The sequence below is a fragment of the Sulfitobacter maritimus genome, assembly GCF_013346665.1.
Lineage (GTDB): Bacteria > Pseudomonadota > Alphaproteobacteria > Rhodobacterales > Rhodobacteraceae > Sulfitobacter > Sulfitobacter maritimus.
On record NZ_JABVBB010000028.1, the window covers coordinates 1 to 179,073 of the forward strand.

Genomic DNA, 179,073 nt, shown 5'->3' on the forward strand with positions numbered 1-179,073 from the left:
TAATAATGAGGTAAAACAGGTATTTTTAGGCTGAATATATAGGCTTAAAAAGGCAAACCCGGGGAACTGAAACATCTAAGTACCCGGAGGAAAGGAAATCAATATGATACTCCCCTAGTAGCGGCGAGCGAACGGGGACCAGCCGAGCCATGAGTGTGATTAGAATGCGTTGGAATGCGCAACCAAAGTGGGTGATAGTCCCGTATAAGAAGCATGATTGGACGTATTAAGTAGGGCGGGACACGTGAAATCCTGTCTGAAGATCGGAGGACCACCTTCGAAGGCTAAGTACTCCTTACTGACCGATAGTGAACCAGTACCGTGAGGGAAAGGTGAAAAGCACCCCGACGAGGGGAGTGAAACAGTACCTGAAACCGAACGCCTACAATCAGTTGGAGCATCCTTGCGATGTGACAGCGTACCTTTTGTATAATGGGTCATCGACTTGGTCTCACGAGCAAGCTTAAGCCGTTAGGTGTAGGCGCAGCGAAAGCGAGTCTTAATAGGGCGTCGAGTTCGTGGGATCAGACCCGAAACCGAGTGATCTAGGCATGGCCAGGTTGAAGATAAGGTAACACTTATTGGAGGACCGAACCCACATCTGTTGAAAAAGATCGGGATGAGCTGTGCCTAGGGGTGAAAGGCCAATCAAACTCGGAGATAGCTGGTTCTCTGCGAAATCTATTTAGGTAGAGCGTCGACCGAATACCCTCGGGGGTAGAGCACTGGATGGGTAATGGGGCCCCACAGGCTTACTGATCCTAACCAAACTCCGAATACCGAGGAGTACTAGTCGGCAGACACACGGCGAATGCTAACGTCCGTCGTGGAGAGGGAAACAACCCTAACCTACAGCTAAGGCCCCTAATTCATGGCTAAGTGGGAAAGCAGGTGAGACGACCAAAACAACCAGGAGGTTGGCTTAGAAGCAGCCATCCTTTAAAGATAGCGTAACAGCTCACTGGTCTAAATAAGTTGTCTTGCGGCGAAGATGTAACGGGGCTCAAGCCATGAGCCGAAGCTTAGGATGCATTTATTGCATGGTAGCAGAGCGTAGTGTGACATAGTTCCATGTGTCCTTATCGTCCTTCGGGACGTATTGGACACGCGGAGCTTTCTGTGAAGCCGGCGCGTGAGCGATCCGGTGGAGAGATCACTAGTGAGAATGATGACATGAGTAGCGACAAAGAGTGTGAGAGACACTCTCGCCGAAAGTCCAAGGGTTCCTGCTTAAAGCTAATCTGAGCAGGGTAAGCCGACCCCTAAGGCGAGGCCGAAAGGCGTAGTCGATGGGAACCAGGTTAATATTCCTGGGCCAGATGGAAGTGACGGATCTCAAAGGTAGTTCATCCTTATCGGATTGAATGGGCTGCTTAGAGGTCCCTGGAAATAGCTCCATCGCTAGATCGTACCCTAAACCGACACAGGTGGACAGGTAGAGAATACCAAGGCGCTTGAGAGAACTATGTTGAAGGAACTCGGCAAAATACCTCCGTAAGTTCGCGAGAAGGAGGCCCGGTTCCTAGGCAACTAGGGGCTGGGGGCACAAACCAGGGGGTGGCGACTGTTTATTAAAAACACAGGGCTCTGCGAAGTCGTAAGACGACGTATAGGGTCTGACGCCTGCCCGGTGCCTGAAGGTTAAAAGGAGGGGTGAGAGCTCTGAATTGAAGCCCAGGTAAACGGCGGCCGTAACTATAACGGTCCTAAGGTAGCGAAATTCCTTGTCGGGTAAGTTCCGACCTGCACGAATGGCGTAACGACTTCCCCGCTGTCTCCAACATAGACTCAGCGAAATTGAATTACCGGTCAAGATGCCGGTTACCCGCGGTTAGACGGAAAGACCCCGTGCACCTTTACTACAGCTTCACACTGGCATTAGGCCGAACATGTGCAGGATAGGTGGTGGGCTTTGAAACCGAGACGCCAGTCTCGGTGGAGCCTCCCTTGAGATACCACCCTTGTTCTGCTTGATGTCTAACCGCGGACCGTTATCCGGTTCCGGGACCCTGTGTGGCGGGTAGTTTGACTGGGGCGGTCGCCTCCTAAATCGTAACGGAGGCGCGCGAAGGTTGGCTCAGAGCGGTCGGAAATCGCTCGTTGAGTGCAATGGCAGAAGCCAGCCTGACTGCGAGACTGACAAGTCGAGCAGAGTCGAAAGACGGCCATAGTGATCCGGTGGTCCCAAGTGGGAGGGCCATCGCTCAACGGATAAAAGGTACGCCGGGGATAACAGGCTGATACTGCCCAAGAGTCCATATCGACGGCAGTGTTTGGCACCTCGATGTCGGCTCATCTCATCCTGGGGCTGGAGCAGGTCCCAAGGGTACGGCTGTTCGCCGTTTAAAGAGGTACGTGAGCTGGGTTTAGAACGTCGTGAGACAGTTCGGTCCCTATCTTCCGTGGGTGTAGGATACTTGAGAGGAGTTGCCCCTAGTACGAGAGGACCGGGGTGAACGATCCACTGGTGGACCAGTTGTTATGCCAATAGCAGTGCTGGGTAGCTATGATCGGACAGGATAACCGCTGAAGGCATCTAAGCGGGAAGCCCCCCTCAAAACAAGGTATCCCTGAGAGCCGAGGTAGACCACCTCGTCGATAGGCCAGAGATGTAAGCGTAGTAATACGTTCAGTTGACTGGTACTAATTGCTCGATAGGCTTGATTTGATCCAGTAGAAGCAAGACTGCTTAAGCTGGTCAAAAGCATACACATACAATCAGTCGTACATGACTTGGACAAACAACGCTTTGCGCTCCATGAAGACGGAGCGGGAACGGGCATCCTTCGGATACCCCGCTTCCCGCCGCCGCTGCTGCAGAGCAAAGCGCTGCAGGAATTTATTTGGTTTGGTGATCATAGCGCGAGCAAAACACCTGGTCCCATCCCGAACCCAGCCGTTAAGTGCCGTAGCGCCGATGGTACTGCGTCTTAAGACGTGGGAGAGTAGGTCATCGCCAAACCTAATAAGTTCCTGATAACAGTATCTCTCAATACGAGACAAAACACACAAAACCGCCGCAGCACAAAGCTGTGGCGGTTTTGCGTTTGGGGGGGGCGTAATCAAAGCCTTCTCTATACCCCGAGACTTACCCTCGAATTTAGGCTGAGCGCAAGGTAAGGGCGCTCCGAAGAATCTCAAGAAAAATCGAAACTCTATGTACGAATGCCCTTGCAGCTCCCGCACTATAAGTCTAAGTGAAGGGTATTGGCGCGGGATGGAGCAGCCCGGTAGCTCGTCAGGCTCATAACCTGAAGGTCGTAGGTTCAAATCCTACTCCCGCAACCAGCTTTAGCGAATGGGCCGCATCCGAAAGGGTAGCGGCCTTTTTGCTGTCCGAAAGGTCAACAGTTCCAGCAGCTTACCTTAGATGTCGCGCTCGTGATGTGCCTTCTGCTCGTCCCAGCTCACCACCACCGTGTCGATCGAAGTGTGGAGTTCGTCAGCAGCGGAGCCTGCCACTACCTCATCCGATAGCGTGCTTGCGAGATCAGCCACATAGGATCTGTAGAGGGCGGGCAGGTCTTCCGGCAGATCGATGGGAATGGGGACAAGTGCTTCCCGCTCGACCCTCAGTGCCTTCAGATCTGTATCCACCGCATTCAGCCGTTCGATCAGGGCCTCTGAAAAGGTGCCGCCCTCGACCGCGCGCACCAAGTTGGCGTGGGTCTTCTTCGTCTCCCGAATCCGGTCATCGTGCCGGCGCAGGGCTTCACCGGTCTCATGCTCTTGGGCGCGGATTTTTTCGACAAACTTCTTCCGAAAATCCTCATAGGCGGCGTCTTGCATCAGACCTGTGCGCAGACCGCTCAGGATGCTTTCGGCTGCGTCGGTCTCGGACAGGCCAGGCATACCTGTGCAGACAGACTTCCCCTTCTCCTTGTGGTTGGCGCAGTAGTAGCGGCACCGACTCCGGTGCGGCCCTTGGCTTCGGCCCGTGTGCGTTGGCCGTCAATTCCCTCTTGGCGTTCCTTGACCCTTCTCCAGAGTGCCTCATCGATGATCCGCAGTTCTGGCTTCTCTGTGATCAGCCAGTCTTCGGGCGGGTTGGGCTTGGAAACGCGTTTGCCGGTCTCAGGGTGTTTGGAATAGCGTTGCCGGTTCCAGATGTGCTGCCCAATATAGAGTTCGTTGTTGAGAATACCTGTGCCGCGGGTCCGGTGTCCGTAGATCGTATTGGCCCTCCAGTGACCACTGCCTGCGCCGCGCCCGCGCGGGGCAGGGACCGACGCCGCATTGAGATCGGCAGCGATCTGGCTCGGGGACTTGCCTGCAGCGTATTCTGTGAGGATGCGGCGCACGATAGTGGCTTCTTCGGGCTCAATCTCCATGACACTGCCATCTGACTTACCGTCGCGCTGAGGCAGCGCTTTCGAACGATACCCGTAGGCTCGCCCTCCAGTGTTCTTGCCGGCTTCTGCACGGCCGGTGAGGCCGCGGCGGGTCTTGTGTGACAGTTCTTCCAGAAATAGCTGGGCGAAAGTGCCGAGAATCCCGATATCGAAGATACCCAGCTTGCCACGATGAAGCTGGTGCATCTCCACATCGGCGTGCTGTGCTCGTTTGTAGAAAAGCATCAACACTTCAAGGTCGCGCGCCAACCTGTCCAGGTGTTCGAATAGGACGACGTCGCAACCGCCTCCGGCGACGAAGTCCTCCAACGCCTCTAAACCCGCACGACCGCGCGTCGCGCCGCTTATCGCCACATCTTGGAACACTTCCACCACGGTCCAACCGTCCTGTCGGTCCGCATGCTGTCGGCACTGTCGCACTTGGTCATCGATCGATGTCGGATTCTGCAGATCGGTCGAGTAGCGTGCATAGATAGCAACGCGGATGGGTTGTGTGGAGTGATGGACCTGTCGCAGTTTGATGCCGCTCCTTTGTTGCAGTAAATGCTATCAAAGGAGCGGCATCAAACTGCGACAGGTCCAGAGGGTTTGGAAAAGCAGAATGAAAAACTAAAACCGATACCCCTTTGAAACGCTGCAAACCTGTCCGAAAAAATGGGACCACTTCATCTATATCGCTGAAGATGATATTTGTCGTTGTGTGGACGTCTACGCCTGCGGTTAAGAGCGGTGTGCGGGGGAAGGCTTTGCGCATTTGGGGGCGCTGCCCCCGCAGCCTATGGCTGCTCCCCCGCGGGTATTTTTAAAAGGATGAAGGAAGAGTTAAAGGGCTTTGTAGCGAAGTAGGGTGACATGGGTGTCGCCGTATTTGCGGCTGTCGAGTTTCGTAAAGCTTTCGGGGGCGGTCATGGGGGCGCTTTCCTCCCATACAATCATTGCGTCGGGGGCGAGCCAGCCGCCATGCGCGGCGGCGGTGAGGGCTTTCTGACCCGTGGATTTGCCGTAGGGCGGGTCTAGGAAAACCAGATCAAAGGGGGACGCTGGGCAGGGGCCGAGTTTCGTGGCGTCCGTGCGGTTTAACGTGCAGGCCGCGCCGCAGTGCAGGGTTTCCATGTTTTGCGCGATCAGCCGTTGCCCGACCCGTCCGTTTTCAACAAAGCAGACTGTATCAGCGCCGCGCGAGAGGGCTTCGAAACCCAGAGCGCCCGTCCCGGCGAAAAGGTCGAGCACCCGAGCGTTTTCGATCACGTCATGGTGGGTGAGCATCGAAAAGAGGCTTTCGCGGACGCGGTCAGAGGTGGGGCGCAGATGCGCGGCGGTGTCGCCTTTGCCCAGTGAAGCGAGTGGTCGACCTCGGTATTTTCCGGCGATGATCCTCATTGTTTCAGAAGGGTTTTAAGGTCGGTTTTGGGGTCGGCCACCATGGCAGGGTCGGGCGATTTGCCCGCCTCAATGAGACGTTTGCCGACCATATAGCCGCGTGGGTCGTTCATCGCGTCCACTGCGAGAAGGGTGTTGCCCTTGTAGTACCAGAACGAGGTGCTGCTGTCATCGCGCCGGCTGACCACGCGGTCGTAGCCTGTGTTGAGGCCAGCGATCTGGAGTTTGACGTTGTATTGATCCGACCAGAACCACGGTTTTGCGACATAGTCCTTGCCTGCACCGACGATGTTCTCCGCGACACATTCGGCCTGATCGATCGCGTTCGGCACGCTTTCCAAACGAATGCGGCTGCCGCGATAGGGGAAGGAGGTGCAGTCCCCCGCGGCCCAGATATGGGGTGCGCTGCTGCGGCCTTGGGCATCGACTGCGATGCCGTTGTCGATGTCGAGCCCGGCGGCGCTGGCCAATGCCGTGTTGGGGTCGATGCCGACGCCGGTGATGACGAAATCGGTGGCGATCTCCGTGCCATCGCTGAGCCGGGCGCCGGTGACGTGGTCTTGGCCCAACAGCCCTTCCAAGCCCACCCCCTCGCGTAGTGTGACGCCGTGGTTTTCATGAAGCGCGCGGAAGAAGTCGCTGGTTTCGGGGGCGGCGACACGTTGGAGAATGCGGTCAGCCATTTCAATGAGCGTGACCTCCAGCCCCAGTTTGGCAGCGACTGCGGCGGCCTCAAGTCCGATATAGCCGCCGCCGACGATCAGCACCTTGGCCCCGGCGATGAAGCGCGGTGCCATGGCATCCACATCCGCAAGGTCGCGCACGGTGAAAACGCCGTCCAACGTGCCGCCGATGGCCGCGGGCAGGCGGCGTGGGGTGGAGCCCGTGGTGAGCACCAATTCGTCATATGAAAGGGGGCCGTTTGTCGTCGTGATGCTGCGCGCTGTCGGGTCAATTGCGGTGACAAGACAGTCAGTCATCAACGCGATGTCCTGATCGGCGTAGAAGGATTCAGGCCGTAGGAACAACCGCTCCAGCGCCATCTCGCCTAAGAGGTAGCCTTTGGACAGTGGGGGGCGTTGGTAGGGCAGGCAGGGCTCGGCACCGATGAGCGTGATCTTTCCGTCAAACCCGCTGTTGCGCAGTTTGGCCACGCAGGACGCGCCTGCCTGTCCGGCTCCGATCGCCACCACATGCTGCATCTGTTACCCCCGATTGATCTGGTCTCAAACCCGGTCAAAGCCTATATCTGGGGCCAAGACAACCACAATGACAGGAGAGGCAATCCATGACGATTTCACAAGGTGACACGCTGCCGGACGCAACGTTGGTGCAAATGGGCGCTGAGGGGCCAGAGCAGGTGCAACTGACCGATAAGGTCAAAGGGCGCAAAGTTGTGATCTTCGCGGTGCCAGGCGCTTTTACCCCGACCTGCCATTCGGCCCATGTGCCGAGCTTTGTGCGTACCAAGGATCAGTTTGACGCCAAAGGGGTGGACGAGGTGATCTGCGTATCGTGCAACGATCCCTTCGTGATGAAGGCATGGGGTGAGGCGACAGGCGCAACGGAGGCGGGGATCACCATGCTGGCCGATGCGAGCAGCGAGTTCACCCGCGCCATTGGTATGGATTTTGACGCTGCGCCTGCTGGGCTGGTCGGACGCTCCAAGCGCTATGCGATGCTGGTGGAGGATGGCAAAGTGGTGCTGTGGCAGCCCGAGGACAACCCCGGCGTTTGCGAGGTATCAGGCGGCGAGGCTCTGCTAGAGAATATGTAAAAAACGAGCGCCCGGCGCATGAGGCCGGGCGCTTGATTGCATGAGGCGGTGACTGCTGCCTTATTCGGCCGCCTGCACAATGGTGCGTGTGGGGAAGGGGATGTTAACGCCTCCTTCGTCCAGCGCCTCTTTGACCTTGCGGGTCATATCGGCCTTGAATCCAAAGTGGTCATCAGCGCTGCACCAGACCCGAACGAGGAAATCGACGGAACTGTCATTGAGGTTGGTCACCTGAATGAAGGGCTCGGGATCGGTATGGGCGCGGGGGTCGGCCATGATGGTGTTGCGGATGATCTCTTCGGCGGTTTTAAGGTTCGCGTCATAGCCCACGCCAAAGGTCCATTCCGCGCGGCGGGTGGGATTGACGGAGTAATTTGTGATGACGTTGCCCCAAACTTCGGAATTCGGCACAATGATCTGCACGTTGCTTAGATCAGCAAGGATCGTATAGTTCAGGTTGATCTGTTTGACCGTGCCCATTTCGTCCGCGATCTCGACGAAATCGCCGATCTTTATGGGGCGGAACAGGATTAACATGACGCCTGCCGCCACATTGGACAGTGTGCCCTGCAACGCCAGACCAATCGCCAGACCCGCCGCACCGATGACCGCCACGACCGAGGTTGTCTTGACCCCAAAGGTGTTGAGCACAAACAGGACCGTAAAGCCCAACACCACATAGCGCACGATGGAGGCGAGAAATTCAAACAGCATCTCGTCGAGATGTTTGTTGCGTCTGCCGAGGTTCTCGACCCTATTTTGCAACCAGCTTGAAATGATCCAGCCCAAAAGCAGGATCACGATCGCGCCAATCACCGACCCGACAGCGCTGACTAAAAACTCCAGCGTGAGCAGATCGGCGAGGGTTTTGCCTTGCCAAAGTTCGGTTGCAAACAAGTCTTCCATTCGGTCTCTCCGTCAGTCTTTCTCGGCCCCAAAGAGACCATCCATCTTGCGCGCCAGTTTCGCATCGAGCGAACTTAGCCCGTCCACGTCATGTGTGATGAGCGTCACCGTTACACGATTGTAAACGTTGCGCCATTCGGGATGGTGATTCCATTTTTCGGCCCAGATTGCCACCCGCGTCATCCAGCCAAAGGCATCGGTGAAATCATGGAACTTAAACGTCTTGTGAATGGCATCGCGGCCCTCGACCATTTCCCAGCCGGTATCAAACAGCGGTTGCAGGAGGGTCTTGCGGGTTTCTGGGCTCAATCTCTCGGTCATTCCTGTTCCTCGATCTTGGTTTTCTTGAAAGGGCCATAGTCCGTCAGAACGCTGATCTCTTCGTCCACAGCCTGCGCTTCGGCTTGCAGGTATTCCCCGACCGCAGCGGCAAAGCCCGGGTCGCGCATCCAGTGCAACGACCATGTGGGGGTTGGCAGATAGCCCCGCGCGAGCTTGTGTTCGCCCTGTGCGCCAGCTTCGACCCGGCCCAAGCCATGCGCGATGGCGAAGTCCATTGCCTGATAGTAGCACAGTTCGAAGTGCAAAAACGGGTGGTGTTCGGTGCAGCCCCAGTAGCGGCCATAGAGGGTATCGGCCCCGACGAAATTCAGCGCGCCCGCAACCCAGCGACCCTCCCGCTCGGCCAATACCAAAGCGATGTCATCGCGCAGGTCCTCTTGCGCGTGATCAAAGAATGCGCGTGTCAGATAGGGCGAGCCCCATTTTCGTGCGCCAGTATCTTGGTAGAACTGCCAAAAGGCGTCCCAATGTTCCGGTTCGATTTTGTCGCCGGTAAAGGTCTGGATGCTGCCGCCGAAGTCTTGCGCCTGTGCGCGTTCTTTGCGGATGTTCTTGCGTTTGCGCGAGGACAGGCTGGCAAGGAAGCCGTCGAAATCCGCATAGCCTTCGTTGCGCCAGTGAAACTGTTGGCTTTTGCGCGTCATCAGGCCGAAATCTTGCGCCCGCTCGGCTTCTTGGCCGGTACAAAAGGTTACGTGAAGCGAGGACAACGCATTGTTGTCAGTCAGTTGCACGGCACCTTGTATCAGTGCCGCCATGCCCGATTCCTCAAAACCGGGCCGTACCAAAAACCGCCGCCCGGTGGCAGGCGTATGGGGCACGGCGATCTGTAGCTTGGGGTAGTAGCGCCCGCCCGCGCGCTCATAGGCATGGGCCCAATTGTGGTCAAAGATATATTCGCCCTGACTGTGGGATTTGGCATACATCGGCGCGACGGCGATCACCTGACCGGCGATGCGGGCGACCAGATACTGCGGCTGCCATCCGGTGCCAGGGCCGACCGAGCCGCTGCGTTCCAAAGCAGAAAGGAAGCGATAGGTGGTGAAAGGATCACGCGGGCGGCCACCCTCTGCGGCCTCAGGGCAGGCGCAGGCGTCCCAGTCCGGCTGGCCGATCTGGGCCAGTTCCGGCACCACGGTAATCTCGATTTCTTGTGCGCTCATGGTACCTTGCCTGCTCTACGTCCTATGTGTGGCCGATGGATTGCGGATCAAGGGTGCTGTGGCAGATAGCCCTCAAAGGTGATGTTCTGCGCGACCTGCCGCGCGGTCTTTTCCTCAACGGGGCTGCGGATCGTCCAGCACAGCACGGCAGCGCCATTTGCTTTCAACTCGGCCACGCGGGGGCGGTTCAGATCATCGGCCTCATGGCTGATGAAACAAGCCCCACTGGCGGTGTAATCCGGGATATCCCGCAGACGGTCGCAGGTTTTCTTGGGCAGCGGCCAGTCGCCATAGCGATAGGCGCTGGTGGTGATCCCGCGTGGGATATCAGGTAAAAGACGCGCCAGTTCGGCAACGGAATGGGGGTTGAATGACATGACCGCCAACGGTCCGTCATAGCGCGAGATCAGGCCAGCGGCTGCGGTTTCAAGGACGCCAATATTTGGCCCCATGCCGCCGTCTTGATCCTTGAACTCGACCAGCAGGGGGACTTGCCCGGCCACAAGGTCCAGCACCTCGCACAAAGACGGTATCGTCTCATCACCACCCCGGAGCGGGATCGCGGCCAGTTCGGCTGCACTGCGCAGCCTGATCGCGCCTTTCTCGGAGGTCAGACGGTCCAATGCGTAATCGTGAAAGACCATCGCCTGCCCATCGGCGCTCAGTTGCAGGTCGATCTCAATGCCAAATCCCGCGTCAATCGCCGCGCGGATGGCCGCGCGGCTGTTTTCTGGCCGCCCTTTCGACAGGTCGTGCAACGCGCGGTGCGCCAGTGGTTGGCGCAGAAAGGCGGCGGGGAGGGTCATTCGATCTCGAAAACGCCTTCGATTTCAACCGCCACGCCCAGTGGCAGAGATGCCGCCGAAACAGCCGAGCGGGCATGACGGCCCACATCGCCGAGCGCTTCGACCATGAAATCAGACGCGCCGTTGATGACTTTGGGTTGGTCGGTGAAATCGGCGGTGGAGTTCACGAAGCCAGTCAGCTTGACCACCCGCTTAAGGCGGTCCAGATCACCATCGCAAGCGGCGCGGACCTGCGCCAGCAGGCTCAGCGCACAGGTTCGCGCGGCGGCAGCGCCTGCGTTCACATCCATATTATCGCCCAGACGTCCGGTGATCAGCCCGTCCGGCCCGTTGGAGATTTGGCCCGACACGTAAACCGTGTTGCCGGTAACCACAAAGGGCACATAGTTCGCCGCAGGGGCGGGGGCGTCGGGCAGGGTGATGCCAAGATCTGCAAGGCGGGCGGTCAGTGACATGAGGCTATTCCTTTACCTTCAAACGATGCCGCGACGCTAGCCGCCCCATCCGTAAAGGAAAAGCCCCCGGCGGACTGCGTTTAACTTTCCCGGAAGGCGCGAGCGAAGTAATCGGCCAGCGGTTTGACAAGATAGGCCATGGGGGAGCGTTCGCCCGTGCGGATAAAGGCCTCTACCGGCATGCCGGGCAAGAGGATCGTGCCTTCGGCGAGTTTGTCGGTCTCGCCGGGGTTCAGGGCGATTTCGGCGCGGTAATAGGGCTGCCCCGTGGCGTCATCCTCAATGGCGTCGGCAGAGACTTGCAGCACCCGGCCCACCAATTCGGGCGTGGTGCGTTGGTTGAGCGCCGAGAGACGCAGTTTGACGTCTTGCCCAACCGCCACCTGATCCACGTGGATCGTTTGCACCCGTGCGGCGATCACCAGCGGACGGTCTTGGGGGACAAGATACATCAGCGGCTCTGCCGCCCGCACGACCGAACGGGGGGTTTGCACCTGCATGGCATAGATCACTCCCGACACCGGCGCGCGGATGTCGAGCCGGTCAATCTCAGCCAGCAGGGCGCGGCGTTGTTCGGCCAGTTCCAATTCGCGGTAACGCAGGTCGCGCAGGCGGGTGATGGCTTCTTCGCGCCCCGCCGAGCCAAGCTTGAGCCGCTCAATGTCGATCTCGGTCACGCGTTCTTGCAGTTGCGCTTTTTGGGCCGACAATTCCCCGATCTGCCCGCTTAGCCGGGCCTGTTCACGCTGCAATGTCAACACGGCAGAGGATTGCGTTAACCCTCGGTCCAGCAAGGATTGTTGGTTGCGCAGTTCTTCTTCGATCAGTTCCAACTGCCGCGCCAGTGCGACTTCTTGTGAGGCGACGCCTTCGATCTGCGCCCCGATTTGCAGGCTGCGTTTGGCCAGTTGATCAAGCTCCTGCGCGACCGACACGCGGCGCGCGTCAAAGAGGTTGCGCTGGCCTTTCATCAGCTCCTGCACATCCGGATCGGCGGCACCGGCAGCGATGAGGTCTTTGTCATATTCGATGCTATCCGCCTCATCGCGTTGCGCTTCGAGCCGTCCGCGGCGGGCCATCAACTCAAAAAGCTGGCCTTCGACGATTGCCAATTCCGAGGTCAGTTGCTGCGCATCCAATTGCAGCAGCGTGTCGCCGGCCTGCACGCTGTCGCCCTCATCCACGAGGATCTCCGCCACAACGCCGCCGGTCTCATGCTGCACAATCTGACGGTTGCGGTCCACCTCGATCCGGCCCGAAGCGACGACCGCGCCTGCGATCTGGCTGGTCACCGCCCAAGTGCCAAAACCGCCGAAGAGCACCAGCAACCCGATGAAACCCAAAACGACCGGGCGGGTTGCCGACCAAGGATCACGATCCGCGCTCATACCACGCCCCCCGAATGGGCTGGAGCCTGTTGGATTTCCCGGTGGTTTTTCACCATGCCCGCAAGCACCTCGTCTTTGGGGCCAAAGGCCATACGCACCCCGCTGTCGAGCACCAAGAGCGTATCACATTCTTGAATGGCCGCTGGACGATGCGCCATGATCAGCACCGAGCGCCCATCGGACTTCATCTGCCGGATGGCGTGGTTCAGCGCTTGACTGCCGATGTTGTCGAGGTTCGAGTTCGGCTCATCCAGCACCACGATCACCGGATCATCATAAAGCGCGCGGGCCAATCCGATCCGCTGCATTTGCCCGCCCGACAGCCGCACCTGACCGGCGCGAATTTGCGTGTCATAACCGTCAGGCAGTTCCAAGATCATCTCATGCGCCGCGGCCATCTTGGCGGCTTTGACCACTTTAGCATCATCCGGCTCCGGCGACAGCCGCGCGATGTTTTCCGCAATCGTGCCGTCAAACAGTTGCACCCGTTGCGGCAGGTAGCCGATGTGGCGGCCGAGGGTTTCGGTGCCGTAATGCTCAAGCGCGGCGCCATCCAGCCGCACCGAGCCACCCGCGGGGGCCCAGACCCCGGTCAAAGTCCGCGCCAGCGTTGATTTGCCTGCGCCGGAGGGGCCGATCACGCCAACAGCTTGACCCGGCTCAACCTTAAAGGAGATGGATTTCAGTGCCGCCTGCTTTTCGCCCGGTGCCACGACGGTCAGCCCCTTAGCGGTGAGCCGCGCCTTTGGCTGGGGCAGGGCGGTGCGGGCCGGCTCGACCCCCACGGCGCCCAAAAGCTCTGCCAGATTGGCCCAGCCCAAACGCCCGCGCTGCACGACTGGCCATTGGTTCAATGCCAGTTCCACCGGGGCCAGCGCCCGGCCTAGCAGGATTGACCCTGCGATCATCGCGCCGGGGGTCATTTCATTTTTTAACACCAGCCACGCGCCCAGCCCCAACATGGCCGATTGCAAAAACAGCCGTAGCGTCTTGGTCATAGAGGCAAAGGTGCCGCCCACATCGGTGGCCCGCACCTGCTGCTCCAAGGCCCGGCCCCGCGCCTTTTGCCAACGGGCAAAGGCTGCGTCGCGCATCCCCATAGCCTGTACCATTTCCGCTTCAACGCGGATCTGATCAGACATCGCTCCAGCCACTTGCCCGGCGACCCCCGCTTCGGCTTGGCTTTCACGAGACAGCAGTTGATTGGCCACGGTGATGGCAACAAGCACCAAGGCGCCGATCACGGCGAGCCAGCCCAACAGGGGGTGAAACAGAAAGATCGCAGCAAAGAAAATCGGCGTCCAAGGCGCGTCAAAAGCGGCCATGAGAACCGGGGAGGTCATCAGCCGCTGCACCGCTTCAAGATCGGCCAACCCCGCACTGGTTTTCACATCCGGAGCCACGGCGGATTTGCGCACAACGGCATCAAACACCCGCCGATCAAGAGCCGCTTGGAACCGCGCACCGACGCGGGCCATAATCCGACCGCGGGTATAGTCCAACAGGCCCATCACGGTATAGAGAAAGACCACCAGCACGGAGAGCGCGATCAGCGTTTCCTCAGACCCGGACCCCAGCACGCGGTCATAGACCTGCAGCATATAGAGCGGTCCGGTCAGCATCAGCAGGTTAGCAAAGAGACTGAACAGCGCCACAGCCCAGTACAGCCCGCGACTGCGTTTGCGGACCTGACGGAGCTCTGCTGCGCCTCTTTTTACCACATCACTTTGCATCGGACCCTTTCGACTTTCGCCACAGCTTAAGTCCGCTGCGCGCACCCTGCGTCGTTAAAGGCATAATTGCTTTAACATCTCATTGCCAAGTTTCGTTTGCTTCCGCCACCCATGCTAGCGATCAAGAGGGTTCGGCGCGGGGGCTCTTGCGCCGCTGCCGCTGCTGCCGCCGCCAAAGATATCGCGCAGCACGCGGTCGATCACATTGTCAGCACCGCCGCCTCGGTTGCCGCCCGGTTGAGGCTGGGGTTGTGGCGTAGGCGGGGCAGGTTGAGCCTCGCCAAAATCGCTCCGCGGTGCGGGGGCCATCATCGGCAGATCCTTGATCGGCAAGCCTTCATGCACGCGGCTCATGGTCTCGCGCCAGACTTCGGCAGGCAATCCGCCCCCGGTGACCCCTGTCAGCGGGGTGTTGTCGTCATAGCCCATCCAGACCCCGGCCACATAGTCGGCAGAAAAGCCTACGAACCAAGCATCTTTGTTGGCCGAGGTGGTGCCGGTTTTGCCCGCGAGTTGACGCCCGCCGAATTTGGCCCGCTGGCCGGTGCCTTCGGAGATCACCTTTTCCATCATATAGACCAACTGCCGCGCGGCGTCTTCTTGAATGACCCGCTCGTTGATGCCGCCGCCAGTGCCCATCAGAGGCTCTGTTTCCCCCAAAAGGCGCAGATCGATCAGACCATAGGGCGTAACAGAAGAGCCACCGTTAAGGATACCGGCATAGGCGCCCGTCATCTCAAGCAGCGTGCTCTCCGACGCGCCAAGTGCGAGAGCCGGACCCGCAGCGAGATCGCTCTTGATGCCGAACTGTGTGGCCACTGTGCTCACAGTTTCCCGCCCCACGCTTTCAGAGACTTTGACCGCTGGAATGTTCAACGAATTCTTTAGCGCATCTGTCAGCGTCACCGGGCCTTTGAAGTTTTTGGTGTAGTTCTTGGGGCACCATTCACCAGAGCCGGGGATATTAATGCAGTAGGGCTCATCCACGATGATATCATTGGGCGAATAGCCCAGATCGAGCGCTGCCGCATAGATGAAGGGTTTGAAGGCGGAGCCGGTCTGACGCATTGCCTGCGTGGCACGGTTGAATGCCCCCGCGACCTTGGTCTTGCGCCCGCCGACCAAGGCCCGCACCGCCCCGTCTGCGGACATGACGACGATCGCCGCCTGCGCCTTGGAACCCGGTTTGACCTTGTTCTCAAAAACGTACTTCAGCCCCTCTTCGGCAGCGCGTTGAATGCGCTGGTCGAGGGTGGTTTTGATGATGACGTCTTCGGTGGTGTTGCGGGTAAAGAACTCCGGCCCCGACGACATCACCCAATCTGCGAAATAGCCGCCTGCTTCGGCTTCCGCTGCCTCAGAGAGTTGTGCCGGGTTGGCGATGGCATCTTCTGCTTGGGCGGCTGTCAGATAGCCCTGTTCCTCCATCAGGCGGATCACGGTGGCAGCGCGGTTTTGGGAACGGTCGAGGTTGTTGGTGGGTGACAAAGTGGTAGGCGCGGTCAGCAGACCGGCCAGCATCGCCCCTTCGGCGGGGGAGAGCGCCGAAGACGGTTTGCCAAAGAACCGCTGCGCTGCGGCTTCGGCCCCATAGGCACCGCCGCCCATATAGGCGCGGTTCAGATAGACCGACAGGATGTCGTTCTTGGTGTATTTCAGCTCCATCGCGATGGCGAACAGCGCTTCCTTGGCCTTGCGCCCTAGCGATGAACGGCGGCAATCGGCTTCGTATTCCTTTTCCGTCAGGCCAGAGCTTGGGTCATAAGGCTCGCCCAGGCAGAGCAGCTTGGCCGTCTGTTGGGTGATGGTCGACCCCCCATGCCCCTGCAACGGGCCACGCCCTTCGCTCAGGTTGATGCGCACCGCCGAGGCGATGCCGCGTGGGCTGACGCCAAGGTGATTGTAAAAGCGTTTGTCCTCGGTCGCGATAACCGCGTTCCGCAGGTGTTTGGAAACAGAATCCGCCGTGACCACACCGCCGAACTGATCGCCGCGCCACGCAAACACATCGCCTTCGCGGTCCAGCAAGGTGACAGAACCACGGGCGCGCCCGTCGAGCAGATTTTCCAGCGGAGGAATGGTTGTATAGGTATAGCCAACCGCCAAAGCGAGCGCGAGAGCGGCCACTAGGCCAAGCCGCCAGGTGATCGTCCAGATCAGCCGCCAGAACCAACGCGCCACAGCCGAGAAGAACCCCAAGATACCGCCACGCCGGGGCCGTCTGCTCCGGGTTGCCTTGCGCCGCGCGGGTGCGGCTTTACGCTTTTGGGTGTTGGCCTGCTTGCGCGGTTTGGGTTTGGCCTTACCCGCATAGCGTTTGTCAGCCACCAAGGGACGTTTGCGCTTGGATTTGTCACTCATAAATTCGCTGCCCGGCCTATTTTTGTCGTCATCTTAAACTGCCTGCGCCCGATTGTTTAGCGCCGCAAGGCGCAATCGGCATCAAATGTCTGATTAATTTTCGGGCGGTTCTACTGCCCCGCCGAAATTTTGGGCACCCTTCGGCGCTGGGCGGCCCTTTCATCGTCAAAACTGTGCAATTGGCCCTTGGTTTCGTCTCTCTTAGTCCTGCGTTGCCTGATCGCGGCTGCGCTTTGCCTTTTCGATCCGCAGATAGGACATGATCCGATGAAACCCAGTCTAACCGTTCCCATTGTTGCAGGGCTAAGCGTGCTGCCCACCCTTGCTTTGGCCCAAGAGGCCGAATTTGCGCCCTTGGCCGACACGACCTTTATTTTTAACACACTGCTGTTTCTGATCGGCGGCGTGCTTGTGTTTTGGATGGCCGCCGGTTTTGCCATGCTGGAGGCAGGTCTTGTCCGCGCCAAGAATGTTACCACGCAGCTGACAAAGAACATGGGGCTCTTTGCAATCGCGGCGGTGATGTATTGGCTGCTTGGCTACAACATTATGTATCCGGGCGAGGGCAACTGGATCATTGACGGTGTCCTTGGCGCGTTCGGCCCCAAAGACATCAATTCTCAGATCGATGCGGGCGGCTACTCCAACGCCTCCGACTTCTTTTTCCAGATGATGTTCTGTGCCACCACAGCCTCCATCGTGTCCGGCGCATTGGCCGAGCGGATCAAGCTCTGGCCCTTCTTTATTTTCGTCATGGTGCTGACCGGGCTGATCTACCCGATTGAAGCATCTTGGCAGTGGGGCGGGGGCTTTTTGTCCGCTATGGGGTTCAGCGATTTCGCGGGATCGACGCTTGTTCACGCGGCGGGCGGCTTTGCGGCGCTTGCGGGGGCCATCGTGTTAGGGCCGCGGTTGGGCAAATACAGCCGGGATGGCCGCGTGATCCCGATGCCGGGCTCGAACCTCGCGCTGGCCTCGCTGGGGACATTCATCCTCTGGCTCGGGTGGTTCGGCTTCAATGGGGCTTCGCAATTGGCGATGGGCACGATCGAAGACGCGGATGCGGTGGCGCAAATCTTTGCCAATACCAATATGGCCGCCGCCGCGGGTGCTTTGGCCGCGCTGCTGCTGACACAGGCGTTGTTCCGAAAAATTGACCTGACGATGGTGCTGAACGGCGCATTGGCGGGGCTGGTGTCGATCACCGCCGGGCCGCTTGATCCGACATTGTTCGGTGCGCTTTGGATCGGGGCAATTGGCGGAGCAATCGTGGTCTTGGCCGTGCCGATGCTCGACAGGTTCAAGATCGACGATGTGGTCGGTGCAATCCCGGTGCATCTGATTGCCGGTTTTTGGGGGACGCTGGTGGTGCCTGTCTATACCGAAGGCACATCCTTTGTGACCCAGATCGCCGGTTTTGGGATGGTGGGTCTCTTTGTCTTTGTCGCCAGCTTGGCGGTTTGGCAGGTGCTGAAGGCCACCCTTGGCGTCCGCGTCAGCGAAGAGGCCGAGATCGCCGGGTTGGACATGTCCGAGTTAGGGATGGAAGCCTATCCTGAATTTGCCAGAGGGTAGGATCGGCGCGGCCTGGCCCGGTTTGGGCTGGGCCGTCAAGCGGCCAAGGGCAGCGCTATGGTAAAGGTGGTCCCGACACCGGGGGCGCTCACATAGCGGATGCTGCCGCCATGGCGGTCCATAATCTGGCGCGAGATATGCAGGCCCAAGCCGCTGCCATAGGCGGTTTTCGTGTCTGACGCATCAAGCTGAGAGAAAGGGGCAAAGACCTTGGTCTCTGAATTGGGCGGAATGCCACAGCCCGGATCGGTCACAGTGATCACGGCGTTTCCGTCCGCACGGCCCGCCGTCACCGCCACCGCGTCCCCGGGTTTGGAGAATTTCACCGCATTTGACAGCACGTTGCCCAAAACTTGGCCGAGCCTATCACTGTCTGCCCGTACCATCAGGGGTTTCTCGTCAACGGTGCAGGTGAATGTGATGTTCTTCTCGGGTTGCAGGCTTTCGGCATTCTCTGTCGCGGTCGAAACGATCGCTATCAGATCACATTCGACGAACTGCATGCTGAAAGCGGCGTTGCGAAGGCTTTGCGTATCAATAAGGTCGTTCACTAGTTTGGTCAGTGAGGCCGTATTGCAGATCGCACGGTCCATCAGGTGATCACGTTGGGTATCAGTTAAGTTGGGGTTGCCGCTGGCCAAAAGCCCCAGTGATCCGTTGATTACCGTCAGCGGCGTGCGCAACTCATGGCTGACCGTGGCGAGGAACTGTGACTGCATCTGTTCCGCCGCAATGGCTTTCTGTGCCGCGATCTTTTGAGTGGTGACATCCAGCAGCGCCACGGCCCAGCCCAGCTTCTTTTGCCCCTCACCCAAGGAAATCACATGTGCCCGCACGGCGAAATGGCGCATGCCCCATTGGATATCGGTCACATCCGGCAGGGTGTTGTGGTGCACAAGATGAGTGATCAACTGTCCAAGCGCACCATCCTCCAGTTGCGTGCGGGCAGAGGCATCGTCCTGCGTCAAAAGATCCGCCGCTGCCGGATTGGTCTCGATCACTTTGCCGAGGCGGTTGAGCACAAAGACCGGGTCTGTTGAGTTATAAAACAGCAGCTCGCGGGCGATGGCGTTGACGTCGATCCAGCGATTATCGGCGATCAGCCAAGCGACAAGGATAAGCGAGAACGCAAAGGAGAATGACGTGGGGTCTGACCCGAGAAAGTAGAAATCCCCGATCAAATAGGACAGGTTCACTGCGACGGGAATGCTCGTTCCCGCAAAGAGCTTGAGGAAGAAGCTGCGCACCGCAGGAGTCGAGGTCAGAACCGCACGCCCGGTGATGACAATCGCGGCCATGAGGACAAGATATAGATAGCCCACCGCGACAAAGAACAGCGGGCCGTGGTCATAATACACATAGGGCGCTCCACCGTCGGTCACAAACTGCGTGTTCGGCCCGTAGAAAGCGTGATGCCAACCCGAGGTAAGCGCGGCGAACAGGATGAGCGCAGGCGCGCAGAAAACCCCGCAGCGAACGATCAAGCGCGGCACTTTGACGCCAAGTGCGTATTCATAAAGGAAAAAGGCCCAGAATGTCGGCAGCAGGACGATCCCGATCCATGCCCCCTGCGCGATCCTTATGGCACAGCCGACCGACTGCGCTGACAGTTCCAGCCCAACCGCGACGAGCCACCAGACCATGGCGACATTGGACAGCAGATACCAATGTTTGCCGGGCAAGCTGCTGTGGCTTTGCACCCAAAACCCCAAGGCCACAACGAGCAGAACGGTCAGAATGACCAACTGCACGGCGGGCAGGGACACATCTAAATAGATGCAAAGGGAGCTGGCGCTGAAAATGATCTCTGCCTCGAATGTCTTATTTTAACGTGATGTTAACCAACCACGTATTAAGGACCAAGTTCTGTTTTGACTGGGTCGCAAACAAGGCGATATCAAGGCGCAAGCAGGGACATGCCCCGCCAAAGGGTCGCTCGGCCGCGTGGTCGCGCCCGAGCGTTTGAATCAGATGCCGACGTCGATAATCGCGCGGGCGAGGATCGGCACGCTGTCGCTGTTTAGGCCCGCGATGTTCATGCGGCTGTCGCCGACCATGTAGATGCCATGTTTCTCGCGCAGGGCGTCGACCTTGTCAGGCGTGGTGCCAAGGCGGGAAAACATGCCACGGTGTTGGGCCAAAAAGCCAAAGCGATCCGAGCCGGAGAGTTTCTGCAACTCGCCCGCCAATTGCTCGCGCAGGCCCAGCATGGCGTTGCGGACGTCTTCCAACTCGGCCATCCAGTCAGCTTTCAACTCAGCATCGTGCAGGATCGTCGAAACGATCCGCGCCCCGTGGTCCGGCGGGAAGCTGTAGTTTTGACGGTTCAGGAAGGCCAGTGTCGCTTGGTTCAGCCCGTGGGCTGCTTCTGACGCGACGATCATCAGGATGCCGGTCCGTTCGCGGTAGATGCCAAAGTTCTTGGAGCAGCTCGCCGCGATCAGACATTCTGGCACCGAAGACGCCACTTTGCGCGTCGCGGCAGCGTCCGCTTCCAGCCCGTCGCCAAAGCCCTGATAGGCAATGTCGATCATTGGCACGGCACCGGTGTTTTGCAGCACCTCAATCACCGCGTCCCATTCGGCGCTGTTCAGGTTCGCGCCCGTCGGGTTGTGACAGCAGCCATGCAGCAGCACCACGTCACCTTTCTTGGCGGTCTTGAGATCTTCGATCATGCCGTCGAAGTTCACGCCGCCGGTGTCACTGTCGAAATAGCGGTAGTTCACCACGTCCATGCCCAGATAGGACAGGATTGACAGGTGGTTCGGCCATGTTGGGTCCGACACAAAGACCCGCGCCTCGGGGTTCGCCATACGCACCAGTTCAAAGGCCTGACGCACCGCGCCGGTGCCGCCGGGGGTGGCCGCTGCAGCAACGGAACTGCGCGGCACAGCATCGCCGAGCACAAGGGCAGCCATAGCATCGGCATAGGCCGGATCGCCCGCGAGCCCGGTGTAAACCTTGGTGTCCTGGCTTTCCCAGATGCGCTGCTCGGCGGCTTTCACTGCGCGCATGATCGGGGTGTTGCCGCTGGCGTCTTTGTAGACGCCGACGCCAAGGTCGATCTTCGTGTCCCGCGGGTCTTCGCGGTAGGCCTGCACAAGGGCGAGGATCTTGTCAGCCGGTTGGGCCTTGAGCGTCTCGAACATGGGGTTCTCCGGTTGGAAGTGAACTGAAATAGGTTAAGCCGCGCCGGTGGCGACGGGCACGGTGGGGAACATCCCCCACTCCGCCCAAGAGCCATCATAGAGCGACCATTTGCGATGCCCCATCCGCTCCAGCGCCAGCGCCAGCACGGCGGCGGTGATGCCAGAGCCGCAGGAGGTAATGACGGGTTTCGACAGGTCCACGCCCGCCGCCTCGAAAATAGCGCGGGTCTGGTCCGGCGTCTTCATCGTCTTGTCGTCGTTAAGCAGTTCAGTGAAAGGCACATTACGCGCGCCGGGGATATGCCCCGCACGCAGCCCCTCGCGCGGCTCTGGCGCATCGCCGCGGAACCGTGCCGCGGCGCGGGCGTCAACGATCTGCGGATCGCCGAGCTTGGAGGCATGGGCCACCTGCGTCACATCGCGCACCAGTTGGTTCTGAAAACGCACGGTCATGTGGCGGTCGCGGGGGACGGGCGGCATGTCTTCGGTCGGGCGGCCTTCGGCCTGCCATTTCGGGAAGCCACCATCCAGCACGGCGATGTTCTCTTGCCCCATCAAGCGGAAAAGCCACCAGACGCGGGCCGCCGACATCAGGCCCGCACCGTCATAGACCACCACCTGATGTCCGTCGCCGACGCCCATGGCACGGAGACGCGACATGAATTTCTCAATCGGCGGGGCCATATGTGGCAGGTTTGAGCGCCCGTCCGAGATGTCATCAATGTCAAAGAACCGCGCGCCGGGGATATGCGCGGCGTCATACTCGGCCTTCGGATCGCGCCCGGCGTCGGGCAAGTACCACGAGGCATCAAGGATGCGCAGGTCGGGGTCTTTCAGGTGCTGAGCCAACCAGTCGGTTGAAACCAATGTCTTGGGATCGTCGGCCATTGGGGCCTCCTTCGTCGCGGGCGTTGCCTCTGACTATAACCGGCAGGGGATGCTGGCAAGTGGAAGGGGGCGCGAGCGGGGTGACGAGGGCCAGCGCCTGCCCGCGGGTCGGCGAACCGACGTGTGGTCGTGCCACTTTATGGGGCAACCTTGATGTGCGCCCGCGAGGTCAGGCCTAACCTCACCAAATCGCCTACCCGTCCGCGCGGGCAGGCGATGGCCCGGCGCCTGCGGCTTGTCCCGGGCCGGGCCGCAAACACGGCGGAAAGGCCAACACCTCTCGTGCAATATGAGTGTGTCTGACGGTTTGTGGGATGAAGCGGTTCTCAGGCTCGATATCATTAGCTGAGGACCATCTTTTGCGTGCTGGGCGGCGAACCTTTGAGCGGTTCATGCGATCTTGGCTCAGCCGAGACGTGCGTTCGCCAATTTGCGCCAAGCCTCACTAAGTCGCCTAGCCGATGAGGCGGGCAGGCTATGGCCCGGCGTCTGCAGCATGATTCCGGGCCTGCTGCAAGTATCAGCTGTGATCCTTCAACAACCGCTGCTTCTGCCGCGACCAATCGCGTTTGGCGGCTGTCTCGCGCTTGTCATGCAGCTTCTTACCCTTGGCCACGCCGATCTTGATCTTCGCCATGCCGCGATGGTTAAAATACATCACCAGCGGCACCAGCGTCATGCCCTTGCGCTGTGTTGCGTTCCACAGATCCCCAAGCTCTTTGCGGCTCACCAAGAGCTTGCGGCGGCGGCGCTCCTCATGCTGAAAGGTCGTGGCCTGCTTGTAGGGCGCCACATAGGAGTTCACCAACCACAGCTCCCCATCCTCAACCGCCGCATAGCTCTCAGCGATATTCGCCCCGCCTTCGCGGAGGGATTTAACCTCGGACCCTTCAAGGATGATGCCGCATTCGATGTCGTCTTCGATAGCGTAATCAAACCGCGCACGGCGGTTTTCGGCGATCACCTTGTAATTCGGATCGGATTTGGAACTGGATTTGACCTGTGACATGCCAAAACATGTAGAGCGCTGCCCGCCCCGGTGCAAGATGCCGCTGTTCAGTCTCCAAGCTTGGCGTGAACCTCATCAAGATCGATTTCCCCAATGGGCATCTTATTCCCCGGATTGTCGAAATCGTATTTGAACAGATCGAAGTCACGTTTGTAGATTTCACGGACCAGATGCATCGACAGATCGTCAAAGTAATCCTTAACCGGATGCGCCCGCTTGGGTCCGTGACCTTCGCTTTCGTTAAAACGGGGAATCTGCGCCAGATCGACCCTATGCGGGGTCTCCACCGCGTCCAAAACCTTTTGCATCCCGTCGTTGAACTGCTCCGTCCAGAAAATCTGGTCGTATCTGCCACCGTTGATGATGAAAGTGCTGACATGGCCGGAGACGGCTGACCAATGGATGTCCGGGTCCATGGGCCGCCGCCAACGAATGGTGTCCCGCGCAAAGAGCAGGAAGCGCCGAAAACTGGCGATCTGGTCAAACTCTTGCTTGCCGTCATCGCCCCCAACGTCGATCCCGTATTTCTGCACCAGCAGCGGGACAAGATTACCGCGATAGCGTCTGCCATTGCGCTGGATGCCGCAGATCTTGTCAAAGAAGGAGGAAAGGATACGCGTATAAGGGTTACGCACACAGGTGAAGGCAAGGGACTTATGCCCGGTCACATTCTCGGTGATCGGCCCCTGCGACCCCTCAAGCGCCCATTTGTGAATGCCCGCTTTGGCGTCGTGGATGTCCCCGTCGAAAAATGTGTCGTGGTCGGAATAATACATGATTTGTCCGATCGTAGAGCAGGCGCATTTGGGCACCACGCGGTACACCATGCTTTCACTTTCCGTCATCCATGTGCCGGGAAAACCCATATGCTTTTGCCTCCTGCTGGCGTTGACTGTTTTGAGCAACAGTTTGGCGTCGCTGTAAAAAAGCAAAGATATGCGGTTTATTCAATCAGTCTTCACGATTAACTAGTTAGACGGTCCGGTATCATGGGCCATCTGTGAAAGGGCTGTTGGTATCCTGCATGGCTAAAATCGCCTATCTTCTGCTGTGCCACAAGGACCCGGATGCCATTATTCGGCAGGCCGAGCGGCTGACGGCGGTGGGCGATTGTATGGCGATCCACTTTGACCGTTCCGCTGATCCCGCAGCGTATCGCAAAATCACCAATGCCCTTGCCGACAACCCCAATGTGACTTTCGCCCGCAAACGTATCCGTTGCGGGTGGGGCGAATGGTCTTTGGTCGAAGCCACGCTCCACGCGCTGCGCGCCGCAGCAGAAGACTTCCCCCGCGCGACGCATTTCTACATGCTGTCAGGCGATTGCATGGCGATCAAGTCGGCGGAATACGCGCATCAGTTCTTGGATGAACACGACCAAGATTTCATCGAAAGCGTTGATTATTTCAACAGCGATTGGATCAAGACGGGTTGGAAAGAAGAGCGGCTGATCTACCGCCATTGGTTCAATGAGCGGACCCAGCGAAAGCTGTTTTATGCGATGTTCAACGTACAAAAGCGTCTTGGCCTGACGCGCCGTATTCCCGCTGACCTGCAAATCTACATCGGCAGCCAATGGTGGTGCCTGCGCCGCCGCACCGTCGAATTTCTGTTGGAGTTTGTGAAGCAGCGCCGGGATGTCGTTCGCTTCTTTCGCAGCACTTGGATACCGGATGAGACGTTCTTTCAGACCTTAGTGCGCCATCTGGTGCCTGAGGCGGAGATCGAGAGCCGCAGTCTCACGTTTCTCATGTTCACCGACTACGGTATGCCGGTGACCTTCTACAACGACCACTACGATCTGCTGCTTAGCCAGAACTACCTCTTTGCCCGCAAGATCAGCCCCGAAGCGCTGGACCTCAAGCGTCGGCTCGGCTTGCTCTATGCGGCGAAATCCGTGCCATTTCAAATCAGCAACGAAGGCCGCAGCCTGTTTGACTTCCTGACCGGGCGCGGCCGGATCGGGCGGCGTTTTGCAACGCGATTTTGGGAAACCGAAGCGACTTTGGGCCGCGAGCGCGAATTGCTGATCGTAATCTGCAAAAAATGGGATGTGGCGAAACGGGTTTTAGAGCGCGTTGGCCAAGTCACCAACCTGCCTACCATTGAGTATCTGTTCAGCGAAGAGGACACCCCTTTGCCGGACCTTGGCGGTATCCAGACAACATTGGAAAAGCGCACAAGGCACCGCCGCGCGCTGATGCGAATGTTGTTTGACTATTATGAAACCGACCGCCTGATCGTCTGCATGGACCCGGCGAACCTTGACCTGTTGCATGACTTTGCCTCAGACCGCTCAATCACCCGGATGCTGGAGATCGAGTGTCATCTGTCGGACGACTATCTAATCGGCCACGCGATGCGCTCCGGCCTTGCCGGGGACCAGACGTCGCAAGAAACGCTCAACCGCCTGTTGCCCACGATCCGGGGCGCGATGTTGCATGAGATTGACCTAATCCGAGATGCGCAGTTTGAGCATTACAACTGCCTGCGCGAGACGGGGGATCTGGACAGCAATACCGCCGCGCTGGGCCAGTTCTTGATGATCCCCGAAGAAAAGGCGCGTGAGATTGCGCAGACAGAGCGGCTTTTCGCGGACTGAACACGGCGCAGCCTTCCTATGGAACGCGCCTTCTTTCTGCGGGTTGTGATTGCAGAGGCCAGCATCTTCTCAGGTGCGCCGGCCAATCTTTTACGATCAGATAGGAGTTCTCCCATGCGACAGCAATTCACAGCCCTCGCTACCACGCTTTTGTTGGCGCCAGTTTCGGTTATGGCGCAAGACGCCGCGACCCAAGACCCCGCCATCCAGACCGAGCGGGTGGCAATGACCCGCGCTATCGAAGCCGCCCGCGCGCAGGTTGATGGCGGTGTGCTTGAGGCCGAGATCGAAACCGAAGGCGGCACGCTGATTTACGAAATCGATATGGTCAAAGGCGATGACGTCTATGAAGTGACAGTGGATGCGCAAAGCGGCGAAGTCCTGTCGCAATCCGAAGAGCGCTTGACCAGCTTCCTCAGCGGGTTGTTCCAAGAGGATGAGCTGCGGGCCGCAGGCGAAGCGGGCGAGACGCTAATGAAGGCTTTGGCGGACCTTGAAGCCACCGAAGGCACCGAGATCGACGAGTTGTCGCTCGACGAGGAAGACGGGCGTATGGTCTATGAAATCGAACTGACCGATGCCTCTGGCGAGCGCGAGATTCTGATCGACGCCGCGACAGGCGAGACTTTGGTCGACGCTGACTAACCTGCAATTCCAGCCCCGCGGTCTGCGCGACCGTGGGGCTGTCCCTTACGCTTCGAGCCGCGCGAGTTCCAAATCGATCACCGCCCGTAGTCCGGTAGGCTCAAACTCTCGCGTGATGGTCCCCCCTAAAGAGGACCGCGCCACGTCTTGGCACAAGCTGGTGCCAAAGCCTGTGTTCTCTGCATCGACCGGCGCGATCTGGCAGGTCTCATTCCACTCAATCACGAGCCGATCCCCGACGCGTTTGGCGCATACTTCAAGCTTGCCGTCATGCTGCGAAAACGCGCCGTATTTCGCGGCATTCGTGCCAAACTCATAAAGGATCATGGCAAGCGATGTCAGCGCCTCCGGTGCAACGCAGATTTTGTCGATGTTCAGGGTAACAGATTGCCCAGCGGCGAGCGGTTTGACGACCGAATTTACCAACTGCTCCAACGAGGTGGGAGAGGTGGTTGTGCCAGACGGGTCTGCGACGGCCAAGCGATGCGCCGAAGACAACGCCATCAAACGATCACGCATCACCCGCGCAAGTTCCTTGGAGGTTTCAACCTCTCGTGCAGTCACGGAAATCAGACTGCCTGCCACGGCAAAGCAATTGCTCACCCGATGGCGCATCTCGGCCACCAGAAGCTGTTGCCGTTCGGCCGCTTTAATCTGAGCCGTAATGTCTCGCGCGATTGATGATGCGCCGATCACCTCACCTTGGCTATTGCGCACGGGCGAAATCGTGAGAGAGAGCGGCACCAAGCTCCCATCCTTGCGACGGCGGGTTGTCTCGAAATGTTGGATACGCTCGCCCCGCCGCAACCGGGCCATGATATCATCTTCTTCGCGCAGCCGGTCGTTGGGGATTAGCATTACGATTGGTTGGCCCTTGGCCTCCTCGGCGGTGTAGCCAAACAGCTGCTCTGCGCCCCGGTTCCAAGTTTGAATGATACCATCAAGGTTCTTGGTGATAATCGCGTCATCCGACCCTTCAATGATGGAAGCCAAATATTCATTCAGGCTTGCCGTTCTTTCCATTTGCAAATTATTCGCGCCCCCCGATTTACGAAGTGCCACAATCTTAGTCTGCGGCCACAGCACTGAAAAAAACTATGTTTGAATGCTACCCATGATTCTGCGTCCGGGCAACGTTGGGTGATCTTAACAAATGATGTCTAAATCGGGAAAAATAGCAATAAAAACAACCTTAAGAAGAGCTGCATCGCGGGCAATCAGCGCTACCGGGTTTGCCGCTCTGGCAAAAGGTCAACAGGGTCGATGCCGCGCTTCTCGGCACTGGCCAACACGGCACGTCGCAGCGCCCCACTGCGGCCCAAGAGACGCCTAAATCGGTCCTCATCCAGAACCAGCAGCGTGGTCGGTGCAATGGCGCGTACATCGGCGCGCCGGGCCTTATGGGTCAGGATTGCCATTTGACCGAACATCTCCCCCCGGCCCAAACGCCATGTCTGCCCCGCCGCCTCCAATTCGACCGCGCCAGAAGCGATGAAGAACACCTGCCGGACTGGGATGTCCTTGCGCAGAACGATGGTTCCCGCATCGACATAGCGGGTCACCAAGGAGCGGCTGAGCCGCCGCAATGTGCTTTCTTTGAGGTCTGTGAACAACGGGAATTGACGGATAAAGGCCCCGCGTTGCACGGCAAGGTCAAGGCGCGGACGGTCTTCGGCGGCCAAACGCCGGGTGGTCAGGTCTTGCATCAAAGCGGTATAGACCTCGGCCCCGATTAACCCATCTTCTCGCATTGCCGTATATTCGCGCTCTTCCAGCCGCAGAGCGGTGCGGCGGATAAAGCGGCGTTCCAACTCTTCGGCATAGCCGGGGTATTGCAGCCGCAGCCCTTCCAGAGCGGTTTCGACAGCCTCTATCCGGCGCGACAGGAGTTCTTGCAGCAATTCTGCCACGCGCCGCCCGTGAATGCGGCGGATGCGCCCGTCGATAAAGCCGCCAAGGTCTTTCAGGATCAGCCGTTGCGACAGCAAATGTTCAAAACGGTCGGCGGTCATACGGGCCAGCGGGCCAGAGATGCCATAGCGCCCATGCAGCACCGCCGTGGCGCGAAAGCTGCGCCCATAGGCCACGCTGCGCCGGGCGGCACGTTGGTAGCCGCTGCGGCCTTGGGTGCGGGCTGCTTCGATTAAACGGTCGGCGTCCGACAGCACCAAATCCGCCATCCGGGCCGAGATCGTCCGCTCCCGCACCCGCGCCAGAATGGCTTCGCGTTCCTGCCCGGCAAGGGCAATGAGCCCCAGAGCAATGCGGTCCCGATCCAGAATGTCAGAAGCGTCTTCAGCCGCTTTGACCGCCACTTCTAGCCGTTCGCCAAAGCGTTTGGCTTCCGAGCGAATGATGTCATGGTCCAGATTATAGTTTTCGGTCGTCCGGGCCACATCCTCGCGCACGGTTTGCAACGAGACGGCGATCACCTGCCGTGACAGGGCGTGGTCAATGGGCGACAGTTGATCCAACCCCAATTTGCCGATGATCCAGCGCAGGGTGGAGCCCTGCACCAGCAGCGTGAACAGGGTGAACCCCGTCGCCAGAATACCCACCAACCGCTGAATATCAGGCGGCACACGGGTGCTTTCTGTTACTGCCAACGCCAGTGACAGAGTCACGGCCCCGCGCAGCCCGCCCCAAAGGATGGCCATCCGGTAAGGCCGCTCAACGGTGGGGGACAGGCGCAATGCACTTAGCAGTGGCATCAGGCCAAAGAGGATGACCACCCGCGCAATGATCGCGGCGAGGACGGTAACCGCGATTAGCAGGAAATCCGACAGTTGGACTTCTTCGAGCAGACGCGGGATCAAGAGAGCGGCGAGGATAAAGATCAACGCCCCGGCCCAATGGGCCAGTACATCCCAAAGTTCGCGCAGGTTGGTCAGAGATTGCGGCGGCAGCCGCCCCGGCGCGGTCAGGTTTAATGTCAGACCCGCCACGACGACAGCAATCACACCAGAAGCGCCGATGCTTTGTTCCGCGACGATATAGGTCAGATAGGGCAGGGCGACCGAGATTGACTGCTGCGCCAACTCATGTCGGCTAAACAGCGCCATGACCCAGACCGCGATCCGCGCACCGAGCCAGCCCACCAGCGCACCGCCGGCAATCAGGACCGGAAATTGCGCCAGAGCATTGCCAAGCTTCGGGTCCGGGGTGCCTTGCATCACATAGGCCATAAAGAGGCCGAACAGAGCAATCGCAGCGGCATCGTTCAGCAGGCTTTCGCCCTCAATGATCCGCGCCAACCGTCGCGGGGCCGAAATGGAGCGAAAGATCGACACCACCGCCGACGGGTCGGTGGTCGAAACGATCGCCCCAATCAGCAGACAGGCGGCCAGCGGTATCGCGCTGACCCAAAACAACGCATAACCGATGCTCACCGTTGCCACGACAACGGCCACCACCGCGAGCGTCAGGATCGGCACCCAATCGTCCAACATCCGCCGCAGGTTCATCCCCAGCGTTGCCTGAAACAGCAGCGTCGGCAGAAAGACATACAAAAAGACGTTGGAGCGGATCGGAAGTTCGAGAATGGCCGCCGCCGCCGGGTTGAGCGCGTCGGTCAGATTGGTGCGCAGCAGAAAGATCGCGCCGGTGCCGATCAACATGCCCAGCACCGCGAGAATAACACTGTAGGGCAGCTGCATCCGCGCCGCAAAAGGTTCGGCCACGCCGATGACCAGAAACAGCGAGGCAATGACCGTGGTGACGAGGATGATGTCCATAAGCGGCCTTGATTACGGTCAAGGGCATCGTCTGCCGGGCAAACGCCCGTGGCACAGCGCGCCTCCTATCCTAGTTACTTTCGAGCGCGACGCTCAGCCCGCCAGCGGGCGAAACGGCCCCGACGTGCGGCAATGTCATCTTCAAGCGCTTCAATTCGCGGGTCCAGCCGGGCGCGGCGAAACCGGCGCCAGCGCACCCAGATCGCATAGACCACCGCGGCAAAGAGCGTCAGGATAATGATGTTCAGAATGGGCAGACCTTTGCCCGCCTCTGGTCCCTCAACCGGGCGCAAAGATATCGCGTTGGGGTAGATCGACAAAAGCTCGCTGCGCCAGCCATAGTGTTTCAGCGCATAGTACTCCGGCGCGCCGGTGGTGCTGCGGGCGTCCGCCGCTTCGGCCTGAAGGTTCGCCGTGTCGAATTTGAAATAAGGTGGCCAGCCCCAACCGGTGTCTTCGTTGCGGTAGACCATGACATCGCCCTTGGCGCGGCGGGTCTGGATGAAAAAGACGTCACGGTTGACCGATTGCCCCGCGCCATCAGAGGCGGAGCCCGACCAGAAGATCGAATTCCTGCCAAAGTCGATGCGTTTTTCATAAGTGTCCGTCACCCGCACGATATCGGTTTGCGGCAGGGTATAGTGGAAAAAGGCGGCGATCAGCACCCAGACAGTGATCCAGAATACCCATTTGACGATTCTCATACCCGGCCCTTTCCAATGGCTTGCGCGGCCAGCGACGGGCCTTGCTCTTTCGACATAGCGCCTTCGCGGCACTGCGGCAAATGCCGAGCGCCCGAAGTTGCAACTTTTACGTAGCCTTTGCCCGGTCTTAGCTGCCCAGCAGGGCCTTGGTTAGATCGCTGTCCGGTTCGGCCAGCGGGTCGATCACATCGAAATGATGCTTGCCCTCGGCCACCACCTGTCGCGCGCCCCAGTTGCGGGCGAACTTCTCGGCCTGTTCGAGGAAGGCTGGCCGCTCATCCGCGCCGACCCAAACGGTCACATCAACCCCATGCGGCGGAGTCATATTGATCGGGCTTTCCGCTTCGGCCTCAGCCTCATCAAGACGCAATATGTCGTTCATCTCGGTTTGCAGCAGCGGCATCAGGTCGGCAACGGGCGAGATTGGCACGATCCGCGTGATCCGGTCGCGGACCTCGCCGCCCAAGAGCAGCGGGTCGGTCATGCGTGCCACCAGATGCCCGCCCGCCGAATGGCCGGACAGAACGATGGTGCCTTGCGTGCGGTTGGCGATCTCGGTCAGCGCAGCGGCGATCTGTGTCGAAATCTCGGAAATGCGCACCTCGGGGCAGAGGTCATAAGACGGCATCGCCACGGCATAACCCCGCGCCAGCGGTCCGGCGGCGAGATGCGACCAGTAGTTCTTGTCAAAAGCCTTCCAATAGCCGCCATGCACAAAGACCGCTGTCCCGCGTGAGACACCTTCGGGCTGGAACAGGTCAAACTTCTGCCGGTCCGATGGGCCATAGCGCACATTGCATTGTGCCCGTGCGCCCAGACGGGTGCGAAACGCCTCTGCCTCTTTCTCCCAACGGGGCGGGAAAGTGTCGGCCCCCTCGATGTAGGCGGAATTTTCATAAGCGTCATCAAGCATCATCTGGGTCTCCCACCCCGGGTTTGATCAAACATTTTCTGGACAATCATACCCGTTGTTGCTTTGGAGACCATAGAGAATAGCGGAGAGATGACATGACTGATGCAAAGACGGATCTGAAATCACTGCTCAAAGACCCCAGCCTGCTGGAAACGCGTGCCTATATCGGCGGCGAATGGGTCGACGGCGAAGACGGCACCTTTGATGTGACCAACCCCGCGCGGGGCGATGTCATCGCGCAGGTCGCAGACCTCAGCCGCGCACAGGTTGCAGGCGCCATCGCGCAGGCAGAAAAGGCGCAGAAAGACTGGGCCGCGTGGACAGGTAAAGAACGCGCTGCGGTGATGCGCAAATGGTTCGACCTGATGATGGAGAACCAAGACGATCTGGGCACCATTCTGACCGCCGAACAGGGCAAACCGCTGCCCGAGGCCAAGGGCGAAATCGCCTATGGCGCGTCTTTCATCGAGTTCTTCGGCGAAGAGGCCAAGCGCGTCTACGGCGAGATGATCCCCGGCCACCAGCGCGACAAGCGCATTATGGTCATGAAGCAGCCCATCGGTGTGGCCGCGTCGATCACGCCGTGGAACTTCCCCAACGCGATGATCACCCGCAAGGCAGCCCCCGCGCTGGCGGCAGGCTGTTCCTTCGTCGCGCGCCCTGCAGCGGAAACACCGCTGTCGGCCATCGTCATGGGCGTTCTGGCCGAACGTGCAGGCATCCCGGCTGGCGTGTTCAACGTGTTGCCGTCGTCGTCGTCCTCTGCCGTGGGCAAGGAATTCTGCGAGAACCCCGCCGTGCGCAAGCTGACCTTCACCGGCTCCACCGAAGTCGGGCGCATCCTGCTGAAGCAGGCCGCCGATCAGGTGATGAAATGCTCGATGGAACTAGGTGGCAACGCGCCCTTCATCGTCTTTGACGACGCCGATCTCGATGCGGCAGTCGAGGGTGCGATCATGTGCAAGTTCCGCAACAACGGGCAGACCTGCGTCTGCGCCAACCGGATCTATGTACAGGCGGGCGTCTATGACGACTTCGCAGCCAAACTGAAGGACCGGGTCAGCAAAATGAAGGTCGGTGACGGCCTTGAAGAAGGCACCGACCTTGGCCCGCTCATCAATCCCGAGGCGTCGGACAAGGTGCAAGAGCACATTAAAGACGCGGTCGACAACGGCGCCGAGATCATTTTGGGCAATGCCAAGGACGACATGGGCGGCAACTTCTTTGCCCCGACCATCGTCACTGGCGTCACGCAGGATATGAAGGTCGCGCAAGAGGAAACCTTTGGCCCCCTCGCGCCGCTGTTCAAGTTCGACGATGTGGACGATGTGATCGCCATGGCCAATGACACGATCTTTGGCCTCGCGTCCTACTTCTACGCCAAAGACCTGAGCCGCGTGTATAAGGTTGCCGAGGCGTTGGAGTATGGCATCGTTGGCGTGAACACCGGCATCATCTCGACCGAGCTTGCGCCCTTTGGCGGGGTCAAACAGTCCGGTCTTGGCCGCGAAGGCTCGCACCACGGCATCGAAGATTATCTCGAAATGAAATACGTCTGTCTCAGCGTTTAAGCGCTTTAGGACGTGAAACACAGGCCGCGCCCCAGACTGGGCGCGGCCTTTTTGTTAGCTGGGAAAAACCTGCGCCAAGACTGCATCGAAACGCGCCCAACTGATCGACGCCTTGTTGCCTGCATAGCCTGCGTAATGCGACTTGCCGCTGCTGTTGGGCAACCCGGCCCATATTTTTGCGAGATTGTTCATAAAGGCGTGGCGGCTGATCTGCCCCGCCCGCAGACGCGACAATCCGGCCTCATTCAGCAGCACATCGGCCAGACGGTCCTGCAACTGCGGCGAGAACCGGGAGGAGGGCGGCACGTCCAGCACCCGCATCACGCGTTTCAAAGTGGCGGGGATGAATTGATAGCGTCCAATCGCGTGGGGCTGGCCGGGGGTGCGGTCAATCCAGTCATAGATCTCGGCCACGGTCATCTGTGTGGGGCGTTTGCCCGGCTTGACCCGCGCACCGTGCTGCAAGGCGTCATAGCCATCGCGGCGCGACTCTGCTTCCTCAATCAAAGCGCGGATCACCATCACATCTGCCGCACCCGAGCGCAGCAATGGCGCGGCGGTAAAAACTGGTTCATGCGCGGGCCGGTCAGCGAAAAATCCCGTCGCCTCGCGCCCGATAAACAGACTGGGCGCTGCGCGGTCTTGGGCGGGAAGGCTCGCCTGTATCACACCCCCGCGGGGCGCGGCGTCTGCGGGCGATAGGAGCGAGACAGCCTCAGCCCGTAAGAGACCGGGCAAAAGCATAAGGACGGTAAAGGTGGCAAGAAAAGCATTCTGCAAGAGGATCATCCATTCTGGTTTCGCCGGCAGAATGGCGGGCAGAGGTTTAAATTTCGTTTGGGTTTAGAAAGCGCGGCGGCATAAAAAAGGCCCGCCGTGGGTGGCGGGCCTTCGCATCGGTTATTGAGCGGCCTTTAGTTGACGGATTTCGCGTCAACAACGTCCTTCTCAATGGCTTTGACATCAGACGAAATCTCGATCTGACGCGGCTTCAGCGCCTCTGGCACCTGACGCTCCAGCTCAATATGCAGCATACCATTCGCATGGGCCGCACCGATCACGTGCACATGATCGGCCAGATGGAAGCGGCGCTCGAATGCGCGGGTCGCGATGCCACGGTGGAGGTAGGTTTTGTCCTCGTCCTCATCGGCTTTGCGCGCCGAGACGATCAGGGCCTTCTCGCGCACTTCGACGCTCAGGTCGCTGTCTGAAAAGCCCGCCACAGCGATGGAGATGCGGTACGCATCGTCTTCAAGCTTTTCGATATTATAAGGGGGGTAGCTGGGGGTGGCCCCATCATTTGTCAGCACGCGGTCCATCATATTGGCGATTTGGTCGAAACCAACGCTGGACCGGTAAAGGGGTGCAAAATCAAACGTACGCATGTGTTCATCCTCATCATTGAGCGATTGACATATCGGGCCTTCCACCATCGGACAGACCCGGTTTTCAACTGCCGAAGCCCTCAAGAGGCACCCCGGCAAGGCTCATATGTGAAGGCTGTTATGCGCTTTCAAGACCCTGTGCTGCGATTTCAGGGTCGAACGAATTTCGCCCCGGTGACGCGTTGCTGCTGGTCCACTCGGATGCGTTTTCCGGCGGGGCTGGAGTCGAGAAAAACCCCTTTGCCTGCCACCAATTCGGCCTGCAACAATGCCAAAGGCGCGCCGAGGGCGGTTCCGAGCGAGACTTGCTCACCTTCGACCTCCGCCTTGGCAGAAACAACCGATACGATATGGGCTTCACCCGCGACGAAGCTAAAGATCGGCGCGCCGCTTGAGCCGAAATCGACGGAACAGGAAGTCACCAAGACCCCCTCTTGCTGCGCCAAGACCTTGCAGACTTCTTGCAGCGATGGCGCCTCGGCCCGGTCGCGGGCGTAGCTGACCACGCCGACACTTTCACCCGGACGGGGGCGGGCGGCGGTGCCAAAGGGGCGGATGGTGGTGTTGCGGATTGGGCGAGACAGTTCCAAAAGCGCCAGATCGTTGCGCACGCGGCCCGATGAGACCTCTCCGTCGAAAACATAGTCCGGATGCACCACGGCGCGGCGGATGTCGCGGTAGGCTCCGGCGCGGCCGTTGCGCCAACCTGCGAGAAATTGCACCTCGCTATGATCGATCCGGGCCTTGGTGTTGCGGTCAAACAGGCAATGCGCAGCGGTAAGCACCAGCCGGGGCGCGATCAGCGTGCCGGTGCAAAAGCCGGTGCCGCCGATGTCCAAACGGCCCACGGCTTCCCAAGCGGCGGCGTCGATGCCGTTGTCTAACGCCTTGAGCGCCGTGTCTTGCGCCATGACCCCGCTGGCCATGGTCAGCGCTGCAAAAATACCCGCTAGAAACTGTCGCAAGATGCACCTCGTAATCATGTCGCCCTGCGCGAGTATAGGGTCCGTGCGGCAGAAATAGGGCACCCGTTCAACGCAATCGCGGCACTTCGGCGGCGCTGTCTGCCCTGCGGTCCAATGCAGGCGGTTTTGGCCCGCCACAGGCCCAATCGAGCAGTTCGACACTATGCACCACCGGCACCCCGGTGCCTGAGCCGATTTGCATCATACAGCCGATGTTCCCTGCCGCGATGACATCGGGGTTTTTCGCTTCCAAGGTGTTGATCTTGCGTTCTTTCAGCTGTTTGGAAATCTCAGGCTGCATCAGGTTATACGTCCCCGCAGAGCCGCAACACAGATGGCTGTCGGCAGGCTCGACCACGGTGAAGCCGGCCTCTTTCAGCAGTTGCTTCGGCGCGGTTTTGATCTGCTGGCCATGCTGTAGCGAGCAGGCTGCGTGATAGGCCACAACCATGTCCGGGCTCCCCGTAAAGGGCAGGTTCAGTTCCGCCAGCAGTTCCGTCACATCGCAGGCCAGCGCAGAGACCTTCGCGGCATCCTCAGCCAAGGGATCGTTGCGGAACATATGGCCATAATCCTTAACCGTTGTGCCGCAGCCTGAGGTGTTAATGACGATGGCATCGAGCCCGTCTCCGTCGATCTCGGCCATCCAAGCGCGGATGTTGCCTGCGGCATGGGCGTGGCTTTCGTCGGTCTTGCCCATGTGATGGGTCAGCGCCCCGCAGCAGCCCGCGCCCTTGGCCACCACCACTTCGCAGCCCGCACGGCTGAGCAGGCGGATGGTGGCATTGTTGATATCGGTGTTCAGCGCACGCTGCGCACAGCCGGTCATCAGCGCCACGCGGCGGATCGCCTTGCCCTTGGCGGGGAAGCTCTGCGGATCGTCGTTTCGGCTCACGGGGGGGATCGCTTTGGGGGCCATTTCGAGCATTGCACGGAGCCGCGCATCGGGCATCAGCCGCGCAAAGGGCCGCCCGATCCTGGCCCCCAGCAAAGCCAAACGAAACCGGTTGGGGTAGGGCAGAATACGCGCCAGCATCCAGCGCAAGACCCGCTCGCCCATGGGGCGTTTGTAGCGTTCTTCGATATAGGCGCGGGCGTGATCGACCAGATGCATGTAATGCACGCCCGAGGGGCAGGTGGTCATACAGGCAAGGCAAGACAGGCAGCGATCAATGTGTTGCACCGTCTTTTCGTCCGGATCGCGGTCTTTCTCCAGCATGTCTTTGATCAGGTAGATGCGCCCGCGTGGGCTGTCCAATTCATCCCCCAAGACCTGATAGGTTGGGCAGGTTGCCGTGCAAAATCCGCAATGCACACAGGCGCGCAGAATTTCGTTGCTGCGCTTCGTGTCGGGGTCTTGCAACTGGTCGGGGGTGAAGGTCGTTTGCATGAAAGCTCCGAGATTTAAGGGCCGCGCAAGAGGTCGGCCAGCGCGAGACCGAACCAAGGCACGGTCGTGCCTGCTGCGCCGAGCGCGCCGGTCCAGCGTTGCATGGAAAGCCGCGGGTCCGCCCGGCGGAGGGCCTGCACCACAAGCGCGATCACGGCGATCCAAGCCGCCCAAAGCGCCATTGTGACGGCAGCGCTGAGCCAAAGACTGTCGCCCCAATGGCTTGCAAAGCCTATGCGCAACGCCAGTGCCATCAGGAAGGCGGAGAGGGCCAAGAGCGGCACGGCCCGCATAACCCGCGGCGACGGCACAGCCTGGGTCAAGCGGCGAAAAGCCCAAGGCCCCACAAGAAAGACAATAAGAAAGGTCACCGCCAAAGTCACGGTCGCCCTGCCTGTTCTCCAGTAAGGTTGCCGCGCGGATCGAATTGCGCCCGCAGCCCGGCCCTGAGCCGCTCTACGCCGGGCGAGGCCGGTTGCTCTTGCGGGAATGCGGCGCGTGTTGCTGCATCGGCCCGCACCAGTGTCGCATGGCCGTCGTATTTGCCCAGCCGGGTGCGGAGGTCCGTGCCGGGCGCCATGCGCAGCCAGACGAGCCCGCCTGCCCAATCGAACAGATGGGCCTCAGCCGCAGCGCGCTTGGCGATTTCGGGCGCTTCGGTGGGGCGGCAGTGGACCCGCCAGACATCTCCTGTCCTGTCGGCAAAGGCGGTGACATCGCGCTGCCTGCGCCACGCGGCTTCGGTGTCATCGTGTTCCAAAATATGCATGTCCGCGCCCGTCGAGGCGAGCAAATCGCGCAGACGGTCTAAACGGTAGCGCACCGACGGCGCGAAACCTTCGAGCCGCAGGAGGGTCTGTCGCTTGGCGGGATCATGGGCCGCACCGGTGACTTCGAAAGGGCTGCTCATGGCCTGCGCCATCGCTTTGACCGCCGCGTGATCGTCCAACCCTGCAAGGCAAAGCGTGGCGCTTGTTTCCGGCACAGGCAGGACTTTGAGAGAGACCTCGGTCAAGACGCCAAGACTGCCGCAGGCGCCGGCCATCAGCTTCACCAGATCATAGCCGGTGACATTCTTCATCACGCGCCCGCCATTTTTGACGATACGCCCCGCGCCATCAACAAAACGCACGCCCAACAGGAAATCCCGCGCCGCGCCGACGCTGAGCCGCCGTGGGCCACTGACATTGGCTGCAAAAACACCGCCAATGGTTGGCGTGCCGCTGCTGCCCAATAGCGCACGGTGGTCCATCGGCTCAAAGGCCAAACGCTGGCCCTCGGCCGCGAGCGCCTCTTCGATCTCCGACAGCGGGGTGCCAGCCTGCGCGACCAATGTCAGCGCGCCGGGCTCGTAAAGGCGGATGCCGCTGAGACCCGCAACAGACAGCGCCGCCCCGCGCCCCGCCATGCCGCGTGTATTGCCGCCTTGGACCGACAGGGGGCCATCCGCGTCCCGGATCGCCTCGGCCAGTTTAGCCTCGCTCGTCACGCCTATCGCACTCATGCCGCAACTCGGCCGCTGCGCCCGCGCCGTTCTTCGGTCACATCAAGCGGGAACACCTTGGCCGGGTTGAGCAACCATGCCGGATCAAAGACATCCTTCACCGCCAGTTGCGCCTCCAAATCGGTTTGGGTGTATTGCTCATGCATCAGGTCGCGTTTCTCAATTCCGACTCCATGTTCGCCGGTCAGGCAGCCCCCGGCCTCGACGCAGAGCCGCAGAATATCGGCCCCGAAGGCTTCGCATTTCTCAAGGTCGCCGGGTTTGTTGGCGTCGAACAGGATGAGCGGATGCATATTGCCATCGCCCGCGTGAAAGACGTTACCAACCCGCAGCCCGTAGTCTTCGGACATCTCGCCAATGCGTCGCAGTACCATGGGCAATTCGGTCACTGGGATCGTACCATCAAGACACATGTAATCGTTGATCTGCCCCATCGCGCCAAAGGCCGACTTGCGCCCCAGCCAGATCGCGGCGCTTTCCTCGGCGCTGGTGCTTTCGCGCAGTTCCACCGGGTTGTGTCGCTGGGCGATCTCTTTGATTAGCGCGAGTTGGTGGTCGATCTCGGCGTCCGAACCTTCGACCTCGACAATCAGCAACGCCTCGCACATGGGGTAGCCTGCGTGGGCGAACGCCTCGGTCGCCTCAATGCAGGGGCGGTCCATGAATTCGATCGCTACCGGCAGAACGCCTGCCTTGATGATGTCGCTGACACAAGCGCCCGCCACGGCGTTGTCGTCAAAGCCCATCAGCACGGGCCGCGCGCCTTCGGGTTTGGGCAAGATGCGCAGCGTGGCTTCGGTCACCACGCCAAGCTGCCCTTCGGAGCCGCAGATCACGCCCAAAAGGTCCAGCCCGCCGGCATCCATATAGCCGCCGCCGATCTCCACCACTTCGCCGTCCATCATCACCATAGTCACGCCCAGAAGGTTGTTGGTCGTCACCCCGTATTTCAGGCAATGCGCCCCGCCGGAATTCATCGCGATATTGCCTGCGATGGCGCAGGCGAGCTGGCTCGACGGGTCGGGGGCGTAGAAAAACCCGTCTTCCTCCACCGCGCCGGTGACGCTGAGGTTCGTGCGCCCTGTCTGTACCCGGATCAAGCGGTTGTCGTAATCGACCTCCAGCACCTCGGCCATGCGCATTACTCCCAGCACCACACTGTCCGCCGTGGGCAGCGCGCCACCGGCGAGCGATGTGCCAGAGCCGCGCGGCACCACCGGCACGCCTTCCTCGTGGCAGATGCGCAGAATGGTTGAGACTTCTTCAGTGCTGGCAGGCAGGGTCACGGCCATGGGTGCGCATTTATAGGCGGTCAGCGCGTCACATTCATAAGCGCAGGTTTCGTGCGGGTCGTCGATCACCGCCGCCGTAGGCAGCGCCGTCCGCAGCTTGGCCACCAAACGCGCCTTACGCGCGATGATCGCGGCATCTGGTGTCGGCATTTCCATAGGGGGGCCTCCGGCGTTTCAGACATGCAGCAGCGCATGGTTGGTGGTATGATGGCGTGCAGTTGGTGTAATTGCACCACTGATTTTTGCAACTCTGACAAGAAGTGCCAGGACAAACACTGCTTGACCTTGGAACGGTGACGAACCGGGCTATATAACAGCCTGTTATTGTGAGTGGATTTAAATGTTTAAACGCAGTCTTTTCGCCAGCATTCTGGCCTTATCTGCACCGGCTTTGGCCGACCCCCCGGTTATTCAAAACGCGGTGGTTTCCCGTCACGGAGAGTTGTGGAGGTTCGACGTCACCCTCCGTCATAACGATACAGGATGGGATCATTACGCCGATGCCTGGCGTGTTGTTGACCCCGACGGCCGACCCCTTGGCACACGCAATCTGGCGCATCCGCATATCAAAGAGCAGCCCTTTACCCGCTCGCTATCCGGCGTGCGCATCCCAGAAGGTGTGACCGAGGTCGGCATTCAGGCACGGGACAATGTCGAAGGTTGGGCGGAGCATATTAAGATGGTGCCGCTGCGCTAAGTTTGCGGCTGCAACATCGCGGCATTGTTACCTTCACAATCCTGAAAAGCGACGTAATAGCCCACATCGGGTATCGTAACAGGGCTGCCATGAACGCGCCCGCCAGCCTCAGTGACGCGTTCCATCGCGGCTTCGATGTCTTCAACCGCGATGACAACAAGGGGCATCTGAGCGGGGTGATCCGCTTTAAGAGGAAACATACCGCCATTGATTGCCCCCGCGGTGGTGGGCCTGCTGTTTTCAGTCTCTGTGGTTTCCATCAGGACGTAGTCGCCCATCTCGGGACCCATTTTCTTGCTGCGCCAACCAAAGGCAGCTTCGTAAAACGCCGCAGCTCGAGAGGCATCGTGATAGGGCATTTCAAAATGAACGACGGGGCAAGGTTTCTGCATGACACGTATCCTATCCTGAAGCGATATCAGTGAAGAATACCATATTCTGCGGCCCGATAGGGGCATTTTTGCTAAAGTGGGCTAGACCCGATGATACGGCCCGCCTGACAGGATCGCGGCGGCGCGGTAGAGTTGTTCGGCCAGCATGACCCGGACCAACATATGCGGCCATACCATCTTGCCAAAGGACAGCGCGTGATCCGCCTGTGCGCGCAGGCTTGGGTCGATCCCATCTGCACCACCGATCACGAATGCCAGATCGCCGCGCCCGGCATCGCGCCAGTTGCCAAGCCGATCCGCGAAAGCGGGGGAGGTTTCAACCTTGCCGCGTTCATCCAGCACGCAGATCACCGCGCCTTGCGGGATCGCGCGTTGCAACAAGACGGCTTCGGCTGCCATGCCACCGCCCTTCTTGTCCTCCATCTCGACCACACGCGCAGGCCCAAGGCCCAGACCGCGTCCGGTCCGGTCAAACCGGGTAAGATAGTCATCGACAAGAGATTTTTCGGGACCGGCGCGAAGCCGGCCCATGGCGCAGATATGTACCCGCATGGCTTAATCCCGCAGGGGCGGGATCAGTGCGGCATGACCGAAGCCGCGTCTTCGCCGCCCAGCCACATCTTTTCGAGCTGGTAGAACTCACGCACTTCGGGGCGGAACACATGCACGACGACATCACCGGTGTCGATCAAGACCCAGTCGCCCGTGTCACGGCCTTCCATCTTGGACGTACGTCCGGTGGCGTCTTTGACGGCCTGCGCCAGCTTTTCCGAGATCGAAGACACTTGCCGCGAAGAGCGGCCCGAGCAGATCACCATATAGTCGCCGATGGCCGTCTTGCCGCGCAGATCGATCTGCACGATGTCTTCGGCCTTGTCGTCATTCAGCGAGGAAAGGATAAGCGCCAGCAGGTCGTCGCTGGTTGCGATTTGCGAGGCGGCTGTCATTGCGGCCCCATGGTCAGCAGCCTGCGCTGCGTCAACGTTAAGAGACAGGACATTGTCCTCCTTCGTAATGCACCATCAATGCTGAACGCTTGCCCCGGTGCCGAGCAGCCCTAATTTAGCGACCCAAGGGGCATTTTTCAATGGATCGCGTGTCAGGAGCGTTAACCGTGGCGCAAATCCCCGCTTAGTCCGGCAGATCGCGCGGGGCTGGGCGGCGCGAGAGCGCCAGCTGGCTGTCTTCAAGCACTTTTACCTCGCGCTGCGGGAAGGGGATGGAGATGCCGTTTTCCTTAAACGCATCCCAAAGAGCCAGATAGACATTGCCGCGAATGTTGGTGAGCCCGCCGGTCGGGTCCTTGATCCAGAAGCGCAGGATATAATCCACCGACGAATCGCCAAAGCCGACGATATGGCAGACCGGCGCCTTGTAGCTCAGCACCCGATCGACGCTTTTGGCCGCCTGCACCGCTAATTTGCGCACCAGATGCGGGTCATCAGCATAGGCGGTGCCAAAGAAGATATCGAGCCGCACAAAGTCATTCGAATGCGACCAGTTCACCACCTGTCCGGTTATGAGGTCTTCGTTCGGGATCAGGTATTCCTTGCCGTCCCGCGTAACGACAGACGCATAGCGCGCGCCGAGCGTTTGAATCCAGCCAAAGGTCTCGCCCAGAGAAATCACATCCCCCGGCTTGATCGACTTATCCAGCAGGATGATCACGCCGGAGACAAGGTTCGACACGACCTTTTGCAGGCCAAAGCCAAGGCCCACACCAATCGCGCCCGACAGCACCGCGAGGCCGGTAAGGTCGATTCCAACCGCCCGCACTCCGATAAAGAAGGCCAGCCCATAGAGCAGGATCTGCACGCCTTTCACGGCCAGCACCTGCATAGAGGGGCTAATGTCTTCGTTCTTGCGGATCGTCGCAGCGGTGGTGGTGGAGATCAGCCGCGCCATGGTTAGCAGCGCCCCAACCACCACTAGCGCAGTCAGGATCGCGAGCGCCGAGACGCGGAATTCGCCAATCTGTAGGGCCAGCCCGTCCAGAAACACGGCCACTTCATCGGTGACGTTAAGCATATAGAGCGTGGCGTAGATCCACAGACCCCATGTCACCATGCGCCGCAGCAGGCGGTTGCGCACCAATCGTGCGGCAAAGGCAATGCCGACATAGATGGTCGCTAGCGTCGCCGCCAAGCCGATGAGGTAGGAGCGCGACGGCCAAGTAACGTTCTGCATCACTTGATAGAGCAGTCCTGCCAGCACCGCGAACCACATCAGCCCCAGCCGCCGCCGGACCTGCACCACCACGCGCAGTTGCCACTTCGACCAGCCCTCGCGCGAGCGGACCCAGTTTTGCAGCATATTGCCCGTGACCCGGTGCAGCACCCACGCCAGTGCCACCAGCACCAGCAAGATCAGGATTTGGTTTTGCCGCCAACCGGGGCTGAGGATGCTCTCGCCAAAACCCAGCACCCCATCGAACAGCGCTTTGAGCGAAACGAGGAAGTTCGCAAAGGGGTGGTTCTCTGGGATCATGCGCGGCCTTTGTTCTGCGGATGATCAGCGTGGCACAGCCCCCGCCGTGGGGCAAGAACACCCTGCATCGCTGGCAGCGGCCTTTGCCCCCCGATCACAGCTTGCGAGATGGGCCAAGGCTCTGTATCCCTTGGCCCATGATACTGGTGTTTGATCTTTGCGACCGTGCGCGTCTGCGCGAACGCTTCTTCGGGGCGGCGCATAGCGTTCTCGCACGGCTGTAAGCCCGCGACCCGCCACACCCTTTGCCATTCCAAACCACGGGAGAGGACCATCATGTCCCCCAAGACGCTCTATGACAAAATCTGGGACGCCCATGTCGTCCATGAAGCCGATGACGGCACCTGCCTGCTTTATATCGACCGCCATCTGGTCCACGAAGTAACCAGCCCGCAGGCCTTTGAAGGGCTGCGCATGTCGGGCCGCACGGTGCGCGCGCCGGACAAGACCATCGCCGTGCCGGATCACAACGTGCCCACCACCGAGGGCCGCGAAGACCCTGAAGCGATGACCGAGGACAGCCGCATTCAGGTCTCGGCGCTCGACAAAAACGCGCGCGAGTTTGGCGTGCATTACTACCCGGTGTCGGACATTCGTCAGGGCATCGTCCATATCGTCGGCCCCGAGCAGGGCTGGACCCTGCCCGGCATGACCGTGGTCTGCGGCGACAGCCACACTGCGACCCACGGCGCTTTCGGAGCGCTGGCCCATGGGATCGGCACCTCTGAGGTTGAACACGTCCTTGCCACCCAGACGCTGATCCAGCGCAAGGGCAAGAACATGAAGGTCGAGATCACCGGCAAGCTGCGCCCCGGTGTCACGGCCAAGGACATCACCCTTTCCGTCATCGGTGCCACCGGCACTGCGGGCGGCACCGGCTATGTCATCGAATATTGCGGCGAAGCGATCCGCGACCTGTCGATGGAAGGCCGCATGACCGTCTGCAACATGGCGATTGAAGGCGGCGCACGCGCGGGCCTGATCGCGCCTGACGAAAAGACCTTCGAGTATTGCAAAGGCCGCCCGCACGCTCCGAAAGGTGCACAATGGGAAGCGGCGATGGACTGGTGGAAAACCCTCTTCTCTGATGAGGACGCGCATTGGGACAAGGTCGTGACGCTGAAAGGCGAAGACATCGCCCCGGTCGTCACATGGGGCACCTCGCCCGAAGACGTGCTGCCGATCACTTCGGTCGTCCCCGCGCCGGAAGATTTCAAAGGCGGCAAGGTCGACGCGGTGAAACGTGCGCTCGAGTATATGGACCTGAAACCGGGCCAGAAACTCACCGATATCGAGATCGACACCGTCTTCATCGGCTCTTGCACCAACGGCCGCATCGAAGACCTGCGGGCCGCTGCCGAAGTGCTCAAGGGCAAGAAGATTAAAGACGGTCTGCGCGCCATGGTCGTGCCGGGCTCGGGTCTCGTCCGTGCTCAAGCCGAAGAAGAAGGGCTGGCGGATATCTTCAAAGAGGCCGGTTTCGAATGGCGTCTTGCGGGCTGCTCCATGTGTCTGGCGATGAACCCCGACCAGCTTGCCCCCGGCGAACGCTGCGCGGCCACATCAAACCGCAACTTCGAGGGGCGTCAGGGCTACAAAGGCCGCACACATCTTGTGTCGCCCAGCATGGCCGCCGCAGCTGCGCTGACCGGCCATCTGACCGACGTGCGCGAATTGGCGTGAGCATGCGGGGCATGGATACCAGCCGTGTTGCGCAGCGCTCAGTCAGCCTTGCGCAGCTCGCTGCCGGACTTCAGCACTTCGCTGCCGTCGTCCTGCTCGATCTTATAGGCCGGTTCGTCATCGCTTGCGTTGCGGGTCACCTCGCTGCCCTGCAGCTTCAGCGTGATCTTCTGCGTGTATTTCTTGACGATCTTGCCGGTCCCCGTGCCATTGCCCCAGTCCCATTCCACCTTCGTGCCGGTTTGGTACGACATGCCATGCCCTCCTGATATCCAATAGCCAGAAACGCGCCGCAGGACGGCAAAGTTCCGGCGAGACCAAAGGACAACCCGATGGAAAAGTTTACAGAAATCACCGGCACCGCGGCCCCCATGCCGCTGGTGAACATCGACACCGACATGATCATCCCCAAGGTGTTCCTCAAGACGATCAAACGCTCTGGCCTTGGGGTCAACCTCTTTGACGAGATGCGTTATGACCGTGAAGGCAATGAGATCCCCGATTTCGTGCTGAACAAACCGCAATACCGCGACGCGCAGATTCTCGTGGCGGGCGACAACTTCGGCTGTGGCTCTTCGCGCGAACACGCGCCTTGGGCGATCAAAGACTTCGGCATCCGCTGCGTCATCGCGCCGAGCTTTGCCGATATTTTCTACAACAACTGCTTCAAAAACGGCATCTTGCCCATCGCGCTGCCACAAGAGCAGGTCGATGTGCTGATGAAAGACGCCGAAAAAGGCTCCAACGCGCGGATGACCATTGATCTCGAAGGGCAGACTGTCACCACATCGGATGGCGAGCAGTTCTCCTTCGAAGTCGACGCCTTTAAAAAGCACTGCCTGCTCAATGGTCTGGACGACATTGGTCTGACGCTTGAGAAAGGCGCGGCGATCGACAGCTATGAGGATTCGCTTAATCAAAGCCGTCCGTGGGTTTAACACTCGGCATTTAAACTCAACTTGTGGGCGTATATCCTGCGCCCACAAGATGTTGCGGCCTGCCATCAATCCGCCACGGAATTGATGCAAGAACGCACCACCCATTCCCTCAAAATACCCCAGAACTGCGCTGTTCTTTCCACGAAGCCTTGAGGCATGAGTGGAAAGAAGGCAAAAATTGGACAAGAATGAGGCGTGCTCCGCAGCCGGGGCAGAACAAGTTGGGATAAGCACGCGGCAACGAATCGCGGCTGGCCAGTTTGGAAGGGCAGAATAGTGATTGGACGTATGACAGGCGCGGCAACGCGTGGCCTATTGGTGGCGCTATTGATCGCCATACCCGCGCTTTTGCTGCCCGGCTCTGATGCCGAAGCCAGTCAGATCACGCTTCTGGTCGCCTTTGTCGCCGCTATGCTGACGTTCCTTGAGTATAACTCCCGTCTGCCCAGCATCGTTGAGTTCCGCGATGCGCCGCCGTTCAACCGGCTGCGTTTCATGAGCCTGATCTTCACCGTTCTCGTGCTATCGCTGATCGCGCGTGGGCAGACCTATCCGACCATGCTGACCACCGGCCTGACCTCGCTTGGCACCATTCTAGGCAATGCGGTCGATTTTCCCTATTCGCCGGTGCGGCTGGTGGTGCTGATGCTGCCCGCAGATGCCAGCGGCGATACGGTCAATCTGGTGCGCACTTCGGCGGGCTTGGCCTATCTGGTCTCGCTCGTGGCTCTGGCCGCGTTCCTAGTGTTGGTGCGGGTGATGGGCTGGCCTGCCCGTCAGGGCGCCTTCAACGTCTGGGTCAACCTCCCGCTCTTTGATCCCACCGCCGGGGGCGATGTGCTACACCGCCTGCAACGTGACGCGCGGATCAATATCGCGCTTGGCTTTCTCCTGCCGTTTTTGATCCCCGCAGTGGTCAAGGCCGCCGCTGATCTGGTAGTGCCGATCTCAGTGAGCAATTCGCAAACCATGATCTGGACAATAAGCGCATGGGCCTTTCTTCCTGCCAGTATGATCATGCGGGGCATCGCCATGGGGCGGGTGGCCGAGATGATCCAAGACAAACGCCGTCGCGCCTATGCCGACGCGCATTTGCAGGCCGCCTGATCCGCGCATTTCTGCCTGTCCTGCTGTTGCTCGCAGGTTGGGCGCAGGCCGAACCGCTGCGCATCGCTACCTTCAACACCGAACTCTCGCGCAAAGGGCCGGGGCTGCTCCTGCGCGACATCCTGCGCGGCAACGACCCAGCCGTAGGTTCTGTCGTGAAAGCCATCCGCTCGGTTGCGCCAGACATCATCGTTCTGCAAGGGGTCGACTACGATCTTGAAAACCGCGCCCTGAACGCATTGGCCGACCAGTTGGCAGTTGCAGGTCTTTCCTATCCCCACCGTTTTGCAGCACCCCCGAATGCAGGCTTGCAAAGCGGCGCCGACCTTGATGGTGACGGAAAACAGGGCAGGGCAGGGGACGCTCAGGGCTATGGGCGATTCTTTGGCCAAGGCGCCATGGCGGTCCTGTCGCGCCATCCTTTCGCCCATGACAAGCTACAAGATTTCAGCACCCTGCTTTGGAAAGACCTGCCCGGCACGCTATACCCGATGAACGACGGCAAACCCTTCGCTGGGGCCAAAGCCTTTGCCACCCAGCGTTTGTCGTCCAACAGCCATTGGTCAATGCTCGTTCAAACGCCCAGATTTGGCCCTGTCACCCTCCTCACTTATCACGCGACACCCCCGGTCTTTGACGGACCCGAAGACCGAAATGGCCGCCGCAACCACGATGAAACAGCATTCTGGCTGCATCACCTAGAGGGCCGCATCGGCACCCCGCCTGATGGCCCCTTCGTGCTGCTGGGCGATGCCAATCTCGACATAGACCGCAGCGAGGGCAGGGCAGACGCGCTTCAATCCCTGCTGACCGACCCCAAACTGCAAGATCCGCTGCCCGACACACCCACCGTCAAATGGGAGAGCACCGGCCCCATGCGCGTCGACTACATCCTCCCGTCACAAGACTGGCAGATCATCGATGCTGGCCTCCACTGGCCTGCTGGCGAGAATACCAGCCGCCACGCGCTGATCTGGGTTGATCTCACCCGCCGATAGCCGCCTATCTTGACCCTCCGGAACCCGCAGGCTACCCCCTTTGCAACCGTATTTTCAGGAGTTTCCCATGGCCAACCCATCCTTGCTCATCCTCCCCGGCGACGGCATCGGCCCCGAGGTCATGGCGCAGGTCACGCGCATCATCGACTGGTTCGGCGAAAAGCGCGATCTTGCCTTCGACGTTGAGCATGATCTGGTCGGCGGTGCGGCCTATGACAAACACGGCACCCCCCTGCATGACGACACAATGGCCCGCGCGCTCGAAGTCGACGCGGTGCTCCTTGGTGCCGTCGGTGGCCCGAAATACGACGACCTCGACTTCTCCGTAAAACCCGAACGCGGCCTCCTGCGTCTGCGCAAGGAAATGGACCTCTTCTCCAACCTGCGCCCTGCACAATGCTTTGACGCGCTGGCGGATTTCTCCTCGCTCAAAAAAGACGTGGTCGCGGGCCTCGACATCATGATCGTGCGCGAACTGACCTCCGGCGTCTATTTCGGCGAACCGCGCGGCATCTTCGAAGAAGGCAATGAACGCGTCGGCATCAACACGCAGCGCTATACTGAAAGCGAGATCGAACGCGTCGCCCGCTCCGCTTTTGAACTCGCCCGTCGCCGCGGCAACAAAGTCTGCTCGATGGAAAAAGCCAATGTGATGGAAAGCGGCATCCTCTGGCGCGAAGTCACCCAACGGGTCCGCGACGCCGACTACCCCGATGTCGAACTCAGCCACATGTACGCCGACAATGGCGCCATGCAATTGGTCCGTGCCCCTAAACAGTTCGACGTCATCGTCACCGACAACCTCTTCGGCGACATCCTCAGCGACTGCGCCGCCATGCTCACCGGCAGCCTCGGCATGCTGCCCTCGGCCAGCCTCGGCGCGCCCAATGCCGATGGCCGCCCCAAAGCGCTCTATGAACCCGTCCACGGCTCCGCCCCCGACATCGCGGGCCAAGGCAAAGCCAACCCGATCGCCTGTATCCTCAGCTTCGCCATGGCACTGCGCTACTCCTTCGACCAAGGCGAAGAAGCCGCGCGTCTGGAAAAAGCAGTCGAACAAGCACTGGCCGACGGCGCTCGCACGCCCGACCTCATGGGCCCCGAGGGCGGCACCCCGATCACGACCGAGGGAATGGGCAACGCCATCATCAAAGCCCTCGACGCCAGCCTATAAAACACCACGGCGGGGCTCACACCCCGCCCCCTACCTTCATCCTTTGAAAAATACCCGCGGGGGAATCGCGCTCTGCGCGATGGGGGCGGCGCCCCCACCCACGATTGCGGAGCTGCTCGACAGTGGCCGACAGCCGTGACTTCATCCTAAGAAAATGATGATGAGGTCGGTCGGCGAAAACGCCGACCCGTTATATTTCCGTAACCGCTTCAGAAGGTTGCAATTAACGGCCGGACAGCGCCACTTCTTCATCCCGTCAACAAGCCCACGGCGCTTACAGCCACCTTGCTACGCCCCGCAATATCGGGCTGCGCTGATCTCCACCGCTCGTCGCGCAGCGTTAATCCCAAACTGCTTGGGTCAGTCCTGACGATAGGTCGGATGAAACAACCCGCCGGGCGACAGGGTGAAAATCTCAACCCCATCTTCCGTCACGCCCACCGAGTGCTCAAATTGAGCCGAGAGCGACTTGTCCCGCGTCACCGCGGTCCAATCATCGGCCAGCGTCTTGGTCTCGGCGCGGCCAAGGTTCACCATCGGCTCAATGGTAAAGAACATGCCCGGCTCCAGCACAGCCCCGGTGCCGGGGCGGCCATAGTGCAGCACGTTGGGCGGCGCGTGAAAGACCTGTCCCAAGCCATGACCACAGAAATCGGTCACAACGGACATGCGGTGGCTTTCGACAAAGGTCTGGATCGCATGGCCGATATCGCCAAAGGTGTTGCCCGGCTTCACCGCCTCAATTCCACGCATCAAGCTGTCGTGCGTGACATTGATCAACCGCTCCGCCTTGCGCGACAGTTTGCCCGCGACATACATGCGGCTGGTGTCGCCAAACCATCCGTCGACGATGACGGTCACGTCGATGTTCAGGATGTCACCGTCTTTCAGCTTCTTGTCGCTCGGAATGCCGTGGCAAACCACGTGGTTCACCGAAATGCAGCTGGCGTGTTGATAGCCTTTGTACCCAATGGTCGCGGATTTCGCACCGGCGGCGTTGACCTTTTCTTCGATCAGCTTATCGAGCGTGCCAGTGGTCTGCCCCGGAAAGACATGCTCCGCGATCTCATCAAGGATCGTGGCAGCCAAGCGGCCTGCCGCATGCATCCCAGCGTGATCAGAAGGCTCGTAAATGCGAATGCCGTCGCGCGTCTGGCGGCCTCGGTGTGCGTTGTTCACCGCTCTCTCCATCTTGTGTTCGCTCCTGTTTAGCGTGGCTTTCGAGGGAGGGCCAGTGCAGCTCAGCCCAGAAGGGTAAGTGGTTCGGCCAATGTCACGGCCTGCGGAGTGATATGGGTGCCGATGGCATAGGTTTCCAGCCCTGCCGCACGGGCGGCCTCAAAGGCAGCGGCATAGGTCGGGTCTATATCTGCGGCCAGTTGCATCCGCCCGCAGTCGGTGCGCTGCACCAAGTAGAGCAGTACGGCCCGCTGTCCCGCCTGCGCGATCTTCGCCAATTCGCCCAGATGTTTCGCCCCGCGTGCGGTCACGCTATCGGGAAATTCAGCCAATCCGGCGCGGCGCGATAGGGTGACCGATTTCACCTCCACATAGGCATCAGGCAAGCCGTCCCCGCGCAGCAGGAAATCAATGCGGGAGTTCGCGCCGTATTTCACCTCTGGCCGCACCTCTGTATAGGCCGCCAGTGGTGCCACTTCCCGCGCGACCAGCGCGGCCTTCATCGCGCGGTTGGGCAGGGCGGTATCGACGCCGGTGAAATGACCGTTCTCATGATCGACCAGCCGCCAGCCGTAGTTCAGCTTTTTCTTCGGATCGTCGTTCGGCTCCAGCCAGATCCGGCTGCCCGGTTCCACCAGCCCCATCATCGAGCCGGGATTGGCGCAATGGGCAATCACCTCTTCGCCGGTATCTTCCAGAACGCAATCGGCCAGAAAGCGTTTGTAACGGCGGATCAGCCGGGCGGGGACAAGTTGGGTTTGAAAGCGCATGGGGCGCGGCCTATACCGAAGTTGAGCCATCCTCAAGGAGCTGCCCCATGCCCAACCCCACCGCTGCGATGATTGTCATTGGCGACGAAATCTTGTCCGGCCGCACACGCGACAGCAATATGCATCACCTCGCCGGGGCGCTGACAGATGTGGGTATTGATCTGAAAGAGGTCCGCGTCGTCTCAGACGATCACGGGGCGATCATCGCGGCTGTGCAGGCGCTCTCAGTCGCCTATACCCATGTCTTTACCTCAGGCGGCATTGGTCCGACCCACGACGACATCACCGCCGATTGCGTCGCTGCCGCCTTTAACCGCGAGATCGACGTACGCGATGATGCCCGCCAGATTTTGGCCGAACATTACGCGCGTGCGGGGACCGAGCTGAACGACGCCCGCCTGCGCATGGCGCGTATCCCTGAGGGGGCGACGCTGATTGAAAACCCGATCTCTGCCGCGCCGGGATTTGTCGTCGAAAACGTGCATGTCATGGCCGGGGTGCCTGTGGTATTCGAAGCGATGGTTGCCAGCGTCTTGCCGGGCCTCACCGGGGGGCGTCCCTTGACCAGCCAGACTCTGCGTATTGACCGGGGCGAGGGTGATATCGCCGGGCCGCTGGGGGCTTTGGCGCAGGAATATCCGCGTTTGTCGATGGGCAGCTATCCATTCCAGAAAGACGGCATCTATGGCGCCCATGTGGTGATCCGGGGCAGCGATCCGGGGATGGTTGAGGCCGCGATGGACAAGCTCAAGGCTGCCTTCGCATGAGCAACGCGCAGCCGTTCTATGATGCGGGGGAGGCGACATGGCCTGCGGCACGGCGGTTTGATCTGGGGCCATGGACCCTGCGCGACGGGCAGGGCGGGGGCAAGCGCGTTTCAGCCGCGACAGCGCGGGCGTCGGTGACGGAGGATGACATTCCCCAAGCCGAAACCGCCATGCGCGAGATGGGTCAGCGCCCGCTTTTCATGCTCCGCGAAGGGGACGACGCGGTTGACGCTTTGCTGGCCGCGCGCGGTTATGAAACGTTGGACCCGACCACCATTCTCAACATGCCGCTGCGCAACCTGACCGATGTGCCGATCCCTCCGGTCACCGCCTTTTGCATTTGGGAGCCACTGGCGATCATGACCGAAGTCTGGGCGGCTGGCGGTATCGGGCCTGCGCGGCTTGCCGTCATGGACCGCGCCGCGACCAAGACCGGCCTCCTTGCGCGGTGGAACGAGAAACCCGCTGGCGTTGCCTTTGCCGGGGTGCATGGCGACATCTGCATGGTCCATGCGGTTGAGGTCTTGCCCCACCAGCAGCGCCAAGGCGTTGCTACATGGATCATGCGTGCCGCGGCGCACTGGGGACAGGCACAGGGGGCGAGCCAACTGTCGGTGCTCTGTGTCGAGGCCAATGCCCGCGCACAGGCGCTCTATGCCAAGCTGGGCTTTGCCCCGGTGGGGCGCTATCATTATCGTCAAAGCACAGAGTGAAGGATACGACCATGGCCAATGACATGCCCACCGCCCTCGATCTGCCGATGGTCGATCCGCTGCCTGAGGCGACGCAAAAGTACTTTGACGTCTGTCAGGAAAAGCTCGGCATGGTGCCAAATGTGCTGCGCGCCTATGCCTTTGACATCGACAAGCTGAACGCCTTTACCGGCATGTATAACGACCTGATGCTCGGCGACAGCGCATTGACAAAACTTGAGCGTGAGATGATCGCGGTGGCGGTGTCCTCGGTCAACAAATGCTACTACTGCCTTGTGGCCCATGGGGCGGCGGTACGTGAAATGTCAGGCGATCCGCAACTGGGCGAGGCGCTGGTGATGAACTACCGCGTGGCCAAGATCAGTGCCAAACAGCGCGCCATGCTGGATTTCGCGGTCAAGCTGACCGAGGCGAGTGCCAAAGTCGAGGAAGCCGACCGTCAGGCGCTGCGCGATGTGGGTTTCACCGACCGCGACATCTTCGACATCGCCAGCGTGGCGGGTTTCTTTAACATGACCAACCGTGTGGCAAGCGGCACCGATATGCGTCCGAACGACGGTTACCACGCGCAGGCACGATGATCCGCGCGGGCCTTGGCGCGGCTCTCTTCGCGCTGGTTCTTGCGGTGCCGGCAGCGGCGCTAGACCTTGCGCTGCCCAGTACCGCGCGGATGACGGCAGAGCGCAATATTTCGCCAGATCGCTATGCCGCCCCCGTGGGCGTCTTTGCTGATGGGCAGGTGGCGCGGGTGACTGTTGACGGCGATGTGCGCCGCGCGGCATGGCGGCTCGACACGCCCGGTCTGACCGCTTTGCAAGTGATGCGCCCCCTGCGACGACAGCTGACCGAGGCAGGCTATGAAATCGCGCTCGACTGTGCAGCCAAGGAATGTGGCGGCTTTGACTTTCGCTTTGCCATTGAGGTGCTGCCGGGGCCGAATATGTACGTCAATCTGCGGTCCTACCACGTCGTCACCGCCCTGCGTCGGGATGCGGGCGGGGTGCCCAGCCAAGTGGTGAATCTCCTGGCCAGCACCGCTGCAACTTCGGCCTATGTGCAGATCATCCAAGCCAGCAGCGCAGAGGCGTCCGAGGCGGACCTGACCGAGATCACGCCAGAGCCAACCGCTGCGGCGCCGATCTCTCCCGACACGGGCGACCTTGCCGCGCTTTTAAAACGCGACGGACGACTGGTGCTGGAGCGATTGGAGTTTGAAACCGGAACATCAGACCTTGGCGCTGGCCCTTTCGATAAGCTGGAGCAATTGGCCGAGCTGCTAAGGGCCGAACCCGGTTTGCGGGTTGCGTTGGTGGGGCATACCGATGCGGTGGGCGGGCTGGAGCCTAATATCGCCCTCTCGCGAAGGCGAGCCGAAGCGGTCCGGCAGCGGTTGATCGGCGCCCATGGCGTCGCGGCCGGACGGATCGAGGCGCAAGGCGCGGGCTATCTTGCGCCCCGCGCCAGCAACCTGACCAAAGCGGGCCGCGAAGAGAACCGTCGTGTCGAAGTGGTGCTGCTTTCGGCTGAGTGACCGCTATTTCGCGACCGTCATTTGCGTGGCGAGCAGCAAGTTCGTCTCGCTTGATGTCACCCCCTGAATACGGCGGATATTGCCCAGCACACGGTCAAGTTCCTCGACTGTTTCGGTGCCTGTCTCAACGATCAGATCCCATTTGCCATTGGTCGCGTGTATTGCCTGCACAGCGGGCATCCCGGCCAGCAGGCGTTTGATCCGGTCGGTGCCTGCCCCTTCGATTGCAAGCAAGGTATGGCCCCGGATCGGGCTGTGCTGCATGTCCTCTTTAAGGATCAGCGTGAAGCCCAAGATCGCGCCCGATGACACCAGCCGCTCAACCCGCGCCCGCACTGTGACCCGCGACAGGCCGGTGGTCGCGGCAAGGGCGGAATAGGACATCCGCGCGTCGCGGCGCAGTTCTGCGATGATCTTGTGGTCGATCTCATCCATTTGGTGACCCTTCGCTTACGCCCGCGCCCGCCAACGCTCAAGGATGTGCCGCGCGGTCATCAGGTCCAGATGCGCGCCGCCACCATTCTTGAACAGGGTGATTTCGTCGTCGCTCTGGCGGGTGAAGCGCGGCAGGTCGTAATAATCCGCAATCAGGTGCTCGCGCGCGATCGTGCCTGCGTCAAGCGGGATGTTGATTTCACCGATGTGACCGATGGTGGTGTCGAAACTGTCCACAAAGACCCGAGACCGCTGCATCGCCGCGTCGTCAACTTCGCGCATGTCGGGGCGGTAGGCGCCGATAAGGTCGATATGCTGGCCGGGTTGCAGCCACGCACCCTCGATCAGCGGGTCGGTCGACATGGTGGCGGAGGTAACGATATCGGCGGCACGCACGGCCTGTTCAAGATCGGTCGCCACATTGATCTTGAGTTCAGCCGCCATCGCCTCGGCGTTCTTTGCAGTGCGGTTCCAGACGGTGAAACGCGCCTTTGGGAATGCGGCAGAATAGGCGGCATGCAATGCCCGCCCTTGGGTACCTGCGCCGACGATCAGGATGTTCTCGCTCTCGGGCCGCGCCAGCCGGCGGGCAGCGAGCAGGCTGTCTCCGGCGGTTTTCCATTTGGTGACGAGGTGGAAGTCGACAATGGCCGCCAGCGTGCCGGTCTCATCGTCAAAGAGCGACACGCCGCCGTTGACCATCGGCACCTCGCGGTCCGGATTGCCGGGAAAGATCGTGGCGGATTTCACCGCGATGCCCAGCCCGTCGATCCACGCGGCGCGGCTCAGGAGCGTGTCCTTGCCGCGATAGAGGAAGGTGTCGCCGATCTCGGCCTTGGGGAGGTCGTGACCTGCCGCCAGCGCCTCGGTAAGCGCGATCCAGTCCAGCAGCGCTTCGCCCTCGTCGAAAGAGATATTGGGGATAACGGTCATGCGGCTTCCTCCCGGCTTAGCAACCCGGCGGCGACGAGACGGTCTGCCCAGCCCTGCGGCCCGGTGAAGTGATGTGTCTGCCAGCCGCGTGCAGCAGCGGCGGCGATGTTGTCGGCGCGGTCATCGGTAAAGAGCAACGCTTGCGCAGGCAGGCCGCTGCCTTGCTCTACCGCCTCGTAGATGGCGGGGGCAGGTTTGATCATGCCGAGGTGACCTGAGATAAAATCGCGGTCGAACTGCCGCAGGAAGGGGTAGTGCGTCGCCGCGTGGTCATAGCTCTGAATGCCGAAATTGGTGAGCGAGAAGACCGGCACGCCGCGCGCCTGCAGCGCCTTCATCAGCCGCAAGGAATGGTCGATCACCGGGGCGGCCATTTCGATCCAGCGGTCGTGCCAAAGGCGAATTTCATCGCGCCAGTCGGCGTATTCGTCGGCGGTGGCATAGATCGTGTCGCGGAAGTTTTCGCCGCTGTCGACGCGGTCATTCATGCCATGCAAATCGACGGCATCGAACATGGCGCGGCGGCGGTCCGCGCCGATGACGCTGTCGTAAAAGCGTTCCGGTTGCCATTCGATCAGCACATTGCCGATGTCGAACACCACGGCTTGCGGTTTCATCCTGCTCGTCCTTCTAATTCTGCGGCGCTAAGCCCGCGCTGCGGCACGTAATTCCCGCTCTAATGCTTCGAGAAAGCGCGAGCGGTCGGCCTTTGTAAACCCTTTGCCGCCGCCTTGGCGAAAGGGGTCGGCGGCGCGCAGGTCGGTCATCAGGTCGCGGGTCGCCAATACGTTGCCGATATTGGCCTGTGTCAGCGCCTCGCCATTGTGTTTCAGCACCCTTGCGCCTGCCTCGACGCATTTGGCGGCGAGCGGGATATCCCCCGTCACCACCACGTCGCCCTTGCCACAGCGGTCGGCGATCCACATGTCAGCGATGTCCGGCCCGTCCGGCACGATCACCACCTCCACCAGCGGATTTTGCGACATGCGCAAACCGCCGTTGGAGACGAGGTACATTTTGACCTTGTGGCGCGTCGCCACCCGCTCGGCCTCGGCTTTGACCGGGCAGGCGTCGGCGTCAATATAAAGCGCTGTCATGGCTTATCCGGCATAGAGCGCATCGGCGTGGAAGGCCACGTGGTCTTCCATGAAGCTCGCCACGAAGAAATAGCTGTGGTCATAGCCCGGCTGCATGCGGAAGGTGCCTTGCTGGCGTTTGGCGGTCATCGCCTCGGCCAGCGCTTCGGGTTTCAGCAGATCAAGGAACTGGTCGCTGCTGCCTTGGTCAATCAGGATCGGACCATCGAAACCCTTTTCGCGCATCAGCAGGGTGCTGTCATGCTTGGCCCATGTGGTTTCATCTGTGCCTAGATAGGCGCTCAGTTGCTTCTTGCCCCAGTCGCTCTGCGTGGGGTTGGTGATCGGCGCAAAGGCCGAGACCGATAGGAACCGCCCCGGCAGGTTCATCGCCAGCGTTAGCGCGCCGTGGCCGCCCATGGAGTGGCCGGTGATGCCTTGGCGCTCCATATCAATGGCGAAGTTTTCAGCCAGCAGGCTGGGCAGTTCATCGGCGAGATAGTCCCACATTTGGTAGTGTTTGGCCCAAGGGTCTTGGGTCGCGTTCACGTAAAAGCCCGCGCCTTTGCCCAGATCATAGGCGTCATCATCCGCCACATCGTCACCCCGCGGGGAGGTGTCGGGAAAGACCACCGCGATGCCATGTTCGGCGGCCCAAAGCTGTGCGCCCGCCTTTGTCATCGCGTTCTCATGCGTGCAGGTCAGGCCCGAAAGATACCACAGCACCGGCACCGGGCCGTCCTGAGCCTCGGCGGGCAGGAAGAGGCCAAAGGTCATGTCGCACCCGCAGGCGTCGGACGCATGGGAATAGACCCCCTGCGTGCCACCGAAACAGGCGTTTTCTGAGATGGTTTTCATGGCGGCGTTCCTTTCGAAATGGGTTGAAGTCACAGGGCCGACACCCAGCCTACGACAAGGCTGACGGTAACGATACTGACCGTGGTGGAAACAAGGATGGCAGCGGAAACGCGCTGAGGAGCGACGCCATAATGCTGCGCGAGCATATAGACGTTGCCCGCCACAGGCAGCGAGGCTGTCGCGATGATGACCCCGGCCTTGTAGGGATCAACACCAAAGAGCAGCAGCGCGGCAAGGGCCACAAACAGCGGATGCAGCACCAGTTTGCAAAAGGTCAGCCAGCCCGCGATCTCGATCCGCTCGGCGGATTTGGAGGCAAGCGAGGCACCAATGGCAAAGAGCGCACCCGGGGTTGCGGCGCCGCCGAGGATGGCAAGAAATTCGTTCAGCGGCACGGGGATCGGGATGCTGAAGCCGGACCAAAGGAACCCAAGCGTGATGGCCACGATCATCGGGTTTTTCAGCAGGCCAAGTCCGACAATCTTGAGGGTCGCAAGCCGCAACTGGCCTTCACGCGATCCGACGATCAGGATCACGATCAGGCTGGAAAAGATGATCATGTCGATGGAGAGCGCCAGCAACACTGGGCCGATCGCCTCTGGCCCTAGAAGCAGTGTCAGCATGGGCACGCCGAGAAAGCCGGTATTGCCGATCACCGCGCATTGCGCCTCGATCCCGTTGGTCGCCACGTCGAGCCCGCGCAGGAAGCCGACGAGGCTCGCGATGGCATAGACAAAGGCCGTCCCCCAAAGGTAGGCGGCGACAAGGCGGCTGTCCCAGACTTCGGCCAGCGACAGGTTGGCCGAAAAGCGAAACAGCATTGCTGAAAGCGCAAAGTAGAAGACGAATTTGGTAAGATAGGCCGTCGCTTCGGCTGAGAAGAACCGCGTGCGCCCGGCCCAGTAGCCAAGGCCGATCAGCGCAAAGAACGGCAGGGTTTTCAAGAAGATCGCGACCATGGGTCAAGCAGTAGCCAACCCGCACTTGGGGTGCAATGGGCAAGCCTAACCAGAGCCGATCAGCACCCCTGCGGCAAAGACCAGCGCACCGCCCAGCACGACTTGGAATGCAGCGCGGAAGAACGGTGTCTCCATGAACCTGTTCTGAATCCATGCGATGGCCCAAAGCTCAACAAAGACGACGATGATCGCCACCACGGTGGCGGTCCAGAAATCGGTGATGAGGTAGGGCAGCGCATGGCCCAGCCCGCCCACGGTGGTCATCACACCCGACGCCAGCCCGCGTTTGACAGGAGAGCCACGGCCCGACAGTTCGCCATCGTCGGAAGCCGCTTCGGTGAAACCCATGGAGATACCAGCGCCCACACTGGCGGCGAGGCCCACGAGGAAAGTCGTCCAAGTGTCATGGGTGGCAAAGGCCGTGGCAAAGATCGGCGCGAGGGTTGAGACAGAGCCGTCCATCAGCCCCGCCAACCCCGGTTGCACCCATGTCAGCAGAAACTGCCGATGGGCGCGGCTGTCCTCTGCACTGCGGGTGTCGTCGCTCAGGTGCTTTGTCGTCAGGTCTTGTGCACTGTCTTGATGTCCGGCCTCGGCTGCGGCCAGATCGCCTAAAAGCTGTCGCGTGGCTGCATCGGTGGTGCGGGCGGCAGCGGCGAGGTAGAATTTCTCGGCGTCCTGCTCCATCGCGGCGGCTTCTTCGCGGATGCGTTCCAATGACAGGTTCTCAACCAGCCAGACCGGACGGCGGGCGTAGTAGCCTGACACATGCTCGCGCCGGAGCAGCGGGATCACGTCGCCAAAGCGGTCGCGGTGCAGGGCGATCAGGCGGCGTCGGTGATTGTCTTCTTCGGCGGCCATGCCTTCGAAAATGGCGGCGCTGTCGGGGTAATCGGCACGAAGGCGCTCAGCATAGTCGCGGTAGATCCGCGCGTCGTCTTCTTCGGAGGAAATGGCGAGCGCCAGCACCTCTTGCTCTGTTAGGTCTTTGAAGCGTTTGCGATAAAGAGAAAAACGCATGTTAAGGTCCTTTGGCTGCCGCAAGCTTAGGGCGCGTGTCGGATAGGGGCAATTCAAAAGGGTTAACGTCTTGCAAAGAGAGGGGCTTGGCAGACCAGAACAGGGCTCTAGTTCATGGCGCTAAGGGTCGGCTTGTACCGGCGTCATGTGAAACGACGAGGTTTGAAATATGAGAGTAGTTTTTCTGGCACCCCTTCTTGTGGCGGGCTGCGCGCCCGTCATCCCCGCGCCCCTGCCGCCTGCGGCGCCCACAGTACAGACCGCACCAGCGGCGCAGGCTGTGCCGGCCACGCCCTCCGTCCAGACGCAGGCGTTGGAGCCGAAACCGAAGCCCAAACCTGCACCATCGACTTCGAACACACCCAAGCCAAAGCCCGACTCCTCGCAATCTGAGGACAGCGCCTCTGACCAGTCCGCCGACAAGCCAGTCGCAACGGGTGAGAAGGTCGGCACCTGTAATGAGGGCAGTTGGTGGGGGCTGATTGGCCGCCCGCGTTCCGCCGCGAGCATCGTGTCAGAGCCGAAACGCGTCTATACTGAGGGCGACCCGGTGACGACGGATCACCGACCGGAGCGCACCAATATTGTCTTGGATGCCGAGGGTAACATCACCAAAGTGACCTGCGGCTGATCCCCTACGTCTTGGGACGTTTATCGAGGATACGCACGGCTTTGCCCTCTGACCGGGCAACGCCGCCGACGTCCATCACCTCAACCCTGACCGAAATGCCCACCGTCTGCTTGATCTGCGTGGCCAGCGCTTTGACAGCCGCCTCACGGGCATCGGTGGTAACGCTGGCATCGGCACATTCGCAGAGCACGCGCATCTGATCCATACGGTCCGGGCGCGACAACTCAATCTGGAAATGCGGGGCAAGGCCCGGCGTGGCCATCAGCGCTTCTTCGATCTGGGTGGGGAAGACATTCACCCCGCGCAGGATAATCATGTCGTCGCTGCGGCCCGTCACCTTCTCCATCCGCCGCATAGAGCGGGCGCTCCCGGCCAGAAGCCGCGTGAGGTCGCGGGTGCGGTAGCGGATAATTGGGAAGGCTTCTTTGGTAAGCGAGGTAAAGACCAACTCCCCCATCTCGCCATCTTCAACCGGTTGGCCGGTTTCCGGGTTGATAATCTCGGGATAGAAGTGATCCTCCCAGATGTGCAGCCCGTCCTTGGTCTCCACACATTCCATCGACACGCCCGGTCCCATGACTTCGCTGAGGCCATAAATATCCACCGCATGCATGTCGAAGGCCTGTTCAATCTCCAGCCGCATCGCGTTGGTCCAAGGCTCCGCGCCAAAGATGCCGACTTCGAGAGAGGACTGGCGTGGGTCAATGCCCTGATTTGCGTATTCATCAAGGATCGACAGGGCGTAGGAGGGGGTGACGGTGATGCCTTTGGGCTGGAAATCCTCGATCAGCCGTACCTGGCGCGGGGTCATGCCGCCCGAGATCGGCACGGTAGACAGACCAAGCGCATCGGCGCCGAGGTGAATGCCCAGACCGCCGGTAAACAGCCCGTAGCCATAGGCGTTGTGCAGCATGTCGCCGGGGCGCATCCCCGCCGCGCGCAGGGAGCGGGCGACGACTTGGCCCCAATTGGCAAGGTCATTCTTGGTATAGCCTACCACCGTCGGCTGGCCTGTCGTGCCAGAGGAAGCATGAATACGCGCGACTTGCTCGCGCGGCACGGCGAACATGCCGAACGGGTAGTTGTCGCGGAGGTCAGTCTTTACCGTGAAGGGAAAGCGCGACAGGTCCGCGAGGTCTTGCAGATCGTCCGGATGCACCCCCGCATCGTCAAAGCTTTTCTTGTAGAAGGGCACATTGTCATAGGCGTGGCGCAGGGACCATTTGAGCCGCTCCAGTTGCAGGGCGCTGATCTCGTCCCGGCTGGCGATCTCAATAGGGTCGAGCGTGTCCTTCGCGGGGGTCAAGTCTTTCATCAGGTCGGCTCCTCCTCGGTAAATAGCTGGCCCTTGAGCGTGCGGGACAACCCGCGAAATAGGGCCACGGTGCGGCCATCTTCGCCCGTGACCGTCACATCATAGATGCCCGACCGCCCGCTGCGCGACACTTCGCATGCGGTGGCGGTCAACCGCTCCTCTGGCTGACCGGGGCTGAGATAGGTGATCTGGTTCTGCTGGGCGACAGTGGTTTGGTTGTAGCTGTTACAGGCAAAGGCAAAGGCGCTGTCGGCAAGGCTAAAGATAAAGCCGCCGTGACAGATGCCGTGGCCGTTGAGCATATCCGCACGCACCGACATCGACAGAACCGCGCCACCCGGCGTGACCTCTTCGATGGTCATGCCCAACCCGGCAGAGGCCGCGTCTTGGGCGAACATCACGTCGGCGCATTTCCGGGCGCGGGCGTCTGGGGTCATGCCATCCTGCCTTTGTGTTTCAGTTTTAGGTTTGCTCGCATAATTCTGTAACGCTTTCAAGAGATTTGAGCCGCCCCTTCACGTCAGGCCTTGATTTGGCCCCGCGCAAGGTCAACTGTCAATTATGAGCATTGAGCCCCCATCGCCCGTCTCGGCCTTTGAGCATCAGCCCGAACAGGTCGCCTTTCACCGCACGGAATTGTCACTGATCCTATCGCTCTATGGCCGCATGGTCGCAGCGGGTGAGTGGCGGGACTATGGCATTTCCCACCTGCGCGATGTGGCGGTTTTTTCCGTTTTTCGGCGCACGGCGGAAATTCCGCTCTACCGGATCGAAAAGCGGCCTAAGCTGCGCAACCGGCAGGGGATGTATGCGGTGGTTGGCACCGGCGGGCAGATTCTGCGGCGCGGCCATGATCTCAAGGCCGTGCTGCGGGTGCTGGAGCGCAAGCTGATCCGCTCGGTGGATTAGGGCAGGTTGGGCCGACGATGCGCCGTTACCGGCCCGTCGCCGGCCGCTTCGATCCGCTGGATGGCGTCCTTGATCGGCTCATAGGACACGGCCATCCTATGGGCATTGGCGTGGATGATGGTTTCCGGATCGACGACCAGCGCCACATGGCCCTTCCAGAACAGCAGGTCGTTGCGCTGATAGGCCCCGGCAACCGCCGTGCCGACCACGCCCTCTTGCTGGCCGCTGTCCCCGGGGCAGGGGATGCCGCAGGCAAGCAGCGCGGCTTGGACAAGGCCGGAGCAATCGATCCCCCAACGGCTGTTGCCGCCCCATAGGTAAGGTGTGCCAAGAAAGAGCGCTGCGATTTTTGCCGGGTCGTCTTGCAATTCATCAAGCGGCGCGAGGTGAACCAGTGGGATATGGCCGTGCGGCGTCTCGGCAAAGTCCTTGGTCTGTGCGGTCACGGTAACGGGTGAGCCGAAGCTCAGGCTCAGCAGGTCTGGTGATTTAAGGTCCGCGCGGGCATAGGCGTGTGTCGCTGGCACGCAGACGCGGTGGGTCGCAGGACGGGGGTAAGTGAGCGCGTTTTGCCGAAGGTGGCCGCGATAGCCGTCCTTCTCTGCCACCACCAAGGCCCAGCCTGATGCCTCCTCCAACACCGCCACACGCTCACCAAAGAGCACCTGCCGATCGCGCGGCCCCTCAGGTTGGCGGCAGAGGTCCGTTAACGGGACACCGATCTGCGCGGTGCGGCCTTGGGTTGTCATCGCGGGGTCGCTCATAGGTTCAACAGCTTTGGCAGGGCGGCAAGCAGCGCTCGGGTGCCTTGGCCCACGCCGCCTTTGGGCCGGGCCGGCGCGTCCGACGGTTGCCAGCCATAGATGTCGAAATGCGCGTATTTGCTCTCGGTTACAAAGCGGCGCAGAAAGAGGGCGGCGGTGATGGACCCGGCGAACCCGCCCTTGGGCGCGTTGTCGAGGTCTGCGATGCCGGGCTCGATCAGCGCTTCATAGGCGTCGTGGAAGGGCATCCGCCAGACAGGATCGGCGGCACTGCTGGCGGCGGTTTCGAGCGCGGAGACAAAGGCGTTGTCGTCGCTATAATAGGGCGCGAGGTCTGGGCCCACGGCGACCCGCGCCGCACCAGTGAGTGTCGCGATAGAGATGATCTGATCGGGGTTGTCCTCATCCGCCAGCGCCAGCGCATCGGCCAACACCAAGCGCCCTTCGGCGTCGGTGTTGTTGATCTCAACCGTCAGCCCTTTGCGGGAGGTCAGAATGTCGCCGGGGCGGAAGGCGTTGCCGGAGACGGCATTTTCCACCGCTGGGATCAGCACGCGCAACTGCACGGCCAACCCAGTGGCCATGATCATATGCGCCAGCCCCAAGACGGCGGCAGCCCCGCCCATGTCCTTTTTCATCAGGCCCATCGAGGCACCGGGTTTGAGGTTCAGCCCGCCGGTGTCAAAGCAGACACCTTTGCCGACGAGTGTGAGCTTCGGCCCCGCATCGCCCCACCGCATGTCGATCAGGCGCGGCGCACGGTCAGCGGCGCGGCCCACGGTGTGAATCATCGGCAGGTTGTTTTCCAGCAGGGCATCGCCCGTGGTCACGTCGATCTTCGCCCCCTGTTCCTCGGCCAGCTTACGCGCGGCGGCTTCCAGATCGGGCGGCCCCATGTCAGAGGCGGGCGTATTAATGAGGTCGCGCGTCAGCATCTCGCCCCGCGCAACAGCGGTGATATGGGTGGCGTCGATCCCTGTGGGCGCAATCAGACGCGCAGCCAGCGGGGTCTGGTCGCGGTAACGCGCGAAACGGTAGCCCGCGAGCAGCCAGCCGAGCGCTTCGGTCGCGGCCTGATTTTCGGGCAAGCCGCTTGCGATACGGTAGTCCCCCTTAGGCAAACGCGCCGCAGCCCCGGCAAGGTGAAAGCGCCCGCGCCGCCGCGCCGCCGCGTTGCCGTAGCCTGCCAATGCCATCACCGGCGCACCCTCGGCCCCCGGCACCACCAGCGCCTGCCCCAGACCGCCGGTAAAACCGCTGGTCGCGACCCAAGCCTGCACCGGGGCGTCTTGCGCCTCAAGCCAACTGTCCAAAGCAGACTCGCTGAGGACATGCAGCGGCAGGGCGGTATCGGAGGCGGTGGCGAATTCGGCGGACATGGTAAACCTTTGCAAAGCTGGATTTGCCGCGCAGCCTAACCTTTCCACCGCCACCCGCAAGGCGTCAGAGCGTGATGTCCTGCATGTCCCAAATCGCCGTCAGCGAGCGTTCGCCAATCCGCAAGAGCCGCGATAGGGTGGCGGCCGTAGCGATGTCATCGGCCTGATCAATCGAGGCGATCACATCCTTCGCCACCTGCGCGACCAAGCCCATCCCGATCTGATCCGCAATGGCGATCAGTGTATGTACGCTTTTGCGCAGACCCGTTTGATCCCGCGTGCGGTAAAGCCGGTCGCAATGCGCCATGCGCAGCGCCAGTTCTTCCATGGCACGGCAGACAACATCCTCGGCCCCCACTTCGCCCAGTTGCGTGTACAGCAGCCCAAGCCGCTCTTGATCGACGGAGACCTGCTCGGTCGGTCGTATTTGCACCAATTGCATGTCGTCACCCTTCATTCAGCCCCCACGGCCTTGGTGCAACATGGCCTATGAAGGTGTGCAAAGGGTTGCGACGCCAGCGTCTTTTCCCTCGAAATCGCCGCGCATTTGCGCTATTTGCGAGTAAAACGCTAAAGGCAAAAGGAACGTTTGCACATGGACAACGCCAAGGCTCTGCCGTCGTATCTGTTGAAACGCTATCACGGGTGGAAGGCCACCGGTTACGCTGAAAACCAGACGTGGTATCGCCGTTTGGCAGCGGAGGGGCAGCGCCCGCGTGCGATGGTGATTTCTTGCTGCGACAGCCGCGTGCATGTGACCTCGATCTTTGGTGCGGATCAGGGGGAGTTCTTTATTCACCGTAATATCGCCAACCTCGTCCCGCCCTATGAGCCTGATGGCAATCGGCACGGGACATCGGCGGCAGTGGAATATGCCGTGAACGCGCTGAAAGTTGCGCATTTGATCGTGTTGGGGCACTCCAGTTGCGGTGGTGTCGCGGGCTGCATTGATATGTGTCAAGGCAAAGCGCCCGAGCTTGACGGGCCAGACAGCTTTGTGGGCCGTTGGATGGATATGCTGAAGCCGAAATATAATCTGGTCGAAGACATCGATGACCCGGCAGAGCAGCAGCTTCGGCTAGAGCAACACGCGGTGATGACCTCGCTTGAGAACCTGATGACCTTCCCATGGATCAAGGAAAAGGTCGAGAATGGCACGCTAACGTTGCACGGTCTGTGGACGGATATCGGCGAAGGCAGCTTGGAATATTACGACGCAAAGTCGCATCGGTTCGAGCCGGTTTAAGTTTAATTCGCCAAAGACGAAAGAGGGGGCCACGTGGCCCCCTTTGTTATTCACGAACTGCGGTTAAACCTCAGCCCTTTTTCAGCACTTCGCGGCCCAGCAGTTCGGCGATCTGCACGGCGTTGAGGGCCGCACCCTTGCGCAGGTTGTCGCTGACGCACCACAGGTTCAAACCGTTGTCGATGGTGCTGTCCTGACGGATGCGGCTGATGAAGGTGGCGAAATCGCCCACACATTCGACGGGGGTGACGTAGCCGCCGTCTTCGCGCTTGTCGATCACCATGAGGCCGGGTGCTTCGCGCAGGATGTCGCGGGCTTCGGCTTCGTCAAGGTGGTCTTCGAACTCGATGTTGATCGCCTCGGCATGGCCCACGAAAACCGGCACCCGCACGCAGGTCGCGGTGACCTTGATGGAACTGTCGACGATCTTCTTGGTCTCGGCGACCATCTTCCATTCTTCTTTGGTCGAGCCGTCCTCGAGGAAGACGTCGATATGCGGAATCACGTTGAAAGCGATCTGCTTGGTGAACTTAGAGGCAGGCTTGTCATCGGTCGGGTTGTAGATGCTCTTGGTCTGGTCCCAAAGCTCATCAATACCTTCCTTGCCCGCGCCGGAAACCGACTGATAGGTCGACACAACAACGCGCTTGATCTTAGCCCGGTCATGCAGCGGCTTCAGCGCTACGACCATCTGCGCGGTGGAGCAGTTGGGGTTGGCGATGATGTTCTTCTTGGAGTAGCCATGCACGGCCTCGGGGTTCACCTCTGGCACGATCAGCGGCACGTCTTGGTCATAGCGGTAAAGCGAGGAGTTATCGATCACCACACAGCCCGCTTTTGCGGCGGCGGGTGCGTATTTCTTGGTCGCTTCCGACCCCACGGCAAAGAGCGCGATGTCCCAGCCGGTGAAGTCAAAGGTGTCGAGGTCTTTGGACTTCAGGGTCTTATCCCCAAAGCTGATCTCCGACCCCAGCGAACGGCGGCTGGCCAGTGCCACGATCTCGTCCACGGGGAACTGGCGCTCGTCCAGAATGTTCAGCATTTCACGGCCCACATTGCCTGTGGCGCCAACGACGGCGACGCGATAACCCATTTGAGTACTCCTGTCTGTCTCATTCAGTTGGCTGCCGTTTACCGTGCTTGCGCAGCATTGGCTAGAGCCAGCCATGCGCAGGCTGCGCAGGGCAGGGTTTTGCCGGGGTCAGAGGACTTTAATCACGTCCTTGTCGATCGCCAGCATATAGCCGCGCCGGGCGATATTCTTGACCAGCAGTTCCGACACCAGCTGATTGCCCAGCGTATCGCGCAGGCGCTTGATCCGGGTCGCGCCGGCGGCTTCGTCGCAATCGGCTGGGCTGCGGCCCGAGATCATGCCTTCGATCTCAGAGCCTGACAGCACATCATCATCCATCCGCGCTTCGGCAAGGACAGACATCGTCTCCATCGCGGCACCGGTGAGTTTAAAACCGAGGTTGTTGAGATAAACGGTGTTTTCCTCACGGCTGATGAGTAGGGAGGAGACCTGAATCCCCGCCCGCTCAATCTGCGCCATGCGGCGGTTGAAGCCGATGAGCATAATGAGAAAGATCATCGCCGCAGCCAACATCGCGGCAGCAAAGACCAGCAGCACGATGATGACAACACGGTAGCTTGCCAGTGTTTCGGAGAAAGCAGTGCCGGATTGGGCAAGGATTTCGAGCAGTTTGATCTCGGCCTGTGTGGTCAGATCGTCATTCTCGATAAAGATCCGCTCAACCCGCGCGTTGAACACATTGGCATCCGGCAGCGCCCAGAGCAGCAGCGCCGCCCCGGCCAGCAAGACGAAGGCAACAGCGGCAATGCCACCGCCTACAAAACGCCCGCCGAACCTGCGCATATCAGAAGCGGAGGTAGTATTTTCCTGCACTGTCTTTCCTTTGATCCAGACCATCGTCGCCGAATACGGACAGTACATTCAACAATGTCCAGCCCTCTGCCGCAAGACGCGGCGTGAGTTCGGCCTTGGCACCGGCTGCATCGCAGGCATCGTTAATCTGCGCCACCCCATAGTGGAGGCGCAGAGGATCGTCTTGCTTGGCCTTGTAATCGGCGTAGCAGCCAGCCATTGCCGCAGCGGGCAGGGCCAAAGTGACCGTCAGCGCGGTCAGTAGGGTGAAACATGCGTTTTTCATATGTTTTTAATGCGCTTTCGCCTGTTGATATTCAATAACCAAGCGGGTTTTCACCGGTTGTTATCGAATAACGAACCCCTGTTATTGCCTGTCTTTGGCCCAGCCCCCAATTTTGTGACACCAACAGACACACGGCCCCCGAACATGGCCGTCACAGGACAAAGAGCGCAAGCAGAAACGCGCTGAAACGAGAAGGGACACAGATATGTACCGCAAGTTCATTGCCACCATCGCCGCCTTGTCGGTTGCCATCACTGCCTTTGGCCCACGTCCGGCTGCGGCTGATGATAAAGAAGTGCTGCGCACATTGGCCGCCATCGCGGGCGTCGCGATTGTGGGTAAGATGATCTATGACAATAACAAGAAGCGCGACCGTGAGCGCGAAACGGTGACACGCCGCCGCGCTGCCCCTGTCTATGAAGCGCCCCGCTATTATCCCGCCGTTTCTGAACGCCCCCGCTTGCGCCCGCGTGCCGATCTGCGGGAGCCCCGCTGGGAGCAGCCCCGTCGTGAAGTAACGCCACTTATCGAACGCGAAGTGCGCCCACTGCCCGAACGCGTCGACCGCAAGCTGCTGCCGCAGCAATGCTTCCGCAGCTACGACGGTGAAGACGGCAAGGTGATGATGTTCGGTGAGCCCTGCCTTGAGAAGAATTACGCCCAAGTCGACAAACTGCCCCAATATTGCGCCAAGCGCGTAAAGACGGCGGAAGGTGCACGCTACGGCTATGATGCCCGCTGCCTGCGCGACACGGGCTACAGCTTGGCCCGTCGGTAAATCCGGCGTGCCTTGGCCGAGCGTCACGTCCCTGACGCTCGGGTTTTGAAAGGGGGGGTGTTCGGGCGCCTCCCCTTTCTCTTTTCTATTGCATCGTTGGGCGCCTTGCGGTTTCACCGATCCCATGATTCCGGACTATGAATTCGAACGCAGCGCCCTGGCGCAAGGCTTTGGCACGATCGCCGGGGTCGATGAGGTGGGCCGTGGCCCGCTCGCCGGACCGGTCACCGCCGCCGCGGTGGTCTTTACCGAGGGGCATATTCCCGAAGGGCTGAACGACTCGAAAAAACTGACCGCCCGCGCTCGCCAGCAGCTCTGCGATGAGATCATGGAGGTGGCGGTGGTCTGTGTGGCCCACGCCAGCGTCGAAGAGATCGAAGAACACAACATCTTGCGTGCCAGCCATCTCGCCATGACCCGCGCATTGGCCGGGCTGAACTGCGCGGTGGATTACGCGCTTATCGACGGCAACATGTTGCCCCGCGATCTAACGCTCCCGGCGCAGCCTGTGGTGAAAGGTGATGCCCGCTGCCTGTCAATCTCAGCGGCCTCTATCGTGGCCAAAACAGCGCGAGATACCCTCATGGTGGACTTGGCGCAACAGCATCCGGGCTACGGCTGGGAAACCAATATGGGATATGGATCAAAAAGCCACATCGCCGCTTTGCACGATCTTGGTGTCACCCCATACCATAGACGTTTGTTCAAACCGGTACACAACATCTTGTATCAAGACAATTTGTTAACTGGTTGATTCAAAAAAGAAATTGACCGCGAATCTCTGATGGCTCATTTTATCCACAACCAATGAGCGCTTAAGCGTCGGGTAATGAGGCAGAGATATGAACACGATGACAAAGGGCGCTGAGGCGCTTCCCTTGAACACGATTATTGCGGGCGATTGCATTGACGCAATGAACGCCCTCCCGGCGGAGTCCGTCGACCTGATCTTCGCGGATCCCCCCTATAACCTGCAGTTGCGCGGCGATCTTCATCGCCCGGACAACTCCAAGGTCGACGCCGTCGATGACGAGTGGGACCAGTTCGCAAGCTTCAAAGCCTATGACGATTTCACCCGCGCTTGGCTGAAAGCGGCGCGGCGTTTGCTCAAGCCCAATGGCGCGATCTGGGTGATCGGCAGCTACCACAACATCTTCCGTGTTGGCGCGGCCTTGCAGGATCAAGGGTTCTGGATTCTTAATGATGTCGTTTGGCGCAAGTCCAACCCGATGCCGAACTTCCGCGGCAAACGCTTTACCAATGCGCATGAGACGATGATCTGGGCGGGTAAGAGCGAGAACAGCAAATACACCTTTAACTACGAAGCGCTGAAGGCGCTGAACGAAGGCATCCAGATGCGCAGCGATTGGGTGTTGCCGATCTGCACCGGCCATGAGCGGCTGAAGGATGAGGCAGGCGACAAGGCGCATCCGACGCAAAAGCCCGAAAGCCTGCTCCACCGTGTCTTGGTTGGCTCGACCAACCCCGGCGATGTAATCCTCGACCCGTTCTTCGGCACCGGCACCACGGGCGCTGTCGCCAAGATGCTGGGCCGTGATTTCATCGGGATCGAGCGTGAAGAGGCCTATCGCAAGGTTGCTGCAAAACGCATCGCCATGGTGCGCAAATTCGACAACGAAGCGCTGCAAACCACCACCTCCAAACGCGCCGAGCCGCGCGTGCCGTTCGGCCAGTTGGTCGAGCGGGGCATGCTGCGCCCGGGCGAGAACCTCTATTCCATGAATGGCCGTCACAAGGCCAAGGTCCGTGCCGATGGCACCTTGATTGGAAGCGATGTCAAAGGGTCCATCCACCAAGTGGGCGCGGCCTATGAGAAAGCGCCAAGCTGCAACGGCTGGACCTATTGGTGCTACAAAAAAGACGGCAAGAATGTCCCGATCGACATTCTGCGTCAGCAGATCAGGGCTGAGATGGCCAACTGATCCACCCCGGATAAACGAACACCGCCGGCGCCCGTGGCCCCTCTGCGTGAGGGGCTTCAACACGGGTGCCTACCTTGACCCCGCCCCATGGCGGGGTTTTTTTGGGGTCTAGGGCTACATCAATCGCCGTTTGCGCCCTTTGAACTCACGCAACGCGGCTTCGATATAGCGGGCGTCAAAATCGGATTTATTCACCACGTAGAGCACCCCAGCCGATGCTGCCTTTTCCCACATGAAGGGTGAGGGCCAGTCGCTGACCATGATCACCGGGGTTTCGGCATGGCGGTCGTCGCAGGCCAGTTCCAGCGCGAAATTCGCGCCCAATCCATCAGGCAGGTTGTTGTCGAGCAAGATTAACGCCTTGTCGCCGCTTTCCAACGCCCGCCGCGCGGCTTCGATGCTGGGCGCAAACTCCACCCGCATGCCGCCATAGGCGCGGGCAAGGACGCGGCGCAGTTTTTCGCGGTCAAACTCACTGTCTTCGACGATCAGGCAGGTGCCATCGCGCCCCGGCTTTGGGGATGTTGTCTGTTGCTGCATATATACCGCTCCACTGGTAGCGCTTGGAGGGTATGACAGGGAAGTTTTAACGGAGCGTTGCGCTGGTCAAAGTCGCGGGAGAGGATTGCTGGCCTTGTTATAGGGTTTCCAGTCGGTGATCTCGGGGTAGTGCATCTTCCGCCATTCACGCACGCGGGGGTTCATAATGCGCCGCCAAAGCGGGGGCACCATCGCCGCCATGGTCATCACCGGATAGCCGTAGGGCAGCTGCGGCGCGTCCTCGGCCCCGTAGGTTTGCAACACCGGGAATCGCCTGTCGGGTTTATAATGGTGGTCGGAATGGCGCTGCAGATTGATCAGCAGCCAGTTCGACGCCTTATGCGATGCGTTCCATGAGTGGCGCGGCTGGACATGCTCATATTTCCCACCGCCCAGATGTTTGCGCGTCAGCCCGTAGTGTTCGATGTAGTTGACCAGTTCCAACTGCCAGATCGCGACCCCGGCCTGGATCAGGAACAGACCCAGCCCGCTCCATCCGCCGAGCAGCAGCGCCAGCAGGAGGAAAGTCGCTTGCAGCGCCCAGTATTTGAAGAACGGGTTGTTCGGATCAGTCCAAGGCAGCCGTTTGCGGGCCAGCATGTTTTTTTCGGCACGGAAGGCCGAAGTCAGCGATTCCAGCAGCACACGCGGGTAGAAACGGTGAAACCCTTCGTTATAACGCGCGGTCACCGGGTCACGCGGGGTGCCGATATGGCGGTGATGCACCAGCAGATGCTCGGAGCGGAAGTGGGAATACATCACCATGCCGAGCAGAAAATCAGCGAGAAAACGTTCCGTCTTGTTCCGCTGGTGCATCAATTCGTGGCTGTAGTTGATCCCGATGGTGCCTGTGATGACGCCGACACCGAAGAACAGAAAGATACGCTCCGCCGTGTCCAGATGCTCGGCGCGGGTGGCGTAGTAGATCAAGCCGAAGACCGTCACAAATTGCAGCGGCGCCCAGATCAACGTGACGAGGCGATACCAGTAGAGGTCAGCCTCCGTCGCCTCTAGGTCTGCATTGTCGAGGTTCAGCCCCAGCACTGCATCGAGCATCGAAAACAAATACCATGTCACCAGCGGCAGCAGTGCGATGGTCCAACCACCTTGTGTAGCGCAGAACCATGCGAGCGGGACCAGCAGCAGCGACATCCAGAACGGCAGGGCGCGGCTCAGTCGGGCAAGGTCTTGCGGGGCGATGATGCGGTTGGCCATAAATTCTTTCGCAGTTTCTCGCTAGCTATACCTTAGATTGCAAATCACACAAAGCGGCTACCGCGTTAAATCGAAGGCTTTGCGCATGACGGTTGGCAGATCGCTGGGGCTGAACTGATTCTGACCGATGAATTCGCCGATCTCGGGGGTGGCTGCGTGGCCGACACGGGCGTGCTGGACCGTGAGCATCAAATGAAAATGCGTGAATGTATGGCGCACCTCGCCCGGCAGGGGCTGCCAATCGGCTACAAGGGGCGGTGTACCTTCGGGGCGTGGCTCGGCCGTGTCGATCCAGTCCGAGCCAGGCCAGCCCAGCATGCCGCCGAGCAGCCCTTTGTCGGGCCGCGTCTCTAGCAGCCACGCGCCATCCTCGCGCTCTGCCAGATAGACGGTGCCGTGGCGAATTGGCTTGGGCTTTTTCGGCGTTTTCTTTGGCAGCGCCGCCGCTGTACCCTCCGCCCGCGCAAGGCAAGGATCGCGCCAAGGGCATATCCCGCAGGCGGGGGATTTCGGCGTGCAGATCGTAGCCCCCAAATCCATCACCGCCTGCGCGTAGTCGCCGGGACGGTCTTGCGGCGTAAGCGCGGCGGCGCGTCCCATCAGTTCGGGCTTCGCAGCAGGGAGGGGGGTGTGAATGTCATAGACCCGCGCCATCACCCGCTCGACATTGCCGTCCAGCACCGCATGGGGCAGATCAAACGCAATCGAGGAGATCGCCGCCGCCGTATAAGGCCCGATCCCCGGCAGTTTCAGCAGCGCATCGTGATTGGCGGGGAACTGACCGCCATGCTCGGCCACCACCGCCCGCGCGCATTTCAGCAGGTTGCGCGCACGGGCGTAGTATCCAAGCCCCGCCCATTCGGCCATCACTTCGGCATCCTCTGCCGCTGCCAGCGCCGCGACATCGGGCCAGCGGGCGGTGAAACGGGCGAAATAGTCCTTTACCGTTGCCACCGTGGTCTGCTGCAGCATCACTTCGCTGAGCCAAATGCGATAGGGGTTCGGCATCACGCCTGCCTTGCGCTCGGCCGGTGGCACCCGCCATGGTAGGTTGCGGGCATGGGTGTCGTACCAGTCCAGCAAGATCGGCGGCAGGTCGCTGACAGATCGGTTTTCACACAATGTTTATGGCCTTTCCGGGCGCTGAGGGCTGGTTACACAGGGGCAAATTGTTATGTAGGTTGAGACATTCGGGAAACATAGTCATGCCGCCACGCCGTACCAGTACAAAAGGGTTCAAACGCACCGACAGTCTCTTGTCGGGGCAAATTCGCAAGGCGAGCGAGACCCGTGGCTTTGCACAATCCCGCCTGTTGACCCATTGGGCCGAAATCGTAGGCGAAGCCACGGCGGCAATCTCGCGCCCTGTTGAGGTGAGCTATGCCCGCAAGGAAGGCATCGGTGCCACGCTGACCCTGCTGACCAACGGGGCAAATGCGCCGATGCTGGAGATGCAAAAGGAGCAACTGCGCGAGCGGGTCAACTCGGTCTACGGCTATAGCGCCATCGCCCGCGTGCGCATCACCCAAACCGCTGCAACAGGGTTTGCCGAGGGGCAGGTCGCCTTTCAACACAAACCCAAAGCCGCCAAACCCGCTCTTGATCCCGCCCTAAAGCGCCAAGCTGCGGAGGCTGCTCAGCCTGTGGCCGATGAAGGCCTGCGTGCTGCCCTTGCACGTCTGGGCGAGAATGTATTGAACAAGAACCAAAGCTAACCACCTAAAGCTGACGAAAAAGACAAAGGAAATCCCTATGAACCGCAGAAATGTAATCCTTGGCGGACTCGCCACGCTTGGTCTCGGTGGCTGGTATGCAGCAAGCACCTTCGGCAGCGGCCCTGCTGGCAGCACGGCGCTGACCCCCTTCGTCGGTGCCGCAAACGCGCAAACGTCCGACGGCGAGGTGGACACCTCCGGCATTACAGAGATGGTCATGGGGGATGAAAACGCGCCCATCACGATGATCGAATATGCGTCCTTCACCTGCCCGCATTGCGCGACCTTCCACAATGAGACCTTCAAAAAGCTGAAGGCCGATTACATCGACAGCGGCAAAGTGAAGTTCATCTACCGCGAAGTCTATTTCGACCGCTACGGTCTTTGGGCGTCGATGGTGGCGCGCTGCGGTGGACAAGAGAAGTTCTTTGGCATCGCCGATCTGATCTACAAATCGCAAAGCGAATGGACCCGCGCGGGCGAGCCTGCGGCCATCGTGGAAGAGTTGCGCAAGATCGGTCGTCTGGCCGGACTCGACAATGAAACCTTGGATGAATGTCTGAAAGATGGCGCCAAGGCCGAGGCGCTGGTGGCCTGGTACACCGAGAACGCAGAGGCCGACGACATCTCCAGCACGCCGAGCTTTGTCATCGACGGCAAGAAACAGTCCAACATGTCCTATGCCGACATGAAAGAGATCCTCGACGACGCGCTGGCGGGCTAATGACCGCCCCGCTTGCAGGACTGAAAGTCGTCGAACTGGCGCGTGTACTGGCCGGCCCTTGGGCCGGTCAGACATTGTCGGACCTTGGTTGCGAGGTGATCAAGGTGGAGAGCCCGGCGGGGGATGATACCCGTCAATGGGGCCCGCCCTTTGTCACCCGCGACGAAGATGTAAGTGCCTCATATTTCCATTCGACGAACCGGGGCAAAGCCTCTGTCACCGTGGATTTTCGCACCGAAGAGGGGCAGGCGCAGGTCAAGGAACTCTTGGCCGATGCCGATATCCTGATCGAGAATTTCAAGACCGGGGGATTGGCAAAATACGGGTTGGATTACGCCAGCCTCGCGCCGCAGTTCCCTAAGCTGATCTATTGCTCGATCACCGGCTTTGGCCACACGGGGCCATACGCGCACCGCGCGGGCTATGACTTTATCATCCAAGGCATGTCGGGGCTAATGTCGATCACCGGGGAGCCGGACGGGCAGCCGCAGAAATCCGGCATGGCGATCACCGATATTTTCACCGGGGTCTATGCCAGCACCGCTATTCTGGCCGCCGTGCATCAGCGTCACCAGACTGGCGTGGGCCAACATATCGATATGGCGCTGCTGGATTGTGCCGTCGCGATTACCGGCAATCAGGCGATGAACTATCTCACCACCGGCAAGGCACCGACACGGATGGGCAATGCGCATCCAAACCTGACGCCTTACGAAGTCTTTGAATGTGCCGATGGGCATCTGATCATCGCGACAGGCAATGACGGGCAGTACCAGCGGCTGTGCCAGTTGCTGGGGCTGGATGACATGGCCACCGCGCCGGAATACCTGAAAAACGCCGACCGGGTTGCCAACCGGCCCGAGATGATCCGCCGCTTGACCGGGGCCACACGTCTGCGCAGCCGCGATGATCTCTTGGCCGCTTGTGAGGCGCATGGCGTGCCTGCGGGGCCGATCAACGATATGGCCGATGTTATGGCCGATCCGCAGGTCGTGGCGCGGGGGATGCAGATTGAACTCGACGGCGTGCCGGGTCTGCGCTCGCCCTTTACCTTTTCGGGCGCCGATCTGTCGCTGCACCGTCCTGCGCCAAAACTTGGCGAAGACAACGACGTTTAAGGCGGTGGCAGCCTGTTCAACGCTGCATGCAGCGCATTGCCGTCGGGCAGGGACAGGCGCACCGGCAGGATCAGCACCTTAGTGCGAAAGTCCATCGGCAGGCGTACTGCGTCCTTTTCAGTCGTGACGAGCTGCGCCCCGCGCATCGCCGCCTCGGTCTCAAGCCGCAACATCAGCCGCGAGGTCAGCGGCTGGTGATCTTCCAAGGCTTCGGCGTGCAGGATCGTGGCCCCAAGCCCGCGCAGCGTGGCAAAGAATTTCTCGGGGTGGCCGATCCCTGCAAAGGCAAGCACCTGTGAATCCGACCAATCCATCCCGGTTTGTAAGGGCTTCAATTCGGCCTGCACATGGGGAAGGTCAACCTTTGGCAGTCGCGCCGCGAAGGCACGCTGCGCCGTGTCATCTCCGATAGAGAGCAGCAGATCCGCCCGCCCCAAGCCGGCAGCGACGGGTTCGCGCAATGGCCCTGCGGGCAGGCACAGCCCGTTGCCGAACCCTTTGACCGCATCCACCACCACGATGGCGAGGTCTTGGTGCAGGGCCGGGTTCTGAAACCCGTCGTCCAGCACCACCACGCTGGCCCCAGCGGCTACTGCCGCCTGCGCGCCGGTGGCGCGGTCTTTCGCAACCCAGACGTCGCAAAAGGCCGCCAGTAGCAGCGGCTCATCGCCAACATCACCCGCGCTGTGGTGCAGCGGATCAACCTGCAGTGGACCTTCGACCGTGCCGCCATAGCCACGCGAGACGACATGCGGGCGGTGGCCCCGTTCCAACAGGTGTTGCACCACTGCCATCACCGTAGGCGTCTTGCCCGTCCCGCCTGCGTTGATATTGCCCACGCAGACCACCGGCACGTCCAGCCGCACCGGGGTGCCGCTGGCCAAGCGCCGCGCGGTGGCTGCCGCATAGAGCGCGCCCAAAGGCTGCAACAGGCGTGCGCGCCAATCGGGCCGGGGCAAGTGCCAGAAATCGGGCGCGCGCATCAAGCCGCCCCCGCGATGTCATCCAGTCGGTCTTGCACCATGTCGATCACCCGGTCGGCCAGCGCGGCCCCTTCGCTGATCACGTCCCAGCCTGCATGGGCCATTGTCGCCGCCTGATCCGGCGCGATCAACCGCGAGACCGCATTGCCCAACGCCCCCGCGTCATTCACGATCCGTGCAGCACCCGCTGTCGCGAGCCGCCCATAGGAGGGCAGGTAGTGCCGAACTTTCGGCCCATAGAGCACAGCAGAACCAAGCGCTGCCGCTTCAAACGGATCGCTGCCGCCATGCCCCGCCACCAAAGAGGAGCCCAGAAAGGACACCGGCGCCACGCGAAAAAACAGCCCCCTGTCGCCCGGATCGTCGGCCACCATCACCTGTGTGGTCTCATCGGGGTAGGGGTCTTCGCCCCACCTGATGACCGTAAAGTCACGCGCCCGCGCCCGCTCAATCGCTTGATCGGCGGTGGCATAGTCATGAGCGTGCAGGATGAGCAAAAGACGGTGCGACAGGCGCAACGCCTGACGATGCGCGCTGAGTACAACGGGGATCTCTTCGGGCAACAGTTGATTGGCATACCAAACCGGACGCCCGCCCAAACAGGCTGACATATCCGCAAGGTCTGAATCAGCGCAGGGCAAGACCTCACCCCCCGCTAATAGTGCCGAGGTTGCCTCGCCTCGGTTACGGGGCAGGCCCAGTTGCAGCAGTCGGCGCAGCGCCGCGTCTGACCGGGCCAGTGTCAATTCGAAAGACGAAAGAAGCTGGCGTGTCATATCCGGCAGCCAACGATTACGGCGCCCGTCAAAGCCAGAGGTGTCCGCGTCGATCATCACCATCGGACAGCCCCGCGCGGCGGTTTCCAGAACAAGGTTGGGGTGCAACCTGCCCCAAGTCCAGATGCAGAAATCCGGCTTCCAATGGTCTAAAAACGCCGTGACATTGTCAGGATGCTCACCGGGTACGCGGACGATAAATAGGTTAGAAGTCGTGCAGGGCGGCGGATCAGAGGGGGTGGCGCTGTCGGGCAGGGTGATCAGCACCGACAGCCGCCCGCGCAGTGTCATCAACCGCTTGGCAAGGTCCAGCACGGCCAGCACATTGCCCGGCTCAGCGGCATGAAACCAAACCAGCTCGCCACCGGGGCGTGCAGGGTAGGCGGCGGCAGGCTCCGCACCGCCGCGCCGCACAAGTGCGCGATAGGCCGTCAGCCCCAGCGACCGCGCCGCCATAGGAGGTTAGCCCAGTTCTTCGGTAGGGGAGGCGGGTTTTTCCTCGTCGCGCAGACGGTGCAGATGGGCGATGAAATAGCGCATATGCGCGTTGTCGACGGTGCGATGCGCTTCGGATTTCCACGCGTCATAGGCACTGGCATAGTCAGGGAAGATGCCCACAACGTGGATGTCATCGACATTCTTAAAGGCATTCTTGGTCGGGTCGACGAGTTCGCCACCGAAAACAAGGTGCAGGCGTTGGGTCATGGTGCTGTCCTTTGATCTGTCAAAGCTACGGTGCTGTTGTCTTTGCCTAGCAGATGAGGCCCGTCACGCAAGGGCGTCGATCAAAGCCGCCTGTATCGCCGGGCCGCCCGCAACGATGCCTTCGACACGCGGATCAGCGTTGTTAAACCGCAGCGGCGCACCCTTGGCCGTGCTACAGGTGCCGCCTGCTTCGCTCACAATCAGCGTTCCGGCGGCGATGTCCCATTCCCACGTGCGGCGCAGGGTGATCATCGCGTCAAAGGAGGCATCTGCCACCAGCGCCATGCGGTAGGCGAGCGAGGGGCGGTAGCTGCGTTTAAACACCGGAGGTTCGCCGCCGTGCCAGCGTTCGGCTACCAGCGCAGGCCGTGCCGCCAGAACGGTGGCCTCGGCCAGTTCGCGCCGCGATGAACTGCGGATCGGTGTACCATTCAGCGTGGCCCCGCCGCCCCGGCAGGCGGCATAAAGCATGTCGCGCAAAGGCAGATAGACCACCGCCGCCGTCACTTCGCCAGCCTCGGCCACGGCAAGTGAATGGGCCCAGGTGTTCTCTCCGGCAACAAAGCTGCGGGTGCCGTCGATGGGGTCGATAATGAAGACGCGGTCGTGGCGCAGCCTGTCGCTGTTGTCCTCGGTTTCCTCAGACAGCCAGCCATAGTCAGGCCGTGCGCCGCGCAATTGCGAAAGCAGCAAGTCGTTCACAGCCAGATCGGCCTCGGTCACCGGGCCAGCGTTGTCCGGCTTGTCCCAGCTTTTTGCTGTCGGTCCGGCGAAACCGCAGGCGACCTCGCCCGCCGCCCGCGCGGCGGCGATCAAGAGGCTGAGGTCGTCTTTAGGCGCCGGCAAGGGTCATCCCCGGTACCAGCAACGAAGGGACCACGCGGCTCAGATGGGTCCGGGCGTCATTGGCCGGGATCAGGCTGCGCAGCATATCACGCAGGTTGCCCGCAATGGTGCATTCGTTGATCGCATGGGTGATCTCGCCGTTCTCTACCCAAAGCCCCGCTGCCCCGCGCGAGTAATCGCCAGTGTTGGGGTTGATCGTGCTGCCGATCATCGAGGTCACCAGAAGTCCGGTCCCCATCTCGCGGATCAGATCATCTCGGCTGGCGTTGCCTTGGGTGAGCGCGATGTTCCAATTCGACGGCTGTGGGCCAGAGCTTGTGCCCCGCGCCGCATTACCCGTAGGCGCCAGATCCAGCTTGCGCGCCGTGGCCAGATCAAGGGTCCACCCCTGTAGAACCCCATCCTCAACAAGGGTGCGGCGTGTGGTGGGCAGGCCTTCGGCGTCAAAGGGGCGTGAACCGGTCGCGCGGACGCGGCGAGGGTCTTCGATCAGCGAAAGCTCAGCGGGCAACACCTGCTCACCCATCGCATCGCGCAGAAACGACGCGCCGCGCGCAATCGCCTGCCCGTTGATCGCACTCAGCAAATGGCCGATGAGCGAGGACGAAACCCGTTCATCAAACAGCACCGGATAGCTTCCGGTGGGCGGTTTGCGGGCGTCCAGCCGTGCCAGAGCGCGTTCGCCTGCGCGGGTGCCGATGTCTGCCGCATCGCGCAGATCGGCCTGAAAAATCCGGCTGTCGCCGTCGTAATCACGCTCCATCCCCAAGCCGCTGCCTGCAATCGCCACGCAAGAAAGCCCGCGTTCGCTGCGCATATAGCCGCCTTCGAAACCATTGGTCGCCGCAAGGTAAATTTCCTGTGCGCCATAGCCTGCGCCCGCCGATTGCACCTGACTGACGCCCGAAACCGCGAGCGCCGCAGCTTCGGCGCGTGCGGCGTCGTCTTGCAACGCTTCGGGGCTGGGCTCGGGCGTGGGGTCGTACAACTCCAGCGCCGCGGCAGAGCGGTCGCTGGCCAATTGATCGGGGTCGGCCAACCCGGCATGTGGGTCTTCGGGCGCTTCGCGTGCCATGGCTACGGCGCGTTCGGCCATCTCATCAATGGTGCGCGATGAAGTGTCCGAGGCCGATACGTTGGCCGAGCGTTGCCCGACAAAGACCCGCAAACCGATGTCCGTGCCCTCGGCGCGTTCGGCCTGCTCCAATTGGTTATCGCGCACCTCGATAGAGACCGAAGTGGCGCTGACCGCCATGGCATCAGCGGCATTCGCCCCCGCGCGGGTGGCCGCCTGTAAAAGGGACTTGGTCAGCGCATCAAGAGCTTTGGACATGAATAGGCTCCGGTTGGTTGCAAGAGGCGTAGCCCCCTGCACCCGTCGGGGCAAGGGCAGCCGCGCAGAATTCAGGCGGGCAAAGCGGCCAGCCGCTCCCGCGCCCGCCTGTGATGTCGAGGTTATTTAATCTGCTGACCGTTGGCCAGAATGGCCCCCTCTTCGGTGAACTCGATCTTAGATTTCAACGAATCCTCGCCGCCGCCCGGCACGGTGAACAACCCGATCATCATCCGCGCACCCATGGCTTGCTCTTGCGGCAGCAGACCCATCGACACCAGTTTGTCCATCAGAGCGATGCCGCCAACCAGCGATAGGTCCAGCGCGCCCACGGGCTTGGGGAAGCCCGGAACGGTTTCCAGATCATCGTTGTCAAAGGTCAAGTCGCCCGTGCCGTTGAAGGCAGCACCGACCGCGTTGAGAGAGAGCTCATTGACCGACAATTCGTGAAGCTCAGCAGGCTCACCCTCGATTTGTGCGGTGGCGGCTTCTGGGTTCATCAGGTCAAACAACAGCTTGGCCTTGCCCGACAGATCAACCACCAAGCTCGCCGGATCGCGCGGCAGGTGGCCTGCAGGGTCAAAGATGCCCCAGATCATGTCTGACATCTTGAATTCATTCAGCGTCAGACCAAAGGCGAAGTCCTGCGGATCGTCCGACTCCAGCAGCGGCGCTTGTAGATTGAAACCGGTTTCGGCCATGCTGAACTTGATGGGGAAGGGCATCTCAGCGGCGGTGATGTCCACCGCAATCTCTTGCTGCCCGCCAGAGTAATGCAACCCCTCGGGCCCCATCTTGACGCTCAGCTTCGTGCCAGCCGAGCTTGAGATCAGGCCGAAATCGCCGTTCTCAGGGTCGGAAACCGCAACTTCGGAATTGCCCGCCCCGGCGCTAAAGCTGCCGTCCATCGCCATGCCCGCTTGCATCATCGCAGCCATATCGGCAGCATCCTCCAGCGTCGGCAAATCGCCCCCGGCCGCAAAGTCGATCAACAAGACCCCGCCTTTGAGCTTGACCGTCGCAGGCTCTTCAGGGGTGTTCATCAGCACGTCATATTGCAGGTTTCCGATTTGGCCCGTCTGCGCATAGCTACGCTGGTCGCCCACGGTCATCTCGGTCCGGCTGCGCACATCGGTGCCGATCAGGCTGAACTTGGCCTGATCTTCGCCATAGCTTTCTTCGCCTACCTTCAGCCCGGCCAGCGTGAGCGAGATCGTTTCGGCGGCATAGTCATATTGCAGCGCATCCGGGCTGCCGCTCGCGGTCAACTGGGGGCCGCTTTGGCCATAGGTCAGCACCATAGAGACAGGCTCATCGTCCGGCCCTTCAGGCGCGATATCTATCGACATGGGCATCTCTTCAGGCATGCGGATTTCGACCGCCCCATTGTCGCCCTGCACAAAGGTCAGCGTGCCCATCGACATGGAAAAACTGCCACCCTCTTCGGGCATCTGCATCCGCATGGTCACATCACTGACGGTGAGCGTATCTCCCGAAGTGCTTTCTTCGGCCTCCACCGTGTAGCCCATGTTTTCCATATATTCGCGCCAATCGCCCCAGACCTCGGCAGGGGTCAGATCGGCCCATGCCGTTTGAGAGATCAACGTGGCGGGGATGGCGAGCAGCAGCGAAGCAGAGCGAAGTCGGGACATCAGAAAAATCCTTTACGGCAAATAGTTGCGCCTAGGGTCTGCCAATCGCTGCGGCGGGTCAAGCCACGCAACACTGGACCGCAGCGCATCGGCAGATTACCACAGGCAAGGCGCAACGCACAAAGACCGCAGAAGGATCACGACGATGGATATGACGGGCAAGACAATCATGATCACCGGGGCAAGCCGGGGCATCGGTGCTGCTGCCGCGCGGGTCTTTGTGAAGGCGGGCGCGAATGTAGCCCTGCTGGCGCGGAGCCAGACAGCGCTGGCGGAACTCGCGGGCGAGCTGGGCGAACGCGCGCTTGCCATTCCTTGCGATGTCACCCGCTATGACGAGATGGCCAAAGCGGTCGAAGCAACGCAGGACGCGTTCGGCGGCGTTGACGTGCTGATCAACAATGCCGGGGTGATCGACCCGATCTCGCTCTTGGGCGAAGCTGATCCAGCCGCATGGGCGAAAGCGATCGACATCAATGTGACAGGCGTTTTCAACGGGATGCGTGCGGTCCTGCCAGAGATGAAAGCAAACGGCGGCGGCTCAATCCTGACGATTTCTTCGGGCGCAGCCCATGGCCCGGTTGAGGCATGGAGCCACTACTGCGCCTCCAAAGCGGCGGCCAATATGCTGACCCAGTGTTTGCATCACGAAGAGGGCGCAAACGGCATCCGAGCGATCGGTCTGTCGCCCGGCACGGTCGCCACGGACATGCAGCGCGATATCAAGCAAAGCGGTGTGAACCCGGTAAGCCAGTTGGATTGGGACGTGCATATCCCCGCCGATTGGCCGGCCCGTGCGCTCTTGTGGATGTGCGGCCCCGAAGCAGATCGCTTCTTGGGCGGTGAGATTTCCCTGCGTGATGAGGGCATCCGCAAGGCGGTGGGCCTGATATGATCGAGCTTGACCGCGCCGGAGAGGTCTGGACCGTCACGATCAACCGGCCCGACAAGGCCAATTCGCTGACCCGTGCCATGCTCGTCGAACTGGCGGAGATCATGGAGGCGGCGCAGACCGCACGCGTCGTGATCCTGACCGGACGCGGCAAAGTGTTCAGCGCCGGGGCCGATCTGGAAGAGGCGCGGGCCGGGCTCGCCAAATCGGACGTCTGGGAGCGGCTCTCGGGTGCGGTGGCAGCCTTGCCGGGGCTGAGCATCGCGGCGCTCAACGGGACGTTGGCCGGGGGCGCGATGGGCATGGCGCTGGCCTGTGACCTGCGTCTTGCGGCGCCAGAGGCTAAGTTCTTTTATCCGGTGATGAAATTGGGCTTTCTGCCCCAACCGTCGGACCCAGCCCGAATGGCCGCGCTGATCGGCCCTGCGCGGACCAAGCTGATCTTGATGGGCGGGCAGAAGATTACAGCGGAAGAAGCGCTGGCTTTCGGCTTGATCGACCGCATCGTGCCAAAGGATGACTTGCTCAGCCATGCCACAGCGCTTGCCGCTGACACGCTGGCAGCCGCGCCCGAGATCGCCCGCGAGATCAAGCGCATGTGCAACCCCGGCGCGGTTTAACCTATCTTTTGCGCATGCCGCCCGGCACTTTGGAGCGGAAGCCCGGCGGGCGTTTCGCAACCCAAGCCGCGAATTTTGCCAGCCGCGGATGGCTGCGCAGCGCCTCGCCGGTGTTGTAGTGGCGGGCAAGTTCCGTTTCGGTCAGCGTCGCATGGATTTCACGGTGACAGATGTGATGCATCAGCACAGTCGGCCCGCCCTTGCCACCGCGCAGCTTCGGGATCAGATGATGCAGGCTTTGCGGCACATCCGGCGGAATGGGCCGAAGGCAAAGCGGACAGGTCGGCACATCGTCTTCGTCCCTCATAGCGCCTTCCTTTCGCTTGCGTTGCACAACCCCGGCAGGCAAGAGAATGTGGCAATCCACGCCACAGGCAAGAGGAACCGTCACATGAACCGCGCCAGAACAGCACAGCGCAAGGTGCCCGCATGACCCGCGCGCTGGTGATCGGCGGCGGGCCTGCTGGGCTGATGGCGGCAGAGGCGATGGCGGAGGCGGGGCTGTCTGTGACCCTATGTGAGGGCAAGCCTTCGGTCGGGCGCAAGTTCTTGATGGCGGGTAAATCGGGGTTGAACCTGACCAAAGCCGAGCCGTTTGATCCCTTCCTTACCGCCTTTGAAGAAGCCGCGCCGATGTTGCGCCCGATTTTGCAGGCCTTCGACGCGCAGGCGGTTCAGGCTTGGGCCGAAGGCTTGGGCCAAGAAGTTTTCACCGGCTCCACCGGCCGCGTCTTTCCCCGCTCGATGAAGGCATCGCCACTGTTGCGGGCGTGGCTCGCACGGTTGGCAGCGCAGAATGTTCAGATCAACACGCGCTGGCAGTGGCAAGGCTGGGACGGCGATGCGCTTGTTTTCGATACGCCCGATGGCCTGCAGCAGATCACGCCAGACGTGACCGTGCTGGCGCTCGGCGGGGCGAGTTGGTCACGGCTTGGGGCGACAGGGGAATGGGCGGCTTTGCTGGATGAACGCGGCGTGCCGTTGCGTAGCTTTGCCCCCGCGAATGTTGGTCTGCTGGTCGATTGGTCCGCGCATATGGCGCGGCATTTCGGGGCGGCACTGAAAGGCGTGGCATGGTCGGCTGGCCGCTACCACTCACGCGGGGAGGCGGTGATCTCAGCCAAAGGGCTGGAGGGCGGCGGCATCTATTCGGTCTCGCGCGGGTTGCGGGACGGGCATGGGTTGGTGCTGGATTTATTGCCTGACCTGCGCGTCAGCGATGTTGCGGCCCGTCTGGCAAAACCTCGTGGCAAGGACAGTCTGGCGAACCGCCTGCGCAAGGCGCTCAAACTCAGCTCCGCGCAGATCGCGCTTTTGCAGGAAATGGCGCGCCCTTTGCCGCAGGAGGCAGAGACCTTGGCGCAGGTGCTGAAGGCTTTGCCGATCACCCACAACGGGCTGCGCCCGATGGATGAGGCGATTTCAACAGCGGGCGGTGTGCGCTTTGAAGCGCTGGATCAGGGGCTGATGCTGCGCGACATGCCGGGGGTTTTCGTAGCGGGTGAGATGCTGGATTGGGAAGCGCCGACAGGCGGTTACCTGATCAACGGCTGTCTGGCGACCGGACACTGGGCCGGACGCCATGCTGTTGAGTGGGCGCAGCGTTAACCGTTTTCTTTGGCCATCGCGGCCACAAAAGCCGGACGCTCGCGCAGGGATTTTGCCCAAAGGTTCAGCTTGTCATCCACGCGCGGAAAGTTCGCGCCGATTGACCAATTGATGCAATGCACGGCCAGCAAGTCCGGCAGGGTGATCTGCTCGCCCATCAAAAAAGGTCCGTCGAGGCGGTCCGACAGGGTCTTGGCCGCGCGTTCGAACTCGGCCTTCAGACTATCTTTGATCGCAGGCACACGCGCTTCTTCGGGGAAGATGAAACTATGTTTCGCCGCAGCCCACAGGATCGCATCGAACTCGTCGATCAGCCAAAAGGTCATCGCATCCTGCCGCGCACGCGCTGGCGTGCCAGCGGGCGCGGTGAGCTGACCGTGTTTATCGGCCAAATAGGTCATGATCGCAGTGGAATCGGTCAGCACCTCATCGCCGTCCAGCAGCGCGGGGATCTTGCCTGAAGGGTTGTACTTGCGCGCCTCTTCCGAGCGCGGCGCGGCGGGGTTCAGCGCGTAGGGTTGGCCCAATTCTTCGAGCATCCACATGACGCGAAAAGCGCGGGATTTGGTGCCGCCGATGACTGTGTACATTAGATTTCCTCTCCCAGAATCAACGTTGTGCGCCCAGCATGGCAAGGCGGATAAAGGCGCGTTCGACCAAGGCCAGCGCCGGGGCGTGCTGCCCGGCAGAACGCAACTTGAGGTCGGTCTCCGTGAGCACCGCAAGCGCCGTTTCCAACTTTACCGCGCCCCAGTTGCGGGCTTGGCGCATGGCGCGGTCGCGGTCGCGCACGCCATAGATCGGCGCCCCGGGGTTGGCGGCAATGCGGTAGAGCGTGCGGAAGTGACGGGTGGCCATGATGGTCAGGGTCACTGGGTTCACGCCTTGGCCTTGCAGTTTGCTCATCACCGGGCCGATCTCAGCGGTGCGGGTTTCGGCCACGACATGAAGGATGTCATCCACCTCGGCTTCGGTCGAGGTGGGGGCGCAGGCGGCGATGTCATCCAGGCCGATGGGGGTGGAATCACCCAGCTTATAAAGCGAGATCTTTTCCAGCGTCTGGCGGAAATCGCCGGGGTCGAGCGTGCGGGCTAGATCGGTCAGGGCGGCCATGGCGTCGGCCTCGGGCGTGAGGCCCGCATCTTTGAGCATCTGTTCGATTTCAGCCCGGTCAGGCGGATTGTCATAGATCGCGGTGGCATAGGCGTTGGGGTGGCTTTCAAAGGCCTTGAGCACCTTTGACGTCCTTTTCAGATCGCCCGCGGTGACAATGATCTGCGCGTCACCGGGTTGCCAGTCTTTCAGGGCGTCGAGCAGAATTTTGGCGATATTGTCATTCGCCTCTTCCACCAGCGCGGCACGCGGGCCGGGGAAGAACCCGACCGCCTTGATCGCGTCCAGCAACATCGCCGGGTCGCGGCGCAATTCGCTGGCGGGCATACGGCTAAGACGCATTTCCTCTTCGGCATTAGCGCCGAGCAGGTTTTTTAGAAACTCCTGCCGTTTCAGTGCCACACGCATGGCGTCACTACCATAGATCAACAGCCCCGTCCGCGCGGGATCAGGCCGTGCGAAATAGGGCTTTGCGTCGCGCGGGGTCAGTTTCATTGTGGCAAGTCAGCCGCGTAAAGACGGCGCACCACAAGGTCCGCCAAGATCCCCATCAGCCGTTCCTGCGCGTCCAACTTGGCCGCGCGGGTGGCGACGGTGGTGCCGGTGGCAGAATAGCCGGTAAAGCTTTCGACCTTGCCGGAGGTCACGATCTGGCCGCTGTCAAGGTCGCGCAGGGCATAGGCGGTGGTGCCAAGCAGGTTGTAGCGCCTTGTGTTGCCTTCGCTGTCAATCGCCAGCCCGTCTTCGGTTGTAGTGGTGGTCAGCGCCAGCCCCCAATTCGGCGTAGCCGCGCGGCCCAACTGGCTTTCCACTTCGCGCACCAGAAAATAGCCAAAGCGGTCTTCGGGCGCGTCTACCAGCACGCGGTTTTGCAGGGCCGTCCCCGCGCCGCCGGGGCCATAGACCGGCTCGAACCCGCAGGCGGCAAGCGCCAGCAGGGGCAAAGCCAGCAGGAAACGGCGGCGCGAGGGGGTGGGTTTAGGCAACGACATTCACAATCCGTCCGGGCACGACGATGACCTTTTTCGGTGCGGCCCCGTCCAGCGTTCGAATGACAGCTTCATGTGCCAGCGCGACTTTTTCAACCTCTTCCTTCGCCATGTCGGCAGGCACCTGAATTTCCGCCCGGCGCTTGCCGTTGATCTGGATCGGCAGGGTCACCGTGTCATCGACCAGCATCGCCTCGTCGGCCTTGGGCCAAGGCGCGTTGACGATTAGCCCTTCGCCGCCTTGTTTCGCCCAGATGTCTTCGGACAGATGCGGGGTCATGGGCGACATCAATTGCGCCAGCGTCATAATCGCCTCGCGCTGCGCGGCGTAGCCCGCCTTGGATTTCTGCAAGGTGGCAGTGAATGCATAGAGCTTGGCAATGGCAGCGTTAAAGCCAAAGGACTCCACGCCCATCGTCACGTCATGGATCGTCTTGTGCATCGCGCGCAGCAGGTCTTCGTCGCCAGTGCCTGCCGCCTCGCGGTCCATCTCGCTCACGCGGTCGCAGATGTTCCACACCCGGGAGAGGTGTTTGTAAGACGCCTCGGCACCGCTAGCGGTCCATTCCACGTCCCGCTCAGGGGGCGAATCGGACAGCACAAACCAACGCGCGGTGTCCGCGCCGTAGTTCGAGATAATGTGCAGCGGGTCGACGACGTTTTTCTTGGACTTCGACATTTTGGCGGAGGGGATGATCTCCACCTCGGTGCCGTCTGCCAGCTTACCATCGGTCACGTCTTCGGGCAGGTGATAGACCGGGCGGCCATTGGCGTCGCGGGTCTGGTAGATTTCATGCGTCACCATGCCTTGAGTAAACAGCGCGTCGAAAGGCTCGGCCGCGCCCTCGGGCAGGTGGCCTGTGATCTGCATGGCCCGGGCAAAGAAGCGGGCGTAGAGCAGGTGCAGAATCGCATGTTCAATGCCGCCGATATATTGATCGACGTTCATCCAATATTCCGCGTCTTCCATGACCGTCGGCGTGTCTGCACGCGGCGCGGTGAAACGGGCGTAGTACCACGAGGAGTCTACGAAAGTGTCCATCGTGTCGGTCTCGCGCAGGGCATCCTTGCCACAGGCGGGGCAGGCGCAGTTGCGCCATGTCGGGTGGCGGTCGAGCGGGTTGCCGGGGGTGTCAAAGCTGACGTCATAGGGCAGCTCAATCGGCAGGTTCTCTTTCTTCTCCGGCACCACGCCGCAATCGTCGCAATGCACGACCGGGATCGGGCAGCCCCAGTAGCGCTGGCGCGAGAGGCCCCAGTCGCGCAGGCGGTATTTGGTGACGCCGTGACCGATGCCATTTTCCTCGCAAAAGGCGATGGCGGCGTCGACGGCTTCTTCGCCGGTCTGCCATTGGTCGCCTGCGAAGCCACGGTTATAGAACACCTTTTCGGTTTTTGGCGGCACATAGGCTTCCGCCAGTTCGGGCGAGGCATCCTCGGACGGTAGGAAGGTCGAGATGATCGGCAGATCGTATTTGGTCGCGAAATCGAAATCACGCTGGTCGTGGCCAGGGCAGCCAAAGATCGCGCCGGTGCCGTAATCCATCAGGATGAAGTTGGCGATATAGACGGGCAGTTCATGCGCCGTATCGAAGGGGTGCCGTACGCGAATGCCGGTGTCGTAACCCAGTTTCTCGGCGGTCTCAATCGCCTCTTCTGTGGTGCCGCCCTTGCGACATTCGGCGCAGAAGGCGGCGACGGCTTCGTCGTCGCGCTCCAACGTCTTGGCCAGCGGGTGGTCGGGCGAGATGCCGATAAAGGACGCGCCCAGCAGCGTGTCGGGGCGGGTGGTATAGACCTCGATCCGGTCGAAACCTTCCGGCGCTTCGATGGTGGAAAAGGCAAACTGCAACCCGCGCGACTTGCCGATCCAATTGGCCTGCATCAGCTTCACCTTGGCGGGCCAGTTGTCGAGGCTGTCGAGGGCCGAGAGCAACTCTTCGGAGTGGTCGGAAATCTTGAAGAACCACTGCGTCAGCTCGCGCCGCTCCACTGGGGCGCCAGAGCGCCAGCCGCAGCCGTTCTCGACCTGCTCGTTGGCCAGCACGGTCATGTCGACCGGGTCCCAGTTCACCACGGCGTTCTTGCGGTAGACGAGACCTTCTTTGAGGAAGTCGAGGAACAGCGCCTGCTGCTGGCCGTAGTAGCCCGGATGGCAGGTGGCGATCTCACGCGACCAGTCAATCGACAGGCCGAGCGGCTTCATCTGCTCTTTCATAGTGGCGATGTTGTCATAGGTCCAATCCGCCGGGTGGCCGCCAATGGCCATGGCAGCGTTCTCGGCAGGCATGCCGAATGCGTCCCAGCCCATCGGGTGCAGCACGTTATGCCCGGTGGCGATCTTGTAGCGCGCGATCATGTCGCCCATGGTGTAGTTGCGCACGTGGCCCATGTGGATGCGGCCCGAAGGGTAGGGGAACATCTCAAGCACATAGTATTTCGGCTTGTCGGCCTTGCGGGTGGCCTGAAAGACGCCATCCTTTTCCCAGGCTTGCTGCCAGCGGGTTTCGATCTCGGCGGGGGTATAGCGGGGCATGACGGGGACCTTATGACATGAAAAACGCCGGGCTGCTGCTTTCACAAGGCCCGGCGTTGAAAACGTGTTGCGTTCAGCGGGCTTAGAACTTGCTGTCAGCGATGCGCATCTCGCGCGCTCGGCTGAGGATCGCATCCTCCACCGCGCGAGAGGTGGCCTTGGCGACAGGGCGCCCACCGCTGGATTGCAGCGCGACATTGAGCGAGCGTGCATCTAGTGCCGGATCGTCGATCAGCACCGTGGCGCGATACGCTTGGCCACCGCCGGGCGGGGTGCCGTAGCCTGTGACGATAACACCGGTGAAAGGATCGACCGATTGCACCGGCAGGAAGTTCAGCACTTCAAGCGACGCCGACCAGAGGTATTTGTTCACGGAAACACTGGTGTCGGCGTTTCCCCGGTTAAAGATCGACCAAATCGTATTCTCGGGGTTGGTCTCAATGTTGTTGGGGTTGTTGGAATTGGTGTACTGATCCGGCCGTTCCGTGGCAGGGCTACCAAAGCCCCCACCACAGGCGGCAAGCGCGCTGAGCGCCAGAACGGAGATCGCCATCTTGCAAGCGGTACGAAGGGCCATTGCAGCTTTCCTTTGCCTGTTTGCGCTCCGGTCTATCCAAGCAAGCCCTTATCGGCAAGGTCTATGTCGGGTCTGCGTTCCACGGCTGAACCGAGGCAAATACGGCCTAACCCGGTGTCTGGTCGGAAAAACTGTGGCATAGCTGCACCAACCATGGCGACATTGAGAGGGAAGGCTGCGTGAACCTTGCCAAGTGCAGGTCATCGGGGGCAAACAGCCTTCATACCCTTACCGGATTCCCCGGTCTGGGCATATGAATTCAAACCGAGGGAAAACTCATGAAAAAAGTTCTCTTCGCTACAACAGCCCTGGTTGCGACCGCCGGCGTTGCAGCAGCAGACGTTACATTCGGTGGCTACGGCCGCTTTGGTATCAAGTATGATGAAACCGGTTCCGCAACTGGTGGCAGCACGACTGATCTTACCAGCCGCTTCCGTTTGCAGATCGATGCGACTGCTGAATCCGATGCAGGCGTTGTTGTCGGTGCTCGCGCCCGTATTCAAGCTGACGGCAACGGCACCACCAACGGTGTTGGCGCTGATTTTAACGGCGTTCGTTACTTCGCACGCTCCGGTGGCTTTGAAGTTGGCGTTGGCAACATCTTCGGTGCTCTGGAATCCATGCCAGGTCAGTACCCGATCGACCTTGGCCTGACCGGTTTGGGTTATGACTACACCGTATTCAATGACCGTGGTGATCAGTACAGCTCCACAGGTGACGGCGCTCCGAACGGTGTTGAAGTTCTGTACTCCGCTGGCGATCTGGCGGTTCACGTGTCGGCTTCCGACCAAAACGACCGCGTTGCTGGTTACGTTGCTTACACATGGAGCGGCTGGACCTTCGCAGTTGGCGGTCAAGACTCTGATAGCGCCCGTGACACTGAGTGGACCGCGTCCGCTGGTGGTTCCTTTGGTATCGCAGACGTGACTTTGGCCTATGCTGACAACGGCATCGGCGGTGACCGTGTCGTTCTGGCCGCGCGTTTTGACGTGGGCGCAGCAACAGACGTAGAAGTCTATGTTGCTGATAATAGTGGTGCAACTGAAACGGGTGTTGCAAACGACACTGGCTACGGTATCGACTTCAACCACGACCTGGGTGGCGGTGTTTCGCTGCGTGGTGGTGTTGCTCAGCGGATCAGCGGCAACACACAGGCCGACATGGGTGTTCGCTTCAACTTCTAAGTTGAACGACATACTCTGACTATTGGGGCAGGCCATTCGGTCTGCCCCTTTTCTTTTGCACGGTGCTGGTGTTTTCTGCGCGTTGCATAAGGAGACCCCACCATGAGCCTAAGCGACATTCACGACCGTATTGCCAAAGCCGAAGCCAGCGCAGGCCGCGCGGCGGGATCGGTCAGGCTGATCGCGGTAAGCAAAGTGCAGCCTAATGCCCGGGTACGGGACGTCTTGGAGCAGGGTCAGCGCTGCTTTGGTGAAAACCGTGTGCAAGAAGCTGCGGGCAAATGGCCTGGCTTTCGCGAAGAGTTTGAAGGTATTGACCTCCACCTGATCGGCCCGTTGCAAACCAACAAAGCGCGGCAGGCGATGGAATTGGCGGATGCCATTCACACAATCGACCGTCCCAAACTTGCGAAAACAATTGCGCGTCTGGCGCAGGAGATGGGCCGCTGTCCTGACCTTTTTATTCAGGTGAACACCGGCGAAGAAGAGCAGAAGGCCGGCGTGCTGCCGCGGGAAGCGGACGGGTTTATCGCTGAATGTCGCGGGCTTGACCTGCCGGTAAAGGGACTCATGTGCATCCCCCCGGTGGATGAGGCACCGTCGCTGCATTTCGCGTTGTTGGCTAAGATCGCCGCACGCAATGATCTGACCGGCCTGTCGATGGGCATGAGCGGAGACTTTGAGCAAGCCATCGCCCTCGGCGCGACCCATGTGCGGGTTGGCTCTGCCATTTTTGGGGAACGGGTTAACGAATAATCAGGCGTGTGGCCGGGCCAATCTGTGTCGCGATCTCGTGCAGGTCACTTCGCGAGAAGGCTACACAGCCCTCGGTCGGGTAGCCCGGTCGCCGCCATTGATGGATGAAAATCGCCGAGCCGCGTTCGGCTTCAGCATCTGGCCAGTTCCAATCGGTCAGGATCACCAGATCGTAAAGTGGGTCGGCCCTGCGTAGCGCTTCGTGGCTATGGGCGTAGGGCGCGCGGACACGGTGGTTGTAATCGGGCTGCCCGCTCGCGTCTGACCATAGATCACCCGGCAGGATCGGCTGGGCCCAAGCGCTCGGCGCGGGGATGCGATCAGGTCGGTAGAGCATCCCCACCAAGCGATGCACCCCACGCGGTGTGGCGCCGTCCCCTTCGCGTTTGCGATCCGTCAGCCCGCCCTTGCCAATGCTACAGGCGTAGCGCCGCCCGCGAAACCGCAGCCCCGTCGGAGTCAGAACCATATCATTCAGGGTCACAGTAAATGCCCCGACTTGGCAGCCTTGGTCGCCAGATAGGCGCTGTTGTGACGGTTTTCGCCCACCGCGAGCGGCACCCGTTCGGCGACGGTGATGCCGCTTTGCTCCATCATACCCACTTTGCGCGGGTTGTTGGTCAGCAGGCGCACCGCAGAAAATCCCATCGAGCGCAGGATGTCGGCGCCAAGCCGGAAGTCGCGCTCGTCATCTTCAAACCCCAAACGGTGATTGGCCTCGACCGTGTCAAACCCCTGATCCTGCAGCGAATAGGCGCGCATTTTATTGGCAAGGCCGATGCCGCGCCCCTCTTGGTTGAGGTAGAGCAACACGCCGTTGCCTTCGCCCCCCATCTGCGCCAACGCGGCGCGAAGCTGCGGGCCGCAGTCGCATTTCAGGCTGCCCATCAGATCGCCTGTAAAGCAGGCGGAATGCAAACGACAGAGGACTGGCGTGTTGCGGGCAGGGCGGCCGATCTCGATAGCGTAATGCTCTTCACCGCCGTCCTCGGGGCGGAAGATATGTAGCCGCCCGGCCTCCGACACCTCCATCGGCAAGCGGGCGTTGACCACCGGGTGCAAGGCACTGCGCCGTGCCAGAACGGGGGCTGCGGCGGTGAGGTCAATCAGTGTCAGCCCATGTTGACGCGCGAAGTCCGCGCCCTGCGGCAGGTCAAGCACCAGTGCCGCAGGCAGCATCCGCGCAGCCTTGACCAGATCAATCGCCGCTTGATGCGCCGCCGTGTCGCCGCCGCGTGCCGTTTTCAGCGGGCCTTTCATCGGTGCGCGCAGATCGTCTGCCGGGTCAGCGATGCTCTGCACCCATCCGGGGGTGGCCCCCGGTGGCAACAGGACACGCGCAAGGCCACCGTCATAGGCCCGCGCTTTGAGGGTTTCCGCCCGCCGCGCAGTGATCGCCAAGACCGGAGCGCCGCCCAAGGCCAGAACATCCGCCAGCCGCTGCGCTGTCAGCGTCTCGGCTGCCAAGACCAACGCGGCTTGGCCTTTGTCCTCCAGCACCACGGGCACGCCCATGCGCAGGTCTGCCCGCGCACGCGCAAGCTGTTCGGTAATGTCGGGGGCGAAACTCATAATCTGTTGCAACTCCGCGGAGGCTTTCAATGTTATCTAAGATATTCGACAGGGAATTGAAACATTTGCCGCTCTGCCGACACGAGGGCGTGAAGGCCGTGTTGCATCTCTTGTCGCGCACGCCTCTGGGGCGCATGTTGGAGGGAATAGACGGAGGACCACATGGCCCAACTCAAGAAAATTCTGCTTGTCGACGATGATGATGACCTGCGTGAAGCGCTTAGCGAACAGCTCATTATGACCGAAGATTTCGATGTCTTCGAAGCCGCGAATGGCACGGAGGCGATGGCCCGCGCCAAAGAGGCGCTCTATGACTTGGTGATCTTGGACGTGGGCCTGCCCGACACCGATGGCCGCGAGCTGTGCCGTTTGATGCGCAAGCAAGGGGTGAAGAGCCCGATCCTGATGCTGACCGGCCATGACACGGATGCCGACACGATCCTTGGCCTCGATGCGGGCGCGAACGACTATGTGACCAAACCGTTCAAGTTCCCCGTCCTGCTGGCCCGCATCCGCGCGCAACTGCGCCAGCATGAGCAATCCGAAGACGCGGTGTTCCAGTTGGGGCCTTATACGTTTAAACCCGCGATGAAGCTGTTGATGACCGAGGACGACCAGAAGGTGCGGTTGACCGAGAAGGAAACCAATATCCTTAAATTCCTGTATCGATCCAATGATGGGGTGGTGCCGCGTGACGTGCTGCTGCATGAGGTCTGGGGCTATAACGCCGGGGTCACGACCCATACGTTGGAGACCCATATCTACCGGTTGCGGCAAAAGATCGAACCTGACCCGTCGAACGCCCGTTTGTTGGTCACGGAATCAGGCGGTTACAGACTGATGCCATAAAAGCGGGAACCAATTCCGGCCCCTGTGGTTGGATTCCCTGAGAGGCGGGGTTTTCATGACCCGCACCTCGGTTTGAACCCGAAGATTGTACCCGGGTACTGGTACATACCTCCCTGTTGGACTGGCCGGGCCCCTGAGCCCGGCCGTTTTTTTGTGTGGTGGGTTCCTAGCCGGTCATTGCTAACGGTTGTCGGTGCCACTCTGGCCCGGCCTCAAGCCGCAGGCGCCGGGCCATCGCCTGCCCGCCCGTAACGCCAGAGGCATGCCGTATTATGATGGGCGCCCCTTTGGTGCGACCGGGTAGGCGATTTGGTTAGGCTGGGTGTGCTTTCCCTAACGCACATTAAAGCTAAGAAATAAAGGGAGGGGGCGAACGTCCGTCGCATCGCGAACCCGCGGACAGGCGATGGCCCTCATTCAGATTTCCTCGTGGCACCCCGGCGCCCCTCACGTTACTGTGCCGGACCACCCCCCAGACCGGAGCCTGCCCTCATGTCCTTTTCCCTCGCCACTTGGAACATCAACTCCGTTCGCCTACGCGAGCCTTTGGTGCTGAAGCTGCTGGCCGAACACGGGCCGGATGTACTCTGCCTGCAAGAATGCAAAAGCCCGGTCGATAAGATCCCGGTCGAGGCGTTCAAGGCGGCGGGTTATACGCACATGGTGGCGCGGGGGCAGAAAGGCTACAACGGCGTGGCGATCCTGTCGAAGTTACCGCTGCTGGATGCAGGCGATCAGGATTTTGCCATGCTCGGCCACGCCCGCCATGTGGCGGCAAAGCTGGAAAATGGCACCACGATCCACAATTTCTATGTGCCCGCAGGCGGCGACAAACCCGACCGCGAGATCAATGAGAAATTTGGCCAGAAGCTCGACTACCTTTCGGAAATGCGTGACTGGTTCCATGCTGAGAAGCCGGAGAAGTCGATCCTTGTGGGTGATCTGAACATCGCCCCGCGTGAGGATGATGTTTGGGACCACAAGAAGCTGCTCAAGATCGTCAGTCACACGCCGCTTGAGGTCGAAGCGCTCGGGGCCGTGCAGGATGCGGGCAATTGGGTGGACATCACCCGGCAGGATATGCCGACGGGCAATCTGTATAGCTGGTGGTCCTACCGTGCCGCCGATTGGGACGCTGCTGACAAGGGTCGCCGGCTGGATCATATCTGGGCCACATCCGACATTGCGCAGGCGGGACACTCCAGCCACATCGTCCGCGACGCACGCGGATGGGAGAAGCCCAGCGACCACGCGCCGGTTTTTGCCAGTTTTGACCTTTGAATCACGCCGCTGCACGTCCATATAAGGCCAAACGCGATTAGCGAGGATGACACGATGACCGATCTGAACCTTTCCACCGCCACCCCGGCAGATGCTGACCTGATCAAGGACACGACCGAAGCGACCTTCATGGCCGATGTGGTCGAAGCCTCGCAGACCGTCCCGGTCATCGTCGATTTCTGGGCGCCGTGGTGCGGCCCTTGCAAAACGCTTGGCCCGATGCTCGAAGACGCGGTGCGCGCGGCCAAGGGTGCGGTCAAGATGGTAAAGGTCGATGTCGATCAGGCGCAGGCCATTGCGGGGCAGTTGCAGATTCAGTCGATCCCTACGGTCTATGCCTTTTACAAAGGCCAGCCCGTTGATGGTTTCCAAGGCGCGCTGCCGCAGTCCGAGATTAAAGCCTTTGTTGATCGGGTCGTAAAAGCGGGCGGCGGCGAAGCGCCCGGCGATACGCTGGCCGACGCCGTAGAGGCTGCTGAAGAGATGCTGGCCGAAGGAGCCGCAACGGATGCGGTTCAGACCTTTGCCGCGATCCTCGAAGAAGACCCGATGAACGCGGCCGCCTATGGCGGTATGGTGCGTGCGCATATCGCGATGGATTCGCTTGATCAGGCGGAGGCGTTGCTCAATGGTGCGCCGATTGAAATCTCCAAAGCGCCCGAACTGGAAGCAGCACATGCGCAGTTGCAGCTGGCGCGACAGGCGGCTGACGCAGGTCCGGTGGCGGAATTGACCGACAAGGTTGAGGCTAATCCCGACGATCATCAGGCGCGCTTTGATCTGGCCCAAGCGCTCTATGCGCATAACGACGCCGAAGGGGCGGTGGAACATCTGCTTGAACTCTTCCGCCGGGATCGCGAATGGAACGACGGTGCCGCAAAGACGCAGCTTTTCACCATTTTCGAGGCGCTGAAACCCAACGATCCGGTGGTCTTGAATGGCCGTCGCAAACTGTCGTCAATGATATTTGCCTGACGGGGGAGGCGCACTACGTCCCTCACCATGATCAAGCCAGCCGAATTGCCTCAGACTATCGCGATCTTTCCGTTGGCAGGGGCGCTACTGCTGCCCCGCTCGCGTCTGCCGCTGCATATCTTTGAGCCGCGCTATCTTCAGATGATCGAAGACACTCTGAAAACCGATACGCGGCTCATCGGTATGGTGCAGCCGAATGAGGTGCCAGGGCGTGACGGGTCGCAATTGCAGAGCATCGGCTGCGCCGGGCGGATCACTCAGTTCTCCGAAACCGAGGATGGGCGTTATATGGTCACCCTTGCCGGCATGTCGCGGTTCCGGGTGGTGCAAGAGATCGACGGGTTCAGCCCCTACCGCCGTTGCGATGTGAACTGGGCGGGATTTGAACGTGATATGGGCGGGGGCGAGGTTGACGCCAATTTTGACCGGTCACGTTTTCTCGATCTACTGGGCCGCTATTTCGACACCAAGGGCTTGTCAGCCGATTGGGATACGTTGAAAGAGGCGGAGGACGAGCTGCTGATCAACTCCTTGTCGATGATGCTGGAGTTTGAGGCCGAAGACAAACAAGCCCTGCTCGAAGCGCCCTCGCTGGAGACCCGGCGCGAGACATTGGTGACACTGATCGAATTTGCCATGCGCGGCGGTCAGGAAGAAGGATTGATGCAATGACCGACCCCGTGACCGTGCAATTTGACCGCCGGATGCTTGAGGCGCTGATCTGCCCGCGCAGCCAGACCACGCTGACCTATGATGCGGAAAAGCAAGAGCTGGTGTCCAAGGCTGCCGGTCTGGCCTATCCGATCCGCAACGGTATTCCCGTCATGTTGCCCGATGAGGCCCGCACGCTTTAACCGCGCTAAAGCGGTTTGCCCTGCATGAGCCTTGGCAATTCTCCTGTAAGTCCCGCCGCTTCGCGAATGAAACCTCGGCGCAGGCCGGGCAGGGCGTTGACCGCCGCCATGCCAATGTCGCGGGCCAGTCGAATGAAGGCGTTATCGTTTGAGAACAGGCGGTTAAAGCTGTCCGTGGCCAGCGCAAGACTCGCATTGTCGAACCGCCGCCATTCCTGATAGCGCGCCAAAACCGCATCGCTGCCGGGGTCTTCGCCGCGTCGCACAGCGTCGGCTATGACCTCCGCCAGCGCCGCCACATCGCGCAGACCCGCGTTCAATCCTTGCCCTGCAATCGGATGCACCCCATGTGCCGCATCGCCCAACAGCGCCACACGCGGGGCAACCATCGAATGGGCCAGCGACAGGCCAAGGGGATAGCAGTAGCGCGGGCCGGTGAGAGAGATATCGCCCAAGAAGCTGCCAAAACGCGGGCGCAGAACGTCGAGGTACCCCGCATTGGGCAATGCATTGATCGCGGCGGCATTGGCACTGCGCTCGCTCCAGACGATCAGCGAGCGGTTCCCGGTTAGTGGCAGGATCGCCAGCGGACCGGGCGGCATAAAGAATTGATGCGCGACGCCGTGGTGTGGTTTCTCGTGGTTGACCACGCAGACCAGCGCGGTTTGGTCATAGGACCATCCAATCCGCTTGATGCCCGCCCGCTCAGCCGTGCCGCTGCCACGTCCATCGGCGCCCACGGCGAGCCGCGCGCGCAGAGTTTCACCATCGGCGAGGGTAAGGGTGATGCCCGTAGGTTCGACCGTTTGATCTGTGACGCGGGTGCCGTTCAACAGGGTAATCGCCGGGTCGGCTTTCACCGCGTCCAGCAAAGCGCGGCGCAGATGGTGGTCTTCGACCATATGCCCCATTGGGCCTTCTTCGATCTCAGCATGGTCGAAATGCATGAACATGGGGGAAGGGCCGGTGCCCGCGCGCCCGTCAGTCACCTTGATCTCCAGCATCGGCTGGGCCTGTTGAGCTATCTTGGGCCAGATGCCAATGCCTTCCATCAGCCGCACTGAGGTCAGCGCCAGCGCATAGGCGCGGCCATCAAATTCGGCGTCTTCAAAGGTCTGCGCGGGCAGGGCGTCGATCACCGCCACGCGCAGTCCTGCGCGGCTGAGGGCCAAGGCAAGGGCCGGGCCGTTCAGCCCGCCGCCGATGATTGCGATATCGTGGTCAAATTCCATGGCCCTAAATATGACCTGCGCGCGGGGATTGTCCATGTGCGGAACGGTCGCTAGGTTCGCCAAGAACAGCGGCAAGGGGGACGACATGCGCGAATGGTTGGAAATGACGGCAGCGGACTTAGGGCGCGGCATCGCGGCAGGGGACATCGATCCGGTGGCGCTTTGCGATACCTACCTTGATGCTATCGACGGGCATCCAATGCGCGACCGTATCTATGCCCGCGTCACCGCCGACCGCGCCCGCGCTGAGGCGGCAGCGGCGGCAGAGCGCGCGCGCGATGGGCAGCGGTTGTCGCCGCTCGATGGGGTGCCAATCTCTTGGAAAGACCTGTTTGACACCGCAGGCACGGAAACTGCAGCGGGGTCGAAACTGCTTGACGGCCGCGTGCCGGAGCAAGACGCCGAAGTCCTGCGCAATGCCTCCGCGATGGGGCTGGTCTGCCTTGGCAAAACCCACATGAGCGAATTGGCCTTTTCGGGCCTTGGTCATAACCCCAGCACCGCAACGCCGCCTTGCATCAATGAGCCGGACAGCGTGTCGGGTGGTTCTTCCTCCGGCGCGGCGGCCTCTGTCGCGTTTAATCTGGCCGCGGCGGCGATCGGCTCTGACACGGGCGGATCGGTGCGTATTCCAGCGGCGTGGAACGATCTGGTGGGGCTCAAGACGACGGCGGGGCGGGTCTCTCTTGTCGGCACGGTGCCACTGGCGGCCAAGTTTGATACTGTTGGTCCCCTGTGCCGCTCGGTCGAAGATGCGGCGCTTTTGCTGGCTTTGCTGGAAGGTGAGAAACCCATCGATCTGCAAGAAAGCGAATTGGAAGGCTGTCGCTTTGCGATCTTGACCAATGTGGTGATGGACGACCTGTCAGAGGAGCCAAAAGCCGCATTCGAGGCTGCAGTGGCGCGTTTAAAAGACGCCGGAGCCACGATAGACGAGATTGAAGTGCCCGAAGTCGAAGACGCCATGCCGCTGAGTTCGTGCCTTTACACCACTGAGGCCTATGGACTGTGGCGCGATGTGATTGAGGCCAACCCCAAGGCGATGTTTTCGGAAATTCTTGAGCGTTTTCGGACGGGCAAACAGTTCTCCGGCCCCGATTACGTGGCCGCTTGGGCCAAGCTTGATCTGGCGCGGGCAGGGTACGATCGGGCTGTGGCAGGCTATGACGCAGTGTTGGTGCCGACTGCGCCGATGTTGCCGCCAAACATTGAGCGGCTCAACAGCGACCATGACTATTACCTTGCGCAGAATCTCCTGTCGCTGCGCAACACGCGAGTCGCGAATCTGATGGGGCTCTGCGCCCTGACGTTGCCAACCGAAGCGCCGTCTTGTGGCATTTCTCTGATGGCTGCGCCAAATGCCGAAGAACAGCTTTTGCGCCTTGGTGCAGCGGCTGAAGCGGCCCTGCGCGAGGCATAACGGCGCACGACCGAAAAGCCACAAGGGCCGCAAATCTCCCGGTTTTTCTGGACGGGGGAGGCGCCCTTGGGTACCTTGGGGCAAACGGGGCGCTAATGATCCCGATCCGAGGCAGTTGTGATGATGTATTCCGAGCGGTTTTCGAACCTTCCGGCCCACGTGTGGCCGCGCCTGCGTGCCTTGCTTGATGGGCATGAGGGCGGTGGCACGCCTGTTCACATGACCATTGGCGAGCCGAAACATGCGTTTCCCGCATGGGTGACCGATGAGATTACCAAACATGCGGAAGGGTTTAACAAATACCCGCCAAATGACGGCTCGCCCGAATTGCGCGGGGCGGTTTCTGCATGGATCGCGCGGCGCTACGGCGTTGAGATGGACCCCGACAGCGAGGTCATGGCGCTGAACGGCACCCGCGAAGGGCTGTATAACGCTGTCATCGCGCTCTGCCCGGAGACCAAGAATGGCGAGAAATCGGCCATTTTGATGCCGAACCCCTTTTACCAGGTCTATATGATCGGCGCGATTTCCGGTGCGTCTGACCCGATCATGGTGCCCGCCACGGCTGAAACGGGACATCTGCCCGATTTCGCCAACCTGCCCGAAGAGGTGCTGCGCCGCACCACGGCGGCTTACCTCTGCTCGCCCGCCAACCCGCAAGGCGTTGTGGCATCGCGCGATTACTGGGCCAATTTGATCGCATTGGCTGAGAAATACGATTTCCTGATCTTCGCCGACGAATGTTATTCCGAGATCTACCGCGATACGCCGCCCACCGGTGCGCTGGAGGTGGCTAAAGAGCTGGGCACCGACCGCAACCGCGTGGTGATCTTTCACTCGCTGTCGAAACGCTCCAACCTGCCGGGGCTGCGGTCTGGCTTTGCCGCCAGCGGGCCGGAGACGATGCGCGAGATGAAACAGTTGCGCAATTACGCGGGCGCGCCGTTGCCGCTGCCTTTGCAGCAAGCCGCCGCTGCCGTTTGGGCGGATGAGGCGCATGTTCAAGAAAACCGTGCGCTCTACCAAGAGAAATACGCCATTGCCGACCGGATCTTTGGCGATGTGCCGGGTTACGCGAGCCCAGAGGCCGGGTTTTTCCTTTGGCTCCCGGTTGAGGATGACGAGGAAGCGGCGCTGAAGCTCTGGCGCGAGACCGGCGTGCGGGTGCTGCCGGGCAGCTACCTGTCGCAAGACGTGGCCGGGGGGAACCCCGGCAAGAATTACATTCGGGTCGCTTTGGTGGCCCCAAAAGACGAAACGACGCGCGGGTTGGAAGCGATCCGCGACTGTCTGTATTCGACATAAGCGAGGGACGACATGGCATTTCAGACACGGGGACGCGATCCATTGCTAGACAGCAACATGGCCGAGGCAATCGAAAAGCGCGGTCGTGAACTGCTGGGACTGGCATTGATCATGCTGGGCATCATGGCCGCCATGATGATCGGCAGCTACACGCCCGACGATCCCAATTGGATGGTCTCAACCGATGCGCCGGTGCAGAACTGGATGGGCCGGATCGGGGCCTCTATCGCCGCGCCGTTGTTCATGATCGTCGGTTGGGGGGCTTGGGGCATTGCCATTGTCCTGCTGCTCTGGGGCGGTCGTTTTGCGCTGCATCTGGGCGAAGACCGTGCCATCTCGCGCTTGATCTTTGCTCCCATTGCCGTGGCACTCGGCGCGATCTATGCCGCCACGCTGGCCCCCGGTCAGGACTGGCTGCTTACCCATAGCTTTGGTCTTGGGGGGCTCTTTGGCGACACCGTCATGGGTGCGCTGCTGACCATCTTGCCGATTGGATCGACCCTTACGGTCAAGTTGATGTCTCTGCTGATGGGCATCGCCATCGTGGCGCTCGGCGCTTTTGTTTTGGGCTTCACCAAGGCCGAGTTGCAACGCATCCTGCGCTTTATGCTGGTTGGGCTGATCATGGCCTATGCCGGGTTGATGAACCTCTTGGGCCGAGGCGCGAGCGGGGCCGTTCTGACAGCGCAGAACCTCGCCGCCCGTCAGGCCGACCGCCGCGAGCGCCGTCGGTTGGAGGCCGAAGAGGCTGAACAATGGGCCACCCAGGCGGACGATGACTACTACGCGCAGGCCCCGATGGCCGAGCCAGAGGACCAGCGCGGCAGTCTCTTTGGCCGTATGCCCGGCCTGATCAAACGTCCTGAATCTGACGGCATGCCAGAGCCGGAACTGATCGAGACCTATAGCGACGCGATTGTTGACGAGACACCGGGCGAAGAGCGCATCAAGAGCAAGATCGCGGATGTCATCAAGAACCGCGTCCGCACGGCCAATGCAGTGCACACCCCAACCACAGCGCCGCTAACCAAAGGCCGGGGCAGGGGGCCGGACCCGTTGCTGCTCAACACCAGCCAGCCAGCCGCTCTGCGTGCCGAGCCGCCGTTGACCGCTGGCCCAGCCACGCTGCGGCCAGAGCCGATGCTGCGTAAACCTCAAGTACAGCCAGAGCGAATGCATGAGACACCAGAGCCGATGCATGAGCCGATGATGCAAGAGCCGATGGTCGAGAGCTACCAAGACACCGTCACCTCTGAAACGCTGCCGCTGCAAGAAGCGCCTGCGCCCGAGGCGATGAAAATCCCCGTCGCCGAGCCGCGTAAAGTTGTGCAGCAACCGACCCGCAGGGTCGTGCAGCCGTCGAAGCAAGCGCAGGTCGAAGCACAACCGGCCCTGACCTTTGAGGACACACATCCGGGTTTCGAACTGCCGCCGCTGAGCCTGCTCGAAAGCCCCGAAAGCGTGCAACGCCTGCATCTGAGCGATGAGGCGCTGGAAGAAAACGCCCGCATGTTGGAAACCGTGCTGGATGACTATGGCGTGAAGGGCGAGATCGTCGCCGTGCGCCCCGGTCCGGTTGTGACCATGTATGAGCTTGAGCCTGCGCCGGGTCTCAAGGCCAGCCGCGTGATCGGTCTGGCGGATGACATCGCCCGCTCCATGGCTGCGCTGTCGGCGCGTGTCTCTACCGTGCCGGGCCGCTCGGTCATCGGGATCGAACTGCCCAACGAGAACCGCGAGAAGGTGATCCTCCGCGAGATCCTGTCGAGCCGTGATTTCGGCGACGGCAACCAGCGTTTGCCGCTGGCGCTCGGCAAGGACATCGGCGGTGATCCCGTAGTCGCGAACCTTGCGAAAATGCCCCACCTGCTGATCGCCGGGACCACCGGCTCGGGTAAATCCGTGGCGATCAACACAATGATCCTGTCGCTGCTCTACAAGCTGACACCGCAGGAATGCCGGATGATCATGATCGACCCGAAGATGCTGGAACTGTCAGTCTATGACGGCATCCCGCATTTGCTGAGCCCAGTTGTCACCGACCCCAAGAAGGCCGTTGTGGCGCTGAAATGGGTCGTGGGCGAGATGGAAGAACGCTACCGCAAAATGTCCAAGATGGGCGTGCGCAACATCGAAGGCTACAACGGCCGCGTCCGTGAAGCGCTGGCCAAAGGCGAGATGTTCTCCCGCACCGTGCAGACCGGCTTTGACGAGGACACCGGCGAGCCGATCTTCGAGACTGAGGAAAACACACCTGAGGCGCTGCCCTATATCGTCGTCATCGTCGACGAGATGGCCGACCTGATGATGGTCGCGGGCAAGGAGATCGAAGCCTGCATCCAGCGACTGGCGCAGATGGCGCGGGCCTCTGGTATCCACCTCATTATGGCCACCCAGCGGCCTTCGGTCGACGTGATCACCGGCACGATCAAGGCGAACTTCCCCACGCGTATTTCCTTCCAAGTGACCTCGAAAATCGACAGCCGGACGATCTTGGGCGAAATGGGCGCTGAGCAACTCTTGGGCATGGGCGACATGCTTTACATGGCAGGCGGGGCCAAGATCACCCGCTGCCATGGTCCCTTTGTCAGCGATGAAGAAGTCGAAGAGATCGTCAACCACCTCAAGCAATTCGGCGAGCCGGATTACGTCTCAGGCGTGGTCGAAGGGCCGTCCGAGGATAAGGAAAGCAACATCGACGCGGTGCTGGGCCTTGGCGGCAATACCGATGGCGAAGACGCGCTTTATGACACCGCCGTTCAGGTGGTCATCAAAGACCGCAAATGCTCGACATCTTACATCCAGCGGAAACTGGCGATCGGCTATAACAAAGCCGCGCGCCTGGTGGAGCAGATGGAGGAAGAGGGGCTTGTCTCTCCGGCGAACCACGTCGGCAAGCGTGAGATTTTGGTGCCCGAACAGAACTAAAGAGCGTTCTTTCCACACTCTCCACAACCAACCAAAGCACCGCCCGGAACATTCCCGGCGGTGTTTTTCTTTGTATGGACAAGGGAGTTAGCGAAAAACCGCGCCCTGATATCGAATAACAGACAGACCCGCCCTATGTCTGATGGTGAGACAACACAGGACTTGAACACATGCGTAAACTTACTTCTGCGATTCTAGCAATTGGGCTGACCGTAACGGCGCCTCTCGCGGCTGCTGCGCAGCAATTGTCACTGGGCGAAATCTCGGGCTACCTGAACCAGCTGCGGACCGCTAAGGGCGCTTTCACCCAGATCAATGACGATGGTTCGGTCAGCTCTGGCACGGTCTATATCAAACGTCCCGGCAAGGTGCGCTTTGAATATAACGCGCCGGATTCCGGGCTTGTGGTGGCCGGGGCCAATACTGTTGTGATCTATGACAAAAAGTCCAACCAGCCGGCGGAAACCTATCCGCTGTCGCGCACCCCACTGTCGATCATTCTGGCCGACCGCGTCGATCTGGGCCGCGCTAAGATGGTGACGGGCCATAGCTATGACGGCACAGCCACGACTGTCACGGCCCAAGACCCTGCGAACCCGCAGTATGGGAACATCCAGATGAAGTTCACCGGCAACCCGGTGCAGCTGCGTCAGTGGGTGATCAACGACGGGAATGGCAGTGCTACGACCGTCGTGCTGGGCGATATGCAGGTGGGCGTGAACATCCCCAACAGCATGTTCGACACCGGTGCGGCACGGGCCAATACGGACCGTTAACTTGGCCGCTCACGGCTTTGCCTGACATAAGAAAAGGGCGGCGGTCCAACCGTCGCCCTTTTTGTTGCGTTCGACATGACGGGTTGCGACCCTACCACCATCCCAGACGACAGGCCGCAATCTGTCGCTCATAGAGCTTTGCGCGGGCGTCCACTTTTCCTGCGACCCCGACCAGCCAAGCCTTGCTGTTGTAGCTTTGACGCGAAAACCCAGTATGCCCCTCGTGATAGGCGAGATACTGGTTGCGGGCATCATGCAAGGATACGCCATTCCGGTCGCGGGTGAGGTTCATGTACCAGCCCATGAAATCACTCGCATCGCGAATCTCGTCTCGCTTGGCCCAGCGGCGGCCTTCGGATTTCAGATATTCATCCCATGTGGCGTCCAAGGCTTGTGAGTAGCCAAAGGCGCTGGATTGACGGCCCATGGGAATCACGCCCAACACATATTTGAAAGGCGTCCGGGCATCGGCGACGAATTTGCTTTCTTGATGGATGGTCGCCATCTGCACGTGAATTGGTACGCCCCATTTACGCTCAGTTGCGCGGAACGCTTTGTGGTATTCGGGGCGCTCTTTGAGAATCGTACAGGCGTTATCCAAATCGCGCGGCGCCGATTGCTGGCCGCCGCCACAGGATGCCACCAGCAGCACAATTATCATTGCGCGAAGATGCTTGCTCATCTGCCTCTCGCCTTTTTATCATGACGTGTTTTCATAGAGTTTAAACGATTCTGACCCCCGATCACATCATATTTTTGACTTTCTCGGCGCAGCTTTCGGCGTTAATGCGCCGGTTTTCCGGGGCGGGGCAGGCGGCTCCCCGCTGGCGCGAAACTGCTTCACCATTACAAATGGGCAAAGCCTATTAGACACATCAAGATCACAAACTGTTTCCCGGTCACATCGGGCTGAGATTGGACAAAAGCCCCTTGAACCGATTACGAGTGAGGGGTAGGGGCTGCCATGTTATGATACGTACGCGCGCAAAATATCACCTCGGTCAGGTTGTCCGGCACAAGAAGCACCCCTTTCGCGGGGTGATCTTTGACGTGGATCCGGAATTTGCCAACACTGAGGAATGGTATGAATCGATCCCCGAGGAAAACCGCCCGGTCAAGGATCAACCCTACTATCATCTGCTCGCGGAAAACGATCAAAGCTATTACGTGGCCTATGTGTCCGAGCAGAATCTTGTCGCCGACTATTCCGGTGAGCCGGTCGATCACCCCGACATTCCCGATCTGTTTGGCCCCTTCACCGATGGCGCCTACCCGTTGCATTTTCAATTGAATTGATCCGGCGGGTCGCTGTCTAGCGCACATTCCCGACCCGTCACAGGTATACCGCATAGTTCCTCGGCACCGCGTACTGGGTGGGGGCTATTAAACGCGGCACCGAGGGAAGCCATATGCAGCTACAAGAGCATCTATGCCGCCCAACCGTGGCGCAAATGTGATCTGCGCGGGGCTGTTTTTGGGTATCAATCAGGCCGATCAGAGGCCGACGCGCAAGCCTGCGAAGACAGCGCGACAGCAAGACGCAAGCCAAGGTGGTTTTCCCGATTGACGCGACGATACGTCAAATCCTTGGCCAAATCGCGGATCAAAAACCAGCCAAATCCCCCCTCCGGCAAATCTTCCGTCTCAGAATCCACCGTTTGTGCCATGCTCAAGGGGGGCTGCCCGCCGGGCATCGGCAACCCTGTATCGCGCAAGTGAAAATGGAGCCCATCCGGCGCGTGATGGCAGGCCAGATGAATCGGCCCCGGCGTCTTGGGGTCGGGATAGGCGTGTTCAACGATATTGTTCAACGCTTCGGCCAGCACCAACTCGACCGTGCTCGCCACCTCGGGGTCCAGCGCCAGCGGTTGCAAAGCGTCCAGAACGCGGCGCAGCGCCTTTCGTGTCGCGAGGGGGCTGCTTTCGACGGTAAAGGCAAAAGGGTTCAACAGCGGCGGCGGGACCGCAGAGGGATGCGACATGGCATCAGGCCCGATGCGCGGTCAATGCCGCGTCGAGCGTGCCAAACACACTGAAAACGGAATCCATCCGCGTCAGCTTGAACACTTTGTCCACCGCAGGTGTCAGCCCTGCCAACACGAGCGCCCGCTGTGGCATCAGGTGTTTCATCGTGGCGACGATGGCGCCCAAGCCGCTGGAATCGATGAAGTCGACCTTTTGCAAATCAAGGATCACCACAGCCGGTGCGTTCGCCGTGGTCTGGCGCATGGCGTCTTTAAACTCCAACGCGGCGGCGGCATCGATCCGTTCGTGCAGCACACTGACCACGCAAAAGCGGTCTTCTGTTTTCGTGGAAACTTCCATAGACAGACCTCAAGATGGCAATGTTCCAGACGTGAATATCCGCAAATCCTTACCAAGAGGTTTGCAGGACAGCTTAGGTAGACGAAGATGCGCAATGTCGTGATAACAGGTGCCGCAAGAACCCCGATGGGCGGCTTTCAAGGGGCTTTCGGGAGCCTCACCGCTGCCGAACTGGGCGGCAGCGCCATCAAGGCTGCGCTCAGCGACATGGACTCTTCGAAGGTGCAGGAAGTGCTGATGGGCTGTGTTCTGCCCGCGGGGCAGGGCCAAGCGCCCGCCCGGCAGGCCGGTTTCAAAGCCGGTCTGGGCGAGGATGTCCCTGCCACGACGCTTAACAAGATGTGCGGTTCCGGCATGAAGGCGGCGATGATGGCCTTTGACCAGATCGCCCTTGGCCAGACCGATGTGATGGTCGCCGGCGGCATGGAAAGCATGACCAACGCGCCCTATGTCCTGCCCAAAATGCGCGGCGGGGCGCGGCTGGGACATGGGCAGGTGATCGACCATATGTTCCTCGATGGGTTGGAAGACGCCTATGACAAGGGCCGCCTGATGGGCACCTTTGCCGAGGACTGCGCCGAACGCTTCCAGTTCACCCGTGAAACACAGGATGACTACGCGCTGGCCTCGCTCTCCCGCGCGATAGAAGCACAGGAAAACGGGGCTTTCGCGGATGAGATCGCCCCCGTCGAGGTGACCTCTCGCAAGGGCAGCACAACGGTCAGCGCTGACGAGCAACCCGCCAGCGCGCGGCCTGAGAAAATCCCGCAGCTCAAACCCGCCTTCCGTGAGGGCGGCACGGTCACGGCGGCGAACTCTTCCTCCATTTCAGACGGCGCGGCAGCGCTGGTCCTGTCAGATGAAGACACCGCTAAGGCCAACGGCCAGACCATCCGCGCACGCATCGTCGGCCATGCCAGCCATGCCCAAGCGCCCGGCTTTTTCACCACAGCACCCGTGCCCGCCGCGCAAAAACTGTTGGAGCGGATCGGTTGGAAGAAAGAGGACGTGGATCTGTGGGAAGTCAATGAGGCCTTTGCCGTCGTGCCATTGGCCTTCATGCATGAAATGGGTCTGTCTCATGACATCGTAAACGTCAACGGCGGGGCCTGTGCGCTTGGCCATCCCATCGGCGCCTCGGGCGCGCGGATCATGGTGACCCTGCTCAACGCGCTCGAAAAGCGCGGGCTGAAACGCGGCGTGGCCGCGATCTGCATCGGTGGGGGCGAAGGCACCGCCATCGCGATTGAGCGCCCCTAAACGCCTTTCGGCCCTAAATACCTTCCGGGGGGACTGGGGGCAGACAGCCCCCGGCCGCGCCCGCAACAAGAGACCTCCATGACTGTAGACTACCAAACCCTCGCCAAAACCCTCGCCGCCCTGACCGAAGGCGAAGATGATGCCGTGGCCCTCATGGCCACCGTGGCGTGCGAAGTGCATCACGCGGACGACCGTTTCGACTGGACCGGCTTTTACCGCGTCACCGGTCCCGAATTGCTCAAGATCGGACCGTACCAAGGCGGCCACGGCTGTCTGGTGATCCCCTTCTCGCGCGGCGTCTGCGGCGCGGCGGCGCGTACGGGCGAGGTGCAACTGGTCGCGGATGTCGACGCCTTCCCCGGCCATATCGCCTGCGCCTCCTCCACCCGGTCGGAACTGGTGCTCCCGGTCTGGAACGGCGCGGGGCGGCTTTTGGGCGTGTTTGACATCGACAGCAACCAGCCCGACGCCTTTACCCAAGCGGACGCCGATGCCCTTAGCGCGATCTTGAAAGACAGTTTCGCTGCCGTTCCATGACCTTTGAGGCTTGGCTCGTCTTTGCGCTGTTCTGGTTGGTTTTTGTGACCACGCCGGGGCCGAATGCGGTCAACTGCATCTCAAACGGCATGACCTTAGGCTTTCGCCGCGCCCTACCGGGGGTGCTGGCGATCCTTACCCAAGCCACTATATTCCTGCTGTTCTCTGCCCTCGGTATCACGGCCCTGATCGCGGCCTCGCCTACCGGGTTTTTCGTAGCCAAGCTCATTGGCGCGGGCTTTTTGATCTACCTCGGTATTCGCGGTTGGTTCATGGCGCGCAAACCGCCGGTGATGCAGGAGCGCCCCGCCGCCTCGATCTTCCTGCGCGCCTTTGCGATCGCCACGATCAATCCGAAATCGGTGGCGGGCTACCTCGCGGCCTTTTCGCAATTCGTACAGCCAGACGTGCCGATCTGGAGTCAGATGACCGTCATCATGCCCACGGCCCTGTTTCTGACGGCCTGTAGCTACACCGGCTTCACCGCCCTCGGCGCAGGGATCGGCAGGGCGGCGTTGGGCGCTGTCTTTAACGTTTGGTTTCGCCGGGTCATGGCGGTCTGCTTTGTGATTTACGGCCTGCTCCTGGGCTTCAGTTCCACGCCTGCGGCCCGCGGTTGACTTGAACCACCGCGCCACTTCTGCAAAAGGGGCGCATGGATAGCGCATATACCCCGCCGCAGGACCCGCTGGTGATCCTGCATGAAGACGCCGAAGTTCTGCTTGTCGATAAGCCCTCCGGCTTGCTCAGCGTGCCGGGCAAAGGCGAGCATCTGGCCGATTGCCTACTCGCGCGGGTGCAAGCGGTGTTCCCCGAGGCGCTGCTGGTGCATCGTCTGGACCGAGACACCTCAGGCGTGATGATCTTTGCCATGACGCCCTATGCGCAGCGCCACCTTGGGCTGCAATTTGAAAAGCGCATGACCCGGAAAACCTATATTGCGAGGGTTTGGGGTAAGCCGGCAGAGCAGAGCGGGACCGTCGATCTGCCGTTGATCGTGGACTGGCCGAACCGACCCTTGCAGATGGTCTGTCACGAGACCGGCAAGCCTGCGCAGACCGATTGGAAGGTGATCAAGAGCGATGGTGAAACCTCGCGCCTGCGGCTTTTTCCCAAGACTGGGCGCAGCCATCAGTTGCGGGTGCATATGCTGGCGCTCGGCCATCCGATCTTGGGCGACCCCTTTTATGCCACCGGCCCTGCACGCGATTTCCCGCGTCTGATGCTGCATTCTGAGGAGTTGCGCTTCAATCATCCGCAGGGCGGTAAATCGACCAAGGTGCGTGCGAAGGCGCCGTTTTGAGGGCTGGCTCGCCCCCTCTGGCGCTGTGGCGGTGGTGAGGGCGGACGGTATTTAAGAAAGGATGAAGAAGGAGGGGCGGTGGCGCTGCGGTGGTCCTGGGCCTTTGGCATTCGGGGGGTGCAACCCTAGGCGAGAGTGATTAGCTTAGGCGTGTCTGTTCACAGAATGACCCGGAGGATATCATGGGCTTGCGCATCAACGACACTATTCCCGATCTGAACGTCGAAACCGATCACGGCAGCTTTTCCCTGCATGAGTTTGTCGGCGACAATTGGGCGATCCTGTTTTCGCATCCAAAGGATTTCACCCCGGTCTGCACCACTGAGTTTGGCGCCGTGGCCCGTCTGTCAGAAGAGTGGGAAAAGCGCGGCACCAAGGTTATTGGCGTCAGCGTAGATGGGGTAGAAGAGCATAAGAAATGGAAGGGCGATATTGAGAAGGTTGCTGGCACCGAGGCGGGCTTCCCGATTATTGCGGACGCCGGGCTAGAGGTGTCAAAGGCCTTCGACATGCTGCCTGCGGAAGCCTATCTGCCCGATGGCCGCACGCCGAATGACAGCGCTACAGTGCGGGCGGTTTTTATTATCGGGCCGGACAAACAGTTGAAGTTGAGCATGACTTACCCGATGAACGTGGGCCGCAACTTTGCCGAGATTCTGCGGGCGTTGGACGGGCTGCAGACAGCTGCCAAAAACGGCGTGGCGACCCCGGCTGACTGGCAGGTGGGTGAGGATGTGATCATTCCGCCGACCGTGTCGGATGAGGATGCGAAGGCGAAGTTCGGCGACTTTGATGCGGTATTGCCTTACTTGCGTAAGACCAAGGTGCCGGGTTAAAGCGGTTAGCGGTGGCCGAGCCTATGAGCGACGGCCATCGCTTTCTCATGTAGCAGCCGGCGCTGTTTGCGCAGGCCATAGAGTGGCGACCGGCGAAACTGGCCTCTGTTTCCGGCTGATCGGGCGGAGATATCGCTGTCGAACTGACCAGCGGTAACAAGGCTTTGACCTGTCGCCAGTCCCATGTCGGAGCGTGTCAATACCTGCCTGAGCATGTTGTCTGCGGGGCAAAAGATGGGTTCGGCGGCGGCCAGAAAGGCTGCGGCCCCGGCCCGGTTCCAGATTAGTGCATGGGCGAGCATCGGAAAGTAATGGGCGCGGAGTATCGAGACGCCCGCGACCTCGGCCATCGGGGTGGTGATTTTCAGGCGTGTCGCTCCGAGGTTTACACAATGCCAATCGTCGCGGGGACGCAGCCATTCTATTAACGCCGCCGCGGCGGTTTTAAACTCCGGTTTCAGAGCGATGTCGTCTTCAAAAACGAAGCCGATATCATCGCCGCTTTCCAGAAAAGCTGTCGCGGCGCGCTGGTGAGAAACGTAGCAGCCGACTTCACCTTGTGTCATCGACCGGCCCATGAACTGCCGGGCTTTGCGGTCGTCATATGGTGCGTATTGTGCCAGGTCTATCTCGCGCCCGTCGAATGCATCTACACGGATCGTGTCGATTTGCACGTCGTCCAGTTCAGCCTTTGCGCTGTCAAATCTCTGGGGGGAGGCGGCTAGATTGATAACGAAGCCTTTGGCGCGCTGCGGCATAGCTTTGACCTCATCGCTATCGCCCATTGAGGAAGCGACAGCCGTTATTTTAGGTTAAACCTTGGGTGTTGGCCGACCGCGCAGCCAGTTCTTGAACCGTTTGAAGGCGGAGGGTGGCTTGTGAGCGACGCTGACAAACCCGATGTGCTGGCAAGCGCCGGGTTTTAAGAAGGCCGTGAATTTACCCTGTTTGCGCAGGTGACGCGAGATATGGCTTTCGCGTTTAAACCCGCTGAAGCCGCCAACTTCTTTCCAAAGAGAGAGAGGGGCAAGATGCGGATTGAAAGTATAGCCATACCATTTGGGGCTAAGAGCATCCATCCGCGCGTAGGAGATACCCGCGCATTCCTCGGTGACGATCTGGGCGCGGGCCGCGTCTTCGATGAAGAAATTATCGGTGTCGCGGAAACAGACCGAAGAAATATCGGGATGTGCCTCCAGCAAGCGCAGGGCATCATCGAGGAAATCGTGGCGGGTGAACTCCCAGTCGTCTTCCATATGAAAGACATAAGGTGTGCGCACCTTGGCATACATGGCATCGACAGCGGGGTGGTGTCCGACTTGTTTGCCCAAATCAATACGCTGGCCATGGGGGCAAAGCCGATCAAATACTGCGCTTGTTTCAGCATCACCAAAGTCGTTGATGCCGATGATCGGTAGCTTGCGCAGTTCCGGGCCGAGGCTTTCGAGCGTTTGTTGCAAGACATCGGGCCGCAGCCCCATGGTGATGCAAATCGTGACCAAATTTTCTGCGCTCATGTCTCGTACAGCCCTAGGGGGAAAGCTGCGGACCCCCATGAGGGCCCGCAGCAGGTGTTAATTAACCTTCTGCCGCTTCTTTCTTCTCGGCAGTGATCTCTTCACCCGTTTCCTGATCGACAACCTTCATCGACAGACGCACCTTGCCGCGATCGTCAAAGCCCAAGAGCTTCACTTTCACTTCCTGACCTTCCTTCAGAACATCCGAAGGGTGGTTCAGGCGGCGGTTTTCGATCTGGGACACGTGGACCAGACCGTCGCGCTTGCCAAAGAAGTTCACGAAGGCGCCGAAATCGACGATCTTGACCACGGTGCCGGTGTAGACGGCGCCTTCTTCGGGCTCGGCCACGATCGAATAGATCATGTCATAGGCCTTTTTGATGGCTTCGCCGTTCGGGCTTGCGATCTTGATGATGCCTTCGTCGTTGATGTCGACCTTGGCGCCGGAGACTTCGACGATCTCGCGGATGACCTTGCCGCCTGAACCGATCACTTCACGGATCTTGTCGGTGGGGATCTGCATGGTCTCGATGCGCGGGGCGTGGACGGAGAAGTCAGCCGCACCGGAGATCGCTTTGTTCATCTCGCCGAGGATGTGGATGCGGCCTTCTTTGGCCTGCGCCAAGGCTTTTTCCATGATCTCGGGCGTGATGCCGGCGACCTTGATGTCCATCTGCAAGGACGTGATGCCCGCTTCGGTCCCGGCCACTTTGAAGTCCATGTCGCCGAGGTGGTCTTCGTCACCCAGGATGTCCGACAGGATCGCGTAGGAGCCGTCATCTTCGAGGATCAGACCCATTGCCACACCGGCCACAGCCGATTTCAGCGGCACGCCTGCGTCCATCATGGACAGCGAGCCCCCGCAGACCGATGCCATCGACGAGGAGCCGTTGGATTCGGTGATCTCGGACACGAGACGGATGGTGTAGGGGAAGTCTGTTGCCGCGGGCAGAACCGCCTGAAGGGCACGCCAAGCGAGCTTACCGTGACCGACTTCGCGACGTCCGGGAGGGCCCACACGACCAACTTCACCAACCGAGTAGGGGGGGAAGTTATAGTGCAGCAGGAAGTTCGATTTGAAGTTGCCGTGCAGTGCGTCGATGAATTGCTCATCGTCGCCGGTGCCGAGCGTGGTCACGACCAAGCCCTGCGTTTCACCGCGGGTGAAGAGCGCGGAGCCGTGGGTCCGCGGCAATACGCCGGTTTCAGCCACGATGTCGCGGATTTCGTCGGTGCGACGACCGTCGATACGCTTGCCGGTTTTCACCACATCGCCACGCAGGATGCTGGCCTCAAGGCCTTTCATCGCGGAGCTGAGGTTCTTGTCCTCAAGCTGCTCTTCGGTGAGCTTGCTCTTGATGGTTTCGCGGGCGGCGGCAACAGCGGCGGTGCGCTCTTGCTTGTCCACGATCGCGAAGGCCGCGCGCATTTCATCCTCACCGGCTGCTTTCACAGCGGCGGACAGCTCGGAGTAATCTTCGGGCTGGAAGTCGAACGGCTCTTTCGCGGCGTCTTCGGCCAGATCGATGATCAGGTCGATAACCGGCTGGATCTGCTCATGGGCGAACTTAACGGCACCCAGCATTTCCTCTTCCGACAGCTCATAGGCTTCGGATTCGACCATCATCACGGCGTCTTTGGTGCCAGCAACAACCAGATCGAGGCGCTGATCGGGGTTCAGGCGCAGGTCCTGCATGTCGTCGATTGTTGGGTTGAGGACATAGTCGCCACCCTCATAGCCGACACGGCAGCCAGCAATCGGGCCACGGAACGGCGCGCCAGAGATGGTCAGCGCGGCGGAGGCTGCGATCATCGCGACCATGTCGGGGTCGTTGACCAGATCGTGGCTCAGCACGGTGCACATCACCAGAACTTCGTTTTTGAAGCCGGGGACGAAGAGCGGGCGGATCGGACGGTCGATCAGACGCGCGGTCAGTGTTTCCTTCTCGGTGGGGCGGGCCTCACGCTTGAAGAAGCCACCCGGTACTTTACCGGCGGCATAGTATTTCTCTTGGTAGTGCACGGTCAGGGGGAAGAAATCCTGGCCGGGCTTTTGCTGACGTGCGTACGTCACGTTGGCCATAACGCTGGTTTCGCCCAGCGTTGCAATCACCGACCCGTCCGCCTGACGGGCAACCTTACCGGTTTCCAGTGTCAGCGTCTCTTCGCCCCACTGGATCGATTTTTTCGTCACATTAAACATCTACGTTTCCTTTTTGGCCCATTGGCCATTGCATAGGGGCCGTATTGCCCCTGACTCCGGTATCTTCTTTTCAGGCGCTGGAGTCCGGGCGCCGGATTTCAGATTGCGCGGGCATACATGTTTTCAAGGCAAATGGGAAGGGATTGCGTAAAAGCGGCGCTTTTCGCGGCGGCTTCTCTCCGATGAGGGGGACTTTCGCGGCGCACATAAAAAAACCTCCCGGCGCGGGCCGGGAGGTTTCAGCAGTCTTGTCACCGGGAAGCCCGGCAGACCAGCGCTTAGCGGCGCAGGCCGAGGCGTTTGATGAGGTCCTGATAACGGGACTCATCCTTCGCCTTAACGTAATCCAGCAGCTTGCGGCGTGTCGCGACCATTTTCAAAAGACCACGGCGGCCGTGGTTGTCTTTTTTATGGGTCTTGAAGTGCTCGGTCAGCGTGGTGATGCGCGATGTCAGAATGGCAACCTGAACTTCGGGCGAACCTGTGTCGCCTTCTTTGGTTGCGAAATCTTTCATGACTTTTGCTTTTTCTTCAGCAGTAATCGACATCGGGGTCTCCTTTCGAAAAGAGTTTAAAGGGATGGCTCAGGCCGGGATGTCGTCCAGCTCAGGCCCATGGAGATATCACCCGCAGACAGAATCAGCAGGCGATGGGGGCGTATAGGAAGAATCTGCGCCTTTGGCAAAGGGAGATTTGCCAGCAAGCCCGGCTTAGGCCGCAAGGCCGAGATCAAAGGCCGCGCTCAGCGGGATCAGCGCGATATCGTCCAGCGATAGGCTGTCGCCCGCCACCCGCGCGATAACGGTCTGATCCAGCATCACCAGCGTTTGCCCGGACTGCAGCGGGTCGGGCATGACGGACAAGGGCGGCTCTTGATCCTCCCCTGTCTCGTCATTCCAGACAAAGAGTAGGGAATCCTCTTCGGCGTTATAATCCATAATCTCGGTCGCAGCACCTGCGGCGATCCAGTCCCCCAGCACGATTTGATCGACGCCCGCGCCTGCGGTCACAATATCCTGTGGGCCTGCGACAATCACATCATCGCCGCCGCCGCCGTTGAGGTAATCGCGCAAGGTGCCGTTTTGCGCCTCCTCCGCGGCCTCCAAACCGGTCAGGGTGTCATCCCCCCAGCCGCCAAAAAGACTGTCTTCTCCGCTGCCACCGGCCAGCGCATCGTCGCCGAGCCCGCCTTGAAGCGCATCGTTCCCGGCATCGCCGTATAACAGATCATCACCTGCCGAGCCCTGCAACACATCGTCGCCCGCGCCGCCGTGCAGCAGGTCGTCATCGTTCTGACCCGCAAGGCTGTCGTTCCCCGCGCCACCGAACAGATCATCGTCGCCGTCACCGCCATGCAGGCTGTCGGCCCCGGTCGCGCCGTCAAGCGTGTCGTTGCCCTCATGACCGTGAAGATCGTCGCTCCCTGCACCGCCTATAACCACGTCATTACCGTCGTAGCCGCCGATCTGGTCGTCGCCCGTATCACCGGTCAAGCGTTCAGCGCCTTCGGTGCCAGATAGGATATCACCGGGGGTGCTAAGCTGCGTATCGGTGGAGCGCATATCAGGCTCAGTGCCTTCGGGAAGCGTATCCTCCTCCTCAGCGGCGACCGCGCCAATCTCAACATAGGTGACCGCGCCCACCGCCATCAGACCCATCATGCCTGCCAACCACAACATTCAAAATCCACCCGATTTACTGTGATGTCACGCACATCACCCCATTTCAAAAGGGCATGTTCACAGGCCTAAAGCAAAGCAATCTGAAGGAGTTGGTTAACGTGCGCGCCCTGTCATGGCGCTCTCTACCTGCCAAGGCACAGGCTCTTGGCTATAGGGAAGGTAGAGCGGATGCTTTGGATGCCCGGCCTTGGACAGACCAAGGTGATAGATCGGTTTGCGCCCTTGCGAGAGGCGCGCGGCCACGGCAACGCCCCGGTCCTGATGCGCCCCATGCACTCCCCAAGCGGCGATAATCCGGTCAGCCCAATCGGCCCCTTCGTCCAATGTGCTGTCATTGTCTGGCCCGATGGGGTCAGCGGCGGCGCGCATATCGCGCGGATCGGTCGCGCGGAAGGCAAAGATATTGGTCACGCGAAAGCCGCCGAAACCCAGTACCCGTGCCCGACGCTCGCACCGCTCGACGGTCGGGTCGTTTTGCACCTCGGTCGCGGTGGAGGGGTTCAGCATGACGAACATCACCCGCGGTGCTGCGCTGTCCCAGACCCGCGTGAGGCTGTAGCGGTAGCGCTCGCAGCCCGAATAAACCGCGGTCGAGGGCGCGTCGCCCTTGGTATGGCTGCGGGTGATGAGGGCCATTTAGCCCCCGTTGCTATCCGTGGAGAGGTTAAACACCCGGCTGGGGTGTAGCTCGCCCGCCTTAAAGCGGCCCACGGCGACAGGCTGGCCATCCAGCGAGGCCCAGCACTCATCACCATATTCCACGTCATGGGCGATCACCATGCCGGGGTTGCCATTGCGCAGACGCGTGGCACCCTCAGGCGTGGCTTTGACCTCGGGCAGATCGGCCAGCCCTTCGGCCAATGGCAGCAGATGCGTGTCGAGTTCTGGCGTGCGGGCCAGTTCGTCTACCTGCGCCAGCGTCAGGGCGTCTTTTGCCTCAAACGGGCCAGACCACGTGCGGCGCAACTCGCGGACGTGGCCAAGACAACCAAGCTTCTGCCCGAGATCGCGAGCGATGGAGCGGACATAACCACCCTTGCCACAGACCATCTCAAGCGTGACGTGATCGGCATCAGGGCGGTCCACCAGCAACAGGCTTTCCACCCACAGGGGGCGGGCGGCGATGTCCATTTCCTCACCATCGCGGGCGCGTTTATAGGCGCGCTGGCCGTCGATTTTCACAGCAGAGAACTGCGGTGGCACCTGTTGGATGTCACCGATAAAGCCGCTTAGCGCGTCTTTGATCGCGGCATCATCGGGGCGCAGATCGGAGGTGCCGATGACCTCGCCTTCGGCGTCGTCGGTGTTGGTGGCGATGCCAAGACGCACGGTGAACTCATAGGCTTTGAGCGCGTCGGTGATATAGGGGACGGTCTTGGTCGCTTCGCCCAAGGCGATGGCCAGAACGCCGGTCGCTTCGGGGTCGAGCGTGCCTGCGTGGCCAGCCTTCTTGGCCTCCAGCGCCCAACGGACCTTGTTGACCACAGCGGTCGATGTGGGACCAGCGGGTTTGTCCACCACCAGCCAGCCAGAAATATCGCGACCCTTGCGTTTGCGTGCCATGTCTTGCCCCTTCGCCATTGTGGTGCTGCCCTCTATCGAAGCCGCGCCGCGCTGCCCAGCCCCTAAGCAGGGAAAAGATCACTTTGCCGGCGTGACCACGCCGATGATCGGCCCCAGCGTGGTAAACCCGGCCCCGCTTCGGCGCAGGTCTGGCGCGCGAAGGCGTGAGATATTGCCGTCAAAGTAAAGCGCATTCTGAAGGCCCAGTTCATCGCGGTAGAGCCGCGCGAATTCGTGAAAGGTGACGACGGTATTGGAAATCGCGAAAACCGCGCGTTTGCCATCCGCCGTGGTGCCAACCCCATTGCGGATATAGCGCGAAGTGCTGTCGGGCAGAAACCGCGGATGCAAAGCCCCATCAATCACCAGCATCGGCCCGGATTGGGTGGCAAAGCGGCAGTCGGGCTTTTCGCGAAGGTAGCGCTTGGTCTCAAACACATCGGCACGCCCATCGCGGAGGCAGAACACGCCGTTGGGCAGCAGGCCAAAGTTGCCGGGGCCGGCGTTGTCGATCACGCCGCGGGTTTCGACGCCTTCTTCGATGTAATGCCCGACCGGCGAGCGGTCGTCATGATACATGCCCGCGTTCATGGCAAAGCCAAGTCGCAGCCCTTGAGCCTTTAGCGCCTCATCCAGCGAGCCAAAGAATCCATAGGGCGCACCGTTGTCGTCGTTCAGGAACAACCGCAGATCGTCACGCGCCATATCGACATCGCAAACGGTGTAGGAGTTGCCTTCAAAGGTAAGATTGCGACATTCGGCAGCGCCCGCAGGCGCGCCTTTGAGTGCGAAAAGCGCAAATGCGATGAGGGCCGCTCGGATCACTGATCAGGCGTGCCATCTGTTGCGTCAATGTCTGGCGCATCTGCATCGCGGCGCACCACATCTTGGTTCAGCATCCGGCGCGTGTCGTCCATCCGGTCGAACGTCCGGTCCAGCTGGAAGCGCAGGTCAGGCGAGAACTTCAAGGTAAGCTTTTTTGCCACCTGACGCCGCAGCTCGTTCTTGTTGCGCGCCAACAGCTTGAGCACCTCGTCCTGACCTTCACCGCCCAATGGCAGCACATAGGCCGTAGCGATCTTGAGATCTGGCGAAATGCGCACCTCACCCACCGTGATCGACAGACGGTTGAGGTCGGTGTCATGCACGTCCCCGCGTGCGAGGACATCAGACAAGGCGCGGCGGACGGTCTCGCCCACGCGGAGTTGTCGTTGCGACGGGCCTGCGCCCTCATGAAACTTGTTCTTTGCCATGAACCCCATCTAAGGCTTCGGTTGCACTTTGCCAAGCGCTCGCCGACGGGCTAAACGGGCAGGGCCATTCACGCCCCCGAACCGCAGGAGTTACCCCCATGACACAGACCCCCGGCATCGCCGTTACAGGCGCCTCTGGCCGCATGGGCCAAATGCTGATCCGTGAGATCACCGCCAGCGACAAGATGCATCTGGCCGCTGCGGTGGAGCGCCCCGGTCATGATTGGGTGGGCCGCGACGTGGGCGAGGCGATGGGCGGTGCGGCACTGGGGGTGACCGTGACAGACGATGCGGCAGAGGCCTTCGGCAAAGTGCAGGCCGTGATCGACTTCACCGCGCCACAGGCCACAATCGCCTTTGCGGCTGAGGCCGCGAAGGCCGGGATCGTGCATGTCATCGGCACGACCGGCATGACGGACGCGGAAATCGCCGAGCTTGCCCCGGCAGCCGAACAGGGGGCCATCATCGTCCGTGCGGGCAACATGAGCCTTGGCGTGAACCTGTTGACACAGCTCACCCGTCAGGTCGCCGCCGCGTTGGATGTCGATTACGACATTGAGATCATCGAGGCGCATCACAATCAAAAGGTCGACGCACCGTCCGGCACCGCGCTGATGCTGGGCGAAGCCGCTGCCGAGGGGCGCGGTGTGAAACTGGCTGATGTCTCCGACCGGGGTCGCGACGGCATCACCGGCGCGCGGCAACAGGGGGACATCGGCTTCACCGCGATCCGGGGCGGTGACATCGTAGGGGAACATGACGTGATGTTCGCTGCCGCCGGAGAGCGGATCATCCTGCGCCACGTTGCCTCTGACCGAGCGCTTTTCGCACGGGGCGCGTTGAAGGCCGCGCTCTGGGGGCAGGGACAGGCGCCGGGCGAATATGACATGCTGGATGTGTTGGGCCTGAAAACCTGAAGATAGCGCAGATTATCTGAAACTTTACCCGCCGCAAATACGTGGCTGCCATAGGCACTGCGCTTATGGGAGGTTTCAATGAGGTTTACTTTTGCACTTGCCGCGACAGCGGTGCTGACGTTGAGCGGCCTGCCAGTAGCGGCAGAATATGCCCGTATCCAAAGCAAATCAGACTTCGTCGCGGCCGTGAACGGCAAAAGATTGACCCGCCCGCTCGTCGAATTGCGGGTGACCTCTGGCGGGGTCATCTCCGGCAAAGGCGCGGTTTGGGAGGTCAGCGGCAACTGGTCTTGGAAAGACGGCTATTTCTGCCGCACGCTCATCTGGGGCGGCAAGGATCTGGGCTATAATTGCCAAGTGGTCATGCGCGATGGCGCGAAAATCCGCTTCACCTCCGACAAAGGGGCAGTCGGCTGTGCTGACCCTGCGCTAAGGCCGCTTAGAAATCGACTGCGATGCCCTTTTTCTCCCAATCGCCATAGCGCACAGGCTCCGGCCCATCGCGACCGCCAAGTTCAGCAGGCAGATCCAGCGCTGCGGCGGCCTCGCGCCGTGCGGCAGCTTCGGCCAAGGCGCGTTGGGCGGCAGCTGGCAGGTCCGGGCCGGGGGTCGGCGTCGGGTCATGCGGCGTGTCGGGGATCGGTTTTGGCCCCGGTTTGGGCTGCGGGGGCAGGTCCGGCTTGGGGCTCGGCGTCGGGTCAGGGCCGGGTCGACTGTCGGGAATGGGGCGTTGATCGGGCATCATGGTCCTCTTGAGCCAAGTTCTCCCTTGATATACGTCGCACGCTGGCCCAGACAACCCGGCAACCCCCTTAAGCAAGACCTAGATAGGATACGATCATGGCAGACACAGGCGTTCAGGCCCGCAGAAGCGCGGTATATCTGCTGGATCAGATTTTGGGCGACGAGCCGCGTCTGATGTCGGAACTGCTCGCCTCCGGCGCGCTGGACAAGCTGCCCCCCTATGACCGGGCGCGTGCGCAACGTCTGGCGCAGGACACGCTGCGTGGGTTGGAGCGGGCGGACCGACTGCTGCAAAAACATCTGCAAAAGGCTCCCCCGTTGACCGTGCGCAATGTGCTGCGCGTCGGCACGGTGGAACTGTGTCAGGGCGGCGCGGCGCATGGGGTCGTGAACACGATGGTCAATCTCGTGTCCCAGCACCGTACGCTCAGCCACCTTAAGGGCCTGACCAATGCTGTCTTGCGCAAGATCGCCGCGCAAGGCCCCGAAGCATGGGGCGCTCTGCGTGCGCCGCGCCTGCCCAAATGGCTGCGTGGCCCGTTGGCAGAGGCTTGGGGGGCGGACGCCATTGCGGCGATGGAACTGGCGCATTTCGCGGGCGCACCGCTTGATCTGACCGCCAAAGGCGATGCCGCCGCTTTGGCCGAGGCCGTGGGCGGCACGCTGCTGCCCACGGGCACCGTCCGGGTGACGGATGCTGGCCAAGTCTCCGCCATGCCCGGATTTGCCGAGGGCGACTGGTGGGTGCAGGACGCCGCCGCCGCGATCCCGGTGCGGGTGCTGGCCCCGCAGGAAGGCGAGACGGTGCTGGACCTCTGCGCCGCGCCGGGGGGCAAGACCATGCAGCTTGCCGCTGCGGGGGCTGTTGTCACCGCAGTTGACCAGTCGCACCCTCGGATGCAGCGGGTGAAGGAAAACCTCGCCCGCGTGGGGCTGAAGGCCAAGACGCTGACCAAAGACGCCCGCGCCGTGCAAGGGGAATTCGACGCGATCCTGCTCGACGCGCCGTGTTCCGCCACCGGCACCATCCGCCGCCACCCCGATCTGCCCTATGCCAAGGATGGATCGGAATTTGGTGATCTGATCGAGTTGCAATCTGAGTTGATCGACCACGCGTGGAGCCTGCTAAAGCCCGGCGGGCGGCTGGTGTTTTGTACCTGTAGCCTGCTGCCGGATGAAGGCGAAGTGCAGGTTGATGAGGCGTTGGAACGGCATGACGATATGACCGTGGACACCGCCGCCTTGGAACTGCCGGGGGTTGAGTCCGCGTGGATCACCGAAGAAGGCGGGCTGCGTCTGCGGCCTGATTTCTGGGTCGAACGCGGTGGCATGGACGGGTTCTATATCGCCTGTCTGCGCAAAGACTGAGCTTTCGGGCGCTGACGCCCGCTTTGCGAAAATCCGAATTGTTTCACGGGGATCGTTGAAGCAGCGCCTTTGCGTTTGCTTCAGCGCTCCGGCGCGCACGTTCGGGAAAAGCCGGTGACTCGTAGCAGCCGCAGGGCTATGCTTGCGCAAAACGCCACAAGAGCGTCAGAGGCAGTGTAATATGGTGGATCTTTTCAGCGTCATGGCCCGCAGGGCTGCGGTTTTAAACCGCTGGCATGCGTGGCGGGCGACTCGCGGACAAGAACATACCACCAGCTTTATTGCCCAACCTGAGCCGCGCACTATTGGCTCTTTCGCGCGGGGTCGGCAGTTGCTTGCCGGGAAATACCTTTTCGCGGGCAGCTTGATTACCGCACCAGACAAAGCGATGTGGGATTTGACCCCGCCCGATCCTGCCTATGCCGCCGCTCTGCACGGTTTTGCATGGCTCGACGATCTGGCGGCGGTGGGTGATGCTCGCGCCCGCGCAGCGGGGCAGGCATGGCTATGGGCGTGGATCGACCGCTTTGGGCGGGGACGCGGGCCGGGGTGGGCGCCGGCGCTTACGGGGCGGCGGCTCACCCGCTGGATCAACCACGCCTTGTTTCTACTGCGCGGCACCGAAGACGCGCAGAACGATGTTTTCTTTCGCTCCCTTCACCAGCAAACCCAGTTTTTGGCCAAGCGCTGGAAGGCTGCGCCGCCCGGCCTGCCGCGGTTCGAAGCCCTGACCGGGCTGCTTTACGCCGCGCTGTCGCTACAGGGGATGGAGCGCTTTGCCGACCCTGCAGTCAATGCGCTGGCGCTGGAATGTGCCAGCCAAATCGATGCCCAGGGCGGCTTGCCCACGCGCAACCCAGAAGAACTCTTGGCTGTCTTTACCCTGCTGACTTGGACCGCTGCGGCTTTGAGCGATGCAGGGCGCAGCACGCCGACGGAGCATCTTGCTGCGATTGAACGGATCGCACCGACGCTGCGCAGTCTGCGCCATGCGGATGGTGCTTTGGCGCGGTTTCATGGGGGCGGGCGTGGCATGGAAGGGTGGCTCGATCACGCTTTGGCCGCTGCCAAGGTTAAAACACGCCAACCAGATGGGCTGGCGATGGGCTATGCGCGACTCTCGGCCGGACGCACCAGCGTGATTGTCGATGCCGCGCCCCCGCCACGCGGGGCAGCGTCGGACAATGCCCATGCCTCGACATTGGCGTTTGAACTGACCTCCGGGCGGCGGCCCTTGGTGGTGAACTGCGGCTCAGGCGCGTCTTTTGGGTTGGAATGGCGCCGTGCGGGGCGGGCCACGCCATCACATTCCGCATTGTCGCTCGTTGGTCATTCCAGCGCCCGTTTGGCGGAGCCGGACCGGCGGACCGGCCAAGAGGCGTTGGTCGACGGCCCGCGCCATGTGCCGGTGGAGATCGGGCAGACCGACGACGCACTGCGGTTTGAAGGCGGGCATGACGCCTATCTGCGCAGCCATGGCCTGACCCATGCGCGAAAACTGGATTTGACCTTCGACGGGCGCGGACTGACCGGAGAGGACATGCTGCTGGCGCTGGCGCCCGCCGAAAAGCGCCGCTTTGACAAGGTTCTCAAAGCGATCCCGCTGAAAGGTGTGCCTTTTGACATCCGTTTTCATCTGCACCCGGATGTGGATGCGACGGTCGACCTTGGCGGGTCGGCAATCTCAATGGCGCTGAAAAGCGGTGAGATTTGGGTGTTTCGCCATGATGGCACTCATAATCTATCTTTAGAAGCAGGGGTTTACCTTGAAGGCACCCGCCTGAAACCCCGCGCTGCGCAGCAGATTGTGCTCACCGGATACGCCATGAACTACGCGACAAGGGTGCGCTGGTCGTTGTCAAAAGCGCAGGAAACTGCGATTGGCGTGCGAGATTTGTCGATCGACGATCCCTATGCTGATGAAGACTGACCAAGGAACCAGCCCCATGCCCGACCTGCACCCGATCAAACGCGCTCTGCTTTCCGTCTCTGACAAGACCGGTCTTTTGGACCTTGGCCGCGCTCTGGCGGCGCGGGGCGTCGAACTGCTCAGCACCGGTGGCACCGCGAAAGCGCTGCGCGACGCGGGGCTTGAAGTGCTGGATGTGGCCGATGTGACGGGCTTTCCTGAGATGATGGACGGGCGCGTGAAAACGCTGCACCCGGTGGTCCACGGCGGTCTGCTGGCCCTGCGCGACAATGACGAACACGTCGGCGCGATGAATGAGCATAACATCGGCGCAATCGATCTGGTGGTGGTGAACCTCTACCCGTTTGAGGAAACCGTCGCTAAGGGCGCGGAATACGCCGAGGTGATCGAGAATATCGACATCGGTGGCCCAGCGATGATCCGTTCGGCGGCCAAGAACCACGGATTCGTCAACGTGGTGGTCGACGTCGAAGACTACGCCGAGGTGATCGCCGAGATGGAGGCCAACGACGGCCAGACCAGCTACGCCCTGCGCCAGCGTCTTGCGCAAACCGCCTATGCCCGCACCGCCGCCTATGACACCGCCGTCAGCACTTGGATGGCCGAGCAGGTCGACGGCACACCGCGTCGCCGGACCTTTGGCGGCACGCTTGCGCAGACCCTGCGCTATGGCGAGAACCCGCACCAGCAGGCGGCGTTCTACACCGATGGCTCCACCGCGCCCGGTCTGGCCAACGCTGTGCAGCATCAGGGCAAGGAACTGTCCTACAACAACATCAACGACACCGACGCGGCCTTTGCGCTGGTCAGCGAGTTCGACCCCGCCGGTGGACCTGCCTGCGCGATCATCAAACACGCCAACCCCTGCGGCGTGGCGCGTGGCGAGACCATGCTGGAGGCCTATAAACGTGCTTTCGACTGCGACCGCACCTCGGCTTTTGGCGGCATTATCGCGTTGAACCAGCCACTTGACGGCCCGACTGCCGAAGCCATCGCCGCGATCTTTACTGAAGTTGTTATCGCCCCCGGTGCGGACGAGGACGCCAAGCGCATCTTTGCCGCCAAGAAGAACCTGCGGCTGTTGACCACCGAAGGTCTCGCCGACCCAGCCGCCGCCGCACTGGCCGTGCGTCAGGTCTCGGGCGGGTTCTTGGTGCAGGACAAAGACGTGGGCCGCGTCAGCCGCGATGACCTGAAGGTCGTGACCAAACGCAAACCGTCGGATCAGGAATTGGACGACATGCTCTTTGCATGGACCGTGGCAAAACACGTCAAATCCAACGCAATCATCTACGTCAAAGACGGTGCCACAGTCGGCGTCGGCGCGGGCCAGATGAGCCGGGTGGACAGCACGCGCATCGCCGCGCGCAAGGCGCAGGATATGGCCGAAGTGATGGACATTGAAGCGCCACTGACCCAAGGCTCGGTCGTGGCTTCCGATGCCTTCTTCCCCTTTGCCGACGGTCTGATCACCGCAGCCGAGGCCGGTGCCACGGCGCTGATCCAGCCCGGCGGCTCCATGCGCGATGACGAGGTGATCGCGGCAGCGGATGAGGCGGGCCTTGCCATGGTCTTCACCGGCATGCGCCACTTCCGGCACTAAGCAAGAGGCAGCCCCATGCGGATATTCGGCATCGCGGCCTTCGTGGCCTTTATGATCGACCAGATCAGCAAATACGTGGTCATACACATGATGGAGCTGGCACGCATCCGCTCCATCGACGTGCTGCCCCCGGTGCTGAATTTCCGCTATGGTGAAAACCGGGGCATCAACTTTGGCCTTGGCGGCGACATGAGCCAATGGGTGCTGGTGCTGCTCGCGCTGGTGATTTGCACGGCGGTGACCGTTTGGCTCTGGCGCAGCCCGCAGGGCTGGTGGGCGGCGCTCAGTGGTGGGCTTTTGGTCGGCGGTGCGCTGGCCAATGTGGCGGATCGGTTGATCTATGGCTATGTGCTGGATTTCTTGAATAACTCCTGCTGTGGCATCAGTAATCCCTTTGTCTACAACCTCGCTGATGTCTTCATCTTTGCGGGCGCAATCGGTTTGATCCTCTTTACCGGAGACAGCAAACCCGCCGCCAAACGCCGGGGCAAAAAAGGTCAGTGACATTGCCTGCCCGCCTGCGATATTGAGGGTCAGACCCCGAAAGGAGACACCATGCGCCGCATTGCCCTCATCACCTTGATACCGCTGGCCCTCGCTGCCTGTAGCAATCAGGGGCTGCGCGACATTCGGTCGACATCTTCGGGGCCGGATGAGTTCATGATCAAACCGGTCAAGCCGCTGGAACAGCCCGACAGTTTCAGTTCTTTGCCGACGCCGACACCGGGGCAGGCCAATCTGACGGACCGCTCTGCCGTGGCCGAAGGTGTGGCGGCATTTGGCGGGCGTCTGGACACCTCAAGCGGTATTCCGGCAAGTGATGCCGCACTGGTCCAGCAGGCCAGCCGACATGGCGTGCAGCCGGGTATTCGCGGCACATTGGCCCAAGCGGACGCCGAATTCCGTCAGCGCAAGGGCCGGTTCACGCAGTTCCGCATCGTGCCGGTAGACCGCTATGACCAAGCCTATAAGCGCCAAAAACTCGACGCCCATGCCGAAGCCGAGCGCTGGCGCAAGGCCGGGGCGCGCACGCCCTCTTACCCGCCACAAGACACACGTTTTCGCTAGGCTTCTTGAATGTTGCGTCAGACCGCGTAGGTAAGGCGGGACGCGACATTTTCGAGGACATGCAATGATCCGACTGCCGATGCTGGCGGCCCTGGTGGCGACGCTCTTTACAGCCCCTCTTGCGCAGGCGCGCGCGAATGAGGCGGTAACCCATTTCACCCTCGATAACGGTATGGAAGTGGTGGTCGTCGAAGATCACCGCGCCCCGGTCGTACAACAGATGGTCTGGTACCGCGCCGGTTCCGCCGATGAGCCGAAAGGGTCTTCCGGTGTGGCACATTTCCTTGAACACCTCCTGTTCAAAGCAACGGATAAGCTGGAAGCAGGCGAATTCTCCGCCACTGTCGCGGCCAATGGCGGGCGCGACAATGCGTTTACCAGCTACGACTACACCGCCTATTATCAGCGCGTGGCGGCAGACCGGCTTGGGCTGATGATGGAGATGGAAGCCGACCGGATGAAGAACATCCGCCTGACCCCGGAAAATATCCGCACCGAACGCGATGTGATCCTCGAAGAGCGCAACCAGCGGACCGAGAACAACCCTGCGGCTCTCTTCAGCGAGCAACTCAATGCCGCGCAATATCTCAACCACCGCTACGGCGTGCCGATCATCGGCTGGAAACATGAGATGGAGGAGCTGGACCTCGAAGACGCGCTGTCTTTCTATGAGCTCTACTACTCGCCGAATAACGCCATTCTGGTGGTCTCAGGTGATGTCACGCCGGATGAGGTGCGCGAACTGGCCGAGGCGACCTATGGCCAAATCCCTGCAAACCCCGATTTGCCCGAACGCCTTCGCACAGAGGAGCCGCCGCAGATCGCGGAGCGCCGCTTGACCTACCGTGACGCCCGCGTGGCACAGCCCTATGTACGCCGCTCCTATCTGGCCCAAGAACGCGACAGCGGCGCGCAGGAAGAAGCGGCGGCCCTGCTGTTGCTGAGCGAATTGCTGGGTGGCGGGACGACTTCCTATCTCAACGAAAAGCTGCAATTCGACAAACAGATCGCCACCTATACCGGTGCCTTCTACAAAGCCGATACGCTGGACGATACGACCTTCGATCTGGTTGTCTTGCCTGTGCCGGGTGTCAGCCTCGAAGACGCCGAAGCGGCAATGGACGCGGCCCTGGCCGAGTTCATGGAAGAAGGCGTGGACCCTGAGCATCTTGAGCGCATCAAAGCGCAGTTACGCGCCGATCAAATCTACGCCCGTGACGATGCTGACCGGGTGGCGCACCGCTATGGCTCGGCGCTGGCGATTGGGCTGACGGTAGAGGATGTGCAGGCTTGGCCTGATGTGCTGCAAGCCGTCACGGCCAAGGACATCATGCAGGCCGCCCGCGATGTATTTCACAAACCCGCATCGGTCACCGGATGGCTGATGAAGGAGGACGCGCAATGAGACTGATCTACGCCCTGATCCTGACCTGCCTCGCGGCGCTGCCCGCCCGTGCTGAGGTCGACATTCAGTCCGTCACCAGCCCCGGCGGCATCACGGCTTGGCTGGTAGAGGAACACTCGATCCCCTTCGTTGCCTTGGAAATTCGCTTTCGCGGCGGTGCGTCACTTGACGCCCCTGGCAAACGCGGCGCGATTAATCTGATGACGGGCCTGTTGGAAGAGGGCGCAGGCGACATGGATGCCCGCGCTTTCAGCCGGGAAACCGAAGCGCTGGCAACCTCGTTCGGCTTTGATGTCTCTGATGACGCGCTGTCGATCTCGGCCCGTTTCCTGACCGAGAACCGCGAAGCCTCCATCGCCCTGCTGCGCGCCGCCTTGATGGAGCCGCGTTTCGATGCTGACGCTATTGAGCGGGTGCGCGGGCAGGTGATCGCCAACATCAAGTCGAACCAGAAAGACCCCAATAAGATCGCCAGTCAGACCTTCGACAAGATCGCCTTCGGGGATCATCCCTACGGTAGTTCCCTGAACGGCACCCTTGAATCGGTGGCAGCACTCACCCGCGATGACCTGCTAGAGGCCCATCGCAACGTCTTGGCCCGCGACCGCATTTACGTGGGTGCTGTCGGTGACATTACGCCAGAGGAGCTTGGAAATCTGCTTGACGACCTGCTGGGCGACCTGCCTGCCGAGGGCGCCGCCATGCCGCCCCGCGCCGAGGTTGATATTCCTCCCGGCACAACGCTTGTCGATTTTGCCACGCCGCAATCGGTGGCGATCTTTGGCCAGCCCGGCATCGCGCAGGACGACCCCGATTGGTTCGCCGCTACGGTTCTGAACCGCGTGCTTGGCGGCGGTGGCTTTGAATCCCGCCTGATGACCGAGGTGCGCGAGAAACGCGGGCTGACCTACGGTGTTTACTCCTACCTCATGCCGCGCGATCTGGCCGAGACCTATCTTGGTTCTGTCAGTTCTGCCAATGACCGTATTGCCGAGGCGATCGAGGTTATTCGCGCCGAGTGGGCGAAAGCCGCCGAGGAAGGCATCACCCAAGAGGAGCTTGAGGCCGCCAAAACCTACATCACCGGCGCCTATCCACTGCGTTTTGATGGCAACGCACCGATTGCCAATATTCTGGTGGGGATGCAGATGCTTGGCCTGCCCATCGACTATATCGCCACCCGCAATGACAAGGTCGACGCAGTGACGCTGGACGACGTCAAGCGCGTGGCGGGCGACTTGTTGGAGCCGGATAACCTGCATTTCGTCGTGGTCGGCCAGCCTGAAGGGCTAGACGCCACACCGACCCCGCAAAACTAACGAAAAACGCCGCCCTTGACCGGGGCGGCGTTTTTGACTGGTGTCAGCATCTGGCGTTATTCGCCGTAAGGCACCCAGATGTTCTTGACCTCCGTCGCGGCCTGCAGGAACGCATGCCCCGCGCCTTCAGCCCCGAACCAATCGCGCGCCATGCCGTGGTTCACCCAACTCCGCTTGATGTTGCTCGCCGCGCCCTTTTCGACCACGCCGGAAAGCTCCGCCGCGCCGAAACACCAAACCGCATCCACATCCATATGCCGCGCCAAAGGCTTTGCCACATCGGCCTGCGGCCCGGTCAGGATATTCACCACCCCGGCGGGCACGTCCGAAGTCTCCAACACCTGCACGAAATCTGTTGCCGCCAGTGGGAAAGGCTCGCTGGCCGAGAGGATCACCCGGTTGCCCATAGCAATCGCTGGGGCCATGCAAGAGATCAGCCCCAACAGCGGCGCCTCGGCCGGGCAAAGCGCCCCGATCACGCCCACAGGCTCTTTCATCGCCAGCGCCACGCCGCGGATCGGCACCCCATGCACTTGCCCGTCATATTTGTCGGCCCAAGCGGCATAGGTGAAGAGCCGGTCAATGGCCGCATCAACCTCCTTGCGACCAATCTTTGTTCCCTGCATCGCGTCCAAACGCGCCGCAAATTCATCGCCCCGCGCAGAAAGGTTTTCGGCAATGTAATACAGGATCTGTGCCCGCAAATGACCGCTCGTCTTGGACCAGCCCTTGGCCGCCTGTGCCGCCTCAACCGCGTTGCGCACATCCTTGCGGTTGGCGAGGCTCACATGCCCCAGCAGCCCGCCGGATTTGCCCCAAATCGGTGCGGAATAGCCCCCATCGGGCCGCGCCTGTTTGCCACCGATGTAAAGCTTCGCCGTGCGGTCAATCTCGTCTTCGGGCGCTCCTTCACCAGTGAAGGGCTCGATCTCCTTCAACGGCTTCGCAGACGTCTTCGGCTTGGTATACCCCGCCAGACCTTCCCAACCGCCTTCACGGCCAAAGCCACTCTCGCGCTTGCCGCCAAAGCCCGCTGCGGCGTCCATCATATTGGTGCCATTGACCCAAACGATCCCGGTCTCTAACTGCGGCGCAATATCGAGCGCGAGGTTCACATTCTCGGTCCAGACCGTCGCCGCCAGCCCATAGCGCGTGTTATTGGCAAGCTGTACCGCCTCGCCGGGCGTGCGGAAGGTAGTCGAGACCAGCACCGGGCCAAAAATCTCTTCCTGCATCAAGGTATCCGCGGGATTCAGCCCGGTGATCAATGTCGGCGGATAGAAACACCCATTCTCCGGCATCTCCCCTGGCGTCACAAAACGCTCTCCTGCGGTATTGGCCGCCACCATCTCGCTGACGCGCTTATACTGCACCGGGTCAACCAGTGCGCCCACGTCGATGCTCTTGTCGAGCGGATCACCGATGCGCAGCTTTTCCATCCGCGTTCGCAGCTTGGCATAGAAACGATCCGCAACCGGTTCATGCACCAAAAGCCGCGACCCCGCACAGCAGACCTGCCCCTGATTGAACCAAATCGCATCGACCAAGCCTTCAACAGCACTGTCCAAATCAGCGTCATCAAAAACGATGTAGGGCGACTTGCCCCCCAACTCCAACGTCAACGCTTTGCCGGACCCGGCTGTCGCCTCGCGAATGCGGCGGCCCACGGCGGTGGAGCCGGTAAAGGCGATCTTGTCGATATCCTCATGCCCCACGATCATCTCGCCCACCGCCCCATCGCCGGTGACAATATTGACCACACCCTTCGGCAGCCCCGCCTGACGGCAAATATCCGCAAAGAGCAACGCCGTCAGCGAAGTATATTCCGCAGGCTTTAATACGACTGTATTGCCCATCGCCAGCGCCGGCGCGATTTTCCATGCCAGCATCAGCAGCGGGAAGTTCCACGGAATGATCTGCCCGCAAACTCCAAGGGCCTGCGCATCGGGCAGCTCGCTCTCCATCAGCTGCGCCATGCCCGCGTGATAATAGAAATGCCGCTGGGCCAAAGGCACATCAATATCCCGCGCCTCACGAATGGGCTTGCCGTTGTCGAGCACCTCAAGCACCGCAAAGAGCCGCGCATGTTTCTGCAACAGCCGCGCCAGCGCATAGATATGCCGCGCCCGGCCATGGCCGCCCAGCTTCTCCCACTTCGGCTGTGCCTTACGCGCCGCTTTCACCGCAGCATCCACATCGCCCTGAGTTGCCTGCGTCAGGCTCGCCAACACCTCCCCCGTCGCCGGGTTCGTGCTGTCAAAGCCTTCGCCCGGCGCGGTGAAGGCCCCATCAATGAAATGACCAAAACGCCCGCCCTGATCCACGATCCACGCCAGCGCATCTGCCGCCGATTCCGGGGCTGGCCCGTATTCCATGCTCTCAAAAATCTCGGACACGCTCATGCCTTCATCCTTTTTCAAATACCGTCCCAAAGCCTGCAACGGGCTCAGGCGGTCGCGTGACGGTAAGCCGCCGAATAGTTGCCGGTCACATGGTGCTCCAACTGCCGCTCAATATCGCCCAAGAGCGACGAGGCGCCAAAGCGGAACAGGTTAGGCTGCAACCAACGGTCGCCCAGCTCTTCCTTCATCAGTGCCAGATAGGTGATCGCATCCTTGGCTTTTGAGATACCGCCCGCCGGCTTATAGCCCACACGCACGCCGGTGCGTTCATAATACTCACGGATCGCGCGGATCATCACGAGGCTGACGGGCAGGGTGGCGTTGACGCTTTCCTTGCCGGTCGAGGTCTTGATGAAATCTGCTCCTGCCATCATGCAAACCAGTGACGCCCGCGCGACGTTGCGCAGCGAGCCAAGCTCACCCGTGGCGAGGATCGCTTTCACATGGGCCTCGCCGCAGGCTTCGCGAAAGGCGCGCATTTCGTCGTAAAGCGCCTGCCAGTCGCCCGAGAGCACGTGGCGGCGCGAGATCACAATGTCGATCTCAGTCGCCCCCGCGTCCACGCTCATCTCAATCTCGCGGATGCGCAGTTCCAGCGGCGACAGCCCAGCGGGAAAGCCGGTAGAGACAGCGGCAATGGGGATATTGGTCCCTTCCAGCGCCCGGCGCGCGGCGGGGATCATCTCGTGATAGACACAGACCGCGCCGGTGGTGATTGGCCCCATGCCAAGCGCGTCAAGAATGGCGGGCGCAACCGGTTGACGCGCCTTGGCGCAGAGCCGCTCAACCCGGCGGGCCGTATCGTCGCCCGACAGGGTGGTCAGGTCGATACAGGTCACCGCGCGGAGCAGCCAGGCCGCCTGATGGTCCTTTTTTAACGAACGACGCGCGGGCAGGGATGCGGCGCGGCGTTCAATTGCTGATGTATTCGCCTGCACGCTGCGCAGCCACTCCATATCAAGCGGCATCGGCTCCACGCGGGGTTCTGTCACCTGAGGCAGATGTCCGGTCGCGCCGGTTTCACGCGTGCTGCCTTGCAAAGTCGTCTGGGTGGCCATCGGGGTCTCTCCGGTTTGGTCAGACGGGCAAAGTGCCATGGGGCAGGGGCCAAAGCAAGCGACGCTGACCCCGCGTTACGCCGCAGTTTCTGCAAGAATTCGCGCAGATGCTGCAATTGTTAATGAGAATGACTCTCAACTGTTGACTTTGTTGAGAATGAGTCGCACATATTTTCCATGAAACATGCAAGCACCCCCCTTCGTCCGACCCGCCGCGCCGCTTTGATCGGTGGTCTTAGTGCAGTCGCCTTTGCGGGTGTCGCCCCCGCCGCATTCGCCGCGACGGAGAGGCTCAAGGTTATCGCCACCACCGGCATGATTGGTGACGCGGCCCGCCGCGTGGGCGGTGATCTGGTTGAGGTCCGCGCGCTCATGGGATCGGGGGTGGACCCGCATGGCTACCGTCAGACCCGCAGCGACATCGTGGCACTGACCCGTGCTGATCTGGTGCTTTGGCACGGGCTTTACCTTGAAGCACAGATGGAGCGGTTCTTCGAGGATTTGCGCCGCAAACGGGCTGTGGTCGCGGTGGCCGAAGCGCTGCCCAAGGACGCGTTGCTGAGCCATCCGGACTATGAGGGCCGCTATGATCCGCACGTCTGGATGGACCCCACCGCATGGATCGGCGTCGTTGATGAGGTGACACGCGCGCTGACCGAAGCGCTGCCCACCGGGGCCGAGACATTTGCCCAAAACGCTGAAACCTACCGCGCTGAACTCAAGCAATTGGCCGCCTATGCCGCCGATACGCTGTCACAGGTGCCAGAGGACCAGCGCGTCTTGGTCACAGCCCATGACGCCTTTAGCTATTTCGGTCGGGCCTTCGGGTTTGAGGTGATCGGCATTCAGGGCATCTCGACCAATAGTGAGGCAGGGTTGAACCGGATTTCCGCGCTGGTGGATGAACTGGTGACGCGCAAGATTGGAGCGGTATTTGTTGAGACTTCGGTCTCAGACCGCAACATGCGCGCGTTGGTCGAAGGCGCGGCGGCGCAGGGGCATAGTGTCCAGATCGGCGGGTCGCTTTACAGCGACGCCATGGGTGCGCCGGACACCTACGAAGGCACCTATATCGGCATGATCGACCATAACGTGACCACCATCGCCCGCGCGCTTGGTGCACCAGTGCCAGCGGGTGGCATGAACGGCAAACTGGCCGAGGGAAGCTGATCTATGACACTTGAACTCGCCAGCAGCAAAGAGACCGTCACCGCTCGCGCCGACAGCCCTTTCGCGGTACGGGGGCTGACCGTGTCCTACGGACAAAAACCCGCTGTCTTCTCTGTAGATATGACCGTTGAGCCGGGCAAGATGACAGCGATCATCGGTCCCAATGGCGCGGGCAAGTCGACACTGCTCAAGGCAGCCTTGGGCATCCTCACGCCGCTGGCGGGCACGGTTACCGTCTATGGTAAACCGGTCGAAGAACAACGCCACCGCATCGCCTATGTGCCGCAACGCGCCAGTGTGGATTGGGATTTCCCGACCCGCGTGATCGACGTGGTGTTGATGGGGCTTTACCCGCAATTGGGGCTTTTGGGGCGCGTCCGTCCGGTGCACCGCGCCCGCGCCAACGACTGTCTTGCCCGCGTTGGCATGGAAGACTTCGCCACCCGCCAGATCGGCCAGCTGTCGGGCGGGCAGCAACAGCGTGTGTTTCTGGCGCGCGCCTTGGCGCAGGGTGCGGATCTCTATCTGTTGGACGAACCATTCGCCGGGGTCGATGCGGCGACGGAAAAGGCAATCATCGCGGTGCTCAAGTCTCTACGGGACGCCGGAAAAACCGTTGTCGCGGTGCATCACGACCTGTCGACCGTGGCAGAGTATTTCGACAATGTTTTCCTGATCAACACCCACCGCGTGGCCGAAGGCAGCGTTGCAGAGGTGTTTCAGGCCAATCACCTGCAAGACGCCTATGGTGGCCGTTTGGCCGGAGCGCAGATGGATGCGCTACGACTGTCATGATCTGGGACGCGCTTTCGCTGCAACTGGGCTATAACGCCACGTTGGTGACGCTGGGGGCGACCCTTTTGGGTATGGCAGCAGGCGTTGGCGGGACATTTTTGTTTCTGCGCAAGCGTGCGCTGGTCAGCGACGCGATCTCGCATGCGACCCTGCCCGGTGTGGCGTTGGCCTTCATGGGGATGGTCGCGTTGGGCGGCGATGGGCGCAACTTGATCGGCCTGCTGACCGGCGCGGCGCTCTCGGCGGCGGCGGGGCTGCTTTTGGTCTCATGGCTGAGCAATCGTACGCGACTGGCTGAAGATGCGGCGATTGGCTCTGTGCTATCGGTGTTTTTTGGACTGGGCATCGTTCTGCTGACCGTGATCCAAACCATGAGCGCGGGACGACAGGCGGGGTTGGAGGATTTTCTCCTCGGGTCCACCGCCGGGATGCTGCGCAATGATGCCTTGGTGATCGCGGTGGCTGCGGCCCTGACCTTGGCGCTGGTTCTGCTCTTGCGCCGCCCGCTGACATTGGCCTCTTTCGATCCAGAATATGGCACCGCCATAGGCCAGAACGTACCACGCACCGATCTTGCGATGATGGGGCTGGTGCTGGCCGTGACCGTGGTGGGGCTCAAGATCGTCGGGCTGATCTTGATCGTCGCGCTGCTGATCATCCCGCCCGTCACCGCGCGGTTTTGGAGCGAGCGGACCGACCATGTGGTGCTGATCTCTGGCGCGCTTGGCGGTATCGCGGCCTATGTCGGCGCGGCGCTGTCGGCAGCGCAGCCGAACCTGCCAACGGGGCCAATCATCGTCCTTGTGGGCTTTGCGCTATTCGCGCTGTCGCTGCTGCTGGCGCCACAACGAGGGGCGCTTTCGGCATTGCTGCGGCATCGTCGCTACCAACGCCGGGTGCATCTGCGTCAGGGATTGCTGGCGCTGGCTCATGGGCAGCCGATCTACGAACAGCTTACCCTGCGACTGCTGCGGGCAGAGGGCTACGCGTTGCCAGACGGGGTGCCAACCAAAACAGGGCGCGGTCGCGCAGCCAAGGCGCTGCGGGATGAGACGCGTTGGCAGCTCATTCGCCGCGATCCGGCCTATGAGGTGGCGGCGCAGCAATACGACGGTCTGACCCCGATAGAAACAGTGCTGACCGCCGACCAAATTCGCGACATTGACAGCCGCATCGACATGCGCGGCAAGGGGGGCGCATGAGCGGTTCTGAATTCGTCCCCCTGTCGCTGGTGCCGATGCTGACCGGCATCTTTGTCGCCGTGGCCTGTGCTTTGCCGGGGAACTTCCTCGTCCTGCGCCGCCAAGCGCTGATCGGCGATGCGATCAGCCATGTGGTGCTGCCGGGGATCGTCGTGGCCTTTTTGCTCACGGGGATGGTGACGACATGGCCCATGCTGCTCGGTGCGGCTGGGGCGTCGATCATTGCCGTGCTCGCCATCGAAGGGGTGCGCCGCTTGGGCAAGATCGAAGCCGGCGCGGCGATGGGGGTGATCTTTACCGCGATGTTCGCCGGGGGCGTGCTGCTGCTGGAGCAATCCGACACCAGCAATGTCCATCTGGACGTGGAGCATGCGCTTTACGGCAATCTTGAGAGCTTGATCTGGTTGGATGCAACCGGATGGGGGTCTTTGCTGGACCCCGAAGCCTTGGCCACAATTCCGGTCGAACTGCCGCGCATGGCGGTGACACTGCTTTTCGTGGCGCTGTTTACCGCGCTCTTTTGGAGACCGCTTAAAATCAGCACTTTTGACGAGGGCTTTGCCCGCACCATCGGTATGAAAACCGGGCCTTTGGGCCTTGGGCTTGTGATCGTTGCGGCGATTGCGGCGGTGGCTGCTTTCGACGCCGTGGGCAGTATCATCGTCATTGCCATGTTCATCTGCCCGCCTGCCGCCGCGCGGATGATGACCAATCGGTTGGAGCATCAAATCGCATGGTCGGTGCTTTTTGCCACGCTCGCTGCGGTGCTGGGCTATGTGCTGGCAGGATACGGGCCGCTGTGGATCGGGCTGCGAGATTCAGTCTCGGCGGCAGGAATGATCGCCACAGTTTCGGGGGTTATCCTTGGTCTGGCCGCGCTCTTTGGTCCACATCGACACCGTGGCACGGCGGCGCCCACGGCTTAACCGAATCGCAATGATTCGTTTTTTGCGCCACTGATTCGATTTTGCTTTGACCTGTGATTCGGCTTGCGTCTATACAGGGTATAACCTCCCCCGGAGACACCTTGTAACCGGGTCGCCCGCCGCTCTGATAAGACCGGAATAACAAAAGCACCAGTGCGCCGAGTAGACGACCCAGAAGCGGATCGCCCCAGTCTTGGCGGCGGTCCGCTGACTTTCCTTTGCCCCTTTGATAAGCGTTCAACACGGCCCATTCGCATCTGGCAGAATCGCCGCGGGCCATGCTAGGTTTTGCGGTATGGCCACACCAAACCCCAATATAGGCGAAAATCGCCCCGTTATCCGCCAATTGGATGATTCCGCAATCAACCGCATCGCTGCGGGCGAGGTGGTCGAACGTCCGGCCTCTGCCGTGAAGGAGTTGGTTGAGAATGCCATCGACGCGGGGGCGCGGCGGATCACGGTGGAATATGCCGACGGCGGCAAGACGATGATCCGGGTGACGGACGACGGTTGCGGCATCGCGCCCGACGATCTGTCGCTGGCTCTGTCGCGCCATGCGACCTCCAAGATTGACGGCTCAGACCTGCTCGACATTCATACATTCGGTTTTCGCGGCGAGGCCCTACCGTCCCTTGGCGCGGTGGGTCGGCTGACGATCACCAGTCGCGCTGCGGGCTATGATGGCGCCGAGATCACGGTCGACGGTGGCCGCACGGGCGAGGTGCGCCCCGCCGCCCTCAACAGCGGCACCATCGTCACCCTGCGCGATCTTTTCTTTGCCACGCCTGCCCGGCTCAAATTCCTGCGCACCGACCGGGCAGAGGCGCAGGCGATTGGCGATGTGATCAAGCGGTTGGCCATGGCAGAACCCTTCGTGCGCTTCGTGCTGCGCGATGTCTCTGGCGATGGCAAAGGCCGCGATGTCTTCCGCGCCGAGGCTGAGCAGGGGGATTTGTTTGAGGCGTTGCATGGCCGTTTAGGGCAAGTGCTGGGCCGCGAGTTTGCCGAAAACGCGCTGCCCATCGATGCGATGCGCGAAGGGCTGCACCTGACGGGTTTCGCCGCGCTGCCAACCTATTCGCGTGGCTCTGCGGTGGCACAGTACCTCTTCGTCAATGGTCGCCCGGTGCGGGACAAGCTGCTGACCGGGGCGCTGCGGGGGGCTTATTTCGATTTCCTCAGCCGGGACCGCCACCCGGCAGCGGCGCTTTTCGTCGAATGTCCGCCGAGTTTGGTGGATGTGAACGTCCACCCGGCCAAGTCCGAAGTGCGTTTTCGCGATCCGGGGCTGGCGCGCGGGCTGATCGTCTCGGCGTTGCGGCACGCTTTGGCGGAGGCCGGGCACCGGGCCTCGACCACCGTGGCACAGGCGACTTTGGGCGCGATGCAGCCCGAACCGCAGGGCGCGCGGGTCTATCAGATGGACCGCGCCGGGATGCAGCGCCCCAGCCCCGCCGCACGCGAGGCCGCATATCAGGCGCAAGCGCCGGGATTTGCCGAGACCGCTGGCGTTTGGGGGCGGGTCGAGGGTACGCCGATGTCTGATGCACCGGTTGCCGAAGCGCCGTCTGAGACATCCGCGCCGGACTATCCCCTCGGCACGGCCCGCGGGCAGGTGCATGAAAACTACATCATCGCGCAAACCGCCAATGGCATGGTCATCGTCGACCAACACGCCGCGCATGAGCGCTTGGTCTATGAAAAGCTGAAGCGCCAGATGAACGACAACGGCGTCGCCGCGCAGGCGCTGCTGATCCCCGAGATCGTGGAGCTTTCTGCGAATGACTGCGCACGGCTGTTGGAATTGGCTGACGACCTTGCGAAGCTGGGTCTTGGCATCGAAGCCTTTGGCGGCAGCGCCATCGCCGTGCGCGAAACCCCCGCCATCCTCGGTACGGTTAACGCCCGCGCGCTGATCCTCGATGTGCTGGACGAGTTGGACGAGGGCGACAGCAGCAACATCCTGCAGGCCAAGATTGAAGCGATCCTGAGCCGCGTGGCCTGCCATGGCTCGATCCGCTCGGGTCGCTGGATGCGAGCCGAGGAAATGAACGCTCTGCTGCGCGAGATGGAGGCGACGCCGCACTCCGGCCAGTGCAACCACGGACGCCCCACCTACGTCGAGCTTAAACTTGCTGACATCGAACGGCTTTTCGGGCGCACTTGATGGAGCTTGGTGGCACGAATTTGAACCTGTCTGATCCCCTGACCCTCGCAGCGCTCGCGGGGGCAGGGTTGCTGTTTTTGATCGTCATCCTACTCATCATGGCGGTCCGCGCCGCTGGCCGTTCGGCCCGCGTGGCGGCCCCTCTGGCGCAGCAGATGCGCGTGCTCGGTGGCCATGTGCAGCAGTTGGGGCAGGGGCAAGAGCAGTTGCGCGGCGGGTTGCAGATGGTCTCGGACACACAGACCAACACCCAAGCGCAGATGATGCAGAGCATGGAAGCGCGGCTGGCGCATGTGCAGCAGCAGATGCAAGACCGCTTGGCCGACAACGCCGCCCGCTCGGCGCGGTCCTTGGCCGAGATGCAGCAGCGCATGACCGAGACGCTGCACGGCTCGTCCAAACGCACCACAACCAGCCTGACGCAGTTGCAAGAACGGCTCGCCTCTATCGACAAGGCGCAGGACAATATCACCAAACTCTCGGGCGATGTGCTGTCGCTGCAAGACATCTTGAGCAACAAGCAGACGCGCGGCTCCTTTGGTGAAATTCAGTTGCGTGACATCGTGTCCAAAGCGCTGCCGAGCGACAGCTATTCGTTGCAAGCCACGCTTAGCAACGGCAAACGGCCCGACTGCCTGATCCACCTGCCCAACCCACCGGGGCCAATCGTGATCGACAGTAAGTTCCCCTTGGAAGCCTACGAAGCCCTGCGCCGCGCGAAAACCGAAGGGGAGACTCGCGCCGCCGCTCAGCAGATGAAAACCGCCGTGCGGGTGCATCTGAACGCGATTGCCGACAAATACATTCTGGAGGGTGAGACAGCGGAAGGTGCCTTGATGTTCCTGCCCTCTGAAGCGGTCTATGCCGAGCTTCACGCGAACTTCCCCGAACTGGTCCGCGAAGGGTTTGAAAAACGGGTCTGGATCGTCAGCCCGACCACTTGCATGGCCACGCTCAACACCATGCGCGCGATCCTGAAGGATGCGCGGATGCGCGAACAGGCGGGCGCGATCCGCAAGGAACTGGGCAATCTGAACAAGGATGTCGAGCGGTTGGCAATGCGGGTAGGTAACCTCGACCGTCACTTCACCCAAGCGCGGCGCGATGTCGAAGAGATCAAGGTCAGCAGCGAAAAAGCCGCCAAACGCGCAGGCCGTCTGCATAATTTCGACTTTGAAGAACTGGCAGAAGACAAAAGTGAAGCTATTGTTCCCCTAAGGACACCCGAAGGGAACGGCTGAATGAACGACGTGGATATTACCGGCATGACGCTGGAGGCGATGCAGATGCGGGCGGATGCTCTGCGCAAAGATATCCTCCAGACGCCGGTGGTTCCGCTCTCCTCTCCGATGGTAAGCGATGTGTTGGATGGTGCGCATGTGGCGCTCAAGCTGGAGTGTTTTCAGCATACCGGCACGTTCAAAGTCCGTGGCGCGTTGTCTGTCGCGCGTAGTCTTGATGATGACACGCGCGGGCGCGGCATCACGGCGGCAAGTGCCGGCAACCATGCCATCGCGGCGGGCTGGGCCGCTGCCAAACTGGGCATCAGCGCCAAGGTCGTGATGCAAGACAACGCCAACCCCTTCCGCGTCGACCTCGCCCGTGCCACCGGGGCCGAGGTGATTATGAAACCGCCGGGTGCCGAGACATTTGCCGAGGCGGAGCGGTTGGTGCGCGAAGAGGGGCGGATTTTTATCCATCCGTTTGAGGGGCTGCATACCTCGCTTGGCACTGCTGGTGTGGGGCTGGAATTGATGGCGCAGGTGGCCGATCTGGATGCGGTTGTGGTCTCTGTCGGCGGTGGCGGGCTGATCAGCGGCGTGGCAGCAGCGGTGAAGGCGATCAATCCGGCCTGCCGGGTCTATGGTGTAGAGCCTCAAGGGGCCGACAGCATGTCGCAAAGCCTCGCCTCAGGCGCGCCCGTGACCATCGACAAGGTCGATACCATCGCAGACAGCCTTGGCCCGCCGATGGCATTGCCTTTCGGCCATGCGCTTTGCGCCGTTTACGTCGATGATGTGGTGACGGTCAGCGATGACGCGATCTGTGCAGGGATGGTGGTGCTGCAGCAGGCGGCGAAATTGGCGGTGGAACCTGCCGCCGGGGCGGCGATGGCCGGAGCGCTTGGGCCGCTGCGGTCGCAACTGGCAGGACGGCGTGTGGGGCTGATTGTCTGCGGTGCCAATATCGATACCGACAGCTATCTGGGCCAATTAAGCCGCGGACAAGCGGCGCTCGCCAGTTTGCTGTCCTAGCCTACCGCGCGTTTTTGCAAGTAGCCTTGAGCCTGCGCGACTTTTTCCAAAAAATCGATCCAGCTTTGCAACTTTAACTCCCCTTTATCCGTGGCTGCCCCATATCCTATGCACCGGACCAGAGCAGGACCCCTATGCCCTTTGAAGCTATGAACGACGCCATTGACCCGCAGCATCCTATCGGCCGACGGGTCGCAGTGATTGGCGGGGGAATTTCCGGCATGGGGGCGGCGCATATGCTGACACCCATGGACCGGGTTACTTTGTTCGAGGCAGGCGCCCAAATCGGCGGCCATGCCCGCACCGTGATCGCAGGGAAGAACGGAGATCAGCCGGTCGATACCGGTTTTATCGTGTTCAACTATGCCAACTATCCGCACCTCGCCGCGCTGTTTGCGGAGCTGGACGTGCCCGTGGTGCCGTCGAACATGAGCTTTGGCGCGTCGATCGATGGCGGACGGCTGGAATATGCGCTGACCAATTTCAACGCGGTCTTTGCACAAAAGCGCAATATGTTCAGCCCGCCCTTTCTGCGCATGCTGCGCGACATCGTGCATTTTAATAAAAATGCGCTGGCAGTGTCGCGTGATCCATCGATGACCATTGCTGAGTTTCTCGACCGGCTCGGCACCGGGCGCTATTTCCGCGAGTTCTACCTGTCGCCGCTGTCAGGCGCGATCTGGTCCACGCCGACCGAGAAGATCATGGACTTCCCGGCCCATGCTATGGTCAATTTCTTCGAGAACCACGCGCTGCTCAACTATTCTGGCCAGCATCAGTGGTACACGGTCAAGGGGGGCTCGCGGCAGTATGTCGACCGATTGGAAAATGCCCTGCGCGCCAAGGGTGTGGATCTGCGCACCGACAGCCCGGTTCAGGCCGTGCGCCGCACCGCTCAAGGCGCTGAGGTCCGTGCTTGGGGCGGTGAGTGGGAGGCGTTTGACGAGGTGATTTTTGCCACCCACTCCGATGACACGCTGGCGATGCTTGCTGACCCGACGGAGGCCGAGCAGCGTGCATTGGCCGCGATCCGCTATCAGCCGAATGATATTGTGTTACACGCCGATGCCAAGATCATGCCCAAGCGGCGCTCAACTTGGGCGTCTTGGGTCTATACCGAGGACCGGGAGCAGAAGTCAGATCGGATCGATTTGACCTATTGGATGAACTCGCTCCAGCCGATCCCGCAGGATGATCCGCATTTCGTGACGCTCAACACCAAGCGGACGATCCGCGAGGAATTGATCTATGATCAGGTCACTTTGCGCCACCCGGTTTACGACCTTGCCGCCCTGGCCGCGCAGGACGAGGTGCGGGCCTTTAACGGCGCGAACAGCACTTGGTTCTGCGGGGCATGGATGCGGCATGGGTTCCATGAGGACGGGCTGTCGAGCGCTGTCGACGTGGTGGAGCAGATGCGCAGCCTACGAGCGGCCCCGCTGGCGGCAGAGTGACCGCGCGGGTCGATCATATACAAGGCCAGACCTTTCACGGACGCAAAGGCGCTGTGCAGAACCGGTTTCGCTATTCGATCGACTATGTGCTTTGCGATGCCGAGGCCCAAAACCTCGCCAAGCCTGCGCTTTTCGCGCGCAACGCAGCGGGGCTGACCAGCCTGCACGACAAGGACCACGGCGGTGCGCCCGGCCAAGGCCGCGGGGCGGTCTGGGTGCGCGACGTATTGGCAGCGCATGAGATCACCGGGGTGGCCCGGATCGACCTTCTGACGCAGCCGCGCGTGTTAGGCTATGTCTTCAATCCGGTTAGCTTTTGGCTATGTCTCCGCGCCGATGGCGCTTTGATCGCGGTTATCGCTGAGGTGACAAATACCTACGGTGACCGGCACTCCTACCTGTGCCACCATCCCGATCTGCGGCCAATCATGCCGGAAGACCGGTTGAAGGCGGCCAAGCTGATGCATGTCTCGCCCTTTCAGGACATCGCGGGCGGCTATGTCTTTCGGTTTGATATCGGAGCGGAGCGTATCGGGGTCTGGATTGATTTCAGCGCTGGCGACAATGGGGTGATTGCCACGCTGACCGGGCCGCGGGCGGCTTTAACCAATCGGCGTATCCTGTGGTCGCTGCTGCGCCGCCCCTTTGGCGCGCGGCGGGTGATGGCGCTGATCCATTGGCAGGCATTGAAGCTTTGGCTGAAAGGCGCGGTCTTTCGCGCTCGGCCAGAAGCCTCGTTGGCCGATGTGTCACGTGACAGCGCCCATGGCGCAGCGGACAGATGAACGGGTCGGCGCGCCGTTTGCCAGCCTATGCGCTTTTTGCAGCACTTTTGGCCGCAGCCGGTTTGCCGATCTATATCCATGCGCCGAAATTCTATGTCGATGAATATGGCGTCTCGCTTGGCGCGCTTGGGTCGGTGCTCTTTGGTTTGCGGTTGCTGGACGTGGTGCAAGACCCCGCGCTGGGCTGGCTGTCGCATCGGCTGCGGGCGCAGCGTGGTGCAGCGGTAGCGGGGGCCGCAGCGGTCATGGCGCTGGCGATGTTAGGGCTGTTTGCGGTGCCTGCGCCGATGCTGCCAGTCCTGTGGTTCGCCCTGATGCTGACGCTCGTGTTCTCCTGTTTCAGCTTTCTGACCATTTGTTTCTATGCGCAGGGCGTGGCCAAAGCCGATGCCCTGCCGGGCGCTGGACATTTGATGCTGGCCCGCTGGCGCGAGACTGGGGCGCTTTTGGGTGTCTGCGCGGCCTCTGTTGCGCCCTTGTTGATCGGGTTGGTCTATGCCCGCCCCTTCGCAGGTTTCGCGGTGAGCTTTGCCTTGCTGGCTTTGGCGGCGGTTTTGGCAATGCGGCGCGAATGGGAGAGCCGGGGGCTGCCGACAGCGGGCGGTTTCGGCGTGGTGCTGCGGGACGCGCCGGCGCGGGGGCTGTTGCTGATTGCCTTGGTCAATGCCGCCCCCGTCGCCGTGACCTCGACCCTATTTCTGTTTTACGTCGAATTGGTGTTGGACGCGCCGGGGTGGGAGGGGCCGCTGCTGCTGTTGTTCTTTCTATCCGCCGCCGGGGCCGCGCCGCTTTGGGGGATGCTGGCAGAGCGACATGGCCCGCGACAGATTTTATTGGCGGCAATGACCCTGGGCATTGTGACCTTTGCCGGGGCGCTGCTGCTGGGGGCGGGGGATGTGGCGCTCTTTGGGCTGGTCTGTCTGGCCTCGGGTGCGGTGCTGGGGGCGGACCTTACGTTGTTGCCTGCGATGTTTGCCACGCGTATGGCCCAGATCGCCCCGTCCGCCGCCGAGGGGTTCGGGCTTTGGTCCTTTGTCTCAAAATTGACCTTGGCCTTTGCCGCTATCGTTCTACTTCCCGCATTAGAAAGCGCGGGATTGCACAGCGCGGGAGGCAATAGTAACCCAAAGGCGATCACTCTGTTGATCTGGTTCTATGCTGGTGTACCCTGCGCGTTGAAGCTGCTAGCTATTGCCTTATTGGCCCGCGCAAAACACTTGGAGCGATCGTGACCGAACCGCTGATCTTTGTTCTGGTAGGCCTTGGTCTGGGCGTTTTACTAACCTTTTTGCGCCGCCGCTACGCAGAGTTTCACGGCCAGGCACCCAGCGATTATATCGACGCCTTTCCGCAGTTTGATTTGCGGCTGCATCTGCGCGACAGGATGATCTGCGAAGGGGTAATCTTTGGGCCGCTGGGCCGGGTCACCAGCAGCTTCACCGCTATCTTTGACGTCGTCTGGGCCGACAATGTTGCTACGGTGACAGAGACCTTTCGCTACAACGACGGCTCTCGACAGGACCGCGAGTGGACTGTGACCTTGGGCGAAGACGGCCATTTCTCCAGCACTGCGCCAGATGTCATCGGCGTCGGCAAGGGCGTTCAGGCGGGCCCGACATTGCAGTTGCGCTACCGCATTCGCTTGCCCGAAGAACTGGGCAGCCATGTGCTGAACACGGTGGACTGGATGTATTTGACCCCCGATGGAACCATCGTAAACCGCAGCCAGTTTCGTAAGTTCGGTGTAAAGGTGGCTGAATTGGTGGCCACGCTACGGCCTGAGGAGGAACGATGAAAGATTGGCTGGGTAAGAAGTACTGGCTCGTTGGGGCGAGTGATGGCTTGGGCGCGGCATTGGCCCAACAGTTGAGCCGCAGCGGTGTCGAAGTGATCCTGTCGGCCCGCTCAGAAGACAAGCTGGCCAAGCTGGCAGCCGATCTGCCCGGACGCGCACGCGCTGTGGCGATGGATGTGACGGATGAAGCCAGCATTGCCAAAGCGGTGGATGAGGTGGGCGAGATCGACGGTATGGTCTATCTTGCCGGTGCCTATTGGCCCTTTGGCGCTAAGGAATGGGAAGCGGACCATGGGGTCACCATGGCGGATGTGAACTTTACCGGCTTGATGCGGGTGCTGGGGCATGTCGTGCCGAAAATGGTGGCACGTGATCATGGGCATATTGTTATCACGTCGAGCCTGACCGCCTATCGTGGGCTGCCGGGCTCTATTGGCTATACGGCTTCCAAAGCGGCAACACTGTCTTTGGCGGAATGTATGCACGCCGATCTGCGCAAGACAGGCGTGCAGGTGCAGGTTATTAACCCCGGCTTTATCAAGACCCAGTTGACCGAGAAGAACGATTTCAAAATGCCGTTCATCATGGAGCCGGAAAAAGCCGCCCGGCATGTGTACGAACATATGAACGGCGACAGCTTCAAACGTGATTTCCCTTATGGGTTCTCACTGCTGTTCCGTTTGGGGCGCTTTTTGCCGGATGGGCTTTATTATCGGTTGTTCCGCTAGGATTAGACCTCGGCAACGTGGCGCTTGAACAGGTCATGAGCCCGTTGCCAAACCGGATCGTCGCCTTGCGGCTGGTTCAGCAGTGTCGGCAGCAATTGGCTGGCAAAATCCTCCGAGCTTTCGCGCGGCAGCATCGACGGCAGGTTATCGATCGCCATTACATCTAACGGCGGATCGTCGTGGACGCGCAAGGCGGGCGCGTCCCATGTGGTGGCGCGATCATAGACCTGCACCGGATTAAAGGCGCTGTCGGGGTCACAGGCGATGTCTCCGATGACCCGCAGAGCGCGCTTGGCCTTGGGCGCATCGGGGCGGACAAAGGCGGGGGTGTCTGCATTGGCCAAAATGCAGTTGAAGAAATAGGCGTGATCGAGGATTTCGGGGAAAGGCCCGCCGCTTGCGGTCTCGGCCATGTCCCAACCGGTGACGGGGATTTCCATTGCGCTGCATAGATCAGCAGCCCCCCGGCCCACGCGCCCAAGTGCGCCAATGACCAACGCGCGGTCTGCTACGGCGTCCACCTGTGCCAGTTCCTCGGCCAATGCTGCTGTCAGCGCATCGGCGTTGGGGTAGGGCTGCACCGGGCCGCAAACCTCTCCTCGCAGCTGGGCGATGCGACATTTTACAGCCACCGCCGCCCCGGCAAAGCCCGCCCAATAGCCAAAGGCCGCCACACGGCGCCCGTTGTCATCGGTCAGATACTCCAGATCAAGCAGGGTGCCACCGCCTGCCTTGAAGCGTGTAAGCAAAGTCTGCCCAGAGGTTTGCCCCTTATAGGCATGGCCAAACATGATATGGGTATGTGGCAGGGGCGTGCCGTCTTCGGGCAGTTCCTTGAGGCCAAAGATCACCGCATTCTGTGGCGCATCAGGCCAGCTATAGGCCGGAACGATCTCGCAGCCTGCTTGCGCATAGGCGGCGGTGGGCAGGACGCGGCTGTCGCTGTCCTCGACACTGACCTTCATTCCGGCGGCGATCAATTGGGCCGCCCCTTCGGGGGTCAGTCCGGTGCGGGTCTCATTCGCGCGTTGCTCGGCGCGCAGCCACAGATGGGTCATGTCAGTCGTCCTTTCTCACGAAGGGTCTTTACGCTGTCACGCGCCTCCATCCGCTGGGCAAAAGCCTCCAGCCGGGGGAAGTCTGCGCGGTTGACGCCATCGCCTGCCAGCCATGTCGACACGACAAATAGATAGGGGTCGGCCAAAGAAAGGCTATCGCCCGCAATGTAATCCCCCAGAAAGGCGTGGTTTTCGATATAGGCCGCGCAGTCCGCCATGGTTTGCGGCACTTTAGCCTTCATATCTTCATGGCTTGCGGTTTGGTCGGCCCAGCGATGCCCCCGCATCTTATGAGCATGGGCGACATGCATGGTGGAAGCGAGATAGTACATCACACTGCGCATATGCGCTGCGCGTTCCGCATCCGAAGGGACCAGCTTTGCTTTAGGTGCGATTGTGGCGATATACTCAAGCAAGGCGCCGGTTTCTGTCAGCACGGTCCCGGCATCTGTGACCAAAGCAGGAACCCGGCCCTTGGGGTTCAGGACCAGATAATCAGGCTTGGTTTGCGCGGCACTGGCGAAATCGACTTTGATCGGCTCATAGGCCAACCCCACCTCCTCAAGCGCGAGCGCAACCGCCACCGCGATGGTCCCCGGCGCGTAATAGAGTTTCAGCATAACGGGACCTTTTAATGGGATCAGATATGGGTTTGGGCGATGCGCCGTTCGGGCTTGTCCAGATGCGGCACGGCGTTGAACAAAACCGGGGACCAGTGGCCGCCGATGGGAAAGAGCCGGTGCATTGAAGTGTGCATGATCGCCAGCGCCAGCCGTGCCATGGCGGGCACGCCCACTCCCATTGCTTGGGCCATGGCCATAGAAATCAGCCCGCCCGATGTGACCACCAGAGCCGGGCCTTCGCCCTCAGCTATTTCCGACAAAGCCGTCTCGACGCGCGTCTGAAAGGACTCGTAGGTCTCTGGTGTGTCGGCAAGTTTGCCTGTTTTCCAATAGTCGAACACCTGCGGCAGGTGGTGGACGAATTCACCTTCGCGGGGGAAGGGCACCTTGTGCTGCTGTTCCAGCAGATTGGCGAGGGTGAAATACTCAAGCTCGTTCAAACGCGCATCGCGGATCGGCTCCAGCCCGGTGTTCATCGCCTCTGCCGTCTCGATATGGCGGGTCAGCGTGCCGGTATAAAGCCGCGTGTGATAGCTTTCGCTATGGCGCAGGTGATCGCCCAGCCACCGGGCCTGTTCGTGACCAAGCGGGCTCAGCCGGTCATAACTCAGCTCATCTTTGGCTGTGGAATTGGCTTGGCCGTGGCGGATCAGGGTGATGTGGGACATGCAGGTGCTTTCTTTGTTCGTCTAAGTGATAGGCCAGCTTGTCGGGCCGTTCAAATGCAATGCAGCGCAAGGGCGTTTCTTCTACCCGGCATGTCGGGATTGGCCCCTGACAACCTAGCTTTTCGCTTATAGGTTAAGGGCGAAGCAGGGGGAGGCTGTGATGACGGGACCAATTCGTTTTACGCTCGACGGGAAGGCTGTAGAGGCCGAAGCAGGCATGACAATCTGGGAGATCGCGCAGGGTCGCGGTCTGAAAATCCCGCATCTGTGCCATAAACCAGCCCCCGGCTACCGCCCCGATGGCAACTGCCGCGCCTGTATGGTCGAGATCGAAGGCGAGCGGGTCTTGGCGGCCTCCTGTATTCGTGAGCCTGTTGAAGGCATGGTGGTCACCACCAACAGCGCCCGCGCGGAAAACGCCCGCAAGATGGTGATGGAGCTGCTGCTGACGGACCAGCCTGCTCAAGAGGTGGCCCATGATAAATCCAGCCATATGCGCGAGATGGCCGCGTTAAGCGGTGTCGAGGCCAGCCGTTTCCCCGCGCTAGAGCAAGACCGCATTCCGCTGTTGGACGACAGCCATGTGGCGATGCGCGTGAACCTTGATGCCTGTATCCAGTGCAACCTTTGTGTGCGCGCCTGCCGCGAGGTGCAGGTCAACGATGTGATCGGCATGGCCGGGCGCGGGCATGACGCCTATCCGGTGTTTGACCTCGACGATCCAATGGGCGCGTCGACCTGCGTGGCCTGCGGCGAATGTGTCCAAGCCTGCCCCACAGGCGCGCTGATGCCTGCCACAGTGCTCGACGCGGCGCAGGAGGGTGACAGCGCGGATTACGATTCCGAAGTGGACAGCGTTTGCCCCTTCTGCGGCGTTGGCTGTCAAATTTCGCTCAAGGTGAAGGACAATAAGGTCAAATATGTCGAAGGCATCAACGGCCCTGCAAACGAAGGGCGGCTTTGCGTTAAAGGGCGCTTTGGCTTTGACTATATCCACCACGACCACCGTCTGACCAAACCGCTGATCCGCCGCGACGATGCGCCGGCCAAGGGGTTGAACGTCGACCCCGGCAACTGGGGCGATGTGTTCCGCGAGGCGACATGGGACGAAGCGCTCGATTTCGCCGCCAAGGGGCTCAAGGGGCGCGGGCGCGAAGTGGCCGGTTTCGGCAGCGCTAAATGTACCAATGAAGAAGCCTATCTGTTTCAAAAAATGATCCGTCAGGGCTTTGGCCATAACAACGTCGATCACTGCACGCGGCTATGCCATGCCTCATCCGTGGCGGCTTTGATGGAGAACGTAGGCTCTGGTGCCGTCACCGCGACCTTTAACGAAATCGAAAACGCGGATGTGGCGATTATTATCGGGGCGAACCCGGTCGAAAACCACCCCGTCGCCGCGACCTATTTCAAGCAGTTCACCAAACGCGGTGGGAAGCTGATCGTCATGGACCCGCGCGGCGTTGGCCTGCGGCGTTTTGCCAGCCATATGCTGCAATTCCGCCCCGGTACAGATGTGTCGATGCTCAATGCGATCATGCATGTGATTGTCGAAGAAGGGCTTTATGACGAACAATATATCGCCGCCTATACCGAGAATTGGCAGGCCGAAAAGGACCATCTAAAAGCGTTCAGCCCCGAAAAGATGGCGCCTATTTGCGGCATTGAAGCCGAGGTGTTGCGCGATGTGGCCCGGACCTTTGCAGGTGCCAAGGCGGGTATGATTTTTTGGGGCATGGGCGTCAGCCAACATATCCACGGCACCGACAACTCGCGCTGCCTGATCTCCTTGGCGCTGATGACCGGCCATGTGGGCCGTCCCGGCACTGGTCTGCATCCGCTGCGCGGGCAGAACAACGTGCAGGGCGCGTCCGATGCTGGGCTGATCCCGATGTTCTTGCCAGACTATCAGCCGGTCGAAGATGACGGCGTGCGCAGCGCCTTTACAGAGGTTTGGGGCACGGGCGATTTCAGTGCCGAGAAGGGGCTGACGGTCACCGAGATCATGGATGCCGTGCATGATGGGGACATCAAGGCGATGTATGTGCTGGGCGAAAACCCGGCCATGTCGGACCCGGATGTGGATCACGCGCGTGATGCGCTGGCCAAGCTGGATCATCTGGTCGTGCAGGATATTTTCCTGACCGAAACCGCGAATTACGCTGATGTGATCCTCCCCGCGAGTGCGTTTGCCGAGAAATCCGGCACCGTGACCAACACCAACCGTCAGGTGCAAATGGGCCGCGCGGCTGTCACCCCGCCCGGCGAGGCGCGTGAGGATTGGTGGATTGAGGTCGAGCTGGCCAAGCGGTTGGGGCTGGATTGGTCTTATCAAAGCCCGGCGGATGTCTTTGCCGAAATGAAGCTGAACATGGCCTCCTTCGACAATATCACATGGGAGCGTCTGGCGCGGGAAAACGCGGTGACATACCCGTCGCTAAGCGCGGATGATCCGGGCCAAGCAATCGTTTTTGGCGATGGCTTCCCCCGGCCTGAGGGGCGTGCAAAGTTCACCCCCGCGGCGATTGTGGCCCCCGATGATGTGCCGGATGCGGAATATCCAATGATCCTGACCACCGGGCGACAGTTGGAGCATTGGCACACCGGCTCAATGACCCGGCGGTCCAAGGTTTTGGACGGGTTGGAGCCGGAAGCCAACTGTTCTCTGCACCCCTCGACCCTGCGCCGTTTGGGCGTGGCACCGGGCGAGCATGTGCGGCTGAGCACCAAACGCGGCAGCATTGAGATCATGGCCCGCGAAGATCGGGCCGTGGCACCGGATATGGTGTTTTTGCCCTTTGCCTATGTCGAGGCTGCGGCGAATATCCTCACCAACCCGGCGGTTGATCCTTATGGGAAAATTCCGGAATTCAAGTTCTCGGCGGTGAAGGTCGAGGCGGTTACCACACCGGTTGCGGCGGAGTGATACGGGGATAAAGGAGCGCTTGTGCGTCGCCTGATTTTGAGGGGATGAAGGGCGCCGTCCTTCAAACCCCCTAACGTATTTTGAACCAGAAAGAGAAAAGACATGAAGATTGACGGTGCGCGGTTTCTGAAAGACCTGCATGATTTGCGCGCGATTGGTGCCGCGGGCGTGAGCAAGGGCGTGGTGCGCCCGGCCTACTCTGACGCGGATATTGAGGCGCGTCAGTGGCTTGCGGACCGTATGCGTGCGGCAGGGCTGCGCGTAGAGACCGACGCGATGGGCAATGTTTTTGGTTTGGCCGAGGGGCCGTCCATCCTGATGGGCTCGCATTCGGACAGCCAGCCAGAGGGCGGTTGGCTTGATGGGGCGTTAGGTGTCATCGCCGCTTTGGAAGTGGCGCGGGCAGCGCAGGAGGCTGGTGGGCCAGCGGTGTCCGTGGTGTCCTTTCAGGATGAAGAGGGGCGTTTTGGCGTAACAACAGGCTCGGCGGTTTGGTCGGGGCAGTTGGATCAGGATGCGGCAGATGTCCTGACCGATAACGCCGGGGTGTCTTTGGCCGAGGCTCGCGCCGCGATGGGCGATATGGTCACCGGTCCGGTCGATCCGACGCAGTTCACCGGTTATATTGAGTTGCATATCGAACAAGGTCCGACGCTGGATAGCAGCGGCGAGCAGATCGGCGTGGTCAGCGATATCGTTGGCATCCGCGACATGAAGATCACTTTTTCGGGCCAACAAAACCATGCAGGCACCACGCCAATGCAGTTGCGCAAAGATGCGTTTCAGGCGGTGTCGGAGTTCAACACGCTGTTGAATGACCGGCTGCGCAATGTGGTGACGCCGAGCACGGTTTGGACCATTGGGCATGTCAGCTTGCATCCCAATGCCTCGTCCATCGTGCCGGGCAAAGCCGTGTTCTCGATGCAGTGGCGGGATGGCGACAGCGACCGTCTGGCGCGGATGGAGACGATTATTCGTGAGACCGCCGACGAGGTGGCCAAGTCGCGTGGAATTGAACTGTCCTATGGCACGCTGCTGGGGCTTGAGCCGGTAGCGATGGATGCGCGGCTGCGGGATGCCTTGGCGCAGGGGGCCGAAGCGGTGGCGCCGGGCAAGTGGCGCAAGATGCCCTCGGGGGCTTTGCATGACGCAACCAATGTGGCGCGCCTGATGCCTGTAGCGATGTTGTTCGTGCCGTCGATCAACGGGATCAGCCACGCTTTTGAAGAAGACACGGACGAGCATGATCTCGTGGCAGGAGTTGAGGTTTTGGCAAAGGCGGTGGCGGCGCTTTGAGCGCTTCCTAGCCCCAATCCACATCGCCCAGAAAAATATAACCCGCACCATAGATCGTTTTGATCAGTTGCGGGTTTTTCGGGTCTTCGCCCAGCTTTGTGCGCAGGCGCGAGATGCGCACGTCCATCGCCCGGTCAAAACTCTCTGAGGCGACGCCGCCAAGGCTCTCTTGCATCTGCGCGCGGCTGATCAGGCGTTTGGGGGCGTCGAGGAAAAGCCGCAGCACCTCGCCTTCCGCATGGGAAAAGGCCACCTCGCTGCCCTGTGCATTTTGCAGAACATAGCGGTCGAAATGAGCGGTCCAACCGTTGAACCGTGCGGTGGTCCCTGCCTGCGGCGTCGGTTTGGCGCTGCGCAGCCGGGCGCGGATGCGGGCGACGACCTCAGCGGGGTCGAAGGGTTTGATGATGTAATCGTCCGCTCCAAGCTCCAGCCCAGTGACCCGGTCTTGGACCTGAGCGCGGCCTGAGATGATTATGACGATGGCGCCTTGTTCCAGTGCCAGTCGGTGTACCAGCGTGAGCCCGTCCGTGTCGGGCAAGCTGAGATCGACAAGGCAGACATCGGGGGTATGCGAGGCCAAAGCCGCTTCAAAAGCGCGGGCGCGGCCAAAACTGAGCGTGTCGAACCCCGCTTCCTCCAGCGTGTCTGACAACATGCTGCGGATTTCAGGCTCATCGTCGAGGATGGTTACCAGCGGGCGCGTCGCGGGGGCTTGGGTCATGATGTGGGAGCTTTCAACGGGGCGATCAGTGATTGCAGGTCTGCTTTGTCGAAGGGTTTGCGCAGCACCGGGGCGAGTTTCTGCGCTTTGAGAAACAGTGGATCATCCGCCGGCAGGGAGGTCATGAGCAGGATCGGCAGGCTGCGCCCCAGACGGTGGGCAAGGTCAATGCCAGTGCCTTCGCCGCTTAGTTGGATGTCTGACAGCACCAGCGAGATGTCGGGCAGGTCCGCGATAAGGGCGGTGGCCTCGTCGGCGCTGGTGGCTTCGATCACTGAGTGGCCGAGGTCCATCAGCATGTCGCGCACCACGGCGCGGATGTCTGTTGTGTCCTCCACCAGCAGAACCAACCCGGTGGTGGCAGGCACCGCAGCGCGGTAGGGCAGGCGCAGGCTGATCCTTGCGCCGCCGTCTTGCGCGTTGCGCAGGCGCAGGTCGCCGCCGGAGGATTTGGTCATGTCATAGACCATCGACAGGCCCAGCCCCGAGCCTTCGCTGCCCTTGGTGGTAAAGAAGGGGTCTACGCCCCGTTCCAGCGCCGAAGGGGAAAAACCAGGGCCGGTGTCCTCGACCACCCATTCGATCCAGATGTCGTGCACCCGGCGCTGCGTCACGGTGATTTGTCCCGCCGCGCCGCAGGCGTCGCGGGCGTTTAGGATGAGGTTCAGCAAAGCGTCTTGGACGCGGCCCTTGTCGAGCAGCACCATCGCATCAGGGGCGTCGTTCCGAACGACCAGCTTGCATTTTGGCGGCAGGGTCGGGGCGGCAAGGGTGGCCAGCTCATTAAGCAGACCCGCCAGATCGGTGGCGGTGGGGCGCAGGGCGCGCGGCTCGGTCACATCGGCGATGGAACTGAGCAGATTACCCCCGCGCCGTGCCGCTGCAAGCGTGCCCTCGATCAAGTCGCTAGCCTGTGGCGAGAGATCAGGTAGGCGGGCCAGTTTCGATTGCATGCCAAGAATGATCGTCAAAAGATTTGAGAAATCATGCGCGAGCCCGGAGATCATGCGCGAGGCTGTCTCGCGTTTCAGGGTTTGCTGCAGGGCGACCCGGGTTTGGGTTTCCTCAGTAATGTCCATCGACAGGATATAGACGCCGCCGCGCCCATCGGGGGTAAAGGCAGCGCGGATGCGGCGGGCAGAGGCATCATCGGTAAACTCCACCACTGACGGCGCGCCGGTATAGGCTTTGGTCAGCGCAGGTTTAATCCGCCCGTAAGCCGCATCGCCCAGTGCCACTCGGATATGAAGGCCCATGATATTGCTGGGTCGACCGGGCATTACGCTGCTCAGGCGGCGGTTGGAATAGATGTAACGGCCATTTTCGTCGACATGAGCGATATGCGCGGGCATCATCTCGGTCGTAAGTCGCATACGGGCTTCGCTTTCGACAACCTGTCGCTTAGCCTCTTCGAGCGCGGTGATCGTCGCCTCCAACTGGCGGTTCGTGGCGGCAAGCTGTTCTGCGTGCGACAGCACCTGATCGGTCAGCGCGTCAGAGCGCGCACGTAGCAACGCCTCTTGCCGTTTTGTATTGGTGATATCGGTATAGACGGTAACCCAGCCGCCTTGCGGCAGGGGAGACCCTTCAACGCTGATGGTGCGACCATTGGCGCGGCTGCGCTCCATGTAATGGGGCACGAAGGCGCGAGCTTGTTCGACACGCTCCGCGACAAAAGCATCGATATCTGCAACCTCACCATATTCACCGGTTTCGGCAAGGTGGCGAACGGTATCCTTAAACGGGGCGCCGGGGGTGACCAGCGCATCAGGCAGATCGAACATCGATTGGAACGGCGCGTTACAGACCGCAAGCCGCAGGTCGCTGTCATAGATGGTCAGCGCCTGTGCAATCAGGTTCAGCCCCGCATGGGTCAGCGCTTTGGTCTGTTCGTCCGTGATTTGCATCGCTTTTCCCCCCATATTCAGGGCTAACACCGTGCAGCGAAAAGGCAAAGAGCCGCCGCAGCTTCGTGCTTGACCTTCTTGCGCGGGAAGGGGGCAGAAGCGCCCAGCACCTGAAGGCAATAACAAGGACGAAAGATGCAAAAGGCAATCGGCATAGCAGCAGTAGCGGCGGTGGTGGCTCTGGGTTACATTTGGTGGCAGGGGGCTGAAGAGGAGGCTGCAAAGGCTCCGACAGCAGGCGCGGCGATGGTTTCTGTCACCCTGCCAGAGAAGCTCAGCGCTCAGGCGCAGGTGGGGCAGCGGGCTTTCGAGGCCAAATGTGCGGCCTGTCATGGAGATAACGCTGCCGGACGCGAAGGCAGCGGCCCGCCCCTGATCCACAAGGTTTATGAGCCCAGCCACCACGGCGATGGCGCCTTTATGGTCGCGGCAACCAACGGCGTGCGGCAGCATCATTGGTCTTTTGGAAACATGCCGCCCGTCGCGGGGATCACCCCGGCAGAGGTCAAAACCATCATAGCATATGTACGCGAACTACAGCGGGCGAACGGGATAAACTAGGCGATCGGGCAGCGGCGACGCGGCTTGTAACAATTCGTTAGGATTCGGAAAAGATCAGGAAAAAGTTGACCTTCACAAAAAAGATAACGTCACTTGAGTGATCGAAGAATCGCACAAGCGATCGACCCCGCCGGGAGGGCGGGCATGGGAGGAAGACAATTTGGCTAAGCCGCTGAAGCGTGCCGACGGACCTCAGTCCGTTCCGGCGCTGTTGCACCGCAACGCAAAAGAGTTCGCAAACGCTCCCGCATATCGGGAGAAAGAATACGGGATTTGGCAGAGTTGGACCTGGTCGCAGACCCGCGACGAGGTTGAGGCGCTGGCGCTTGGGTTTTTGGAACTGGGGTTGGACGAAGGTGATTTCGTCGCCGTCATTGGCCGCAACCGTCCCTATCTGTACTGGGCGATGATCGCCGCTGAAATGGCCGGGGCCGTGCCGGTGCCGCTCTATCAAGACGCCAATGCCGAAGAGATGGCCTATGTTATGGGTCACTGCGGCGCCCGCCTCGCCGTGGTGGGCGATCAGGAGCAGGTCGATAAGATCATCGAAGTGCAGGACCAACTGCCTGACTTCGAGCGCATGATCTATCTCGACCCCCGCGGGTTGCGCAAATACGACCATTCCAAGCTTGATCAATATACCGCCGTTCAAGAGATGGGCCGCGCCAACCGCGAGAAGCATATCGCAGAGTTGGAAGCCCGTCAGGCCAAGCTGAATTACGACTCAACCGGCGTGATGCTCTATACCTCCGGTACCACCGGCAAGCCAAAGGGCGTGGTGCTGAGCAACCGCAATATTATCGAGACGGCGAAATCCTCTTCGGAGTTCGACAACCTCAAGCGCACGGACGAGATCCTCGCCTATCTGCCGATGGCTTGGGTTGGTGATTTCATCTTCTCAGTGGGTCAAGCGCTTTGGACCGGTTTTTGCACCAACTGCCCCGAAAGCGCGGACACGATGCATGTCGACCTGCGCGAGATCGGGCCGACGTATTACTTCGCCCCGCCGCGGGTGTTTGAAACACAGTTGACCTCCGTCATGATCCGTATGGAAGACGCGAGCCGGTTCAAGAAATGGCTCTTTGACACGTTCATGGCCCATGCCCGCAAGGTTGGCCCCGCCATTCTGGACGGCAAGAAAGTGTCGTTCATGGACCGTGCGAAATATGCGTTGGGCGAGTTGATGATCTATGGCCCGCTTAAGAATACGCTTGGGTTCAGCCGCGTGCGCGTGGGCTACACGGCGGGCGAGGCGATCGGGCCGGAGATCTTCGATTTCTACCGCTCGCTTGGTATTAACCTCAAACAACTCTACGGCCAGACCGAAGCGACGGTGTTCATCACCGCCCAGCCTGACGGCGAGGTGCGCAGCGATACCGTGGGCGTGACCTGCCCCGGCGTCGAGTTGAAAATCGCGGACAATGGCGAGGTGTTCTACCGCTCGCCCGGCGTCTTTGTGGAGTATTACAAGAACCCCGAAAGCACCGCCGACACCAAGGATGCCGAAGGCTGGGTCGCCACCGGCGATGCGGGCTTCATCGAAGAAAGCAGCGGCCACCTGCGCATTATCGACCGCGCCAAGGATGTGGGTCAGATGGCCGATGGGCGGCTCTTTGCGCCGAAATACGTGGAGAACAAGCTGAAGTTCTTCCCCAACATTCTCGAAGCCGTGGTCTTTGGCAATCAGCGCACGGAATGTACCGCCTTCATCAATATCGACCTCACGGCGGTGGGCAACTGGGCCGAGCGCAACAACATCGGCTATGCGTCTTATCAGGAACTGGCGCGGCATCCGCAGGTGATGGACACGATTCAAAGCCATGTGGAGGAGGTGAACCGCTCGGTTGCCGAGGACGAGATGCTCTCGGGCTGTCAGGTGCATCGCTTTGTTGTGCTGCACAAAGAACTCGACGCCGATGATGGTGAACTCACCCGCACCCGCAAAGTGCGCCGCAAGATCATCGAAGAGAAATACGCCGACATCATCACCGCCCTCTACGACGGCTCCAAACAGGTCAGCACCGAGACGGAAGTGACCTATGAGGATGGCCGCAAAGGCTCGATCAAGGCGACGCTCGAAATTCGTGAGGCTGCCGTGCAGCCGACCAGCCACCAGATGGCAGCGGAATGAGCGCGGCCAGCGCCGGACAGGCGGGAACTATGGAAAGGGACAGCGTGAAAGATCAGGCTGACAGCTATGTCACCGACGACGGCCGCACCATTGGCCCCACGGTGATGGAGATGAAAAACATCACCCTGCGTTTCGGTGGTGTGGAAGCGATCAAGGACATTTCCTTCGACATCCGCGAGGGCGAAATCCGCGCGATCATCGGGCCGAACGGGGCAGGCAAGTCCTCTATGCTCAATGTGATCAGCGGCTTCTACGTGCCGCAGGAGGGCGAGGTCTGGTACAAGGGCGCGCGCCGCCCACCGATGAAACCCTATCAGGTGGCGCAGCAGGGTATTGCCCGAACATTCCAGAACATCGCGCTGTTTGAGGGCATGTCGGTGCTCGACAACGTGATGACGGGCCGTTTGACGCAGATGAAATCCGGCCTGCTGGCGCAGTCGCTTTGGAAGGGCAAAGCCGAGCGCGAAGAGATTGAAAACCGCGAAATTGCTGAGAAGGTCATCGACTTTCTGGAGATTCAGGCGATCCGCAAGACGCCAGTCGCACGACTGCCCTACGGTTTGAAAAAGCGCGTCGAACTGGCGCGCGCCTTGGCTGCTGAGCCGACGATTCTGCTGCTGGACGAGCCGATGGCCGGCATGAACGTTGAGGAAAAAGAGGACATGAGCCGCTTCATCCTCGACGTGAACGATGAATTCGGCACCACCATCGCGCTGATTGAGCATGATATGGGCGTGGTCATGGACCTCTCCGACCGTGTGGTCGTGATGGACTACGGCCGCAAGATCGGTGACGGCTCACCCGACGAGGTGCGCAACAACCAAGAGGTGATCGACGCCTATCTCGGGATGGCCCATGACTGAGCGCCGCATAATCACCCGCAATGACACAGCCGTTCTGACTTTGGGGAGGGCCAATGATGCCTGAGCAACTGGCGTTTACAATCGAGGTCTTTCTCAACGGGCTTATGGCCGGGGTGCTTTACGCGCTCGTCGCCCTTGGTTTCGTGCTGATCTACAAGGCTTCGGGCATTTTTAATTACGCTCAAGGGGTTATGGCGCTGTTCGCGGCGCTGACGCTGGTGGGGATCATGGAGGGGCAGGTGCCCTTTAGCCATCTGATCAACGCGATCCTTGGCACCGAAGTGCATCACTTCGGCTGGCACATCCCGGCTTTCCTTGCCATCGTGCTAACAATGGTCGTGATGATCGTGCTGGCCTATTGCGTGCAGCGCTTCGTGTTCCGCTACCTTGTGGGGCAAGAGCCGATCATCCTCTTTATGGCGACCATCGGTCTGGCCTATTTCCTTGAAGGCGTGGGCGACCTGATGTGGGGGTCCGAGATCAAGACCCTCGACGTGGGTCTGCCGCAGGGCATCAACGTCTGGATCGACGAATTCACCTTCAACGCCACCGGTTACGGCTTCTTTATCGACAACCTCGATATTGTGGCCTCCATCGTTGCGGCGATCCTTGTGATCGGGCTTGTGATGTTTGCGCAGTACACCAAACAGGGCCGCGCCATGCGCGCCGTGGCGGATGACCACCAAGCCGCGCTGTCGGTCGGGGTTTCGCTGAACTTTATCTGGATCTTGGTCTGGTCGCTCGCGGGTTTTGTCGCACTGGTCGCGGGCATCATGTGGGGTGCGAAGTCGGGCGTGCAGTTCTCACTGTCGCTCATTGCGCTGAAAGCGCTGCCGGTGCTGATGCTGGGCGGCTTCACCTCGATTCCCGGCGCGATTGTTGGCGGGCTGATCATCGGTGTGGGCGAGAAACTGTTCGAGTTCCTGATCGGCGCACCTTTCCTCGGTGGCGCGACCGAGAACTGGTTCGCCTATATGCTGGCGCTCGTCTTCCTCGTCTTCCGCCCGCAGGGCCTGTTTGGGGAGAAGATCATTGAACGGGTTTGATACAGGCTACCCGGAAACAGTCCGGGGGACAGTTTCGCCTGTTCAAAGGGCGAAGCCCCGGATTGATACAGGGTTCGATATCGGTGCGGTGCGCGGCAAGCGCGCACCCTACGGGACGGTGCAAATGACTATCGCAGAAGGGAAATCAGTCTAATGTTCTATCGTGAAGCAGGCGATTTCAACACGTCCTACGCCCAAGACCAGCAGACCTTCCCGATCAAGTTCGACCGGTATCGCTACTATCTGGTGCTGTTCGTCGCGGTCTTTGTCATTCCCTTTATGGTTAATGACTACTGGGTAAACTCGCTGTTCCTGCCCTTCCTGATCTACGCTATCGCGGCGATCGGGCTGAACATCCTCGTGGGCTATTGCGGGCAGGTGAGCCTTGGCACCGGCGGTTTCATGGCGGTGGGGGCCTATTCCTGTTACAAGCTGATGACCGCGATGCCGGATGTGAGCATGTTCATCCACATCCTGCTCGCCGGGGTGATCACGGCAGCTGTGGGGGCGCTCTTTGGCCTGCCGAGCTTGCGGATCAAGGGCTTCTACCTCGCTGTGGCAACGTTGGCGGCCCAGTTCTTCCTCGTGTGGCTCTTTAACCGGGTGCCGTGGTTCTACAACTACTCCGCTTCCGGCCAAATCAGCGCGCCAGAGCGGGACACCTTTGGCATCCTGATCACTGGCCCCAATACCGAAGCCTGGGCGACCTATATGTTCTGCCTTATCTTCACCGTGGGCTCCGCACTGGTGGCACGCAACCTGACGCGCGGATCAGTGGGGCGCAAATGGATGGCGATCCGCGACATGGACATCGCGGCCGAGATCATCGGAGTGAACCCGCTGCGGGCGAAATTGACGGCCTTTGCGGTGAGCTCTTTCTTTATCGGCATCTCCGGCGCGTTGTTCTTTTCGATCTACCTCGGCGCGGTCGAAGTTGGCGAAGCCTTTGGCATCAACAAATCGTTCCTCGTGCTCTTTATGATTATCATCGGCGGTTTGGGCAGCATCTTTGGCAGCTTTGCGGGGGCGGCGTTCCTGGTACTGCTGCCGGTCTTGCTCAAGATCGTCGGCGTCGACTGGCTCGGCTGGCCCACAGACATCGTGGCGCACTTGCAGCTGGTGATTGTAGGCGGGCTGATCATCGTCTTCCTAATTGCCGAGCCGCATGGCCTTGCCCAACTCTGGCGCGTCGCCAAGGAAAAACTGAGATTGTGGCCCTTCCCGCACTAAGCGGGGGCCATGAAAATAGAGGCGGGGGGAGGAAACCCGGCCCACAACCAAGTCGGACAATCCAAGGGAGGAAACACCGATGAAATATAAACTGGGAACACTGGCCGTAGCTGGCCTGATGGCCGCAAGCCCCGTGATGGCAGACCTTGTCTTTCCATCGCTGAGCTATCGCACAGGGCCTTATGCTGCGGGCGGCATCCCCTTTGCCGATGGCTATGCCGATTACTTCACGCTGCTGAACGAGCGTGACGGCGGCATCGGTGGCGAAACCATCCGCGTGCCGGAATGCGAGACCGCCTATAACACCGAGAAGGGCGTGGAATGTTACGAATCCACCAAGGGTGACGGCGCGCTGGTGTATCAGCCGCTCTCGACGGGCATCACCTATCAGTTGATCCCTAAAGTCACCGCCGATGACATCCCGATGCTGACCTCCGGTCTGGGCCGGACCTCGGCCAAGAACGGCAATGTCTTTAGCCATGTCTTTAACTTCCCTGCGAACTACTGGGATGGTGCTTCGGTCGCCGTAAAGCACATCATGGAGCAGGAAGGCGGCAGCCTTGAGGGCAAGAAGATTGCGCTCGTCTACCACAACTCTGCCTATGGCAAGGAGCCGATCCGCACGCTGCAAGAGCTGAGCGAGAAGCACGGTTTCGAGCTGAAAGAAGTGCCGGTCGATCACCCCGGTCAGGAGCAGAAATCGCAGTGGCTGCAAATTCGCCGCGACAAGCCTGACTATGTGATCATGTACGGCTGGGGCGTGATGAACCAAGTCGCGGTTCAGGAAGCCGCCAACATCCGTTTCCCGATGGACAAGTTCATTGGCATCTGGTGGTCCGGTTCCGAAAACGACGTGCTCTCGGCGGGTGCAAAAGCGGACGGCTATAAGGCACTGACATTCCACAACGTCGGCTCCGACTATCCGCTCTATGATGATCTGCAAAAGCACGTGATCGACACGGGCAAAGCAGCGGGCGCGGGCGATCAGGTGGGCTCGGTGCTCTATAACCGGGGTCTCTATGCTGCGATGCTGGTGGCTGAGGCTGCCAAAACCGCGCAGGAAATCCACGGTGTGACCGACATCACCGGCGGCCAGATGCGCGACGGGATGGAGCAGCTTGAGATCACCGAAGAGAAGATGGCCGAGCTTGGCTTGCCTGACTTCGGCCCCGAGTTCAGCGTCTCTTGCGAAAACCACGGCGGCGAAGGTTTCGTGGCTGTGACCCAGTGGGACGCAGAAGCCAAAGAATGGAACCTCGTGTCGGACTTCATGCAGTCTGACCAAGAGGTCATCCAGCCGCTGATCGAAGAGGACAGCAAAGCCTACGCGGATGAAAACGCCATCGAAGGCAACTGCTAAACGCGACACCCCCGGCTGCCCTTCGGGTGGCCGGGGACCTTCCAAGCCTTAAGAGAGGTCATTCCCATGCTGGATGCTGCCAATACCAATGACGTCGCAGTCGAAAACCTGCTTGAGGTCAATAATATCGAGGTGATCTACAATCACGTCATCCTCGTGCTGAAGGGCGTGAGCCTGAACGTGCCCAAGGGCGGCATCACCGCGCTTCTGGGCGGCAACGGCGCGGGCAAGACGACGACGCTCAAGGCGATCTCGGGGCTGTTGGCGTCGGAACGGGGCGAGGTCACCAAAGGCTCGATCAAATACCGTGGCGGTCCGATCCAACATCAAGATCCCGCCGAGACCGTGAAGAAGGGCGTCGTGCAGGTCATGGAAGGCCGGCACTGCTTTGAACACCTGACCATCGAAGAGAACCTGTTAACCGGCGCCTATACCCGTGCAGACGGCAATGCCGCGATCCAGCGCGATCTTGAGATGGTCTATGATTATTTCCCCCGTCTGAAAGAACGTTGTCGCTCGCAGGCGGGCTATACCTCGGGCGGCGAGCAGCAGATGTGTGCCATTGGCCGCGCGTTGATGTCCCGGCCGGAAACGATCCTTTTGGATGAACCGTCGATGGGCCTCGCGCCGCAGCTGGTAGAGCAGATTTTCGAGATCGTGAAATCGGTGAACGAGCAGGAGGGCGTGACATTCCTTTTGGCGGAGCAGAACACCAACGTGGCGCTGCGCTTTGCCCATTACGGCTACATCCTCGAATCCGGGCGCGTCGTGATGGACGGCCCTGCCAAAGACCTGCGCGAGAACCAAGATGTGAAGGAATTCTACCTCGGCATGTCCGACGAAGGCCGCAAGAGCTTTCGCGACGTGCGCAGTTACCGCCGCCGCAAACGCTGGCTGAGCTAAGCCCAGACAACAACAAGACCCAAGACGAGACATGAGCGGGCCTATGCCCTCTCCAGTGATGCCATAGCAGGAAAGTGACAGGGATGCTGACCAAGCCCCATTTCGACGATCTGGAAACCCGCAGCGCCGACCAACGGGCCGCCGATCTGGCCGAGGCGCTGCCGCGACAGATCGCCCGCGCACAAGCACTGCCGGGCTATGGCGACACGCTTAAGGGCGTGGATGCGTCACAGATCACCTCTGCCGAAGCGTTGGCCGACCTGCCGGTGCTGCGCAAATCTGAACTGAGCAAGGCGCAGGCAGGCCAGCCGCCCTTTGGCGGCTTTACGACCAAGCCGGTGCAGGAATTCTCCCATGTCTTCCAGTCCCCCGGCCCAATCTATGAGCCGTCGAGCAACGATCCCGACTGGTGGCGCATGGGGCGGTTCCTGCATGCGGCGGGGATCGCGGCGGGGGATGTGGTGCACAACTGCTTTGGCTATCACCTGACCCCGGCGGGCATGATTTTTGAGAGCGGCGCGCGGGCGGTGGGAGCGACGGTGCTGCCTGCGGGCACCGGACAGACGGAGCTTCAGGTGACGGCGGCGCGGGATGTGGGCTCAACGGCCTATGCGGGCACGCCGGACTATCTGAAGGTGATTCTTGAAAAAGCCGATGCCATGGGCGTCGAATTGAAAATCACCAAGGCGGCCGTCGGTGGCGGGGCGCTGTTCCCCAGCCTACGCGCCTATTACCAAGAGCGCGGCATCACCTGCCTGCAATCCTATGCCACCGCCGATCTGGGCAATATCGCCTATGAAAGCGCCGCGATGGAGGGGCTGATTGTCGATGAGCATGTGATTGTCGAGATCGTCACCCCCGGCACCGGCATCCCGGTTGCGCCCGGCGAAGTAGGCGAGGTCGTGGTCACCACGCTAAACCCTGACTATCCGCTGATCCGGTTCGCGACGGGTGACCTCAGCGCCGTGTTGGAGGGCGAAAGCCCCTGTGGCCGTACGAATATCCGCATTAAGGGTTGGATGGGCCGCGCGGATCAAACCACCAAGATTAAAGGCATGTTTGTCCGGCCTGAACAAGTCGCGGCACTTGTGGCCCAACACCCTGAGATCGAAAAGGCCCGCGTCATCGCCAGCCGCGAAGGTGAGACGGATGTGATGACCGTGCAGATCGAAACCACCGGCACGGATCAGGACAGCTACGCGAAATCCGTCGCGGATTTGCTCAAGCTTAAGGGCAAGATCGAACTGGTCCCGCCCGGCTCTTTGCCGCGGGATGGCATGGTGATCGAGGATCAGCGCAGCTACGACTGAGGCGCAGCGTCGCGCCCTCTGGCATTTCCGAGTGAAATGGTCGAAATAGGGCGCATGACGCTGAATGCTGCCCCCTCCGATACGACCCAACCGCCCCGCGCCCGCGACGGGCTGCGCGCGCTTTCTGCCGTGGCGCTGACTGTCGCGGCCTTCTGTGCGCTGCCGATGCTGGCGGTGTTGATCGCGGCGTTGAGCGGTGGCACTGAAACGGTGCAGCATTTGATCGAGACGGTCTTGGGCCGTTATACGCTCACCACCCTGTTGCTGGTGCTGCTGGTCTCTGCGGGGACATTCTCTATCGGGGTCGGGGCCGCGTGGTTGGTTACGATGACCCGCTTTCCCGGCGCGAAATTCTTGGAGATCGCGCTGGTGTTGCCGCTGGCGTTCCCGGCCTATGTGCTGGCCTATGCCTATACCCATGTGTTGGATCATCCCGGCGTCGTGCAGGCCACGCTGCGCGATGTAACCGGATGGGGGCCACGCGATTACTGGTTCCCTGAGATTCGCTCGCTGGGCGGGGCTGCGGCGATGCTGGTGCTGGTGCTTTACCCTTATGTCTACCTGCTCGCCCGCGCCGCGTTTTTGCAGCAAAGCGGGACGACCTTCCTCGCGGCGCGCGCCCTTGGGTCGAGCGCTTGGGCCGCGTTTTTCAAAGTCAGCCTGCCCCTGGCACGTCCGGCCATTGCAGGGGGCGTCTTGCTGGCGGTGATGGAGACCATCGCGGATTTTGGCACCGTGGCCTATTTCGGCGTTCAGACCTTTGCCACCGGCATCTACACCAGTTGGTTTTCCATGTTCGACCGCGCCGCTGCCGCGCAACTGGCGCTTTGCTTGCTGAGCTTTGCGCTGTTGCTGGCGATGCTGGAGCGGGCGCAACGCGGTAAGGCGAAATACCACGACCCGGCGCGGCGCACCCAGTCAGCACCACCGTCGGAGTTGAAAGGCTGGCAAGCAGCGGCGGCGATCGTGTTGTGCGGCGTGCCGGTGCTCTTTGGCGCGGTGCTGCCAGTGATCATTCTGGTGACCATGGGGATGAACTCAGAGCAGAGCCTGTTCAGCCCGCGCTACCTCGGGTTCATGCGCAACTCGGTGACATTGGCGGGCGTTGCCGCCATCTTGACGGTGTTGGCGGCAATCAGCGTGGGGTTCTTTCGGCGGCTGCGGCCCGGACGTGTCTCGCAGACTGCGGCCTATGTGGCGCGGTTGGGCTATGCGGTGCCGGGGGGAGTGATTGCGGTGGGCCTGCTGGTGCCCTTCGCAGCCTTTGACAATGCGCTGGATGCGTGGATGCGGGCAACCTTTGACATTTCGACGGGCTTGCTGATCACCGGGTCGATTTGGCTGTTGGTGCTGGCCTATCTGGTGCGTTTCCTCGCCGCGGCGCTTGGGGCGTATGAAGGCGGGCAAGCGATGGTGCACGCGAATATGGACGCCGCGGCCCGGTCGCTGGGACAGACGCCCTTAGGGACGTTGCGCCGGGTGCATTTGCCGATCCTCGCGCCCAGTCTGCTGACCGCGTTGCTGATCGTCTTTGTCGATGTGATGAAAGAACTGCCCGCAACACTGATCATGCGACCGTTTAACTATGATACGCTTGCGGTACAGGCGTATCGGTTGGCGAGTGATGAACGGTTGAACGGGGCGGCGGTGCCAAGCTTGGTGATCGTGGCGATGGGGCTGCTGCCGGTAATCTTGATCTGTCGCCAGGTGGGGCGTCAGCGGTAGCGCGGAAGGGCCAGCGCCTGCCCGTGGTGTGGCGATCCTAACGTGCCTTTGTGCCACTTTATCTTTCAGCTATGATGTGTGTCCGTGAGGTCGCACCCAGCCTCACCAAATCGCCTCCCCGTCGCACCAGAGGTGCGCCGTTATTGATCGGCACGCCTTTGGCGTAACGGAACGGGCAGGCGATGGCCCGGCGCCTGCGGCTTGTCCCGGGCCGGGGTACGATGAGGGCAGCGCCGTCCCTGGGGGGCGATAGGCTATTTAATTTTTTTTGACGGAATGCGCAGGGCCCGCGAGGGTTGCATTCTGATGTGACCTTACAAAATCGCCCTACTGGGAAGGGAGTGCGATGCGCGCCGTGCCGCCGGGCATCGCCCTTGTGAGATACTGCCGCGCATAAAAAAAGGCGGGCTCGAATGCCCGCCTCCTGCTCGATTGTCGTTCGGATTATTCCCAGCCGACGGTATTGAAGATCTTCTGCGCTGTGCCGATGTTCTCGGCCACGTCCGACAGGTTCACGTCATCGGCTTTGAACTCACCCAATTGCTTCACGCTGTCGGCCAGTTCAACACCTTCCACCGTTGGGAACTCATCGTTACCGGCTGAAAAATACTGCTGCGCCTGATCAGAGGCGAGATACTCAAGGAACTTCACCGCATTCTCACGGTTCGGCGCGTTCTTGGCCACGCCACCGCCCGAGAGGTTCATATGCGCGCCGTTGCCCTCTTGGTCCGGCCAGATCAGGCCGATCTTGTCGATCTCAGCCGAAACGCCGTCCACATCGGTGCGGATCGCGCGGGCGAAGTAGTAGCTGTTGGAGACCGCGATGTCGCACTCGCCCGACACGATGCCGCGCAGCTGGTCGGTGTCGCCGCCCTGCGGTGCGCGGGCCATGTTGTCGACCACGCCCTGCGCCCATTCGGTCGCGGCTTCTTCGCCCTCATGGGTTACGATGGAGGCCAGCAGCGTCTGGTTATAGGTGTTGGTGGACGAGCGGATGCAGACCTGACCTTTGTAGGCCGGGTCGGCGAGGTCCATGTAGGTCGCGGGTGGATTGTCGAGCGTTTCTTTGTTGTAGAAGATGATCCGCGCACGTTGGGACAGGCCGAACCACTGGTTGTCGTCGTCTTGCAGGTTGGCGGGGATGCGCTCTTCAAGTGTCTCGCTCTCGACCGCTTGCAGCAGGCCCATGTCCTTTGCACGCTTCAGACGGCTTGTGTCCACGGTCAGCAGGACGTCGGCGGGGGAGTTGGCACCTTCGGCTTCCATACGGGCCAGCAGTTCGTCGGCCTTGCCTTCAATGCGGTTGATGGTGATGCCGGTCGCTTCGGTAAAGTCGGTGTAAAGCCGCTCGTCGGTGTCATAGTGGCGCGAGGAGTAGAGGTTCAGCTCGCCGTCGGCCAGCGCGGGCAGGGCCAGCGACATCAAAGCGGCTACGGCAGTGGAGGTCTTGCAAAGGGTCATTTTGGATCCTGTTCCGTGAAGAATTAACTCGACTGAAACAGTAAGAAACAGATTTCGCGCGGCTCCGCAACCAATTCCGAGCAATTTAGTCGGGAAGCCCCCGGCCGCTTGGGCCGGGGCGCGGAAATCAGCTTGTGCTAGCAATCTTATCTTGGGTTTTGGTGTCAAAGTCGCTGGCGTCATGGCGTTCATGCAACTGCATCGACAGGTCATCACCGAAGGCGCGGTTCACCATTCGGCCTCGTGTCACCGCAGGGCGGGCATCGATCTTTTCTGCCCACCGCATGACGTTTTTGTAGGACGCCACATCAAGGAACTCTGCTGCAGAATAAAGCCGTCCGAGGACCAGCTGACCATACCAGCTCCAGATCGCAATATCGGCGATGGAATATTCATCAGCAAAATAGTCGTGCTCTGCCAGATGCTTGTCCATCACGTCCAACTGGCGCTTGGCCTCCATCGCGAAGCGGTTGATCGGGTACTCAAACTTTTCGGGCGCATAGGCATAGAAATGGCCAAAGCCGCCGCCAAGGTAGGGCGCACTGCCCATCTGCCAAAAGAGCCAGGACAGCGCTTCGGTGCGACGCGCGGGATCTTGCGGCAGGAAGGCGCCGAATTTCTCGGCCAGATAAAGCAAGATCGACCCTGATTCGAAGACCCGCTGCGGCGTATCGCCGGAACGGTCCATCAACGCCGGGATCTTGGAGTTCGGGTTCACTTCAACAAAGCCCGAACCAAATTGATCGCCCTCTGAAATATCGATCAGCCAAGCGTCATATTCCGCACCCTTATGCCCGGCGGCGAGCAACTCCTCGAACATCACCGTCACCTTCACCCCGTTGGGCGTGGCCAACGAGTAAAGCTGGAAGGGATGGTCCCCCACGGGCAGGTCCTTGTCATGGGTCGCCCCGGCGATGGGCCGGTTGATGCTGGCGAATTTGCCGCCGCTTTCTGCGTCCCATGTCCAAACCTTTGGGGGGGTGTACTCGGAAAAGTCCGACATTCTAAAATTCCTTATTCTTCGGGTCTGCACAGTAGTTGGGGCTTTGTGCGGGTGTTGCAACCGCTAAGCCACAACGAAAAAGGCCGCCCCGAAAGGGAGCGGCCTTTTAAATCGAATTGCTGCGAAGCTCAGCCCTGACGGGCTTTGAACCGGCGCTGCGTTTTGTTGATGACGTAAACGCGGCCTTTGCGACGCACAACACGGCAATCGCGATGCCGATTCTTGAGCGAGCGGAGCGAATTGCGAACCTTCATAGGTGGTCTCCTCATGTCGTGGCGCGGGCCAGCGCCTGGGTTGCGGGCAACCCGCCAAGGCGGGTCGATGAATAAATGGTGGGCGATACTGGGATCGAACCAGTGACCCCTTCGATGTCAACGAAGTGCTCTACCGCTGAGCTAATCACCCACTTAACGACGTTTCAAAATCGACCCCAAACAAAAATGGGGCGCGAAATTTCGCGCCGTTTGGGTCCTATAAAAGGAGTCGGCGGGAGGATCAAGGGCTTTTGACGCGGAATAAACACGCTATGTTCGACTTAGAGGAATTTATTATGCCAATGACCGCCTACGAAGTTCTCCGCCCGGACCGCAACCTGTCTTGCGTGGTCTTCGCATCGCCTCATTCGGGGCGCGATTATGCCGGGTCTTTTCTGCGGCGTACGGTCTTGGACGAACATGCGATCCGCTCGTCAGAGGATGCTTTTGTCGATCTGCTGTTTGATTGCGCCCCGCGCTATGGGGCGAGTTTCATTCGCGCCGGCGCGCCGCGGGCCTTTCTGGACCTGAACCGCGCGCCGGAAGAGTTGGACCCGGCAGTCATCGAAGGGGTCGCACGACAGGGGCATAACCCGCGCGTGGCCTCTGGCCTTGGGGTGATTCCCCGGGTCGTGGCCAATGGGCGGGCAATTTATCGCGGCAAGCTCAGCCAAAGCGAAGCGGAACTGCGCATTGAGCGCTATTGGCGGCCCTATCACGCCAAGTTGCAAGAACTGCTTACTCAAGCCCATCACCGACATGGGCAGGCCGTGCTGATTGACTGCCATTCCATGCCGCATGAGGCGATGGATGGCGTGGTGCGGGGCGGGATGCGCCGCCCTGACGTGGTCTTGGGCGACCGGTTTGGTGCCGCTGCCGGGGGCGAGGTGGTCGATAGGGTCGAGGCAGCTTTCGCCGCTGCGGGCTTTATTGTGACCCGCAATTCGCCTTTCGCGGGGGCCTATATCACGCAGGCCTATGGCCGTCCGTCGCGTGGCCAACACGCAGTGCAGGTTGAGATTGATCGTGCGCTTTACATGAACGAGCGATTGATTCGCCCGAACGGAAATTTCGAAGCGGTTCAGACCGCCCTCCAGCAGGTGGTGGCCGAAGTGGCGCAAATCGGGCAGGGGCAAATACCGCTCGCGGCGGAGTGATCAGCGCAGAGCGCGGCCTTTGAGAATGGCTTTTTCGCCAAAGCGGTTTCGGATGCTGTCTGCGGCGCGTTCCGCCCGGCCCCGTTGCGCCGCGCCGGGGTCGAGCAAATCGCCCCCCATATCCGCCCCATCCGCACCAGAGAGGTCAGACAGGCCGACGCCGATCAACCGGTAGGGGCTGCGGTGCTCGACCTGATCGAATAGCGCGCGGGCGGTGCGGTAGATGCGGTCGGCCAGTTGGGTCGGGTCGTGCAGCGACAGACGGCGCGACAGTAGCGAATGGTCGGCGCGTTTGAGCTTAAGCGTCACCACCCGCCCGGCCATGTCCTTGGCCTTGGCGCGGTCAGCCACCTTTTCGGCCAAGCGCCAAAGGTGCCCATCGAGAATCTCGGCATCGCCTGTGTTGTCCGAAAATGTCGTCTCATTGCTGATCGACTTTACCGGACGGTGGCGCGAGACGATGCGCTTGTCTTGCCCCCGCGCCAGATGCCACAGCCGGTCACCCATGCTGCCAAAGCGGGCGATCAGATCGGTGTGCTCCCAACGAAGCAGGTCCGAGAAACTGCGAATGCCTGCCTGTTCCAGCGCGGACTTTGTGGCGGCCCCCACGCCCCAAATCATGCCCACGGGTTTGTCGCGCAGGAAGGCTGCGGTTTCGGCTTTGCCGATCACGGAAAACCCATGCGGCTTGTCGAGGTCCGAGGCGACTTTGGCCAGAAACTTATTGTGGCTCAGTCCAATCGACCCGGTCAGCCCCAACTCCGTTTTCATCCGCCGTACCAACCGCGCCAGCATCACCGCAGGCGGCTTGCCGTGCAGCCGTGCGGTGCCGGTCATGTCGAGAAAGGCTTCGTCGAGCGACAGGGGCTCAATAGCGGGGGTCAATTCTTCCATCATGGCGCGGATCGCGCGGGAGGCTTCGACATAGGCGTCCATTCGCGGTTTGATGATCACCGCGTCAGGGCAGAGTTTGAGCGCCTGAAACATCGGCATGGCCGAACGCACGCCGCGAATCCGCGCCACATAGCAAGCGGTGGAGACCACACCGCGTCGCCCGCCGCCGATAATGACGGGCTTGCCAGCCAATTCGGGATTATCGCGTTTCTCAACCGATGCATAGAACGCATCACAATCCATATGTGCGATGGAAAGGTCGAACAGCTCCTCATGAGACAGCATTCGGGGGCTGCCGCAGAGCGGACAGCGCCGCGCGGGGGCGGTCTCGTTCAAACAATCGCGACAGAGGGTGGCCATGGGAGCACCAAAGAGGCAAGGGTAGGGGAGGACAATAACCAATAGGCGAGGGTTTGAACATGGGGTTTGATGGGGCCAAACTGGCGCTTTACCTTGGCAATCGCTTGGCTGTGATCTTGCGTGACGACCGGCCCGGCCTTCCCTTTCCCGGCCATTGGGATTTGCCCGGCGGCGGGCGCGAAGGCGATGAGACCCCGCTCGACTGTGCCTTGCGTGAGTGTCGGGAAGAATTGGGCATCGCGGTGCCGGAAGAGGCCGTGATCTGGCGCGCTCCTTTTGATGAGGCGGGGCGAACCAAGTGGTTCTTTGTGGCGCGCCTGCCAGAAGACTCCTCGGCTGATATCGTCTTTGGCGATGAGGGGCAGCGGTGGACCTTGATGACAGAGGGGGAGTTCTTGAACCATCCCCAAGCCGTTCCCGCCTTTCAGGATCGTTTGCAAGTCTATCTAAACGGCGCGTCGGGGGCGGGTGATCTTTGAGAGAAAGGCCCCCCGCCTGCGTCAGCGGGGGGAGGTGACGAACATCAGGAAGAACCAGTTCGTCGGGGAGTATCACCTGAGTTCAACATAACATATCCGCCCTATTTCGCCTATGCAGGATCCCCTTGGGGCGGTCCAAGGGAATGACCTGTGGTGCGTTTGCTACAGCAAGGGCGGGGGGTGCTGTTATTGCTGCGAAAATTCTGCAACCACGGCACGCGCTGCGGCGGCGGGGTCTTCTGCCTGCCAAATGGGGCGTCCGACAACGATATGATCCGCCCCGTCCGTGATGGCCTGAGCCGGCGTGGCGACACGCTTTTGATCGCCCAAAGCGGCCCCCTGCGGGCGTACGCCCGGTGTGACGATCAATTTGCCCTGCGCTTCGGGCAAGGCGCGGATCGCTGCGGCTTCTTGTGGGGAAGCGATGACCCCATCCGCCCCGGCGTCGAGCGCACGTGCGGCGCGGGTCTGCACCAGATCTCCAATGCCACCGGGTTGGATCAATGCTGCATCCAGATCAGCACGGTCTAGCGAGGTAAGGATGGTCACGGCAAGGATCTTCATATTGCTCGCGGCGGCGCCCTGTTTGGCGGCTGCGACAACATGCGGATCGCCGTGGACGGTTAGGAAATCAAGATCGAACTGTGCCAAACCGCGCACGGCGGCTTCTACCGTCGCGCCGATGTCGAACAGCTTCATATCGAGAAAAATGCGTTTGCCGTGTTCCTGCTTTAACTCATTGGCCAACGCCAGCCCGCCACCGGTCAACATGCCCAGCCCGATTTTGTAAAAGCTCACGGCATCGCCAAGCTTTTCGGTCAGCTCAAGCCCCGCCACGGCATGGGGGACATCGAGGGCAACAATCAATCGGTCGTCGGACATGCGGGGGCTCCAGCCATATTTGCAAACGGCACTGACCTACGGGCTGCGGCAGGGCGTGTCCATCTTATTGACTGGCAGAGGGAGCGTAGCGTGCCAAAAAAAGACCCGAACACACGCAAGAGCGGGTCCGGGCCTAGTGTTCAGAGACTTAGCAGGCAGGCACTGGTCTCTGGTATTGCGGATCGCCACATCGGGACAGTTGAGGTGGCGGCAGGTCCGCAGGAATCCGCGCAACAGGCAGGCGCTGCGCGGAAAGGGTTAAGCTGCGTCGCGACCGGGGAGGTTGATCACCTCTTCCAGCCAACGCAGCGGGTCAAAGCTGCGGCGTCCAGCCCGCTGAGCGGGGACGTGGCGCAGAACTTCGGAACTCAAGCCGCGCCCTTGGGCGTGGCGGCGAAGCGCTTGACGGGACAGGCCGTCAGCGGCATCGCGAAAGGACATGGTAATCGGGGCGTCGATGGCGCAAGCATATCGACGCATCTGTTTTCCGTCCTGCACGGTAACAAGCGCTTCGAAACACTGGTTTGCCGCGTTGTAGAGGACATCGGTCATCTGAATAGGGCGCGTCTGCATCGTTTCACCTCATGTGCTCGTTAGAACCGGGCAGGTTATTATGTTTCCTGCGCTCTTCTGAGGTACTAACGCCAAAGGTCTTGAAATGGTTTCAATTGACAGCGATTTTATGTGGATAAAAGATTATTTCCTAACCATTACAATAACATAAATCTGCGAAAAAACCACATATTTTTGCCACATTCTTGCCTCATTGGCGAAAACTGACCAATTGAGCGGATTTTCGTAGGCTAAAGATTGCGCGTTTTCCACGGCTTGCGGCTCTTGAAGGCGAACCGGTTCCTCCCCAAATAAACCGCGAGGCTCAGACCGCTGCGTGCCACAAACGGGCGCGGCATATTGGAGCGCTTGTAGAAAAGGAGAACGCCCATGGACTTGAGTAAGTTCACGGAAAGATCGCGCGGTTTCATTCAGGCTGCGCAAACAATAGCTACTCGGGAAAGCCACCAACGGCTGGCCCCTGAGCATGTCCTTAAAGCTCTGTTGGACGATGACCAAGGTCTCGCACGCAACCTGATCGCTGCTTCGGGCGGTGACGGTGCGCGGGTGATGCAGGCTTTGGATTTGGCGCTTGGCAAGATCCCGAAAGTGACCGGGGATGCCGGGCAGGTTTATCTTGATGGTACGACAGCAAAAGTGCTGGCCGAGGCTGAGGAACTAGCCAAGAAAGCGGGCGACAGCTTTGTCACCGTTGAACGCATCCTGACCGCACTCTGCATGGTGAAATCTGGCGCGAAAACCGCGTTGGAAGCCGGTAAAGTGACGGCGCAGGGGCTGAACAGCGCCATCAATGACGTGCGCAAAGGCCGGACTGCTGACAGTGCAACCGCCGAAGAAGGCTATGACGCGCTTAAGAAGTACAGCCTTGATCTTACCGCCCGTGCCGAAGAGGGCAAAATCGACCCGATCATTGGCCGGGACGAAGAAATTCGCCGTGCCATGCAAGTGTTGAGCCGCCGGACCAAGAACAACCCGGTGCTGATCGGTGAGCCGGGCGTGGGTAAAACCGCCATCGCGGAAGGCTTGGCGTTGCGGATTGTGGATGGTGACGTGCCCGAAAGCCTGCGCAACAAGCGTTTGCTTGCGCTCGACATGGGGGCGTTGATTGCTGGTGCGAAATACCGCGGTGAATTTGAAGAGCGTCTGAAAGCCGTGCTGACCGAGGTCACCGAGGCCGCGGGCGAGGTCATTCTGTTCATTGACGAGATGCACACGTTGGTTGGGGCCGGTAAGGCAGATGGCGCGATGGATGCGTCGAACCTGCTGAAACCTGCGCTGGCGCGGGGTGAGTTGCACTGTGTGGGTGCCACGACGCTCGACGAGTATCGCAAATATGTTGAGAAAGACGCAGCTCTTGCGCGGCGGTTCCAGCCGGTGATCGTGCAGGAACCGACGGTCGAAGACACCGTCTCGATCCTGCGTGGTATTAAGGAGAAGTATGAGTTGCACCATGGTGTGCGCATCTCCGACACTGCGTTGGTGGCAGCGGCGACACTGAGCCATCGCTACATCACCGACCGTTTCTTGCCTGACAAGGCGATCGACCTGATGGACGAGGCCGCCAGCCGTCTGCGCATGGAGGTCGACAGCAAGCCCGAAGAGTTGGACGCGCTGGACCGTCAAATCCTGCAGCTACAGATTGAGGCTGAAGCGCTGAAGAAGGAAGACGATGCCGCATCCAAAGATCGGTTGGAGGCTTTGCAAAAAGACCTCAGCGATCTGCAGGACCGCAGCGCCGAGATGACAGCGCAGTGGCAGGCCGAGCGTGACAAGCTTGCTGGGGCGCGTGACATCAAGGAGAAGCTGGACCATGCCCGTGCCGAACTCGACATCGCGAAACGCGAAGGCAACCTCGCGCGCGCGGGCGAGCTATCTTATGGCGTGATCCCGCAGCTTGAGCGCGACCTTGAAGAAGCCGAGGGCCGCGAGGACGACATGATGGTCGAAGAGGCCGTGCGTCCGGACCAGATCGCCAGCGTGGTTGAACGTTGGACGGGTATTCCTGCGGGCAAAATGCTCGAAGGCGAGCGCGACAAGCTGTTGCGGATGGAAAACCAGTTGCATGATCGGGTGATCGGTCAGAACGCGGCTGTCAAAGCGGTGGCCAACGCGGTGCGCCGCGCGCGGGCAGGGCTCAACGACGAGAACCGTCCTCTGGGCAGCTTCCTCTTCCTCGGGCCGACTGGTGTGGGTAAGACCGAGCTGACCAAGGCCGTGGCCGAGTTCCTCTTTGACGACGACAACGCGATGGTGCGCATCGATATGTCGGAGTTCATGGAGAAACATGCAGTGGCCCGTCTGATCGGTGCGCCTCCGGGCTATGTTGGCTATGATGAGGGCGGTGTGCTGACCGAAGCGGTACGCCGGCGTCCTTATCAGGTTGTGTTGTTCGACGAGGTCGAAAAGGCGCATCCGGATGTCTTCAACGTGCTGTTGCAGGTGCTTGACGATGGTGTGCTGACCGATGGTCAGGGCCGCACGGTCGACTTCAAGCAGACGCTGATCGTGCTGACCTCCAACCTTGGGGCGCAGGCCTTGAGCCAACTGCCCGAAGGCGGGGACATGGCGGCAGCTAAACGTGATGTGATGGACGCAGTTCGGGCGCACTTCCGGCCTGAGTTCCTGAACCGTTTGGATGAGACGATCATCTTTGACCGGCTGGGCCGTGCGGATATGGACGGGATCGTCGATATTCAGATGGCGCGGCTGCTCAAGCGGCTTGCGGGTCGGAAGATCACACTTGATCTGGATGACGCCGCGCGCAAATGGCTGGCCGATGAGGGCTATGACCCGGTCTTCGGGGCGCGACCTTTGAAGCGGGTGATCCAGCGCACGGTACAAGATCCGCTGGCTGAGATGCTGCTGGCCGGGGATGTGAAGGACGGCGATACCGTCACCGTCCGCGCCGGGGCCGATGGGCTGATCATCGGCGATCAGGTGGCAGCATCAAACCGGCCCAAGCCGGATGATGCGACAGTACATTAACTGACAAAGAAAAGGGCCGGGTGTTCCGGCCCTTTTCTGTTCAAAGATTGGAAGCTTTCCGCCCGGAGGCGCACCGGGCGTCGCTTTCCCTCCCCGCCGGATGGCGATATTGCGCGCTTACCTTATGTCGGACTGCCCGAGACCCTTGCGGAACCACGCCAAACTTTGGGTCTCGACGCCCACGAGGGAGGGCGATGCCCTAAGCGCTATTCTCCAATCGCCTCTTTCGCGATCTCATCCATCAGACTCTGCACCTCCTGCATCGGCCCTTCGGGGAAGGCACGATATCCAATCGTCACTTCCTCACTGTCGGGCAGTTGCATGACAAAGATATCATAGGGGCAGAAGCCCAAGTTCATCGGATCAGCCTCCATCACCTTGCGCGACAGGGAAGCCGAGCAGAAGCTAAACACATCGGCAGCCTCAAACACCTTTACATCCGAGCCGACATCCGCGCCGGTGCGGTCGAGCATGTCGCCCACGTGGCTCACATTCTCAAGCACCAACCCTTGGTTCAATATCGCATTCTCAACCCCAAAGGTTACATCGCCGAAACTTTGGTCGGTGGTATAGGTGATCATTTCTTCAGCGTGGGCAGCGCTCGCCAATAGGGCGGCTGCAAAGATAAGACGGACCATAGTGACACTCCTTAATCCGGGCAGAAGGATCTGGTGCAGCCTGCGCCGGGCGCTTGCATGTATTGAGTATAGCCGGGAGCACGCAAATGGCCAATCGCGGGATCAACAAGCAAACGGTCAAGTTTGATGGCTATGCGGACGAGGATGGCGCAAGTCTAAAGGCGCGGATCTAACCGCGCATGTCACACACTATATATGCAGCGCGTTTTTTGCGACGTCCGTTTGCCGTGTCAGGGGACCATGCGACGAATCCTATCAGGCCACTGGCCTCGGATCCGCCTGCGAGTCGCGCGATTCTTCACGCCGAGTCGGCCGAAAATGCCCCTGCGCCTGTGGATAAGTGGTTGCGGTAACAAAAATCCTGTCTGCCCGATACTCTTGTGCCAATATCTGCCTGCGATGAGGTCGCGTAATCCATTGATTGCAGACGATAATCTAAGAAGCTGAGAGAAACCGCACAAAAGGCAGAAAAAGGGCTTGCGGGTTTTGGTCACTAACACTAGAACCCCCCTTACCGGCGGCGCAGCGATGCACCAACGGGGCGCCAGACGGGGCGGACGGAAGCGGAGA

174 protein-coding genes, 2 tRNA genes and 2 rRNA genes are annotated in these 179,073 nt (G+C 60.8%); 81 read left to right on the forward strand and 97 right to left on the reverse strand.

Annotated elements, in window-relative coordinates; translation table 11 throughout:
- A 23S ribosomal RNA gene (locus tag HTT03_RS08105) occupies window positions 1–2,668 on the forward strand; the annotation flags it as partial.
- A gap of 50 nt (window positions 2,669–2,718) precedes the next feature.
- On the opposite strand, the gene HTT03_RS08110 is transcribed toward HTT03_RS08105, so the two are convergent.
- Window positions 2,719–2,859: a hypothetical protein gene (locus tag HTT03_RS08110; protein WP_174858001.1), complete on the reverse strand. Its 141-nt coding sequence runs from the start codon at window positions 2,857–2,859 to the stop codon at window positions 2,719–2,721.
- Between HTT03_RS08110 and rrf the strand changes: the two genes are divergently transcribed.
- Window positions 2,848–2,962 (forward strand): 5S ribosomal RNA (gene rrf / locus HTT03_RS08115). The genes HTT03_RS08110 and rrf overlap by 12 nt on opposite strands.
- Before the next feature lie 249 nt (window positions 2,963–3,211).
- Window positions 3,212–3,288: transfer RNA gene (locus tag HTT03_RS08120), tRNA-Met, on the forward strand.
- Between the two features lie 78 nt (window positions 3,289–3,366).
- Here HTT03_RS08120 and HTT03_RS18690 read toward each other — a convergent pair.
- The 4 genes from HTT03_RS18690 to HTT03_RS08135 all read right to left on the reverse strand — a co-directional run bounded on the left by HTT03_RS18690 (window position 3,367) and on the right by HTT03_RS08135 (window position 6,934).
- Window positions 3,367–3,852 (reverse strand): M15 family metallopeptidase domain-containing protein, encoded by a 486-nt coding sequence (locus tag HTT03_RS18690; protein WP_246253395.1) that lies wholly within the window; start codon window positions 3,850–3,852, stop codon window positions 3,367–3,369.
- Window positions 3,810–4,772, reverse strand: a complete 963-nt coding sequence (locus HTT03_RS18695) for a recombinase family protein (protein WP_343035747.1) — start codon at window positions 4,770–4,772, stop codon at window positions 3,810–3,812. The genes HTT03_RS18690 and HTT03_RS18695 overlap by 43 nt, the downstream gene beginning before the upstream one ends.
- A 402-nt stretch (window positions 4,773–5,174) precedes the next feature.
- Window positions 5,175–5,732 (reverse strand): 16S rRNA (guanine(966)-N(2))-methyltransferase RsmD, encoded by a 558-nt coding sequence (rsmD, locus tag HTT03_RS08130; RefSeq protein ID WP_174859350.1) that lies wholly within the window; start codon window positions 5,730–5,732, stop codon window positions 5,175–5,177.
- Window positions 5,729–6,934 carry an NAD(P)/FAD-dependent oxidoreductase gene (locus tag HTT03_RS08135; protein WP_174859351.1) on the reverse strand — a complete coding sequence of 402 codons (1,206 nt, stop codon included), beginning with the start codon at window positions 6,932–6,934 and terminating at the stop codon, window positions 5,729–5,731. Before HTT03_RS08135 ends, rsmD begins: the two co-directional genes overlap by 4 nt.
- An 86-nt stretch (window positions 6,935–7,020) precedes the next feature.
- Between HTT03_RS08135 and HTT03_RS08140 the strand changes: the two genes are divergently transcribed.
- Entirely contained in the window at window positions 7,021–7,509 is a 489-nt protein-coding gene (locus HTT03_RS08140; protein WP_174859352.1) for a peroxiredoxin, read from the forward strand.
- Between the two features lie 60 nt (window positions 7,510–7,569).
- On the opposite strand, the gene HTT03_RS08145 is transcribed toward HTT03_RS08140, so the two are convergent.
- The 8 genes from HTT03_RS08145 to HTT03_RS08180 all read right to left on the reverse strand — a co-directional run bounded on the left by HTT03_RS08145 (window position 7,570) and on the right by HTT03_RS08180 (window position 16,663).
- Window positions 7,570–8,415, reverse strand: a complete 846-nt coding sequence (locus HTT03_RS08145) for a mechanosensitive ion channel family protein (protein ID WP_174859353.1) — start codon at window positions 8,413–8,415, stop codon at window positions 7,570–7,572.
- Window positions 8,416–8,427: 12 nt separating this feature from the next.
- Window positions 8,428–8,736: a 4a-hydroxytetrahydrobiopterin dehydratase gene (locus HTT03_RS08150; RefSeq protein ID WP_174859354.1), complete on the reverse strand. Its 309-nt coding sequence runs from the start codon at window positions 8,734–8,736 to the stop codon at window positions 8,428–8,430.
- Window positions 8,733–9,920, reverse strand: coding sequence for a GNAT family N-acetyltransferase (locus HTT03_RS08155; RefSeq protein ID WP_174859355.1), 1,188 nt, complete (start codon window positions 9,918–9,920; stop codon window positions 8,733–8,735). The genes HTT03_RS08150 and HTT03_RS08155 overlap by 4 nt, the downstream gene beginning before the upstream one ends.
- Before the next feature lie 47 nt (window positions 9,921–9,967).
- A complete protein-coding gene (locus tag HTT03_RS08160; protein ID WP_174859356.1) occupies window positions 9,968–10,726 on the reverse strand; it encodes a glycerophosphodiester phosphodiesterase family protein in 759 nt (252 codons plus the stop codon).
- The gene (locus HTT03_RS08165) at window positions 10,723–11,181 is read right to left on the reverse strand and encodes a RidA family protein (RefSeq protein WP_174859357.1); all 459 of its coding nucleotides are present in this window, start codon (window positions 11,179–11,181) and stop codon (window positions 10,723–10,725) included. The genes HTT03_RS08160 and HTT03_RS08165 overlap by 4 nt, the downstream gene beginning before the upstream one ends.
- An 80-nt stretch (window positions 11,182–11,261) precedes the next feature.
- Window positions 11,262–12,569 carry an HlyD family type I secretion periplasmic adaptor subunit gene (locus HTT03_RS08170; protein ID WP_174859358.1) on the reverse strand — a complete coding sequence of 436 codons (1,308 nt, stop codon included), beginning with the start codon at window positions 12,567–12,569 and terminating at the stop codon, window positions 11,262–11,264.
- Window positions 12,566–14,302, reverse strand: a complete 1,737-nt coding sequence (locus HTT03_RS08175) for a type I secretion system permease/ATPase (protein WP_174859359.1) — start codon at window positions 14,300–14,302, stop codon at window positions 12,566–12,568. The genes HTT03_RS08170 and HTT03_RS08175 overlap by 4 nt, the downstream gene beginning before the upstream one ends.
- Before the next feature lie 114 nt (window positions 14,303–14,416).
- Window positions 14,417–16,663 carry a transglycosylase domain-containing protein gene (locus HTT03_RS08180; protein ID WP_174859360.1) on the reverse strand — a complete coding sequence of 749 codons (2,247 nt, stop codon included), beginning with the start codon at window positions 16,661–16,663 and terminating at the stop codon, window positions 14,417–14,419.
- 267 nt (window positions 16,664–16,930) lie between these two features.
- Between HTT03_RS08180 and amt the strand changes: the two genes are divergently transcribed.
- Entirely contained in the window at window positions 16,931–18,238 is a 1,308-nt protein-coding gene (gene amt / locus HTT03_RS08185) for an ammonium transporter (RefSeq protein WP_174859361.1), read from the forward strand.
- 35 nt (window positions 18,239–18,273) lie between these two features.
- On the opposite strand, the gene HTT03_RS08190 is transcribed toward amt, so the two are convergent.
- The 5 genes from HTT03_RS08190 to HTT03_RS08210 all read right to left on the reverse strand — a co-directional run bounded on the left by HTT03_RS08190 (window position 18,274) and on the right by HTT03_RS08210 (window position 24,150).
- Window positions 18,274–20,004: a histidine kinase N-terminal 7TM domain-containing protein gene (locus HTT03_RS08190; RefSeq protein WP_174859362.1), complete on the reverse strand. Its 1,731-nt coding sequence runs from the start codon at window positions 20,002–20,004 to the stop codon at window positions 18,274–18,276.
- A gap of 201 nt (window positions 20,005–20,205) precedes the next feature.
- On the reverse strand, window positions 20,206–21,387 hold the full coding sequence (locus tag HTT03_RS08195; RefSeq protein WP_174859363.1) for an amino acid aminotransferase: 1,182 nt from the start codon (window positions 21,385–21,387) through the stop codon (window positions 20,206–20,208).
- Between the two features lie 33 nt (window positions 21,388–21,420).
- Entirely contained in the window at window positions 21,421–22,275 is an 855-nt protein-coding gene (gene sseA, locus HTT03_RS08200) for a 3-mercaptopyruvate sulfurtransferase (RefSeq protein ID WP_174859364.1), read from the reverse strand.
- Window positions 22,276–22,795: 520 nt separating this feature from the next.
- Entirely contained in the window at window positions 22,796–23,284 is a 489-nt protein-coding gene (smpB, locus tag HTT03_RS08205) for an SsrA-binding protein SmpB (protein WP_174859365.1), read from the reverse strand.
- 47 nt (window positions 23,285–23,331) lie between these two features.
- Window positions 23,332–24,150, reverse strand: coding sequence for a sulfotransferase family protein (locus tag HTT03_RS08210; protein WP_174859366.1), 819 nt, complete (start codon window positions 24,148–24,150; stop codon window positions 23,332–23,334).
- A gap of 158 nt (window positions 24,151–24,308) precedes the next feature.
- On the opposite strand from HTT03_RS08210, the gene HTT03_RS08215 reads away from it, so the two are divergent.
- Complete coding sequence (locus tag HTT03_RS08215; RefSeq protein WP_174859367.1) at window positions 24,309–25,886, forward strand: DUF5928 domain-containing protein; 1,578 nt, start codon at window positions 24,309–24,311, stop codon at window positions 25,884–25,886.
- A gap of 114 nt (window positions 25,887–26,000) precedes the next feature.
- Window positions 26,001–26,531: a PepSY domain-containing protein gene (locus HTT03_RS08220; protein WP_174859368.1), complete on the forward strand. Its 531-nt coding sequence runs from the start codon at window positions 26,001–26,003 to the stop codon at window positions 26,529–26,531.
- Window positions 26,532–26,576: 45 nt separating this feature from the next.
- On the opposite strand, the gene HTT03_RS08225 is transcribed toward HTT03_RS08220, so the two are convergent.
- From HTT03_RS08225 to HTT03_RS08240, 4 genes are all read right to left on the reverse strand, one after another.
- On the reverse strand, window positions 26,577–27,554 hold the full coding sequence (locus tag HTT03_RS08225) for a PAS domain S-box protein (protein WP_174859369.1): 978 nt from the start codon (window positions 27,552–27,554) through the stop codon (window positions 26,577–26,579).
- 200 nt (window positions 27,555–27,754) lie between these two features.
- A complete protein-coding gene (locus HTT03_RS08230; protein WP_174859370.1) occupies window positions 27,755–30,265 on the reverse strand; it encodes a cation:proton antiporter in 2,511 nt (836 codons plus the stop codon).
- 74 nt (window positions 30,266–30,339) lie between these two features.
- Window positions 30,340–30,969, reverse strand: a complete 630-nt coding sequence (locus HTT03_RS08235) for a DUF1523 family protein (protein WP_174859371.1) — start codon at window positions 30,967–30,969, stop codon at window positions 30,340–30,342.
- Window positions 30,970–31,096: 127 nt separating this feature from the next.
- Entirely contained in the window at window positions 31,097–31,885 is a 789-nt protein-coding gene (locus HTT03_RS08240) for an alpha/beta hydrolase (protein ID WP_174859372.1), read from the reverse strand.
- Window positions 31,886–31,977: 92 nt separating this feature from the next.
- On the opposite strand from HTT03_RS08240, the gene HTT03_RS08245 reads away from it, so the two are divergent.
- The gene (locus HTT03_RS08245) at window positions 31,978–33,453 is read left to right on the forward strand and encodes an NAD-dependent succinate-semialdehyde dehydrogenase (RefSeq protein ID WP_174859373.1); all 1,476 of its coding nucleotides are present in this window, start codon (window positions 31,978–31,980) and stop codon (window positions 33,451–33,453) included.
- 54 nt (window positions 33,454–33,507) lie between these two features.
- Here HTT03_RS08245 and HTT03_RS08250 read toward each other — a convergent pair whose 3' ends face one another.
- From HTT03_RS08250 to HTT03_RS08280, 7 genes are all read right to left on the reverse strand, one after another.
- Window positions 33,508–34,233 carry a lysozyme family protein gene (locus HTT03_RS08250; protein WP_246253396.1) on the reverse strand — a complete coding sequence of 242 codons (726 nt, stop codon included), beginning with the start codon at window positions 34,231–34,233 and terminating at the stop codon, window positions 33,508–33,510.
- 134 nt (window positions 34,234–34,367) lie between these two features.
- Window positions 34,368–34,838 (reverse strand): Hsp20 family protein, encoded by a 471-nt coding sequence (locus HTT03_RS08255; RefSeq protein ID WP_174859375.1) that lies wholly within the window; start codon window positions 34,836–34,838, stop codon window positions 34,368–34,370.
- Between the two features lie 149 nt (window positions 34,839–34,987).
- A complete protein-coding gene (locus tag HTT03_RS08260; RefSeq protein ID WP_174859511.1) occupies window positions 34,988–35,764 on the reverse strand; it encodes a trypsin-like serine peptidase in 777 nt (258 codons plus the stop codon).
- 106 nt (window positions 35,765–35,870) lie between these two features.
- Window positions 35,871–37,193: a glycolate oxidase subunit GlcF gene (glcF, locus tag HTT03_RS08265; RefSeq protein WP_174859376.1), complete on the reverse strand. Its 1,323-nt coding sequence runs from the start codon at window positions 37,191–37,193 to the stop codon at window positions 35,871–35,873.
- A gap of 14 nt (window positions 37,194–37,207) precedes the next feature.
- Window positions 37,208–37,564 (reverse strand): hypothetical protein, encoded by a 357-nt coding sequence (locus tag HTT03_RS08270; protein ID WP_174859377.1) that lies wholly within the window; start codon window positions 37,562–37,564, stop codon window positions 37,208–37,210.
- Window positions 37,565–37,572: 8 nt separating this feature from the next.
- A complete protein-coding gene (locus tag HTT03_RS08275) occupies window positions 37,573–38,688 on the reverse strand; it encodes an FAD-binding protein (RefSeq protein WP_174859512.1) in 1,116 nt (371 codons plus the stop codon).
- Window positions 38,689–38,693: 5 nt separating this feature from the next.
- Entirely contained in the window at window positions 38,694–40,145 is a 1,452-nt protein-coding gene (locus HTT03_RS08280) for an FAD-linked oxidase C-terminal domain-containing protein (RefSeq protein WP_174859378.1), read from the reverse strand.
- Between the two features lie 184 nt (window positions 40,146–40,329).
- Here HTT03_RS08280 and HTT03_RS08285 point away from each other — a divergent pair, with 184 nt between their 5' ends.
- Complete coding sequence (locus HTT03_RS08285) at window positions 40,330–40,686, forward strand: hypothetical protein (RefSeq protein WP_174859379.1); 357 nt, start codon at window positions 40,330–40,332, stop codon at window positions 40,684–40,686.
- On the opposite strand, the gene HTT03_RS08290 is transcribed toward HTT03_RS08285, so the two are convergent.
- From HTT03_RS08290 to HTT03_RS08305, 4 genes are all read right to left on the reverse strand, one after another.
- Window positions 40,683–41,078, reverse strand: a complete 396-nt coding sequence (locus HTT03_RS08290; RefSeq protein WP_174859380.1) for a VOC family protein — start codon at window positions 41,076–41,078, stop codon at window positions 40,683–40,685. The genes HTT03_RS08285 and HTT03_RS08290 overlap by 4 nt on opposite strands.
- A gap of 81 nt (window positions 41,079–41,159) precedes the next feature.
- Window positions 41,160–41,630, reverse strand: a complete 471-nt coding sequence (gene rlmH / locus HTT03_RS08295; protein ID WP_174859381.1) for a 23S rRNA (pseudouridine(1915)-N(3))-methyltransferase RlmH — start codon at window positions 41,628–41,630, stop codon at window positions 41,160–41,162.
- A 23-nt stretch (window positions 41,631–41,653) separates the two neighbouring features.
- Entirely contained in the window at window positions 41,654–42,025 is a 372-nt protein-coding gene (gene rsfS, locus HTT03_RS08300; RefSeq protein WP_174859382.1) for a ribosome silencing factor, read from the reverse strand.
- A gap of 184 nt (window positions 42,026–42,209) precedes the next feature.
- The gene (locus HTT03_RS08305) at window positions 42,210–43,565 is read right to left on the reverse strand and encodes a mechanosensitive ion channel family protein (RefSeq protein ID WP_174859383.1); all 1,356 of its coding nucleotides are present in this window, start codon (window positions 43,563–43,565) and stop codon (window positions 42,210–42,212) included.
- 276 nt (window positions 43,566–43,841) lie between these two features.
- Between HTT03_RS08305 and leuC the strand changes: the two genes are divergently transcribed.
- Window positions 43,842–45,248 carry a 3-isopropylmalate dehydratase large subunit gene (leuC, locus tag HTT03_RS08310; protein WP_174859384.1) on the forward strand — a complete coding sequence of 469 codons (1,407 nt, stop codon included), beginning with the start codon at window positions 43,842–43,844 and terminating at the stop codon, window positions 45,246–45,248.
- Between the two features lie 38 nt (window positions 45,249–45,286).
- Here leuC and HTT03_RS08315 read toward each other — a convergent pair whose 3' ends face one another.
- Window positions 45,287–45,502, reverse strand: coding sequence for a hypervirulence associated TUDOR domain-containing protein (locus HTT03_RS08315; RefSeq protein ID WP_174859385.1), 216 nt, complete (start codon window positions 45,500–45,502; stop codon window positions 45,287–45,289).
- 78 nt (window positions 45,503–45,580) lie between these two features.
- Here HTT03_RS08315 and leuD point away from each other — a divergent pair, with 78 nt between their 5' ends.
- The 4 genes from leuD to leuB all read left to right on the forward strand — a co-directional run bounded on the left by leuD (window position 45,581) and on the right by leuB (window position 49,465).
- The gene (leuD, locus tag HTT03_RS08320; RefSeq protein WP_174859386.1) at window positions 45,581–46,186 is read left to right on the forward strand and encodes a 3-isopropylmalate dehydratase small subunit; all 606 of its coding nucleotides are present in this window, start codon (window positions 45,581–45,583) and stop codon (window positions 46,184–46,186) included.
- 276 nt (window positions 46,187–46,462) lie between these two features.
- On the forward strand, window positions 46,463–47,293 hold the full coding sequence (locus HTT03_RS08325; RefSeq protein WP_343035749.1) for a hypothetical protein: 831 nt from the start codon (window positions 46,463–46,465) through the stop codon (window positions 47,291–47,293).
- A 23-nt stretch (window positions 47,294–47,316) separates the two neighbouring features.
- The gene (locus HTT03_RS08330) at window positions 47,317–48,291 is read left to right on the forward strand and encodes an endonuclease/exonuclease/phosphatase family protein (protein ID WP_246253404.1); all 975 of its coding nucleotides are present in this window, start codon (window positions 47,317–47,319) and stop codon (window positions 48,289–48,291) included.
- A gap of 67 nt (window positions 48,292–48,358) precedes the next feature.
- A complete protein-coding gene (gene leuB / locus HTT03_RS08335) occupies window positions 48,359–49,465 on the forward strand; it encodes a 3-isopropylmalate dehydrogenase (protein ID WP_174859388.1) in 1,107 nt (368 codons plus the stop codon).
- Window positions 49,466–49,825: 360 nt separating this feature from the next.
- On the opposite strand, the gene map is transcribed toward leuB, so the two are convergent.
- Complete coding sequence (gene map, locus HTT03_RS08340; RefSeq protein WP_174859389.1) at window positions 49,826–50,656, reverse strand: type I methionyl aminopeptidase; 831 nt, start codon at window positions 50,654–50,656, stop codon at window positions 49,826–49,828.
- A 50-nt stretch (window positions 50,657–50,706) separates the two neighbouring features.
- Window positions 50,707–51,414 carry a DNA/RNA nuclease SfsA gene (gene sfsA, locus HTT03_RS08345; protein ID WP_174859390.1) on the reverse strand — a complete coding sequence of 236 codons (708 nt, stop codon included), beginning with the start codon at window positions 51,412–51,414 and terminating at the stop codon, window positions 50,707–50,709.
- A gap of 47 nt (window positions 51,415–51,461) precedes the next feature.
- On the opposite strand from sfsA, the gene HTT03_RS08350 reads away from it, so the two are divergent.
- From HTT03_RS08350 to HTT03_RS08365, 4 genes are read left to right on the forward strand one after another with little or no spacing between them, the layout of a single operon-like run.
- Window positions 51,462–52,181 carry a competence/damage-inducible protein A gene (locus tag HTT03_RS08350; RefSeq protein ID WP_174859391.1) on the forward strand — a complete coding sequence of 240 codons (720 nt, stop codon included), beginning with the start codon at window positions 51,462–51,464 and terminating at the stop codon, window positions 52,179–52,181.
- On the forward strand, window positions 52,178–52,894 hold the full coding sequence (locus HTT03_RS08355; protein WP_174859392.1) for a GNAT family N-acetyltransferase: 717 nt from the start codon (window positions 52,178–52,180) through the stop codon (window positions 52,892–52,894). Before HTT03_RS08350 ends, HTT03_RS08355 begins: the two co-directional genes overlap by 4 nt.
- 11 nt (window positions 52,895–52,905) lie before the next feature.
- The gene (locus HTT03_RS08360; protein ID WP_174859393.1) at window positions 52,906–53,475 is read left to right on the forward strand and encodes a peroxidase-related enzyme; all 570 of its coding nucleotides are present in this window, start codon (window positions 52,906–52,908) and stop codon (window positions 53,473–53,475) included.
- Window positions 53,472–54,425 carry an OmpA family protein gene (locus tag HTT03_RS08365; protein WP_174859394.1) on the forward strand — a complete coding sequence of 318 codons (954 nt, stop codon included), beginning with the start codon at window positions 53,472–53,474 and terminating at the stop codon, window positions 54,423–54,425. Before HTT03_RS08360 ends, HTT03_RS08365 begins: the two co-directional genes overlap by 4 nt.
- 3 nt (window positions 54,426–54,428) lie before the next feature.
- Here the strand turns inward: HTT03_RS08365 and HTT03_RS08370 are convergent, their stop codons facing one another.
- Genes HTT03_RS08370 through mbfA form a run of 7 tightly spaced genes read right to left on the reverse strand, consistent with a single transcriptional unit; the run spans window position 54,429 to window position 59,706 of the window.
- Window positions 54,429–54,860 (reverse strand): Lrp/AsnC family transcriptional regulator, encoded by a 432-nt coding sequence (locus HTT03_RS08370; RefSeq protein WP_174859395.1) that lies wholly within the window; start codon window positions 54,858–54,860, stop codon window positions 54,429–54,431.
- A 15-nt stretch (window positions 54,861–54,875) separates the two neighbouring features.
- Window positions 54,876–55,793: an ornithine cyclodeaminase family protein gene (locus tag HTT03_RS08375; RefSeq protein ID WP_174859396.1), complete on the reverse strand. Its 918-nt coding sequence runs from the start codon at window positions 55,791–55,793 to the stop codon at window positions 54,876–54,878.
- Window positions 55,790–56,410 carry an HAD family hydrolase gene (locus tag HTT03_RS08380; protein ID WP_174859397.1) on the reverse strand — a complete coding sequence of 207 codons (621 nt, stop codon included), beginning with the start codon at window positions 56,408–56,410 and terminating at the stop codon, window positions 55,790–55,792. Before HTT03_RS08380 ends, HTT03_RS08375 begins: the two co-directional genes overlap by 4 nt.
- A gap of 27 nt (window positions 56,411–56,437) precedes the next feature.
- A complete protein-coding gene (locus tag HTT03_RS08385; protein ID WP_174859398.1) occupies window positions 56,438–56,890 on the reverse strand; it encodes a YaiI/YqxD family protein in 453 nt (150 codons plus the stop codon).
- Between the two features lie 3 nt (window positions 56,891–56,893).
- The gene (gene fghA / locus HTT03_RS08390; protein ID WP_174859399.1) at window positions 56,894–57,727 is read right to left on the reverse strand and encodes an S-formylglutathione hydrolase; all 834 of its coding nucleotides are present in this window, start codon (window positions 57,725–57,727) and stop codon (window positions 56,894–56,896) included.
- Window positions 57,728–57,756: 29 nt separating this feature from the next.
- Window positions 57,757–58,686 carry an AEC family transporter gene (locus HTT03_RS08395; RefSeq protein WP_174859400.1) on the reverse strand — a complete coding sequence of 310 codons (930 nt, stop codon included), beginning with the start codon at window positions 58,684–58,686 and terminating at the stop codon, window positions 57,757–57,759.
- A 45-nt stretch (window positions 58,687–58,731) separates the two neighbouring features.
- Window positions 58,732–59,706 (reverse strand): iron exporter MbfA, encoded by a 975-nt coding sequence (gene mbfA / locus HTT03_RS08400; protein WP_174859401.1) that lies wholly within the window; start codon window positions 59,704–59,706, stop codon window positions 58,732–58,734.
- Between the two features lie 169 nt (window positions 59,707–59,875).
- Between mbfA and HTT03_RS08405 the strand changes: the two genes are divergently transcribed.
- Entirely contained in the window at window positions 59,876–60,337 is a 462-nt protein-coding gene (locus HTT03_RS08405) for an I78 family peptidase inhibitor (protein WP_174859402.1), read from the forward strand.
- Between the two features lie 4 nt (window positions 60,338–60,341).
- Here HTT03_RS08405 and paaK read toward each other — a convergent pair whose 3' ends face one another.
- Complete coding sequence (gene paaK, locus HTT03_RS08410) at window positions 60,342–61,652, reverse strand: phenylacetate--CoA ligase PaaK (RefSeq protein ID WP_174859403.1); 1,311 nt, start codon at window positions 61,650–61,652, stop codon at window positions 60,342–60,344.
- Window positions 61,652–62,089 (reverse strand): hydroxyphenylacetyl-CoA thioesterase PaaI, encoded by a 438-nt coding sequence (gene paaI / locus HTT03_RS08415; protein ID WP_174859404.1) that lies wholly within the window; start codon window positions 62,087–62,089, stop codon window positions 61,652–61,654. The genes paaK and paaI overlap by 1 nt, the downstream gene beginning before the upstream one ends.
- A gap of 124 nt (window positions 62,090–62,213) precedes the next feature.
- Here paaI and HTT03_RS08420 point away from each other — a divergent pair, with 124 nt between their 5' ends.
- Window positions 62,214–62,561: a DUF2794 domain-containing protein gene (locus tag HTT03_RS08420; RefSeq protein WP_174859405.1), complete on the forward strand. Its 348-nt coding sequence runs from the start codon at window positions 62,214–62,216 to the stop codon at window positions 62,559–62,561.
- Here HTT03_RS08420 and HTT03_RS08425 read toward each other — a convergent pair.
- The 3 genes from HTT03_RS08425 to HTT03_RS08435 form a co-directional block, all read right to left on the reverse strand.
- A complete protein-coding gene (locus HTT03_RS08425) occupies window positions 62,558–63,325 on the reverse strand; it encodes a C40 family peptidase (RefSeq protein ID WP_174859406.1) in 768 nt (255 codons plus the stop codon). The two genes, HTT03_RS08420 and HTT03_RS08425, sit on opposite strands and share 4 nt — an antisense overlap.
- Window positions 63,322–64,704 (reverse strand): leucyl aminopeptidase family protein, encoded by a 1,383-nt coding sequence (locus tag HTT03_RS08430; RefSeq protein WP_174859407.1) that lies wholly within the window; start codon window positions 64,702–64,704, stop codon window positions 63,322–63,324. Before HTT03_RS08430 ends, HTT03_RS08425 begins: the two co-directional genes overlap by 4 nt.
- A 64-nt stretch (window positions 64,705–64,768) precedes the next feature.
- Window positions 64,769–65,161, reverse strand: a complete 393-nt coding sequence (locus HTT03_RS08435; protein WP_246253397.1) for a hypothetical protein — start codon at window positions 65,159–65,161, stop codon at window positions 64,769–64,771.
- Between the two features lie 138 nt (window positions 65,162–65,299).
- Between HTT03_RS08435 and HTT03_RS08440 the strand changes: the two genes are divergently transcribed.
- Window positions 65,300–65,950: a carbonic anhydrase gene (locus HTT03_RS08440; protein WP_174859408.1), complete on the forward strand. Its 651-nt coding sequence runs from the start codon at window positions 65,300–65,302 to the stop codon at window positions 65,948–65,950.
- A 70-nt stretch (window positions 65,951–66,020) separates the two neighbouring features.
- Here the strand turns inward: HTT03_RS08440 and HTT03_RS08445 are convergent, their stop codons facing one another.
- The 3 genes from HTT03_RS08445 to HTT03_RS08455 all read right to left on the reverse strand — a co-directional run bounded on the left by HTT03_RS08445 (window position 66,021) and on the right by HTT03_RS08455 (window position 68,121).
- Entirely contained in the window at window positions 66,021–67,043 is a 1,023-nt protein-coding gene (locus tag HTT03_RS08445; RefSeq protein ID WP_174859409.1) for an aspartate-semialdehyde dehydrogenase, read from the reverse strand.
- A gap of 108 nt (window positions 67,044–67,151) precedes the next feature.
- Entirely contained in the window at window positions 67,152–67,826 is a 675-nt protein-coding gene (locus HTT03_RS08450) for a hypothetical protein (protein ID WP_174859515.1), read from the reverse strand.
- A gap of 1 nt (window position 67,827) precedes the next feature.
- Window positions 67,828–68,121 carry a hypothetical protein gene (locus tag HTT03_RS08455; protein WP_174859410.1) on the reverse strand — a complete coding sequence of 98 codons (294 nt, stop codon included), beginning with the start codon at window positions 68,119–68,121 and terminating at the stop codon, window positions 67,828–67,830.
- A gap of 205 nt (window positions 68,122–68,326) precedes the next feature.
- Between HTT03_RS08455 and HTT03_RS08460 the strand changes: the two genes are divergently transcribed.
- From HTT03_RS08460 to HTT03_RS08470, 3 genes are all read left to right on the forward strand, one after another.
- Window positions 68,327–68,899 (forward strand): hypothetical protein, encoded by a 573-nt coding sequence (locus HTT03_RS08460; RefSeq protein ID WP_174859411.1) that lies wholly within the window; start codon window positions 68,327–68,329, stop codon window positions 68,897–68,899.
- Window positions 68,900–69,023: 124 nt separating this feature from the next.
- The gene (locus HTT03_RS08465; RefSeq protein ID WP_174859412.1) at window positions 69,024–69,653 is read left to right on the forward strand and encodes a ribonuclease HII; all 630 of its coding nucleotides are present in this window, start codon (window positions 69,024–69,026) and stop codon (window positions 69,651–69,653) included.
- Window positions 69,654–69,741: 88 nt separating this feature from the next.
- On the forward strand, window positions 69,742–70,842 hold the full coding sequence (locus tag HTT03_RS08470) for a site-specific DNA-methyltransferase (protein WP_174859413.1): 1,101 nt from the start codon (window positions 69,742–69,744) through the stop codon (window positions 70,840–70,842).
- A 114-nt stretch (window positions 70,843–70,956) separates the two neighbouring features.
- Here the strand turns inward: HTT03_RS08470 and HTT03_RS08475 are convergent, their stop codons facing one another.
- The 3 genes from HTT03_RS08475 to mutY form a co-directional block, all read right to left on the reverse strand.
- Complete coding sequence (locus HTT03_RS08475) at window positions 70,957–71,382, reverse strand: response regulator (RefSeq protein ID WP_174859414.1); 426 nt, start codon at window positions 71,380–71,382, stop codon at window positions 70,957–70,959.
- Window positions 71,383–71,448: 66 nt separating this feature from the next.
- Window positions 71,449–72,597 carry an alkane 1-monooxygenase gene (locus HTT03_RS08480; protein ID WP_174859415.1) on the reverse strand — a complete coding sequence of 383 codons (1,149 nt, stop codon included), beginning with the start codon at window positions 72,595–72,597 and terminating at the stop codon, window positions 71,449–71,451.
- A 57-nt stretch (window positions 72,598–72,654) separates the two neighbouring features.
- A complete protein-coding gene (gene mutY, locus HTT03_RS08485; protein WP_174859416.1) occupies window positions 72,655–73,719 on the reverse strand; it encodes an A/G-specific adenine glycosylase in 1,065 nt (354 codons plus the stop codon).
- An 83-nt stretch (window positions 73,720–73,802) separates the two neighbouring features.
- On the opposite strand from mutY, the gene HTT03_RS08490 reads away from it, so the two are divergent.
- From HTT03_RS08490 to HTT03_RS08500, 3 genes are read left to right on the forward strand one after another with little or no spacing between them, the layout of a single operon-like run.
- The gene (locus tag HTT03_RS08490; protein ID WP_174859417.1) at window positions 73,803–74,312 is read left to right on the forward strand and encodes a DUF721 domain-containing protein; all 510 of its coding nucleotides are present in this window, start codon (window positions 73,803–73,805) and stop codon (window positions 74,310–74,312) included.
- Between the two features lie 37 nt (window positions 74,313–74,349).
- On the forward strand, window positions 74,350–75,036 hold the full coding sequence (locus HTT03_RS08495; RefSeq protein ID WP_174859418.1) for a DsbA family protein: 687 nt from the start codon (window positions 74,350–74,352) through the stop codon (window positions 75,034–75,036).
- On the forward strand, window positions 75,036–76,154 hold the full coding sequence (locus HTT03_RS08500) for a CaiB/BaiF CoA transferase family protein (protein WP_174859419.1): 1,119 nt from the start codon (window positions 75,036–75,038) through the stop codon (window positions 76,152–76,154). Before HTT03_RS08495 ends, HTT03_RS08500 begins: the two co-directional genes overlap by 1 nt.
- Here HTT03_RS08500 and lpxK read toward each other — a convergent pair.
- The 6 genes from lpxK to HTT03_RS08530 all read right to left on the reverse strand — a co-directional run bounded on the left by lpxK (window position 76,151) and on the right by HTT03_RS08530 (window position 82,449).
- Window positions 76,151–77,137, reverse strand: a complete 987-nt coding sequence (lpxK, locus tag HTT03_RS08505) for a tetraacyldisaccharide 4'-kinase (protein ID WP_174859420.1) — start codon at window positions 77,135–77,137, stop codon at window positions 76,151–76,153. The two genes, HTT03_RS08500 and lpxK, sit on opposite strands and share 4 nt — an antisense overlap.
- Window positions 77,137–78,369 (reverse strand): 3-deoxy-D-manno-octulosonic acid transferase, encoded by a 1,233-nt coding sequence (locus tag HTT03_RS08510; RefSeq protein ID WP_174859421.1) that lies wholly within the window; start codon window positions 78,367–78,369, stop codon window positions 77,137–77,139. Before HTT03_RS08510 ends, lpxK begins: the two co-directional genes overlap by 1 nt.
- Window positions 78,370–78,375: 6 nt before the next feature.
- Window positions 78,376–78,618 carry a DUF4170 domain-containing protein gene (locus HTT03_RS08515; protein WP_174859422.1) on the reverse strand — a complete coding sequence of 81 codons (243 nt, stop codon included), beginning with the start codon at window positions 78,616–78,618 and terminating at the stop codon, window positions 78,376–78,378.
- A 63-nt stretch (window positions 78,619–78,681) separates the two neighbouring features.
- Window positions 78,682–79,464, reverse strand: coding sequence for an inositol monophosphatase family protein (locus tag HTT03_RS08520; protein WP_174859423.1), 783 nt, complete (start codon window positions 79,462–79,464; stop codon window positions 78,682–78,684).
- Window positions 79,451–80,797 carry a TldD/PmbA family protein gene (locus HTT03_RS08525; protein WP_174859424.1) on the reverse strand — a complete coding sequence of 449 codons (1,347 nt, stop codon included), beginning with the start codon at window positions 80,795–80,797 and terminating at the stop codon, window positions 79,451–79,453. Before HTT03_RS08525 ends, HTT03_RS08520 begins: the two co-directional genes overlap by 14 nt.
- 122 nt (window positions 80,798–80,919) lie before the next feature.
- A complete protein-coding gene (locus HTT03_RS08530; protein WP_174859425.1) occupies window positions 80,920–82,449 on the reverse strand; it encodes a DUF2125 domain-containing protein in 1,530 nt (509 codons plus the stop codon).
- Window positions 82,450–82,594: 145 nt separating this feature from the next.
- Between HTT03_RS08530 and HTT03_RS08535 the strand changes: the two genes are divergently transcribed.
- Window positions 82,595–83,344, forward strand: a complete 750-nt coding sequence (locus tag HTT03_RS08535; protein WP_174859426.1) for an SDR family oxidoreductase — start codon at window positions 82,595–82,597, stop codon at window positions 83,342–83,344.
- Window positions 83,341–83,961: an enoyl-CoA hydratase/isomerase family protein gene (locus HTT03_RS08540; protein WP_174859427.1), complete on the forward strand. Its 621-nt coding sequence runs from the start codon at window positions 83,341–83,343 to the stop codon at window positions 83,959–83,961. The genes HTT03_RS08535 and HTT03_RS08540 overlap by 4 nt, the downstream gene beginning before the upstream one ends.
- Window position 83,962: 1 nt before the next feature.
- Here HTT03_RS08540 and HTT03_RS08545 read toward each other — a convergent pair whose 3' ends face one another.
- Window positions 83,963–84,268, reverse strand: coding sequence for an HNH endonuclease (locus tag HTT03_RS08545; protein ID WP_174859428.1), 306 nt, complete (start codon window positions 84,266–84,268; stop codon window positions 83,963–83,965).
- Between the two features lie 122 nt (window positions 84,269–84,390).
- Between HTT03_RS08545 and HTT03_RS08550 the strand changes: the two genes are divergently transcribed.
- Window positions 84,391–85,569 carry a TIGR03862 family flavoprotein gene (locus HTT03_RS08550; RefSeq protein WP_174859429.1) on the forward strand — a complete coding sequence of 393 codons (1,179 nt, stop codon included), beginning with the start codon at window positions 84,391–84,393 and terminating at the stop codon, window positions 85,567–85,569.
- On the opposite strand, the gene HTT03_RS08555 is transcribed toward HTT03_RS08550, so the two are convergent.
- The 5 genes from HTT03_RS08555 to HTT03_RS08575 form a co-directional block, all read right to left on the reverse strand.
- Window positions 85,566–86,159 (reverse strand): glutathione S-transferase family protein, encoded by a 594-nt coding sequence (locus tag HTT03_RS08555; RefSeq protein ID WP_174859430.1) that lies wholly within the window; start codon window positions 86,157–86,159, stop codon window positions 85,566–85,568. The genes HTT03_RS08550 and HTT03_RS08555 overlap by 4 nt on opposite strands.
- 19 nt (window positions 86,160–86,178) lie before the next feature.
- The gene (gene holA, locus HTT03_RS08560; protein ID WP_174859431.1) at window positions 86,179–87,177 is read right to left on the reverse strand and encodes a DNA polymerase III subunit delta; all 999 of its coding nucleotides are present in this window, start codon (window positions 87,175–87,177) and stop codon (window positions 86,179–86,181) included.
- Complete coding sequence (gene lptE / locus HTT03_RS08565; RefSeq protein ID WP_174859432.1) at window positions 87,174–87,674, reverse strand: LPS assembly lipoprotein LptE; 501 nt, start codon at window positions 87,672–87,674, stop codon at window positions 87,174–87,176. The genes holA and lptE overlap by 4 nt, the downstream gene beginning before the upstream one ends.
- Window positions 87,661–90,207 (reverse strand): leucine--tRNA ligase, encoded by a 2,547-nt coding sequence (gene leuS / locus HTT03_RS08570; RefSeq protein WP_174859433.1) that lies wholly within the window; start codon window positions 90,205–90,207, stop codon window positions 87,661–87,663. Before leuS ends, lptE begins: the two co-directional genes overlap by 14 nt.
- An 82-nt stretch (window positions 90,208–90,289) precedes the next feature.
- Window positions 90,290–90,784, reverse strand: a complete 495-nt coding sequence (locus tag HTT03_RS08575) for a DUF3576 domain-containing protein (RefSeq protein WP_174859434.1) — start codon at window positions 90,782–90,784, stop codon at window positions 90,290–90,292.
- Window positions 90,785–91,062: 278 nt separating this feature from the next.
- On the opposite strand from HTT03_RS08575, the gene HTT03_RS08580 reads away from it, so the two are divergent.
- Both HTT03_RS08580 and HTT03_RS08585 read left to right on the forward strand, forming a co-directional pair.
- Window positions 91,063–91,968 carry a porin gene (locus HTT03_RS08580; protein WP_174859435.1) on the forward strand — a complete coding sequence of 302 codons (906 nt, stop codon included), beginning with the start codon at window positions 91,063–91,065 and terminating at the stop codon, window positions 91,966–91,968.
- Window positions 91,969–92,070: 102 nt separating this feature from the next.
- Window positions 92,071–92,724, forward strand: coding sequence for a YggS family pyridoxal phosphate-dependent enzyme (locus HTT03_RS08585; protein ID WP_174859436.1), 654 nt, complete (start codon window positions 92,071–92,073; stop codon window positions 92,722–92,724).
- Here the strand turns inward: HTT03_RS08585 and HTT03_RS08590 are convergent.
- Both HTT03_RS08590 and ribA read right to left on the reverse strand, forming a co-directional pair.
- Window positions 92,714–93,208 carry a L,D-transpeptidase family protein gene (locus HTT03_RS08590; protein ID WP_174859437.1) on the reverse strand — a complete coding sequence of 165 codons (495 nt, stop codon included), beginning with the start codon at window positions 93,206–93,208 and terminating at the stop codon, window positions 92,714–92,716. The genes HTT03_RS08585 and HTT03_RS08590 overlap by 11 nt on opposite strands.
- Window positions 93,205–94,296, reverse strand: coding sequence for a GTP cyclohydrolase II (gene ribA / locus HTT03_RS08595; protein WP_174859438.1), 1,092 nt, complete (start codon window positions 94,294–94,296; stop codon window positions 93,205–93,207). Before ribA ends, HTT03_RS08590 begins: the two co-directional genes overlap by 4 nt.
- Window positions 94,297–94,458: 162 nt before the next feature.
- Between ribA and HTT03_RS08600 the strand changes: the two genes are divergently transcribed.
- The 5 genes from HTT03_RS08600 (at window position 94,459) to HTT03_RS08620 (ending at window position 98,255) form a co-directional block, all read left to right on the forward strand.
- Complete coding sequence (locus tag HTT03_RS08600) at window positions 94,459–95,145, forward strand: response regulator transcription factor (RefSeq protein ID WP_174859439.1); 687 nt, start codon at window positions 94,459–94,461, stop codon at window positions 95,143–95,145.
- 492 nt (window positions 95,146–95,637) lie between these two features.
- Window positions 95,638–96,426: an exodeoxyribonuclease III gene (locus tag HTT03_RS08605; protein WP_174859440.1), complete on the forward strand. Its 789-nt coding sequence runs from the start codon at window positions 95,638–95,640 to the stop codon at window positions 96,424–96,426.
- Between the two features lie 54 nt (window positions 96,427–96,480).
- Window positions 96,481–97,401: a thioredoxin gene (gene trxA, locus HTT03_RS08610; protein ID WP_174859441.1), complete on the forward strand. Its 921-nt coding sequence runs from the start codon at window positions 96,481–96,483 to the stop codon at window positions 97,399–97,401.
- 27 nt (window positions 97,402–97,428) lie between these two features.
- The gene (locus HTT03_RS08615; protein WP_174859442.1) at window positions 97,429–98,073 is read left to right on the forward strand and encodes an LON peptidase substrate-binding domain-containing protein; all 645 of its coding nucleotides are present in this window, start codon (window positions 97,429–97,431) and stop codon (window positions 98,071–98,073) included.
- Window positions 98,070–98,255: a Trm112 family protein gene (locus HTT03_RS08620; protein WP_174859443.1), complete on the forward strand. Its 186-nt coding sequence runs from the start codon at window positions 98,070–98,072 to the stop codon at window positions 98,253–98,255. Before HTT03_RS08615 ends, HTT03_RS08620 begins: the two co-directional genes overlap by 4 nt.
- Window positions 98,256–98,260: 5 nt before the next feature.
- On the opposite strand, the gene HTT03_RS08625 is transcribed toward HTT03_RS08620, so the two are convergent.
- Window positions 98,261–99,487, reverse strand: coding sequence for an FAD-dependent monooxygenase (locus HTT03_RS08625; protein ID WP_174859444.1), 1,227 nt, complete (start codon window positions 99,485–99,487; stop codon window positions 98,261–98,263).
- An 85-nt stretch (window positions 99,488–99,572) separates the two neighbouring features.
- Here HTT03_RS08625 and HTT03_RS08630 point away from each other — a divergent pair, with 85 nt between their 5' ends.
- The 4 genes from HTT03_RS08630 to HTT03_RS08645 all read left to right on the forward strand — a co-directional run bounded on the left by HTT03_RS08630 (window position 99,573) and on the right by HTT03_RS08645 (window position 105,916).
- On the forward strand, window positions 99,573–100,907 hold the full coding sequence (locus HTT03_RS08630) for an amidase (RefSeq protein WP_174859445.1): 1,335 nt from the start codon (window positions 99,573–99,575) through the stop codon (window positions 100,905–100,907).
- Between the two features lie 120 nt (window positions 100,908–101,027).
- Window positions 101,028–102,212, forward strand: coding sequence for an aminotransferase class I/II-fold pyridoxal phosphate-dependent enzyme (locus tag HTT03_RS08635; protein ID WP_174859446.1), 1,185 nt, complete (start codon window positions 101,028–101,030; stop codon window positions 102,210–102,212).
- A 12-nt stretch (window positions 102,213–102,224) separates the two neighbouring features.
- Window positions 102,225–105,140, forward strand: a complete 2,916-nt coding sequence (locus HTT03_RS08640) for a DNA translocase FtsK (RefSeq protein WP_174859447.1) — start codon at window positions 102,225–102,227, stop codon at window positions 105,138–105,140.
- Window positions 105,141–105,310: 170 nt separating this feature from the next.
- Window positions 105,311–105,916, forward strand: coding sequence for a LolA family protein (locus HTT03_RS08645; RefSeq protein WP_174859448.1), 606 nt, complete (start codon window positions 105,311–105,313; stop codon window positions 105,914–105,916).
- Between the two features lie 91 nt (window positions 105,917–106,007).
- On the opposite strand, the gene HTT03_RS08650 is transcribed toward HTT03_RS08645, so the two are convergent.
- Complete coding sequence (locus HTT03_RS08650) at window positions 106,008–106,598, reverse strand: transglycosylase SLT domain-containing protein (RefSeq protein ID WP_174859449.1); 591 nt, start codon at window positions 106,596–106,598, stop codon at window positions 106,008–106,010.
- Between the two features lie 287 nt (window positions 106,599–106,885).
- Between HTT03_RS08650 and hspQ the strand changes: the two genes are divergently transcribed.
- Window positions 106,886–107,212 carry a heat shock protein HspQ gene (hspQ, locus tag HTT03_RS08655; RefSeq protein WP_174859450.1) on the forward strand — a complete coding sequence of 109 codons (327 nt, stop codon included), beginning with the start codon at window positions 106,886–106,888 and terminating at the stop codon, window positions 107,210–107,212.
- A gap of 185 nt (window positions 107,213–107,397) precedes the next feature.
- Here hspQ and HTT03_RS08660 read toward each other — a convergent pair whose 3' ends face one another.
- A complete protein-coding gene (locus HTT03_RS08660; RefSeq protein ID WP_174859451.1) occupies window positions 107,398–107,898 on the reverse strand; it encodes an ATP-binding protein in 501 nt (166 codons plus the stop codon).
- A 4-nt stretch (window positions 107,899–107,902) separates the two neighbouring features.
- Complete coding sequence (locus HTT03_RS08665) at window positions 107,903–108,241, reverse strand: STAS domain-containing protein (RefSeq protein WP_174859452.1); 339 nt, start codon at window positions 108,239–108,241, stop codon at window positions 107,903–107,905.
- 87 nt (window positions 108,242–108,328) lie between these two features.
- Here HTT03_RS08665 and HTT03_RS08670 point away from each other — a divergent pair, with 87 nt between their 5' ends.
- The 5 genes from HTT03_RS08670 to HTT03_RS08690 all read left to right on the forward strand — a co-directional run bounded on the left by HTT03_RS08670 (window position 108,329) and on the right by HTT03_RS08690 (window position 112,177).
- Window positions 108,329–109,501 carry a thiolase family protein gene (locus HTT03_RS08670; RefSeq protein ID WP_174859453.1) on the forward strand — a complete coding sequence of 391 codons (1,173 nt, stop codon included), beginning with the start codon at window positions 108,329–108,331 and terminating at the stop codon, window positions 109,499–109,501.
- A 78-nt stretch (window positions 109,502–109,579) separates the two neighbouring features.
- Window positions 109,580–110,038 carry a GAF domain-containing protein gene (locus tag HTT03_RS08675; protein WP_174859454.1) on the forward strand — a complete coding sequence of 153 codons (459 nt, stop codon included), beginning with the start codon at window positions 109,580–109,582 and terminating at the stop codon, window positions 110,036–110,038.
- On the forward strand, window positions 110,035–110,658 hold the full coding sequence (locus HTT03_RS08680) for a LysE family translocator (RefSeq protein ID WP_174859455.1): 624 nt from the start codon (window positions 110,035–110,037) through the stop codon (window positions 110,656–110,658). Before HTT03_RS08675 ends, HTT03_RS08680 begins: the two co-directional genes overlap by 4 nt.
- A gap of 35 nt (window positions 110,659–110,693) precedes the next feature.
- Window positions 110,694–111,341, forward strand: a complete 648-nt coding sequence (locus HTT03_RS08685; RefSeq protein ID WP_174859456.1) for an RluA family pseudouridine synthase — start codon at window positions 110,694–110,696, stop codon at window positions 111,339–111,341.
- A 182-nt stretch (window positions 111,342–111,523) separates the two neighbouring features.
- Complete coding sequence (locus HTT03_RS08690) at window positions 111,524–112,177, forward strand: peroxiredoxin (RefSeq protein ID WP_174859457.1); 654 nt, start codon at window positions 111,524–111,526, stop codon at window positions 112,175–112,177.
- A gap of 5 nt (window positions 112,178–112,182) precedes the next feature.
- On the opposite strand, the gene HTT03_RS08695 is transcribed toward HTT03_RS08690, so the two are convergent.
- From HTT03_RS08695 to rbfA, 9 genes are all read right to left on the reverse strand, one after another.
- On the reverse strand, window positions 112,183–112,962 hold the full coding sequence (locus tag HTT03_RS08695) for a glycosyltransferase family 25 protein (protein ID WP_174859458.1): 780 nt from the start codon (window positions 112,960–112,962) through the stop codon (window positions 112,183–112,185).
- Window positions 112,963–112,989: 27 nt separating this feature from the next.
- Window positions 112,990–113,694, reverse strand: a complete 705-nt coding sequence (locus HTT03_RS08700) for a glycosyltransferase (protein WP_174859459.1) — start codon at window positions 113,692–113,694, stop codon at window positions 112,990–112,992.
- Between the two features lie 61 nt (window positions 113,695–113,755).
- Window positions 113,756–115,897, reverse strand: a complete 2,142-nt coding sequence (pnp, locus tag HTT03_RS08705) for a polyribonucleotide nucleotidyltransferase (RefSeq protein ID WP_174859460.1) — start codon at window positions 115,895–115,897, stop codon at window positions 113,756–113,758.
- 278 nt (window positions 115,898–116,175) lie between these two features.
- On the reverse strand, window positions 116,176–116,445 hold the full coding sequence (rpsO, locus tag HTT03_RS08710) for a 30S ribosomal protein S15 (protein WP_174859461.1): 270 nt from the start codon (window positions 116,443–116,445) through the stop codon (window positions 116,176–116,178).
- 162 nt (window positions 116,446–116,607) lie between these two features.
- Complete coding sequence (locus HTT03_RS08715) at window positions 116,608–117,576, reverse strand: calcium-binding protein (RefSeq protein WP_174859462.1); 969 nt, start codon at window positions 117,574–117,576, stop codon at window positions 116,608–116,610.
- Between the two features lie 96 nt (window positions 117,577–117,672).
- Window positions 117,673–118,215, reverse strand: a complete 543-nt coding sequence (locus tag HTT03_RS08720) for a DUF1643 domain-containing protein (RefSeq protein ID WP_174859463.1) — start codon at window positions 118,213–118,215, stop codon at window positions 117,673–117,675.
- Window positions 118,216–119,142 carry a tRNA pseudouridine(55) synthase TruB gene (truB, locus tag HTT03_RS08725; RefSeq protein WP_174859464.1) on the reverse strand — a complete coding sequence of 309 codons (927 nt, stop codon included), beginning with the start codon at window positions 119,140–119,142 and terminating at the stop codon, window positions 118,216–118,218.
- Between the two features lie 78 nt (window positions 119,143–119,220).
- Window positions 119,221–119,967, reverse strand: coding sequence for a phosphodiester glycosidase family protein (locus HTT03_RS08730; protein ID WP_174859465.1), 747 nt, complete (start codon window positions 119,965–119,967; stop codon window positions 119,221–119,223).
- Entirely contained in the window at window positions 119,964–120,395 is a 432-nt protein-coding gene (gene rbfA, locus HTT03_RS08735; RefSeq protein WP_174859466.1) for a 30S ribosome-binding factor RbfA, read from the reverse strand. The genes HTT03_RS08730 and rbfA overlap by 4 nt, the downstream gene beginning before the upstream one ends.
- 98 nt (window positions 120,396–120,493) lie before the next feature.
- On the opposite strand from rbfA, the gene dapB reads away from it, so the two are divergent.
- A complete protein-coding gene (dapB, locus tag HTT03_RS08740) occupies window positions 120,494–121,312 on the forward strand; it encodes a 4-hydroxy-tetrahydrodipicolinate reductase (RefSeq protein ID WP_174859467.1) in 819 nt (272 codons plus the stop codon).
- Window positions 121,313–121,751: 439 nt separating this feature from the next.
- On the opposite strand, the gene HTT03_RS18700 is transcribed toward dapB, so the two are convergent.
- Window positions 121,752–122,054 (reverse strand): DUF1674 domain-containing protein, encoded by a 303-nt coding sequence (locus tag HTT03_RS18700; RefSeq protein WP_246253398.1) that lies wholly within the window; start codon window positions 122,052–122,054, stop codon window positions 121,752–121,754.
- A gap of 98 nt (window positions 122,055–122,152) precedes the next feature.
- On the opposite strand from HTT03_RS18700, the gene HTT03_RS08750 reads away from it, so the two are divergent.
- The 7 genes from HTT03_RS08750 (at window position 122,153) to HTT03_RS08780 (ending at window position 130,749) form a co-directional block, all read left to right on the forward strand.
- Window positions 122,153–123,424, forward strand: coding sequence for an RsmB/NOP family class I SAM-dependent RNA methyltransferase (locus tag HTT03_RS08750; RefSeq protein ID WP_174859469.1), 1,272 nt, complete (start codon window positions 122,153–122,155; stop codon window positions 123,422–123,424).
- 181 nt (window positions 123,425–123,605) lie between these two features.
- Window positions 123,606–125,354, forward strand: coding sequence for a heparinase II/III family protein (locus tag HTT03_RS08755; RefSeq protein WP_246253399.1), 1,749 nt, complete (start codon window positions 123,606–123,608; stop codon window positions 125,352–125,354).
- 16 nt (window positions 125,355–125,370) lie between these two features.
- Window positions 125,371–126,957 (forward strand): bifunctional phosphoribosylaminoimidazolecarboxamide formyltransferase/IMP cyclohydrolase, encoded by a 1,587-nt coding sequence (gene purH, locus HTT03_RS08760; RefSeq protein ID WP_174859470.1) that lies wholly within the window; start codon window positions 125,371–125,373, stop codon window positions 126,955–126,957.
- Window positions 126,958–126,972: 15 nt separating this feature from the next.
- On the forward strand, window positions 126,973–127,461 hold the full coding sequence (gene lspA, locus HTT03_RS08765; protein WP_174859471.1) for a signal peptidase II: 489 nt from the start codon (window positions 126,973–126,975) through the stop codon (window positions 127,459–127,461).
- Between the two features lie 51 nt (window positions 127,462–127,512).
- On the forward strand, window positions 127,513–128,025 hold the full coding sequence (locus HTT03_RS08770) for a DUF3035 domain-containing protein (protein ID WP_174859472.1): 513 nt from the start codon (window positions 127,513–127,515) through the stop codon (window positions 128,023–128,025).
- 79 nt (window positions 128,026–128,104) lie between these two features.
- Window positions 128,105–129,430, forward strand: a complete 1,326-nt coding sequence (locus HTT03_RS08775) for a M16 family metallopeptidase (protein ID WP_425506309.1) — start codon at window positions 128,105–128,107, stop codon at window positions 129,428–129,430.
- Window positions 129,427–130,749: a M16 family metallopeptidase gene (locus tag HTT03_RS08780; protein WP_174859474.1), complete on the forward strand. Its 1,323-nt coding sequence runs from the start codon at window positions 129,427–129,429 to the stop codon at window positions 130,747–130,749. Before HTT03_RS08775 ends, HTT03_RS08780 begins: the two co-directional genes overlap by 4 nt.
- A gap of 56 nt (window positions 130,750–130,805) precedes the next feature.
- On the opposite strand, the gene HTT03_RS08785 is transcribed toward HTT03_RS08780, so the two are convergent.
- Both HTT03_RS08785 and deoC read right to left on the reverse strand, forming a co-directional pair.
- A complete protein-coding gene (locus tag HTT03_RS08785) occupies window positions 130,806–133,151 on the reverse strand; it encodes an aldehyde dehydrogenase family protein (RefSeq protein WP_174859475.1) in 2,346 nt (781 codons plus the stop codon).
- Between the two features lie 44 nt (window positions 133,152–133,195).
- Window positions 133,196–134,209, reverse strand: a complete 1,014-nt coding sequence (deoC, locus tag HTT03_RS08790; RefSeq protein ID WP_174859476.1) for a deoxyribose-phosphate aldolase — start codon at window positions 134,207–134,209, stop codon at window positions 133,196–133,198.
- Window positions 134,210–134,386: 177 nt separating this feature from the next.
- Between deoC and HTT03_RS08795 the strand changes: the two genes are divergently transcribed.
- The 12 genes from HTT03_RS08795 (at window position 134,387) to HTT03_RS08850 (ending at window position 147,486) form a co-directional block, all read left to right on the forward strand.
- The gene (locus tag HTT03_RS08795; protein WP_174859477.1) at window positions 134,387–135,379 is read left to right on the forward strand and encodes a metal ABC transporter solute-binding protein, Zn/Mn family; all 993 of its coding nucleotides are present in this window, start codon (window positions 134,387–134,389) and stop codon (window positions 135,377–135,379) included.
- 3 nt (window positions 135,380–135,382) lie between these two features.
- The gene (locus HTT03_RS08800) at window positions 135,383–136,174 is read left to right on the forward strand and encodes a metal ABC transporter ATP-binding protein (protein ID WP_246253400.1); all 792 of its coding nucleotides are present in this window, start codon (window positions 135,383–135,385) and stop codon (window positions 136,172–136,174) included.
- The gene (locus HTT03_RS08805) at window positions 136,171–137,376 is read left to right on the forward strand and encodes a metal ABC transporter permease (RefSeq protein WP_174859478.1); all 1,206 of its coding nucleotides are present in this window, start codon (window positions 136,171–136,173) and stop codon (window positions 137,374–137,376) included. Before HTT03_RS08800 ends, HTT03_RS08805 begins: the two co-directional genes overlap by 4 nt.
- Complete coding sequence (locus HTT03_RS08810) at window positions 137,373–138,302, forward strand: metal ABC transporter permease (protein ID WP_174859479.1); 930 nt, start codon at window positions 137,373–137,375, stop codon at window positions 138,300–138,302. The genes HTT03_RS08805 and HTT03_RS08810 overlap by 4 nt, the downstream gene beginning before the upstream one ends.
- 295 nt (window positions 138,303–138,597) lie before the next feature.
- Window positions 138,598–140,469, forward strand: a complete 1,872-nt coding sequence (gene mutL / locus HTT03_RS08815; RefSeq protein WP_174859480.1) for a DNA mismatch repair endonuclease MutL — start codon at window positions 138,598–138,600, stop codon at window positions 140,467–140,469.
- Window positions 140,466–141,710, forward strand: a complete 1,245-nt coding sequence (locus HTT03_RS08820; protein WP_174859481.1) for a DNA recombination protein RmuC — start codon at window positions 140,466–140,468, stop codon at window positions 141,708–141,710. Before mutL ends, HTT03_RS08820 begins: the two co-directional genes overlap by 4 nt.
- Window positions 141,711–142,724, forward strand: coding sequence for a pyridoxal-phosphate dependent enzyme (locus HTT03_RS08825; protein WP_174859482.1), 1,014 nt, complete (start codon window positions 141,711–141,713; stop codon window positions 142,722–142,724).
- A 134-nt stretch (window positions 142,725–142,858) separates the two neighbouring features.
- Entirely contained in the window at window positions 142,859–144,178 is a 1,320-nt protein-coding gene (locus HTT03_RS08830) for an NAD(P)/FAD-dependent oxidoreductase (RefSeq protein WP_174859483.1), read from the forward strand.
- Window positions 144,175–144,963, forward strand: coding sequence for a DUF1365 family protein (locus tag HTT03_RS08835; RefSeq protein WP_174859484.1), 789 nt, complete (start codon window positions 144,175–144,177; stop codon window positions 144,961–144,963). Before HTT03_RS08830 ends, HTT03_RS08835 begins: the two co-directional genes overlap by 4 nt.
- Window positions 144,960–146,195 carry an MFS transporter gene (locus HTT03_RS08840; RefSeq protein ID WP_174859485.1) on the forward strand — a complete coding sequence of 412 codons (1,236 nt, stop codon included), beginning with the start codon at window positions 144,960–144,962 and terminating at the stop codon, window positions 146,193–146,195. Before HTT03_RS08835 ends, HTT03_RS08840 begins: the two co-directional genes overlap by 4 nt.
- Window positions 146,192–146,758: a DUF3833 family protein gene (locus HTT03_RS08845; protein WP_174859486.1), complete on the forward strand. Its 567-nt coding sequence runs from the start codon at window positions 146,192–146,194 to the stop codon at window positions 146,756–146,758. Before HTT03_RS08840 ends, HTT03_RS08845 begins: the two co-directional genes overlap by 4 nt.
- On the forward strand, window positions 146,755–147,486 hold the full coding sequence (locus HTT03_RS08850; RefSeq protein WP_174859487.1) for an SDR family NAD(P)-dependent oxidoreductase: 732 nt from the start codon (window positions 146,755–146,757) through the stop codon (window positions 147,484–147,486). Before HTT03_RS08845 ends, HTT03_RS08850 begins: the two co-directional genes overlap by 4 nt.
- A 2-nt stretch (window positions 147,487–147,488) precedes the next feature.
- Here the strand turns inward: HTT03_RS08850 and HTT03_RS08855 are convergent, their stop codons facing one another.
- The 3 genes from HTT03_RS08855 to HTT03_RS08865 are packed head-to-tail and all read right to left on the reverse strand — an operon-like array spanning window position 147,489 to window position 149,835.
- The gene (locus HTT03_RS08855) at window positions 147,489–148,544 is read right to left on the reverse strand and encodes a saccharopine dehydrogenase (protein ID WP_174859488.1); all 1,056 of its coding nucleotides are present in this window, start codon (window positions 148,542–148,544) and stop codon (window positions 147,489–147,491) included.
- Window positions 148,541–149,164, reverse strand: coding sequence for a glutathione S-transferase family protein (locus HTT03_RS08860; RefSeq protein WP_174859489.1), 624 nt, complete (start codon window positions 149,162–149,164; stop codon window positions 148,541–148,543). The genes HTT03_RS08855 and HTT03_RS08860 overlap by 4 nt, the downstream gene beginning before the upstream one ends.
- Window positions 149,165–149,184: 20 nt before the next feature.
- Complete coding sequence (locus tag HTT03_RS08865; protein ID WP_174859490.1) at window positions 149,185–149,835, reverse strand: histidine phosphatase family protein; 651 nt, start codon at window positions 149,833–149,835, stop codon at window positions 149,185–149,187.
- A 160-nt stretch (window positions 149,836–149,995) separates the two neighbouring features.
- On the opposite strand from HTT03_RS08865, the gene fdhF reads away from it, so the two are divergent.
- Together fdhF and HTT03_RS08875 are read left to right on the forward strand one after the other, a co-directional pair.
- Window positions 149,996–152,761 carry a formate dehydrogenase subunit alpha gene (fdhF, locus tag HTT03_RS08870; protein ID WP_174859491.1) on the forward strand — a complete coding sequence of 922 codons (2,766 nt, stop codon included), beginning with the start codon at window positions 149,996–149,998 and terminating at the stop codon, window positions 152,759–152,761.
- Window positions 152,762–152,863: 102 nt separating this feature from the next.
- Window positions 152,864–154,057 (forward strand): Zn-dependent hydrolase, encoded by a 1,194-nt coding sequence (locus HTT03_RS08875; protein WP_174859492.1) that lies wholly within the window; start codon window positions 152,864–152,866, stop codon window positions 154,055–154,057.
- Window positions 154,058–154,064: 7 nt separating this feature from the next.
- Here the strand turns inward: HTT03_RS08875 and HTT03_RS08880 are convergent, their stop codons facing one another.
- Together HTT03_RS08880 and HTT03_RS08885 are read right to left on the reverse strand one after the other, a co-directional pair.
- The gene (locus HTT03_RS08880) at window positions 154,065–154,781 is read right to left on the reverse strand and encodes a response regulator transcription factor (RefSeq protein ID WP_174859493.1); all 717 of its coding nucleotides are present in this window, start codon (window positions 154,779–154,781) and stop codon (window positions 154,065–154,067) included.
- Window positions 154,778–156,688: a PAS-domain containing protein gene (locus HTT03_RS08885; protein WP_174859494.1), complete on the reverse strand. Its 1,911-nt coding sequence runs from the start codon at window positions 156,686–156,688 to the stop codon at window positions 154,778–154,780. Before HTT03_RS08885 ends, HTT03_RS08880 begins: the two co-directional genes overlap by 4 nt.
- A gap of 135 nt (window positions 156,689–156,823) precedes the next feature.
- On the opposite strand from HTT03_RS08885, the gene HTT03_RS08890 reads away from it, so the two are divergent.
- From HTT03_RS08890 to HTT03_RS08930, 9 genes are all read left to right on the forward strand, one after another.
- Window positions 156,824–157,249: a c-type cytochrome gene (locus HTT03_RS08890; RefSeq protein WP_174859495.1), complete on the forward strand. Its 426-nt coding sequence runs from the start codon at window positions 156,824–156,826 to the stop codon at window positions 157,247–157,249.
- 160 nt (window positions 157,250–157,409) lie between these two features.
- A complete protein-coding gene (locus tag HTT03_RS08895; RefSeq protein WP_174859496.1) occupies window positions 157,410–159,380 on the forward strand; it encodes an AMP-binding protein in 1,971 nt (656 codons plus the stop codon).
- Window positions 159,381–159,424: 44 nt separating this feature from the next.
- Window positions 159,425–160,243 carry an ATP-binding cassette domain-containing protein gene (locus tag HTT03_RS08900; protein WP_174859518.1) on the forward strand — a complete coding sequence of 273 codons (819 nt, stop codon included), beginning with the start codon at window positions 159,425–159,427 and terminating at the stop codon, window positions 160,241–160,243.
- A gap of 56 nt (window positions 160,244–160,299) precedes the next feature.
- Window positions 160,300–161,289 carry a branched-chain amino acid ABC transporter permease gene (locus tag HTT03_RS08905; RefSeq protein ID WP_174859519.1) on the forward strand — a complete coding sequence of 330 codons (990 nt, stop codon included), beginning with the start codon at window positions 160,300–160,302 and terminating at the stop codon, window positions 161,287–161,289.
- A gap of 153 nt (window positions 161,290–161,442) precedes the next feature.
- Window positions 161,443–162,519, forward strand: coding sequence for a branched-chain amino acid ABC transporter permease (locus HTT03_RS08910; protein WP_174859497.1), 1,077 nt, complete (start codon window positions 161,443–161,445; stop codon window positions 162,517–162,519).
- A 79-nt stretch (window positions 162,520–162,598) separates the two neighbouring features.
- Window positions 162,599–163,879, forward strand: coding sequence for an ABC transporter substrate-binding protein (locus HTT03_RS08915; RefSeq protein ID WP_174859498.1), 1,281 nt, complete (start codon window positions 162,599–162,601; stop codon window positions 163,877–163,879).
- Between the two features lie 66 nt (window positions 163,880–163,945).
- On the forward strand, window positions 163,946–164,782 hold the full coding sequence (locus HTT03_RS08920; protein WP_174859499.1) for an ABC transporter ATP-binding protein: 837 nt from the start codon (window positions 163,946–163,948) through the stop codon (window positions 164,780–164,782).
- Window positions 164,783–164,865: 83 nt separating this feature from the next.
- Window positions 164,866–166,092: a phenylacetate--CoA ligase family protein gene (locus HTT03_RS08925; RefSeq protein ID WP_174859500.1), complete on the forward strand. Its 1,227-nt coding sequence runs from the start codon at window positions 164,866–164,868 to the stop codon at window positions 166,090–166,092.
- A 54-nt stretch (window positions 166,093–166,146) separates the two neighbouring features.
- Entirely contained in the window at window positions 166,147–167,817 is a 1,671-nt protein-coding gene (locus HTT03_RS08930; RefSeq protein ID WP_174859501.1) for an ABC transporter permease, read from the forward strand.
- A gap of 444 nt (window positions 167,818–168,261) precedes the next feature.
- Here the strand turns inward: HTT03_RS08930 and HTT03_RS08935 are convergent, their stop codons facing one another.
- The 4 genes from HTT03_RS08935 to HTT03_RS08950 form a co-directional block, all read right to left on the reverse strand.
- Window positions 168,262–169,278: a Fe(3+) ABC transporter substrate-binding protein gene (locus HTT03_RS08935; protein ID WP_174859502.1), complete on the reverse strand. Its 1,017-nt coding sequence runs from the start codon at window positions 169,276–169,278 to the stop codon at window positions 168,262–168,264.
- A 127-nt stretch (window positions 169,279–169,405) separates the two neighbouring features.
- Entirely contained in the window at window positions 169,406–170,281 is an 876-nt protein-coding gene (gene yghU / locus HTT03_RS08940; RefSeq protein WP_174859503.1) for a glutathione-dependent disulfide-bond oxidoreductase, read from the reverse strand.
- 128 nt (window positions 170,282–170,409) lie between these two features.
- The gene (ykgO, locus tag HTT03_RS08945) at window positions 170,410–170,535 is read right to left on the reverse strand and encodes a type B 50S ribosomal protein L36 (RefSeq protein ID WP_005850168.1); all 126 of its coding nucleotides are present in this window, start codon (window positions 170,533–170,535) and stop codon (window positions 170,410–170,412) included.
- Between the two features lie 76 nt (window positions 170,536–170,611).
- Window positions 170,612–170,686: transfer RNA gene (locus HTT03_RS08950), tRNA-Val, on the reverse strand.
- A 145-nt stretch (window positions 170,687–170,831) separates the two neighbouring features.
- Here HTT03_RS08950 and HTT03_RS08955 point away from each other — a divergent pair.
- Entirely contained in the window at window positions 170,832–171,692 is an 861-nt protein-coding gene (locus HTT03_RS08955) for an N-formylglutamate amidohydrolase (RefSeq protein ID WP_174859504.1), read from the forward strand.
- Here the strand turns inward: HTT03_RS08955 and HTT03_RS08960 are convergent, their stop codons facing one another.
- Window positions 171,693–172,946: a DNA polymerase IV gene (locus tag HTT03_RS08960; protein ID WP_174859505.1), complete on the reverse strand. Its 1,254-nt coding sequence runs from the start codon at window positions 172,944–172,946 to the stop codon at window positions 171,693–171,695.
- A gap of 59 nt (window positions 172,947–173,005) precedes the next feature.
- On the opposite strand from HTT03_RS08960, the gene HTT03_RS08965 reads away from it, so the two are divergent.
- Window positions 173,006–173,425 carry an NUDIX hydrolase gene (locus HTT03_RS08965; RefSeq protein WP_174859506.1) on the forward strand — a complete coding sequence of 140 codons (420 nt, stop codon included), beginning with the start codon at window positions 173,006–173,008 and terminating at the stop codon, window positions 173,423–173,425.
- A gap of 186 nt (window positions 173,426–173,611) precedes the next feature.
- Here HTT03_RS08965 and pyrF read toward each other — a convergent pair whose 3' ends face one another.
- Complete coding sequence (gene pyrF, locus HTT03_RS08970; protein ID WP_174859507.1) at window positions 173,612–174,307, reverse strand: orotidine-5'-phosphate decarboxylase; 696 nt, start codon at window positions 174,305–174,307, stop codon at window positions 173,612–173,614.
- 258 nt (window positions 174,308–174,565) lie between these two features.
- A complete protein-coding gene (locus HTT03_RS08975) occupies window positions 174,566–174,880 on the reverse strand; it encodes an orotidine 5-phosphate decarboxylase (protein WP_174859508.1) in 315 nt (104 codons plus the stop codon).
- 369 nt (window positions 174,881–175,249) lie between these two features.
- Here HTT03_RS08975 and clpB point away from each other — a divergent pair, with 369 nt between their 5' ends.
- Window positions 175,250–177,865: an ATP-dependent chaperone ClpB gene (clpB, locus tag HTT03_RS08980; protein WP_174859509.1), complete on the forward strand. Its 2,616-nt coding sequence runs from the start codon at window positions 175,250–175,252 to the stop codon at window positions 177,863–177,865.
- Window positions 177,866–178,071: 206 nt separating this feature from the next.
- Here the strand turns inward: clpB and HTT03_RS08985 are convergent, their stop codons facing one another.
- The gene (locus HTT03_RS08985) at window positions 178,072–178,503 is read right to left on the reverse strand and encodes a DUF302 domain-containing protein (protein ID WP_174859510.1); all 432 of its coding nucleotides are present in this window, start codon (window positions 178,501–178,503) and stop codon (window positions 178,072–178,074) included.
- Between the last annotated feature and the right edge of the window lie 570 nt (window positions 178,504–179,073).

Coding starts and splice junctions, on each gene's coding strand:
- HTT03_RS08110 (WP_174858001.1), bottom strand. CDS start 2,859: ATGATCACCAAACCAAATAAATTCCTGCAGCGCTTTGCTCTGCAGCAG.
- HTT03_RS18690 (WP_246253395.1), bottom strand. CDS start 3,852: ATGCCTGGCCTGTCCGAGACCGACGCAGCCGAAAGCATCCTGAGCGGT.
- rsmD (WP_174859350.1), bottom strand. CDS start 5,732: ATGAGGATCATCGCCGGAAAATACCGAGGTCGACCACTCGCTTCACTG.
- HTT03_RS08135 (WP_174859351.1), bottom strand. CDS start 6,934: ATGCAGCATGTGGTGGCGATCGGAGCCGGACAGGCAGGCGCGTCCTGC.
- HTT03_RS08140 (WP_174859352.1), top strand. CDS start 7,021: ATGACGATTTCACAAGGTGACACGCTGCCGGACGCAACGTTGGTGCAA.
- HTT03_RS08145 (WP_174859353.1), bottom strand. CDS start 8,415: ATGGAAGACTTGTTTGCAACCGAACTTTGGCAAGGCAAAACCCTCGCC.
- HTT03_RS08150 (WP_174859354.1), bottom strand. CDS start 8,736: ATGACCGAGAGATTGAGCCCAGAAACCCGCAAGACCCTCCTGCAACCG.
- HTT03_RS08155 (WP_174859355.1), bottom strand. CDS start 9,920: ATGAGCGCACAAGAAATCGAGATTACCGTGGTGCCGGAACTGGCCCAG.
- HTT03_RS08160 (WP_174859356.1), bottom strand. CDS start 10,726: ATGACCCTCCCCGCCGCCTTTCTGCGCCAACCACTGGCGCACCGCGCG.
- HTT03_RS08165 (WP_174859357.1), bottom strand. CDS start 11,181: ATGTCACTGACCGCCCGCCTTGCAGATCTTGGCATCACCCTGCCCGAC.
- HTT03_RS08170 (WP_174859358.1), bottom strand. CDS start 12,569: ATGAGCGCGGATCGTGATCCTTGGTCGGCAACCCGCCCGGTCGTTTTG.
- HTT03_RS08175 (WP_174859359.1), bottom strand. CDS start 14,302: ATGCAAAGTGATGTGGTAAAAAGAGGCGCAGCAGAGCTCCGTCAGGTC.
- HTT03_RS08180 (WP_174859360.1), bottom strand. CDS start 16,663: ATGAGTGACAAATCCAAGCGCAAACGTCCCTTGGTGGCTGACAAACGC.
- amt (WP_174859361.1), top strand. CDS start 16,931: ATGAAACCCAGTCTAACCGTTCCCATTGTTGCAGGGCTAAGCGTGCTG.
- HTT03_RS08195 (WP_174859363.1), bottom strand. CDS start 21,387: ATGTTCGAGACGCTCAAGGCCCAACCGGCTGACAAGATCCTCGCCCTT.
- sseA (WP_174859364.1), bottom strand. CDS start 22,275: ATGGCCGACGATCCCAAGACATTGGTTTCAACCGACTGGTTGGCTCAG.
- smpB (WP_174859365.1), bottom strand. CDS start 23,284: ATGTCACAGGTCAAATCCAGTTCCAAATCCGATCCGAATTACAAGGTG.
- HTT03_RS08210 (WP_174859366.1), bottom strand. CDS start 24,150: ATGGGTTTTCCCGGCACATGGATGACGGAAAGTGAAAGCATGGTGTAC.
- HTT03_RS08215 (WP_174859367.1), top strand. CDS start 24,309: ATGGCTAAAATCGCCTATCTTCTGCTGTGCCACAAGGACCCGGATGCC.
- HTT03_RS08220 (WP_174859368.1), top strand. CDS start 26,001: ATGCGACAGCAATTCACAGCCCTCGCTACCACGCTTTTGTTGGCGCCA.
- HTT03_RS08225 (WP_174859369.1), bottom strand. CDS start 27,554: ATGGAAAGAACGGCAAGCCTGAATGAATATTTGGCTTCCATCATTGAA.
- HTT03_RS08230 (WP_174859370.1), bottom strand. CDS start 30,265: ATGGACATCATCCTCGTCACCACGGTCATTGCCTCGCTGTTTCTGGTC.
- HTT03_RS08235 (WP_174859371.1), bottom strand. CDS start 30,969: ATGAGAATCGTCAAATGGGTATTCTGGATCACTGTCTGGGTGCTGATC.
- HTT03_RS08240 (WP_174859372.1), bottom strand. CDS start 31,885: ATGATGCTTGATGACGCTTATGAAAATTCCGCCTACATCGAGGGGGCC.
- HTT03_RS08245 (WP_174859373.1), top strand. CDS start 31,978: ATGACTGATGCAAAGACGGATCTGAAATCACTGCTCAAAGACCCCAGC.
- HTT03_RS08255 (WP_174859375.1), bottom strand. CDS start 34,838: ATGCGTACGTTTGATTTTGCACCCCTTTACCGGTCCAGCGTTGGTTTC.
- HTT03_RS08260 (WP_174859511.1), bottom strand. CDS start 35,764: ATGGCCAGCGGGGTCATGGCGCAAGACACGGCGCTCAAGGCGTTAGAC.
- glcF (WP_174859376.1), bottom strand. CDS start 37,193: ATGCAAACGACCTTCACCCCCGACCAGTTGCAAGACCCCGACACGAAG.
- HTT03_RS08280 (WP_174859378.1), bottom strand. CDS start 40,145: ATGGAAATGCCGACACCAGATGCCGCGATCATCGCGCGTAAGGCGCGT.
- HTT03_RS08285 (WP_174859379.1), top strand. CDS start 40,330: ATGTTTAAACGCAGTCTTTTCGCCAGCATTCTGGCCTTATCTGCACCG.
- HTT03_RS08290 (WP_174859380.1), bottom strand. CDS start 41,078: ATGCAGAAACCTTGCCCCGTCGTTCATTTTGAAATGCCCTATCACGAT.
- rlmH (WP_174859381.1), bottom strand. CDS start 41,630: ATGCGGGTACATATCTGCGCCATGGGCCGGCTTCGCGCCGGTCCCGAA.
- rsfS (WP_174859382.1), bottom strand. CDS start 42,025: ATGACAGCCGCCTCGCAAATCGCAACCAGCGACGACCTGCTGGCGCTT.
- HTT03_RS08305 (WP_174859383.1), bottom strand. CDS start 43,565: ATGATCCCAGAGAACCACCCCTTTGCGAACTTCCTCGTTTCGCTCAAA.
- leuC (WP_174859384.1), top strand. CDS start 43,842: ATGTCCCCCAAGACGCTCTATGACAAAATCTGGGACGCCCATGTCGTC.
- HTT03_RS08315 (WP_174859385.1), bottom strand. CDS start 45,502: ATGTCGTACCAAACCGGCACGAAGGTGGAATGGGACTGGGGCAATGGC.
- leuD (WP_174859386.1), top strand. CDS start 45,581: ATGGAAAAGTTTACAGAAATCACCGGCACCGCGGCCCCCATGCCGCTG.
- leuB (WP_174859388.1), top strand. CDS start 48,359: ATGGCCAACCCATCCTTGCTCATCCTCCCCGGCGACGGCATCGGCCCC.
- map (WP_174859389.1), bottom strand. CDS start 50,656: ATGGAGAGAGCGGTGAACAACGCACACCGAGGCCGCCAGACGCGCGAC.
- sfsA (WP_174859390.1), bottom strand. CDS start 51,414: ATGCGCTTTCAAACCCAACTTGTCCCCGCCCGGCTGATCCGCCGTTAC.
- HTT03_RS08350 (WP_174859391.1), top strand. CDS start 51,462: ATGCCCAACCCCACCGCTGCGATGATTGTCATTGGCGACGAAATCTTG.
- HTT03_RS08355 (WP_174859392.1), top strand. CDS start 52,178: ATGAGCAACGCGCAGCCGTTCTATGATGCGGGGGAGGCGACATGGCCT.
- HTT03_RS08360 (WP_174859393.1), top strand. CDS start 52,906: ATGGCCAATGACATGCCCACCGCCCTCGATCTGCCGATGGTCGATCCG.
- HTT03_RS08365 (WP_174859394.1), top strand. CDS start 53,472: ATGATCCGCGCGGGCCTTGGCGCGGCTCTCTTCGCGCTGGTTCTTGCG.
- HTT03_RS08370 (WP_174859395.1), bottom strand. CDS start 54,860: ATGGATGAGATCGACCACAAGATCATCGCAGAACTGCGCCGCGACGCG.
- HTT03_RS08375 (WP_174859396.1), bottom strand. CDS start 55,793: ATGACCGTTATCCCCAATATCTCTTTCGACGAGGGCGAAGCGCTGCTG.
- HTT03_RS08380 (WP_174859397.1), bottom strand. CDS start 56,410: ATGAAACCGCAAGCCGTGGTGTTCGACATCGGCAATGTGCTGATCGAA.
- HTT03_RS08385 (WP_174859398.1), bottom strand. CDS start 56,890: ATGACAGCGCTTTATATTGACGCCGACGCCTGCCCGGTCAAAGCCGAG.
- fghA (WP_174859399.1), bottom strand. CDS start 57,727: ATGAAAACCATCTCAGAAAACGCCTGTTTCGGTGGCACGCAGGGGGTC.
- HTT03_RS08395 (WP_174859400.1), bottom strand. CDS start 58,686: ATGGTCGCGATCTTCTTGAAAACCCTGCCGTTCTTTGCGCTGATCGGC.
- mbfA (WP_174859401.1), bottom strand. CDS start 59,706: ATGCGTTTTTCTCTTTATCGCAAACGCTTCAAAGACCTAACAGAGCAA.
- HTT03_RS08405 (WP_174859402.1), top strand. CDS start 59,876: ATGAGAGTAGTTTTTCTGGCACCCCTTCTTGTGGCGGGCTGCGCGCCC.
- paaK (WP_174859403.1), bottom strand. CDS start 61,652: ATGAAAGACTTGACCCCCGCGAAGGACACGCTCGACCCTATTGAGATC.
- paaI (WP_174859404.1), bottom strand. CDS start 62,089: ATGACCCCAGACGCCCGCGCCCGGAAATGCGCCGACGTGATGTTCGCC.
- HTT03_RS08420 (WP_174859405.1), top strand. CDS start 62,214: ATGAGCATTGAGCCCCCATCGCCCGTCTCGGCCTTTGAGCATCAGCCC.
- HTT03_RS08425 (WP_174859406.1), bottom strand. CDS start 63,325: ATGAGCGACCCCGCGATGACAACCCAAGGCCGCACCGCGCAGATCGGT.
- HTT03_RS08430 (WP_174859407.1), bottom strand. CDS start 64,704: ATGTCCGCCGAATTCGCCACCGCCTCCGATACCGCCCTGCCGCTGCAT.
- HTT03_RS08435 (WP_246253397.1), bottom strand. CDS start 65,161: ATGAAGGGTGACGACATGCAATTGGTGCAAATACGACCGACCGAGCAG.
- HTT03_RS08440 (WP_174859408.1), top strand. CDS start 65,300: ATGGACAACGCCAAGGCTCTGCCGTCGTATCTGTTGAAACGCTATCAC.
- HTT03_RS08445 (WP_174859409.1), bottom strand. CDS start 67,043: ATGGGTTATCGCGTCGCCGTCGTTGGCGCCACAGGCAATGTGGGCCGT.
- HTT03_RS08450 (WP_174859515.1), bottom strand. CDS start 67,826: ATGCGCAGGTTCGGCGGGCGTTTTGTAGGCGGTGGCATTGCCGCTGTT.
- HTT03_RS08455 (WP_174859410.1), bottom strand. CDS start 68,121: ATGAAAAACGCATGTTTCACCCTACTGACCGCGCTGACGGTCACTTTG.
- HTT03_RS08460 (WP_174859411.1), top strand. CDS start 68,327: ATGTACCGCAAGTTCATTGCCACCATCGCCGCCTTGTCGGTTGCCATC.
- HTT03_RS08465 (WP_174859412.1), top strand. CDS start 69,024: ATGATTCCGGACTATGAATTCGAACGCAGCGCCCTGGCGCAAGGCTTT.
- HTT03_RS08470 (WP_174859413.1), top strand. CDS start 69,742: ATGAACACGATGACAAAGGGCGCTGAGGCGCTTCCCTTGAACACGATT.
- HTT03_RS08475 (WP_174859414.1), bottom strand. CDS start 71,382: ATGCAGCAACAGACAACATCCCCAAAGCCGGGGCGCGATGGCACCTGC.
- HTT03_RS08480 (WP_174859415.1), bottom strand. CDS start 72,597: ATGGCCAACCGCATCATCGCCCCGCAAGACCTTGCCCGACTGAGCCGC.
- HTT03_RS08490 (WP_174859417.1), top strand. CDS start 73,803: ATGCCGCCACGCCGTACCAGTACAAAAGGGTTCAAACGCACCGACAGT.
- HTT03_RS08495 (WP_174859418.1), top strand. CDS start 74,350: ATGAACCGCAGAAATGTAATCCTTGGCGGACTCGCCACGCTTGGTCTC.
- HTT03_RS08500 (WP_174859419.1), top strand. CDS start 75,036: ATGACCGCCCCGCTTGCAGGACTGAAAGTCGTCGAACTGGCGCGTGTA.
- lpxK (WP_174859420.1), bottom strand. CDS start 77,137: ATGCGCGCGCCCGATTTCTGGCACTTGCCCCGGCCCGATTGGCGCGCA.
- HTT03_RS08510 (WP_174859421.1), bottom strand. CDS start 78,369: ATGGCGGCGCGGTCGCTGGGGCTGACGGCCTATCGCGCACTTGTGCGG.
- HTT03_RS08515 (WP_174859422.1), bottom strand. CDS start 78,618: ATGACCCAACGCCTGCACCTTGTTTTCGGTGGCGAACTCGTCGACCCG.
- HTT03_RS08525 (WP_174859424.1), bottom strand. CDS start 80,797: ATGTCCAAAGCTCTTGATGCGCTGACCAAGTCCCTTTTACAGGCGGCC.
- HTT03_RS08530 (WP_174859425.1), bottom strand. CDS start 82,449: ATGTCCCGACTTCGCTCTGCTTCGCTGCTGCTCGCCATCCCCGCCACG.
- HTT03_RS08535 (WP_174859426.1), top strand. CDS start 82,595: ATGGATATGACGGGCAAGACAATCATGATCACCGGGGCAAGCCGGGGC.
- HTT03_RS08540 (WP_174859427.1), top strand. CDS start 83,341: ATGATCGAGCTTGACCGCGCCGGAGAGGTCTGGACCGTCACGATCAAC.
- HTT03_RS08545 (WP_174859428.1), bottom strand. CDS start 84,268: ATGAGGGACGAAGACGATGTGCCGACCTGTCCGCTTTGCCTTCGGCCC.
- HTT03_RS08550 (WP_174859429.1), top strand. CDS start 84,391: ATGACCCGCGCGCTGGTGATCGGCGGCGGGCCTGCTGGGCTGATGGCG.
- HTT03_RS08555 (WP_174859430.1), bottom strand. CDS start 86,159: ATGTACACAGTCATCGGCGGCACCAAATCCCGCGCTTTTCGCGTCATG.
- holA (WP_174859431.1), bottom strand. CDS start 87,177: ATGAAACTGACCCCGCGCGACGCAAAGCCCTATTTCGCACGGCCTGAT.
- lptE (WP_174859432.1), bottom strand. CDS start 87,674: ATGTCGTTGCCTAAACCCACCCCCTCGCGCCGCCGTTTCCTGCTGGCT.
- leuS (WP_174859433.1), bottom strand. CDS start 90,207: ATGCCCCGCTATACCCCCGCCGAGATCGAAACCCGCTGGCAGCAAGCC.
- HTT03_RS08575 (WP_174859434.1), bottom strand. CDS start 90,784: ATGGCCCTTCGTACCGCTTGCAAGATGGCGATCTCCGTTCTGGCGCTC.
- HTT03_RS08580 (WP_174859435.1), top strand. CDS start 91,063: ATGAAAAAAGTTCTCTTCGCTACAACAGCCCTGGTTGCGACCGCCGGC.
- HTT03_RS08585 (WP_174859436.1), top strand. CDS start 92,071: ATGAGCCTAAGCGACATTCACGACCGTATTGCCAAAGCCGAAGCCAGC.
- ribA (WP_174859438.1), bottom strand. CDS start 94,296: ATGAGTTTCGCCCCCGACATTACCGAACAGCTTGCGCGTGCGCGGGCA.
- HTT03_RS08600 (WP_174859439.1), top strand. CDS start 94,459: ATGGCCCAACTCAAGAAAATTCTGCTTGTCGACGATGATGATGACCTG.
- HTT03_RS08605 (WP_174859440.1), top strand. CDS start 95,638: ATGTCCTTTTCCCTCGCCACTTGGAACATCAACTCCGTTCGCCTACGC.
- trxA (WP_174859441.1), top strand. CDS start 96,481: ATGACCGATCTGAACCTTTCCACCGCCACCCCGGCAGATGCTGACCTG.
- HTT03_RS08615 (WP_174859442.1), top strand. CDS start 97,429: ATGATCAAGCCAGCCGAATTGCCTCAGACTATCGCGATCTTTCCGTTG.
- HTT03_RS08620 (WP_174859443.1), top strand. CDS start 98,070: ATGACCGACCCCGTGACCGTGCAATTTGACCGCCGGATGCTTGAGGCG.
- HTT03_RS08625 (WP_174859444.1), bottom strand. CDS start 99,487: ATGGAATTTGACCACGATATCGCAATCATCGGCGGCGGGCTGAACGGC.
- HTT03_RS08630 (WP_174859445.1), top strand. CDS start 99,573: ATGCGCGAATGGTTGGAAATGACGGCAGCGGACTTAGGGCGCGGCATC.
- HTT03_RS08635 (WP_174859446.1), top strand. CDS start 101,028: ATGATGTATTCCGAGCGGTTTTCGAACCTTCCGGCCCACGTGTGGCCG.
- HTT03_RS08640 (WP_174859447.1), top strand. CDS start 102,225: ATGGCATTTCAGACACGGGGACGCGATCCATTGCTAGACAGCAACATG.
- HTT03_RS08645 (WP_174859448.1), top strand. CDS start 105,311: ATGCGTAAACTTACTTCTGCGATTCTAGCAATTGGGCTGACCGTAACG.
- HTT03_RS08650 (WP_174859449.1), bottom strand. CDS start 106,598: ATGAGCAAGCATCTTCGCGCAATGATAATTGTGCTGCTGGTGGCATCC.
- hspQ (WP_174859450.1), top strand. CDS start 106,886: ATGATACGTACGCGCGCAAAATATCACCTCGGTCAGGTTGTCCGGCAC.
- HTT03_RS08660 (WP_174859451.1), bottom strand. CDS start 107,898: ATGTCGCATCCCTCTGCGGTCCCGCCGCCGCTGTTGAACCCTTTTGCC.
- HTT03_RS08665 (WP_174859452.1), bottom strand. CDS start 108,241: ATGGAAGTTTCCACGAAAACAGAAGACCGCTTTTGCGTGGTCAGTGTG.
- HTT03_RS08670 (WP_174859453.1), top strand. CDS start 108,329: ATGCGCAATGTCGTGATAACAGGTGCCGCAAGAACCCCGATGGGCGGC.
- HTT03_RS08675 (WP_174859454.1), top strand. CDS start 109,580: ATGACTGTAGACTACCAAACCCTCGCCAAAACCCTCGCCGCCCTGACC.
- HTT03_RS08680 (WP_174859455.1), top strand. CDS start 110,035: ATGACCTTTGAGGCTTGGCTCGTCTTTGCGCTGTTCTGGTTGGTTTTT.
- HTT03_RS08685 (WP_174859456.1), top strand. CDS start 110,694: ATGGATAGCGCATATACCCCGCCGCAGGACCCGCTGGTGATCCTGCAT.
- HTT03_RS08690 (WP_174859457.1), top strand. CDS start 111,524: ATGGGCTTGCGCATCAACGACACTATTCCCGATCTGAACGTCGAAACC.
- HTT03_RS08695 (WP_174859458.1), bottom strand. CDS start 112,962: ATGGGCGATAGCGATGAGGTCAAAGCTATGCCGCAGCGCGCCAAAGGC.
- HTT03_RS08700 (WP_174859459.1), bottom strand. CDS start 113,694: ATGAGCGCAGAAAATTTGGTCACGATTTGCATCACCATGGGGCTGCGG.
- pnp (WP_174859460.1), bottom strand. CDS start 115,897: ATGTTTAATGTGACGAAAAAATCGATCCAGTGGGGCGAAGAGACGCTG.
- rpsO (WP_174859461.1), bottom strand. CDS start 116,445: ATGTCGATTACTGCTGAAGAAAAAGCAAAAGTCATGAAAGATTTCGCA.
- HTT03_RS08715 (WP_174859462.1), bottom strand. CDS start 117,576: ATGTTGTGGTTGGCAGGCATGATGGGTCTGATGGCGGTGGGCGCGGTC.
- HTT03_RS08720 (WP_174859463.1), bottom strand. CDS start 118,215: ATGGCCCTCATCACCCGCAGCCATACCAAGGGCGACGCGCCCTCGACC.
- truB (WP_174859464.1), bottom strand. CDS start 119,142: ATGGCACGCAAACGCAAGGGTCGCGATATTTCTGGCTGGCTGGTGGTG.
- rbfA (WP_174859466.1), bottom strand. CDS start 120,395: ATGGCAAAGAACAAGTTTCATGAGGGCGCAGGCCCGTCGCAACGACAA.
- dapB (WP_174859467.1), top strand. CDS start 120,494: ATGACACAGACCCCCGGCATCGCCGTTACAGGCGCCTCTGGCCGCATG.
- HTT03_RS18700 (WP_246253398.1), bottom strand. CDS start 122,054: ATGCCCGATCAACGCCCCATTCCCGACAGTCGACCCGGCCCTGACCCG.
- HTT03_RS08750 (WP_174859469.1), top strand. CDS start 122,153: ATGGCAGACACAGGCGTTCAGGCCCGCAGAAGCGCGGTATATCTGCTG.
- HTT03_RS08755 (WP_246253399.1), top strand. CDS start 123,606: ATGGTGGATCTTTTCAGCGTCATGGCCCGCAGGGCTGCGGTTTTAAAC.
- purH (WP_174859470.1), top strand. CDS start 125,371: ATGCCCGACCTGCACCCGATCAAACGCGCTCTGCTTTCCGTCTCTGAC.
- lspA (WP_174859471.1), top strand. CDS start 126,973: ATGCGGATATTCGGCATCGCGGCCTTCGTGGCCTTTATGATCGACCAG.
- HTT03_RS08770 (WP_174859472.1), top strand. CDS start 127,513: ATGCGCCGCATTGCCCTCATCACCTTGATACCGCTGGCCCTCGCTGCC.
- HTT03_RS08775 (WP_425506309.1), top strand. CDS start 128,105: ATGCTGGCGGCCCTGGTGGCGACGCTCTTTACAGCCCCTCTTGCGCAG.
- HTT03_RS08780 (WP_174859474.1), top strand. CDS start 129,427: ATGAGACTGATCTACGCCCTGATCCTGACCTGCCTCGCGGCGCTGCCC.
- HTT03_RS08785 (WP_174859475.1), bottom strand. CDS start 133,151: ATGAGCGTGTCCGAGATTTTTGAGAGCATGGAATACGGGCCAGCCCCG.
- deoC (WP_174859476.1), bottom strand. CDS start 134,209: ATGGCCACCCAGACGACTTTGCAAGGCAGCACGCGTGAAACCGGCGCG.
- HTT03_RS08795 (WP_174859477.1), top strand. CDS start 134,387: ATGAAACATGCAAGCACCCCCCTTCGTCCGACCCGCCGCGCCGCTTTG.
- HTT03_RS08800 (WP_246253400.1), top strand. CDS start 135,383: ATGACACTTGAACTCGCCAGCAGCAAAGAGACCGTCACCGCTCGCGCC.
- HTT03_RS08805 (WP_174859478.1), top strand. CDS start 136,171: ATGATCTGGGACGCGCTTTCGCTGCAACTGGGCTATAACGCCACGTTG.
- HTT03_RS08810 (WP_174859479.1), top strand. CDS start 137,373: ATGAGCGGTTCTGAATTCGTCCCCCTGTCGCTGGTGCCGATGCTGACC.
- mutL (WP_174859480.1), top strand. CDS start 138,598: ATGGCCACACCAAACCCCAATATAGGCGAAAATCGCCCCGTTATCCGC.
- HTT03_RS08825 (WP_174859482.1), top strand. CDS start 141,711: ATGAACGACGTGGATATTACCGGCATGACGCTGGAGGCGATGCAGATG.
- HTT03_RS08830 (WP_174859483.1), top strand. CDS start 142,859: ATGCCCTTTGAAGCTATGAACGACGCCATTGACCCGCAGCATCCTATC.
- HTT03_RS08840 (WP_174859485.1), top strand. CDS start 144,960: ATGAACGGGTCGGCGCGCCGTTTGCCAGCCTATGCGCTTTTTGCAGCA.
- HTT03_RS08850 (WP_174859487.1), top strand. CDS start 146,755: ATGAAAGATTGGCTGGGTAAGAAGTACTGGCTCGTTGGGGCGAGTGAT.
- HTT03_RS08855 (WP_174859488.1), bottom strand. CDS start 148,544: ATGACCCATCTGTGGCTGCGCGCCGAGCAACGCGCGAATGAGACCCGC.
- HTT03_RS08860 (WP_174859489.1), bottom strand. CDS start 149,164: ATGCTGAAACTCTATTACGCGCCGGGGACCATCGCGGTGGCGGTTGCG.
- HTT03_RS08865 (WP_174859490.1), bottom strand. CDS start 149,835: ATGTCCCACATCACCCTGATCCGCCACGGCCAAGCCAATTCCACAGCC.
- fdhF (WP_174859491.1), top strand. CDS start 149,996: ATGACGGGACCAATTCGTTTTACGCTCGACGGGAAGGCTGTAGAGGCC.
- HTT03_RS08875 (WP_174859492.1), top strand. CDS start 152,864: ATGAAGATTGACGGTGCGCGGTTTCTGAAAGACCTGCATGATTTGCGC.
- HTT03_RS08880 (WP_174859493.1), bottom strand. CDS start 154,781: ATGACCCAAGCCCCCGCGACGCGCCCGCTGGTAACCATCCTCGACGAT.
- HTT03_RS08885 (WP_174859494.1), bottom strand. CDS start 156,688: ATGCAAATCACGGACGAACAGACCAAAGCGCTGACCCATGCGGGGCTG.
- HTT03_RS08890 (WP_174859495.1), top strand. CDS start 156,824: ATGCAAAAGGCAATCGGCATAGCAGCAGTAGCGGCGGTGGTGGCTCTG.
- HTT03_RS08905 (WP_174859519.1), top strand. CDS start 160,300: ATGCCTGAGCAACTGGCGTTTACAATCGAGGTCTTTCTCAACGGGCTT.
- HTT03_RS08910 (WP_174859497.1), top strand. CDS start 161,443: ATGTTCTATCGTGAAGCAGGCGATTTCAACACGTCCTACGCCCAAGAC.
- HTT03_RS08915 (WP_174859498.1), top strand. CDS start 162,599: ATGAAATATAAACTGGGAACACTGGCCGTAGCTGGCCTGATGGCCGCA.
- HTT03_RS08920 (WP_174859499.1), top strand. CDS start 163,946: ATGCTGGATGCTGCCAATACCAATGACGTCGCAGTCGAAAACCTGCTT.
- HTT03_RS08925 (WP_174859500.1), top strand. CDS start 164,866: ATGCTGACCAAGCCCCATTTCGACGATCTGGAAACCCGCAGCGCCGAC.
- HTT03_RS08930 (WP_174859501.1), top strand. CDS start 166,147: ATGACGCTGAATGCTGCCCCCTCCGATACGACCCAACCGCCCCGCGCC.
- HTT03_RS08935 (WP_174859502.1), bottom strand. CDS start 169,278: ATGACCCTTTGCAAGACCTCCACTGCCGTAGCCGCTTTGATGTCGCTG.
- yghU (WP_174859503.1), bottom strand. CDS start 170,281: ATGTCGGACTTTTCCGAGTACACCCCCCCAAAGGTTTGGACATGGGAC.
- ykgO (WP_005850168.1), bottom strand. CDS start 170,535: ATGAAGGTTCGCAATTCGCTCCGCTCGCTCAAGAATCGGCATCGCGAT.
- HTT03_RS08955 (WP_174859504.1), top strand. CDS start 170,832: ATGCCAATGACCGCCTACGAAGTTCTCCGCCCGGACCGCAACCTGTCT.
- HTT03_RS08960 (WP_174859505.1), bottom strand. CDS start 172,946: ATGGCCACCCTCTGTCGCGATTGTTTGAACGAGACCGCCCCCGCGCGG.
- HTT03_RS08965 (WP_174859506.1), top strand. CDS start 173,006: ATGGGGTTTGATGGGGCCAAACTGGCGCTTTACCTTGGCAATCGCTTG.
- pyrF (WP_174859507.1), bottom strand. CDS start 174,307: ATGTCCGACGACCGATTGATTGTTGCCCTCGATGTCCCCCATGCCGTG.
- HTT03_RS08975 (WP_174859508.1), bottom strand. CDS start 174,880: ATGCAGACGCGCCCTATTCAGATGACCGATGTCCTCTACAACGCGGCA.
- clpB (WP_174859509.1), top strand. CDS start 175,250: ATGGACTTGAGTAAGTTCACGGAAAGATCGCGCGGTTTCATTCAGGCT.
- HTT03_RS08985 (WP_174859510.1), bottom strand. CDS start 178,503: ATGGTCCGTCTTATCTTTGCAGCCGCCCTATTGGCGAGCGCTGCCCAC.